The organism is Sinorhizobium garamanticum (genome assembly GCF_029892065.1).
GTDB classification, from domain to species: Bacteria; Pseudomonadota; Alphaproteobacteria; order Rhizobiales; family Rhizobiaceae; genus Sinorhizobium; species Sinorhizobium garamanticum.
This window is the reverse complement of record NZ_CP120373.1, coordinates 3,690,611-3,918,820: the sequence shown is the minus strand read 5'-3', so window position 1 is coordinate 3,918,820 and position 228,210 is coordinate 3,690,611. Positions and strand designations below refer to the sequence as shown.

At 60.0% G+C, this 228,210-nt stretch carries 213 protein-coding genes, 8 tRNA genes and 1 pseudogene (2 of these 222 only partly in view); 156 read left to right on the top strand and 66 right to left on the bottom strand.

Translation table 11 applies throughout. The features are described 5' to 3' along the window. From PZN02_RS18485 to folE, 3 genes are all read right to left on the bottom strand, one after another. A protein-coding gene (locus PZN02_RS18485; RefSeq protein WP_280659374.1) for a patatin-like phospholipase family protein crosses the window boundary here: on the bottom strand, nt 1-54 show its 5' end (the start). The gene continues 903 nt to the left of window position 1, outside the view; only the first 54 of its 957 coding nucleotides appear in the window; the start codon lies at nt 52-54; its stop codon lies off the left edge, out of view. 303 nt (nt 55-357) lie between these two features. After that, on the bottom strand, nt 358-810 hold the full coding sequence (gene hisI / locus PZN02_RS18480) for a phosphoribosyl-AMP cyclohydrolase (RefSeq protein WP_280659373.1): 453 nt from the start codon (nt 808-810) through the stop codon (nt 358-360). 123 nt (nt 811-933) lie between these two features. Continuing rightward, nucleotides 934-1,551, bottom strand: coding sequence for a GTP cyclohydrolase I FolE (gene folE / locus PZN02_RS18475; RefSeq protein ID WP_280659372.1), 618 nt, complete (start codon nt 1,549-1,551; stop codon nt 934-936). 340 nt (nt 1,552-1,891) lie between these two features. On the opposite strand from folE, the gene PZN02_RS18470 reads away from it, so the two are divergent. The 6 genes from PZN02_RS18470 (at nt 1,892) to PZN02_RS18445 (ending at nt 7,117) form a co-directional block, all read left to right on the top strand. Next, complete coding sequence (locus PZN02_RS18470) at nt 1,892-2,338, top strand: iron-sulfur cluster assembly scaffold protein (RefSeq protein WP_280659371.1); 447 nt, start codon at nt 1,892-1,894, stop codon at nt 2,336-2,338. 3 nt (nt 2,339-2,341) lie between these two features. Beyond that, the gene (yidD, locus tag PZN02_RS18465; RefSeq protein WP_280659370.1) at nt 2,342-2,692 is read left to right on the top strand and encodes a membrane protein insertion efficiency factor YidD; all 351 of its coding nucleotides are present in this window, start codon (nt 2,342-2,344) and stop codon (nt 2,690-2,692) included. A 33-nt stretch (nt 2,693-2,725) separates the two neighbouring features. Continuing rightward, nucleotides 2,726-3,133 (top strand): DUF2267 domain-containing protein, encoded by a 408-nt coding sequence (locus tag PZN02_RS18460; RefSeq protein WP_280661546.1) that lies wholly within the window; start codon nt 2,726-2,728, stop codon nt 3,131-3,133. Nucleotides 3,134-3,148: 15 nt separating this feature from the next. Further along, complete coding sequence (locus PZN02_RS18455; protein ID WP_280659369.1) at nt 3,149-3,688, top strand: DUF1697 domain-containing protein; 540 nt, start codon at nt 3,149-3,151, stop codon at nt 3,686-3,688. 505 nt (nt 3,689-4,193) lie between these two features. Continuing rightward, nucleotides 4,194-6,176 carry a threonine--tRNA ligase gene (gene thrS, locus PZN02_RS18450; RefSeq protein ID WP_280661545.1) on the top strand — a complete coding sequence of 661 codons (1,983 nt, stop codon included), beginning with the start codon at nt 4,194-4,196 and terminating at the stop codon, nt 6,174-6,176. Between the two features lie 101 nt (nt 6,177-6,277). Beyond that, nucleotides 6,278-7,117, top strand: a complete 840-nt coding sequence (locus PZN02_RS18445) for a lysophospholipid acyltransferase family protein (protein ID WP_280661544.1) — start codon at nt 6,278-6,280, stop codon at nt 7,115-7,117. A gap of 48 nt (nt 7,118-7,165) precedes the next feature. Here the strand turns inward: PZN02_RS18445 and PZN02_RS18440 are convergent, their stop codons facing one another. Beyond that, nucleotides 7,166-8,161: a hypothetical protein gene (locus PZN02_RS18440; RefSeq protein ID WP_280659368.1), complete on the bottom strand. Its 996-nt coding sequence runs from the start codon at nt 8,159-8,161 to the stop codon at nt 7,166-7,168. A gap of 100 nt (nt 8,162-8,261) precedes the next feature. On the opposite strand from PZN02_RS18440, the gene PZN02_RS18435 reads away from it, so the two are divergent. Beyond that, nucleotides 8,262-8,846, top strand: a complete 585-nt coding sequence (locus PZN02_RS18435) for a nitroreductase family protein (protein ID WP_280659367.1) — start codon at nt 8,262-8,264, stop codon at nt 8,844-8,846. Next, nucleotides 8,846-9,448 (top strand): flavin reductase family protein, encoded by a 603-nt coding sequence (locus PZN02_RS18430; RefSeq protein ID WP_280659366.1) that lies wholly within the window; start codon nt 8,846-8,848, stop codon nt 9,446-9,448. The genes PZN02_RS18435 and PZN02_RS18430 overlap by 1 nt, the downstream gene beginning before the upstream one ends. 23 nt (nt 9,449-9,471) lie before the next feature. On the opposite strand, the gene PZN02_RS18425 is transcribed toward PZN02_RS18430, so the two are convergent. Then, nucleotides 9,472-10,215 carry an aldolase/citrate lyase family protein gene (locus PZN02_RS18425; RefSeq protein ID WP_280659365.1) on the bottom strand — a complete coding sequence of 248 codons (744 nt, stop codon included), beginning with the start codon at nt 10,213-10,215 and terminating at the stop codon, nt 9,472-9,474. A gap of 72 nt (nt 10,216-10,287) precedes the next feature. Here PZN02_RS18425 and PZN02_RS18420 point away from each other — a divergent pair, with 72 nt between their 5' ends. Then, nucleotides 10,288-11,427, top strand: a complete 1,140-nt coding sequence (locus PZN02_RS18420; RefSeq protein ID WP_280659363.1) for a DUF2336 domain-containing protein — start codon at nt 10,288-10,290, stop codon at nt 11,425-11,427. A gap of 31 nt (nt 11,428-11,458) precedes the next feature. Here PZN02_RS18420 and PZN02_RS18415 read toward each other — a convergent pair whose 3' ends face one another. After that, nucleotides 11,459-11,896, bottom strand: coding sequence for a hypothetical protein (locus PZN02_RS18415; RefSeq protein WP_280659361.1), 438 nt, complete (start codon nt 11,894-11,896; stop codon nt 11,459-11,461). 224 nt (nt 11,897-12,120) lie between these two features. Here PZN02_RS18415 and PZN02_RS18410 point away from each other — a divergent pair, with 224 nt between their 5' ends. Beyond that, entirely contained in the window at nt 12,121-12,591 is a 471-nt protein-coding gene (locus tag PZN02_RS18410; protein WP_280659360.1) for a GNAT family N-acetyltransferase, read from the top strand. An 83-nt stretch (nt 12,592-12,674) separates the two neighbouring features. On the opposite strand, the gene parE is transcribed toward PZN02_RS18410, so the two are convergent. Continuing rightward, nucleotides 12,675-14,732 carry a DNA topoisomerase IV subunit B gene (gene parE, locus PZN02_RS18405; RefSeq protein ID WP_280659359.1) on the bottom strand — a complete coding sequence of 686 codons (2,058 nt, stop codon included), beginning with the start codon at nt 14,730-14,732 and terminating at the stop codon, nt 12,675-12,677. Nucleotides 14,733-14,943: 211 nt separating this feature from the next. Here parE and PZN02_RS18400 point away from each other — a divergent pair, with 211 nt between their 5' ends. Next, nucleotides 14,944-15,873 carry an alpha/beta hydrolase gene (locus tag PZN02_RS18400; protein WP_280659358.1) on the top strand — a complete coding sequence of 310 codons (930 nt, stop codon included), beginning with the start codon at nt 14,944-14,946 and terminating at the stop codon, nt 15,871-15,873. Nucleotides 15,874-15,897: 24 nt separating this feature from the next. After that, the gene (locus PZN02_RS18395) at nt 15,898-17,220 is read left to right on the top strand and encodes an FAD-binding oxidoreductase (protein WP_280659357.1); all 1,323 of its coding nucleotides are present in this window, start codon (nt 15,898-15,900) and stop codon (nt 17,218-17,220) included. 10 nt (nt 17,221-17,230) lie between these two features. On the opposite strand, the gene PZN02_RS18390 is transcribed toward PZN02_RS18395, so the two are convergent. Together PZN02_RS18390 and PZN02_RS18385 are read right to left on the bottom strand one after the other, a co-directional pair. Beyond that, nucleotides 17,231-17,824, bottom strand: a complete 594-nt coding sequence (locus tag PZN02_RS18390; RefSeq protein WP_280659356.1) for a YceI family protein — start codon at nt 17,822-17,824, stop codon at nt 17,231-17,233. Next, nucleotides 17,821-18,447 (bottom strand): cytochrome b, encoded by a 627-nt coding sequence (locus PZN02_RS18385; RefSeq protein WP_280659355.1) that lies wholly within the window; start codon nt 18,445-18,447, stop codon nt 17,821-17,823. The genes PZN02_RS18390 and PZN02_RS18385 overlap by 4 nt, the downstream gene beginning before the upstream one ends. A gap of 260 nt (nt 18,448-18,707) precedes the next feature. Here PZN02_RS18385 and tpiA point away from each other — a divergent pair, with 260 nt between their 5' ends. The 17 genes from tpiA (at nt 18,708) to PZN02_RS18300 (ending at nt 35,187) form a co-directional block, all read left to right on the top strand. Continuing rightward, the gene (gene tpiA / locus PZN02_RS18380) at nt 18,708-19,478 is read left to right on the top strand and encodes a triose-phosphate isomerase (protein ID WP_280659354.1); all 771 of its coding nucleotides are present in this window, start codon (nt 18,708-18,710) and stop codon (nt 19,476-19,478) included. Between the two features lie 132 nt (nt 19,479-19,610). After that, nucleotides 19,611-20,084, top strand: a complete 474-nt coding sequence (gene secG / locus PZN02_RS18375) for a preprotein translocase subunit SecG (RefSeq protein ID WP_280659352.1) — start codon at nt 19,611-19,613, stop codon at nt 20,082-20,084. A gap of 137 nt (nt 20,085-20,221) precedes the next feature. Continuing rightward, a complete protein-coding gene (locus PZN02_RS18370) occupies nt 20,222-21,859 on the top strand; it encodes a CTP synthase (RefSeq protein WP_280661543.1) in 1,638 nt (545 codons plus the stop codon). Nucleotides 21,860-22,020: 161 nt separating this feature from the next. Beyond that, nucleotides 22,021-22,911, top strand: a complete 891-nt coding sequence (locus PZN02_RS18365) for a VOC family protein (RefSeq protein WP_280659351.1) — start codon at nt 22,021-22,023, stop codon at nt 22,909-22,911. Then, complete coding sequence (kdsA, locus tag PZN02_RS18360; protein WP_280659350.1) at nt 22,911-23,753, top strand: 3-deoxy-8-phosphooctulonate synthase; 843 nt, start codon at nt 22,911-22,913, stop codon at nt 23,751-23,753. The genes PZN02_RS18365 and kdsA overlap by 1 nt, the downstream gene beginning before the upstream one ends. 136 nt (nt 23,754-23,889) lie before the next feature. Beyond that, complete coding sequence (eno, locus tag PZN02_RS18355) at nt 23,890-25,164, top strand: phosphopyruvate hydratase (RefSeq protein ID WP_280659349.1); 1,275 nt, start codon at nt 23,890-23,892, stop codon at nt 25,162-25,164. Between the two features lie 163 nt (nt 25,165-25,327). Beyond that, entirely contained in the window at nt 25,328-25,648 is a 321-nt protein-coding gene (locus PZN02_RS18350) for an FtsB family cell division protein (RefSeq protein WP_136504430.1), read from the top strand. A gap of 137 nt (nt 25,649-25,785) precedes the next feature. Continuing rightward, entirely contained in the window at nt 25,786-26,832 is a 1,047-nt protein-coding gene (pdhA, locus tag PZN02_RS18345; RefSeq protein WP_280659348.1) for a pyruvate dehydrogenase (acetyl-transferring) E1 component subunit alpha, read from the top strand. A 17-nt stretch (nt 26,833-26,849) separates the two neighbouring features. After that, on the top strand, nt 26,850-28,223 hold the full coding sequence (locus tag PZN02_RS18340) for a pyruvate dehydrogenase complex E1 component subunit beta (protein WP_280659347.1): 1,374 nt from the start codon (nt 26,850-26,852) through the stop codon (nt 28,221-28,223). A gap of 14 nt (nt 28,224-28,237) precedes the next feature. Beyond that, complete coding sequence (locus PZN02_RS18335; protein WP_280659346.1) at nt 28,238-29,590, top strand: pyruvate dehydrogenase complex dihydrolipoamide acetyltransferase; 1,353 nt, start codon at nt 28,238-28,240, stop codon at nt 29,588-29,590. A 58-nt stretch (nt 29,591-29,648) separates the two neighbouring features. Beyond that, complete coding sequence (locus PZN02_RS18330; RefSeq protein WP_280659345.1) at nt 29,649-30,290, top strand: SGNH/GDSL hydrolase family protein; 642 nt, start codon at nt 29,649-29,651, stop codon at nt 30,288-30,290. 2 nt (nt 30,291-30,292) lie between these two features. Continuing rightward, a complete protein-coding gene (locus PZN02_RS18325) occupies nt 30,293-30,874 on the top strand; it encodes a GNAT family N-acetyltransferase (RefSeq protein WP_280659344.1) in 582 nt (193 codons plus the stop codon). A gap of 17 nt (nt 30,875-30,891) precedes the next feature. After that, the gene (gene lpdA, locus PZN02_RS18320; protein WP_280659343.1) at nt 30,892-32,337 is read left to right on the top strand and encodes a dihydrolipoyl dehydrogenase; all 1,446 of its coding nucleotides are present in this window, start codon (nt 30,892-30,894) and stop codon (nt 32,335-32,337) included. Nucleotides 32,338-32,415: 78 nt separating this feature from the next. Beyond that, entirely contained in the window at nt 32,416-32,667 is a 252-nt protein-coding gene (locus PZN02_RS18315; protein WP_280659342.1) for a GlsB/YeaQ/YmgE family stress response membrane protein, read from the top strand. A 135-nt stretch (nt 32,668-32,802) separates the two neighbouring features. Next, entirely contained in the window at nt 32,803-33,774 is a 972-nt protein-coding gene (gene lipA / locus PZN02_RS18310; protein WP_280659341.1) for a lipoyl synthase, read from the top strand. A 72-nt stretch (nt 33,775-33,846) separates the two neighbouring features. Next, a complete protein-coding gene (locus PZN02_RS18305; RefSeq protein WP_280659340.1) occupies nt 33,847-34,512 on the top strand; it encodes a hypothetical protein in 666 nt (221 codons plus the stop codon). A 228-nt stretch (nt 34,513-34,740) separates the two neighbouring features. Further along, nucleotides 34,741-35,187 carry a type II toxin-antitoxin system RatA family toxin gene (locus PZN02_RS18300; RefSeq protein ID WP_280659339.1) on the top strand — a complete coding sequence of 149 codons (447 nt, stop codon included), beginning with the start codon at nt 34,741-34,743 and terminating at the stop codon, nt 35,185-35,187. On the opposite strand, the gene PZN02_RS18295 is transcribed toward PZN02_RS18300, so the two are convergent. Then, the gene (locus PZN02_RS18295) at nt 35,178-35,675 is read right to left on the bottom strand and encodes a CinA family protein (RefSeq protein WP_280661542.1); all 498 of its coding nucleotides are present in this window, start codon (nt 35,673-35,675) and stop codon (nt 35,178-35,180) included. The two genes, PZN02_RS18300 and PZN02_RS18295, sit on opposite strands and share 10 nt — an antisense overlap. Then, nucleotides 35,675-36,889, bottom strand: coding sequence for a bifunctional 2-C-methyl-D-erythritol 4-phosphate cytidylyltransferase/2-C-methyl-D-erythritol 2,4-cyclodiphosphate synthase (locus PZN02_RS18290; protein ID WP_280661541.1), 1,215 nt, complete (start codon nt 36,887-36,889; stop codon nt 35,675-35,677). Before PZN02_RS18290 ends, PZN02_RS18295 begins: the two co-directional genes overlap by 1 nt. A gap of 165 nt (nt 36,890-37,054) precedes the next feature. Here PZN02_RS18290 and dusB point away from each other — a divergent pair, with 165 nt between their 5' ends. The 9 genes from dusB (at nt 37,055) to hflX (ending at nt 48,697) form a co-directional block, all read left to right on the top strand. Then, nucleotides 37,055-38,083, top strand: coding sequence for a tRNA dihydrouridine synthase DusB (gene dusB, locus PZN02_RS18285; protein WP_280659338.1), 1,029 nt, complete (start codon nt 37,055-37,057; stop codon nt 38,081-38,083). Next, nucleotides 38,080-39,237 (top strand): two-component system sensor histidine kinase NtrB, encoded by a 1,158-nt coding sequence (locus PZN02_RS18280; protein WP_280659337.1) that lies wholly within the window; start codon nt 38,080-38,082, stop codon nt 39,235-39,237. Before dusB ends, PZN02_RS18280 begins: the two co-directional genes overlap by 4 nt. After that, a complete protein-coding gene (gene ntrC, locus PZN02_RS18275; RefSeq protein ID WP_280659336.1) occupies nt 39,234-40,688 on the top strand; it encodes a nitrogen regulation protein NR(I) in 1,455 nt (484 codons plus the stop codon). The genes PZN02_RS18280 and ntrC overlap by 4 nt, the downstream gene beginning before the upstream one ends. A 205-nt stretch (nt 40,689-40,893) precedes the next feature. Continuing rightward, the gene (locus PZN02_RS18270; RefSeq protein ID WP_280659335.1) at nt 40,894-43,167 is read left to right on the top strand and encodes a sensor histidine kinase NtrY-like; all 2,274 of its coding nucleotides are present in this window, start codon (nt 40,894-40,896) and stop codon (nt 43,165-43,167) included. Then, a complete protein-coding gene (gene ntrX, locus PZN02_RS18265) occupies nt 43,157-44,521 on the top strand; it encodes a two-component system response regulator NtrX (protein ID WP_280659334.1) in 1,365 nt (454 codons plus the stop codon). Before PZN02_RS18270 ends, ntrX begins: the two co-directional genes overlap by 11 nt. A 164-nt stretch (nt 44,522-44,685) precedes the next feature. Next, nucleotides 44,686-46,062, top strand: coding sequence for a Trk system potassium transporter TrkA (gene trkA, locus PZN02_RS18260; protein ID WP_280659333.1), 1,377 nt, complete (start codon nt 44,686-44,688; stop codon nt 46,060-46,062). 13 nt (nt 46,063-46,075) lie between these two features. Beyond that, the gene (locus PZN02_RS18255) at nt 46,076-46,939 is read left to right on the top strand and encodes a D-amino-acid transaminase (protein ID WP_280659332.1); all 864 of its coding nucleotides are present in this window, start codon (nt 46,076-46,078) and stop codon (nt 46,937-46,939) included. A gap of 111 nt (nt 46,940-47,050) precedes the next feature. Next, nucleotides 47,051-47,293, top strand: a complete 243-nt coding sequence (gene hfq / locus PZN02_RS18250) for an RNA chaperone Hfq (protein ID WP_003535434.1) — start codon at nt 47,051-47,053, stop codon at nt 47,291-47,293. 6 nt (nt 47,294-47,299) lie between these two features. Beyond that, on the top strand, nt 47,300-48,697 hold the full coding sequence (gene hflX / locus PZN02_RS18245; protein WP_280659331.1) for a GTPase HflX: 1,398 nt from the start codon (nt 47,300-47,302) through the stop codon (nt 48,695-48,697). Between the two features lie 24 nt (nt 48,698-48,721). Here the strand turns inward: hflX and mazG are convergent, their stop codons facing one another. Next, nucleotides 48,722-49,555, bottom strand: coding sequence for a nucleoside triphosphate pyrophosphohydrolase (gene mazG, locus PZN02_RS18240; RefSeq protein WP_280659330.1), 834 nt, complete (start codon nt 49,553-49,555; stop codon nt 48,722-48,724). Nucleotides 49,556-49,558: 3 nt separating this feature from the next. Continuing rightward, nucleotides 49,559-50,146: a deaminase gene (locus PZN02_RS18235; protein WP_280659329.1), complete on the bottom strand. Its 588-nt coding sequence runs from the start codon at nt 50,144-50,146 to the stop codon at nt 49,559-49,561. Nucleotides 50,147-50,377: 231 nt separating this feature from the next. On the opposite strand from PZN02_RS18235, the gene cysG reads away from it, so the two are divergent. From cysG to PZN02_RS18210, 5 genes are all read left to right on the top strand, one after another. Then, nucleotides 50,378-51,835, top strand: a complete 1,458-nt coding sequence (gene cysG / locus PZN02_RS18230) for a siroheme synthase CysG (protein ID WP_280659328.1) — start codon at nt 50,378-50,380, stop codon at nt 51,833-51,835. An 11-nt stretch (nt 51,836-51,846) separates the two neighbouring features. Beyond that, nucleotides 51,847-52,161 carry a DUF2849 domain-containing protein gene (locus PZN02_RS18225; RefSeq protein ID WP_280659327.1) on the top strand — a complete coding sequence of 105 codons (315 nt, stop codon included), beginning with the start codon at nt 51,847-51,849 and terminating at the stop codon, nt 52,159-52,161. Nucleotides 52,162-52,175: 14 nt separating this feature from the next. Next, nucleotides 52,176-53,849 (top strand): nitrite/sulfite reductase, encoded by a 1,674-nt coding sequence (locus tag PZN02_RS18220; RefSeq protein ID WP_280659326.1) that lies wholly within the window; start codon nt 52,176-52,178, stop codon nt 53,847-53,849. 15 nt (nt 53,850-53,864) lie between these two features. Next, the gene (locus tag PZN02_RS18215; RefSeq protein ID WP_280659325.1) at nt 53,865-54,365 is read left to right on the top strand and encodes a DUF934 domain-containing protein; all 501 of its coding nucleotides are present in this window, start codon (nt 53,865-53,867) and stop codon (nt 54,363-54,365) included. Nucleotides 54,366-54,509: 144 nt separating this feature from the next. Next, nucleotides 54,510-55,322, top strand: coding sequence for a ferredoxin--NADP reductase (locus PZN02_RS18210; protein WP_280659324.1), 813 nt, complete (start codon nt 54,510-54,512; stop codon nt 55,320-55,322). A gap of 256 nt (nt 55,323-55,578) precedes the next feature. Here the strand turns inward: PZN02_RS18210 and PZN02_RS18205 are convergent, their stop codons facing one another. The 5 genes from PZN02_RS18205 to PZN02_RS18185 all read right to left on the bottom strand — a co-directional run bounded on the left by PZN02_RS18205 (nt 55,579) and on the right by PZN02_RS18185 (nt 60,799). Continuing rightward, nucleotides 55,579-56,196 (bottom strand): GntR family transcriptional regulator, encoded by a 618-nt coding sequence (locus PZN02_RS18205; protein WP_280661540.1) that lies wholly within the window; start codon nt 56,194-56,196, stop codon nt 55,579-55,581. A gap of 343 nt (nt 56,197-56,539) precedes the next feature. Next, nucleotides 56,540-57,316, bottom strand: a complete 777-nt coding sequence (locus PZN02_RS18200; RefSeq protein ID WP_280659323.1) for an amino acid ABC transporter ATP-binding protein — start codon at nt 57,314-57,316, stop codon at nt 56,540-56,542. A gap of 13 nt (nt 57,317-57,329) precedes the next feature. Beyond that, entirely contained in the window at nt 57,330-58,484 is a 1,155-nt protein-coding gene (locus PZN02_RS18195) for an amino acid ABC transporter permease (RefSeq protein ID WP_280659322.1), read from the bottom strand. Nucleotides 58,485-58,488: 4 nt separating this feature from the next. Continuing rightward, on the bottom strand, nt 58,489-59,682 hold the full coding sequence (locus tag PZN02_RS18190; RefSeq protein WP_280659321.1) for an amino acid ABC transporter permease: 1,194 nt from the start codon (nt 59,680-59,682) through the stop codon (nt 58,489-58,491). A gap of 91 nt (nt 59,683-59,773) precedes the next feature. After that, nucleotides 59,774-60,799, bottom strand: a complete 1,026-nt coding sequence (locus PZN02_RS18185; protein WP_280659320.1) for an amino acid ABC transporter substrate-binding protein — start codon at nt 60,797-60,799, stop codon at nt 59,774-59,776. Between the two features lie 338 nt (nt 60,800-61,137). Between PZN02_RS18185 and PZN02_RS18180 the strand changes: the two genes are divergently transcribed. Next, nucleotides 61,138-62,328: a cystathionine beta-lyase gene (locus tag PZN02_RS18180; RefSeq protein WP_280659319.1), complete on the top strand. Its 1,191-nt coding sequence runs from the start codon at nt 61,138-61,140 to the stop codon at nt 62,326-62,328. Nucleotides 62,329-62,416: 88 nt separating this feature from the next. On the opposite strand, the gene PZN02_RS18175 is transcribed toward PZN02_RS18180, so the two are convergent. Further along, entirely contained in the window at nt 62,417-63,619 is a 1,203-nt protein-coding gene (locus PZN02_RS18175; protein WP_280659318.1) for an FAD-dependent oxidoreductase, read from the bottom strand. Between the two features lie 28 nt (nt 63,620-63,647). Further along, entirely contained in the window at nt 63,648-63,893 is a 246-nt protein-coding gene (locus PZN02_RS18170) for a zinc-finger domain-containing protein (RefSeq protein ID WP_280659317.1), read from the bottom strand. 181 nt (nt 63,894-64,074) lie between these two features. Here PZN02_RS18170 and PZN02_RS18165 point away from each other — a divergent pair, with 181 nt between their 5' ends. From PZN02_RS18165 to PZN02_RS18130, 8 genes are all read left to right on the top strand, one after another. Next, complete coding sequence (locus PZN02_RS18165; RefSeq protein WP_280659316.1) at nt 64,075-64,860, top strand: alpha/beta fold hydrolase; 786 nt, start codon at nt 64,075-64,077, stop codon at nt 64,858-64,860. A gap of 101 nt (nt 64,861-64,961) precedes the next feature. Further along, the gene (gene cysE / locus PZN02_RS18160; RefSeq protein WP_280659315.1) at nt 64,962-65,789 is read left to right on the top strand and encodes a serine O-acetyltransferase; all 828 of its coding nucleotides are present in this window, start codon (nt 64,962-64,964) and stop codon (nt 65,787-65,789) included. A gap of 227 nt (nt 65,790-66,016) precedes the next feature. Further along, entirely contained in the window at nt 66,017-66,220 is a 204-nt protein-coding gene (locus PZN02_RS18155; protein ID WP_034854672.1) for a DUF3126 family protein, read from the top strand. 230 nt (nt 66,221-66,450) lie between these two features. Beyond that, a complete protein-coding gene (locus PZN02_RS18150; protein ID WP_280659314.1) occupies nt 66,451-66,801 on the top strand; it encodes a phasin family protein in 351 nt (116 codons plus the stop codon). Nucleotides 66,802-67,037: 236 nt separating this feature from the next. Further along, complete coding sequence (gene clpS / locus PZN02_RS18145) at nt 67,038-67,391, top strand: ATP-dependent Clp protease adapter ClpS (RefSeq protein WP_280659313.1); 354 nt, start codon at nt 67,038-67,040, stop codon at nt 67,389-67,391. 9 nt (nt 67,392-67,400) lie between these two features. Continuing rightward, nucleotides 67,401-69,911: an ATP-dependent Clp protease ATP-binding subunit ClpA gene (clpA, locus tag PZN02_RS18140; RefSeq protein ID WP_280659312.1), complete on the top strand. Its 2,511-nt coding sequence runs from the start codon at nt 67,401-67,403 to the stop codon at nt 69,909-69,911. A 175-nt stretch (nt 69,912-70,086) separates the two neighbouring features. Beyond that, a complete protein-coding gene (locus PZN02_RS18135; RefSeq protein ID WP_280659311.1) occupies nt 70,087-70,824 on the top strand; it encodes an AzlC family ABC transporter permease in 738 nt (245 codons plus the stop codon). Continuing rightward, nucleotides 70,794-71,165 (top strand): AzlD domain-containing protein, encoded by a 372-nt coding sequence (locus PZN02_RS18130; protein ID WP_280661539.1) that lies wholly within the window; start codon nt 70,794-70,796, stop codon nt 71,163-71,165. The genes PZN02_RS18135 and PZN02_RS18130 overlap by 31 nt, the downstream gene beginning before the upstream one ends. 32 nt (nt 71,166-71,197) lie before the next feature. On the opposite strand, the gene PZN02_RS18125 is transcribed toward PZN02_RS18130, so the two are convergent. From PZN02_RS18125 to PZN02_RS18110, 4 genes are all read right to left on the bottom strand, one after another. Next, entirely contained in the window at nt 71,198-71,617 is a 420-nt protein-coding gene (locus tag PZN02_RS18125; RefSeq protein WP_280659310.1) for an HIT family protein, read from the bottom strand. Nucleotides 71,618-71,783: 166 nt separating this feature from the next. Continuing rightward, nucleotides 71,784-72,962, bottom strand: a complete 1,179-nt coding sequence (locus PZN02_RS18120; protein WP_280659309.1) for a GNAT family N-acetyltransferase — start codon at nt 72,960-72,962, stop codon at nt 71,784-71,786. Nucleotides 72,963-72,966: 4 nt separating this feature from the next. Continuing rightward, entirely contained in the window at nt 72,967-73,692 is a 726-nt protein-coding gene (locus tag PZN02_RS18115; RefSeq protein ID WP_280659307.1) for a glycerophosphodiester phosphodiesterase, read from the bottom strand. A 13-nt stretch (nt 73,693-73,705) separates the two neighbouring features. Continuing rightward, complete coding sequence (locus PZN02_RS18110; protein ID WP_280659306.1) at nt 73,706-74,173, bottom strand: RidA family protein; 468 nt, start codon at nt 74,171-74,173, stop codon at nt 73,706-73,708. A 146-nt stretch (nt 74,174-74,319) separates the two neighbouring features. Between PZN02_RS18110 and PZN02_RS18105 the strand changes: the two genes are divergently transcribed. The 14 genes from PZN02_RS18105 to lpxB all read left to right on the top strand — a co-directional run bounded on the left by PZN02_RS18105 (nt 74,320) and on the right by lpxB (nt 89,045). Next, nucleotides 74,320-75,147: a cell envelope integrity EipB family protein gene (locus PZN02_RS18105; protein WP_280659305.1), complete on the top strand. Its 828-nt coding sequence runs from the start codon at nt 74,320-74,322 to the stop codon at nt 75,145-75,147. Between the two features lie 182 nt (nt 75,148-75,329). Beyond that, nucleotides 75,330-76,097: a 30S ribosomal protein S2 gene (rpsB, locus tag PZN02_RS18100; RefSeq protein ID WP_173512726.1), complete on the top strand. Its 768-nt coding sequence runs from the start codon at nt 75,330-75,332 to the stop codon at nt 76,095-76,097. A 252-nt stretch (nt 76,098-76,349) separates the two neighbouring features. After that, nucleotides 76,350-77,273 carry a translation elongation factor Ts gene (gene tsf / locus PZN02_RS18095; protein ID WP_280659304.1) on the top strand — a complete coding sequence of 308 codons (924 nt, stop codon included), beginning with the start codon at nt 76,350-76,352 and terminating at the stop codon, nt 77,271-77,273. A 194-nt stretch (nt 77,274-77,467) separates the two neighbouring features. Then, nucleotides 77,468-78,190, top strand: a complete 723-nt coding sequence (gene pyrH, locus PZN02_RS18090) for a UMP kinase (protein WP_280661538.1) — start codon at nt 77,468-77,470, stop codon at nt 78,188-78,190. 51 nt (nt 78,191-78,241) lie between these two features. Then, nucleotides 78,242-78,802 carry a ribosome recycling factor gene (gene frr / locus PZN02_RS18085; protein ID WP_280659303.1) on the top strand — a complete coding sequence of 187 codons (561 nt, stop codon included), beginning with the start codon at nt 78,242-78,244 and terminating at the stop codon, nt 78,800-78,802. Between the two features lie 36 nt (nt 78,803-78,838). Further along, nucleotides 78,839-79,582 (top strand): isoprenyl transferase, encoded by a 744-nt coding sequence (locus PZN02_RS18080; RefSeq protein ID WP_280659302.1) that lies wholly within the window; start codon nt 78,839-78,841, stop codon nt 79,580-79,582. After that, nucleotides 79,582-80,415 carry a phosphatidate cytidylyltransferase gene (locus PZN02_RS18075; protein ID WP_280659301.1) on the top strand — a complete coding sequence of 278 codons (834 nt, stop codon included), beginning with the start codon at nt 79,582-79,584 and terminating at the stop codon, nt 80,413-80,415. Before PZN02_RS18080 ends, PZN02_RS18075 begins: the two co-directional genes overlap by 1 nt. Before the next feature lie 236 nt (nt 80,416-80,651). Next, a complete protein-coding gene (gene rseP, locus PZN02_RS18070; protein ID WP_280659300.1) occupies nt 80,652-81,776 on the top strand; it encodes an RIP metalloprotease RseP in 1,125 nt (374 codons plus the stop codon). A 377-nt stretch (nt 81,777-82,153) separates the two neighbouring features. Then, nucleotides 82,154-84,484, top strand: a complete 2,331-nt coding sequence (gene bamA, locus PZN02_RS18065; RefSeq protein ID WP_280659299.1) for an outer membrane protein assembly factor BamA — start codon at nt 82,154-82,156, stop codon at nt 84,482-84,484. 46 nt (nt 84,485-84,530) lie between these two features. Next, on the top strand, nt 84,531-85,595 hold the full coding sequence (gene lpxD / locus PZN02_RS18060; protein ID WP_280659298.1) for a UDP-3-O-(3-hydroxymyristoyl)glucosamine N-acyltransferase: 1,065 nt from the start codon (nt 84,531-84,533) through the stop codon (nt 85,593-85,595). Continuing rightward, the gene (gene fabZ, locus PZN02_RS18055) at nt 85,588-86,052 is read left to right on the top strand and encodes a 3-hydroxyacyl-ACP dehydratase FabZ (protein WP_280659297.1); all 465 of its coding nucleotides are present in this window, start codon (nt 85,588-85,590) and stop codon (nt 86,050-86,052) included. Before lpxD ends, fabZ begins: the two co-directional genes overlap by 8 nt. A 2-nt stretch (nt 86,053-86,054) precedes the next feature. After that, the gene (lpxA, locus tag PZN02_RS18050) at nt 86,055-86,867 is read left to right on the top strand and encodes an acyl-ACP--UDP-N-acetylglucosamine O-acyltransferase (RefSeq protein ID WP_425336257.1); all 813 of its coding nucleotides are present in this window, start codon (nt 86,055-86,057) and stop codon (nt 86,865-86,867) included. A gap of 5 nt (nt 86,868-86,872) precedes the next feature. Then, a complete protein-coding gene (locus PZN02_RS18045) occupies nt 86,873-87,748 on the top strand; it encodes an LpxI family protein (RefSeq protein ID WP_280659296.1) in 876 nt (291 codons plus the stop codon). 112 nt (nt 87,749-87,860) lie between these two features. Next, nucleotides 87,861-89,045 carry a lipid-A-disaccharide synthase gene (lpxB, locus tag PZN02_RS18040; protein WP_280659295.1) on the top strand — a complete coding sequence of 395 codons (1,185 nt, stop codon included), beginning with the start codon at nt 87,861-87,863 and terminating at the stop codon, nt 89,043-89,045. Nucleotides 89,046-89,075: 30 nt separating this feature from the next. On the opposite strand, the gene gltA is transcribed toward lpxB, so the two are convergent. Beyond that, nucleotides 89,076-90,365, bottom strand: coding sequence for a citrate synthase (gltA, locus tag PZN02_RS18035; protein WP_280659294.1), 1,290 nt, complete (start codon nt 90,363-90,365; stop codon nt 89,076-89,078). 418 nt (nt 90,366-90,783) lie between these two features. On the opposite strand from gltA, the gene PZN02_RS18030 reads away from it, so the two are divergent. From PZN02_RS18030 to exoR, 9 genes are all read left to right on the top strand, one after another. Continuing rightward, nucleotides 90,784-93,117, top strand: a complete 2,334-nt coding sequence (locus PZN02_RS18030; protein ID WP_280661536.1) for a ComEC/Rec2 family competence protein — start codon at nt 90,784-90,786, stop codon at nt 93,115-93,117. 183 nt (nt 93,118-93,300) lie between these two features. Further along, on the top strand, nt 93,301-94,296 hold the full coding sequence (gene exbB / locus PZN02_RS18025; protein ID WP_280659293.1) for a tonB-system energizer ExbB: 996 nt from the start codon (nt 93,301-93,303) through the stop codon (nt 94,294-94,296). A gap of 4 nt (nt 94,297-94,300) precedes the next feature. Further along, on the top strand, nt 94,301-94,726 hold the full coding sequence (gene exbD / locus PZN02_RS18020) for a TonB system transport protein ExbD (protein ID WP_280659292.1): 426 nt from the start codon (nt 94,301-94,303) through the stop codon (nt 94,724-94,726). Nucleotides 94,727-95,023: 297 nt separating this feature from the next. After that, entirely contained in the window at nt 95,024-95,683 is a 660-nt protein-coding gene (locus PZN02_RS18015) for a protein-L-isoaspartate O-methyltransferase family protein (RefSeq protein WP_280659291.1), read from the top strand. A 280-nt stretch (nt 95,684-95,963) separates the two neighbouring features. After that, entirely contained in the window at nt 95,964-97,334 is a 1,371-nt protein-coding gene (tolC, locus tag PZN02_RS18010) for an outer membrane channel protein TolC (RefSeq protein WP_280659290.1), read from the top strand. A 277-nt stretch (nt 97,335-97,611) separates the two neighbouring features. Beyond that, nucleotides 97,612-98,412: a PopZ family protein gene (locus tag PZN02_RS18005; protein WP_280659289.1), complete on the top strand. Its 801-nt coding sequence runs from the start codon at nt 97,612-97,614 to the stop codon at nt 98,410-98,412. Between the two features lie 132 nt (nt 98,413-98,544). Then, on the top strand, nt 98,545-101,388 hold the full coding sequence (locus tag PZN02_RS18000) for a valine--tRNA ligase (protein WP_280659288.1): 2,844 nt from the start codon (nt 98,545-98,547) through the stop codon (nt 101,386-101,388). A gap of 458 nt (nt 101,389-101,846) precedes the next feature. Next, on the top strand, nt 101,847-103,136 hold the full coding sequence (locus tag PZN02_RS17995; RefSeq protein WP_280659287.1) for an OmpP1/FadL family transporter: 1,290 nt from the start codon (nt 101,847-101,849) through the stop codon (nt 103,134-103,136). Nucleotides 103,137-103,614: 478 nt separating this feature from the next. Then, nucleotides 103,615-104,421 carry an exopolysaccharide production regulator ExoR gene (gene exoR, locus PZN02_RS17990; protein WP_280659286.1) on the top strand — a complete coding sequence of 269 codons (807 nt, stop codon included), beginning with the start codon at nt 103,615-103,617 and terminating at the stop codon, nt 104,419-104,421. Nucleotides 104,422-104,529: 108 nt separating this feature from the next. Here exoR and xth read toward each other — a convergent pair whose 3' ends face one another. Further along, on the bottom strand, nt 104,530-105,321 hold the full coding sequence (gene xth / locus PZN02_RS17985) for an exodeoxyribonuclease III (RefSeq protein WP_280659285.1): 792 nt from the start codon (nt 105,319-105,321) through the stop codon (nt 104,530-104,532). A 187-nt stretch (nt 105,322-105,508) separates the two neighbouring features. Here xth and PZN02_RS17980 point away from each other — a divergent pair, with 187 nt between their 5' ends. Then, nucleotides 105,509-106,972: a phospholipase D-like domain-containing protein gene (locus PZN02_RS17980; protein WP_280659284.1), complete on the top strand. Its 1,464-nt coding sequence runs from the start codon at nt 105,509-105,511 to the stop codon at nt 106,970-106,972. A 44-nt stretch (nt 106,973-107,016) separates the two neighbouring features. Here PZN02_RS17980 and erpA read toward each other — a convergent pair whose 3' ends face one another. After that, nucleotides 107,017-107,349: an iron-sulfur cluster insertion protein ErpA gene (gene erpA, locus PZN02_RS17975; protein ID WP_280659283.1), complete on the bottom strand. Its 333-nt coding sequence runs from the start codon at nt 107,347-107,349 to the stop codon at nt 107,017-107,019. A gap of 215 nt (nt 107,350-107,564) precedes the next feature. Here erpA and PZN02_RS17970 point away from each other — a divergent pair, with 215 nt between their 5' ends. The 14 genes from PZN02_RS17970 to PZN02_RS17905 all read left to right on the top strand — a co-directional run bounded on the left by PZN02_RS17970 (nt 107,565) and on the right by PZN02_RS17905 (nt 123,205). Next, the gene (locus PZN02_RS17970) at nt 107,565-108,782 is read left to right on the top strand and encodes a deoxyguanosinetriphosphate triphosphohydrolase (RefSeq protein ID WP_280659282.1); all 1,218 of its coding nucleotides are present in this window, start codon (nt 107,565-107,567) and stop codon (nt 108,780-108,782) included. Nucleotides 108,783-108,879: 97 nt separating this feature from the next. Further along, the gene (gene argS / locus PZN02_RS17965) at nt 108,880-110,640 is read left to right on the top strand and encodes an arginine--tRNA ligase (RefSeq protein WP_280659281.1); all 1,761 of its coding nucleotides are present in this window, start codon (nt 108,880-108,882) and stop codon (nt 110,638-110,640) included. Between the two features lie 63 nt (nt 110,641-110,703). Then, nucleotides 110,704-113,622, top strand: coding sequence for an SPOR domain-containing protein (locus PZN02_RS17960; protein ID WP_280659280.1), 2,919 nt, complete (start codon nt 110,704-110,706; stop codon nt 113,620-113,622). Between the two features lie 141 nt (nt 113,623-113,763). Then, nucleotides 113,764-114,780, top strand: coding sequence for a beta-N-acetylhexosaminidase (gene nagZ / locus PZN02_RS17955; protein ID WP_280659279.1), 1,017 nt, complete (start codon nt 113,764-113,766; stop codon nt 114,778-114,780). Between the two features lie 75 nt (nt 114,781-114,855). Then, nucleotides 114,856-115,674 carry a segregation and condensation protein A gene (locus PZN02_RS17950; RefSeq protein WP_280661535.1) on the top strand — a complete coding sequence of 273 codons (819 nt, stop codon included), beginning with the start codon at nt 114,856-114,858 and terminating at the stop codon, nt 115,672-115,674. Continuing rightward, on the top strand, nt 115,667-116,395 hold the full coding sequence (gene scpB / locus PZN02_RS17945) for an SMC-Scp complex subunit ScpB (protein ID WP_280659278.1): 729 nt from the start codon (nt 115,667-115,669) through the stop codon (nt 116,393-116,395). Before PZN02_RS17950 ends, scpB begins: the two co-directional genes overlap by 8 nt. An 80-nt stretch (nt 116,396-116,475) precedes the next feature. Further along, entirely contained in the window at nt 116,476-117,585 is a 1,110-nt protein-coding gene (locus PZN02_RS17940; protein ID WP_280659277.1) for an ABC transporter ATP-binding protein, read from the top strand. A gap of 92 nt (nt 117,586-117,677) precedes the next feature. After that, a complete protein-coding gene (locus tag PZN02_RS17935; protein ID WP_280659276.1) occupies nt 117,678-117,884 on the top strand; it encodes a twin-arginine translocase TatA/TatE family subunit in 207 nt (68 codons plus the stop codon). Between the two features lie 74 nt (nt 117,885-117,958). After that, on the top strand, nt 117,959-118,585 hold the full coding sequence (gene tatB, locus PZN02_RS17930; protein ID WP_280659275.1) for a Sec-independent protein translocase protein TatB: 627 nt from the start codon (nt 117,959-117,961) through the stop codon (nt 118,583-118,585). Next, nucleotides 118,582-119,424 carry a twin-arginine translocase subunit TatC gene (tatC, locus tag PZN02_RS17925; RefSeq protein ID WP_280659274.1) on the top strand — a complete coding sequence of 281 codons (843 nt, stop codon included), beginning with the start codon at nt 118,582-118,584 and terminating at the stop codon, nt 119,422-119,424. The genes tatB and tatC overlap by 4 nt, the downstream gene beginning before the upstream one ends. A gap of 152 nt (nt 119,425-119,576) precedes the next feature. Further along, on the top strand, nt 119,577-120,860 hold the full coding sequence (gene serS / locus PZN02_RS17920) for a serine--tRNA ligase (RefSeq protein ID WP_280659273.1): 1,284 nt from the start codon (nt 119,577-119,579) through the stop codon (nt 120,858-120,860). Between the two features lie 25 nt (nt 120,861-120,885). Further along, nucleotides 120,886-121,656, top strand: a complete 771-nt coding sequence (gene surE, locus PZN02_RS17915; RefSeq protein WP_280659272.1) for a 5'/3'-nucleotidase SurE — start codon at nt 120,886-120,888, stop codon at nt 121,654-121,656. Between the two features lie 35 nt (nt 121,657-121,691). Further along, nucleotides 121,692-122,306, top strand: a complete 615-nt coding sequence (locus PZN02_RS17910) for a protein-L-isoaspartate(D-aspartate) O-methyltransferase (RefSeq protein ID WP_425336299.1) — start codon at nt 121,692-121,694, stop codon at nt 122,304-122,306. A 248-nt stretch (nt 122,307-122,554) separates the two neighbouring features. Next, complete coding sequence (locus PZN02_RS17905; protein WP_280659270.1) at nt 122,555-123,205, top strand: biotin biosynthesis protein BioC; 651 nt, start codon at nt 122,555-122,557, stop codon at nt 123,203-123,205. Nucleotides 123,206-123,309: 104 nt separating this feature from the next. Here the strand turns inward: PZN02_RS17905 and PZN02_RS17900 are convergent, their stop codons facing one another. Continuing rightward, nucleotides 123,310-123,489, bottom strand: a complete 180-nt coding sequence (locus tag PZN02_RS17900) for a hypothetical protein (protein ID WP_280659269.1) — start codon at nt 123,487-123,489, stop codon at nt 123,310-123,312. Here PZN02_RS17900 and PZN02_RS17895 point away from each other — a divergent pair. Next, the gene (locus PZN02_RS17895) at nt 123,413-124,882 is read left to right on the top strand and encodes a peptidoglycan DD-metalloendopeptidase family protein (protein WP_425336298.1); all 1,470 of its coding nucleotides are present in this window, start codon (nt 123,413-123,415) and stop codon (nt 124,880-124,882) included. The two genes, PZN02_RS17900 and PZN02_RS17895, sit on opposite strands and share 77 nt — an antisense overlap. A 33-nt stretch (nt 124,883-124,915) precedes the next feature. Here PZN02_RS17895 and PZN02_RS17890 read toward each other — a convergent pair whose 3' ends face one another. After that, nucleotides 124,916-125,791 carry an ATP-binding protein gene (locus PZN02_RS17890; RefSeq protein ID WP_280659267.1) on the bottom strand — a complete coding sequence of 292 codons (876 nt, stop codon included), beginning with the start codon at nt 125,789-125,791 and terminating at the stop codon, nt 124,916-124,918. Between the two features lie 314 nt (nt 125,792-126,105). On the opposite strand from PZN02_RS17890, the gene yajC reads away from it, so the two are divergent. From yajC to PZN02_RS17865, 5 genes are all read left to right on the top strand, one after another. Further along, nucleotides 126,106-126,438 (top strand): preprotein translocase subunit YajC, encoded by a 333-nt coding sequence (gene yajC / locus PZN02_RS17885; RefSeq protein ID WP_280659266.1) that lies wholly within the window; start codon nt 126,106-126,108, stop codon nt 126,436-126,438. 50 nt (nt 126,439-126,488) lie between these two features. Further along, nucleotides 126,489-129,050 (top strand): protein translocase subunit SecDF, encoded by a 2,562-nt coding sequence (gene secDF / locus PZN02_RS17880; RefSeq protein WP_280659265.1) that lies wholly within the window; start codon nt 126,489-126,491, stop codon nt 129,048-129,050. Between the two features lie 2 nt (nt 129,051-129,052). After that, complete coding sequence (locus PZN02_RS17875; protein WP_280659264.1) at nt 129,053-129,439, top strand: Mth938-like domain-containing protein; 387 nt, start codon at nt 129,053-129,055, stop codon at nt 129,437-129,439. An 18-nt stretch (nt 129,440-129,457) separates the two neighbouring features. Then, a complete protein-coding gene (locus tag PZN02_RS17870; protein WP_280659263.1) occupies nt 129,458-130,300 on the top strand; it encodes a phytoene/squalene synthase family protein in 843 nt (280 codons plus the stop codon). 96 nt (nt 130,301-130,396) lie between these two features. After that, entirely contained in the window at nt 130,397-130,852 is a 456-nt protein-coding gene (locus PZN02_RS17865) for a hypothetical protein (protein WP_280659262.1), read from the top strand. Here the strand turns inward: PZN02_RS17865 and trmFO are convergent. The 3 genes from trmFO to PZN02_RS17850 form a co-directional block, all read right to left on the bottom strand. Next, the gene (trmFO, locus tag PZN02_RS17860; RefSeq protein WP_280659261.1) at nt 130,849-132,276 is read right to left on the bottom strand and encodes a methylenetetrahydrofolate--tRNA-(uracil(54)-C(5))-methyltransferase (FADH(2)-oxidizing) TrmFO; all 1,428 of its coding nucleotides are present in this window, start codon (nt 132,274-132,276) and stop codon (nt 130,849-130,851) included. The genes PZN02_RS17865 and trmFO overlap by 4 nt on opposite strands. A gap of 160 nt (nt 132,277-132,436) precedes the next feature. Continuing rightward, entirely contained in the window at nt 132,437-132,580 is a 144-nt protein-coding gene (locus tag PZN02_RS17855) for a DUF1127 domain-containing protein (RefSeq protein ID WP_136504522.1), read from the bottom strand. 416 nt (nt 132,581-132,996) lie between these two features. Continuing rightward, the gene (locus PZN02_RS17850; RefSeq protein ID WP_280659260.1) at nt 132,997-133,140 is read right to left on the bottom strand and encodes a DUF1127 domain-containing protein; all 144 of its coding nucleotides are present in this window, start codon (nt 133,138-133,140) and stop codon (nt 132,997-132,999) included. A gap of 967 nt (nt 133,141-134,107) precedes the next feature. Between PZN02_RS17850 and PZN02_RS17845 the strand changes: the two genes are divergently transcribed. The 4 genes from PZN02_RS17845 (at nt 134,108) to tig (ending at nt 137,778) form a co-directional block, all read left to right on the top strand. After that, the gene (locus PZN02_RS17845; RefSeq protein WP_280659259.1) at nt 134,108-135,211 is read left to right on the top strand and encodes a DUF2157 domain-containing protein; all 1,104 of its coding nucleotides are present in this window, start codon (nt 134,108-134,110) and stop codon (nt 135,209-135,211) included. Continuing rightward, nucleotides 135,208-135,795, top strand: coding sequence for a GDYXXLXY domain-containing protein (locus PZN02_RS17840; protein ID WP_280659258.1), 588 nt, complete (start codon nt 135,208-135,210; stop codon nt 135,793-135,795). Before PZN02_RS17845 ends, PZN02_RS17840 begins: the two co-directional genes overlap by 4 nt. A gap of 241 nt (nt 135,796-136,036) precedes the next feature. After that, a tRNA-Leu gene (locus PZN02_RS17835) sits at nt 136,037-136,121 on the top strand. Nucleotides 136,122-136,296: 175 nt separating this feature from the next. Beyond that, nucleotides 136,297-137,778: a trigger factor gene (gene tig, locus PZN02_RS17830; RefSeq protein WP_280659257.1), complete on the top strand. Its 1,482-nt coding sequence runs from the start codon at nt 136,297-136,299 to the stop codon at nt 137,776-137,778. A gap of 109 nt (nt 137,779-137,887) precedes the next feature. Here the strand turns inward: tig and sthA are convergent, their stop codons facing one another. After that, entirely contained in the window at nt 137,888-139,291 is a 1,404-nt protein-coding gene (gene sthA, locus PZN02_RS17825; protein ID WP_280659256.1) for a Si-specific NAD(P)(+) transhydrogenase, read from the bottom strand. Between the two features lie 199 nt (nt 139,292-139,490). Here sthA and PZN02_RS17820 point away from each other — a divergent pair, with 199 nt between their 5' ends. Next, a complete protein-coding gene (locus tag PZN02_RS17820) occupies nt 139,491-140,534 on the top strand; it encodes a magnesium and cobalt transport protein CorA (RefSeq protein WP_280659255.1) in 1,044 nt (347 codons plus the stop codon). Between the two features lie 33 nt (nt 140,535-140,567). Here the strand turns inward: PZN02_RS17820 and radC are convergent, their stop codons facing one another. From radC to phaC, 4 genes are read right to left on the bottom strand one after another with little or no spacing between them, the layout of a single operon-like run. Next, complete coding sequence (gene radC, locus PZN02_RS17815) at nt 140,568-141,356, bottom strand: RadC family protein (RefSeq protein ID WP_280659254.1); 789 nt, start codon at nt 141,354-141,356, stop codon at nt 140,568-140,570. Beyond that, nucleotides 141,353-142,192: a type I methionyl aminopeptidase gene (map, locus tag PZN02_RS17810; protein WP_280659253.1), complete on the bottom strand. Its 840-nt coding sequence runs from the start codon at nt 142,190-142,192 to the stop codon at nt 141,353-141,355. Before map ends, radC begins: the two co-directional genes overlap by 4 nt. A gap of 29 nt (nt 142,193-142,221) precedes the next feature. Next, a complete protein-coding gene (gene sfsA, locus PZN02_RS17805) occupies nt 142,222-142,941 on the bottom strand; it encodes a DNA/RNA nuclease SfsA (RefSeq protein ID WP_280659252.1) in 720 nt (239 codons plus the stop codon). Nucleotides 142,942-142,952: 11 nt separating this feature from the next. Further along, a complete protein-coding gene (phaC, locus tag PZN02_RS17800) occupies nt 142,953-144,800 on the bottom strand; it encodes a poly(3-hydroxyalkanoate) polymerase subunit PhaC (protein WP_280659251.1) in 1,848 nt (615 codons plus the stop codon). Between the two features lie 212 nt (nt 144,801-145,012). On the opposite strand from phaC, the gene PZN02_RS32155 reads away from it, so the two are divergent. The 4 genes from PZN02_RS32155 (at nt 145,013) to recJ (ending at nt 149,997) form a co-directional block, all read left to right on the top strand. Continuing rightward, nucleotides 145,013-145,318: an SHOCT domain-containing protein gene (locus tag PZN02_RS32155; RefSeq protein ID WP_342394706.1), complete on the top strand. Its 306-nt coding sequence runs from the start codon at nt 145,013-145,015 to the stop codon at nt 145,316-145,318. 125 nt (nt 145,319-145,443) lie between these two features. Next, entirely contained in the window at nt 145,444-146,661 is a 1,218-nt protein-coding gene (locus PZN02_RS17790; RefSeq protein WP_280659249.1) for an LL-diaminopimelate aminotransferase, read from the top strand. Nucleotides 146,662-146,739: 78 nt separating this feature from the next. Continuing rightward, nucleotides 146,740-148,062: a homoserine dehydrogenase gene (locus PZN02_RS17785; RefSeq protein ID WP_280659248.1), complete on the top strand. Its 1,323-nt coding sequence runs from the start codon at nt 146,740-146,742 to the stop codon at nt 148,060-148,062. Nucleotides 148,063-148,194: 132 nt separating this feature from the next. Then, entirely contained in the window at nt 148,195-149,997 is a 1,803-nt protein-coding gene (gene recJ, locus PZN02_RS17780) for a single-stranded-DNA-specific exonuclease RecJ (protein ID WP_280659247.1), read from the top strand. Nucleotides 149,998-150,077: 80 nt separating this feature from the next. Here recJ and PZN02_RS17775 read toward each other — a convergent pair. Beyond that, nucleotides 150,078-150,153, bottom strand: a tRNA-Glu gene (locus tag PZN02_RS17775). Nucleotides 150,154-150,990: 837 nt separating this feature from the next. Between PZN02_RS17775 and PZN02_RS17770 the strand changes: the two genes are divergently transcribed. The 4 genes from PZN02_RS17770 to PZN02_RS17755 all read left to right on the top strand — a co-directional run bounded on the left by PZN02_RS17770 (nt 150,991) and on the right by PZN02_RS17755 (nt 153,780). Then, nucleotides 150,991-151,878, top strand: coding sequence for a tyrosine-type recombinase/integrase (locus PZN02_RS17770; RefSeq protein ID WP_280659246.1), 888 nt, complete (start codon nt 150,991-150,993; stop codon nt 151,876-151,878). Between the two features lie 28 nt (nt 151,879-151,906). Then, nucleotides 151,907-152,650 (top strand): hypothetical protein, encoded by a 744-nt coding sequence (locus tag PZN02_RS17765; protein ID WP_280659245.1) that lies wholly within the window; start codon nt 151,907-151,909, stop codon nt 152,648-152,650. 84 nt (nt 152,651-152,734) lie between these two features. Next, complete coding sequence (locus PZN02_RS17760) at nt 152,735-152,956, top strand: helix-turn-helix domain-containing protein (protein ID WP_280659244.1); 222 nt, start codon at nt 152,735-152,737, stop codon at nt 152,954-152,956. After that, nucleotides 152,953-153,780 (top strand): helix-turn-helix domain-containing protein, encoded by an 828-nt coding sequence (locus PZN02_RS17755; RefSeq protein WP_280659243.1) that lies wholly within the window; start codon nt 152,953-152,955, stop codon nt 153,778-153,780. The genes PZN02_RS17760 and PZN02_RS17755 overlap by 4 nt, the downstream gene beginning before the upstream one ends. Before the next feature lie 64 nt (nt 153,781-153,844). Here PZN02_RS17755 and PZN02_RS17750 read toward each other — a convergent pair whose 3' ends face one another. Beyond that, complete coding sequence (locus PZN02_RS17750) at nt 153,845-154,114, bottom strand: hypothetical protein (RefSeq protein WP_280659242.1); 270 nt, start codon at nt 154,112-154,114, stop codon at nt 153,845-153,847. A 218-nt stretch (nt 154,115-154,332) separates the two neighbouring features. On the opposite strand from PZN02_RS17750, the gene PZN02_RS17745 reads away from it, so the two are divergent. From PZN02_RS17745 to PZN02_RS17715, 7 genes are all read left to right on the top strand, one after another. Further along, nucleotides 154,333-154,548 carry a hypothetical protein gene (locus PZN02_RS17745; RefSeq protein ID WP_280659241.1) on the top strand — a complete coding sequence of 72 codons (216 nt, stop codon included), beginning with the start codon at nt 154,333-154,335 and terminating at the stop codon, nt 154,546-154,548. A gap of 65 nt (nt 154,549-154,613) precedes the next feature. After that, nucleotides 154,614-154,889, top strand: a complete 276-nt coding sequence (locus PZN02_RS17740) for a hypothetical protein (RefSeq protein WP_280659240.1) — start codon at nt 154,614-154,616, stop codon at nt 154,887-154,889. A gap of 205 nt (nt 154,890-155,094) precedes the next feature. Then, nucleotides 155,095-155,682 carry an HK97 family phage prohead protease gene (locus tag PZN02_RS17735; RefSeq protein ID WP_280659239.1) on the top strand — a complete coding sequence of 196 codons (588 nt, stop codon included), beginning with the start codon at nt 155,095-155,097 and terminating at the stop codon, nt 155,680-155,682. 2 nt (nt 155,683-155,684) lie between these two features. Then, the gene (locus tag PZN02_RS17730; protein ID WP_280659238.1) at nt 155,685-156,887 is read left to right on the top strand and encodes a phage major capsid protein; all 1,203 of its coding nucleotides are present in this window, start codon (nt 155,685-155,687) and stop codon (nt 156,885-156,887) included. A gap of 276 nt (nt 156,888-157,163) precedes the next feature. Next, nucleotides 157,164-158,942, top strand: coding sequence for a retron Ec67 family RNA-directed DNA polymerase/endonuclease (locus PZN02_RS17725; RefSeq protein ID WP_280659237.1), 1,779 nt, complete (start codon nt 157,164-157,166; stop codon nt 158,940-158,942). A 260-nt stretch (nt 158,943-159,202) separates the two neighbouring features. After that, the gene (locus PZN02_RS17720; RefSeq protein ID WP_280659236.1) at nt 159,203-159,463 is read left to right on the top strand and encodes a hypothetical protein; all 261 of its coding nucleotides are present in this window, start codon (nt 159,203-159,205) and stop codon (nt 159,461-159,463) included. A 464-nt stretch (nt 159,464-159,927) separates the two neighbouring features. Further along, on the top strand, nt 159,928-160,881 hold the full coding sequence (locus tag PZN02_RS17715; RefSeq protein ID WP_280659235.1) for a BstA C-terminal domain-containing protein: 954 nt from the start codon (nt 159,928-159,930) through the stop codon (nt 160,879-160,881). A 300-nt stretch (nt 160,882-161,181) separates the two neighbouring features. Here the strand turns inward: PZN02_RS17715 and PZN02_RS17710 are convergent. After that, a tRNA-Glu gene (locus PZN02_RS17710) sits at nt 161,182-161,256 on the bottom strand. A 412-nt stretch (nt 161,257-161,668) separates the two neighbouring features. Here PZN02_RS17710 and PZN02_RS17705 point away from each other — a divergent pair. After that, entirely contained in the window at nt 161,669-162,514 is an 846-nt protein-coding gene (locus PZN02_RS17705) for a glycosyl transferase (RefSeq protein WP_280659234.1), read from the top strand. A gap of 15 nt (nt 162,515-162,529) precedes the next feature. Here PZN02_RS17705 and PZN02_RS17700 read toward each other — a convergent pair whose 3' ends face one another. After that, nucleotides 162,530-163,477: a mitochondrial fission ELM1 family protein gene (locus tag PZN02_RS17700; RefSeq protein WP_425336297.1), complete on the bottom strand. Its 948-nt coding sequence runs from the start codon at nt 163,475-163,477 to the stop codon at nt 162,530-162,532. A gap of 86 nt (nt 163,478-163,563) precedes the next feature. Next, nucleotides 163,564-164,475 (bottom strand): glycosyltransferase family 92 protein, encoded by a 912-nt coding sequence (locus PZN02_RS17695; protein WP_280659232.1) that lies wholly within the window; start codon nt 164,473-164,475, stop codon nt 163,564-163,566. Between the two features lie 240 nt (nt 164,476-164,715). Between PZN02_RS17695 and PZN02_RS17690 the strand changes: the two genes are divergently transcribed. Genes PZN02_RS17690 through PZN02_RS17680 form a run of 3 tightly spaced genes read left to right on the top strand, consistent with a single transcriptional unit; the run spans nt 164,716 to nt 167,282 of the window. Beyond that, entirely contained in the window at nt 164,716-165,546 is an 831-nt protein-coding gene (locus PZN02_RS17690; RefSeq protein ID WP_280659231.1) for a 3-deoxy-manno-octulosonate cytidylyltransferase, read from the top strand. Between the two features lie 38 nt (nt 165,547-165,584). After that, nucleotides 165,585-166,316 (top strand): membrane-anchored protein, encoded by a 732-nt coding sequence (locus tag PZN02_RS17685; RefSeq protein ID WP_280659230.1) that lies wholly within the window; start codon nt 165,585-165,587, stop codon nt 166,314-166,316. A gap of 60 nt (nt 166,317-166,376) precedes the next feature. Then, nucleotides 166,377-167,282: a glycosyl transferase gene (locus tag PZN02_RS17680; protein WP_280659229.1), complete on the top strand. Its 906-nt coding sequence runs from the start codon at nt 166,377-166,379 to the stop codon at nt 167,280-167,282. A 208-nt stretch (nt 167,283-167,490) separates the two neighbouring features. Here the strand turns inward: PZN02_RS17680 and PZN02_RS17675 are convergent, their stop codons facing one another. Continuing rightward, complete coding sequence (locus PZN02_RS17675; RefSeq protein ID WP_280659228.1) at nt 167,491-168,180, bottom strand: glycosyltransferase family protein; 690 nt, start codon at nt 168,178-168,180, stop codon at nt 167,491-167,493. Nucleotides 168,181-168,513: 333 nt separating this feature from the next. Between PZN02_RS17675 and PZN02_RS17670 the strand changes: the two genes are divergently transcribed. Next, nucleotides 168,514-170,007 carry a glycosyltransferase family 39 protein gene (locus tag PZN02_RS17670; protein WP_280659227.1) on the top strand — a complete coding sequence of 498 codons (1,494 nt, stop codon included), beginning with the start codon at nt 168,514-168,516 and terminating at the stop codon, nt 170,005-170,007. Here PZN02_RS17670 and PZN02_RS17665 read toward each other — a convergent pair. Next, nucleotides 169,983-170,720 carry a hypothetical protein gene (locus PZN02_RS17665; RefSeq protein ID WP_280659226.1) on the bottom strand — a complete coding sequence of 246 codons (738 nt, stop codon included), beginning with the start codon at nt 170,718-170,720 and terminating at the stop codon, nt 169,983-169,985. The genes PZN02_RS17670 and PZN02_RS17665 overlap by 25 nt on opposite strands. Before the next feature lie 259 nt (nt 170,721-170,979). On the opposite strand from PZN02_RS17665, the gene PZN02_RS17660 reads away from it, so the two are divergent. Further along, entirely contained in the window at nt 170,980-171,969 is a 990-nt protein-coding gene (locus PZN02_RS17660; protein WP_280659225.1) for a KpsF/GutQ family sugar-phosphate isomerase, read from the top strand. Nucleotides 171,970-172,042: 73 nt separating this feature from the next. Continuing rightward, nucleotides 172,043-174,088, top strand: a complete 2,046-nt coding sequence (locus PZN02_RS17655) for an acyltransferase family protein (protein ID WP_280661534.1) — start codon at nt 172,043-172,045, stop codon at nt 174,086-174,088. Nucleotides 174,089-174,866: 778 nt separating this feature from the next. On the opposite strand, the gene PZN02_RS17650 is transcribed toward PZN02_RS17655, so the two are convergent. After that, the gene (locus tag PZN02_RS17650; RefSeq protein WP_280659224.1) at nt 174,867-176,183 is read right to left on the bottom strand and encodes a polysaccharide pyruvyl transferase family protein; all 1,317 of its coding nucleotides are present in this window, start codon (nt 176,181-176,183) and stop codon (nt 174,867-174,869) included. A gap of 220 nt (nt 176,184-176,403) precedes the next feature. Here PZN02_RS17650 and PZN02_RS17645 point away from each other — a divergent pair, with 220 nt between their 5' ends. Together PZN02_RS17645 and PZN02_RS17640 are read left to right on the top strand one after the other, a co-directional pair. Then, entirely contained in the window at nt 176,404-178,209 is a 1,806-nt protein-coding gene (locus PZN02_RS17645; RefSeq protein WP_280659223.1) for an ABC transporter ATP-binding protein, read from the top strand. Between the two features lie 220 nt (nt 178,210-178,429). Continuing rightward, nucleotides 178,430-179,170 carry a sulfotransferase family 2 domain-containing protein gene (locus PZN02_RS17640; RefSeq protein WP_280659222.1) on the top strand — a complete coding sequence of 247 codons (741 nt, stop codon included), beginning with the start codon at nt 178,430-178,432 and terminating at the stop codon, nt 179,168-179,170. 124 nt (nt 179,171-179,294) lie between these two features. Here the strand turns inward: PZN02_RS17640 and PZN02_RS17635 are convergent. The 4 genes from PZN02_RS17635 to PZN02_RS17620 all read right to left on the bottom strand — a co-directional run bounded on the left by PZN02_RS17635 (nt 179,295) and on the right by PZN02_RS17620 (nt 181,954). Further along, a tRNA-Glu gene (locus PZN02_RS17635) sits at nt 179,295-179,370 on the bottom strand. 174 nt (nt 179,371-179,544) lie between these two features. Then, nucleotides 179,545-179,620, bottom strand: a tRNA-Glu gene (locus PZN02_RS17630). 141 nt (nt 179,621-179,761) lie between these two features. Continuing rightward, nucleotides 179,762-181,105: a D-Ala-D-Ala carboxypeptidase family metallohydrolase gene (locus PZN02_RS17625; protein ID WP_280659221.1), complete on the bottom strand. Its 1,344-nt coding sequence runs from the start codon at nt 181,103-181,105 to the stop codon at nt 179,762-179,764. 408 nt (nt 181,106-181,513) lie between these two features. Then, complete coding sequence (locus PZN02_RS17620) at nt 181,514-181,954, bottom strand: VOC family protein (protein WP_280659220.1); 441 nt, start codon at nt 181,952-181,954, stop codon at nt 181,514-181,516. A gap of 194 nt (nt 181,955-182,148) precedes the next feature. Between PZN02_RS17620 and PZN02_RS17615 the strand changes: the two genes are divergently transcribed. The 7 genes from PZN02_RS17615 to PZN02_RS17585 all read left to right on the top strand — a co-directional run bounded on the left by PZN02_RS17615 (nt 182,149) and on the right by PZN02_RS17585 (nt 186,891). Beyond that, entirely contained in the window at nt 182,149-182,727 is a 579-nt protein-coding gene (locus tag PZN02_RS17615) for a cold-shock protein (RefSeq protein ID WP_136507073.1), read from the top strand. Beyond that, a complete protein-coding gene (locus PZN02_RS17610; RefSeq protein ID WP_280659219.1) occupies nt 182,727-183,206 on the top strand; it encodes a DUF192 domain-containing protein in 480 nt (159 codons plus the stop codon). The genes PZN02_RS17615 and PZN02_RS17610 overlap by 1 nt, the downstream gene beginning before the upstream one ends. 89 nt (nt 183,207-183,295) lie before the next feature. After that, nucleotides 183,296-183,372 (top strand) — tRNA-Pro (locus PZN02_RS17605). Nucleotides 183,373-183,775: 403 nt separating this feature from the next. Further along, the gene (locus tag PZN02_RS17600; RefSeq protein WP_280659218.1) at nt 183,776-184,081 is read left to right on the top strand and encodes an ETC complex I subunit; all 306 of its coding nucleotides are present in this window, start codon (nt 183,776-183,778) and stop codon (nt 184,079-184,081) included. A gap of 37 nt (nt 184,082-184,118) precedes the next feature. Further along, nucleotides 184,119-184,195 (top strand) — tRNA-Arg (locus PZN02_RS17595). 246 nt (nt 184,196-184,441) lie between these two features. Continuing rightward, nucleotides 184,442-184,741, top strand: a complete 300-nt coding sequence (locus tag PZN02_RS17590; protein WP_280661578.1) for an NUDIX hydrolase — start codon at nt 184,442-184,444, stop codon at nt 184,739-184,741. A gap of 302 nt (nt 184,742-185,043) precedes the next feature. After that, a complete protein-coding gene (locus PZN02_RS17585) occupies nt 185,044-186,891 on the top strand; it encodes an adenylate/guanylate cyclase domain-containing protein (protein ID WP_280659217.1) in 1,848 nt (615 codons plus the stop codon). Nucleotides 186,892-187,828: 937 nt separating this feature from the next. Here the strand turns inward: PZN02_RS17585 and PZN02_RS17580 are convergent. Then, the gene (locus PZN02_RS17580) at nt 187,829-188,167 is read right to left on the bottom strand and encodes a class I SAM-dependent methyltransferase (RefSeq protein WP_280659216.1); all 339 of its coding nucleotides are present in this window, start codon (nt 188,165-188,167) and stop codon (nt 187,829-187,831) included. Nucleotides 188,168-188,506: 339 nt separating this feature from the next. Beyond that, nucleotides 188,507-188,812, bottom strand: a complete 306-nt coding sequence (locus PZN02_RS32240; protein WP_425336296.1) for an HNH endonuclease — start codon at nt 188,810-188,812, stop codon at nt 188,507-188,509. Between the two features lie 477 nt (nt 188,813-189,289). Between PZN02_RS32240 and PZN02_RS17575 the strand changes: the two genes are divergently transcribed. Further along, the gene (locus PZN02_RS17575) at nt 189,290-190,333 is read left to right on the top strand and encodes a competence protein CoiA (RefSeq protein ID WP_280659215.1); all 1,044 of its coding nucleotides are present in this window, start codon (nt 189,290-189,292) and stop codon (nt 190,331-190,333) included. Between the two features lie 522 nt (nt 190,334-190,855). On the opposite strand, the gene PZN02_RS17570 is transcribed toward PZN02_RS17575, so the two are convergent. Next, nucleotides 190,856-191,392 carry a transcriptional regulator gene (locus PZN02_RS17570; protein ID WP_280659214.1) on the bottom strand — a complete coding sequence of 179 codons (537 nt, stop codon included), beginning with the start codon at nt 191,390-191,392 and terminating at the stop codon, nt 190,856-190,858. Between the two features lie 281 nt (nt 191,393-191,673). Between PZN02_RS17570 and PZN02_RS17565 the strand changes: the two genes are divergently transcribed. Beyond that, nucleotides 191,674-192,561 carry a hypothetical protein gene (locus PZN02_RS17565; RefSeq protein WP_280659213.1) on the top strand — a complete coding sequence of 296 codons (888 nt, stop codon included), beginning with the start codon at nt 191,674-191,676 and terminating at the stop codon, nt 192,559-192,561. 76 nt (nt 192,562-192,637) lie between these two features. Here the strand turns inward: PZN02_RS17565 and PZN02_RS17560 are convergent, their stop codons facing one another. From PZN02_RS17560 to PZN02_RS17550, 3 genes and pseudogenes are all read right to left on the bottom strand, one after another. Beyond that, nucleotides 192,638-192,889, bottom strand: a complete 252-nt coding sequence (locus PZN02_RS17560) for a hypothetical protein (protein WP_280659212.1) — start codon at nt 192,887-192,889, stop codon at nt 192,638-192,640. Next, the gene (locus PZN02_RS17555; RefSeq protein ID WP_342394705.1) at nt 192,886-194,430 is read right to left on the bottom strand and encodes a S8 family peptidase; all 1,545 of its coding nucleotides are present in this window, start codon (nt 194,428-194,430) and stop codon (nt 192,886-192,888) included. Before PZN02_RS17555 ends, PZN02_RS17560 begins: the two co-directional genes overlap by 4 nt. A 220-nt stretch (nt 194,431-194,650) precedes the next feature. Then, nucleotides 194,651-195,139 (bottom strand): annotated as a pseudogene (locus PZN02_RS17550) (cupin domain-containing protein). Nucleotides 195,140-195,380: 241 nt separating this feature from the next. Here PZN02_RS17550 and PZN02_RS17545 point away from each other — a divergent pair. The 6 genes from PZN02_RS17545 (at nt 195,381) to PZN02_RS17520 (ending at nt 199,023) form a co-directional block, all read left to right on the top strand. Next, entirely contained in the window at nt 195,381-195,515 is a 135-nt protein-coding gene (locus PZN02_RS17545) for a hypothetical protein (protein ID WP_280659210.1), read from the top strand. 770 nt (nt 195,516-196,285) lie between these two features. Further along, entirely contained in the window at nt 196,286-197,032 is a 747-nt protein-coding gene (locus PZN02_RS17540) for a DUF1236 domain-containing protein (protein WP_280659209.1), read from the top strand. 156 nt (nt 197,033-197,188) lie between these two features. Continuing rightward, entirely contained in the window at nt 197,189-197,422 is a 234-nt protein-coding gene (locus PZN02_RS17535; protein ID WP_280659208.1) for a hypothetical protein, read from the top strand. Further along, nucleotides 197,404-197,604 (top strand): hypothetical protein, encoded by a 201-nt coding sequence (locus tag PZN02_RS17530; RefSeq protein ID WP_280659207.1) that lies wholly within the window; start codon nt 197,404-197,406, stop codon nt 197,602-197,604. The genes PZN02_RS17535 and PZN02_RS17530 overlap by 19 nt, the downstream gene beginning before the upstream one ends. A 164-nt stretch (nt 197,605-197,768) precedes the next feature. Beyond that, nucleotides 197,769-198,104: a hypothetical protein gene (locus PZN02_RS17525; RefSeq protein ID WP_280659206.1), complete on the top strand. Its 336-nt coding sequence runs from the start codon at nt 197,769-197,771 to the stop codon at nt 198,102-198,104. A 460-nt stretch (nt 198,105-198,564) separates the two neighbouring features. Continuing rightward, nucleotides 198,565-199,023: a BA14K family protein gene (locus PZN02_RS17520; protein ID WP_280659205.1), complete on the top strand. Its 459-nt coding sequence runs from the start codon at nt 198,565-198,567 to the stop codon at nt 199,021-199,023. Nucleotides 199,024-199,660: 637 nt separating this feature from the next. Here PZN02_RS17520 and PZN02_RS17515 read toward each other — a convergent pair. Together PZN02_RS17515 and PZN02_RS17510 are read right to left on the bottom strand one after the other, a co-directional pair. Next, nucleotides 199,661-199,924, bottom strand: a complete 264-nt coding sequence (locus PZN02_RS17515) for a hypothetical protein (RefSeq protein ID WP_225106174.1) — start codon at nt 199,922-199,924, stop codon at nt 199,661-199,663. 122 nt (nt 199,925-200,046) lie between these two features. Next, nucleotides 200,047-200,694, bottom strand: a complete 648-nt coding sequence (locus PZN02_RS17510) for an outer membrane protein (RefSeq protein ID WP_280659204.1) — start codon at nt 200,692-200,694, stop codon at nt 200,047-200,049. Between the two features lie 274 nt (nt 200,695-200,968). On the opposite strand from PZN02_RS17510, the gene PZN02_RS17505 reads away from it, so the two are divergent. Further along, on the top strand, nt 200,969-202,009 hold the full coding sequence (locus PZN02_RS17505) for a GlxA family transcriptional regulator (RefSeq protein ID WP_280659203.1): 1,041 nt from the start codon (nt 200,969-200,971) through the stop codon (nt 202,007-202,009). 4 nt (nt 202,010-202,013) lie between these two features. On the opposite strand, the gene PZN02_RS17500 is transcribed toward PZN02_RS17505, so the two are convergent. Continuing rightward, nucleotides 202,014-202,313 carry a hypothetical protein gene (locus PZN02_RS17500; RefSeq protein WP_280659202.1) on the bottom strand — a complete coding sequence of 100 codons (300 nt, stop codon included), beginning with the start codon at nt 202,311-202,313 and terminating at the stop codon, nt 202,014-202,016. A gap of 336 nt (nt 202,314-202,649) precedes the next feature. Next, nucleotides 202,650-202,725 (bottom strand) — tRNA-Lys (locus tag PZN02_RS17495). Nucleotides 202,726-202,991: 266 nt separating this feature from the next. Between PZN02_RS17495 and PZN02_RS17490 the strand changes: the two genes are divergently transcribed. Continuing rightward, nucleotides 202,992-203,738 carry a cytochrome c biogenesis CcdA family protein gene (locus tag PZN02_RS17490; RefSeq protein ID WP_280659201.1) on the top strand — a complete coding sequence of 249 codons (747 nt, stop codon included), beginning with the start codon at nt 202,992-202,994 and terminating at the stop codon, nt 203,736-203,738. A 27-nt stretch (nt 203,739-203,765) separates the two neighbouring features. Next, nucleotides 203,766-204,722, top strand: a complete 957-nt coding sequence (locus PZN02_RS17485) for an AEC family transporter (protein ID WP_280659200.1) — start codon at nt 203,766-203,768, stop codon at nt 204,720-204,722. Here the strand turns inward: PZN02_RS17485 and PZN02_RS17480 are convergent. Continuing rightward, nucleotides 204,696-205,901, bottom strand: coding sequence for a UbiH/UbiF family hydroxylase (locus PZN02_RS17480; protein ID WP_280659199.1), 1,206 nt, complete (start codon nt 205,899-205,901; stop codon nt 204,696-204,698). The genes PZN02_RS17485 and PZN02_RS17480 overlap by 27 nt on opposite strands. 262 nt (nt 205,902-206,163) lie before the next feature. Between PZN02_RS17480 and pcsA the strand changes: the two genes are divergently transcribed. The 8 genes from pcsA to PZN02_RS17440 all read left to right on the top strand — a co-directional run bounded on the left by pcsA (nt 206,164) and on the right by PZN02_RS17440 (nt 215,040). Continuing rightward, a complete protein-coding gene (gene pcsA, locus PZN02_RS17475; protein WP_280659198.1) occupies nt 206,164-206,889 on the top strand; it encodes a phosphatidylcholine synthase in 726 nt (241 codons plus the stop codon). A gap of 9 nt (nt 206,890-206,898) precedes the next feature. After that, on the top strand, nt 206,899-207,876 hold the full coding sequence (locus PZN02_RS17470) for a quinone oxidoreductase family protein (RefSeq protein ID WP_280659197.1): 978 nt from the start codon (nt 206,899-206,901) through the stop codon (nt 207,874-207,876). 49 nt (nt 207,877-207,925) lie between these two features. Then, nucleotides 207,926-209,500, top strand: a complete 1,575-nt coding sequence (locus tag PZN02_RS17465) for an ABC transporter ATP-binding protein (protein WP_280659196.1) — start codon at nt 207,926-207,928, stop codon at nt 209,498-209,500. Then, a complete protein-coding gene (locus PZN02_RS17460) occupies nt 209,490-210,584 on the top strand; it encodes an ABC transporter permease (RefSeq protein ID WP_280659195.1) in 1,095 nt (364 codons plus the stop codon). The genes PZN02_RS17465 and PZN02_RS17460 overlap by 11 nt, the downstream gene beginning before the upstream one ends. After that, the gene (locus tag PZN02_RS17455) at nt 210,584-211,504 is read left to right on the top strand and encodes an ABC transporter permease (RefSeq protein WP_280659194.1); all 921 of its coding nucleotides are present in this window, start codon (nt 210,584-210,586) and stop codon (nt 211,502-211,504) included. Before PZN02_RS17460 ends, PZN02_RS17455 begins: the two co-directional genes overlap by 1 nt. Nucleotides 211,505-211,548: 44 nt before the next feature. Beyond that, complete coding sequence (locus PZN02_RS17450; protein ID WP_280659193.1) at nt 211,549-212,619, top strand: BMP family ABC transporter substrate-binding protein; 1,071 nt, start codon at nt 211,549-211,551, stop codon at nt 212,617-212,619. Nucleotides 212,620-212,881: 262 nt separating this feature from the next. Further along, the gene (locus PZN02_RS17445; RefSeq protein WP_280659192.1) at nt 212,882-213,628 is read left to right on the top strand and encodes a FadR/GntR family transcriptional regulator; all 747 of its coding nucleotides are present in this window, start codon (nt 212,882-212,884) and stop codon (nt 213,626-213,628) included. A gap of 119 nt (nt 213,629-213,747) precedes the next feature. Continuing rightward, the gene (locus tag PZN02_RS17440; protein WP_280659191.1) at nt 213,748-215,040 is read left to right on the top strand and encodes a hemolysin family protein; all 1,293 of its coding nucleotides are present in this window, start codon (nt 213,748-213,750) and stop codon (nt 215,038-215,040) included. Nucleotides 215,041-215,236: 196 nt separating this feature from the next. Here the strand turns inward: PZN02_RS17440 and PZN02_RS17435 are convergent, their stop codons facing one another. Genes PZN02_RS17435 through PZN02_RS17415 form a run of 5 tightly spaced genes read right to left on the bottom strand, consistent with a single transcriptional unit; the run spans nt 215,237 to nt 220,712 of the window. Further along, complete coding sequence (locus PZN02_RS17435; protein ID WP_280659190.1) at nt 215,237-216,448, bottom strand: molybdopterin molybdotransferase MoeA; 1,212 nt, start codon at nt 216,446-216,448, stop codon at nt 215,237-215,239. Then, nucleotides 216,448-216,942 (bottom strand): cyclic pyranopterin monophosphate synthase MoaC, encoded by a 495-nt coding sequence (moaC, locus tag PZN02_RS17430; protein WP_280659189.1) that lies wholly within the window; start codon nt 216,940-216,942, stop codon nt 216,448-216,450. Before moaC ends, PZN02_RS17435 begins: the two co-directional genes overlap by 1 nt. Further along, nucleotides 216,942-217,757 (bottom strand): indole-3-glycerol phosphate synthase TrpC, encoded by an 816-nt coding sequence (gene trpC, locus PZN02_RS17425; protein ID WP_280659188.1) that lies wholly within the window; start codon nt 217,755-217,757, stop codon nt 216,942-216,944. Before trpC ends, moaC begins: the two co-directional genes overlap by 1 nt. A gap of 15 nt (nt 217,758-217,772) precedes the next feature. Beyond that, a complete protein-coding gene (gene trpD, locus PZN02_RS17420) occupies nt 217,773-218,786 on the bottom strand; it encodes an anthranilate phosphoribosyltransferase (protein ID WP_280659187.1) in 1,014 nt (337 codons plus the stop codon). A 33-nt stretch (nt 218,787-218,819) separates the two neighbouring features. Then, nucleotides 218,820-220,712 (bottom strand): peptidylprolyl isomerase, encoded by a 1,893-nt coding sequence (locus PZN02_RS17415; protein ID WP_280659186.1) that lies wholly within the window; start codon nt 220,710-220,712, stop codon nt 218,820-218,822. A 377-nt stretch (nt 220,713-221,089) separates the two neighbouring features. On the opposite strand from PZN02_RS17415, the gene PZN02_RS17410 reads away from it, so the two are divergent. From PZN02_RS17410 to PZN02_RS17390, 5 genes are all read left to right on the top strand, one after another. Then, nucleotides 221,090-222,736, top strand: coding sequence for a Na/Pi cotransporter family protein (locus PZN02_RS17410; protein ID WP_280659185.1), 1,647 nt, complete (start codon nt 221,090-221,092; stop codon nt 222,734-222,736). Between the two features lie 151 nt (nt 222,737-222,887). Continuing rightward, complete coding sequence (glmU, locus tag PZN02_RS17405) at nt 222,888-224,258, top strand: bifunctional UDP-N-acetylglucosamine diphosphorylase/glucosamine-1-phosphate N-acetyltransferase GlmU (protein WP_280659184.1); 1,371 nt, start codon at nt 222,888-222,890, stop codon at nt 224,256-224,258. A gap of 247 nt (nt 224,259-224,505) precedes the next feature. Then, nucleotides 224,506-226,332: a glutamine--fructose-6-phosphate transaminase (isomerizing) gene (gene glmS / locus PZN02_RS17400; protein ID WP_280659183.1), complete on the top strand. Its 1,827-nt coding sequence runs from the start codon at nt 224,506-224,508 to the stop codon at nt 226,330-226,332. Next, nucleotides 226,329-226,826, top strand: a complete 498-nt coding sequence (locus PZN02_RS17395) for a GNAT family N-acetyltransferase (protein ID WP_280659182.1) — start codon at nt 226,329-226,331, stop codon at nt 226,824-226,826. Before glmS ends, PZN02_RS17395 begins: the two co-directional genes overlap by 4 nt. A gap of 19 nt (nt 226,827-226,845) precedes the next feature. Beyond that, a complete protein-coding gene (locus tag PZN02_RS17390) occupies nt 226,846-227,535 on the top strand; it encodes a DUF502 domain-containing protein (protein WP_280659181.1) in 690 nt (229 codons plus the stop codon). A gap of 12 nt (nt 227,536-227,547) precedes the next feature. Here the strand turns inward: PZN02_RS17390 and recG are convergent, their stop codons facing one another. Beyond that, on the bottom strand, nt 227,548-228,210 hold the 3' portion of the coding sequence (recG, locus tag PZN02_RS17385; protein ID WP_280659180.1) for an ATP-dependent DNA helicase RecG. Its footprint extends 1,443 nt past the window's final position; the window shows 663 of its 2,106 coding nt (coding positions 1,444-2,106); its start codon lies off the right edge, out of view — the gene reads right to left on this strand; it ends in the stop codon at nt 227,548-227,550.

Below are 228,210 nucleotides of genomic sequence, written 5' to 3'. Positions count from 1 at the left end.
CGGGCCGGATAGGTCGGTAATCTGGTTGCTACGCGTGAATGTCCAGTTCAACATCCGGCACCTCCAACATCGCCGAATAAACTACCAAGTGCGCGCGTCTGGTGGGAGGCCCCTGCCAAGCCGGCGATGGTGCCGTCTTGTTCGAATTCATCGCTGAAAGACTGGCACCCAAATTGAGATATACCACCGTTCCCGTCATCAATTTCGGCGGGAGCGATAAAAATTAGATACAGCCTGCAACACTTTTCGCTCAGCCGCAGTTTCGACGGTAACCGCTTTCTTAATTAATGATTAGGCGCCCGTTTGGTTGCCAAAAAATAAATATAGCACGTGGTTAAACCAAGAAAACGCAGATGCTTAATTTTTGCTGTAAACCGTTGCCGGATCGAAGTGTCGTTGGTTGTCCGTGATCGTCACTGTGGCTTTGCCCTCTTCGACGCCGACCGTGCGGTAAAAGCAAGAGCGGCGGCCTGTGTGGCATGTGGCGTCGTGGCCGGCCACCGACACCTTCAGCCAAATGGCGTCCTGATCGCAATCGGTGCGTATTTCCTGGACGGTCTGCAGGTTGCCGGAACTCTCGCCTTTCTTCCACAGTCCCTTGCGCGAGCGGCTGTAATAGTGCGCAACGCCGGTTTCAATGGTCAGTGCCAGCGCCTCGGCGTTCATATGGGCGACCATCAACAACTCGCCGTCGCGCGCATCGGTGACGACCGCGGTAACGAGTCCTTTCTCGTCGAAGCGGGGGGTAAAGGCCGGCCCGGTCTCCAACACGGCCTTGTCTTCCGAGGGGGCGTCGAAGGTGAGCGTCACAATTTAAGCTCCTTGGCTACAGCGCCGCGCGTCTTATCAGACGCGCAAAGGACGCTGTAGCACTTTGATTGCTGCATGTTTTATCCTTATCTCGACTGCGATTAAGGAAACATGCAGCAGAGCTTACTTGAAGCCCCGCAGCATGGTCATGAAACGAGCCTGTTCGGCCGGATCGGTTTGGAAACTACCGGTAAATGTCGTCGTCAGCGTTGTCGAGCCCTGCTTCTGAACGCCGCGCATCGCCATGCACATATGCTCCGCCTCGATCATCACGGCAACGCCACGCGGGGCGAGCGTTTCGTCGATGGCCTTGGCGATCTGTGCCGTCATGGTCTCCTGCGTCTGCAGCCGGCGGGCATAGATGTCGACGACGCGGGCAATCTTGGAAAGGCCGAGCACACGCCCATTCGGCATATAGGCGACATGCGCCTTGCCGATGATCGGCACCATGTGATGCTCGCAGTGGGAGAAGAACGGAATGTCCTTCACCAGCACCATGTCGTCGTAGCCGGCGACTTCCTCGAAGGTCCGTCCGAGTACATCTTCTGCCGCGAGCTCGTAGCCGCCGAACAGTTCCTTGTACGCCTTGACGACACGCGCCGGTGTATCTTTAAGACCCTCGCGTTCCGGATCGTCGCCCGCCCACCTGAGCAGCACGCGAACGGCTTCCTCGGCCTCCTTCTGGGTCGGTCGGCCGCTCGTATCGTCGAGCAAAGGAAAATTCTTCACTATGGCGTCCATAATGGCCCCTTTAAGCAATACGGGATTGCTGACGTTTTATCTTTCGGACAACTCGCCACTGGCCATACGCCTAACCCTGCAGGCTTGGGTTCCGTTGGCGGGCTCCGGGGCTTTCGGGTCCTGGCTTAGCAGTGCACTGGACCGTCCGGCACGGTTTCCCAAACAACAGGCGACTTGATGTTCCCTTGCGGAACTGTCGCCCCAACACGACATAGCATATAGTATGGTGCCACATGGATGAAAGAGGCCGAATGTGCAGTGCGGTGCTTTTTTCCTGTGTACCGGAGAAAATCATGCGCCAATTACCCAAAACCGCGAAAAATGAGCCGGATCGCGTCAAATGATGGATGACATCTACAACAACAGGATTCTCGAATTCGCTGGCAACATCCCTCGTATCGGGATGTTGGCGGACGCTGACGCCGAAGCGGCGGCCCATTCGAAGCTGTGCGGCTCGAAAGTAAGGATCTGGCTGAAGATGGAGGGCGACGTCGTGACCGACTTTGCCCATGACGTCAAAGCGTGCGCCCTTGGGCAGGCATCATCCTCGATCATGGCGCGCCATGTCGTCGGTGCGAACGCCGGTGAAATCCGTAGAGCCCGAGAGGACATGCTGGCCATGTTGAAGGCGGATGGCGAAGGCCCGTTAGGCCGCTTCGAGGACATGCGTTTCCTGAGACCCGTTCGGGACTACAAGGCGCGCCACGCCTCGACCATGCTCACCTTCGATGCAGTGGTCGACGCCATAGGCCAGATAGAAGCAAGGCGGCTTGCAGCCGCGGTCTGAGCAATGTGCGCTGAGCCTCATCACGATCATGCTTTCCGCCCGGCGGTTCGCACCAAGGGGCGCAACTGGTCCGGCCCGTTTCGCAAGACGCCGGGGCGGCTCTTTGGCATGGCCCTTATTCGTGCCTATCAGCTGACGCTGTCGAGCTACATCGGCAACTCCTGTCGGCATCTGCCGACCTGCTCGGAATACGGGTTTGAGGCGATTGCCCGCCACGGCCTCTGGGCCGGGGGCTGGATGACGCTCTTTCGCCTGGCGCGATGCGGTCCTGGCGGGACCCATGGCTTCGATCCGGTGCCGGAAGAGCTGACATCAGGCCAGATCTGGTATGCGCCATGGCGCTATTGGCGCTAGACGAAAGGAGGGCCGGCTGCCGTGACGATACCAATGGAATACCGGCAGGCCTCTGCCGATTTCGACCGGTTTATCCTGGACGTGCGCGATATTGCCGGTCTTGAAACCACCAATCAGGCCTATACCATGGTGCAGGCGGTCCTGCAGACTTTCCGCCGGCGCCTCGATGTTCCCGACGCGCTGCTTTTCGCAAATGTCTTGCCGCCGGTGCTTCGGGCGATGTTTGTCGCCGACTGGGATCTGGAAGAGCCGCAGATGCCCTTCGCCGGCCGCTTTGCGATGACGCGAGAAGTGCAATCGCTCCGCCCCGATCACAACCTTTCTCCGGATACCGCAATCGCTGATGTTGCGGCGGCGTTGCGTCGGAACGTTGATGAAGCGACGCTGGATCGCGTTCTGGCGCGGCTGCCCGCAGGTGCGACCGATTTCTGGCGGGCGTGACAGGACGGCGGCAGGATGAAGAGCTATGTGGCCTTGCTCTATAGCATTATCCTTGGGGACAAGCGGCGTGTCGTCATGACTGACCTACGGGCCATGGCGGAGCGGCTCGGCTATCTTGGACCACGCACTCTTGTCGCGACCGGCAACCTTGTATTCGACGCGCCCGAGAGACCTCTTGCCGACATCGAAACCGAGCTGGAATCGGCGTTTGCCGTGACGTTTGGTCGCCACGTCGACATTATCGCGCGGTGCGGGGAGGATTGGCGGAAGCTTGCCGCCGGCAATCCGTTTCCCGCTGAAAGCGAGGCAGATCCGACGCGTGTCCATGTTCGGGTGATGCGCTCCCCGCTTCACGCCGAAGTGCTCGAAATGTTCAGCGGCTATTGTTCGCAGGGTGAGCGCATGGAAATCGTCGGCGGCGACCTCTGGGTGGATTTTAGTGGAAAGGCCAGCGAGTCGAAGCTGCTTGGCGTCCTGACCACCAAGCGGCTGGGCGTCGGTACGTTCCGCAACTGGAACACAGTGCGCGGTCTGCGCGACATGCTGTCCGGTTGACCGCCGCATGTTTCCTTAGAGCCCTTCAGGGTTAAATGGAAACAGTTCTGTTGGCTCAAACGGAGTCGGATGGTCGACCGGCCGGCGCGCGGCGTAGCCAAAGCGTACGGCCAAGCCGGCCGGCCGATCAGGCGGCCCGTTTCAGCCAACCCGAAGGGCCGGGCATCTTTCCGCCAGGCTCAGAGGCGATCGGCTCGGACGTACATCCGGGTACGCCCCTTCGCCGATCGCCTCTGCCCTGACGAAAACCTGCTCCGGCAGAACTGCTTCCATTTAACCCTGAAGGGCTCTAATCGTAGCCGGCCTAAGGAAAAAACATGCAGCCATTCAAAGTGCCACAGCGTCCTTTGCCCGTCTGATAAGACGCGCGGCGCTATGTGCCGCTTCTTTACTCGACCGTCAAAAACATTTATCAGGCGCGCGTCGATAATCGGCGGCTGCATTCATGCAGAAGTCGGCAACCATACCACCCGCATTCGTTGGCGGGACTGGATAGGAGATCATGATGTCGCATACCGTTTCCCTTACATTTCCTGATGGCTCCGTTCGCGAATTTGCTGCCGGCACGACCGGTCGCGATGTGGCCGAGTCGATTTCCAGATCGCTCGCCAAGAAGGCTGTCGCGATCGCGCTCGATGGCGAGCTGCGCGACCTTTCGGACACCGTGACCGATGGCCGAATCGAGATCGTCACGCGCGACGACAAGCGCTCGCTCGAGCTTATCCGCCACGACGCCGCCCACGTCATGGCCGAGGCGGTGCAGGAACTGTGGCCGGGAACGCAGGTGACCATCGGCCCTGTCATCGATAACGGCTTCTATTACGATTTCGCCAAGAATGAACCCTTCACACCCGACGACCTGCCTGTCATCGAGAAGAAGATGAAGGAAATCATCGCGCGCAACAAACCCTTCACCAAGGAGATCTGGTCGCGCGAGAAGGCGAAGGAGGTCTTTGCCGCCAAGGGCGAGAACTACAAAGTCGAGCTCGTCGACGCGATTCCCGAAGGCCAGGACCTCAAGATCTACTACCAGGGCGACTGGTTCGACCTTTGCCGCGGACCGCACATGGCCTCGACGGGCCAGATCGGTACGGCCTTCAAGCTGATGAAGGTGGCCGGCGCCTACTGGCGCGGCGACAGCAACAATCCGATGCTGACGCGCATCTACGGCACCGCATGGCAGACGCAGGAAGAGCTCGATCAATATCTGCACGTGCTTGCCGAAGCCGAAAAGCGCGACCATCGCCGCCTCGGCCGTGAGATGGATCTCTTCCATTTCCAGGAGGAGGGCCCCGGCGTCGTCTTCTGGCACGGCAAGGGCTGGCGCATGTTCCAGACGCTCGTCGCCTATATGCGCCGTCGACTGGCCAACACCTATCAGGAAGTCAACGCGCCGCAGGTGCTGGACAAGTCGCTGTGGGAGACCTCGGGCCACTGGGGCTGGTATCGCGACAACATGTTCAAGGTGACCGTTGCCGGCGACGAGACGGACGACGACCGCGTCTTTGCATTGAAGCCAATGAACTGCCCGGGTCACATCCAGATCTTCAAGCACGGCCTGAAGTCCTACCGCGAATTGCCGGTCCGGCTCGCCGAGTTCGGCAACGTCCACCGTTACGAACCGTCGGGCGCGCTTCACGGCCTCATGCGCGTGCGCGGCTTCACGCAGGACGATGCGCATGTCTTCTGCACAGACGAGCAGATGGCGGCCGAATGCCTGCGTATCAACGACCTCATCCTGTCGGTCTACGAGGACTTTGGCTTCAAGGAAATCGTCGTCAAGCTGTCGACGCGGCCGGACAAGCGCGTCGGCTCCGACGCACTCTGGGATCGTGCCGAGGCCGTGATGACGGACGTGCTGAAGACGATCGAGGCGCAGTCCGAAGGCCGCATCAAGACAGGCATCATGCCCGGCGAGGGCGCGTTCTACGGCCCGAAGTTCGAATACACGCTTAAGGACGCCATCGGTCGTGAATGGCAGTGCGGAACGACTCAGGTCGACTTCAACCTGCCGGAGCGGTTCGGTGCCTTCTACATCGACAGGGATTCGGAAAAGCGCCAGCCGGTGATGATCCACCGGGCCATTTGTGGCTCGATGGAACGTTTCCTCGGCATCCTGATCGAAAACTTCGCCGGTCACATGCCGCTCTGGATCTCGCCGTTGCAGGTGGTGGTCGCTACGATCACGTCCGAAGCCGACGAATACGGCGGCGAGGTTGCAGCGCTTCTGCGTGAGGCGGGACTTACCGTGGAAACGGACTTCCGCAACGAGAAGATCAACTACAAGGTCCGTGAGCACTCGGTGACGAAGGTGCCCGTGATCGTCGTCTGCGGCAAGCGGGAGGCGGAAGAGCGTTCGGTCAACATCCGTCGCCTCGGCTCGCAGGCGCAGACCGCAATGTCGCTCGATGAAGCGATCGCGTCGCTCTCGGCGGAAGCGATGGCACCGGATCTCAAGCGCAAGGCGGAAAAGAAAGCCCGGGGCTGACGCCCCGGGACCTTCGTCCTGTCAGAAAACTGTAATGTTCCGGGACTATCCGGATTGTGGCCCTCCTATGTTGAGGCGGGCAAGGGATGAAGCTGGCTTCCGTGCAGTTCAAAGAATTGTCCTATGCGAATGAGAATGACCCGCGCCTGAAGCGCTGGTTCATTCGCTCCGTCGAGGGCCTGTCCGGTCGCAACCGCTACGCCAGGCTCTATGCGCGTTGGCGCGCCGATATCGTCGGCAAGAGCGATCGTGTCTTCGGCGACATGTTGCAATTGATCGACGTGCGCATGCGCGTCCAGGAAGAATGGCCGCCGCGCCACTTGCCCGACACGCCGCTCGTCATTGTCGCCAATCACCCCTTCGGCATCGGCGATGGCATTGCGGTTCTTTCTCTGGCCGAACAACTCGGGCGCCCGTTCCGGGTGTTGATCCACAACGAACTCCTCAAGGTGCCGGAGATGGCACCCTATTCGCTCCCCGTATCGTTCCAGGAGACCAAGGAGGCGTTGGCGCTCAACATGACGACGCGGCACGAGGCGGTGCGGCTGTTGAAGGAAGGGGTCACGATCGTCGTGTTCCCTGCCGGCGGCGTTGCGACGGCGAAGACAGGTTTCGGCAAAGCCGAGGACCTGCCGTGGAAGATGTTTCCGGCGAAACTGATCCAGGCTGCCCGGGCAAGCGTCATTCCGATCTACTTCGAGGGGCAGAACGGGCGGCTCTTTCATCTCGCCAGCAAGGTGTCGCTGACACTGAGGATTTCATTGCTGATCCGCGAATTCAGGCGGCTCTCGGGCACGACGATTGCCGCTCGCATCGGCCGTGTCCTTGCCTGGGAAGAATTGTGCGCCCATGGCGATCGCAAGGAACTGCTTGCCCGGATCTACGACGCCGTATTCTCGATGGCGCCACCGCGCCGCAGTCTCCTAAAGCGCGCCGGGTGACGTTGCGTCAGCAAATTACTGTTAGCAACAGCAGGGCGTCCGTTCGCGTCAGTCTTGCGCTTCCGCGGTCGTATCGGCCGCGTCGTTCCCGTTCAGCAGCACTTCCACATCGGTGTTGACGCCGGCCTTCACGGTGAAATCGCGCTGATAGATCTTGTCTTTGTTGCGCGCCACGGCGGTGTAGCCGCCCTCGGCGAGAACGAGCGTCGGAAATGCGCCGACACTTTCGCTGACGACGTCGCCTGAGGAGGTGAGGATCGACCAGGCCGTATCGGCGATCGCTTCGCCGCCCGCCTCCGACACGAGCTTCAATGTCAGTTTCGCCGCGCGATGCTGGATCGTCGCTTCAGTCAATTTGCCGGCTTCCACCTGAATGTCGGCGCGGATCACGGCATTGACCGAGCCGTAATCGGAGACGACGTGATAGGTGCCGGCATTGAGCCGGATGACAGTGTTGGGCTTGACGTCGGCGACGATGAGGGCGCGCTCTCCGTCTTCCTTCACGTCGGAGGAAAAGATCGAAAAGCTGAGCTCGTTCGGCGGGATGCGGACGTCACTGCCGGAAACGGCATTGAGCGTGACGCCGCCGGCATCAAGCACCAGTACCTGCTTGTCGAGCGCGCCTTGTTCGGGAACGCGAATCTTGCGGGTGGCGCCGGCTCGGCCGAACGCGACATTGACGAAATATTCGCCGGGCACGAGGTTGAAGGCTGTCGAGCCGCCCTCGGATGTGGCGAGCAGCGGCAGCTTTCCGTCGCTGCCGGGAATCGGGCTAAAGACGCGCCACGTCAGGCCTGATTCGACCGGTTGCCCTTTCGCGGTCAGCAACGCCTCGAGCTTCACGTCCTTGATTTCACCGGTTTGGGTCGGGTCGGAAATCAGCGGGTTGAAACTTGTGAGCTTCGGCATTTTTCGAGTGCCGGTAATCGACGGGAAGCTCTTGAAGGCGTCGGTCGGATCTTCTGCGAGCGCATGTCCGGCACCAACACTCACGAGCATGATCGCCACGACGGTACTCGGAAAAATACGATGACGGACGCGCATGAGAACAGTTGACTTCCTAACTGGGTGACTCCACTTGAGACGCCGGTATGGCATTTTCGTGGCTGTCGGTCCGGCGGCAAATTAGTGGAAATCAGGCAATATGAAAACCGAAATAAAACTTGTCGATTACCTCGCTTCGCGCAGGTCCATCCCCGCCTTCCAGATGGGCCCTCCCGGGCCGAGCAAGGCGGAGGTCGAGGAGATGCTGAAACTCGCTTCGCGTGTGCCGGACCACGGCAAGCTCGCACCGTGGCGCTTCATCGTCTATCGCGGAGAGGAGCGGGCGCGGATCAGTGGTGAACTGAAGAAACTGGCGCTAGCGGCCAAGCCGGATCTGTCCGCTGAGATGATCAAGGTCGAGGAAACGCGGCTGACGCGTGCGCCGGTCGTCGTTGCCGTGGTCAGCAGGGCAGCGCCGCATTTCAAGATTCCCGAATGGGAGCAGTTGATGTCGGCAGGCGCGGTCTGCCTCAACCTGCTGATGGCCGCGAATGCATTCGGCTATGCGTCCAATTGGTTGACCGAATGGTTCGCCTACGACGACAGAGCCTATCCATTGCTTGGCGTCGAGCCGGGCGAAAGGGTTGCCGGCTTCATTCATATCGGCACGGCCATGGTACCGCCGACCGAGCGCCCGCGGCCGGAACTCGCCGATATCGTTACCTGGGTCGGGGAAGAAACCTGATGTTCTACGACACGGCCGCGAACCGGCATGGCCTGCCGCACGATCCCTTCAAGGCCATCGTGTCGCCGCGGCCGATCGGCTGGATCGGCACACGCGCCGCGGACGGCTCGCAGAACCTCGCGCCCTATTCTTTCTTCAACGCGATCAGCGATCGCCCGAAGCTCGTGATGTTCTCCTCGAGCACTTACAAGGATTCCGTGCGCAACATCGAGGAGACTGGCGAGTTCACCGCAAGCTTTGCCAGCCGCAACCTCAGTGCCGCCGTCAATCTGACTTCAGTTGCCGCACCGCATGGTGAAAGCGAGTTCGAGATCGCAGGTCTGACGTCGGTCGAGGGCACGCTTGTTAAGGCGCCCTTCGTCGGCGAGGCTTTTGCGGCGCTCGAGTGTAGGATGACGGAAATATTCCGGCCCAAGGGCCTCGATGGCGTGGCCTCCGAGAACTACGTCGTCTTCGGCGAGGTCGTGGGCATTCATATCCGTGAAGAAGCTATACGCGACGGCCGGTTTGATCCGACGATTGTCCGGCCGCTCGCTCGGCTTGGATACATGGATTACTGCGACGGCGGCGACGTCTTCGAAATGGTGCGCCCCAAGCGCTGACGCTGTCTGCCCGCAGTGCCGACTCATCGATCGCCGCCGGCAGCGGGGCGAGCGGACGGCGGGGCCGACACATCGAGCAGGGCGACCTGCCGCGGCGACTGTGCGACCATGGCTGAAAAGCCGTTTCTCGCACTCGTCGCGCAATATCGTCTGACGGCGGCCTCGTCGTTCGCGTCCCCCGGCAGCATGTCATAGGCTGCAATACCGGCTTCGCGTGCCCTGAGCACCGCAGCAGCGCGGCCGGCGACAATCACCGGTGCCGTGTCCAATTCCTCGGCGGGCAGGGCGCAGCCGGCGGATTCGGCGAGCAATGCCGCGCTGAAGATGAGCCCCTTGAGGCGTGGCGACGCTCCCTGCAGCGAGTGGGGAGACAACACGCTTTGCGGCGTCGTCGCATATTCCGCCAGAATTGCTACGCTCCCCGCCGCGATACCGGCGATCGATTCGCTAACCCTCAACAGCACATCCAGTTTCTGGACATCGGCCGGCCCACGACATCCTGCAAGCACGATGCCGTCGATCTCCGACGCAAGGACCCTGTCGAGATCCGCCTCGGTGATGTTCTCGACCGGTCCGACGCGGACGAGGCGGAGCCACGAGGCCGCACGGGCGGGGGGCATTTCTGGAGCCATGTCCCGTACGCCGTTGCCATCGGTTGCGTCGAAGACGATGGCTTGAACCGCACCGAGAATATCCGCCTCCGGGAGCGGCGCGGATGCCGGCAGATAGAGCAGCGGCTTCATGGCTTGCTGGCGGTTAACAGACATGGTGAACCAATCTTAAACCTTTGACCGCTAGGCTTCGAACATTGGGGCTGTTCGGTGTCTAGTGGGGCATAGGTGATCATACAAGCATTTCTTCGCTGGGCGGAAACGGCGAGAACGAGCGATCGCGCCCGCGCCGCAAGTGCACTGGGCCGCGCCTATATCGAAGCCGAGACGAACGGCATCGACCGGCGCGCCGCTGAAATGGCGATGACCTTTCTGCTCGACGATCCTTCGCCGAAGGTGCGGCGCTCTTTGGTCGAGGCGCTTGCCGATTGCTCCACGGTTCCGCGTGCCATTATCGTGGCGCTCGCGGAAGACCAGCCCGAGATCGCCTATGTCGCCATTTCCCGTTCGCCGGTACTGACCGATGAAGACCTCGTTGATTTAGCAGCGCGGGGAACGGCCGAGACGCGCGCTTTGATAGCCGCGCGCAACATCGTGTCCCGCTCCGTCGCGGCGGCTATCGCCGAAATCGGCGGCGAGGAAGAGGTGTTGATCCTGCTTGAGAACGAAGGCGCAATGCTGACGCGCTGGTCGCTTAAGAGGATTGCCAATCGTCTTGGTCATGTGGCGGCCGTGCGCGATCGGCTGCTGGGCCGCGCCGACCTGCCGAGCGAGGCCCGCCATGCGCTTGTCGAGAAGGTCGGCACGGCGCTCACACTTTGCGGGCTCGTGCAGGCCGCGATGGGGGAAGGGCGGGTGCAGCGCGTCGCCCGAGAGGCCTGCGACACGGCCGCCCTCGTCATCATCGAGGCGGCCTCGCAAATGGAGTTGCCCGAACTCGCCGCCCATCTGCGCGAGGCAGGTCGCCTGACTCCAGCTTTCCTCCTGCACGCGCTTTGCAGCGGGAGAACAGAATTCTTCTCCGCCGCTATCGTCGACCTTTCAGGTGTCGCAGAAAAGCGCGTACGTGCGATCCTATCCGGTGGCCGCGTCCATCCGATCCGCGCGCTGTTCGAAAGTGCCGGGCTTGGTCGGGACGTGAGCGAAGCTTTCGCGGAAGCCGTGCTTCTCTGGCGAAGGGACTTGGGTACAGCCGCGGATGGCACACCGCAATCGGTCGCCGCTGCCCTGCTTTCCTTGATTCGCCGCCAGCCGAGGCCTTCGGCAGCCTTGAGTGCGATGGCCGAGCTCGTGGAACGTCTCGCCTTCACCGAGCAGCGGCAAACGGCTCGTAACTATGCGCTGTTGGCTGCGCGGCACGCGGCTTGAGCTGTTCGGCTGCGGATTGAGGCTGAAAGGATCAGTCTCCGAAACGACGTGCGACCCAGGAATAACCATCCTCGATGTAGTGGACGGGCGCGCTGACGATTGCCTTTAGCCTCTCTCGATCCGGCACTGCACCGCTGAGCAACGCCAAAGCGCGCTTCGGCATACCCGGTTTCGCCTCGTTCGGCTGCGGTTGCGCTGTCGTTTGCGGCGGCAACACGGCCGTCTGCTGCGGGGCGGCGGCACTATCCGGTTGAGGGACGGTCGATGCCATCATATCCGGTCCCGAGGTCTCGCATACGGCAACGACGACCGGATAGTTGTTGTTGGAAAACTTGGGCAGCTCCTGCTGGGATTCCGTATCGCAATGGGCAATCGACTGCCAGCTGCCGTTGACGGTCGAGATATAGTGGCACTGGCTGACGTTGTCGTCGCAGCCGAGGATGGTCATGACGATGAGTGCGGCTTTCATGGTCTCTCCGGTTTTTCAGCAGGCTGCGGTGGTTGTTATGACTGACCGATTCCTTCCGGAGTAGGGCAAAGTTATTACGGCGGCGGAAAAAATTGTTTCCGCCTGTTACCGGTTTTGAGATCTTCAACCCGCAAGCCTGCGCCATTTGTCGTATTGGACAGTTCGACATGCGGCGCTATCCATTGCCACGCATCGTACGCAAGACTTCTGTCGAGGAATTAAAATTGACCGCTGTCACTATTGCCGAGGAAAGCCCCCGCCAGCCGGCCGTCGTCCGTCTGCTCGAATTGTCCGATGCCTACGCGGCATCGCTTTACCCTGCCGAAAGCAACCACCTTGTCGATCTCTCCACGCTGGAGAAGCCAACAGTTTCCTTTTTCGTCGCGCGGCGCGATGGTGAAGTCGTCGGTTGCTGCGCGCTCGTGGAAGCCGGCGACGGCACGGCTGAAATCAAGCGGATGTTCGTCGATCCCGAAGCGAGGGGCCTCAAGATCGGCAGGCATCTGCTTGCAGCCCTTGAAGCCAAAGCCGAGACAATCGGACTTGTCGCAATCCGGCTTGAGACAGGCATCTACCAGCCAGAGGCGATCGGCCTCTACAAGGCGTTCGGCTACGTGGAACGTCCGCCGTTCGGGAGCTATCTGCCCGATCCTCTGAGCCTGTTCATGGAGAAGCCGGTCCGGCAGGCGGCCTAAAGAAATTCCAGGAAAACCGTTCCACACCTTTCCTCCAGCGCCGCGCATCTTATCAGACGCGCAAGGCACGCTGTAGAATTGCCCTAGATGTCCAGGTTGTCGGCGAAAACGGCGCGTTCCTGGATGAAACGGAAGCGGGCGTCGGCCTTGGTTCCCATGAGATTGTCGACGGCCTCGCGCGTGCCCTCGAAATCCACATCGTCGATCTCGACCTTAAGCAGCGTCCGGTTCGCCGGATCCATGGTCGTTTCCTTGAGCTGCGCCGGCAACATCTCGCCGAGACCCTTGAACCGCCCGATTTCAACCTTGCCGCGGCCGTTGAACTCCGTGCGCATCAGCTCTTCGCGGTGCGCATCGTCGCGCGCATAGAACGTCTTCGAACCTTGGCTGAGGCGATAGAGCGGCGGGACTGCGAGGTAGAGGTGACCGCCACGGATGAGTTCCGGCATCTCCTGGTAGAAGAATGTGATGAGCAGCGACGCGATGTGCGCTCCATCGACGTCGGCGTCGGTCATGATAACAACGCGCTCGTAGCGCAGGTCCTCTTCCCGATATTTCGATCGCGTGCCGCAGCCGAGCGCCTGGATCAGATCGGCGATCTGCTGGTTGGCGCTAAGCTTTTCGCGCCCGGCGCTGGCGACGTTCAGGATCTTGCCTCGGAGCGGCAGGATGGCCTGGTTCGCGCGGTTGCGCGCCTGCTTGGCCGACCCGCCCGCCGAATCGCCCTCGACGATGAAGAGTTCGGCACCCTCGGCCGTATTCTGCGAGCAGTCGGCGAGCTTGCCCGGCAGACGCAGCTTGCGCACCGCCGTCTTGCGGTTGACTTCCTTTTCCTTACGCCTGCGAACACGCTCCTCGGCGCGCTCGACCACCCAGTCGAGAAGCTTTGCGGCTTCTGCCGGATTGTCGGCGAGATAGTGGTCGAAAGGATCGCGCAGCGCGTTTTCGACGATGCGCTGTGCTTCGACGGTCGCCAGCTTGTCCTTGGTCTGGCCGACGAATTCCGGCTCGCGGATGAAGACCGAGAGCATGCCGGCCGCCGAGATCATCACGTCGTCCGTGGTGATGATCGCCGCGCGCTTGTTCTGGGTCAGCTCAGCATAGTTCTTGAGCCCCTTGGTGAGCGCAATGCGGAAGCCCGCCTCATGCGTTCCGCCTTCCGGGGTCGGGATCGTGTTGCAGTAGGAGTGGACCTGCTGGTCGCCGCCATACCAGGTGACGGCCCATTCAAGCGAACCGTGGCCGCCGGATTTTTCCGACTTGCCGGCGAAGATCTCGCGCGTGACGGTGAACTCCTTGCCGAGCGTCGCGGCGAGATAGTCCTTGAGGCCGCCCGGGAAATGGAAGACCGCCTTGTCCGGGATCTCCGAACCTTCCGGCAACAGCGATGGATCGCAGGACCAACGGATTTCGACGCCGCCGAAGAGATAGGCCTTGGAGCGGGCCATGCGGAAGAGCCGCGCCGGCTCGAAATGCGCGTGCGGGCCGAAGATCTGTGGATCCGGATGGAAGCGCACTTTCGTGCCGCGACGATTGTGAACGTCTCCAAGGTCCTCGAGGCCTCCCTGGGGGATCCCCCGCGAAAAGCGCTGGCGGTAGAGCTTGCGATTGCGTGCGACCTCGACCTCGAGCGAGTCCGACAGCGCGTTGACGACGGAAACGCCAACGCCATGCAGACCGCCGGAGGTTTCGTAGGCCTTGCCGTCGAACTTGCCGCCGGCGTGCAGTACCGTCATCACCACTTCAAGCGTCGACTTGTTAGGGAATTTCGGGTGGTTTTCGACCGGGATGCCGCGGCCGTTGTCGGTCACGGTCAGGAAGCCCTCTGCATCAAGGTTGACCTCGATGAAATTCGCGTGTCCCGCGACCGCTTCGTCCATCGAGTTGTCGATGACTTCGGCGAAGAGATGATGCAGCGCCTTTTCGTCCGTGCCGCCGATATACATGCCCGGACGACGCCGGACGGGCTCCAGCCCTTCGAGCACTTCGATCGCCGAGGCGTCGTAGTCGCTGCCGTCGCTGCTCCTTGGTGCAGGGCGCGGTGCTTCGGCGCCGGCAGGTGGCGCAGGCTCGCGCGAAGGCGCGTCCGCCGGCTTCGGCTTCTGGGGCATTGCGGAAAAGAGATCGCTGCTGTCGTCCATGGGGTCGTTCAGATCGTTCCTATCGTCTGGCTTCGCGAAGGCCCATAGCAAGAGCTGGACGCTGCCGCCATCTTTGTGTCGCGCGAATCACCCGAATTTTGCCAGAGTCTTGCGCCAAGCGCGAACAAAAGGCGAATCCCGGTATCTCGGACGGGCAGAATACCGTAAGAGCGTGGGCTATCTGCCTCAGTGTTGCTTTGCCGAAGTGGCGATGGCAAGGCATGTAGCGAACGAGGGGACCCGTCGGTTGTTTATGTCCACAACTGTTTTTTCTATCAGGCGCTTGATAGCCGCGCTTCTTTTTCCGAGCCTTCTTCTTGTCGGCTTCGCGGCCGAGGCAGCCGCCCTGAAGCCCTACAAGGACGAACTGTTCGCCTATGGCAATGTGCTTGAAGAGGCCGATAGCGGCGATTTTCGCGTCATCGACTACCAGGAACTGCGCGATATCAACGGGCGCGACCAGATTCCGGAACGGCGCGTCAAGCGCGCCTATGTCTCCCTTGGCGTCAAAAGCGCACAGGTCAACGAGACGCTCGACCTTGGCGGACGTCCGCTCGATGTCATGCGCGTCGGCCCCGAGAGCGGCGCCGCATTCACCGTGATCTTCATCCATGGGCGCGGTGGCGACCGGCGTCTCGGTGCTAACGATTTTTCCTTTGGCGGTAACTTCAACCGCCTCAAGAATCTGGCCGCCGCCAATGGCGGCACCTATTATGCGCCCAGCATGCGGTCCTTCGATGCGCAGGGTGTCGCCGACATCTCGGCTCTCATCCGGTTCACCGCCGAGCGCTCGGGCGGCCGGCCGGTCGTGCTCGCCTGCGCTTCGATGGGGAGCTTCATCTGCTGGGGCGTCGCGCGCGAACAGACTGTGGTGGCGGCGCTCGGCGGCATGATGATCATGGGCGGTGCCACCGATGCGAACTTTGCAGAAACTGCCGCCTATAAGGCAAGGTTGCCGGTGTTTTTCAGCCACGGCAGCCGCGACAGCGTCTATCGTGCCGAGGATCAGGTGGCGCTCTATCGCTCGCTCAAGGCCAAGGACTATCCGACACGCTTTGTGCTGTTCGAGACGGGGTCGCATGGCACGCCGATTCGTATGACCGACTGGCGTGACGCGCTGAATTGGATCGCCGGCCGATAGAGGATAGTCTGAAGTGGACCCGCGATGAAGATGGATGAGTTGGGGCGCTCCGACCGGATCGAGCGTCGGCCGCAACGGACTGTGTCGCCGGACGACTACGAGGATCGGATCGGCTCGATCGAACCGATGGCATACCTGCCTTTGGGCAATGGTCTAAGTTTGGGTGACGGCCGCAGCAACGATCGTGGCACTCTCATCGAAAGTTCGAGACACAACCGCATTCTGGCGTTTGATCCGGGAACGGGCCGGATCTCGTGCGAGGGCGGCGTCACACTCCACGACATCCTTCTGCGAGCGATCCCGCACCGCTTCTTTCTGCCGGTAACGCCGGGCACCGCTTTCGCGACAGTCGGCGGTGCGGTCGCCAATGACGTCCACGGCAAGAACCACCATGCTCGCGGCGCCTTTGGCAATCATGTCCAGCGCCTTACCCTCTTGCGTTCGACCGGCGAGCGGCTGGTTTGCTCAGCCGAGGAAAACGCCGACCTCTTTGCCGCGACGATCGGCGGCATGGGGCTGACGGGCCTGATCCTTACGGTCGATCTTCGGCTGATGAAGGTGCCGTCGCCGCATATCCAGCAGCATGTGATACGCTTCGACAATCTCGACGAGTATTTCGCACGCGTCGAGCACCTCGATGAAGAGCATGAGTACTCTCTGGCCTGGATCGACCAGCTCGCGACTGGGCGTCGAATGGGAAGGGGCGTGTTTCTTGCCGGCGACCACGCAGATGGATCCTGCGAGTTGCCCGATATTCCCAAGAGATTGCCGCTTTCCGTGCCGTTCTCGCTGCCGTTTAGTCCCCTGAACAGGGTGACGATGAGGGCGGTGAATGAATACCGCTTTCGCCGGGGGAGGCCCGCTGAGACCGTATCGACGGTGACATGGAGCTCCTACTTCTATCCGCTGGATGCGATCGGCTCCTGGAATCGGCTCTACGGTCCAAGGGGGTCGTGCCAGCATCAGAGTGTCTATCCTTCGGAGAATGCGCCGGAGATCACGGCGCGGCTATTGGAGACGGCGCGGCGCGCCGGGCATGCTTCGTTTCTGACGGCGATGAGGCGCTTTGGAAATGTCGCATCGCGTGGCCTTCTTTCCTTCGCGCGACCCGGGTTTGCCCTGACTTTGGATTTTGCCAATCGCGGGGAAGCAACGTCCAAGCTCCTGGACGAGCTTGACCGCATCGTGGTGGACGCCGGAGGTGCCGTAAATCCGTACAACGATTTCCGTATGAGTCCTGAAATCTTCGAAGCGTCATTCCCTTCCTGGGGAAAGCTCGAAACCCTGCGAGATCCAGCCATGGTTTCGGACTTCTGGCGGCGCACCGCACTGGCCCTTAAGGTTTGAGGCAGGGCCGTTATCGCCTCCGCCCGGTTATTTTCATGTCGAACTGAACCACGTTGGAGTAGATCGGTGTCCCGACATCCATGCCATAGGGCGCTCGGCGGATGCTGCCGCGGATGGTGAAGGAGATCGAGCGCCTGTCCCAGTCAGTGAGCGTAACTGCAAAGCGCTCCTTGCGTGTCTTGCCGCGCGCCGTCAGCGCGCCTTCGACCGTTGCCGTATCGGGGCCGGTCTGCCTGACGCTGGTCGAGCGGAAGGTTACTGTCTGAAAGTTTGCCGCATCGAAAACGGCGCTCGAACGCAGGAATTCCTCGATCCTCCGCTCGCGAGCCCTCACGCTCTCCGGGTAAAGCGTAAACTCGACGGAGGAGCGCGCAATGTCGCTGCCGTCTATACGGAAGCCGCCGGTGAACTTGGCGAAATTGCCGGCAATGCCGCCACCGCCGCCGACCTGCCCAACGCTGAATTGGATGCTCGAAGGACTGGTGATCCGGTAGCTTCCGGCAGCGTCTGCAAGTGCCGGTGCCTGGGCGTTCGCCACTGGTGTCGCGAATACGAAAGCGACGCACACGGTCGCCTTCAACGCCGACTTGATCGTAACCATCATTGATCGTTTCTCCTCACAACGATGTCGTCGCGTTTTTGAGCGCCGCGCGCACCCATCCCGCTTGAGGGAGCGCCTGAGCCAAGCATTCGCGTCAAAACCGCGTCACGTCGCATGAAATGGTGGTAGAGGGCCGCCGCTGCGTGGATTGCGGCCAGCCCCAGCGTCACATAGGCAAGCAGCGCATGGACAAAGATCCAGAAGTTTTCCGAAGCCTCCGATTTCGCCAGCGGCAGATGTGGAATGACCATCACGTTGAAATAGAAGCTCGGGATGTCCAGCGTCGATGTAGAGGCGATCGCCCAACCGGCAAGCGGCACGACGATCGCAAGGGCGATCAGCGTGTCATGTGTCACGCGGGAGGCCTTGCGTTCCAATGGACTGAGGCTTGGGACCGGCGAGGGGTTGCGCTCGACGAGCCACCAGATCGCGCGAAGGAGGGCCAGCCCCAGCGCTGTGAAGCCGAAGGATTTGTGCCATTGATAGAGCGAGAATTGCAGCGCCGGGTCGATCTCGACGCGCCGCATGACGAATCCGATCAGGATCAGCCCAAAGATCAGCACAGCAATCGTCCAATGCAGCACGATTGTTACCAATCCGAACCGGGTCTCGCTGTTGCGCAACATGGCAACCTCAGACACCCTTCCATTTCGCCGGTCGGCGCGCGCATGGCATGAGACGCACGACAGCATCTTTTTATTCGCCCGAACGGCATAAATGCGGTTCGCGACCATGCGTTGGAGGCAGATGATCCTACCATGATTGCAGCGAGCCGCGCTCCGGATCGTTGGCAAGCGCCGGATTATTCCGTGGCGGGTGCTTTTTTTTGCTCGGGCGATTTGCTAGGCCGCTAGCCGGACAAAGAGACCTGACCCGGAGGAATTTCATGACGCCCGATATCCGCCCGCTCGTTGCCGGAAACTGGAAGATGAACGGAACACGCGCCTCGCTCGACCAAATCAAGGCGATGGCGGAGGGCGTCAAGGGCAGTCTGTCCGAAAAAGTGGAAACACTGATCTGCCCACCGGCAACGCTGCTCTACGTCGCGACCGCACTTTGTGACGACAGCCCTCTGATGATCGGCGCCCAGGACTGCCATCAGAAGCAATCCGGTGCCCACACGGGAGACATCTCCGCTGAGATGATCGCCGACTGCTTCGGCACCCATGTCATCGTCGGTCATTCCGAACGACGCACCGATCATGCCGAGAGCGACGCGCTGGTGCGCGCCAAGACCGAAGCCGCTCATGCGGCCGGTCTGGTCGCCATCGTCTGCATCGGCGAAACCGGCGAGGAACGCAAGGGCGGCAAGACGCTCGACATCCTGAAGCGCCAGCTCGCGGAAAGCCTGCCGGATGGCGCGACCGCAGAGAATACGGTCGTCGCCTATGAGCCCGTTTGGGCGATCGGCACCGGTCTGACGCCGACGGCGTCCGACGTCGAGGAAGCGCATGCTTTCATGCGCAGCGAACTGGTCTCGCGCTTCGCAGCTGCAGGCGGCAAGATGCGCATCCTCTACGGCGGTTCGGTCAAGCCCGGCAACGCCAAGGAATTGATGAGTGTTGCCAATGTAGACGGCGCCTTGATCGGCGGCGCGAGCTTGAAAGCAGAAGACTTCCTCGCCATCTACGGGGCATATGAAGAATTGACAGCCTGATTGTTCTCCCGCGCGGGCAGGGGGTTGGAATAGCCGGCGGCTTGGTATAAAGAGGCGCCAACTTGCGCCCGGCCATGCCGCGTTTCGCGCCGGGTTTGATTCGTGTGCCCAAGAGGGCAGGACTGGAAGCTGATGCAGACCGTACTACTCGTCATCTATCTCATGGTCGTCGTCGCCCTGATCGGCGTCGTCCTCATTCAGCGTTCCGAAGGCGGCGGTCTCGGCATTGGCGGCGGTTCGGGCTTTATGTCCGCCCGCGGCACAGCCAACGTGCTGACCCGCACGACTGCCGTTCTTGCCGTCCTATTCTTCGGCCTGGCGCTCGCAATGGGCATTCTCTCCCGTTACGAGCCGCAGGCGACCGACATTCTCGACCGGATTCCGGGCACGAGCTCGAGCGGCGGCGGTGTCCTCGATTCGCTTGGCGGCGGTCAGACGCCTCCCGCAGGCGGAAACGCGCAGCAGCCGGCTAACGGCAACGGCGCTGCGCCGGCCGGTAGTGCAGCCCCCACGGGCCAGGCACCAGCCGGTGGCGCGCCGGCTCCCCAGGCGCCTGCAAACGGCGGCAACAGCAATACGGGATCGCAAGTTCCGAGCGGCCAGTAAGGTCGCAAATCAGAAGAACCCACCGGCGGATGCTTCATCCGCCGGTTTTGTTTTGTGTGAAATTCGCCCCCTCCCAAGACGAAAAATTTCGGAAAACGAATTTTTCGGTGGCGGAATCGTTTGTGAAAAGGTATCCGGTGACTCCCATGGCGCGATATGTATTCATCACTGGCGGCGTGGTTTCCTCCCTCGGAAAAGGCATCGCTGCAGCCGCTCTTGGAGCGCTGCTGCAGGCGCGTGGCTATCGAGTGAGACTGCGCAAGCTCGACCCCTATCTCAATGTCGATCCGGGCACGATGAGCCCGACCCAGCACGGTGAGGTGTTCGTCACCGACGACGGTGCGGAGACCGATCTCGATCTCGGTCACTACGAGCGCTTTACGGGGCGCTCGGCGACGAAGACCGACAACATCACGACGGGTCGGATCTACAAGAACATCATCGACAAGGAGCGGCGCGGCGACTATCTCGGCGCGACGGTTCAGGTGATCCCGCACGTCACCAATGAAATCAAGAATTTCGTCACCGAAGGCAATGACGATTACGACTTCGTCATCTGCGAGATCGGCGGCACCGTCGGCGACATCGAAGCGATGCCCTTCATGGAGGCGATCCGCCAACTCGGCAACGATCTGCCGCGCGGCGCCGCCGTTTATGTCCATCTGACACTGATGCCCTATATCCCGGCGGCCGGCGAACTCAAGACCAAGCCGACGCAGCATTCGGTCAAGGAACTGCAGGCACTCGGTATCCATCCGGACATTCTGCTCGTTCGCGCCGATCGCGAGATCCCGGAAGCCGAGCGCCGCAAGCTGTCGCTCTTCTGTAACGTCCGTCAGTCGGCCGTGATCCAGGCGCTCGATGTCGCCTCGATCTATGACGTGCCGATCGCCTATCACAAGGAGGGCCTCGACAACGAGGTTCTCGCCGCCTTTGGTATCGAGCCGGCGCCGAAACCGCGCATGGAGGCCTGGGAAGACGTTGCCCACCGTATCCGCACGCCGGAAGGTGAAGTCACGATTGCCGTTGTCGGCAAATATACCGGCCTCAAGGACGCCTATAAGTCGCTGATCGAAGCGCTCTATCACGGTGGCATCGCCAATCGCGTCAAGGTCAAGCTCGAATGGATCGAGTCGGAAGTCTTCGAAAAGGAAGATCCGGCGCCCTATCTTGAGAAAGTCCACGGCATCCTTGTTCCCGGCGGTTTCGGCGAACGCGGTTCCGAGGGCAAGATCAACGCTGCCCGCTTTGCGCGCGAGCGGAAGGTTCCCTATTTCGGTATCTGCTTCGGCATGCAGATGGCCGTCGTGGAGGCGGCCCGCAATCTCGCCGGCATCGAGAAGGCCTCTTCGACCGAATTCGGTCCGACCAAAGAGCCGGTTGTCGGCTTGATGACCGAATGGGTGAAGGGCAACGAGCTTGAAAAGCGCTCGGCCTCGGGCGATCTCGGCGGCACGATGCGGCTCGGCGCCTATCGCGCCGCCCTCAAGCAGAACACCAAGATAGCCGAAATCTACGGCTCGACGGATATCTCCGAGCGGCATCGCCACCGTTACGAGGTCAATGTCGATTACAAGGATCGGCTGGAATCCTGTGGCATGGTCTTCTCCGGCATGTCGCCGGATGGCGTCTTGCCTGAGACGGTCGAATATCAGGACCACCCCTGGTTCATCGGCGTTCAGTACCACCCGGAACTCAAGTCCCGGCCGCTCGATCCGCACCCGTTGTTCGCGAGCTTCATCGAGGCTGCACTGGAGCAGTCGCGCCTCGTCTGACGCCGCGACCCTGGTCAGGCTCTTCTTCTTCTTTGCGGCCGGTCCTTAAGGACCGGCCGTTTCCGTTTTCGGTATGGTCCGGTGCCTACCGAACGGCCGTGCTTGCAATCGGCCGGCAAAAGTTGCAAACAGCGACGGAACCGGCCATCAGGGAACACGCCATGAGCTTACCCCAGCGCACCACCCGACCGCTCGATCATCTCGTGCTGCCGGTGGCTGAGCTTGCGCAGGCGAGACGGCGCTTGAACGATCTCGGCTTTGTAGTCGCCGACGATGCGCGCCATCCCTTCGGGACCGAGAATGCGTGCGTCTTCTTCGCCGACAACACCTATCTGGAGCCGCTTGCCGTCGCGTCGCGCGAGGAGTGCGAGGCGGCGGCGCTCGCCGGCAACGTCTTTGTCGCCCGCGACCAGGCTTTCCGCTTCCGCCAGGGTCCGGAGGGTCTGTCGGCGATCGTGATGGGAACGTCTGATGCCGCGTCCGATCACATGCGGTTCCGCGCAAGCGGCGTTTCCGGTGGCGACATGCTGGAGTTCTCGCGGCCGATGCGATTGCCGGACGGGCGCGAAGGCCTTGGCTCGTTCCGGCTGGCTTTTGCTGCGGATCTCCGCTCCCCGGATTTCTTCCTCTTCAGCTGTCAGCGCATTCGTGCCCTGCCGGTCGACCAGACGGCGCTTCAACGCCATGAAAACGGCGTCCTTGGCATTGCCGAAGTGGTGCTGTCGGAGCCGAATCCCACCGACTTCCAGTATCTGCTACAGGAGGGCGTCGATGACCGCGAGGTTTCCGCCAACTCCTTCGGCATGGATATTCAAACCGGCAATGCCAAGATTTCCGTGCTTAATGTTGCAGGAATGGAGGCCTTTTTCGGCCGTTCGGTCAAAGGCGCTGAGCGCGGCTTGCGCGGGCGCGCAGTCGTGTTCCGCGTCGCCGATCTCGAAGTGACGCGTGCGCTATTCGCCAGGAACGATATCGAGTTTGCAGAAATGGGCGGACGCCTCATTGTCCCGGAAGCGCCGGGGCAAGGGGTGATTTTCGCATTTGGAGCGTGATGATGGAAACCAATGCCAGGGTTGTCGTCGGCGAGGGTGCCGGCCAGGTGATCTTTTCGCAGAAGGAGCGGCTGGCGCTGATCGCCGGTCCCTGCCAGATGGAGAGCCGCGACCATGCCTTCATGATGGCTGGAAGGCTGGTCGAGCTTTGCAAGTCGCTCGGTCTCGGTCTCGTCTACAAGTCTTCCTTCGACAAGGCGAACCGCACTTCGCTCTCCGGCAAGCGCGGCATCGGCCTCGATCGTGCGATGGAGATTTTTGCCGACCTCAAGAAGGAATTCGGCTTTCCGGTATTGACCGACATTCACACGGAAGAGCAATGCGCGGTCGTGGCTGAGACCGTCGATATCCTGCAGATCCCGGCTTTCCTGTCGCGCCAGACCGACCTGCTCGTCGCGGCCGCCAAGACGGGCCGTGCGGTCAACGTCAAGAAGGGCCAGTTCCTCGCGCCCTGGGACATGAAGAACGTGCTCGCCAAGTTCACGATGAGCGGAAATCCGAACGTTCTTCTGTGTGAGCGCGGCGCCTCTTTCGGCTACAACACACTGGTTTCCGACATGCGCTCGCTGCCGATCATGGCCGCGCTGGGTGCGCCGGTGATCTTTGACGCCACCCATTCGGTGCAGCAGCCAGGCGGCCAGGGTGGGTCCTCCGGCGGGCAGCGCGAGTTCGTCGAAACCTTGGCGCGCGCCGCCGTCGCTGTAGGCGTCGCCGGCGTCTTCATCGAGACCCACGAAGATCCAGATAACGCGCCTTCGGATGGCCCCAATATGGTGCACTTGAAGGACATGCCGCGGCTTCTCGAAAAGCTGCTTGCCTTCGATCAGATCGCCAAGGCCTGAGCTGCGCCGGCCTTCGTGAAATTTTTATGAACCGCAATGGCGCTTAGGCACTCGCACCCTGCGCGCCGTTGTAATTTCGAGGCCATGAATTAAGACAAGGCCCGACCCCACCGTCGTCCTAACCAGGGAAGAGATCATGACTGCAATCATCGACATCATCGGCCGCGAAATTCTGGACAGCCGCGGCAACCCGACCGTCGAGGTCGACGTTCATCTCGAAGACGGTAGTTTCGGCCGTGCGGCTGTTCCGTCGGGCGCCTCGACCGGTGCGCACGAGGCAGTCGAACTGCGCGATGGCGGCACCCGCTATCTCGGCAAGGGTGTCGAGCGCGCCGTCGAAGCGGTCAACGGAGAGATCTTTGAGGCGATCGGCGGCCTGGACGCCGAAAACCAGATCCAGATCGACAAGACCATGATCGAGCTTGACGGCAGCGCGAACAAATCGCGCCTAGGCGCCAACGCCATTCTCGGCGTCTCGCTGGCGGTCGCGAAGGCTGCGGCCGAAGCCGCGGGCCTGCCGCTCTATCGCTATGTCGGCGGCCCGAACGCACATCTCCTGCCGGTTCCGATGATGAACATCATCAACGGCGGTGCGCATGCCGACAACCCGATCGACTTCCAGGAGTTCATGATCATGCCGGTAGGCGCGGAAACGCTGAAGGACGCCGTGCGCATGGGCTCGGAAGTCTTCCACACGCTGAAGAAGCAGCTGGCTGCCGATGGCCACAACACCAATGTCGGCGACGAAGGTGGCTTCGCTCCGGGCCTGGCTTCAGCACCTGCGGCCCTCGACTTCATCATGAAGTCGATCGAGAAGGCCGGCTACAAGCCGGGCGAGGACATGTACGTCGCGCTCGACTGCGCCTCGACGGAGTTCTTCAAGGACGGCAAGTACGTGCTGGAAGGCGAGGGTCGCACCCTTGAGTCGGGCGCCATGGCCGAATATCTTGCGGAACTCGCCGCCAAGTACCCGATCATCTCGATCGAAGACGGCATGGCCGAAGACGACTGGGACGGCTGGAAGGCACTGACCGACAAGATCGGCAACAAGTGCCAGCTTGTCGGCGACGATCTCTTCGTCACCAACTCGGCCCGTCTGCGCGACGGCATCAAGATGGGCGTTGCCAACTCGATCCTCGTCAAGGTCAACCAGATCGGCTCTCTCTCCGAAACGCTCGACGCGGTCGAGACGGCCCACAAGGCCCGCTACACCGCCGTCATGTCGCACCGTTCCGGCGAAACCGAGGACTCGACGATCGCCGATCTCGCCGTCGCTACCAATTGCGGGCAGATCAAGACCGGCTCGCTCGCGCGCTCCGACCGGCTTGCCAAGTACAACCAGCTGATCCGCATCGAGGAACAACTCGGCCTGCAGGCAAAATACGCCGGACGCTCGATCCTGCGGGGTTGAATAAGGAAGTCCGGCCTCGGCAGGGCGCTCAACCACCAGCCGGCACGTTCGACCCGTCTGTCTCACGGCAGGCGGGTTTCGTTTTTTCCTGCCATTCATGGTCAACGGTCGGTTAATCAATCGACGCTAGTCTCGTCTCGTACTGCGTATCAGGGCATGGACCATGTGGACACGACATCACAAGAAACGGAGACTGGGGCGGCTGGTCGTGCCGCTCATGGCGGTCGCCTTTCTTTCCTATTTCGGCTATCATTCGATCCATGGAGGATACGGCCTGAGGGCGACAGAGGAGTTCGACCGACAGATCGCCGTACGGCAAGCCAGATTGGATGAGCTGACTCATCAGCGAAAGATCCTCGAAAAGGAGGTCGAGCTGATGAGCGACGGTTCGCTGGAACGTGATATGCTGGATGAGAAGGCTCGCCTCGCGCTCAATATGTCGCGGAGCGATGAGATCGTTATTTTTCATCGCGGGCAGAATTAACCTAAATTCGGTTAATTGGAAATTCAAGATAAAAATCAAACAATTACGCAGAATAATAGCCATGCAAATATGGCATTGCTGTGTTGCTCGTCTTTCCCTATGGTAGCCGGCGAAGGCTAACCATTTGGGAGGAATGAATGGCTCCGCGAAAAACCGCGTCCGTCTCCAGCCGCAAGACTGCTGCCAAGTCCGCTAAGAAGGACTTCGCCGGTGGCACGATCGCCGAATTCTCCAAGGAAGATGATCTCAAAGCCTACCGCGAAATGCTGCTGATCCGGCGTTTCGAGGAAAAGGCCGGCCAGCTCTACGGCATGGGCTTCATCGGCGGCTTCTGTCACCTCTATATCGGTCAGGAAGCCGTCGTGGTCGGCATGCAGATGGCGCTCAAGGAAGGTGATCAGGTCATCACCGGTTACCGTGATCACGGCCACATGCTTGCTTGCGGGATGAGTGCGCGCGGCGTGATGGCGGAACTGACCGGCCGTCGCGGCGGCCTTTCCAAGGGGAAGGGCGGCTCGATGCACATGTTCTCCAAGGAAAAGCATTTTTATGGCGGCCACGGTATCGTCGGCGCGCAGGTATCGCTCGGCACCGGCCTCGCCTTCGCCAACAAGTATCGCGGCAACGATAATGTCAGCCTCGCCTATTTCGGCGATGGTGCCGCCAACCAGGGGCAGGTCTATGAGAGCTTCAACATGGCTGCCCTCTGGAAGCTGCCGGTGATCTACATCGTTGAAAACAACCGTTACGCCATGGGTACATCCGTGTCCCGCGCATCGGCGCAGACCGATTTCTCGCAGCGCGGCGCCTCCTTCGGCATTCCCGGCTATCAGGTGGACGGCATGGATGTTCGTGCCGTCAAGGCGGCAGCCGACGAAGCGGTTCAATATTGCCGTTCCGGCAAGGGGCCGATCATCCTCGAGATGCTGACCTATCGCTATCGCGGCCACTCCATGTCTGACCCGGCGAAGTACCGGTCGAAGGACGAAGTGCAGAAGATGCGCTCCGAGCACGACCCGATCGAGCAGGTAAAGGCCCGGCTTACCGAAAAGGGCTGGGCGAGCGAGGACGAGCTGAAGCAGATCGACAAGGATGTTCGCGACGTCGTTGCGGACAGTGCCGATTTCGCCCAGTCTGATCCAGAGCCGGATGCATCCGAGCTTTACACCGACATCCTGCTTTGATCCGGGGAGGGACAAATATGCCAGTAGAAATTCTCATGCCCGCCCTTTCCCCGACGATGGAGGAAGGCACGCTCTCCAAATGGCTGAAGAACGAAGGGGACAAGGTATCCTCGGGCGATGTCATTGCCGAGATTGAAACCGACAAGGCGACGATGGAAGTGGAAGCTGTCGATGAAGGTACGATCGGCAAGCTCCTGATCGCCGCCGGCACCGAGGGCGTGAAGGTCAACACGCCGATCGCCGTGCTGCTGCAGGACGGCGAGGCTGCCGGCGATATCGTAACGCCGAAGGCCGAGGCTCCGAAGCCTGCTACTAGTGAAGCGCCCGCCGCCGCTCCGGCTCCGGCGCCGGTTGCGGCACAGCCGAAGGCGGAAATTCCTGCCGACCCAGCGATTCCCGCCGGAACGGAAATGGTTTCGATGACGGTGCGCGAAGCGCTTCGCGACGCGATGGCCGAGGAGATGCGCGCCAACGACGACGTCTTCGTCATGGGTGAGGAAGTCGCCGAATACCAGGGCGCCTACAAGATCACCCAGGGCCTGCTGCAGGAGTTCGGCCCGCGTCGCGTGGTCGACACCCCGATCACCGAACACGGTTTTGCCGGCGTCGGTGTCGGCGCGGCAATGACGGGCCTGCGGCCGATCGTCGAATTCATGACCTTCAACTTCGCCATGCAGGCGATCGACCAGATCATCAACTCCGCTGCCAAGACGCTCTATATGTCGGGCGGTCAGATGGGCGCGCCGATCGTCTTCCGCGGCCCGAGCGGTGCGGCAGCCCGTGTCGCTGCGCAGCACTCGCAGTGCTATGCCGCCTGGTACAGCCACATCCCGGGCCTCAAGGTCGTCATGCCGTACACGGCCGCCGATGCGAAAGGCCTCTTGAAGGCGGCGATCCGCGACCCGAACCCGGTGATCTTCCTCGAGAACGAAATCCTCTACGGTCACGCCTTCGAGGTACCGAAGCTCGACGATTTCGTACTGCCGATCGGCAAGGCTCGCATTCATCGCGTCGGCAAGGATGCAACCATTGCTTCCTTCGGCATCGGCATGACCTATGCGGTCAAAGCTGCGGCAGAGCTCGAAGCACAGGGCATTGACGTCGAGCTCATCGATCTTCGCACGATCCGCCCGATGGATCTTCCGACGGTGATCGAGTCGGTGAAGAAGACCGGCCGTCTGGTCACTGTCGAGGAAGGCTACCCGCAGTCCTCCGTCGGTACCGAAATTGCCACCCGCGTCATGCAGCAGGCCTTCGACTATCTCGATGCGCCGATCCTGACGATCGCGGGCAAGGATGTGCCGATGCCGTATGCCGCCAACCTCGAAAAACTGGCGCTGCCGAGCGTCGCCGAGGTCGTCGATGCCGTGAAAGCTGTTTGCTATAAATAAGGGAGGGCGCTTCGATGCCAATCAACATCACGATGCCTGCCCTCTCTCCGACCATGGAAGAAGGCAATCTGTCGAAATGGCTGGTCAAGGAAGGCGATCAGGTCAAATCCGGCGACGTCATCGCCGAGATCGAGACCGACAAGGCGACCATGGAAGTGGAAGCCGTCGATGAAGGCACGGTCGCCAAGATCGTCGTGCCGGCTGGTACGGAAGGCGTCAAGGTAAACGCCCTGATCGCCGTTCTGGCGGCTGACGGCGAGGACGTGGCAGCGGCTGCGAAGGGCGGTAACGGTGCGGCAGCACCGGCACCCGCAGCCAAGGCCGAAGAACCGGCTCCGGCAGCGCCGGCAGCTGTACCAGCCCCTGCTGCGGCACCGGCCGCGGCGCAGCCGGCAACATCGGTACCGTCGGCCCCCACCGCACGCGATGGCAAGCGAGTCTTTTCTTCGCCGCTGGCGCGCCGCCTTGCGAAGGAAACCGGCATTGACCTTTCGGCGCTCACCGGTTCCGGTCCTTATGGTCGTGTGGTTAAGAGGGACGTCGAGGCTGCCGTCGCCGGCGGTACCGGCATGCCGGCTACAACACCTGCTGCCGCCGCGGCACCGGCCCCGGCGCAACTCGCCAAGGGCATGTCCGAGGATGCCGTGCTCAAGCTCTTCGAGCCGGGTTCCTACGAACTCGTCCCGCATGACGGCATGCGCAAGACCATTGCCAAGCGCCTTGTCGAATCGAAGCAGACGATCCCGCATTTCTATGTTTCGATCGACTGCGAGCTCGACGCTCTGCTTGCGCTTCGCGCCCAGCTTAATGCCGCTGCTCCGGAAAAGGACGGCAAGCCGGTCTATAAGCTCTCGGTCAACGACATGGTGATCAAGGCGCTGGCGCTGGCGCTGCGCGACGTTCCGGACGCCAACGTCTCGTGGACCGACAGCAACATGGTCAAGCACAAACATGCCGATGTCGGCGTGGCTGTCTCGATCCCCGGTGGTCTGATCACGCCGATCATCCGCCAGGCCGAGTTGAAGAGCCTTTCGGCCATCTCCAACGAGATGAAGGACTTCGGCAAGCGCGCCAAGGAACGCAAGCTGAAGCCGGAAGAGTACCAGGGTGGCACAACCGCCGTCTCCAACATGGGCATGATGGGCGTCAAGGACTTCGCCGCCGTCGTCAACCCGCCGCACGCGACCATCCTCGCGGTCGGTGCCGGCGAGGAGCGGGTTGTCGTCAAGAACAAGGAAATGGTCATCGCCAACATGATGTCCGTCACGCTCTCGACCGACCATCGTTGCGTCGATGGCGCGCTTGGCGCCGAACTGCTCGCCGCCTTCAAGCGCTACATCGAAAACCCGATGGGCATGCTGGTCTGATGCGATCAGGACCGGCTTTTCGAGCCGGTCCACTTCTCCCAAAACGTGGGCACAAGCGATGAAGACAGTCCTTTGCTATGGTGACAGTCTGACGTGGGGCTATGACGCGAGCGGCCTCGGCCGGCACGCGTTGGAGGACCGCTGGCCGAGCGTGCTGCAAAAATCCCTTGGTGCGGGCGTGCACGTCATAGCCGAAGGGCTGAACGGCCGCACGACAGCCTATGACGACCATCTCGCCGATTGCGACCGCAACGGCGCCCGCGTGCTGCCGACCGTGCTCCACAGTCACGCGCCGATCGATCTGATGATCTTCCTGCTCGGCACCAACGACATGAAGCCGATGATCCACGGAACCGCCTTCGGCGCCGTGAAAGGGATCGCGCGCCTCGTCAATCTCGTCCGGCGGCACGACTGGCCGGTCGAAGCCGAGGAGGGGCCGGACATCCTCATCGTCTCGCCGCCGCCGCTTTGCGAAACCGCGAACAGCGCCTTCGCAGCAATGTATGCGGGCGCTATCGAGCAGTCGGCGATGCTGGCGCCGCTCTACCGCGATCTCGCCGACGAGCTCGACTGCGGCTTTTTCGATGCCGGCTCCGTTGCGAAAACCACGCCCCTCGACGGCGTGCATCTCGACGCCGACAACACCCGCGCGATCGGCCGGGGGTTGGAGCCGGTCGTGCGGATGATGCTCGGGCTCTGACCATGGCGGCTGGCGTGACCCTCAGGCCGGCAAGGCGAAGCGAGGCAGCGGAGCTCGCTGTCCTGATCGACATCGCCTCGCACGGATTTGCCGCGTGGCTCTGGTATGGCGGTGTTTTGCGCGGCGTTGCCGAAACGGCGTTCGAACACGGCCGCAACAAGCTTCGCGAAGATGCGGGGCGGGGTACCTGGCGCGACGCGATCGTTGCCGAGGTTGAAGACGAGATCGCAGGCGTCGCCGTCTCCTACGCGATCGATCCCTCCGTCCATGATATCGAGGCGAAACATCCGGTGCTCGTCCCGTTGCTGACCCTGCAGAAGCAGGTCGTGGGCCATTGGTTCATCGATAGCCTCGGGGTCTACAAGCATCGTCGCGGCGAGGGGATCGGCCGCGCATTGCTGGAACATGAAATTGCCCGCGCCGGATCGGCGCCGGTGAGCCTGATCACCGAAAGCCACAATGAAAGGGCTCAGGCACTCTACAGGATCAACGGCTTCGAGGAGGTGGTGCGCATTGAAGCCGTGCCGCTTTTCGAAGACAGCAGGAAACACGACTGGGTGCTGTTCACCCGCAAGGTCGCTTGAGACAAGGTAGGAAACACATGGCTGAGAATTACGACGTCATCGTTATCGGTTCGGGCCCGGGCGGCTATGTTACCGCCATCCGCTCGGCGCAACTGGGCTTGAAGACGGCGATCGTCGAGCGCGAGCACCTGGGCGGTATCTGCCTGAACTGGGGCTGCATCCCGACCAAGGCACTCTTGCGCTCGGCCGAAATTCTCGACCATGCCAATCACGCCAAGAACTACGGCCTGACGCTCGAAGGCAAGATGACCGCCAACGTCAAGGAGGTGGTCAGCCGCTCGCGCGCCGTCTCTGCACGGCTGACTGGCGGTGTCGCCTTCCTCATGAAGAAGAACAAGGTGGACGTCATCTGGGGCGAGGCGAAGCTCACCAAACCCAGCGAGATCGTCGTCGGCGCACCCTCGAAGCCGGCGGTCCAACCGCAAAATCCGGTTCCGAAGGGCGTCAAGGGCGAAGGCACATATACGGCCAAGCACATCATCATCGCGACCGGCGCCCGGCCGCGCGCGCTTCCCGGCATCGAGGCGGATGGCAAGCTGATCTGGACCTATTTCGAGGCAATGAAGCCCGAGGAAATGCCGAAGACCATGCTGGTCATGGGTTCCGGCGCGATCGGCATCGAGTTTGCAAGCTTCTACCGGTCGATGGGCGTTGACGTCACCGTCGTCGAGCTCTTGCCCCAGGTCATGCCGGTCGAGGATGCGGAAATTTCCGCTTTCGCCCGCAAGCAGCTCGAAAAGCGCGGCCTGAAGATCTTCACCGACGCCAAGGTGACCAAGGTCGAGAAGGGCGCGAACGACGTGACCGCGCATGTCGAAACGAAGGACGGCAAGGTCACGCAGATCAAGGCGGATCGCCTGATTTCCGCCGTCGGCGTGCAGGGCAACATTGAAAATCTTGGCCTCGAGGCACTGGGCGTCAAGACCGATCGCGGCTGCATCGTGACTGACGGTTACGGCAAGACGAATGTGGCTGGGATCTATGCGATTGGCGATGTCGCCGGGCCGCCGATGCTTGCGCACAAGGCGGAGCACGAGGGCGTGATCTGCGTCGAGAAGATCGCCGGCGTTCCCGGCGTACATGCGCTCGACAAGAACAAGATCCCGGGCTGCACCTATTGCGACCCGCAGGTTGCCTCCGTGGGTCTCACCGAGGCGAAGGCCAAGGAACTCGGCCGCGAGATTCGCGTCGGCCGCTTCAGCTTCGGCGCGAACGGCAAGGCGATTGCGCTCGGCGAGGACCAGGGCCTGGTCAAGACGATCTTCGACAAGACGACCGGCGAGCTTTTGGGTGCCCATATGGTCGGCGCCGAGGTGACCGAACTGATCCAGGGTTTTGTTGTCGCGATGAACCTGGAGACGACCGAGGAAGAACTGATGCACACGATCTTCCCGCATCCGACACTCTCGGAGATGATGAAGGAAAGCGTGCTCGACGCCTACGGCCGGGTATTGAACGCCTGATGACGCGCCGCCGTTCGGAACTTTCGGTCTCTTCACGCATTGAGGGCGCGGCAGGGCTTTCAATGCGGGGAGGTTGTCATGAGCTTGAACGGCGTGGGTATCCTGGCGGCGATCATCATCGGCGGCCTTGCCGGCTGGTTGGCGGAGAAATTCATGAGCAGCCAGATGGGGCTGGTCGCCAATATCGTTCTCGGCATCGTCGGTGCGCTTGTGCTGAACTTTATTCTGGCCGCCTTCGGCATGGCCTATACGGGCTGGGTTGCCTATCTGATTATCGGCTTCATCGGCGCGTGCCTGTTGATCGCGGCGGGCCGCGCCGTCAGACGCTAGGGTCTCCTTGCGTATTCGCAAGTGGTCGGGCTGCCATGCAAATGGTGGCCTGACTTTGCATGTCCGGCCATCTATATAGATCGAAAGCGGGCGGGTCGGCCTAAGGCCGAAGCCCGATACGACGAAGGAAGAAATATGGTAACGGTTTTCGACGCCGTCTCGGATAGGGCCGAGCGTGTTCGCCACCCTGAAAAGGCGCACAAGCCCGACACGGAAGTTCTGCGCAAGCCGGACTGGATCCGCGTAAAGGCGCCGACGTCGAAGGGATACATGGAAACCCGTTCGATCGTGAAGGGCAACAACCTTGTCACGGTCTGTGAGGAAGCCGGTTGTCCGAACATTGGTGAATGTTGGGACAAGAAGCACGCGACCTTCATGATCATGGGCGAGATCTGCACGCGCGCCTGCGCCTTCTGCAATGTCTCGACGGGCAAGCCGAATGCGCTCGATATGGAGGAACCCGCCAACGTGGCCAAGGCGGTCAAGCAGATGGGGCTCAGCCACGTCGTTATCACCTCGGTCGATCGCGACGACCTCGATGACGGTGGCGCCGAGCACTTCGAGAAGGTCATCTTCGCAATCCGCGAGGCCTCTCCCGAAACGACCATCGAGATCCTGACGCCAGACTTTCTGCGCAAGCCCGGTGCGCTGGAGCGTGTCGTCGCTGCCAAACCGGACGTGTTCAATCACAATCTCGAAACGGTCGCTTCGAACTATCTGACCGTGCGTCCCGGCGCTCGCTATTTCCACTCGATCCGGCTTCTCCAGCGGGTGAAGGAACTCGACCCGTCCATGTTCACCAAGTCGGGCATCATGGTCGGCCTCGGCGAGGAACGGAACGAAGTGCTGCAATTGATGGACGATCTGCGCACTGCTGACGTCGACTTCCTGACGATCGGCCAATACCTGCAGCCGACTCGCAAGCACCACAAGGTCGAGAAATTCGTGACGCCCGAGGAATTCAAGTCGTACGAGACGGTCGCCTACACGAAGGGCTTCCTGATGGTTTCCTCGAGTCCGCTGACACGCTCGTCGCATCACGCCGGCGACGATTTCGCACGGCTGAGGGCGGCACGCGAGAGGAAGCTCTTGGCCGAGGCGGGGTAATCTGCCTAGAATTGCACTGTAATAGCTGCCCGTACCGTCAACTCGTCGCTAGGAGAGTTCTCCATACCCGCTGTGTCGGACTTAAGCTACGACGACTGGATTGAGCACGCATTCGGCCAGGCGGTGCGGCTGCACGGCAACCCTTGGTTCTTCGATGACGATCCTCCTTGGTGGGATCCCGAACCGACTGTCGCGGTGGATTACTTTACGAGGCTTTTTTTGACCACCGAACGGTCGCTCGCCTACTTTTCCGATGCACAGATCGCGCAGGGGTTTGTCTACCTGTTGAGTACGAGCGCTTCAGGCGACAACGGGTGGTTCTACAATACTTCTGTGCCGACAGCAGCGCGTCTTCGCTGCGTCGAGGCGATAGAGAAGGTCTTCGCCGACCTGTTCGCCCCGCGCTGTGCGGATGTGTTGGCTCACATCGATGAACCCGGCGCGGCTCCCTTGAATTCCGTATGCTACATGTGGTGGGACGAGTTCCCATGTTTAGCGCTTCCGGGTGACCCGGACTGCGACTTGCTTCACGGGGCCGCAATCGATGTCATGCGTCGAACGCTAAGGCTTAGCTCTGTCGCGTGTCAGGAAGCAGCTCTCCACGGTCTCGGCCACTGGCTCCGGTACCGACCGCATGATGTCGCCGCGGCCGTCGACGAATTCCTGGGGGATGGACGCTGCAGGCGAAGCGAACTCGTCTCCTATGCCCACTGTGCGAGGGTTGGGTGTGTGCTCTGAGGTGCCCGGAGACCGCCGTTAAAAGCCGGCTCCAACCGGACCTTTCTGTGCAACGGTTGAAGGCCGTCTGCTCCTTCTCCGGCGCCGCGCGTTTTGCCAGACGCGCAGTACCACATTGAATTGCTGCGTGTTTTTATCCCTAAAAAACATCCAATAAGCCGCAAAAGAAGCCGGGCACAATTGGGCACCCTGCTTGAACTTCTCGCAGCACGCGCTTAACTGCAAGTCATGCCGCACTTCGAAACAAACCATGTCGTCAAGCATTCGGCCGATCAGATGTTCGATCTCGTCGCCGACGTCGAGCGCTATCCGCAGTTTCTGCCGCTCTGCGAGGCCTTGAGCGTGCGCTCACGCAAGGAGCGCGACGGCAAGGTGTTACTAATGGCCGACATGACGGTCGGTTACAAAGCGATCCGCGAGACCTTCACAACCCAGGTTCTGCTCAACAAGGCCGAGCGGACGATCGACGTCAATTACATCGACGGACCATTCAAATATCTCGACAATGAGTGGCGCTTCGAGCCGACCGGCGAAAAGCTGTCGATCGTGCATTTTTACATCGATTACGAATTCAAGAGCAGGCTTCTCGGCGCCTTGATGGGCTCCATGTTTGATCGGGCATTCCGCATGTTCTCGGAGGCCTTCGAAAAGCGAGCCGACGAGGTCTATGCTTGATGAGAGATATCTTCGAGGAGTTCGAGTGCGGTTCTGACCGTTGCCAGCCGAACCACGTCGCGGCCGATGTCGCCATAGCGCATCTCGCGGTGAAGCGTCGCGCCTTTCCGGCTCGCCGCCGCAAGGTGCACGAGCCCCACCGGTTTCTTCACCGAGCCACCGCCAGGCCCGGCAACCCCCGTCACGGCGACGGCAACATCCGCCCCTGAGTGGGAGACGGCGCCACGTGCCATTTCGATAGCCGTCTCGCGCGAGACGGCGCCGTGGGCGGCAAGCGTCGCGAGTTCGATCCCGAGCATCTGTATCTTGGCATCATTGGAATAGGTGACGAAACCCCGGTCAACGACGAGCGACGAGCCGGCAACTTCCGTCAACGCACCCGCAATCAGGCCGCCCGTGCAGGACTCTGCCGTGGCAAGCTTCAGGTTGCGCGCCGTGAAATCAGCAACGATCGCCCGCGCCTTCTGTTCGATATCAGCTGGCCACATCATGCGCTACTCCCTGGGGCATAGACGACCGTTGCAGTGGCAATTGCCGCGATACCTTCGTTGCGGCCGACGAAACCGAGCTTTTCATTGGTGGTCGCCTTGATCGAGCAGCGGTCGATGGCGATGCCGAGCATTGCTGCCAGGTTCTCTCGCATCTGCTGGCGGTGTGGCCCGACCTTGGGCGCTTCGGCGATCAGCGATATATCCGCATTGGTGATTATGCCGCCACGCTCGCGCACGATCCGTGCGGCGTGCTCCAGAAAGATACGGGAAGGCGCACCCTTCCATTGCGGATCCGACGGCGGAAAATGATCGCCGATATCGCCTGCACCGCAGGTCGCGAGAAGTGCGTCGGTCAGCGCATGCAGCGCGACGTCGGCATCGGAATGGCCGGAAAGTTTGCGGTCGTGCGGGATGAATACACCGCAAAGGGTGACGCCGTTGCCTTCGATGAGTTGGTGGACGTCGTAGCCATTGCCGGTGCGCACATCGGGAATAGCGCTGCCTTTGAGCCTTTCATCAGCCATGGAAATATCCCTCTGCAGCGTCAGCTTGACGTTGTCCACCATACCCTCGACGATGACAACGGGAATACCCGCCCATTCGGCAATGGAGGCGTCATCGGTAAAATCCGCTCGCGCCCCAGCGTTGGCGGCGCGGTGCGCGGAGAGAATCGCCTCCAACATGAAGCACTGCGGCGTCTGTGCCGCGTAGAGGTTACTCCGCGCGACGGTCTCCTGCACGACTCCGGTAGCGTCCGCGCGCTTCAATGTATCCGCGACCGCAATCGCCGGCAGGACCGCATCGGCACCGCCCAGCAGCGCCTGACGGCAGCGATCGAGCAGCGCGTGATCTGCAAACGGGCGCACCGCGTCGTGGATCATGACGTACTTGGCGCCGGCAGCCGCAATCGCCTCCAGCCCCGCAAGGACCGAAAGCTGCCGCGTCGCTCCCCCATGTACCACGGTCAAATCGGCCGGCGTCGGCACGTGCTTCAGAGCAGAGCCAAGCAATTCCGCGTCGTCCGGGTGGATGACGACAACGATTCGTCCGGTTCCCACCCATGTCGCGAAAGTGTTAAGCGTATGCGCGATAACCGGGCGGCCGCCGATCGTCCGGTACTGCTTCGGCCCCTCGGCCGATTGGCCGGCGCGCTCGCCGCGGCCGGCCGCGACGATGACGATACCACAGGAGAACTGTTCTTCAGGCTGCATCTTATGTATGTGGTCCCGCATTTCGCCGTTCTTCGCCGTGATCTACCGCGAAGGCCCCGCCATTGCCAGCCCCGGCCACCGCCGGCCATGTAGGGAATTTTGTCGGAGGCGTGGAAATCGCTTGGCAAGCCGAATAACAATGTCTAAAAATAGTGCAAGAAGAACATGTGCCTGAAAGATATGCATTTGCCACCGTCGGCCCTGTCATCGTCGCTCCGGATCGGGAAAGTTGAAATCCGCAACCGGGTGGCGCTCGCGCCGATGTCGGGGGTGACGGATTTGCCTTTCCGCACGCTCGCCTGGCGTTTCGGCGCCGGATTTGTGGTGACGGAAATGGTCGCCAGCCGCGAACTGGTCTGCAACGCCGCCGAATCCTGGGCGCGGCTTAAGAACTCCGGCATCGAGCCGCATATCGTCCAGCTCGCAGGCCGTGAGGCGCACTGGATGGCTGAAGCCGCAAGGATCGTCGAGGCGAACGGCGCCGATATTGTCGACATCAACATGGGCTGCCCGGCCAAGAAGGTGACCGGTGGCTATTCCGGTTCGGCGCTGATGCGCGACCCCGATCATGCCCTGTCGCTTATAGAAGCGACCGTCAGGGCCGTTTCGGTGCCGGTAACGCTAAAGATGCGCCTCGGATGGGACGAAAATTCAATCAATGCTCCATTGATCGCCCGAGGGGCTGAAGAGGCAGGTGTGCAGGCCATCACGATCCACGGCCGCACCCGGATGCAATTTTACAGCGGCAAGGCGGATTGGGACGCGATCCATGCGGTTCGTGACGTCATCTCCGTCCCTCTGATTGCCAATGGCGACGTCGATACGGTGACGGACGCCACGGAAATCCTGCGCCGGTCGGGTGCTGACGCCGTCATGGTCGGGCGCTCGTCGCAGGGGCGGCCATGGCATGCCGGGGTTCTTGCCGGCGCTCGTCGTCATCCGGATGCCTTGGAGATCGCGCGGGTCTTCGCCGAGCACTACGCCATGATGCTCGAATTCTATGGGCCGCAGATTGGCCTTCGGCACGCCCGCAAGCATGTCGGCTGGTACATCGAGCGTTTCGCGCCGAACCTCTCGTCCGCGGACAAGGCAGCGATCCTGACGTCCACCGATCCGGCTCTGGTCAGCGATAGAGTCGCTGCCGCGATCGCGAATGGCGACGTCGCACCGGTCAACGAGGAGATGGCGGCATGACGGACAAGGCAACGGCAATGGAGCCGGCGGGGGATGCGAACGATCTTTCCATGGCGGTGCTGAACGCGATCCAGAATCCCGTCATCCTGGTCGATGAAAGCGGCCTTGTGGCCTTCGCCAATTGGGAGGCCGAGTCCTTCTTCGGCGCCAGCGCCAATCATCTCGCCCGTCACAATATCAGCGCCTTCATTCCATTCGGCAGCCCGCTTCTGACTTTGATCGAACAGGTTCGAGAGCGACGGGCGCCTGTTAACGAATACCGGGTCGATCTGAGTTCGCCGCGTCTCGGCGCCGACAAGCTTGTCGATCTTTATGTCGCGCCGGTCCTCTCCACGCCGGGATCTGTGGTCATCGTCTTCCAGGAGCGCTCGATGGCGGACAAGATCGATCGGCAACTGACGCACCGAGGCGCTGCGCGATCAGTGACCGGTCTTGCCTCGATGTTGGCCCATGAGATCAAGAACCCGCTCTCTGGCATTCGCGGCGCCGCACAGTTGCTCGAGACGTCCGTCAACGACGAGGACCGGGCCCTGACGCGATTGATCTGCGACGAGACGGACCGCATCGTATCGCTTGTTGACCGTATGGAGGTCTTCTCTGACGAAAGGCCTGTGGATCGCGTACCGCTCAATATCCATTCCGTGCTCGATCACGTGAAGGCGATCGCTAAGGCCGGGTTTGCCCGTGGTATCAAGATTTCGGAGAACTACGACCCGTCGCTGCCGCCGGTTTACGCCAATCGCGACCAGCTTGTTCAGGTGTTCCTCAATCTGATCAAGAATGCCGCCGAGGCGATCGGCGATCGGGCCGATGGCGAGATCATGCTGACGACCGCCTATCGCCCCGGCATTCGCCTTTCGGTTGCCGGCACCCGCGAAAAGATCTCGTTGCCGCTGGAGTTCTGCGTGCACGACAATGGACCTGGCGTGCCCACGGATCTGCTGCCGCATCTTTTCGACCCCTTCATCACCACGAAGACGAACGGCTCAGGCCTCGGCCTAGCGCTGGTTGCCAAGATCATTGGCGGCCACGGGGGCATCGTCGAGTGCGACAGCCAGCACAACCGCACCACCTTCCGTGTTCTGATGCCGGCGTCCAAGGGACTGGCGGCGGATGACGACGAAATTCCGATGACAAAAGGAAACATTGCATGACGGGCGCTACGATTCTCGTTGCGGATGACGATGCCGCCATTCGCACCGTGCTCAACCAGGCCTTGAGCCGCGCCGGCTATGAAGTGCGCATCACTTCCAATGCGGCGACGCTATGGCGCTGGATTGCTGCCGGTGACGGCGATCTGGTCGTAACCGACGTCGTGATGCCGGACGAGAACGCCTTTGATCTCCTGCCGCGGATCAAGAAGGCGAGGCCGGACCTGCCCGTGCTCGTGATGAGCGCTCAGAACACCTTCATGACGGCCATCAAGGCGTCCGAAAAGGGAGCCTACGACTACCTGCCAAAGCCCTTTGATCTGACGGAACTGATCGGCATCATCGGCCGGGCGCTTGCCGAACCGAAGCGCCGCCCCTCCAGGATCGACGATGATTCGCAGGACGGCATGCCGCTTGTCGGTCGCTCGGCGGCAATGCAGGAAATCTACCGAGTGCTCGCGCGGCTGATGCAGACCGACCTGACATTGATGATCACGGGAGAATCGGGAACCGGCAAGGAACTGGTCGCGCGAGCGTTGCACGATTACGGCAAGCGCAGGAACGGCCCCTTCGTCGCGATCAACATGGCGGCGATCCCTCGCGACCTGATCGAATCGGAACTGTTCGGCCACGAGAAGGGCGCCTTTACCGGCGCCCAGACGCGCTCGACCGGCCGTTTCGAGCAGGCCGAAGGTGGGACGCTCTTCCTCGATGAAATCGGCGACATGCCGATGGATGCCCAGACCAGGCTGCTGCGCGTGTTGCAGCAGGGCGAATATACGACTGTTGGCGGGCGGACGCCGATCCGTTCGGATGTGCGGATCGTCGCCGCGACGAATAAGGACCTGAAACAGTCGATTAATCAAGGGCTTTTCCGCGAAGACCTCTACTATCGCTTGAATGTCGTGCCGCTGCGCTTGCCGCCGCTGAGGGACCGAGCGGAGGATATCCCGGATCTTGTCCGCCATTTCGTCCAGCAGGCCGAAAAGGAAGGGCTGGACGTCAAGCGTTTCGACCAGGAAGCGCTGGAACTGATGAAGATGCATCCTTGGCCCGGCAATGTGCGAGAGCTCGAAAATCTCGTGCGGAGACTGACGGCGCTCTATCCACAGGATGTGATCACCAGGGAGATCATTGAGAACGAGTTGCGATCCGAGATTCCTGACAGCCCGATCGAGAAGTCGGCGACCCGCTCCGGTTCGATGTCGATCTCCCAGGCGGTCGAAGAGAACATGAGGCAGTATTTTGCCAGTTTCGGTGATGCCCTGCCGCCATCGGGCCTCTATGACCGGGTGCTCGCAGAGATGGAGTATCCATTGATTCTCGCGGCCCTGACAGCGACCCGAGGCAATCAGATCAAGGCCGCCGACCTCCTCGGCCTTAACCGCAACACACTGCGCAAAAAGATTCGCGAACTTGGGGTCTCCGTATACCGCAGCTCACGCAGTGCTTGACTGAGATGCAACACCGTTGCATTTTCGCCACAATGCGTTGCTTGAACGTCCGATAGCGTCGATTCGTTGCGTCGTCATTGCCGGCGACCACCGGTCGAGGGACGCCGATGTTGTTTGGGGTTGGGCGTTACGGTCAGTTTCTTTGACCTGCTAAAGTTCGCGTTTGCCGGCGCCGTCGGGCGCCGGTTTGGGGGAAGCGTTTTACATGGTGGACGGAATGGCCCTGCCATTGGGCACAGAGGACAGGGTCGCAGCTGTCCAGGATCGGCGGGCGTCCTTCGCCCTGCCCGGATTGATGCTCGCCACCGGCGCGCTGATCTGTGCCACCGTGTCGCTGCTCATTCTCCTCGGCCTCACCCCCATCCGGCCGGAACGTAACATCGTTATCGCCTGCGCAGGCATCAACGGCGTCTTCGTTGTCGGCCTGATCTACCTGATCGTACGCGAGATCCTCAGACTGCTGAGGGCACGCAGCAAGGGAAGAGCTGCAGCCCGGCTGCATGTGCGCATCGTCGCGCTGTTTTCGATCGTTGCGATAACGCCGGCGATTCTGGTCGCAATCTTTGCCAGCATCACGCTCGATGTCGGGCTCGATCGCTGGTTCTCGCTGCGAACGCAGGCGATCGTCCGCTCGTCGCTGAACGTTGCGCAGGCCTACGTGCTCGAGAATGCCAGCTATCTGCAAGGCCAGACAGTGTCGATGGCCAACGACCTCGAGCGCAACCGGCAACTCTACAGCCTTGATCGCACGGGCTTCACCGAATTGATGACGCGGCAGGCGAGGGGGCGCGGCATGCTTGGCGCTTTCCTGGTGCGCGCCGACGGCAGCGCCATCCTTCAGGCGAATATCTCGACCGAAAAGCCGCTGCCGGCTATCCCCGCCGACGCGCTCAAAAGCACCGTTTCCGGCCAGCCGACGCTTATTCCTCCCGGTGTGACCAATCTAGTCGGCGCCGTCATTCCGCTCGACAATATACCCGGAACGTACCTCTACACGGTCCGCAACGTCGATCCCGAAGTGATGCGTTCGATGCGGCTGATGGAGGAGAATACGGCCGAATACAAGGCCCTTGAGGCCGGGCGCACGTCGCTTCAGATCGCCTTCGGGGTCCTCTATATCGGCTTTGCCCTCATCGTCCTGCTGGCGGCGATCTGGACTGCGATCGCCGTTGCCGATCGTATCGTGCGGCCGATCCGGCAACTGATCGGCGCCGCGGACAGCGTTGCCTCCGGCAATCTCGATGTGGTCGTCCCGGTGCGCGCCGTCGACGGCGACGTGGGCAACCTGTCTCGCACGTTCAACAAGATGGTCAGCGAGATCCGCACGCAACAGCAGCAGATCCTGGTTGCGAAGGACGAAGTGGATCAGCGCCGCCGCTTTATCGAGGCGGTGCTTTCCGGCGTCACCACGGCGGTTATCGGCGTCGGCAAGGACCGTCGCATCACGATTGCCAATCCTTCGTCGGAAGAGTTTCTGCGGAAGTCCGCGCCGGGACTGCTGGGCACAAGCCTCAGCGAAGTTGCGCCGGAGATCGATGCCGTGCTGATCGAGGCTGAAAGCCGCTATCGCAACGATTATCGCAAGCAGATCAATATCATGCGTGGTGGAACCGAGCGCACGCTGAACGTCCAGGTGACGAGGGAGGAAGGCGATGAGTCGCATGGCTCCTACGTCATCACCATCGATGACATCACCGATCTGGTGATTGCGCAGCGGTCGACCGCATGGGCCGACGTGGCTCGCCGCATCGCGCACGAGATCAAGAATCCGCTGACACCGATCCAGCTTTCGGCCGAGCGCTTGAGGCGCCGCTATGGCAAGCAGATCGACCAGCAGGACCGGGCTGTCTTCGACCAGTGCACCGATACCATCGTGCGCCAGGTGGAGGACATCGGCCGGATGGTCGACGAATTTTCGGCCTTTGCACGGATGCCGAAGCCGACAAAAGAAAAATCCGATTTGCGATCGATCCTCAAGGATGCCGTTTTCCTGCGTGAGATGGGCAACAGTCACATCACCTTCGTTCGCGATTTCGGGGACGAGCCGCTCGAAGGCCAGTTCGACGGCCGCATGCTCGGCCAGGCCTTCGGCAACATCGTCAAGAACGCAGTGGAGGCGATCGATGCCGTCCCCGCCGGAACCTCGCGGGGAGCGCCGACCATCGTCGTCCGCTCCCGTCGCGAAGGCGCTTCCGGCCGATTCGTTGTCGACGTCATCGATAACGGCAAGGGGCTGCCGACCGAGAACCGGCACAGAATTCTGGAGCCCTACATGACGATGCGCGAAAAGGGCACCGGTCTCGGTCTCGCAATCGTCAAGAAAATCATCGAGGACCATGGCGGACAATTGGAACTGCACGACGCACCGGTCGATTTCGACGGCGGCGTCGGGGCAATGATCCGCGTGATCCTGCCGCCTGCCGGGGAAGCCGGGGGCGAAGGTACTGTAAAGGACAAGGGTAATACCAATGGCGGCTGATATTCTGGTTGTGGACGATGAAGAGGATATCCGGGAGATCGTCTCGGGAATCCTGTCGGACGAAGGTCACGAGACCCGGACGGCTTTCGACAGCGACAGTGCGCTTGCGGCGATCAATGATCGTGTACCGCGATTGGTTTTCCTGGATATCTGGATGCAGGGCAGCCGCCTCGACGGACTGGCGCTGCTTGACGAAATCAAGAACCGCCATCCCGATCTGCCGGTGGTGATGATTTCCGGTCACGGCAACATCGAGACGGCCGTTTCCGCCATCAAGCGCGGCGCTTACGACTTCATCGAGAAGCCGTTCAAGGCGGACCGGCTGATTCTCATAGCCGAGCGGGCGCTGGAGAATTCCAAACTGAAGCGCGAAGTCTCGGAGTTGAAGAAGAAGTCCGGCGACCCGGTGGAACTCATCGGAACGTCTGTCGCCGTTTCGCAGTTGCGGCAGACGATCGAAAAGGTGGCGCCGACCAACAGCCGGATCATGATCCAGGGGCCTTCGGGTTCCGGCAAGGAACTCGTCGCCCGCATGATCCACCGCAAATCCACGCGTGCTTCCGGCCCGTTTGTCGCGCTCAACGCCGCAGCGATCACCCCGGATCGCATGGAAGTCGCGCTTTTCGGCACAGAGGGTACGCCCGGCCAGCCGCGCCGCACGGGCGCGCTCGAAGAGGCCCATGGCGGCATCCTCTATCTCGATGAAATCGGCGAAATGCCGCGGGAAACGCAAAACAAGATCCTGCGCGTGCTGGTTGACCAGCAGTTCGAGCGTGTCGGTGGTTCCAAACGCGTCAAGGTGGATGTGCGCATCATCTCGTCGACCGCCTACAATCTCGAGAACATGATTTCCGAGGGCCTGTTCCGCGAGGACCTGTTCCACCGTCTCGCTGTGATTCCGGTGCGTGTCCCGGCTCTGGCCGAACGGCGCGAGGACATTCCCTTCCTTGTGGATATGTTTATGCGCCAGGTGAGCGAACAGGCCGGCATCCGCCCGCGCAAGATCGGCGAGGACGCACTCGCCGTCCTGCAGGCGCATGACTGGCCGGGCAATATCCGCCAGTTGCGCAACAATATCGAACGTCTGATGATCCTCGCCCGCAGCGATGGACCGGATACGCCGATCACCGCCGACATGCTGCCGACCGAGGTTGGCGACACGCTGCCCAAGATTTCCGCACAGGGTGACCAGCACATCATGACCTTGCCGTTGCGTGAGGCTCGTGAAATGTTCGAGCGCGATTATCTGATCGCCCAGATCAACCGATTCGGCGGAAACATCTCGCGCACCGCGGAGTTCGTCGGAATGGAGCGTTCCGCGCTTCACCGCAAGCTGAAGTCGCTGGGCGTCTGACCGGGGCGCCTCGCGGCGGTTTTGTCGCTACAGCGCAGCGCGTCCAATTGGACGCGCAAAGGACACTGTAGCACTTTGAATTGCTGCATATTTTGTCCTTAATTCGATTCCGATTTAAGGAATCATGCAGCGTCCGCTGTAGCTTTTGGGATGAAGGAACGGCGATGAAAGTGGTCATATGCGGCGCTGGACAGGTCGGCTACGGGATTGCCGAGCGCCTGTCACAGGAAGATAACGACGTCTCGGTGATCGATACGTCCGCCGCGCTGATCGCCCATATCACCGAAACCCTGGATGTGCGCGGCTATGTCGGCCACGGCGCGCATCCGGATGTGTTGGCGAGAGCCGGTGCCGACCAGGCTGACATGATCATCGCCGTCACGCTGTACGACGAGGTCAATATTGTGGCCTGCGAAGTGGCGCATGCAATCTTCAACGTGCCGACGAAGGTCGCCCGCATTCGCGCACAGAACTATCTCGCACCGGAATATTCGGACCTCTTTTCGCGAGAGAATGTCCCGATCGACGTGACGATTTCGCCGGAAATCGAAGTAGGCCGTCTTGTTCTTCGGCGTATTTCCTTCCCGGGCGCGACCGACGTGGTCCGTTTCGCCGAGGATCGCATTGCCATGATCGCGATCGAGTGCATGGAAGACTGCCCCGTTGTGGACACGCCGCTACAGCAGTTGAGCGAGCTTTTTCCGGATCTTCTGGCGACCGTTACGGGCATCTTCCGGAACGGGAAACTGATCGTGCCGCACTCTTCCGATCAATTGCTGACGGGCGATCTCGCTTATGTCGTCTGCGATCGGGATCATACCCGCCGCACGCTGGGGCTCTTTGGACATGAGGAGCAGGAGGCGCGGAGGATCATCATCATGGGTGGTGGCAATATCGGCTATTTCGTCGCGCGCATGATCGAGGAGCAGCAGCCTCGCATGCGCGTCAAGCTCATCGAGAACGATCGCGACCGGGCCGTGCTGCTGGCCGACAAGCTGAACAACACCGTTGTCCTGCACGGCTCGGCCATGGACCAGCGGATCCTGATGCAGGCGGACGTTCAGGATGCCGATCTCGTGGTCGCGCTCACGAACAACGATCAGATCAACATTCTCGGCAGCATGATGGCCAAGCGCCTGGGCGCGAAGTCGACCCTGGTGCTGATCAACGAGCCGGCCTACCAGGATTTCGCCGGCACGGCCGGTGTCGATGCGCACATCAACCCGCGAGCCGTGACCATCTCTCGCGTGCTGCAGCACGTCAGAAAAGGCCGCATCCGATCCGTCTATGCGGTGCAGAGCGGCATGGCGGAGGTGATCGAGGCGGAGGCGCTCGAGACGTCGCCGATGGTCGGCAAGGCCCTGCGCGAGCTCGAATTGCCGGAGGGGATCCGCATTGGCGCGGTCTATCGCGACAAGGCTTTCATTCGGCCTGACGGCAATACGAGGATAAAGGCGAAGGACCGCGTCGTCCTTTTTGCCGCCGCCGACGCGGTGCGCCATGTCGAACAGCTTTTCCGAGTCAGCATCCAATATTTCTGAGGTCTCGCCCCCAATGCCGAGAATTGCCTATGTCAACGGCGCTTACGTGCCGCATTCCGAGGCCGCCATTCACATCGAAGATCGTGGCTATCAGTTTGCGGACGGCGTCTACGAAGTTTGCGAGGTCCGGCACGGCTTTATCGTGGACCTCAGTCGGCATTTGGACCGCCTCGACCGATCCCTGAGGGAACTTCGGATCGGCTGGCCGATGAGCCGCGCGGCGTTGATCCACGTCATTCGCGAAGTATTGCGCAGGAACCGGGTGCGCAACGGCCTTTTCTACCTGCAGGTGACCCGCGGTGTGGCGCGCCGCGACCATGTCTTCCCGGCGAAAGGCACACCGCCTTCGCTCGTCGTCACGGCCAAGCGGACGGATGCCGCCGTAATCGCGAAGAAGAATGCCGAGGGGATCGCGGCAATAACGGTGCCGGAAAATCGTTGGGATCGGGTCGACATCAAGTCGGTCGGCCTTCTGCCGAACGTGCTCGCACGCCAGAAGGCGAAGGAACTCGGAGCTCAGGAGGCCATATTTGTCGATACCGATGGCATGGTCAAAGAAGGGGCGGCAACGAATGTCTGGATCGTTGATGGCAACGGCACGCTGCGTACCCGCCCGGCGGAGCACGGCATCCTGCGCGGCATAACGCGGACGACGCTGATGAACGTGGCGAAGCCGCTTGGCCTGAAGATCGAGGAAAGGGCATTTTCGGTGGAGGAGATGTATGCTGCGCGCGAAGTCTTCGTTACTGCCGCGACGAGCGTCTGCTTTCCCGTCGTTTCCATCGACGGAAGGACCATCGGCAATGGTCATCCGGGAAGCATAGCACAGAATATTCGCGAAGCCTTTTTCGACATTGCGGAAAAGACATTGATTTGATACCAAACTTGGAGAGGTGTCGGGGACGGACACTGTGACGCCTCGAAACGCAGAATCTGACAAAAATGCACCGGCGCCAAAAAGGCCGGCAAATAAGAAAGAAGCGGCGCGATGGCGGAACGTTCTCAAAACTTGCAGGATCTCTTTCTCAACACGGTCCGCAAGCAAAAGATTTCATTGACCATTTTCTTGATCAACGGCGTAAAATTGACAGGTGTGGTCACATCTTTTGACAATTTCTGTGTATTGCTGCGCCGCGACGGCCATTCTCAGCTCGTCTACAAGCACGCCATCTCGACGATCATGCCGGGTCAGCCGCTGCAGATGTTCGAGAACGAGGAAGCCGCATCCTGACGGGACGTGAGGAACATTACCAAGCGTGATTCAAAATCGTCGTCGATCATCCCGGAGCTGGAACGGCTCCGCGATGACATGCGCGCGGTCGTCGTCGTTCCGGTTCTGAAGAAAACGGGAAAGGCATCGGCCGAGATTTTGTCGGCGCCGGTGACGCGCTCCGACGAAAGTCGTCTGGAAGAGGCAATAGGCCTTGCGCTTGCCATCGATCTCGACGTCGTGCACGGAACGATCGTTCCGGTCGCCCAGCCGAAGCCGGGGACCTTGCTCGGCAGTGGCAAGATCGAGGAGATCGGCCATATCCTGAACGAAAAGGATGCCGGGCTGGTGATCGTCGATCACCCGCTGACGCCGGTGCAGCAGCGCAACCTCGAGAAGGAATGGAACGCCAAGGTCATCGACCGCACGGGTCTCATTCTGGAAATCTTCGGGCGGCGCGCCTCCACCAAGGAAGGCACGCTTCAGGTTGATCTCGCGCATCTCAACTATCAGAAGGGCCGGCTGGTCAGAAGCTGGACCCACCTTGAACGCCAGCGCGGCGGCGCGGGCTTCATGGGCGGTCCCGGTGAAACCCAGATCGAAGCCGACCGTCGCCTGCTGCAGGAGAAGATCGTCCGCCTGGAGCGTGAACTGGAGCAGGTGCGGCGCACCCGGCAGCTTCATCGCTCGAAACGCAAGAAGGTGCCGCACCCGATCGTGGCACTGGTCGGTTATACGAACGCCGGCAAATCGACGCTCTTCAACCGGATGACGGGTGCGGGTGTGCTGGCCGAGGACATGCTTTTCGCGACGCTCGATCCGACGCTTCGACGCCTGAAGTTGCCGCATGGGCGCATGGTCATTCTGTCCGACACGGTCGGTTTCATCTCTGATCTGCCGACCCACCTTGTCGCGGCATTCCGGGCGACGCTTGAAGAAGTGCTCGAAGCGGACCTGATTCTGCACGTGCGCGACCTTTCCGATCCCGACAACCAGGCACAGGCGGGCGACGTGTTGCGCATCCTTGCCGATCTCGGCATTGACGAGAAGGAAGGCGCCGAGCGCATCGTCGAGGTCTGGAACAAGATCGACAAGCTCGAACCGGAGACGCGCGAGGCGCTCGTTAAGAAGGCGGCAAGCACGCCGAATACGGTCGCCGTTTCTGCGGTGACCGGCGAGGGCGTCGATCACCTCCTCGCCGAGATCGGCCGCCGACTTTCCGGCGTCTTGACCGAGTGCACGGTCGTGCTCGGCGTCGACCAGCTGCAACTGTTGCCCTGGGTCTATGAGCACTCGATCGTCGATGGCCGAGAGGACCTTGAAGACGGAAGGGTCAGCCTCGACCTGCGCCTGACCGAGGGCGAGGCCGCAGAGCTTGAGCGGCGGCTCGGCCACGGACCGAAACCCGTCGAGGGGGACTGGTAGCGAGGCTGACGTTGCGGCATCCCGCTACGTCAGTTGCCGCTCGATCGCCTTTGCTGCCTGCCAGAGTTCTTCCATGCGCTCCAGAGAAGCGGCGTCAAGCGTCTCGCCGCCAGCTTCCAGTTCCTGTTCGATATGGCCGAAGCGGCGGCGGAACTTGGTATTGGTGCCGCGGAGCGCCATTTCCGGATCGGTGCCGACATGGCGGCCGATATTGACGACGGCGAAGATCAGGTCACCGAGTTCATCGGCCACCTTTCGTTGGTCTCCATCCTTGAGAGCCTGCCGCAATTCGGTAATCTCCTCCTCGATTTTGTCGAGTATAGGCTCGGGCTTCGACCAGTCGAAGCCGACCTTTGCCGCGCGTTCCTGCAGCTTGAGCGCTTCGACCAGGGCTGGAAAGCTGCGTTGCACGGAACCGAGGTGGCTGGCATCCGTATCCTGCGGCAGACCTCGCCGCATCCGCCGCTGCCGCCGGTCCGCCTTTTCCGCTCGCTTGATCTCATCCCATTGCAGCTTGACCGCCTCGGGCGTATCGGCGTCGGAGCGGGCGAAGACGTGCGGATGGCGACGGATCATCTTGCGGGTCACGGCCTCGACGACATCACCGAAGGAGAATTCACCAGCCTCTTCCGCCATGCGCGCGTGAAAGACCACCTGGAGGAGAAGGTCGCCGAGTTCGTCGCAGAGATCGTCCATATCGTGGCGCTCGATCGCGTCGGCGACCTCATAGGCCTCTTCGATCGTGTAGGGTTTGATCGTCTCGAAGGTCTGGACGATGTCCCAGGGGCAGCCCGTGTCCGGCTGGCGGAGCGCCGCCATGATGTCGAGCAGGCGTTGAATGTCGCGAGAAGGTTCCATGGCTCAGTTCAGCGGTATGGCGTTCTGGTCCTTGCCTGCCTGGTATTCCGCAGACAGGCGGCGATAACGCTCGCGGATACGCGCGTCCTGCGCGGCGAGCCTTTCCTTCGTCTGTTGGTCGGCGTCGCGCATCAGCGCCGCTGTCGAGGCCGATTTCCAGAAGGCGTTTTCCTGTACATAGCCGCCCGGTTCCAGCCGGAAGACTTCCTTCAGGATCTTCAGGTCATGAGGAATCGAGAAGCTGTCGCGCGAATCCTCGTGGCTGAAGAAGTAGTAGAAATTGTCGAACCCCGCCCAGGTGATCGCAGAAAGGCACATCGAGCAGGGCTCATGGGTCGAGAGGAAGATCAGCTCTCGCGTATCGGGCCTGTCGGCCATCTCGTAAAAGCGCTTGAGCGTGTGGACCTCGCCGTGCCACAGCGGATTTTCCGTCTCATTGTTGGTCTCCGCGAGCACAAGCGAAAGATCGGACTTGCGCAGAATTGCCGCGCCGAACACCTTGTTGCCGGCAGCAACACCCTTTTGGGTCAGCGGAAGGATGTCCTTTTCGATTACCGTCAAGAGACGTTCGGCCAGTTCCGATTGTTTCATCTTCTGTGCTCTCTAAGAATATCGGCGGCATTTAACGGAGGTCGGCCCGCCGGCGCAATGGCCAAGCCGGCCCGCGGCGCCCGCGTGTCACCGGAGATATTTACTCAAAATGGCTGACTGTCGAGCAAAACAATACGTGGCCGGAAAAGCATTGAAATTTCTGTTTCTTCAATTGTTGCCGGCTATGGGGGATATTCGCCGCAGCCTGTGGAAGGAGCCGCGCTTTCAGTGATGTCGCAACAACTGTCCTATTTTCCGACATTTTTTAGCGTCGCGCAAAAGCGCGTGGCGGTGTTCGGCAATGGGGACGAGGCCTTCGCCAAGGTGCGACTGCTGTTGAACACTAAGGCGCATATCGCTGTTTACGCGGATGCGCCGGAGCCTGCGTTCGAGACATTCCTCCGGACCAACGGCCTCGATATCATCCGAGAAGTCTTCGCGGCGCATCAGGTTGAGGGCGCCGTTCTGGTGTTTGCAGCGACTGGCAATGCCGCTGCCGACCGGGCGATTGTTGGCGCGGCGCGGGAGAGAAAAATCCCCGCAAATGCCGTCGATCAGCCGGACCACTGCGATTTCCTGACGCCGGCACTTGTCAACCGGGCTCCAGTCGCCGTGGCGATCGGGACGGAAGGGGCCGGACCCGTCCTGGCGCAGATGATCCGCGCCCAGATCGATCAATTGCTTTCCCCGTCGCTCGGCATAGTCGCGTCTTTGGCGGCGAGCTATCGTGATGCGGTGGAGCGACTTGTGCCGCGCGGTGTTGCGCGCCGTGTCTTCTGGCGGCGGTTCTTTTCGGGGCCGGTTGCCGATCACGTTGCGCTTGGCGATTTCGCCTCGGCGCGCCGTGAGGCGTCGCGGCTGCTCAATGGCGCGGATCGCGTTCCCGGCCACGTCTGGCTGGTAGGCGCCGGTCCGGGTGCGGAGGATTTGCTGACGCTTCGGGCGCAGCGGGTGATGATGGAGGCCGATGCAATCGTCTACGATGCGCTCGTGCCGCAGGCGATCGTCGATATGGGGCGCCGCGATGCCGAACGCCTTTCGGTCGGTAAGCGCAAGGGCTGCCACACCAAATCGCAGGACGAAATCAACCAGTTGCTGGTGAAACTTGCAGGCGAGGGCAAACGTGTCGTTCGGCTGAAATCTGGCGATCCGTTGATTTTCGGCCGAGCCGGCGAGGAAATGGCTGCCCTGCGGGAGGCCGGCATCAGCTATGAGATCGTGCCCGGCATCACGTCGGCATTTGCGGCAGCGGCCGACTTCGAGCTGCCGTTGACCCTTCGCGGGGTTGCGTCGTCGCTGGTCTTTACCACCGGCCATGATCTTGCCGGTGATGTGCTGCCCGACTGGGCGCGGCTTGCCGTCTCGGGCGCGACGATTGCCGTCTATATGGGGCGCAGCGTGGCGGCTTCGGTTGCCGAGCGCCTCATGCACGCGGGCCTGCCCCAGGAGACGACTGTGGCCGTGGTCGAGAACGCCAGCCGCGCCGAACGGCGGTTGCTGCACGGGATTCTTCGCGATCTGCCGGACCTCGAGACCCGCACGGAACTCGACGGTCCGGTCATGGTGATCATCGGCGACGCGGTTGCAGGTGCGAATTTCGGCCGGTCGGAGCCGCTTGCTGCCGGGCGGCGGCAGGGCACTGAGGCTAGGGACACCGGCGCGGATCGCGCTGAACAGATTTGGAATTGAGGACGACGCGAATGGTGGACAAGGTCTTGACGGCAAACCGACTGGCGGATGGCATATCCGTCTGGCTCGACGCCTCCGGCAATTGGGTGGAGTCGCTGCAGGACGCCTTCGTCGCCCGCCATGCCGAGGCCGTCGCGGCGCTTGAAGCGACCGGAAAACGCTCCTTCGACGAGAATAAAGTGGTAGACGTCAACGTTATCGACGTCGAGGAAATCGATGGCACGCTTCGCCCGCTGCGCATGCGCGAGCGGATCCGCGCCGAGGGCCCGTCAATAGCCTATGCTCCGGGATATCATGGGCTTTCCGGCCCGAAATTTGCTGCCTGAGGACCTGAGACCCTATGTACCGTTACGACGAATTCGACCACGCCTTCGTTTCTGCACGTGTCGAGCAGTTCCGCGATCAGGTCCAGCGGCGGCTGTCCGGTGAACTGGCCGAGGATGCCTTCAAGCCGCTGCGCCTGATGAACGGCGTCTATCTGCAACTGCACGCCTACATGCTCCGCGTTGCCATTCCCTATGGCACGCTGTCGAGCCGGCAGATGCGGATGCTCGCGCACATCGCCCGCAAATATGACCGCGGCTATGGTCATTTCACTACGCGCCAGAACATCCAGTACAACTGGCCGCGTCTTTCCGACACGCCGGACATCCTGCAGGAACTGGCAAGCGTCGAGATGCACGCGCTGCAGACCTCGGGCAACTGCATTCGCAACGTGACGGCGGATCATTTTTCCGGTGCGGCTGCTGACGAAGTTGCCGACCCGCGGCCCTATGCAGAGATTCTCCGTCAGTGGTCGAGCGTTCATCCGGAGTTCTCGTTCCTGCCGCGCAAGTTCAAGATCGCCGTGACCGGCGCCGAGCGCGACCGCGCGGCGATCCAGGTGCACGATATCGGCTTGCATCTGAAGAAGGACGAGAATGGCAGGCTCGGCTTCGCCGTCTATGTCGGCGGCGGGCAGGGCAGAACCCCGATGATCGCCAAGAAGATCCGTGACTTCTTGCCCGAAGAGGACCTGCTCTCCTACACCACGGCGATCATGCGCGTTTACAACCTCTATGGCCGCCGCGACAACAAATACAAGGCGCGCATCAAGATCCTGGTGCATGAAACCGGCGCCGAGGAGCTTGCCCGCCAGGTGGAGGTCGAATTCGCCAAGCTCAAGGACACCGAACTGAAGCTGCCGGATGCCGACATCCAGGCGATTTCCGCCTATTTTGCGCCGGCAGCCCTGCCGAACCGCGCTGAAGGCTGGGGCAACCTCGCCCGCTGGAAGAAAGCCGATCCGGAATTCGCGCGCTGGGTCCAGCAGAACGTGCAGCCGCACAAGCATCCGGACTACGGCATGGTGACCATTTCGCTGAAGCCGATCGGCGGTATTCCGGGCGATGCGAGCGACGCACAGATGGATGCCGTTGCGGACATCGCCGAGGAATACGCCTTCGACGAAATCCGCGTTAGCCACGAGCAGAATCTGATTCTGCCGCATGTGGCGCTTGCCGACCTAGAGCCGGTCTACCGCGCTCTGGTTGCCGTAGGTCTGGCGACGGCCAATGCGGGCTTGATCACCGACATCATCGCCTGTCCCGGCCTTGACTATTGCGCGCTTGCCAATGCGCGTTCGATCCCGGTCGCTCAAGAAATCTCGAGCCGCTTCGGCTCCCTCGAACGGCAGGCGGAAATCGGCGAGCTCAAGATCAAGATCTCCGGCTGCATCAATGCCTGCGGACACCATCACGTCGGCCATATTGGCCTTTTGGGCGTTGAGAAGAAGGGTGCAGAGCTCTACCAGATCACGCTCGGTGGTTCCGGAGACGAGAACACGTCGATCGGCGAAATCATCGGCCGCGGTTTCGAGCCGGAAAAGGTGACCGATGCCGTCGAAACGATCGTCGACACCTATCTCGGCCTGCGCCGGGACAAAACGGAGACGTTCCTGGAGGCTTATCGCCGGGTTGGACCGCAGCCGTTCAAGGATGCGCTCTATGGCGGCAGTGCTCAGGAAGCCGCTTGAGGCAGGGACGAGAACATGACGAAAATCTGGAAAGAAACCGGCTTTGTGAACGATGATCCCTGGGTCGTCGAGACGGAAGAAACCAAGGCCGGGTCGAACGAAAAGGCGATACTCGGCCTGGACGCCTTCATCGACGTGGTCTCCATAGACGATGCGCGGGAGTTGGGCGTATTGATCGCGCCGGCCGACGACGTCACGCGTTTGGCGCCTTACCTCGATCGGATCGCGCTTGTCGCTGTCGCGTTTCCGGCCTTCAACGACGGTCGCGCCTTCAGCCACGCGTCGCTGCTACGTTCGCAGCTTCGCTTCGGCGGGGAAGTCCGGGCGGTCGGCGACGTACTGATCGACCAGATCCCGCTGATGCTGCGTTGTGGTATCGACAGTTTCGCGGTGACGAATGCGACGGCGATCAAGCGGCTCTCGGAGGGGCGCTTGCCCGGCATTGCCAATCACTATCAGCCGACTGCAAGGCCGTCTTCGGATGCCAAATCCTACAGCTGGCGGCGCGTTTCTTAAAAAGACGCACCCGCGACAGTGTGAAGCAAGCCGAAATGCTCGAAAGCGACTATATTTGGAAGGGATTTCCTTTCAATCGAGTGCGGGTTGGAATATCCGCTCATACTTGATAGACAGGGCCACGATTACAGGACTGTAGCCACGATGAATGCTCCGGCAAAAACGGAAGATTTTGCGATCCAGGCACCGGCAGGTGTTTTTGTCGAGACGGTCACGAGTGTCACGCACTATACGGAGCGGCTCTTCCGTTTCCGTATGACGCGTCCCCAGGAGTTCCGTTTCCGCTCCGGCGAATTCGCGATGATCGGTCTCATGGTCGGCGACAAGCCCATCTATCGCGCCTATTCGGTCGCGAGCCCGGCGTGGGACGAGGAGCTTGAGTTCTTCTCGATCAAGGTTCCGGACGGCCCACTGACGTCGCACCTGCAGAAGATCAGGCCGGGCGACCAGGTCCTCATGCGCAAGAAGCCGACCGGCACGTTGGTGCTCGACGCGCTGGTGCCGGGCCGCAGGCTTTATATGTTCTCGACCGGTACCGGCATTGCCCCCTTCGCGAGCCTCATCCGCGATCCGGAGACCTATGAGAAATTCGAGGAAGTCATTCTTACGCACACCTGCCGTGACGTGGCGGAGCTGAAATACGGCTTCGACCTCATGGACGAGATCCGTAATCATGAGTTCCTGAACGAGATTGTCGGCGACAAGCTTCGCCACTATGCGACGGTGACGCGCGAGGACTACCCGTTCAAAGGCCGGATCACCGACCTGATGATCAACGGCAAGTTCTTCGCGGATTTGGGCCTGCCGCCGCTTGATCCGGCGATCGACCGCGGCATGATCTGCGGCTCCACGGCAATGCTGAAGGACACCAAGGAAATTCTGGAAGCCGCCGGCTTGACGGAAGGCGCGAACAGCAAGCCTGCCGAGTTCGTCATCGAGCGCGCCTTCGTCGGCTGAGGGCGCGGCTACCGAAACCGTGTATCAAGAGAGGCGCGTCCCCGGATGCGTCTCTTTTCGTTTGTGTCCGGTGGGGAACGCATTCGCGGGGATCGACGCGCTCCAACATCGGCAGCTGTTGTTGGCCGGATTGCCGGGAACTTTTGCACGGGTTGCCTAGGCGCGATTCTACACTGCAGGAGCAGCGGCCAAACAGATCTGGCATGGGCGACGGCTGAAGGCCGCATGTTGCCGAAGGTCTGAGGCGTGGGCGGTATCAAGCCTTCGCCAGATAATCCATCAATCCGGACATGGCAGTGGCGGCGCCGTCGCCGTCTGCCGCCTGAATTGCGCGCATTACTTTGACGTGGCGCTCCACCGATTCCTTCATCTTTTCCGGCGCGGCCGACGCAAACCATATGCGGCGCGCGTGGGTCTGCAGTGGCGCGAGTGCCGCTGTCAGGAACCTGTTCGGACAAGCGTCTTCCATGATCTCGTCGAACATCTTGTCAGCGACGAGGAAGCCCTCCATGTCGCCTCGATCCGAACACGTCGTCATCGTCTGCTCACAGCCGCTAATCGCCTGTCGGATCTCGGCGGACGCGTTCTGTGCCACAAGCGCGGCTGCCAGCGGCTCCAGCCGTTGGCGCGTCTGCATCACATGGGCACGGTCCTCCGGCCGGATCGTCGTGATCTGCAGCCCCACCCGCGCACGAATGTCGATGAGCCCTTGCCAGGCAAGTTTCTGGATCGCTTCTCGAACGGGGGTGCGGCCATGCTCGGCAAGTTCGATGAGTTGGCGCTCGGTAACGAGCGATCCGGGCTTGAGTTTCAGTGTGACGATGAGGCGTTCGAGCGCCAGATAGGCGAGGTGGGCCTGGGACTGGACTGGCATAAGCATCCCGCTAGTTCTGATATATCAGAGATTGACACGGATTTGAAATGGCCGCAACAGAGCGTGATATATCAGAACCAAATCCGCACCGGCTGAGAGGCAGTTGCCGCCGCCGGCGGCCTGCCGGTTCGCCGCACCTTCCCGGGCTCGCGCCATCTCGCGAGTGCAATAATGATGTAACGAGAACGGCCCGCCAGTTTCTGGCGGGCCGTTCTCGTTCGGCTTCATATCATCGGCATAAACAGCAATTCCCAGAAAGAAGTATGCAGCGGTTCTCCGCCCGGAATTGCATAGTTTCAAAGAGTTAGGTCATTTCACTTTTTCAATGAAACAATGAAATGAACTAGTGCAGGATCTGGCTGAGGAACAGCTTGGTGCGTTCGTGCTGCGGATGGTCGAAGAATTCGGCCGGCGAGTTCTGTTCGACGATCTGGCCCTGGTCCATGAAGATCACGCGGTGGGCGACCTGACGCGCGAAGCCCATCTCATGGGTTACGCACAGCATCGTCATGCCTTCCTCGGCGAGACCGACCATCGTATCCAGAACTTCCTTGATCATTTCCGGGTCGAGCGCAGAAGTCGGCTCGTCGAACAGCATGATCTTCGGATTCATGCATAGCGAGCGTGCGATCGCCACACGCTGCTGCTGACCGCCCGAAAGCTGGCCCGGATACTTGTGTGCCTGCTCGGGAATCTTGACGCGTGTGAGGAAATGCATCGCGATTTCCTCGGCCTGCTTCTTCGGCATCTTGCGCACCCAGATCGGCGCGAGCGTGCAGTTTTCCAGGATCGTCAAATGCGGGAAGAGGTTGAAGTGCTGGAAAACCATGCCGACTTCGCGGCGGACTTCGTCGATCTTCTTCAGGTCGTTGGTGAGTTCGATGCCGTCGACGACGATCTTGCCCTTCTGGTGCTCCTCAAGGCGGTTGATGCAGCGAATCATCGTCGACTTGCCAGAGCCCGACGGGCCGGCAATGACGATGCGCTCGCCGCGCATGACCTTGAGGTTGATATCGCGCAGAACGTGGAAATCACCGTACCACTTGTTCATGTTGGTGATTTCGATCGCGACATCCGTCGTCGAGATGGTCATCTTCGATGCGGTGGCGGTGTTTGCCATATGTTTCCCCTTTTTATCGTTGGCTCTTGTCGAGCACGCGTTCCATGAAGCCTGAATAGCGCGACATGCCGAAGCAGAAAAGCCAGAATACGAAGCCTGCAAAAATCAGGCCGGTCAGCGGCGTTACCGCGGACGCCCAGTTCGTGTCGGTAAAGTTCAGGCGAACGATGCCGAGCAGATCGAACATGCCGATAATCGAGACGAGCGACGTGTCTTTGAACAGGCCGATAAAGGTGTTGACGATGCCGGGAATCACCAGCTTCAGCGCTTGCGGCAGGACGATGAGATTCATCTTTTGCCAATAGCTGAGCCCGAGCGAATCGGCGCCTTCGTACTGGCCCTTCGGAATAGCCTGCAGGCCACCGCGCACGACTTCCGCCATGTAGGCGGAGGCAAAGAGCGACACACCGATCAGGGCGCGCAGGAATTTGTCGAAGGTGACACCCTGCGGCAGGAACAGCGGCAGCATCACGCTCGCCATGAACAGAACCGTGATCAGCGGGACGCCGCGCACCATCTCGATGAAGACCGTGCAGAGCATCTTGATCACCGGCATGTTCGACCGTCGCCCGAGCGCCAGCAGAATGCCCAATGGCAGTGAAACCGCGATACCGACAAACGAGAGTACCAGGGTGACCATGAGGCCGCCCCACAGCGGCGTCTCGACGTAAGTGAGGCCTAGCCAGCCGCCGGGAAGCAGGATCGTGGCGATGATCGGTAGGACCACCAGCAGCAGAACCGCGTTCAACCCCTTGTACGGAACCTTGGGGATCAACATCGGTACGAGGAACAGCACGAAAAGAATGCCGACGAGAGCGGGCCGCCACCGTTCCTCAGGCGGATAGCGGCCAAAGAGGAACTGGCTGAATTTCGCGTTGACGAAAGCCCAGCAGGCGCCGCTCCAGTTCTCTGGCTGTGACCCGCCCTGGGAGATCGTCGCGCAGACGCCGCGACCGCCGCCGGTCCAGGCTGCGTCGATAAAGAGCCACTGTATAGCCGGGGGCACCAGCCACGCCAGCACCAGCAGGCTGATAATGGTCAAGGCTGTGTCCTTCGGCGTGGCGAAGAGGTTCTTCCGCAGCCAAAGGGCAATGCCACTTTCCAGCGCCGGGGCGGGTGAGGCTTCGATCAACGAAGCACGAACGAAACTTGCCTGATGCGTGCTCATGTTCTTACCTCTCCACCAGCGCCATACGAGCGTTGTACCAGTTCATGAACGCCGAGGTGGCAAGGCTCAGGCTGAGATAGACGATGAGCCAGATGCTTACGACTTCGATCGCCTGTCCGGTCTGGTTGAGGATCGTCCCGCCGACGGCGACGAGATCCGCATAGCCGACGGCAACCGCTAGCGACGAGTTCTTGGTGAGGTTGAGATATTGGCTGGTCAAGGGCGGGATGATGATGCGCATCGCCTGCGGCACGACGACCAGACGAGTGGTCAGCCTTGGGCGGATGCCGAGTGCGTGGGCCGCTTCCGTCTGTCCTTTTGAGACCCCGCGGATGCCTGCCCGGACGATCTCTGCGATGAAGGCCGCAGTGTAGAAGGAAAGCGCGAGGAAGAGCGACATGAATTCCGGTCCGACGACCGAGCCCCCCGTCAGGTTGAACTTGCCCGCGACGGGCACATCGAAGGCGAGCGGCGCGCCGCTTGCGAGGAACGTCACCAGAGGTACGCCGATGACGAGTCCGAGCACAATCCACAACACGGGCAATCGTTGGCCGGTCGCCATCTGTCGCTGACGGGCGTAGCGGGCAAAGACGACGCTCGCGATGATACTGATGATGAGCGCGATGAGCGTATAGTGTGATCCTTCTCCGAACATGGGCTTCGGAAAGGCGACGCCGCGGTTGCTCACGAAAATATCGAAGGGCAAGGCAAGCGCCTCGCGCGCCTGGGGGAGGATCGCCAGAACGCCGCTGTACCAGAAGAAGATGACCAGCAGCGGTGGAATGTTGCGGAACACCTCGACATAGGCGAGCGACAGCTTGGCGATGATCCAGTTGTGCGAAAGACGTCCGATGCCGACGATGAAGCCGATGACAGTTGCCGTGATGATACCGGTAATCGCCACCAGCAGCGTATTGACAAAGCCGACCACCAAAGCACGGCCATAGGTGGAATCGCTTGTGAAGGCGATCAGCGATTGTCCGACATCGAATCCCGCCCGGCTTCTCACAAAACCATAGCCGGACGCGATGTTCGCGCGCTTCAGGTTCTCGACCGTGTTGTCGACGATCCAGTAGATGAGGACCGCCAGAATGATGATGGTGACCGCCTGGTAGAATATCCCGCGCACCTGAGGGTCGTTAATAATCGATCCTGAGGATTTGCTTTTCTCAGGCGCGTTCGTAACGCCAATGGCCATGTAATGCCTCTTTCCCCAATCCGCCCTTGCCGAGCGGTTTTTATTGCAACGGAGGAGCGGTTTGCCGCCCCTCCGGATTTTCCGAACCGATTTAGCGAACCGGCGGGGCGTACTGGATGCCGCCCTTGCTCCACAGCGCGTTCAGTCCGCGCTCGATCTTCAGCGGGCTGCCTGCACCGATGTTGCGATCGAAGATTTCGCCGTAGTTGCCGACGGCCTTGATGACGTTCACGGCCCACTCATTGGTGAGACCGAGGTCGGTGCCGATCTTGCTGTCGGCTTCGACGCCGAGGAAGCGCTGGACGTCAGGGTTCGTCGACTTCTTCATTTCCTCGACATTCGCCTGCGTCACGCCGAATTCCTCGGCCTGGATCAGCGCGTAGTGGACCCAAGTGACGATATCGAACCATTGGTCGTCACCCTGGCGGACGGCCGGGCCGAGCGGTTCCTTGGAGATGATTTCCGGCAGAATCACGTGGTCGTCCGGCTTGGAAAGGGTGAGTCGCAGCGAATACAGGCCGGATTGGTCGGTCGTGTAAACGTCGCAGCGGCCGGCATCGTAAGCCGCGTTGACTTCTTCGAGCTTCTCGAAGACCACCGGATTGTACTGCAGGTTGTTCGACTTGAAGTAGTCGGCAAGGTTGAGCTCGGTCGTCGTTCCGGTCTGCACGCAAACTGCGGCGCCGGACAGTTCAAGCGCCGACTTCACGTCGAGGCTCTTGCGAACCATGAAGCCCTGGCCGTCATAGTAGTTGACGGGGCGGAAGTTGAAGCCGAGTGCCGTGTCGCGGTTGATGGTCCAGGTCGTGTTGCGGGCGAGGACGTCGACTTCACCAGATTGGAGAGCCGGGAACCGCTCCTTCGCGGAGGTCGGCGTATACTTCACTTTGGTGGCGTCGCCAAAGACAGCGGCAGCAATCGCCTTGCAGTAATCGACGTCGAAACCGTTCCAGTTGCCGGCTGCGTCGGGCGAGGCGAAGCCGGCGAGACCGGTGTTAACGCCGCATTGGACGAAGCCCTTGGCCTTCACGTCGTCAAGCGTCGCGGCCGATGCCGCATGTGCGCCAATCCCCATGACAGCAGCGCCAACGAGAGCTGTCAGAATCCTTCTTGCCATTTTTTGAACCTTTTCGGTTGTCGTTTGTTCGCGTCTGCACAGGCGCGCTCCGTGGGCGCGTGCAGCCTCCGCCACCCTCCTGGCGTGAGTGCAATCTATCTCATGCTCAAAATCTACAAGGGTCAAGAGATGTTGCCGATTTTCTGATTTTGCATGTGAAAAACCCGAACTTCGCCAGAAGTTTAGGCAGTTTCTTCACGGAAAATCGGTTTCTTTGAACAAAAAACGGCCAGTCCGGCGTTTTGCACGAGGCCTCGCCCCTTCACAGGAATTTTCCCTTGACCCGGCGGGTGCCGCGTTCGATGAGTTGGCGTCGAATCTAAACAGCGGATTTTTCAATGGCAGACAAGATCAGCGCGCTCAAGGAAACGGGCATCAACACCCGTCTGGCGCACACTGGCAACAATCCCTCGGATTTCCACGGCTTCGTCAATCCGCCGGTGGTGCACGCTTCCACCGTGCTGTTTCCCAACGCCAGGACCATGGAAAGCCGGGCGCAGAAATATACCTACGGAACGCGCGGCACGCCGACGACCGATGCGCTTTGCGAGGCGATCAATGAGCTCGAGGGCGCTGCCGGAACGATTCTCGTGCCCTCGGGCCTGGCGGCGGTCACGGTGCCGTTCCTGACCTATCTGTCGGCCGGGGATCACGCGCTCGTCGTTGACTCGGTCTATTTCCCGACGCGGCATTTCTGCGACACGATGCTGATGCGCCTCGGCGTCACCGTCGAATACTACGATCCGATGATCGGTGCCGGCATTGAAAGCCTGATTCGGCCGAACACGCGCCTGGTGCACACCGAGGCGCCAGGCTCGAACACGTTCGAGATGCAGGACATTCGCGTTATTGCAGCCGCGGCGCACCGCCACGGTTGCGTCGTAACGATGGACAATACCTGGGCGACGCCGGTTTATTTCCGCCCGCTCGATCACGGCGTCGATGTCTCGATCCATGCGGCCACGAAATACCCGTCGGGCCATTCGGATGTGCTGTTCGGGACCGTGTCGGCCAACATCACTCATTGGCCGGCGCTCGCCGAGGCGATTGTCACGCTTGGCGTCTGCGTGTCGCCCGACGACAGCTATCAGATTCTCAGAGGCCTGCGCACGATGGGAATTCGTCTGGAACGGCATCAGGCAAGTGCGCTGGCGATCGCCGAATGGCTGGAGAGCCGCGACGAGGTTGCACGCGTCCTGCATCCGGCACTGCCGAGCTTTCCGGGGCACGACCTCTGGAAGCGCGACTTCGGCGGGGCGAGCGGGATCTTCTCCTTCGTGCTGAAGGCCGACAGCCCCGAAAAGTTCAAAGCCAAGGCCCATGCCTTCCTAGACGCGCTCTCGCTCTTCGGTCTTGGCTATTCCTGGGGTGGCTTCGAAAGCCTTGCCGTCCACGTCAACCTGTCCGACCGCAAGGTGGCTAAGGCCCCATCGGAAGGGCCGGTGATCCGATTGCAGATCGGACTGGAGGACGTTCCGGATCTCCGTCGTGACATCGAAGCGGGCTTCGCCGCCGCCAACGCGGTCTGACGCCTATCGCTCCGAGGGCGGGATTAGGAAAAGTGTGCGCAGTTTTCCGCCCGCATCCCGCGTCTCAACTCATTAGAATCGATCACGTTTATGACTTTAGGTCGCTTCGACCTAAAGTCATCGTGATCTCAGCGCCGTAGCCGTAAAGCCAGTCAAGGTCGGCGGCAAGCGATTCGGAACCCTTGAGCGCGAGCACCAGATCGCGCCCGAGACGGATTGGCCCTCGGGCGTGATAGGCGAAGCGGTTGAAGGCGGCCCGCTTCCGAACGCGATCGATCCGCGACCTTCGCGCGCGATCATATCTCGCAAGTGCGGAGGGGATATCCTGGCTTTCGGCGAGGCAGTGCGCGAGCTCCCAGGCATCCTCGATCGCCATGGCGGCCCCCTGGGCTGCAAATGGCGTCATCGCATGGGCCGCGTCGCCGATGAGGACGGTTCTCTTCCCGTCGTGCCATGCACCTTTTCCAACGGTGCATAAGGGCCAGTAGGTCGCTGCGGTTGCACTCGTGAGCAGCGCGCACAGCTTCGGATGCCAGCCATCGAAAGCTGTTGCAAGCTCACGCCGTCTCTCCTCGGAATCCTTGCCGATCCACACGCTCTCACCAGCCTTACCCGCGACGATCGCGACAAGGTTGAAGCCGCCGACTTCCTTGATCGGGTATGCGACGAGGTGCGCATTCGAGCCGAGAAAGGCCGTGACACGGTCCTCCGACAGGAGGGGCGTCGCCTCCGCGCGCGGCACCATCAGGCGCCAGGCGATGTTGCCCGAGAACTGTACGGGACCGGCGCCCGGGACGGATGTTCTTGTCCGTGACCAGATCCCATCGGCGCCGACGATTGCAGACGGGCGTCGTGTCATCCCGCGATCGATCGCCGCTTCCGGATCGCTCTCGATCCGGCAGCCAAGGTGAATGCGGCAACGTGGTTCGGCTTCCACTGCGTCGAACAGGATCTTTTGCAAGCTGGCGCGATGCAGAACGCCATAGGGAGCCGCCCAGCGGTTGCGGGCGTACGATCCGGCCGGCACGCTTGCAAGCGAGCGCAGCGAGCATCCGTCGAGAAGCGCGATAGAAACCGGCTCGCTCCAGACGGCTTCAAGGGCAGGGAGCAAACCGAGTTCGATCAGAATGCGTGACGCGTTCGGCGACAATTGCAGACCGGCGCCCACCTCTTTCAAAGAGTCGGCCTGTTCAAATATTTCCGTCTCAAAACCCTGGCGGGCGAGACAGAGAGCCGTCGTCAGGCCGGCGATACCGGCGCCGACAATCGCGACCGGACCAGCGTCTTGCATCGATCTCGTACCGGTAAACCGCGACGACTTAAGCCGCCTTGCTGGTGAAGAGGCATCCCGGAGGATTTGTCTCCGTTGCCTTCAGCGAAGGGTTGTAGCGATAGAGCGTCGAACAATAGGGGCAGACCTTCTCGTTGTCGTCGCCCATGTCGATGAAGATGTGGGGGTGGTCGAAGGGAACGGATGCGCCCGTGCACATGAATTCCTTGACGCCGATTTCGATCACCTGGTGTCCGCCGTCATTCTGAAAATGGGGGATGCTGTGGCCGGCCATGTCATGCTCCGATGAATGCAAGTCTTTGGATCGTAAATTTGGCGGCACCATAGTGAGCTTTGCCGCAAATGTGTAGCGGCAAACATGCCGCGCCTGTGGGTTTTTGGAGGGCCGGGGGTTTCAAGCGGCAGCGTTACAACCTAGTTTGCGCCGAAAACAGAACGCCTTCAGGAAATGAGACATGGATCTAAACGCACCGCCATTTTCGCGCTTCGTGCATGAGGGAATGGAGATCGCCTTTTTCGACGAAGGCGACCCGTCGGGAGATTCGATCCTGCTCATTCACGGTTTCGCTTCGAGCGCCAATGTCAACTGGGTGTATCCGGGCTGGTTGAAGACACTAGGGGATGCCGGCTACCGGGTTATCGCGCTGGACAATCGCGGCCATGGAAAGAGCAGCAAGCCGTACGACCCTTCGCTCTACCATCCTCACCAGATGGCAGGGGATGCGGCGGCACTTCTCGTGCATCTCGGGATCGGTGAAGCGCATGTCATGGGCTATTCCATGGGCGCGCGCATTTCAGCATTCCTGGCTTTGGCGCATCCGGATCGCGTGCGCTCGCTTGTGTTCGGCGGCCTCGGAATAGGCATGGTGACCGGGGTCGGAGACTGGGATCCGATCGCCGACGCGCTGCTTGCACCGTCGCTGGAGAGCGTGACGCATCCGCGCGGACGAATGTTTCGTGCGTTTGCCGATCAGACCAACAGCGATCGCCAGGCGCTTGCGGCTTGTATTGCCACGTCGCGCGATCTTCTGTCGCCCGAAGATATGGCCCGCATCGAGGTGCCGGTACTGATAGGTGTCGGAACGAAGGACGAGGTTGCCGGATCGGCGCAGGAACTTGCGGCACTTATGCCGCGGGCAAAGGCGCTCGACATTCCGGGGCGCGACCATATGCTGGCGGTCGGCGACCGAGTGTTCAAGAAGGCCGTGCTCGAATTCCTTGGCGAGGTCGGGCGAGCATAGGACTGTTTTGCGACCGGTGGCTGAAATGTGGCTCACCCATTTATGTCGCCCGGGAATTACCCTATATTCGAACCATTGATCGATCATGAAGGAGAGCGACTATGGTCGCCAAGACAGAACTGCGCCACACGGAATCGTTCAAGGCGATAGACCCGATCTGGGACAGCCTGCGCGAAGAAGCCCGTCTCGCTGCTGAGCGGGATCCGATGTTGGCAGCGTTCTTGTATTCGACCGTCGTCAATCAGCACTCCCTCGAAGAGGCTGTGATTTACCGAATTTGCGAACGACTGGACCACCCGGATCTGCAGGCAAACCTGCTCCATCAGACCTTTTCCGAAATGCTGGAAGACTGGCCTGAATGGGGCACGATTCTTCGTGTCGACATCCAGGCGGTCTATGATCGCGACCCGGCGTGCACGCGGTTCATCGAACCGGTGCTCTATTTCAAGGGGTTCCACGCCATCCAGACGCATCGCCTTGCCCACTGGCTGTGGAAGCGCGGACGGAAGGATTTCGCGTTGTATCTGCAGAGCCGCTCTTCGAGCGTCTATCAGACCGACATCAATCCTGCCGCCCGGATCGGGCGCGGCATCTTCCTTGACCACGCAACCGGGCTGGTGGTCGGCGAAACGGCAACCATCGGTGACAACGTGTCGATCCTGCACGGGGTGACGCTTGGCGGCACCGGCAAGGAGGGCAGCGATCGCCATCCCAAGATCGGTGACGGCGTGTTGATCGGCGCAGGCGCAAAGATACTTGGCAACATCCACATCGGGCATTGCTCGCGCGTTGCGGCGGGCTCAGTCGTGCTGAAGCCGGTACCTCCTAAGACAACGGTGGCAGGCGTTCCGGCAAAGGTCGTAGGCGAGGCCGGTTGTTCCGAGCCGTCGCGCCAGATGGACCAGATCCTGACCAGCTTCGACATCTAACCAGGTGCGAGTCTGTCCGGGTGTGCCAGCGCCGGCCCGGCCGCGCCTCGCTAAATCCGGCGTTTCTGCTCGCGCCGAGTTCGAACTGTGCAGAAAATTGGACGGAAATTCAAAACGATAAGGCGACTTCGCAAATCTGGAGGGACGCCCGGCGCTTCAAGTGGGTTTACACTTGGTAATTCCGCATGCGAGAAGCGCCGCAAATCAAACATGCACGGAGAAAAGATTTGAAGCCCGAAGAGATCCGAAAGCTTGAAGCCTATTTCAAGCGTACCTTCAACCAGTCCATGGTCGTCAAGGCGCGGCCGAAGAAGGACGAGTCCGCGGAGGTCTATCTCGGCGACGAGTTTCTCGGTGTCGTTTTCCGCGACGAAGAGGATGGGGAGCTTTCGTACAACTTCTCGATGGCGATCCTCGACATCGATCTGTAAGATCAAGATCATTCGTCAAGATTTCGACCCGGTTCTGAGCGATCAGGCCGGGTTTTTTCATTAAAAGTCATATTAATGCGCCTGTGTGAAAAAAAATCGCAGGATTAGCTGCCGATTTTCATCAAGTCGTTGCAAGAACAGTGTTTTATTGCGTTGCACACAGAACTTGACTTTTTGTGCACCGCACATAAACTGACAAGCAGTTAAGCCGTCTAAAGGAGACACCCCCGATGTTTAACTTCGACGATGCGAACAAGAAGAGCAAAGAAGCCATTGATGTTGCTGTCAAAAGCTATTCGGCCATGACCAAGGGCTTTCAGGCCATTGCAACGGAAGCAGCGGACTATTCGAAGAAGTCCTTCGAAGACGGAATTGCCCATTTCGAAAAGCTTGCCAATGCCAAGAGCGTTGAGGCTGCGTTCGAACTTCAAACCAATTATGTGAAGGCAAGCTACGAAGGCTTTGTGGCCGAGGCAACGAAGATCGGTGAGATGTATGCCGATCTCGCCAAGGACGCCTACAAGCCCTACGAAGCGCCGGTTGCCAAGGCGACCTCAGCTGTCAAGTCTGCTGCGGCCTGACGACAAGGACCATCGCCATCGCAAGAGGGCCGGTCGCGGTTGCCGCGGCCGGCCCTCTTGCGTTCGAAATACTGCCGCTTGTGACCGAAGAAAGTTGATCAAACTTGTGTTTCGCCGTGCGAATATGATTGCAGTGCGTTGGTTCGGCCTTAAAATTCAGAAACGAACTATTAGATAAGGACGAGCATGCCGCAGCCACGTTCGTTGGAAGCGCAGCTGTAAAGGAATGAACAAGAATGATCGCCATGCCGGTCCGGATGCAGCAGGGAAGCGAAGGAGACGGAGGCGGCCCAAGTCGTGGCACCTCCGTTATCACGCGCACCAAGCCGAAGACCAAAAAGCCGAGTTTGTATCGCGTTCTGCTTTTGAATGACGATTATACGCCGATGGAATTCGTCATCCATATCCTGGAGCGTTTCTTCCAGAAGGATCGGGAAGAAGCGACCCGCATCATGCTCCACGTTCACAATCACGGCGTGGGAGAGTGCGGCGTCTTCACCTACGAAGTCGCCGAAACCAAGGTGACGCAGGTGATGGATTTCGCCAGGCAGCACCAGCATCCGTTGCAATGCGTCATGGAAAAGAAATGAGGAACTAACGTGCCAACATTTTCGCCCAGCCTCGAAAAGGCGCTGCATCAGGCACTGACTTTTGCCAACGAGCGCCACCATGAATATGCGACGCTCGAGCACCTGCTGCTGGCATTGATCGACGATGCCGATGCGGCTGCCGTGATGGGCGCGTGCAACGTAAATCTCGAAACGCTTCGCAAGACCGTGACGGACTATGTCGACAACGAACTGTCGAATCTTGTCACCGGCTATGACGAAGACTCCAAGCCGACCGCTGGCTTTCAACGTGTGATCCAGCGTGCGGTCATCCACGTGCAATCCTCCGGTCGGGAGGAGGTGACGGGCGCCAACGTGCTGGTAGCGATCTTTGCCGAACGCGAAAGCCACGCCGCCTATTTCCTCCAGGAGCAGGAGATGACCCGCTATGACGCGGTCAACTTCATTTCCCATGGGATCGGCAAGCGACCGGGAAGTTCCGAATCGCGGCCGGTGCGCGGCGCCGAAGATCAGGATTCCGAACAGAAAGCGCCCCGCGAAAGCGACGAGGCCGGTCCGAAGAAACAACAGGACGCGCTGACCGCGTACTGCGTGAACCTCAACGAGAAGGCGAAGTCCGGAAAGATCGATCCGCTGATCGGTCGCAATGCCGAAGTCAATCGTACGATCCAGGTGCTTTGCCGCAGGTCCAAGAACAACCCGCTCTATGTCGGCGACCCCGGTGTCGGCAAGACGGCGATTGCCGAGGGCCTTGCCAAGCGCATCGTCGAAAAGAAGGTGCCGGAAGCGCTCCAGGACGCCACGATCTTCTCGCTCGACATGGGAACGCTGCTTGCCGGAACGCGCTACCGCGGTGATTTCGAGGAGCGGCTGAAGCAGGTCGTCAAGGAACTCGAGGACTATCCGGGGGCCGTGCTCTTCATCGACGAGATCCACACCGTGATCGGCGCCGGCGCCACTTCGGGCGGCGCGATGGATGCATCCAACCTTCTGAAGCCGGCGCTCTCGACGGGGGCGATCCGCTGCATAGGTTCGACGACCTACAAGGAATACCGCCAGTTCTTCGAGAAGGATCGCGCACTTGTGCGCCGCTTCCAGAAGATCGACGTCAACGAACCAACGATTGCCGACGCGATCGAGATCATGCGGGGGCTGAAGCCGTATTTCGAGGACTATCATCACCTCAAATACTCGAACGACGCCATCAAGGCGGCGGTCGAGCTTTCCGCCCGCTACATCAACGACCGGAAACTGCCGGACAAGGCGATCGACGTGATCGACGAGTCCGGTGCCGCCCAGATGCTGCTTCCCGCTGGCAAGCGCCGCAAGCTGATCACCGAGAAGGAGATCGAGGCGACGATTGCGACCATGGCTCGTATCCCTCCGAAGACCGTTTCCAAGGACGACGAGGCGGTACTTGCCAATCTCGAGAAGGAGCTGAGGTCCGTGGTCTATGGCCAGGACTTGGCGATCGAGGCGCTCGCCTCGTCGATCAAGCTGGCACGTGCCGGTCTTCGGGAACCGAACAAGCCGATCGGCTGCTACGTGTTCTCCGGCCCGACCGGCGTCGGCAAGACCGAAGTGGCCAAGCAGTTGGCGTCCTCGCTGGGTGTCGAGCTCCTGCGTTTTGACATGTCGGAATACATGGAGCGGCACACGGTGTCCCGCCTGCTCGGCGCACCTCCCGGCTATGTCGGCTTCGACCAGGGCGGTCTGTTGACCGACGGCGTCGACCAGCATCCGCATTGCGTGCTGCTGCTCGATGAGATCGAGAAGGCGCATCCGGACCTGTTCAACATCCTCCTGCAGGTGATGGACCATGGTGCGTTGACCGATCACAACGGCAAGAAGATCGACTTCCGCAACGTCATCCTGATCATGACGACCAATGCGGGTGCCTCCGATATGGCACGGCCGGCAATCGGCTTTGGCTCATCGAAGCGTGAGGGCGAGGACATCGAGGCGCTGAACAGGCTGTTTACGCCGGAATTCCGCAACCGATTGGATGCGGTCATTCCGTTCAGCTCGCTGCCGACGCCGGTCATCCACCAGGTCGTGCAGAAGTTCGTCATGCAGCTCGAGACGCAGCTTGCCGAACGCAACGTGACCTTCGACCTCGCGCCGGACGCCATCGCCTGGCTCGCCGAGAAGGGATACGACGAAAAGATGGGCGCCCGGCCGCTGGCGCGTGTCATCCAGGAAAACATCAAGAAGCCGCTCGCCGACGAAATCCTCTTCGGCAAGCTGAAGAAGGGTGGCGTCGTCAAGGTGACGATCGGCACGAAGGAGGACGGCAGCAAGGGGCTGATCCTTGATGCCGTACCCGAAACGGTGCCGATCAAGCCGAAGGCTGAAGTCTCGCGTCCGGCAGGCAAGGGTGCCAAACCCAAGAAGGGCGACGAGAAGGAAACCGTCGTCGCTGACTCCGAACCGAAGCCAAAGGCGAAGAAGACCGCCGCGAAGGCATCCTCCAAGGACAGCAAGGCAGGCTCGGCCCCGCTGAAGGGACGGACGGTTCCCAAGGTGCCGCGCAAGAAGTAAAACGATCGCTATCGAATCTGACGGTGCCGGGTGAGCTTCACCCGGCATCGTCGTGTTTCGGCATGTTTGCCTGAGCCTAAGGAAAAATGCAGTAATTCAAAGCGCTACAGCGGCCTTTGTGCGTTTGAATGGACGCGCGGCCCTGTAGGTGAGTAAGCGTCGCTCGCAGGTGTCCATGGAACGCGTTGAAGACGAACGATCATCTCTGGCCTGGCTCCTGACCGGCGCTCGCGGCATCCTCAGCCTGCCCGCCATCATCCTGATGCTTTCCTTTGTCGGCTTTTGCTCGCTCACGGCGCAGGCCGGCATCCCGCCTGAGCAGGTCGTCTTCATGACGGGCATTGTCTGGGCGCTGCCGGCAAAGGTCATCCTCGTCAGTTCGGTCCTGAGCGGTGCAAGCCTTGCCACGGCTTTTCTCGCGGTGACGCTCTCGTCCGTACGGCTCATGCCGATGGTTGCAGCCCTTGTCCCGGAATTGCGCACGCCGAAGACGCCGACTTGGCGGCTTCTCGTGTTGTCGCATTTCATTGCGATCACAGCGTGGGTGTTTGCGATGGAGCGCGTGCCGCAGGTGCCGCGTGCGCACCGCGCGACATTCTTTGCTGGTTTCGGCATCACGCTCGTCGCCACCAACATGGCGCTCGTGGCGATCGTCTATCGTCTCGTTGCTGACTTCCCGCCGATCATTGCCGGCTGCCTCTTCTTTCTGACGCCGGTCTATTTCCTGGCCTCTATCTGGAATTCGGCGCGTCACCGGGTGGTCTATCTGGCGCTTGCCATCGGCCTCGTCGCGGGACCGTTCTTCTACTGGCTGCTGCCGGAATTCGACATCCTGCTCGCGGGTGTCGGCGGCGGAACGCTCGCCTGGTCTGTCGAGCGGTACTGGCGCTCGCGAAGGGAGGCGGGCGCGTGACGTGGCAGGAGGGTTGGTGGGCCTACGTCTTCATCGCGATCGCCGGCTGGCTCGCGACCGATATTTGGCGATGGCTCGGCGTGCTTGCTGGCGAACGGCTCCGCGAAGATTCCGAGGCGCTGAACTGGGTGAGGGCAGTGGCGACCGCGCTGGTCGCGGCTGTCATCGCGAAGCTCGTCCTCTACCCGACCGGCGTGCTGGAGCAGTCACCTCTGTGGCTGCGCCTGGGGGCCGTGGTGCTTGGCGCAATTGCGTTTTTCCTCGCTCGCCAAAAGCCGGCGGTCGGCATCGCAACGGCAATCGCGACACTCTGCGCCGGACTCTGGTGGCTGGGCTTTTAGAACGCTGCCCGGGAGGCCGCTTCTCCCGGCACTCAGAGAGCCTGTCGAATCTTTTCCGCGTTCGCCGCAAGTACCGCGCCATCTTCCATGCGGCCGGAATGCGGTTTCAGCGGAATGCCGTCACGGCGGGGTATGACATGGAAGTGCAGATGGAAAACGGACTGGCCGGCGGGCGCTTCGTTGAACTGCATGATCGTCACGCCGTCGGCGTCAAAGGCTTCCTTTGCCGCAATGGCGATCTTTTGAACCGTACCGATCAGTGAAGGCAGCGTTGACGCGTCGGCGTCGAGAATGTTGCGGGAAGGGGTCTTCGGCAGCACCAGGACGTGGCCCTCCGCCTGAGGCATCGCATCCATAAAAGCGACGGTCGCATCATCTTCGTAGACCCGGTGCGATGGAATTTCGCCCCGCAGGATCTTGGCAAAGATGTTGTTCGTGTCATACCCGCTCATTGTCGTTTCCTCGTATTGTCGCGCCGGCATCGGCCGGCATCCTGTCAGTCGTCCCGGATCACGATGATTTTGGGTCGAATCGACCCAGAATCATAAAAGTGAACGATTATAATAAGTTAGAGCGGGATTCGGGCGGAAAACCGCGCACTCTTTTCCTCATCCCGCTCTAGCGCTCACCTTTGCGGAAAGGTCCATGGTCCGCAAGAAACTCACCGGTTTCTTCCACATCGCGGCGTTCGCGTTCGAGATAGTCGGCGACCGCGCGCGCGAGTCCCGGATGGGTAATGAAGTGCGCCGAATGGGTGGTGACCGGCATGTAGCCGCGGGCGAGCTTGTGCTCCCCCTGTGCTCCCGCCTCGACGCGCTTCAACCCCTTGGCGATCGCGAAATCGATCGCCTGGTGGTAGCAAACCTCAAAATGCAGGAATGGGTGGTCCTCGATACAGCCCCAGTGCCGGCCGTAGAGCGCATCACCGCCGATGAAGTTGATGGCGCCGGCGATATAGCGGCCGCCGCGCTTGGCCATGACGAGCAGAATGTCGTCGGCCATCCTTTCACCGATCAGCGAATAGAAGGAGCGCGTGAGATACGGGCGGCCCCATTTGCGCCCGCCGGTATCCATGTAGAAGGCGAAGAACTGGTCCCAGATCTCCTCGGTCAGGTCGCTGCCCGTCAGCCAATCGATCGTGATGCCCTCTTCGACGGCCGTCCGACGTTCTTTTTTCAGCGCCTTGCGTTTTCGGGATGCGAGAGTTTCCAGAAAGTCGCCATAGGACCCGTAGCCTTCATTGGTGAAATGAAACTGCTGGTCGGTTCGATGAAGGAAGCCTGCCCGCTCGAAGATTGGCATTTCGTCGGCCGGCGCGAAGGTGACATGAGCCGAGGAGACGCCGTGGCGGCGCGTAAGCTCCTTCAGTCCCGCTGCGAGCGCATCGTGGATCGGCCGCGGGTCGCGCCCTTCGGTGGTGAGCAGGCGCGGTCCCGTTACCGGAGTGAAGGGTACGGAGCATTGCAGCTTCGGATAATAGCGGCCACCCGCACGCTCGAAGGCGTCCGCCCATCCATGGTCGAAGACGTATTCGCCCTGGCTGTGGTTTTTCATGTAGCAGACAAGGGCGCCGCGCAGGAAACCATCCGCGTCTTCCATCAGCAGGTGTTGTCCGAGCCATCCCGTTTCCGCGGTCGCGGAACCCGATTCCTCCAGTGCCGACAGATAAGCGTGCGAGAGGAAGGGATTGTAGGGAATGCTCGCACTAGCCTTCGAAGCGCCGGCGAGCCGATTCCAGTTCGCCGGCGAGATCGAAGTGAAAGAGTGTTCAATGCGGATGTTGATAGCGTCTGTCATAACCTTACGAAATCATGGTCTCTCGTGGATCGAAACCCTCAAATGTCATCTGGTCGGCATTGGCGAATGTGTGCTCCTGGGCCTCTCTGTCGCGCACCGTCCATGTGATGACCGTGCGGCCGAGCGCGCGCTGCTTGGTGATGAAAGGATTCGGCAGGTCGCGGTAGAAATAGGAAATGAAATCGAGGCCGATTTGCATCGCTTCCTCGTTCTCGGCGAAGGCCTCGGGCGTGATGCCTCCGGCGGTGAGGCCAAGCGGGTAGGGCGCATCCAGCGCCTTCAGGTCCTTGAGCAGCCAATGATCGAAGCTCATTAGCGCCACGTGGCCCTTGTAGCCCTCGAGCGTATCGATCACCGCGGCGGCAAAGCCTTCGTCGTCGTCTTTTCGCCCCTTGAGTTCGATGATCAGCGGCACGCGACCGTTGACGAGACGGAGCATCTGGGAAAGCGTCGGCACCTTGTCCTTGGTGCCGCCGACCGACATCAGCCCGAGTTCCCCCGCGGTTCTCGCTCGAACGTCTCCTCTTATACCGCAGAGCCGCTCGGTGTTGTCGTCGTGAAAGACCACCGGAACACTGTCAGCGGTATATTGCAGGTCGCATTCAATCGCGAAACCCGCTTCGGCGGCGCGAGAAAACGCCGAGAGTGTGTTTTCCCAAACCTCCCGGTTCATGTCGTGAAAACCCCGATGGGCGATCGGTTGGGCCTTGAGCCAGGAAATATCCTTCATGAGATTCCTCGCATCACGCGATTTCGATGACGGCATCGATTTCGACGGCTGCGTTGAACGGCAGGGCGGCCATGCCAACGGCGGCGCGCGCATGCTTGCCGGCTTCACCAAGCACGTTGGCGAGCAGATTGGACGCGCCGTTGATGACGAGGTGCTGTTCGACGAATTCCGGGACGGACGCGACGAAACCATTGATCTTCACGAGGCGACGGATGCGCCCGAGGTCGCCGGAAAGCGCTGCCTTCGCCTGCGCCAGGATGTTGATTGCGCAGAGTTCTGCAGCACGCTGGGCGGTGGCGACATCGACATCCTTGCCGACATGTCCCGTTACGGCGACATTGCCGGCTTCCATAGGCAGTTGTCCGGAAATATAGAGCATCGAGCCGCTGATGGCGTAGGGAACATAGTTCGCTGCAGGTGCCGCGGCCTGGGGCAGGGTGATGCCAAGGTCGGCGAGGCGCGTTTCGATCTCTGCGGACATGGAAGGCTCCGTTGTTGTCTTTTGTGATAAAATCCGGCATGCAAGCTGGATCGGGACGGGCATCAAGTCTTTTCGTCGCGGATCTGCCTCGCTTCTGCCGACAGTTTGTTTATAGCATTGCCGGCGAGTCCAACAGGAGGAAACGGATGTTTCGTACAGGCTTCGGTCTTGCCAGTTTTGGAAGCGTCTGCCTCGTGGCGATGACGGCCTTGGGCGCCGGTGCCGCCGATGCGAGCGCGCTTGCGCCCCACCGCGCCGTTTACGATCTGGAGTTGAAGAATGCGTCCGATCGCTCGGGCATTTCCAGCATGTACGGCCGCATGGTCTACGAATTCAACGGCTCTGCCTGCGAGGGTTACACGGTCAGTTTCAGGTTCATGACCCAGGTCGATACCGGAGAGGAAGTTCGCCTAACGGACCAGCAGACGACCACCTACGAAGACATGCGCAACGGCAATTTCCGCTTTCTGACGCGTTCTTTCACCGACGAGAAGCTCGACAAGGAAGTCCGCGGCAGTGCGCATGAAGACAAGACCGGGGTCAAGGTCGAGCTGACGGCACCGGACAAGCGCGAAGTGGCGCTTGCCGAAAGCCGATTCCCGACCGAACACATGCTGGAAGTGATCGATCGGGCGAAGAAGGGTGAGTCGTTTTTCGAATCGCGCATCTTCGACGGCTCCGATACGGGCGACAAGACGCTGATCACCTCGACCTTCGTCGGCAAACCCCGCAAGCCGGCGCCGGATGACATCGATGTCGGCAAGGCCGGAAAGCTCGCGGCCGAGAATTACTGGCCAGTGAAGATCTCCTACTTCAACGACGACAGGAGCGGAGACGCACAGCCCATCTACAGCATGTCGTTCAAGCTCTATGAAAACGGAGTGACGCGCGACCTGACAATGGACTATGGAGATTTCGTGCTGAGCGGAAAGCTCACCAACCTCGAAGTCTTCAACGCGGAAGACTGCAAATAGGCAAGAACTGCATAAAACTGACTTCCAGTCTTGATTTATCGGGCAGTTGCAGTTAATGGGCTGCCCATTCCACACGTGAGGCATGGGATTTTCCGGGAGAAATCCGGATTGTTCCGCCGGTGGGCGCAGCAACGATGCGCTCGACGCCTTGCGGAGGTTCAACCGGAAAAGGAGACAAAGGCATGGCATTGCCTGACTTTACTATGCGCCAGCTTCTCGAAGCAGGCGTTCACTTCGGCCACCAGACGCATCGCTGGAACCCGAAGATGAAGCCGTACATCTTCGGCGATCGCAACAACGTCCACATCATCGACCTCGCCCAGACCGTCCCGATGCTGTCGCGCGCCCTTCAGGTTGTCAGCGACACCGTCGCCAATGGCGGCCGCGTGCTTTTCGTCGGCACGAAGCGCCAGGCTTCGGAAATCATCGCCGACGCCGCGAAGCGCTCTGCCCAGTACTACGTCAATGCTCGCTGGCTCGGCGGCATGATGACCAACTGGAAGACGATTTCCAACTCGATCCAGCGCCTGCGCAAGCTCGACGAAATCCTCGCTTCGGAAGCTTCCGGCTTCACGAAGAAGGAGCGCCTGAACCTCGAGCGTGAGCGCGAAAAGCTGAACCGCGCTCTCGGCGGTATCCGCGACATGGGCGGCACGCCGGACCTGATGTTCATCATCGACACCAACAAGGAATCGATCGCGATCGAAGAAGCCAAGCGTCTTGGCATTCCGGTCGTCGCCGTCATCGACTCCAACTGCGATCCGGACCAGATCGACTATCCGATCCCGGGTAACGACGATGCATCGCGCGCTGTCGCTCTCTACTGCGATCTCATCGCTCGCGCCGCCATCGACGGCATTGCCCGCCAGCAGGGCGCCGCTGGCCGCGATCTCGGCGCATCGGTTGAGGTTCCGGTCGAGCCGGCTCTCGACGAATCGTCCGAGGCCTGATCGGGTCGGACGGCAGACAAGGCTGCCGTACCAAATGAAACGTCGGACGAGGCCGTTTGTGATGGAAATCTGAACGGCCTCGTTCTTTTCGGCCGGAAATGGCGCGATCGGGCCCGCAATATCCTGCCCACGCATCATCGCGATGAAGCGTTCATCACGATGTCACATTGAAAAGCCATTCCCTGCCAAAACCTCCTGGCATTGCGCCATCGACAGTGAGCGCGCCAGCCAAACAGACAAAGAGGCAAGAAGATGAGTGTTACTGCCGCAATGGTGAAGGAACTGCGCGAAAAGACCGGCGCAGGCATGATGGATTGCAAGAAGGCGCTTGCTGAAACCAATGGCGACATGGAAGCGGCGATCGACTGGCTGCGCGCCAAGGGCATCGCCAAGGCCGACAAGAAGTCCGGCCGCACCGCTGCCGAAGGCCTCATCGGCATCGCCAGCGCCGGCAACAAGGCCGTGGTCGTCGAGATCAACTCGGAAACGGACTTCGTCGCTCGCAACGACGCCTTCCAGGACCTCGTCCGTGGTGTCGCAGCCGTTGCTGTCGACACCGATGGATCGGTCGACGCGATCAGCGCTGCCAACTATCCGGCCACTGGCAAGTCCGTTGCCGATACGGTCACCGACGCGATTGCGACGATCGGCGAAAACATGACGCTGCGCCGTGCCGCGCTGCTGTCGGTCGACAATGGCGTCGTCGCCACCTACATCCACAATTCGGTTGCCGACGGTCTCGGCAAGCTCGGTGTGCTGGTCGCTCTCAAGTCGACCGGTGACAAGGAAGCCTTGAATGCAATCGGTCGTCAGGTTGCGATGCACGTCGCTGCGACGAACCCGCTGGCGGTTCGCCCGAGCGAAATCGACCCCGCGGTCGCCGAACGCGAGCGCAACGTCTTCATCGAACAGTCGCGCGCTTCGGGCAAGCCGGACAACATCATCGAGAAGATGGTAGAAGGCCGCATGCGCAAGTTCTTCGAGGAAGTCGCCCTTCTCTCGCAGGCTTTTGTCATGAACCCCGACCAGACCGTCGAGGCAGCGATCAAGGAAGCGGAAAAGACCGTCGGTGCGCCGATCGAGGTCGCCGGCATCGCACGCCTGCTGCTCGGCGAAGGCGTTCAGAAGGAAGAGTCCGATTTCGCCGCGGAAGTCGCGGCGGCTGCCAAGGGCTGATTTCTTCACCCTTATTGGGAAAACATGGGGGCATCGCGTGACAACGCGGTGCCCTTCGTGTATCCGGCATTCGTCAAAGCGTCGGACCCGCCGGTTTCAGCCCGAGCGGTCGATACCGCGCGCAACACGATATATCCTTTATGCCGCTGTGCACCGCCTTCCGCACAGGCGTGCCGATCTGTTCAGGAGCGATGATGTTGGCCAAGCCAATCTACAAGCGTGTTCTTCTCAAAGCCTCCGGTGAAGCCTTGATGGGAAGCCAGGGCTTCGGCATCGATGTGGCAGTCTCCGATCGGATCGCATCGGATATCGCCGAAGCGCGCGCCATGGGCGTCGAAGTCGGCGTCGTTGTCGGCGGCGGCAACATCTTTCGTGGCGTCGCCGTCGCCTCGAAGGGGGGCGATCGGGTAACCGGCGACCACATGGGGATGCTGGCGACGGTGATCAATGCGCTCGCACTGGCGACGTCGCTGCGCAAGCTGGACATCGACACTGTCGTGCTCTCGGCCATCGCTATGCCGGAAATTTGTGAGAGTTTTTCGCAGCGCGCTACCCTATATCATCTCTCGCTTGGCCGCGTGGTCATCTTCGCCGGAGGCACGGGCAATCCGTTCTTCACGACGGATTCCGCCGCAGCACTTCGCGCAGCAGAGATGGGCGCAGAAGCGATCTTCAAGGGAACGCAGGTTGACGGCATTTATTCTGCGGATCCGAAGAAGGACCCGACGGCTACCCGGTTCGATCGCCTCACCCACAGCGAGGTTCTGGAGAAGGGATTGGCCGTGATGGACGTTGCCGCGGTGGCTCTTGCACGCGAAAATGCCATTCCGATCGTCGTTTTCTCGATCCACGAGAAGGGCGGGTTTGCGGAGATCTTGACCGGTGGCGGCCATGCCACCATCGTCACGGACAATTGACAGTTTGAAGGCCCTTCGGGCCATTGAAGACAGGAACGGGAGTCTTGAACCATGAGTGAAGGTGTGGACCTGAAGGAACTGAAACGCCGCATGGACGGAGCGATCTCCGCATTCAAGCACGACATAGCGTCGCTTCGCACCGGCCGCGCATCGGCCAACGTTCTCGATCCGGTGACCGTCGAAGCCTACGGTTCGCGCATGCCGTTGAACCAGGTGGCAAACATCACGGTCCCGGAGGCGCGTATGCTGTCCGTTTCGGTGTGGGACAAATCCATGGTTGGCGCCGTTGAACGCGCGATCCGGGAATCGAATCTCGGATTGAACCCGATCGTTGACGGCCAGAACCTGCGTATTCCGCTGCCCGAGTTGAACGAGGAACGGCGCAAGTCTCTCGTCAAGGTCGCGCACGACTACGCCGAGAAGAGCAAGGTGGCCGTCCGCCATGTTCGCCGTGACGGCATGGACGACCTGAAAAAAGCCGAAAAGGATGGCGAGATCGGGCAGGACATCCACCGTGCTCAGTCCGAACGCGTCCAAAAGATGACCGACGAAACAATTTCCGAGATCGACCGCTTGCTCGCCGAGAAGGAAAAGGAAATCATGCAGGTCTGACGCGTGATGATCTGAGTCTCTTTTTTCGGACCGCCAATGCCAGAGTTCATCCCCGCTAACGTACCGAACCACGTTGCCATCATCATGGATGGCAACGGTCGATGGGCAAACGCGCGCGGACTACCGCGCACGATGGGACATCGAAAAGGCGTCGAGGCCGTGCGGGCTGCGGTAAAGACGGCGGCCGAGCTCGGCATTCGCTATCTCACGCTTTTCGCATTCTCGTCGGAAAACTGGAGCAGGCCCGAGGCCGAGGTCACGGACCTCATGGGCTTGCTTAAGGCGTTCATACGCCGCGATCTCGCCGATCTGCACCGCGAGAATGTCCGCATCCGCGTCATCGGCGACCGCACGAATCTCAGCGGTGACATTCTTCCGTTGCTGATCGAGGCGGAGGACACGACGAGCGCGAACACCGGGATCACCTTGGTGATCGCCTTCAACTATGGCGCGAGGGACGAATTGGCGAGGGCTATGCGTCGCCTGGCGACAGAGGTGGCCGCCGGTCGCCTCCGCCCGGACGAGATCACGACGGAGAAGATCAATGCAACGATCGACACCGCCGGCATACCTGATCCGGACCTGATACTGCGGACGAGCGGCGAAGAGCGCCTCTCCAACTTTCTGCTTTGGCAAGGAGCCTATTCGGAATTGCTTTTCATTCCCGAACTTTGGCCGGATTTCACGCGCGAAACATTCCTTGCCGCTATCGAAAAATACGCCAGCCGCGAACGCCGTTTCGGCGGCCTCGCGCAACCGACGCTAGCGGTCGGCTCCTGATGCAGGCTGAACTCAAGCTACGCATCGCCTCCGGAGTAGTGCTTGCGGCGGTCGCTCTTGGCGCGACCTGGGCGGGCGGGCTTGCTTTCCAGCTCCTGTCCGTCGCGATCGGTTTGCTGGTCTATTACGAGTGGTCGACCATTACGAAGCTCGGTGAGAGCGACTTTCAGGGCAATGCGTTCGGGTGGCTTTCCCAGGTCGTGATCGCGATCCTCGTCCTTTTCGACTATATCCATCTCAGCCTGCCGCTCCTGGCTGCCTTTTCGGTTCTCGCCGGACTTTGGGTGTTGATCCGCAACACGAGCTGGTGGCTGCCGGGCGGCATAGTCTATGCCGGTTTGACGGCGGTTTCGCTCGCGGCGATCCGCGGCGCCGATTATCTCGGCCTGGTGGCGATGCTTTTCGTGTTCGCCGTCGTTTGGGGGACGGATATCTTTGCTTATTTTACCGGCAGGGCAATCGGCGGGCCGAAGCTGGCGCCGGCGATCTCGCCCGGAAAAACCTGGTCGGGAGCGCTGGGCGGGACGATCTGTGGTGTTCTCGCGGGTGTCGCCGTCTTCATGGCTCATTTCTCCCTGGAGGATCTGCGCATTCCGATCATCGCGCTCGTGCTGTCCGTTGCCAGTCAGATCGGGGATCTGTTCGAGTCCTTCATCAAGCGTCGTTTCGGCGTCAAGGATTCGAGCCAGCTTATTCCCGGACATGGCGGGGTCATGGACCGGGTCGACGGATTGATATTCGCCTGTGTCGCTGCGCTGGTTCTGGTGTTGGCGCAGATCCTGTCTGCCGGCGGACGCGCAGCCGCCTTCGGTTCGGTTCTATTGGGCCTTTGAGGGCTCTGCATAATCCCTTAAGTCGAATTTGAATTAAGGGTAGACTATATAAGGATGCAAAATGTGACAGCGGCAGCCGCGCATCCCTACAGCGCCGCGTGTCTTTTGAGACGCGCAAAGGACGCTGTGTCACTTTGAAGTGCTGCATGTTTTTATCCTTGAATCGGCTACGATTTAAGGAAACATGCAGTAGGAGGCACGTGATGTCGCAACAGCGGATGCGTTAGGAAATGCCAATGAGCCTTCTGCTTGAAAATCTGCAATACGCTATACCCACCTTCCTGTTCCTGCTGACCCTTTTGGTCTTCGTCCATGAGCTGGGACACTACCTGGTGGGCCGCTGGTCCGGTATCCGTATCGTCGCCTTTTCCGTTGGCTTCGGGCCGGAGCTGTTCGGCTGGACCGATCGTCGCGGCACCAGATGGAAATTCTGCGCGATTCCGCTGGGCGGCTACGTGAAATTCTTTGGCGACGAAGATGCAGCGAGCACGCCCGACTATCAGCGTCTCGAGGCAATCGCGCCGGAAGATCGTGCTCGCACCTTCCTGGGGGCAAAGCTTTGGAAAAGGGCTGCGACCGTCGCCGCCGGACCGATCGCCAATTTCGTGCTGGCGATTGCGATTTTTGCCGTTCTCTTCTCCGTCTATGGGCGGGCCGTTGCCGATCCGGTCGTGGCATTGGTGGCGCCGGGCAGCGCGGCGGAGCAGGCAGGCGTCAAGCTGGGTGACAGGCTTGTTTCAATCGACGGAACGCCGATTGTGACCTTTGACGACGTACGACGCTACGTCAGTGTCCGCCCGGAACTGCCGATCACTGTTCGCGTCGAGCGCGATGGTTCCCCGATAGATCTGCAGATGGTGCCGCAGCGCATCGAATCCGTCGACCCGCTGGGCAACAAGGTGGAAGAGGGCAAGATCGGCATCGGAACAAATCAAGAGGTCGGGAACTTCCGAATCGAGACCTATGGGCCGCTGGAAGCGGTCGGGCAGGGAGCCCTGCAAAGCTGGCGTATCGTCACCGGCACGTTCGACTATCTGTCGAATCTGGTCGTTGGTCGGATGAAGGCGGACCAGGTGGGTGGACCGATCCGTATCGCCCAGATTTCAGGGCAGATGGCCAAGCTCGGCGTTGCCGAGGTGCTGAACTTCGCAGCCGTTCTCTCAGTTTCTATAGGATTGCTTAACCTCATGCCTGTGCCCGTGCTTGATGGCGGTCATCTCATGTTCTATGCGGTGGAGGCGTTGCGCGGCAAACCGGTCGGGCCCGCGGCACAGGATATCGCGTTCCGCATCGGATTTGCGATGGTGTTGATGCTTACGGTCTTTGCGGCGTGGAACGACATCAACTGGCTTTTCGGCTGAAACGGATCCCGAAGACGTGAGGCGTTGTCTCTACAGCGCCGCGCGTCTTACCAGACGCGCAAAAGACGCTGTGCATCTTAAATCGGCGACGATTTAAGAGAACATGCAGTAGGCCTTTGCTCTTCTTGCTTACCGGGTCCTTGGGGGGACGGAACAACCTTCGGATATTGTGAACGAGTGACGCGCAATGGCTTGCGCCGCAAGGATTTGTTTACGATAAGTCGAATCCGTAGTGGCGGTTAAGCCACGGTTCGAATTGAAGTAAACAGAATTTAACTAGCTGGCTTGCTTGTATGGCAAAAGCGGGTAAAACGGCAACCGTGACCGGAGTCGGTACGAAATTGCTGCGGTACGTTGGGAAAAGGTAAGATTTTAACATGAAAGCTGGTTCAAGGTTTTTGAACGCGGTGTCGGCGTTTGCGCTGTCAGCAAGCATGGTTGCCACGGGTACCGGTGTTGGGGTGTTTGCAGGCACGTCCGTTGCACAAGCCGCGGTCATCAATCGGGTTGAAGTGCGGGGCGCAACGCGCGTAAGCGCGGACACGGTGCGTGCGAACATAACGATTGTCCCGGGTAGGAACTTCAGCAACGCCGATATCGATGCTTCGGTGAAGCGCCTTTACGCCACCGGCTATTTCTCCGACGTCAGCATCAATGTCGCCGGCGGCACGCTTGTTGTCACCGTCAGCGAAAATCAGCTCGTCAACCAGGTGGTCTTCAACGGTAACCGCAAGATCAAGGATGACAAGCTCCAGGGTGTCGTGCGGACCCAGCCGCTCGGTCCTTACAGTGAAGCAACCGTCGAAAGCGATATTCAGGCCATCAAGGCCGCCTATGCTGCGATTGGTCGTAGCGACGTCACTGTCACGACGCAGGTCGTGCCTATTGCCGAAGGGCGCGTGAACCTTGCCTTCGTCATCAACGAGGGTGAGCGCACGAAGATTTCGCAGATCAATTTCGTCGGCAACGAAGCTTACAGCGACGGCCGGCTCCAGTCGGTGATCGCGACCAAGGAATCGGGCATTTTCTCGTTCCTGACCCGTAAGGATGTCTACAATCCGGACAAGCTGCGCGCCGACGAAGAACTGCTGCGTCAATTCTATTACAACCGGGGCTATGCCGACTTCCAGGTTATCTCGTCTGACGCGACTCTGAATGAAGAGACCAACGAGTACACGGTGACGATCACCGTCGAGGAAGGTCCGCGTTACGACTTCGGTGCAGTCAATGTCGAGTCGACGGTCGAAGGTATCGACGCTGAGGAGTTGAGGGGTCTGATCCAGAGCCAGGAAGGCTCCGTCTATAAGGCGAAGGATGTTCAGGACACGATGAGCGAAATTTCGAAGCGTGTTGCTTCGGAGGGCTATCCGTTTGCTCGCGTCACCCCGCGTGGCAACCGCGACCTTGCCAATCACACGATCGCCGTCGACTATCTGGTCGACCAAGGTGAGCGCGCCTACGTCGAGCGCATTGAAATCCGCGGCAACACGCGCACGCGTGACTACGTTATTCGCCGCGAGTTCGACGTCGGTGAAGGCGATGCCTTCAACCAGGAAATGATCGCGCGCGCGAAGCGCCGGCTCGAGGCTCTCGGTTATTTCTCGAGCGTAAATATCTCGACGCAGCCGGGCAGCGCTGCGGACCGTGTCGTGATCGTTGTCGATGTGCAGGACCAGTCGACCGGTTCGTTCGGCATCGGTGCCGGTTATTCCGCCGGCGGCGGCGGTGGCTTCCTCGTCGAGGCGTCGATCGAGGAAAAGAACTTCCTTGGCCGCGGACAATATATCCGCCTTGCCGCCGGCAGGGGTGAGGACAGCCAAACTTACAACGTCTCGTTTACCGAGCCTTATTTCCTCGGTTACCGTCTGGCCGCAGGTTTCGATCTCTTCAAAAACGAAAACGACTTTGACGACGATAACTACAGCTACAACGACCAAGGCTTCAGCCTGCGCGTGACTGCGCCGATCACCGAGGCGCTGTCGACGACGCTGCGCTATAACTACACGGAGTTCGAATACTTCGGCGACAAGGACGACTTGTCGACTCCCTATGACCGTGCGATCGATGGCAGCCCGTGGACCCGCTCGTCGGTCTCCCAGTCGATCACCTACAACACGCTGGACGATGCTCAGCTTCCGCATGAGGGTATCCTCGCCTCGGTCACGCAGGAATTCGCCGGCCTTGGTGGCACGTCCGATTTCTACAAGCTGACGGGTAAGGCCAGGTGGTATTACACGGTGAACGACGAGGCAGACATCATCGCGTCGCTCGCCGGAAGTGCAGGTCACTTGTTCAAGACGTCCGGTTCAATGGAAGTCTTCGACCAGTTCCAGTTGGGCAGCAACGATATCCGCGGCTTTGAGCGCAACGGCCTCGGTCCGCGCGTCAACAACGGCGACGCGCTCGGTGGTACGACCTACTTTACGGCCTCTGCGGAAGCATCGTTCCCACTGCCGGGCATCCCGCGTGATAGCGGTTTCCGCGGTGCGCTCTTCGTCGATGCCGGCACGCTTTATGGCAACGATGTCGCCGTTGGCCCCGGCGAATCCGTCCGCGGTGACGATGCCTCGTTGCGCGCCTCCGTCGGCGTCAGCCTGATCTGGGCCTCGCCCTTCGGTCCGCTGCGTGTCGACTACGCCGTGCCGGTTGCGAAGGAAGATTTCGACGAAGTCCAGAATTTCAAGTTCGGCATTAACTCGTCGTTCTGATAAAGAGCAGTCCAGAACTGCTGTCCAAAATCGTTCTGGAGTGTCTATGGAACTGAACTGGTTTTTTCCGCCCCATGAAGGGATTCGCTTGGGTGACCTGGCGAATCACATTGGGGCGGAGTTGTCGGATGCCGCTGCGGCGGATCGCTTGATCCACGCGGTCGCGCCGGTTTACCGCGCCAAATCGGGTGATGTTTGCTATATGCTCTCGCGCAAGAACCGCGACGAGCTGAACGATTGTCATGCCTCGGCAATCATTTGCGACAAGGCGATTGCGTCAATCGTTCCGGACAATATCCCCGTTCTCTTGACCGCAAAGCCGCATACGGCCTTTGCAGTTGCCGGCGCTCTGCTTCATGAAAAGGCGATGCGCCCCTCCTACAATACGAGCGAGCGGGGCATTGCTGCGGGTGCATTTGTCGATCCGACAGCCCGACTCGAGGCTGGTGTAGAAGTCGAGCCGATGGCGGTGATCGGTGCCGGCGCTGAGATCGGTATTGGAACGCGGATTGCCGCGGGAGCCGTTATCGGGCCGAATGTCCGAATCGGCCGCGATTGTACGATTTCTGCCGGAGCCAGCATTCTTTGCGCGCTGATCGGCAACAACGTCATCATTCATCCCGGGGCGCGCATTGGCCAGGACGGCTTTGGCTACGCGCCGGGCCCCCAGGGCGGAATGATCAAGATCGTTCAGGTCGGTCGCGTGATTATCCAGGATCACGTCGAGATCGGCGCGAACACGACGATCGATCGCGGCACCATGGACGATACGGTGATCGGCGAGGGCACGAAGATCGACAACCTCGTCCAGATCGGGCACAACGTCCGCATCGGTCGCTATTGCGGTATCGTCAGCCAGGTTGGCATTGCCGGCAGCACAAAGATTGGCGACGGCGTGATGATCGGCGGCGGAACCGGCGTCAACGGCCACATTACCATCGGAGATGGCGTCCAGATCGCCGCCATGAGCGGCGTGGCGAGCGATGTGCCGGCCGGTGAGCGTTATGGCGGTATTCCGGCACGCCCGATGCGGGATTTTCTGCGCGACATCGCCGAGATGGCGATGCGAGCCAGCGAAAGACAGAAGAAAAAGGGTGGCAAGGATGAATGAGGCTGCAACGGTACTCGGCACGGCGGATATTCAGGAAATCCTGACACTTCTTCCCCATCGCTACCCGTTCCTGCTCGTCGATCGCATCATCGCGATCGACTCCGACAACTCGGCGATCGGGATAAAGAACGTGACGGCGAATGAACCGCATTTCACGGGACATTTTCCGGAAAAGCCGATCATGCCGGGCGTGTTGCTGATCGAAGGCATGGCGCAGACCGCCGGCGCCATCTGCGCCCGCAAGACGGGGATCGGCGACAATCTCGTCTACTTCATGACCATCGACAATGCCCGCTTCCGCAAGCCTGTCGTACCGGGAGACCGGGTCGAATTCCATGTCATGAAACAGAAGCAACGTGGCAATATCTGGAAATTTCACTGTGATGCAAAAGTTGACGGGCAACTTGTCGCAGAAGCTGATATCGGCGCGATGATTGTCAGCAAGGAAGACGCCTGAAAATGATTGCATCGACTGCGAAGATCCACCCGTCATCCGTCATCGAGGATGGGGCCGTGATCGGAGAGAACGCGAAGGTCGGCCCGTTTTGCCATATCGGGCCGAATGTCGTTTTGGGAGACGACGTAGAGCTACTGAGCCACGTTGTTGTCATCGGGCGCACGACTGTCGGCAAGGGGACGAAGATCTTCCCGTCCGCCGTCATCGGCGGAGACTCGCAAAGCGTGCATCATAGCGCCTTGAACACGACGCTGGTCATCGGCGAGAACTGCACCATCCGCGAAGGTGTGACGATGAACACGGGCACCGTCGAGCACGGCGGCACCACAGTCGTCGGCAACAACAACCTGTTTCTGGCCAATTCCCACGTCGCGCACGATTGCCGGCTCGGAAACAATATCATCCTGTCCAACAACGTGATGCTGGCGGGGCACGTGATCGTGGACGATCGCGCCATCCTCGGCGGCGGGTCGGCCGTTCACCAGTTCACGCGCATTGGCAGGCAGGCCTTCATCGGTGGGCTTTCGGCAGTCAGCTATGACGTCATTCCTTATGGCATGCTCAACGGCAATCCCGGAGTTCTGAGCGGTCTCAATGTCGTCGGGATGACGCGCGCCGGCATCGACCGCGCGACGATCCACGCCGTGCGGCGCGCGTACAAGCAGATTTTCGAGGGACCGGAATCGATCCGCGCCAATGCTGCGGCAATCCGGCAGGAGTATCTCGATTGCGCGCCGGCGCTCGAAATCCTCGATTTCATTGCCGCAGAAAGCGATCGCGCGCTGTCGTCGCCGCAACGCGGCAACAGAGGTTGACTGCAGTGGTAACCCGCAGCCTGCCAGGTGCGGGGGGCAGGTTGGCGATCATTGCCGGCGCTGGCGCGCTGCCGCATCACGTGGCGGAGGCCGCGCGACGACAGGGCGAAGACCCTTTCATCATTGCGCTGTCACGCGAGGCGGACGCCGACTGGACAGGGTTCGACCACGCCGTTCTGGCAATCGGTGATTTTGCTGCGATCAGCCGAACGTTCGAGAAAGAGGGCATCGACCGCGTTGTGCTCTCCGGAGGAGTTCGGCGTCGACCGGAATGGCGTGATATCCGCCCCACGCTGAGGACGCTCGCTAAGGTCCCGAGCGTGCTTCGGACTCTGGTGTCCGGTGGCGACGACGCGGTTCTGCGAATGGCGATGGATCTCATCGAAGCGAGCGGTGCCCGCGTCATCGGCGCACAGGAAGTCGTCCCCAATCTTCTCGCGGACACGGGCCCGCTTGGGGCCCATGTGCCGACGGACGACGATCGGCGGGATATAGAAGCTGGCATCGCTGCTGCCAACGCACTGGGAGCGCTCGATGTTGGACAGGGCGCCGTCGCGGTCGGCGGCAGGGTGATCGCACTCGAGGGCGCCGAAGGCACCGACGCCATGCTGGCGCGCGTTGCCGCGCTGAAGGTCGAGGGGCGGGTCTCGACGCGTCGTCGCGGGGTCCTCGTCAAACTTTGTAAGCCGCAGCAGGACGAACGCGCGGATCTGCCTTCGATTGGTCCTTCCACAGTCGCGGGCGCCGAGGCGGCGGGTCTTGCAGGCATTGCGGTCGAAGCGGGCAGGGCACTTGTTCTCGAGCGTTCGCAGCTCGTCGACAAAGCGGACAAGAGTGGCCTGTTCATCCTGGGTGTTCAGCGTGGGGCTAGCGCGGGATGACGAAAAGCATGTTCGGTTTTCCGCCCGCATGCCGCTCTAACTCTTTAGAATCGATCACGTTTATGATTATGGGTCGGTTCGACCCAAAATCATCCTGATCATGGAGCCGCCGATGACGGGCAAGGGCTACAAACTGGCAGTGATAGCCGGAGAAGTCTCCGGAGACCTGCTCGGGGCCGATCTCGTGCGCGCACTTCGCCCGCGCCTTGGAGGCTCGCTTGAGCTCGTCGGTGTCGGCGGCGAGGCGCTCGAAGCCGAGGGGCTGACATCGCTGTTCGACTATTCCGAACTGTCGATCATGGGCTTTTCGCAGGTTCTTGCACGTTTGCCGAAGCTGCTCCTGCGCATCCGTCAGACAGCGCGCGCGATCATCGCAGCTCGGCCGGACGCATTGCTGATCATCGACAGCCCGGATTTCACCCATCGTGTAGCGCGGCGTGTGCGCGCCGCGCTACCACACCTGCCGGTGATCAATTACGTCTGCCCGAGCGTCTGGGCGTGGAAGCCCGAGCGCGCCCCGCGTATGCGTGGCTATGTCGACCATGTGCTCGCGGTTCTGCCGTTCGAGCCGGAGGTGATGCGCGCGCTCGATGGCCCGCCGACCACCTATGTCGGCCATCGCCTTGCATCCGACATCAATGTGTTGTCGGTCCGTGCCCGCCAGCGCGAAAAACAGCGGGCGGAACGACCGCGGGAGCCCGCGACCTGTCTCCTGCTCCCAGGGTCCCGCGGGAGCGAAGTCAGCCGCTTGCTGCCGATTTTTGGCGAGGCCGTCGAGGAGCTCGCGGCGCGCCATCAAGGCATGCGCTTTCTACTGCCGACTGTTCCCCGGCAGGAGCGTCGGGTGAAGGAATTGACCGCGTCGTGGAAGGTGCAGCCCGAGATATCGGTTGCAACGGACAGGAAGTGGGAGGCCTTTGAAAAGGCCGACGCCGCGCTTGCCGCTTCCGGGACGGTCATTCTCGAACTCGCCCTTGCGGGTATCCCCGTCGTTTCAACCTACAAAGCGGATTGGCTCGTCAGTTTCCTGCACTCTCGGATTCGGATATGGACGGCGGCACTTCCGAACCTGATCGCTGATTTTCCTGTCGTACCGGAATATTTCAACAGGACGATCCGGCCGTCGGCGCTGACGCGTTGGTTCGAGCGGCTTTCGAGTGACACGCCACAACGCCGTGCCATGCTTGACGGTTTTGCCGTTGTGCAAGAGCGCATGGCGACCGACCGACCGCCGGGCGACAAAGCCGCGGAAATCGTCTTCGATTATCTCCAAGAAAAAAAGCCCGGCCATCTCTGACCGGGCTTCTCGATTTGACGGAATGTCCGCTCAGCGCTTCGAGACGGGGAGGTAGTCGCGCTGCGGTGCGCCGACATAGAGCTGACGCGGGCGACCGATGCGCTGCTCCGGGTCCTCGATCATCTCGTTCCATTGTGCGATCCAGCCGACGGTGCGGGCGAGCGCGAAGAGCACAGTGAACATGGTGGTGGGGAAGCCCAGCGCCTTCAGCGTGATGCCGGAATAGAAGTCGATATTGGGATAGAGCTTCTTTTCGATGAAATATTCGTCGGTCAGCGCAATGCGCTCAAGTTCCATCGCCACTTCGAGCAGCGGATCGTCCTTGTGACCGAGCTCGGCGAGAACTTCATGCGTTGTCTTCTGCATGATCTTCGCGCGCGGGTCGTAGTTCTTGTAGACGCGATGGCCAAAGCCCATCAGGCGGAAGGGATCGTTCTTGTCCTTGGCCTTGGCGATATATTCCGGGATACGGTCGACCGTGCCGATTTCGGCGAGCATGTTGAGTGCCGCCTCGTTGGCGCCGCCGTGCGCCGGTCCCCAGAGGCAGGCGATGCCGGCCGCGATGCATGCAAAGGGGTTTGCGCCCGACGAGCCGGCGAGGCGGACGGTCGAGGTTGATGCATTCTGCTCATGATCGGCGTGCAGGATGAAGATCCGGTCCATCGCCCGCGCGAGAACCGGGTTCACGACATATTCCTCGCAGGGTACCGCAAAGCACATGCGCAGGAAGTTCGACGCGTAGTCGAGGTCGTTCTTCGGGTAAACGAACGGCTGGCCGATATGATATTTGTAAGCCATCGCCGCAATCGTCGGCATCTTCGCGATCATGCGCAGCGACGCGACCATGCGCTGGTGCGGATCGGTGATGTCCGTCGAGTCGTGATAGAAGGCCGACAGCGCGCCGACGCAGCCGCACATGACGGCCATCGGGTGGGCGTCGCGGCGGAAACCGGTGAAGAAGCGCGACATCTGTTCGTGGACCATCGTGTGGTGGGTCACGCGATAGTCGAAGTCGTCCTTCTGAGCCTTGGTCGGCAGTTCACCGTAGAGGAGCAGATAGCACACTTCGAGGAAGTCGCCGTGTTCCGCCAGTTGCTCGATCGGATAGCCGCGATGGAGCAGCACGCCTTCGTCACCATCGATATAGGTGATCTTGGATTCACACGACGCCGTCGACGTAAAGCCGGGATCGTAGGTGAACATCTTCGTCTGCTTGTAGAGCGATCCGATATCGACGACGGCCGGCCCAATGGATCCCGATCGCACTGGCAGTTCCGCCGATTTTCCATCGAATGTTACAACCGCGCCTTTTTCTGTCATGGGAGCCTCCGTCTTATGGCAACGTGGCATAGCAAAATGCCACGAAAATGAACGTTGCGAATTTGCTATATGATTTATTTTCGACTGCCAAGCTGTACGAAAGGCAAATTGGTGCGATGCGAAAATGTGCATATGGCGACGCAATAATCGCATGTTATGGCCAGATGTCCAACCAGATCAATGATTGTTAATCTGATAATGCGGTACCATTCCATATAGTTCTGCTGATTTTTTGTGCAGCTTATCTTGCGGTTGCAAAGTGGCGACGTTGGTTGCAGGATCGGCCGGTAACCGCAAAGGGGTAGAGCGGACGGGAATGGGGACGGAGGAGCGAGGGCCGACGACGCTCGATGCGCTGCATCGTGCATCGCCTTTCATCGGCAGCCAAGTCTCCGTTCATGCCGCGGATGCTCCGGTAATGCTGGCCGGTCGCCTGCTGCCACGGGCACTGAATGGTTCGGCGCTGGGTTACAGGAGCCATGCAGCTACCGCTTCGATCGTCCGGCGATTGCGCGCGGCCGTGGAGGAGGAAGCCGATTTTGGGCACGGCTTCGTACTGATCCCGGTGCTTCTGGCGCTCGGCTCCCTCGTTTGGTTCGCGCTGGCGTATGACGTCGGAATTGCCAAACTTGCACCGCTGCTTTGCATTTTCGGCATATCGGCGCTCCTCTGCCAAGGGCGTTTCGCGCCTTGGCGACCGATCGCGATCGCGCCTTTCATCTTCGTTGGCGGTATGTTGCTTGCAGCGGCGGAGACCGCACGCATCGGCACGGTCATTCTCGATGGGCCGGTGACGACGAACCTCCGCGCAAGCGTGCTGTCGCGCGAGCAGGATGACAAGGGGCGTTGGCGATATCTGGTCGAGATCAACGAAACGTCCAAGCCGAGGCTCCGCAGACCGCCCTCCAAGGCAACACTGCTGGCGCGAAGTCACCATGAAGGGTACCCGGCCGGGGCGATCATCGAGGGAAAGGTGCGCCTTTCCCCGCCTTCGGGACCCGCGCTGCCGGGTTTAAACGACTTTGCCTTCGACGCCTTCTTCAAGGGTGTTGGAGCGGTCGGGTTCTTCTATGGCGCTCCACGACAGGCGCTGGAAACGGATGTTGCCGTGTCGCGCACTGACACGTCCTTATTTGCCCAAGGAAAGGCCTTCCTTGCTGACGTGCGTGAGGCCGTTGGAGACCGGATCCGGACAGTGGTCGGCGGCGACACGGGGGCGATTGCGGCGGCGCTCATCACTGCCGAAGAGCGGGTCATCAGCCGCGAAACCGTCGAAACCCTGCGAGCCGCAGGCCTGTCTCATGTTCTCGCTATTTCCGGGCTGAACATGGTCCTTGCGGCGGGCACCTTTCTCGTTGGTGCGCGGACGCTGTTGAGTCTGGTTCCGGGCCTGGCCGAACGGCTGCCGGTCAAGAAGATCGCCGCAGCGGGGGCCCTTGTGATGGTTCTGCTCTATATCCTGATCTCCGGCGCCGCAGTCTCGGCACTTCGCTCCTGGATCATGATCTCCATCATGCTCGTGGCAGTCTTCTTCGACCGCGTTTCGATCAGCCTGCGGAATGTCGCTCTGGCGGCAGTCGTCATTATCGCCTGGACGCCGTCGGCGGTTGCCGGGCCGGGATTTCAAATGTCCTTCGCGGCGACCCTGGCCCTGGTGGCGGGATACGCCCGCTGGCGCGAATATCGAATGCGGGAGCGGGAGAGAGTGACTGGCCGCTGGGAGCCGGCGTCCAACTTCGCCATAGGCAGCGTCGCCACGTCTCTAATCGGCGGCTTGGCGACGGCAGTCTACGCCGCCGCCTATTTTCATCGGCTGCCGGCCTATGGATTGATCGCCAACGTCCTTGCCACGCCATTGATCAGCATTCTCATCATGCCGTTCGGCTTGTTCGCCATGCTGCTCATGCCATTCGGGCTTGAATATTATCCCTTGGTGGTGATGGGGCAGGGGCTGGACTGGATGCTCGCGGTGGCACGCTACGTGGCTTCGTTCGATGGCGAGTGGGTGACGGGACGGGTGGGCGTGACCGGTTTTGCCTTGGCGGCGTTCGGCGGGATCGTTCTGTGTGTGCTGCGAACGCGGCTGGCGCTCGTTGGTGCGGTATTGATCGTTCTCGGCGGCACGGCGATCGCGTGGGAGCGCCAGGCGCAACGTCCCTCGGTCGTGATATCGGAAGACGGCCAACTGGTTGGGCTGATTGCCGAAGACGCCATCGCCACCAACCGAACCCGGCCGCCGGACTTCATTTTCTCGCAATGGCAACGGGCGCTTGCCGTCGCCAATCATATTGCGCCAGTCGTCGAAAGTGCCTCCGCCTTGGCCGCAAAACCGGAATCGTCTGAACTTAAGGCAAGCGCGGCTAACGCGACTGAGGTCCTGTCATCTGTGAAAGCTGGGGGCTTTATCTGCCACAAGCGCGAATGGTGTGTCGGCCGCAGCCATGAGGGCTGGACCATTGTCGTCGTCGACGCGCCCGAACTCTTTCCGTCTTTATGCGAGGCCGCAGACCTCGTCGTCGCAGCCACCCGCCGGCCGTTGCCGACCTGCAAATCGAGCCGCGCACTGGTTGTGACGGCCGAGACTCTGCGGCGAAGCGGCGCGATCGAAATTTATGCCGACGCGGCGCAGGCGGCAGCGCCGCCCCGCATGCGGATCGCGAGGTCGTTCGCGTCCACGGAGCGGCCATGGCAACGTCATCGCCGGTATGACTGGCGCAGCAATGGGTTCTCCCTAGAGGAAGGCAGCTTCTAAATTCGCCCGATAGCTGTCGGAATACGCGACTAGGGGCATTATTCTTGATTATTTCACTCCACAAATTCTTGCCATTCGGTCATAGTTCGTCGTAAAGAGCCTGCGAAGGCACGCGGGCTTGCTCGTCCCCGGGTTGCATCGCAGCCAGACGGCAAGACAGGCGCACAATATGTGAGGAACGAGATGTCACACCGGACCCGGCCGCAATTAAATGTGTTGTTTGCGGCAACTCTCGCCATTTCACTTGTCGGAGCGGTTTCAACAGGCTTCGCCCAAGCGGTACAGCAAGATCCCTCCGCAGCGGTTGCCGGGCAAGCACAGGGCGCGCCTGCCGTTGAGGCTCCGGCCGCTGCCAGCGCCGGCCAAGCGAGTGTCACGGTGGCGCCGGAACTGCCTGCCCCCGCCAACGCCGCGACGCCGGGCGCAAGCGCCAACCCGGTCCTTCCGCACGATCTTTCGCCGGTCGGCATGTTTCTTGCTGCCGATATCGTCGTCAAGAGCGTGATGATCGGCCTGGCGCTCGCATCCGTCATCACCTGGGCGATCTTCCTGGTGAAAACGATAGAGCTCATTGGCGCAAAATCGAAGTTGAAGCGCGCAGTCCGGATGCTCACGACCGCGAACGGCCTCGCCGAGGTCAAGGCTGGGCTGGACCGCAAGGCCGGCGTTGCTGCGGAAATGGTCGCGGCAGCGGTCGACGAAATGGCCCGCTCGGAGGCGGTTCTGGATCTTGCGCCGGCCACCGGCATCAAAGAACGCGTGTCGTCTCTACTCGGGCGCATTGAGGTTCGCGCCGGCAAGCGGATGAGCGGCGGTACCGGTATTCTGGCTTCGATCGGCTCGGTTGGTCCCTTCGTTGGACTGTTCGGTACGGTCTGGGGAATCATGAATTCGTTTATCGGCATCAGCAAAGCGCAGACGACCAACTTGGCCATCGTCGCGCCCGGTATTGCCGAGGCTTTGCTGGCAACGGCAATCGGCCTCGTCGCGGCCATCCCCGCGGTGGTGATTTACAACTACTTCGCCCGGTCAGTAGGTGGCTACAAGCTCATCCTGGCGGATGCGGCGGCAGCGGTGGAGCGATTGGTGAGCCGCGACCTCGACCATCGATACAGGCGCAAGGCGCAGCCGCACAGGCGCGACGGCTATGTCGACGGTTCGATAGCCAGGATCGGATAAGGCGATGGCGGGAAAGATATCCGAAAGCGGTGGCGATCTCGAAGAGAACAGCGAGATCAACGTGACGCCCTTCATCGACGTCATGCTTGTCTTGCTGATTATCTTTATGGTTGCTGCACCCCTGGCGACTGTCGACATGAAGGTCGATCTGCCGCAATCCGTGGCCAAGCCCGCGCCAAGAGACGATAAGCCGCTCTTCGTGACGCTGAAGGCAGACCTGACGCTGGCGATCGGCAACGAGGAAACGGCTCGCGAAAGCTTCGTTTCGGAACTCCATCGGATAACGAATGGGAACACGGAAACGCGCGTGCTCCTGCGCGCGGATCGGCTGGTCGATTACGGCGAGCTGATGACGGTGATGAATCTCATTCAAGGCGCAGGCTACGGCAAGATCGCTCTTGTCGGTCTCGAGGCGGCGCCAGGGCGCTAGCCACCGGCTACCTGCGGCCTCTGTTTTAAGATTTGTCGCAACGCTTCGAGGGCTACCTGTTTTACTGAAATCGAATCTTTGAACGCTCCGTTTTGAGTGCCGGAGGGGGTGCGGCTCTTGTCGTGAGCCGTTGCCGTCTTTCCCTTTTTGCTTTCCGAAATGTCGCTGTCGCTTGAAACCGGCGATGCGCCGATCTATGAGCTTAGGCAACGGGCTGCGCATCGGCAGCCAGACGCAAGATCGCGCGGATTTCCAGGACACGGGCGCCGCGCCTATCCGGGACACGAGGGCAGTATCATGAACTTCGAAGCAGCGCGCATTAAGATGGTCGACCATCAGATCCGGACCACGGATGTGACTTCCCATTCGGTGCTGTCCGCCTTCCTTTCCGTGCCTCGCGAGGAGTTCGTGCCCGCGAAATTGAAGGAACTGGCCTATATCGATGCCGACATCGAACTCGTTGGCGGCGCCGAGCCGCGCTATCTGATGGAGCCATCGCCGCTGGCGAAGCTGTTGCAGCTTGCTGGCATTTCCAAGTCCGACGTTGTGCTTGAGATCGGTTGCGGGACGGGTTACGCCTCGGCATTGCTATCTCTGATTGCCGGCTCTGTCGTCGCACTGGAGAGCGACGAGGGCCTCGCCGCGACGGCGACGGCGACGCTTGCGCGCCTCGGCTATGACAACATCGCAGTGGTGACCGGCAACCTTGCCGAAGGCTATGCCGCAGAATCGCCCTATGACGTGATTTTCATCAACGGCGGTGTGGAAACGATACCCGAGGGCCTTTTCGCGCAACTCCGCGACGGCGGGCGTCTCGTGACGGTTGAAGGATTTAGTAACGCATCTCGTGCGAAACTTTATGTGCGCGGATTCGGCAGGGTCTCGGAACGGTCGGACTTCAACACCGCCGTTAAGCCTCTTCCCGGATTTCGCCGTGAGCGTTCTTTTATTTTCTGAGGCACCTCATATTGGTGACACTCAGCATAGAAGTGTTGTCACCAAAATCGCAATGTTGCCAATTGGCAACGTATCTTCTGTTTCTTTTTGAAATGGCCGCTGAGAGTGTCAGTGCACAGTTGTCGCAAGACCGAATCCGGGTTTCAAAGAGCGCAGGGGTAGTGATTTGCTCGCCAATGGGTGGCACGAGCATGTCACCACAGTAATTATGCAGGCCGCCCGGAGCGGACTTGCTGGAAATTGCGAGGCGGCGCCGCTGCCTCGGCTGATCGGAGGGAAGATGGTGTCGATTGTCCGCAAAGCAGCCTTGTGGGCGGCTGTCTCGACCAGTGTGCTGATCGCGCCGCACGCAACGCTCGCTGAGACGATCTCCGGCGCAATGGCGAAGGCCTATGCCAACAACCCGGATCTCAACGCCGCACGTGCTGGCCTTCGCGCCACCGATGAAGGGGTACCCATCGCCAAGTCCGGTTACCGGCCGCAGATTTCCGCGTCGGCGACCGGTACGCTGACCCGCACCGACATCGAGAAGACGGGCACACTTGATCTTCACAGCGGGCAGCTCGGCATTAGCATTACCCAGATGATTTTCGACGGGTTCCAGACACTGAACAACGTCAGGGCCGCCGAATCGAACGTCTTCTCCAGCCGTGAAACGCTGAAGGCGAACGAGATCCAGATCCTTCTTGCGGCAGCGCAGGCCTATGCCAATATCGCTCGCGACCAGCAGGTCGTTTCAATTCGCAGGCAGAACCTGGCGTTCCTGAGAGAGCAGTTGAATGCCTCGCAAGCTCGCCTTGAGGTGGGTGAAGGAACGCGTACCGATGTGAGCCAGGCGGAGGCGGAACTCGCCAACGCGCAGTCCTTGCTGGTAAGCGCGATAGCCCAGTTGAAGCAAAGCGAAGCGGTCTACGTGCAGATCGTCGGCGCGGCTCCCACGGGAATCAGGCAGCCGGCGCCGGCCAGCAAGAGCATGCCGAGATCCCTCGATCAGGCGGTGGCTACAGGCTTGCGGGAAAACCCGCAGATTCTGGCTGCGCAGTATGCTGTCGACTCGGCAGGCTTCCAGGTAAAGTCGGCCGAAGGCACGATGCTGCCGGGCGTCGTTCTGCAGGGGGCAGTAACGCGCAACACCGGAAATGCCGGTCAGGGTCTGGACGATACGACGGCGAGCATCACTGCGCGGGTGGAAGTACCGATCTATCAAGGCGGCGCTGAATATGGCCAGATCCGCCAAGCGAAGGAAATCCTGGGTCAGCAGCGGATCCTCGTCGATTCCGCGCGCGCTTCGGTCCAGCAGACTGTCGTCTCGGCCTACGCCCAGCTTGATTCTGCCCTCGCCCGAATCACTGCCAGCCGGTCGCAGATTGCCGCCGCCAACCTGGCGCTCGAGGGCGTCATCGAAGAGCGAAAAGTCGGTCAACGTACGACACTCGACGTGCTCGATTCGCAGCAGGATGTTCTGGACGCGCAGGAGTCGCTCGCTGCTGCGCAGCGCGACGCCGTCGTGGCGAGCTACTCGCTGCTCGCCGCCACGGGCCGGCTGACCGTCAAGAGCCAGGGTCTCGCGGTTGCCGAATATCGCTCCGAAGAGCACTACGAAGCCGTCAAGGACAAGTGGTTCGGCCTGCGGACCGTCGACGGCCGCTGACCGCATGAACTACAGCGCCGCGCGTCTCAGTCAGACGCGCAAAGGACGCTGTAGCACTTTGAATCGCTGCATGTTTTTATCCTTAAGTCGGCTACGATTTAAGGAAACATGCAGTAGGCGGGGCAGACGGCATCTGCCCCAAAAAACAAATCTGTGCAAGAATCCCCATGGTTGATTCGTGACGTTTGTTTCGTCCACGAACTCACTTAAGGTCTGTTTGAAATCGGCACATGGACGCTTTTGAGCCCGTGTTTGGCCGCACCAAACGAGGATGGAAATGGCACAGCTCAATGTCGCGCGTGAACCTTCGATGGACGAGATTCTGGCGTCCATTCGCAAGATCATCGAGAACAACGAGCCTGGGCAGATGGGATCCTCTGTCCGGCACGAGTTCGAAGACGAAGCCGGCGACGAGATCGAACTGACAATCGACTCGGAAATCGAGGCCGTCGCGTTCGGCGCATCCGAGGAGCCTCGTTCTTCATCAAGGACGCCATCGTACGTGTCGGCGGTCGAAGCAACCGGCAATGCGGCAGAAACGCAGGCTTCGCCGCAGCCGCCGCTTTCCCTCGCCGATGTCGCGGCACGGGTGAGAGCCGCTTCCGAACGTCACGCAGTGAACTATGTTTCAAAGGATCACGTCGACCCGGCCCCGATGCCTCCGGTGCAGAACAATCCGGTAATCACCTCGCGAATGGCGGCGGTCTCGTCGCCAGCGACCCCTGTGAACACGGGCGCCACGAGAGCGGAAGACGCGGCCGTCGGGGATGTCGCCGGAGAGCGGATAGTTCCCGAGCCCGACACATCGTCACAGGCTACCGTTCGGGAGAAGATGGCCGACGCCGAAGAGACCCCGGCGAGCGCGATCGTGTCGCCGGCGGTCAGCCGCCAGGTGGCACGCTCATTCGAAGATCTTGCTCATGCAGTCGAGCAAGGCCCCAGGCGTTCCTTCGACGAGATTGCGGAAGCGATGCTTCGGCCGATGCTGCAGGAGTGGCTGGATGACAATCTGCCCACCCTGGTCGAGCGTTTGGTGCGCGAGGAAATCGAACGCGTCGCGCGCGGCCCTCGTCGCTGACCGGCGCTTCTGCGGAAAGTCAAAGTCGCGGGCGTAATCGCTTGCGGCTTTTTTGCCGTTCGTGTTGACTTGCACTGGGCCTTCCGGTTTACAAAAACGCTGACATCAATCTCCAAAAAAACTGGCCGAAAAATGCTTGATAAGACCTACGATTCCGCAGCCGTCGACCCGCGCATCGCCAAGAAGTGGGACGAAGAAAACGCGTTTCGTGCAGGCGCCGGGGCAAAACCCGACGCCGAGAGCTTCTGCATCGTGATTCCGCCGCCGAATGTGACGGGCTCGTTGCATATGGGCCACGCGCTGAACAACACGCTGCAGGACATCCTGGTGCGTTTCGAGCGCATGCGCGGTAAGGATGTGCTCTGGCAGCCGGGCATGGATCACGCCGGCATCGCCACACAGATGGTCGTCGAGCGTCAACTCGCACAGAGACAACTGCCCGGCCGGCGCGAGATGGGGCGTGAAGCCTTCGTCGAGAAGGTATGGGAGTGGAAGGCGGAATCCGGTGGTTTGATCTTCAATCAGTTGAAACGGCTTGGAGCGTCCTGTGACTGGTCGCGCGAGCGCTTCACTATGGATGACGGGTTGTCCGATGCCGTTCTCGAAGTTTTTGTAAGCCTTTATAAGGAAGGCTTGATCTATCGCGATAAGCGCCTGGTCAACTGGGATCCGAAACTGCAGACGGCGATTTCCGATATTGAAGTCGAACAAGTCGAGGTCAATGGTCATCTCTGGCATCTGCGGTATCCGCTTGAAGAGGGCGTCACCTACCAGCATCCGGTGGCCTTCGATGACGACGGCAACGCCACGGAGTGGGAAACCCGCGACTATCTCGTCGTTGCGACGACGCGTCCGGAAACCATGCTTGGTGATACCGGCGTTGCGGTCCATCCGAGTGACGTCCGCTACAAGGGTATTGTCGGCAAGCACGTGATCCTGCCGATCGTCGGGCGACGGATTCCGATCGTTGCGGATGAATACCCCGATCCGGCGACTGGCACCGGCGCCGTCAAGATGACGCCGGCCCACGACTTCAACGATTTCGAGGTCGGCAAGCGGAGAGGGCTGCGCCAGGTCAATGTCCTCACCGCGGATGGACGGATCACACTCAAGAACAACGAGGACTTCCTTGAAGGCCTCGATCACCCGGCCGCGCTCCACGGCGCCTGGGATCAGCTCGAAGGCAAGGATCGTTTCGAGGCCCGCAGGATGATCGTCGAGATCCTCGAAGAGGCGGGGCTCGTCGATCACATCGAACCGCACAGGCACACTGTGCCGCATGGCGACCGCGGCGGTGTGCCGATCGAGCCGCGGCTGACCGAGCAATGGTATGTCGACGCCAAGACCTTGGCCAAGCCGGCGATTGCCGCGGTCAAGGAGGGGCGGACCACATTCGTTCCGAGGAACTGGGAAAAGACCTATTTCGAATGGATGGAGAATATCCAGCCCTGGTGCATTTCGCGCCAACTCTGGTGGGGGCACCAGATACCCGCATGGTACGGTCCCGACGGCCAGGTATTCGTCGAGAAGACCGAGGAAGAGGCACTGCATGCCGCCATCCAGCATTATCTCGCGCATGAAGGGCCGATGAAGGCTTATGTCGAAGACCTTCTCGAAAACTTCAAGCCGGGCGAAATCCTGACGCGCGACGAAGACGTCCTCGACACTTGGTTCTCGTCCGCGCTCTGGCCGTTCTCGACGCTCGGCTGGCCGAACGAGACGCCGGAACTCGAAAAATACTATCAGACCGACGTTCTGGTGACAGGCTTTGACATCATCTTCTTCTGGGTCGCCCGCATGATGATGATGGGCCTTCATTTCATGAAGGACGCCGACGGCACGCCGGTCGAGCCGTTTCACACCGTTTACGTCCACGCGCTCGTTCGCGACAAGAACGGCCAGAAGATGTCGAAGTCGAAGGGCAACGTCATCGATCCGTTGGAACTGATGGACGAATATGGCGCCGACGCGCTGCGCTTCACCTTGGCGATCATGGCGGCGCAAGGGCGCGACGTGAAACTCGACCCGGCCCGCATTGCCGGCTACCGCAACTTCGGCACCAAGCTCTGGAATGCGACGCGTTTCGCCGAAATGAATGGCGTGACGAACAGCGAAGGATTCATTCCCGAAGCCACATCGCTGACGATCAACCGCTGGATTCTGACCGAGCTTTCGCGAACGATCCGCGACGTGACCGAGGCGATCGAAGGATACCGCTTCAACGAGGCAGCTGGCGGTCTCTATCGCTTTGTCTGGAACCAGTTCTGCGACTGGTATCTCGAACTGCTGAAGCCCGTTTTCAACGGCGAGGACCAAGAGGCTAAGCGCGAGTCGCAGGCCTGCGTCGCTTACGTACTGGACGAGACCTACAAGCTCTTGCATCCGTTCATGCCGTTCATGACGGAGGAGCTTTGGGAGAAGACCGCTGGTCCCGGACGCGAGCGTGATACGCTGCTGTGCCATGCCGAATGGCCCTCTGCGTTCTACGCGGATGATGCGGCCGCCGACGAAATCAACTGGCTGATCGATCTCGTCTCGGGCATTCGCTCTGTGCGTGCGGAAATGAATGTCCCGCCGGCGGCGACCGCGCCGCTGGCGATCGTCGGTGCAAATGGACTGACGAGCGAGCGGCTCGACCGGCATGCCTCGGCGATAAAGCGCCTGGCAAGAGTGGAAAGCATCGAGCACGCGGCAGTGGCGCCGCGCGGTAGCGCCCAGATCGTCATTGCCGAAGCGACCGCCTGCCTTCCGCTCGGCAACCTTATCGATCTTTCAGCAGAGAAAATCCGGCTGGAGAAGGCAATCGCCAAGGTTGAGGTCGAGCGCGAGAGAATTCTCGGCAAGCTCGCCAACGAGAAGTTCGTCGCCAACGCCAAGGCCGAACTGGTCGAGGCAGAGCGCGAGAGGCTCGTGGAACTGGACCTGCAAAAGGATTCGCTTGGGGTCGCGCTGAGCCGCGTGTCGGAAGCGGGTTAAAAGCAAAGGGGAGGCCCACGCCTTTCCGCCGAAGAACAAATGCAATCCGCGGTAGAAGTGCCGCGGATTTTCCATTATGCGACCGGGAACTTCGAATCAGATCTCGATCCGACGCGATCGAGCGCTGCAATACACGCCTTGGTTTTATTGGCGGCCTGCCCAAAGATGCTTGCGGCTAAACGGCGCAAAAAGCGAAATTGTTGTTCCTCGGTCACACTTCGCCGTAGAAGTGGAATATTTTTTTCAACTATCCCGAACGCCCGGCTTTCGTTGGAAAACCGTTCCGGGATTCTGCAATTGTGTCTAGATCTTGAAATTCTTACGTCAATCTAATGGCCTATCCGCCGAGCAATCCCGCGAGTCGGCGGTTTGCCATTTCACGCAATCGTGAGGATACTCCCCGCCAAGCGCGACATGAGCTGGATTGTCGCACACTGAAAGTGCAGGGGAGGAGCTTAATGGCTCAAAGTGGAATGAAGCAGGGCATTTTGGCGGTCGTCGCCGGAATGCTCGCGGTATCGGCTGCGCACGCTGGGGGGCTTGAGCGCAGCGGTTATAATATCGATCTGCTGTTTGACCCGTCGGACTACGCTGCCGAGGCGACTGCGACCTACGTCAATCCGCAGCGTAAGTTGAAGAATGTAAGGGATACGGATCCCGACAATACAAACCCGGCGACTGGAGAGTTTGGTGGCGGCGACTTGAGCTATCGTCCCAATACCGCAGACGATTCGGAAAACTATTGGGCGCCCCGCATCGGCGTTAAGGCTGCATTGGGTGACAGTATTGACTGTATGGCGGACTACTCGCAGCCTTGGGGCGCCCACACCAACCCTGGCCAGAACTGGGCCGGCGCCAACAACAACATCGAGACTAAGGTTGAAAGCGACAATTACGCTGCGACCTGCTCCTACAAGTGGGAGATGGGGCCTGGGTACGTTCGTGTGATTGGGGGTGTCTTCTACCAGGAAGTAGGCGGCTTCAAAGAGCGACTCGTTCAGGACTATACCTTTGCGGGGCCACTGTTTTCAGATTTTTCTGGTGTTGGACGACTCGAACTCGATGGCAGCGGATGGGGTTGGCGAACGGGTGTCGCGTATGAAATTCCTGAATATGCCATGCGCGCGAGCCTCGTCTACAATAGTGCCGTCGATCTAGACGACCTTTCGGGCTTCATCGATTTGCGGCAAGTGGGTTTCCCCGTCGCCACCCCGGCCGGTCCTGTAGTGGTTCCCGGGACGAAGTACGACGTTCATGGATCCGCCTCTATGCCGGATTCTTTGGAGCTCAAGGTGCAGTCCGGCATCGCTCCGGGCTGGCTTGCATTCGGATCGGTGAAGTGGACAGATTGGAGCCAATTGCAGGTGCTGAGGTTTGTGCCCAATCAACCTGGTCCCGGTCGGCTTCCGACGAGCCTCGACCTCCTTTATCGCGACGGCTGGACGGTTACCGGCGGCGTTGGCCACAAGTTTAACGATCAGTGGAGCGGGGCAGTCAGCCTCACCTGGGACCGCGGTACCAGCCACGGCTATGGCACGCAGACGGATACTTGGTTGGTCGGCACCGGCGTGTCCTACACACCCACCCAGAATGTCGAAGTTCGCCTTGCCGGAAGTGTCGGGATCTTGACCAGCGGCAGCTCGGGACCGGTCACCTTTGAGGGGCAGGTGATCGGCGACGACGTGACCTACGACTTCGACAACGATTTCGTCGGCGCGATATCTACATCACTAAAAGTCAGGTTCTGATCTCATCGATTGGAGCGTTTGAGGCCCGGTTTTCACCGGGCCTTCCTTTTATCGGCGCGAGGTATTTTCGGCTGACGGCAGCACTTTATGAGCATTCATGAATGTGACGATTCAGCAACACATTTGCTGCTATGGTTTGCTAGTATCGTGGCCGGTTCAACAATGTCCATTTCCCGCCACAAAATGAGAGCAGCGATGATAGCAGCAAATGTGCGATCGAGTGCAGTACCTGCGTTTTGAGGTGAATTGAGTTTGCGCGCTGTCATGACATCCCGTCGCAATTGGCATCAAAGGCCTTGCCGATCCGTGATCGGCGTTGGGGGAGGAGATGCGCGGGAAAATTTAGCGACAGATACGCATGTTCTTAGCCTTGCTGGGAGGTTGTGAGCACTCGAATGGCAAGCGACCGTGCATGGATTGATGTTTGCAGCGGTGGTGAGTTCGGCGTTGCCGGCTGGAACGGAAGAAATTGATTGTGATGCTCGCGGGTGAATTCAAGTCGCTTAGGGTTGCGGTGCTCGGTGTGTCGCTGGCGGTTGGTGCCTCCACCGCAGGGCCGGCGCGAGCGTTCGATCCGGGAGCGGGCGTTTCCAGGGAGTCCGGCCCGTTCGCCCTCTTCAAGTTCGGCTTTTCTGCCTACAAGAACGGCAGGAAGGACGAGGCGGTCGAGGCTTATCGTTATGCCGCCGAAAAAGGACATACGGGATCGCGCTGGGCGCTCGCCAATATGTATGCCTATGGTGACGGGGTCACCGAGAACGATCTAGAGGCATTCAAGATCTACAGCGAAATTGCCCAGCAGGGCGTCGAACCCGGGTCGGAAGACACGGGTTATTTCGTCAATGCGCTGATCTCGCTTGCCGGCTACTATCGGCGCGGCATTCCCGACAGCCCGGTGAAGATGGACCTGACTCAGGCTCGGCAGTTGTATTTCCAGGCGGCATCGACGTTTGGTGTCGCGGAGGCGCAATTCCAGCTGGCGCGGATGCTGCTTTCGGGCGAGGGCGGTACCGTCAATGTTCAACAGGCCAAGAAGTGGTTGAACCGCGCACGCAAGAATGGCCATGCCGGAGCCATGGGCGTGTTCGGGAACGTCATCTTTCAGGAAGGCCAGACCGTTCGTGGCCTTGCCTACATGACCGCGGCGCTCGACCAGTGTTCGCCGAAGGACAGGCCTTGGCTGCAGTCGATGCAGGAGCAGGCCTTCTCGCTGGCGACTGAAGACGACCGCCGCGTGGCGATCACCATGTCGCAGAACATGCACCTGCAGGCCGACGACGACTAGATCGGACCTGCAGCGCTGATCAGGCGCGCAAAGGACGCCGTAGCGCTTTGAATTGCTGCATGGTTTGTCCCTAAATCGGCTACGACCCAAGGAAACATGCAGCAGCATCTACGCCGGGTCGAAGGCGAATTCGCCTGCGACCGGCACGTGGTCGGACGGTTTTTCCCAGGAGCGCACGTGTTTTTCTATCGACGTGGACACGAGCTTGTCGGCTGCTTCGGGCGACATCATCAGGTGATCGATGCGAATGCCGAAATTTTTCGGCCAGCATCCGGCCTGATAATCCCAAAATGAATAAAGCGGCACCTCGTCCGAGGTGGCGCGCACAGCGTCCGTGAAACCGAGATTGCGAAGACGCCGGAAAGCAGCCCGCGTTTCCGGCAGGAAGAGTGCGTCGTTCTGCCAGACCTTGACGTCCCAGCAGTCGTGGGCTTCCGGAATGACATTGTAGTCGCCGGCGAGGATGAACGGTTCTTCGAGCCTCAGCCTCTGCTCCGCAAAGGTCGCCAGACGCTGCATCCAGCTCAGCTTGTAGGAGTATTTTTCGCTGTCGACGGGATTTCCATTCGGCAGGTAGAGGCAGCACACGCGGATCGCGCCGCCTTTGACGGAGAAAACGCCCTCTATGAAGCGTGCCTGCTCGTCCATGTCATCTCCGGGCAGGCCGCGATTGACTTCGTCCGGCCGCAATTTCGAGAGCAGTGCAACGCCGTTGAAACCCTTCTGGCCGTGCGTTTCGACGTGGTAGCCGAGTGCTTCGATCTCACGCCTCGGAAATGCGTCGTCGACTGACTTGATTTCCTGCAGGCAGGCGATGTCGGGGTTCGATTCTTTCAGCCAGGCGACGAGGCCGTCGAGGCGCGCCTTGGCGCCGTTGATGTTCCAGGTGGCAATCTTCATAACCAGCGTCGCCCTTCTTATCGATGAATCCTTGCGGGTTGTAGCGGCTGCGAATTCTTTTGACAAATCCGACACCTGCAACATCGGGGGCGCCATCAGACGCGGCGCAATATCGCTCGCCGCGCGCCGCATTCTGCTGACGGTTGGAGGAATTGATTCCGCCCTGTCTGGCTCTATAGTCCCCCGCATGATTGAGTTCGTCGAAAACTACTGGCCGCATTTTCTGGCGCTGCTCTCTTTCGCCTTGGGTATACCGGCGATCGTCCACGCAGCGATGACTAAGGACGACGTGCGCGCCGCCGCCGGCTGGGTCGGCGTCGTCCTCCTGTCGCCGGTGATTGGGGCTGTGGTCTACGCGGTTGCGGGCATCAATCGCATTCGTCGCACGTCCATCGGCCTGCAGCGCTCGTTGTTGCGCCCGCGAGGTGCGGATCAATTCGGCCGTTACGACGTCACGCATGACGAAATCGCCGTCGGCTTCGGACATCGCTTTGCTGCGATGAAGATGCTGGGCGACAGGGTCGCGCGGCATGCGATGTCGACGGGAAACCACATCACGATGTTGGAAGGTGGCGACACCGTCTATGCCGCAATGCTCGAGGAAATCGTCGGTGCACGCCGCAGTATCCTTATCGAAACCTACATCTTCGACAGGGATCCGATCGGCCTGCGCTTTGCCGACGCGCTGATCGCTGCCGCCAAGCGCGGGGTCAGCGTCAGGGTCCTGATCGATGCGGTCGGAGCACGCTATTCGGTGCCGAGCATCGTCAGCTATCTGCAGGAAGGCGGGGTACCGACCGCCGTCTTCAACGGCAACATCATCATGGGGCTGAGACTGCCCTATGCGAATCTCAGAACCCACCGGAAGATTCTGGTGGTCGATGGCGTCGTCGCTTTCGCCGGCGGCATGAACATTCGCGCCGGCTTCACGGCCGAAGTGGCGGGAGAGGCTGCTTCTTTCGACACGCACTTCCGTGTCACGGGACCCGTTGTCGCCGACATTTTCCAGGTCGCCGCGGAGGATTGGCAATTTTCAAGCGGAGAGAGCCTCGAGAGCGACGAATGGAAGATCGGGGTGCCGGAGGAGATCCCGGACGCGCCTCCGGTCCTCATGCGCGCCGTCCCGTCCGGTCCGGACAGCACGAACGAGACCAATCACAAGATGCTGATGGGCGCCTTCTCGGTTGCGCGCAAGCATATCCGCCTGATGTCGCCGTATTTCCTGCCGGACAAGGAACTGGTCAGCGCCCTGGTGACTGCGGCCCGCAGGGGCGTGGAAGTGGACATCGTCGTGCCGGCGGTCAACAATCTGACGCTCATCGACCGGGCAATGACCGCCCAGTTCGACCAGGTTCTCAAAGGCCATTGCCGGGTGTGGCGGGCGCAGGGAGCGTTTAACCATTCCAAGCTGATGGTGGTCGATGAGCGTTGGACCTATGTCGGTTCCAGCAATCTCGACCCGCGCTCGCTGCGCCTCAATTTCGAGTTCGATCTCGAAGTCCTCGACGATGCTTTTGCGCAGGCAGTCAGCAACAAGATCTGTGCGACATTGACGTCGGCGGAGGAGGTTACGCTTGCGGAACTGCGCAAGCAGCCTTTCCTCAATCGTCTGGCGAACCGTCTTCTCTGGCTGGGGTCACCCTATCTTTAGCGCTTGCGGGGAGGTCCAAGCGGGATGTGAGCGGCGGACCTTCGTCAGATCGAAAAGCTCGTCCCGCAGCCGCAGCTCGCGACGGCATTCGGGTTTTTGATCTGAAAGGACTGACCGAGCAGGTTATCGACGAAATCGATTTCCGAGCCGCCCATATAGATGAGGGACAGGCTGTCGATCAGGACCTTGGCGCTTCCCTTTTCTAGAACCAGATCGTCATCGTTCTCAGCGTCGACCAGATCGAATTTGTAGGAAAAACCGGAGCAGCCGCCACCTTCGACGGAGACGCGCATCGCGCTCTTGTTCTTCTCCGTCTGGAGAATCGCGGCGATGCGCTTGGCAGCCGCATCGGAAAGGGTGACTGTTTCCTGTGTCATTGTGTGCCTCCTGCCGGGGTCAAGAACCGGAGAGATTCGTTCTCGCGCTTGGCCTTCCGAAGGTTAAGCCGGAAAATCGGCCTGAAAACCCGCTGCCAAACCATTGATCTGTCTTCAGGACCCTCACGACAGTTCGCCGCGGCTTTCCTGTAGCGTACACTATAGGTATGAAGGCTTGAATGTCCCGTCAATGGGACGGCCGGCACAGGTGAGAAATGACTTTCGACAGACAGGCCCTTGGCTTCGGTTATGGCGAACATGCCGTCTTTGCGTCGGATCCCTGGGCTACGCGCGGCAGGCTCTATCCCGAGGCGGGCAGTCCGACACGCTCCGATTTCCAGCGCGACCGTGATCGCATCGTCCATACGACAGCGTTTCGCCGATTGAAGCACAAGACGCAGGTATTCATCGCCGCGGATGGTGACCACTACCGCACCCGCCTGACGCATACGATCGAAGTCTCGCAGATCGCACGCGCGCTGGCGCGCGCCCTGAAGCTCGACGAGGATCTTGCGGAGGGCGTCGCCCTTGTCCATGACTTCGGCCACACGCCGTTCGGGCATACCGGCGAGGATGCGCTGCACGAGGTGCTCAAGCCCTATGGCGGCTTCGACCACAATGCGCAGTCGCTGCGCATCGTCACTAAGCTGGAGCGACGCTACGCGGAATTCGATGGACTGAACCTCACGTGGGAAAGCCTTGAAGGTCTCGTCAAGCACAACGGCCCGTTGATGACGCCGGCGGGCGAGGGCACGCGCGGTCCAGTCCCGCAACCGATCCTCGATTATTGCGCTCTGCATGATCTCGAACTCGCGAGCTTTGCAAGCCTGGAAGCCCAGGCTGCGGCGATCGCCGACGATATCGCCTACAATACCCACGACATAGACGACGGACTGCGTGCGGGATATCTGACTTTCGAGATGCTGGAGGAGGTTCCGTTCCTCGCCCGATTGATGCGCGAGGTTCATGATCGTTATCCAGGACTCGAAAGAAGCCGCTTCACGCACGAGATCATGCGCCGTCAGATCACGGCGATGGTGGAAGACGTCATTGGCATCGCCCAGGCCCGTCTTCGCGAAATCCGGCCGCAAAGTGCCGGCGACGTGCGGCAGGCAGGCAGGGTGATCGCCACGTTCTCGGAGGAGATGAGTGAGACTGACCGGCAGATCAAACATCTTCTGATGACCCGAATCTACCGCCATCCTGAGGTGATGCGGGTGCGGCAGGGAGCAGCCTCGATCGTCACCGATCTCTACCGGGCCTTCATGGCCGATCCGCTTTTGATGAAGGAACACCACTGGATCGACCAGATTGTCGGAATGGCGGAACCGGCTCGGGCGCGCCACGTGGGAGACTATCTCGCCGGGATGACGGACACTTTCGCGATCAGTGCGCATAGGCGCTTGTTTGACCACACGCCTGATTTGCGGTAGTGACGCCCCGCCCGGAGGCTGCAGGTTCAAATGAACCCGGCCTCCTTTTGAGTTTTGCGCCATTCTCCAGTTTGGCTGGAAAAAGCGGACGGATCAGATGAACCTTTTCACAGACTTCGAATCAAGAATTAAAAGCATTCTGGAAGCGCTTGATATCGTGCGTGAAAAGCGGTCTGAGCTTGATTTCGGGCGCATCAATATCGAGCCGCCCCGCGATGCAAGTCACGGTGACGTGGCGACCAATGCGGCCATGGTTCTCGCCAAATCGTTGGGCATGAACCCGCGCGCGCTTGCCGACCTCATCGTCGAGAAACTCCGGCAGGATCCGGAAATCACCGAGGTTACCGTTGCCGGACCGGGCTTTATCAATGTCCGCGTGTCGGTTCCCTACTGGCAGAAGCTCCTGGCCTCTGTGGTGAGGGCCGGGACCGACTACGGCCGCAGCACCGTCGGCGCGGGACGCAAAGTAAATGTCGAATACGTCTCCGCTAACCCAACTGGGCCGATGCACGTCGGGCATTGCCGCGGCGCGGTTGTCGGCGATGCGCTGGCCAATCTTCTCGCCTTTGCCGGCTACGACGTGACCAAGGAATACTACATCAACGATGCGGGCTCGCAGATCGATGTTCTGGCGCGCTCGGCGTTCCTTCGCTACCGGCAGGCGCTCGGCGAGGACATTGGGCAGATCCCGGCGGGCCTCTATCCCGGCGACTATCTCGTCCCGGTCGGCGAGGCGCTGGCGGACGAATTCGGTACAAGTCTCCGGATCATGCCGGACGACAAGTGGATGCCGCTCGTCAAGGAGCGCGTGATCGACGCGATGATGGCGATGATCCGCGAGGATCTGGCTGCGCTGAACGTCCATCATGATGTCTTCTTCTCGGAGCGGACGCTGCACGACAACAACGCAACGCGAATCCGCACGGCGATCAACGACCTGACTTTCAAGGGACATGTCTACAAGGGCACACTGCCCCCGCCGAAGGGGCAGTTGCCGGAGGATTGGGAAGACCGCGAGCAGACGCTGTTTCGTTCGACGGAAGTTGGCGACGACATCGACCGTCCGCTGATCAAGTCAGACGGCAGTTATACCTATTTCGCGGCCGACGTTGCTTACTTCAAGGACAAGTTCGACCGCGGCTTCAACGAGATGATCTATGTGCTTGGCGCTGACCACGGCGGCTATGTCAAGCGGCTGGAAGCCCTGGCGCGCGCCGTGTCGGGCGGGACGGCGAAGCTGACGGTGCTGCTTTGCCAGCTCGTCAAGCTCTATCGCGGCGGCGAGCCCGTGAAGATGTCCAAGCGGTCCGGCGACTTCGTAACGCTGCGCGACGTTGTCGATGAAGTCGGCCGGGATCCCGTTCGCTTCATGATGATCTACCGGAAGAACACCGAGCCTCTCGACTTCGACTTCGCCAAGGTGACCGAACAGTCGAAGGATAACCCGGTCTTCTATGTACAATATGCGCATGCACGCTGCAGCTCCGTGTTCCGCCAGGCGGCGGAAGCGTTCCCTGATCTTGATTTCTCGTCGCTTGATCTTGCCGCTGCAGTGACGGGAGCGATCGTTGATCCTGCCGAGATGCAGATCGTCGCGAAGCTCGCAGAATATCCCCGCGTCGTCGAGGCTGCGGCACTCTCGCAGGAGCCTCACCGAATCGCTTTTTATCTGTATGATCTTGCCGCAGCCTTCCACGGACACTGGAATAAAGGTAAAGAAAATCCGGAATTACGTTTTATTAACGATAAGAACAGAGAATTGAGCATTGCCAGACTCGGGCTGGTGCATGCTGTCGCCTCGGTATTGAAGTCGGGCCTGTCTATTACGGGCACCTCAGCGCCGGAAGAGATGCGGTAAGTATTGTCACCATTTCCCCACAATGCACTGGCAAACGAACGCAGGCAATTGTGAGTGGAGAGTATGGCAGACAAACAATTCGCACGAAGCGGGCCGGCAGAATTCGATGTATTGGCCGACGATGATCCGTTGAGCGAACTTGCCCGCATTGTCGGTTACGATGCTCGGCCAGCCGTTCAGCAATTGCAAGAACTGCAGCGGCACCAGGAGGCCGTCCGGCGGGATCCTGCCTTCGACCTTGAGGAAGAGCTTCTCCGCGAGTTCGATAGCTATGACGCTCCGCGCGCTGTTGCGGTTCACCCGGATAGCGGGCTTGTCGAGCATCCGGTCGCCGGCGGCGTGACGGAGCAGTATCACGCCGACGCCATTGAGCCGGCTGCCGAGTCCGCGGTCGTTGCGGTCGAAGATCGCGTTTCTCCAATTTCCGAACCAGCCGAAGATCGAGACAACGATCCTGCTTTGGATGCTCCGGTTGCCGATACGGTGGCGCCGGCCGATCTCGATGTCGTCGATGTTGGCGAGTTCGCGGAAATCCATCCGGCCGTCGATCTGGAGCGCGAGCTCGAACTCTCGCTCGGCTACGAAGATCTGTCGCTTGCACAGGATTCCCAAGGTTCCGAAGCTGTCTACACGAGTGGCAGCATTCAGTCGCACTCGGGCCGGAGTGAAGCCTTCGATGCGCCCGCCTTTGACGCCCTGCACGTACCGCTTGCGCTTCACGCTGCCGCCGCTCGGGCCGCCGAACCTGCAGAGAGCTCGGATGCGCTGTTTATCGACATGGCGGATGAGCTTGCCAGAAGCAACGAGCAAACGGCCGCGCCGATTGGCAATGCTGCCGTAGCACCGGCTGTGGCCGCGTCTGGCTCCAAGGATGAGGTCGACCGTCTTCTTGCCGATGTCGAGCGTTTTCCTGTGCCGGTCGCGACAGGTCTGTTGGCGGCGGCCGTGGAGGCCCACCCGGCGATCCATGCGTCCCCCGCTGCGCCGGTCAAGAAGAGCAGCTATCCTTTTAAGCCCACCTTCAGCCGTGCGACGCCGGTTGCGTCCGCCTCTGGCGCATCGCAGCAGCGCGCCTTCGCCGCGCCGATCGCCGAGCCTGTCGTCGCAAAAACTCCCGCCACGCCAGTCGCATCGCCACCGCCAGCGCCGGAGCCCGTTCAGGAAGTGGCTGCGGTCGAGCCGGAACCGAGCTTCGACATCGAGGATTTCGAGCTTGAATTGTCGGACCTTGCTCTGGATATAGACCCGCCGGAGACTGATGCACGGCAAGAGGTCCAGGCAGCAGTTGAGCAGCCGGTCGTTGCGCATCCTGCATTGGTCGAGCCGGCGGCACAGCCCTTCCTGCAGGCGCTGTCCGTCTCGGCTGAAGCCGAAGTCCGCCGCGATGAGCCGCGGGCGTCGACGGCGGTCGTAGAGGAAGAAGTACCGGCCGAAAGCGCGTTGCCTTTCGATCCCGCAATGATCGCCGAGCCGGAAAGCGGCGTGGCGCCGATAGCGGACGTCGACGTGCCACAGTTGCCGGCTCTGGATGTCGAAGAAAAACCGGCCGCCTTTGCGACCGACTACGATCTCGATATCGACGCGGAAATGGCGCAGCTTTTCAGCACGCCGGCGCCCCGGGGCGCTCCGCGTGTCGACGATCACCGTGCTGATGCCGCAGCGGCGAAGCCAAGTCCTCAAGCCTTGGCGGTCGATGATTTCGACGAATTTGAAAAAGCGATGGAAGAAGACTTCCATCGCTCGATGGCCGAGCGTCAGAACGCGGCCAAGGACACGGAACGCCTGGCGGCGCCGAGACTGGATCGCGCCGCGGAATATAGCGAGCAGGGCTATGGTCGCCGCTCCCAACGCACGATGCTTCTGGCCGCCAGCGTAGCGGGCGTCATCATTCTCGGTGGTGCCGGCGTCTATGCCTGGATGGGGGGCAGCAGTGCCACCCTCACTGGCGACGGCCCGAAGATCATCCTGGCGGACAAGAATCCGGTAAAGGTTGTCCCGGAAGAGAAGGGCGGCAAGACCGTACCGAACCAGGACAAGGCCGTCTACGATCGTGTCGCCGGAGCTCAGGGGGATGTACCGCGCCAGGGGGCGTTGGTCTCCTCGACCGAAGAGCCGATGGATGTAGTACAGAAAACGCTGACGCCAGAGACTTTGCCGCTGGAAGGCAGCGAGGATGGTGACGTAATGACGGCCACTCCCCCGGCAGATGAGGAGGAAGTGGCGCGCCTGCTGCCTGACGGAGACACAAGCGACGCTGCGGCGGCCGAGGAGGAAAAAGCTCCTGCGGTGGCTCCGCGCAAGGTCCGCACGATGATCGTCAAGCCCGACGGCACGCTGGTCGCTCGCGAAGAGCCGGCGGCTCCGCCGGCGAACGACGCGACGGCGAGTGTCAACGAACAATCCATTCCGGCGACCGCTTCCGGTCAGGCCGCGGCCTCGGGCTCCAAGGGTGCCGCGACCGTCGCCGATGCCGGATCTGAGCTGCGTGCCAGCGAGCAACCGGCTGCCGGTGTCGAGAAGGTTGCCCTGGCTGCGCCTAGCGATGCTCCCCTCGAGGAGGTCGCTGTCCGCAGCGTGAAGACAACAGCGATTGGCAGCGGAGCGGCGCCCGTGCCGCAGACGCGTCCGGCGGGCCAGGCCGTTGCGAATGCCGCGAAAACGCCTGCGAAAAACGAACCCGCGACGGAAACGGCAAATGCAGCACCGGCCGCACCGCTTGCGACCGCCTCCGTGCCTGCCGGCAGCTACGTGATCCAGATCGCCTCGCTGCCTTCTGAAGCCGAAGCGCAGAAGAGCTACAACAGCCTTTCCGCGAAGTTCGGCAGTGTCATCGGCGGCCGCGGCGTCGATATTCGCAAGGCTGAGATCGCCGGCAAGGGGACCTACTATCGAGTGCGTATTCCGGCCGGCTCGCGGGAGGAGGCCAATGCGCTTTGCTCCCGCTACAAGAGCGCAGGCGGAAGCTGCCTGGTTACGAAGTAAGTCCGGGAAAGATCAACAAAGCGGGGCGCGGCAGAAATGTCGCGCTCTTTTCTTTTGTGGAACGACGCTTTGTCTGTGAATGATCGAGGAAGTGCGGCTTTGTGACTTCGCGCCGAACGGCGCGCGCACTATGATTCTGGCATGAGCGAATCAAAAGCATTTATCTCCGGCTGCAAAGGCCTTTCCCTGACCGCAGAAGAGCGCAGGTTCTTTGACGGCGAGCGCCCCTGGGGTTTCATCCTTTTCGGTCGCAACATCGGCGAGGAAAATCAGATCTCCGATCTCGTCGCCGGGTTGCGCGACAGCATCGATAATCCGAACGCCCCGGTGCTGATCGACCAGGAAGGCGGTCGCGTCCAGCGCATCCGGCCGCCGCTTGTCCAGCAATACCCGAACGGTGCCGCGATTGGCGAGATATATCGTCGGGACCGGGAGCAGGGGCTGCGTGCAGCGTGGCTTATGGGGCGCCTCCACGCTTTCGACCTGATGCGGTTTGGCATCACCGTCGATTGCCTGCCGGTCCTCGACGTGCCGGTGCCGGGGAGCCATGACGTCATCGGCAACCGGGCCTATGGGCATGATCCGGAGACGGTGACCGCGATCGGTCGTGCAATGAGTGAGGGACTGAAAGCGGGCGGCATGCTGCCGGTCATGAAGCACATGCCGGGCCATGGCCGCACGTTCGTGGATTCACACCACAACTTGCCCGTTGTGGAAGCCAGCATCGAGGAATTGCAGCGAAGCGACTTCCTCCCTTTCATCGCCATGAAGGACGAAGTCATGGCCATGTCGGCGCATATGGTCTTTACTGCGATCGATCCCGACAATCCGGCCACGACTTCGCCAAAGGTCGTCAGCGAAATCATTCGCGGCCATATCGGTTTCGATGGGCTTTTGATGTCGGACGATGTTTCGATGAATGCGCTTGCCGGGGATATGGCTGCTCGCGCGCGTGGCATTATTGGCGCCGGCCTTGATCTCGTCTTGCATTGTCATGGCATAATGGAAGAAATGAGGGCCGTTGCGGATGTCGTTCCGGTCCTGTCGGGCGATCGGCTGCGTCGCGCAAGAACTGCGGAGGCAGCCTTCCGGAAGCCGGACGATGCCGACCAGGATGCATTGAGGACGGAGTTCAACGTGATGTTCGCCTTGGCTTAGGCGAGAAAGCGGCGGAAAGGCGAGTTGGTGAGCAATACGGGCGAATGGCAGGGCCAACCTGGAGCAAAGGCACCGATGGAGCCTTTGTGGCAGGACGAGGCTGCCGATCGCGGATTGCATGAGGAAGCCCTCGTCGTCGACCTTGCCGGTTTCGAAGGCCCGCTCGACCTGCTGCTCCATCTTGCGCGCAGTCAGCGCGTCGATCTTTCACGGATCTCCGTGCTGGCGCTTGCTGAACAGTACATCGCCTTCATCGAGCGCGTCCGTTCCATCCGCATCGAGCTCGCGGCCGACTATCTCGTCATGGCCGCGTGGCTTGCCTATCTCAAGTCACGCCTGCTGCTCCCGCAACAGGCCAAGGATGAGGGGCCCTCCGGCGAGGAGATGGCTTCGGCGCTGGCGTTCCGGCTGAAGCGGCTCGAAGCCATGCGCGACGCCGCAACAAGGCTCGTCAACAGAAACCGGCTCGGCCGCGACGTCTTCGCGCGCGGTGCGCCGGAACATATCGTCGCCGAAAAGCGATCGGGTTACGACGCGTCCCTCTATGACCTGTTGACCGCCTATGCGAGCCTCAGGCAGCGTCAGGCGATAACGCAGGTGACGATCGAGAAACGCCATGTCTGGTCGCTGTCCGATGCGCGCCTGATCCTGGCGCGGATGATCGGCAGTCTCGACGATTGGACGGCGCTTGATCATTTTCTCCTCCGCTACATGACGAGCCCGAAAGAGCGCGCAACGGCGATCGCGAGCTCCTTTGCCGCGTCACTCGAAATGGTTCGCGAAGGAAGGTTGGAGATCCGGCAGGAGGGTGCCTTCGCGCCCATCTATCTACGGCGTGGACCAAAGCCGATCGACGCGGCAACCCTGGCGGAAATGGAGGCAGCGCGTGGCTGAAGCGCAGAAGTACTTGCCGGGGTTGCCGGACGAAGAGGAGGAGCACGAAGCGGTTACCCTCGATCCCAGGCTCGAGCGGGAAGCCGAGCGGATCGCGGAGGCGCTGGTCTTCGCATCGGCTCAGCCCATTTCCGAAACCTATATCGCGAGCCGGCTTCCCCGTGGCGCCGACGTCGGGCGCATCATGGCGCGGTTGAAGGCACTCTATGCCGCGCGTGGCGTCAATCTTGTCCAGGTTGCCGACCACTGGGCGTTCCGCACAGCTGCCGACCTCTCCTTTGTCGTCCAGACGGACGAACAGGAAGTCAGGAAATTGTCGCGGGCCGCCCTCGAGGTGCTGGCGATCATCGCCTACCATCAGCCGGTGACCCGCGCGGAAATCGAGGACATACGCGGCGTGCAGACGTCGAAGGGGACGCTGGACGTGTTGATGGAGGCCGGCTGGGTGCGCTTTCGCGGGCGCAGGCGAACCCCGGGACGGCCCGTAACGTTCGGAACGACGCGGGATTTCCTCGATCATTTCGCCCTGGAGGAAATTCGCGATCTCCCAGGCATCGAAGAACTGAAGGGTGCCGGCCTCCTATCCGGGCGCATTCCATCCAATCTGCACATTCCGGTTCCGGCCGGCGAGGAAGAACTCTCCGAGAACGAGGATCCCATTACGCAAATGGACCTTGAAGAACTCGGCCTCTTGACACCGAAGGCTGAAGAAGACGATTAAAATCCTGACTAGGAATATCGGCTTTAGATCCGGGTACCGGCGTTTCGCCGCCAGGCCTCCGGTTCAAGGAATGAATGAGCATGGTTTCAGACGCATACAACGGCGCCGTCATGGCAATGCGACGGTCCGGAGTGTCATTCGCGGCGAGCCTGGCATTCGAGGATATCAGCCACCGCTATCATTCCAAGGAAACGATCAAGGGCTTCACGCTCACGGCTAAAGCCGGCGAAGTGCTTTGCCTGCTCGGCCCATCGGGATCGGGCAAGACGACGTTGCTGCGCATCGCGGCAGGCATCGAGATGCAGACCAGCGGTCGTCTCCTCCTGAACGGACAGGAAATTTCCGGCCCGTCGGTCTTTCTCCCGCCCGAGAAGCGCGGCGTCGGACTGATGTTTCAGGATTTCGCGCTTTTTCCTCACATGACGATCCGCGACAACGTCTGCTTTGGATTGACGGCGCTGCCCAAGAAGGCGGCGCTGGTGCAGGCGGATGCGGCACTGGAGCGTGTGGGCCTGCTGCATTACGCCGACCGTTATCCCCATGTGCTCTCGGGCGGCGAGCAGCAGCGCGTTGCACTTGCCCGCGCGCTTGCGCCGCGACCTGCGGTCTTGCTGATGGACGAACCCTTCTCGGGCCTCGACTCTCGCCTCAAGGATTCAATCCGCGCCGATACGCTCGCCATTCTGCGCGAGACGCGTGCGACGGCAATCGTCGTAACACATGACGCCGAGGAGGCGATGCGCATGGCCGATCGCATCGCCCTGTTGAAAGACGGGCGCCTGGTGCAGGTCGGTACGGCCGATGAGCTTTATCGCAAACCGCGCGACCTCTTCGCAGCCGGGTTCTTTTCCGAGATAAATGTCTTTGATGCGCGTGTGCGGGGCGGTCGCGTCGAAACGCCGCTCGGAGACGTGCCCGCGGGACATTACAAAGAGGGACAGCCCTTGAGCGTCGCAGTCAGGCTCTCTGGCGTTCACCTCAAGGAGGAGGGCGGCGATATTCCTGCGCGCATCCTGTCGAGACGCTTTCTCGGCGTCGTCGAGCTGTTGGAGCTTGCCGTGCCGCAATTCGAGCGTACAGTGCGGGCACGTATCCGCGCCGATCTGTTGCCACAAGGATTGCGTGACGTCACGCTTTCCGTTAACGAGCGCGACATATTGCTGTTTGAAAAAGACGCCTCAACATCCTAGGGTCCATCGGGAATGAGGGCTTGCCGGCGGCACGCCTGAAAATTGACAACGTGATGGGCTTTGATTGAATGAGGCCCTAAGGGAGTAAGTGCATGGGTTCCTTTAGCATCTGGCATTGGCTGATCGTCCTGGTGGTGATCCTGCTGCTGTTCGGCCGCGGCAAGATTCCGGAACTGATGGGTGATGTCGCCAAGGGCATCAAGAGCTTCAAGAAGGGCATGGGCGACGATGACGCCGCTCCGACCGACAAGCCGATCGACGGCAAGACCGTCGAGCACAAGTCTGACGAAGTCCGCTAACAAGCAAAAGCTGGCGAGACCGGGCGGACTCTTCCACCCGGTCGTTCGCGTCACGTTTTTTTAGGGCACGTCGGATGTTTGATATCGGCTGGACCGAGCTTGTTGTTATCGCAATCGTCTTGATTGTCGTCGTTGGACCGAAGGACCTGCCGCCAATGCTGCGGGCCTTTGGGCGCATGACGTCCAAGATGCGCGGGATGGCGGCAGATTTTCGCCATCAGTTCGACGAGGCCTTGCGGGAAGCCGATCTGGATGAGGTGCGCAAGACGATCAGCGATGCGCAAAGTCTCAATCCGACCGCGGCGTTGCGGGACGCCATGAATCCGCTGCGCCAGCTTGGAAACGAGATCAAGTCCGATCTGCAGAAGGCGACGACGCCGGACAAGCCGGCGCAGCCGGAGCCGGTACAGCCTGCGGCTGAGGCGACGAAGACCGAAGCTCCGGTGGAAACCGTGGCGAAGCCCGCTGAGGTTCCTGCTGCAACGGCAAACGAACCGAAGGTGGAAGAAAAAAAGGCGGAGAGCGTCGGCAAGACCAAAGCCGCGCTTGCGCCGTCGAAGAAGCCTGCTGCCGCAACAACCAAGAAAGCGGCGACGAAGCCACGGGCCGAGAAAGCTTCGTCAACTGCCGAGCGGCAGGCCGAGACCAAGACCAAGACGCAGAAGGCGCGTGCGACCTCGCGCAAGAAAGGTGACGCATGAGCGGCGATATCGAGGACCGGCCGCAGCCACTGATCGAGCACCTCATCGAGTTGCGCACGAGGCTGATTTGGGCGGTCGGCGCATTTTTTGTCGCCTTTCTTGTCTGCTTCTATTTTGCCAAGCAGTTGTTCAACTTCCTCGTCCTGCCGTTCAAGTGGGCAGTGAGCTGGGCCGGCCTCACCCACCGCAACGTTGAGCTCATTTACACGGCGCCGCAGGAGTTCTTCTTCACCCAGATCAAGGTTGCGATGTTTGGCGCTCTGGTGATCGCCTTTCCGGTGATCGCGTCGCAGATCTACAAGTTTGTTGCGCCTGGTCTCTACAAGAACGAACGCGCAGCCTTCCTGCCGTTCCTGATCGCTTCGCCGGTTCTGTTTCTCATCGGCGGCGCGCTGGTCTATTTCTTCTTCACGCCGATGGTCATGTGGTTTTTCCTGGCCATGGAGCAGGGCGGCGGCGAAGGGCAGGTTGCGATCCAACTCCTGCCAAAAGTATCGGAATATCTGAGCCTGATCATGTCGTTGGTGTTCGCCTTCGGCCTCGTCTTCCAGTTGCCTGTTGTCACCACGCTGCTTGCGCGTGTCGGTTTCGTCACGGCCCAGGGGCTCGCCGAAAAGCGCAAATACGCGATCGTCATCGCCTTCGTCGTCGCGGCCGTTTTGACGCCGCCAGATCCCGTGTCCCAGATCGGTCTTGCGCTGCCAGCCATCCTTCTCTACGAAATTTCCATCTATACGGCGCGACTCGTCGAAAGACAGCGCGCGAGAGACGCACTCGCAAGCGAGATCGCCTCTTCGCAGGAAAGTTCCTCCGAGACGACCGGACCCGCGAAGGGCTGACTGTCTGACGTTCTCGCGCCGTGACCTGCAGCGCCTCACGTCTGTTCAGACGCGCAAAGGCCGCTGTAGCACTTTGAATCGCCGCGTGATTTTTCCTTGAATCGGAGCCGATTTGAGGAGAACTCATGCAGTAAACAACGCGTGGGACGATTATGCTCGATATCAAATGGATCCGTGAGAATGCCGATGTGCTCGACGCCGCCCTGGCGAAACGGGGCGCGGAGCCGTTGTCTGCGTCCTTGATCGCGCTCGATGAGCGTCGTCGCGCCATCCTTCAATCGCTGCAGGAAATGCAGTCGCGCCGTAATGCCGCCTCCAAGGAAATCGGCGCGGCCATGGCACAGAAGAACAGCGAACTTGCCGAAAAGCTGAAGGCCGAAGTCGCCGAACTGAAGAACACCATGCCCGCGGTCGAAGAAGAAAGCCGCCGCATCGATACCGAGCTTTCGGATGCCCTGTCGCGCATTCCGAACGTCCCGCTCGACGATGTTCCTGTCGGTGCCGATGAGGCGGCCAACGTCGTGACGCGGATTGTCGGCGCAAAACCGACCTGGAACCACAAGCCGCTTGAGCATTTCGAAATCGGCGAGGCGTTGGGGCTCATGGATTTCGAAGGCGCCGCGCGGATCGCAGGCTCGCGCTTCACCATTGTGAAGGGGCAGCTCGCTCGCCTCGAGCGGGCGCTCGGCCAGTTCATGCTCGACCTGCACACACAGGAGCACGGATATGTCGAGGTGCAGCCGCCGCTGCTCGTCCGTGACGACGCGATGTACGGGACCGGGCAGTTGCCGAAGTTTGCGGAGGATCTCTTCCGCACGACGGATGAACGTTGGCTGGTCCCGACGGCGGAAGTTCCGTTGACGAACATGGTTCGCGAGCAGATCCTCGAAGCAGAGAAGCTGCCGTTGCGTTTTACCGCCTTGACACCGTGCTTCCGTTCGGAGGCCGGTTCTGCCGGACGCGATACCCGCGGCATGCTGCGTCAGCATCAGTTCAACAAGGTGGAGTTGGTCTCGATCACCGATGCGCAAAGCTCGATTGACGAGCACGAGCGGATGACCGCCTGCGCCGAGGAGGTGTTGAAGCGCCTTGGGCTGCACTATCGGGTCATGACGCTTTCGACCGGCGACATGGGCTTTGGCGCGCGCAAGACCTATGACCTTGAGGTCTGGCTGCCGGGCCAGGATACCTACCGCGAAATTTCGTCCTGCTCGGTCTGCGGGGATTTCCAGGCGCGCCGCATGAACGCGCGCTACCGCGCGAAGGAGGAGAAGGGAACGAGATTCGTTCACACGTTGAACGGTTCGGGCGTTGCCGTCGGGCGCGCGCTGATAGCCGTTATCGAGAATTATCTGAACGAGGACGGCTCTGTCGCTGTGCCAGACGTCCTTATTCCCTACATGGGCGGCCAACGGCGCATCGAGAAAACAGCCTGAGCGCGAGAAGCGGAAGAGAACCGGAATGCGGATCCTGCTGACGAACGATGACGGCATCCATGCCGAAGGACTTTCGGTGCTGGAGCGCATCGCGAGGACAATCTCGGATGACGTATGGGTGGTCGCACCGGAAGTGGACCAGAGCGGCCTTGCGCATTCGCTGACTCTTTCCGAACCGCTGCGTCTGCGCCAGGTCTCGGAACGGCGCTTTGCCCTGAGGGGAACGCCGACCGACTGTGTGATCATGGCTGCCAAGAAGCTTCTCGACGGCAAGCCGGATCTGGTCCTTTCGGGCGTCAATGTCGGCGCCAACCTTGCTGATGACGTTACCTATTCTGGCACAGTGGCCGGCGCCATCGAAGGGACGCTTCAGGGAATCCGGTCGATCGCGCTCAGTCAGGCCTATCAGCACGCGGTCGGCAGGGACGTTCCGTGGGACGTGGCGGAGACTCACGCGCCGGCATTGATCCGCACTTTGCTGGACGTCGAGTTGCCGGTCGGTACGCTCATCAACTTGAACTTTCCGAATTGCGCCGCCGAAGCCGTCGCTGGGGTGGAAGTCACCTCGCAAGGCAAGCTTGATTTCGGGCTCAGCATCGACGAGCGCACCGACGGTCGCGGTTTTCCGTATTTCTGGCTGCGCTTCGGCGAGCGCGCCGGCGATTTTCGTGACGGGACCGACATTCACGCTTTGCGCGAGAACAAGATCTCGGTAACCCCGCTTAAACTGGATTTGACCGACTATACCGTCCAGGATCGTATAGCGCGCGCATTGCGAGAAGGGACTGTCGCTTGAACGGACGCGTTTCCCAGCAGGAGGGATTTGCAGCGATGGTGCTGCGACTGCGCGGCGAAGGAATTGCGAATCACGATCTGCTGAAGGCGGTTGAACAGACGCCACGCAGCCATTTTGCCCCACCGCAATACCAGGTCGAGGCCTATTCCCAACGATTGATACCGCTCGATTGCGGGTCGTTCATGGAAGGCTATGATTTTGCCGTGCGGCTGTTGCATTGCCTGAACATCAAGCCGGGGCAGCGCATTCTCGAAGTGGGCACCGGCAGCGGTTTCACGGCGGGCGTGATGGGGCGTATCGCCGAGCGCGTATTGACGATCGATCGATATCAGACGCTGGTGAGTTCTGCGCAAAAGAACCTGGAAAAGGCCGGCATTCGCAATGTCGTCGTCAGGCAGGCCGACGGTAGCGCAGGCGTGCCGGGTGAGGGGACGTTCGACCGCATCCTGATAACCGCGGCATTCAACAGCCTGCCCCGCATGTTCTCCGACCATCTGGTCTCCGGCGGCACCTTGCTGGTCCCAATCATGATGAGCGAAACGGTCTGCCGGATCGTTCGCGTCAATCGCACCGGCAGCCGGTTCGACCGCGAGGACCTGTTCGACGCGCCTTACCTTCCGGTCGTGCCGCAGCTTGCATCATTCCTGTGACGTGCATGGCGGACCTGACTGGAAAAGTCGGCTATTTCGGGAGCAAAGCGGGGAAATCATCGTCGTAGTCGGCTAGCCTGCCGGGCGTTCCTCGCGGCTCCTTTAGAGTGAATGGTTAATGGATTCTTAATTAACTCCAGCTTCGCGCAAGCTTGCCGCCATAGGTCAGAACGGCACGACGGATTTTGGACGCGATACGCGCGTGTTCTGCGTTTCTCGTTAGATCGTGCATATGACGGAGACGGCGGATGCAGATTGCAAACAGGTTGACTGCGGCAACGGCCGGCGACGGCCTGGGCAATCTCGCCGGGCGTTCGGCCGGCCAGGTCGCGACCGGAAACAAGGATGAGAATGACGCGCAAGCCGCGCAAACGGGCTTCTTCGATCCAACGCCGCGTATCTCTCTGTCGGTTGACGCACTCCTCTATCTCAGTCGAACGAAAAAATCGCCGGAACGGTTGCCGCCTCTGACGAGGGATGAGTGGAACAACAATCCTTCGCCCCAGCTGGCATCACGCGAATACCAAGCCTTTGGCAGGTTTGCCGAGACCGGTGATTACAAGGCTTATTACGGAGCCTTCATCGATTATTACGACAGTCTCCGTCCGGAGGATCAGAACAGCCTGCGCTATTTCGGGACACGCGAGGCGGCTATTGCCGGTTTGCGATCGCTCGAATACGACGCCGAAAGCGGTCTCGATGTAGAAGCCAATTTCCAAGCCCTGGTCAGCGTTTTCCTCGACGAGGATAAGGCAGTCCATGCGGAAGTCCCGCCTTCGGTTTTGAGGACAGAGGGCAGGGGATTTGACTGGGACAAATCCAATATCAGTTACGAAGATCAGCCGCCTGAGCCCAGATCCGTGTCAGAGATCGAGCGGCTTTATTCCGAGCTGTTCTAAGCCTTTTGCATGCGTCTTTCGCCGAGAGGCAAGGCGCGCCGGCTATGGTTAGCATTTCGTCAAATTGGGTGCCGCCCTTAACCGAGCGGTAACTCTAATGCGCTTTAATCATTCCACAGCGAGTTGCGTTCGGAGTGGGTAGGCGTCATGCGTAAATTTGTATCTCCCAGTGCAGGGAAGTCCACGATCCGCCTGTGTGCGGCGATCTTGCTGGCAGGCGCTGCCACCGGTTGCAGCTCGGATGTCAGCCGCTTCAGCGGGCTTTTTTCAAGATCCGACGACATAACGACCAGTTCCATCCCGCAGGATACGATGCCAGTGCCGCGCGGTGATGTTGCCACCGGGCAGCTTGCGGCGGCTCCGTCTGGTGGAGCCGGTGCGTCCTATGGTCAGCCGTATCCGGTCGCGGGTCAGAACGCCACCTATAACCCGGCGCCCGTCTCCAGCGCGCGTGTCGCCTCGACGCCGATGAGTGTTCAGCGCACAGCGTTGGCGGATCCCTCCGCGACGGCACCGCAACCGCAGGCGCTTCCGACGCAACGGCAGGCGCAGTCCGTCGCCAAGGCCGAGACTCTGCCTGCAGCGGCCAGGGAACCGGCGAGCAAGGGCGGCTGGGGCACGCAGAACGCGCCCTCCGTCATGGTTCGCCAAGGCGACACCGTCGCCACCCTCGCGAAGCGCTTTGGAGTTCCGGAGAAGGAGATTCTTAGGGCAAATGGGTTGAAGTCGGCTGGGCAGGTAGAGCCCGGTCAGCGCCTTGTGATCCCGACGTTCGGAGTTGCGAGCAGTGCTGCGAAGGCGGCCGCCTCCAACTCGATCGCCGATATCGAGGGCGGCAAGCAGCGTCCGTCGCCGCTGCCGGCGGACAAGCGCGAAGCGGCGATTCTTCCTGGTCAGACCCAATCGCGTGAAAAGAACGAAAGCCGCAGCGATGTCGCCGCAGGCAAGCTCGCCTCCAAGGGACAGGGTAGTGGCGGCGACGGCCTCTACACCGTCAAGCCGGGTGACTCGTTGAACCGCATCGCCAAGGCGAACGGCGTATCGGTCAGCGCTTTGAAGCAGGCGAACGGCCTGACGACCGAGGGGATCCGCATCGGCCAAAAGCTGAAGATGCCGGGCGCGGCTCCTACGGCAACGGATGCGCTGGCGACAGCTTCGGTGCCGACCAAGAAGGCAGAGACCAAGGTCGCTTCGCTCGAGCAGGGCAAACCTGCCGAATATAAGCCGCCGGTTGCCAAGGAGAGCGTTTCGGAAGTCGCGACCAAGACGGACATCGACGAAGACCTGCCGAAGTCGACCGGTATCAGCAAGTATCGTTGGCCGGTACGCGGCGCGGTCGTTGCCGGATACGGCGCGAATGTCGACGGCAATCGCAACGACGGCATCAACATCTCCGCGCCGGAAGGCACGCCGATCAAGGCGGCCGAAAACGGTGTGGTCATCTACTCCGGCAGCAGCCTGAAGGAACTGGGCAATGCCGTTCTGGTTCGCCACGACGACGGCACGGTCACGGTCTACGGCAACGCCTCGGAACTCAAAGTGCAGCGCGGGCAGAAGGTGCAGCGCGGACAGACACTTGCTGCCTCCGGCATGACCGGCAAAGCGACGCAGCCGCAGGTGCATTTCGAGGTCCGCAAGAACGCCACCCCGGTGAACCCAACAACCTATCTAGAATAGAGCAATTCCAGGACTTGATTTGGTCCGCCGAAATTATGCCGGATTGCCGAGTTGCCGGCGCAGCCGGCCGGCCAGATCCTGAATGAACTGCCAAGCGACGCGGCCGGATCTCGATCCCCGCGTCGTTGCCCATTCCAGCGCTTCCGCATGCAGCGTCTCCCGTTCGACCTGCAGGTCGTAGTAGCGGGCGTATCCGTCGACCATCGCCAGATAATCATCCTGGCTGCACTTGTAGAAGCCTAGCCAGAGGCCGAAACGGTCCGACAGTGAAACCTTCTCCTCGACCGCCTCCGATGGATTTATCGCTGTCGATTGCTCGTTTTCCATCATGTTGCGAGGCAGCAGGTGCCGGCGGTTTGAGGTTGCGTAGAGCAGAACGTTGGCGGGGCGGCCTTCCACGCCTCCGTCGAGAACCGCTTTCAGCGACTTGTAAGACGTATCGTCATGGTCGAAGGAAAGATCGTCGCAGAAGACGATGACCGGCATCGACGCCGCTTTGAGGATCTCCATCAGAACCGGCAGGCTTGCGATGTCTTCCCGGTGCACTTCGACAAGCTTCAATGCACTGCCGGTTTCGTGCGCGACCCGCGCATGGACCGCCTTGACCAGCGAAGACTTGCCCATGCCGCGCGCACCCCAAAGAAGCACGTTGTTTGCCGGATAACCCTCAGCGAAACGAAGCGTGTTGTCGAAAAGGATGTCACGAACGTGATCGACGCCGGTGATCAGGGCAAGGTCGATGCGGTTCGGCTTTGCTACCGGCTGCAGATGGCGATTTGCCGGCGCCCAGACGAAACATTCCGCCTGGCTCCAGTCGTTCACGGCTGGCGGCGGGCCTGCGATCCGCTCGATAGCCGCCGAAAGCTTCTGCATCTCGTTGATCAGTATGTCGATCTTGTTTTCCTGCATCTGCTTCTCTCCGGTATTCGTTCTGCGCTTGGCCTGGCGCCGCGTGCATCTGTAATTCGTTGAATTGCCGTAGAGTTTGCCTCCGGAAATTGTCCGTGAGGGAAACCGCGCGGCAGGTTTTTTCCGGTAGCACGACGGTTTGCGCTGGAAAAGGCCAAGCGCGAGTGTTCAGGGGGTTCTCCTCCCGCGGAATTTGTGTCAGAGGCAGGGGAAAGGGATAGGGGGCGGCCGATTTGCGTCGCGGCATCGCGCCCCTATATTCCGGCGGATTTCGCGCGGGAGGATCCGCGCAATTTGAACTCAAGGAGCGATCGATGTTCATTACCGAAGCTTTTGCGCAGACCGGTGCCCCGAGCGCGGGCAGTGCAGACATTTTGATGTCTATCCTGCCTTTCCTCCTGATCTTCGTTGTCATGTATTTCCTAATCATCCGCCCGCAACGTGCGCAGATGAAGCGTCGGGAAGAGTTGCTGAAGAACATTCGCCGCGGTGATCAGGTCGTCACCGGGGGCGGAATCGTTGGCAAAGTTACCAAGGTGGTCGATGATGCTGAACTCGAGGTCGAGATCGCCGACGGCATCAAGGTTCGCGTCGTCCGCAGCGGGGTTTCCGAGGTTCGGGTGAAGGGCGAGCCGGTCAAGGAATAATCCGGGCCCGAACCGTAACCGGCAGAGCCGGCGAATGGAGCATTCAGAGCATGCCCAAGTTCTCGCCGCTGAAAAACGCGATCATCTGGCTTGTCGTCCTGGCCGGTTTTGTTTTTGCTCTACCGAACCTTTTTTCAAAGGAAGAGCTCGCGCAATGGCCCGCGTGGGCGCCGCAACGGCAGGTGCCGCTCGGACTTGATCTCCAGGGCGGTTCCGACTTTACGCTGAGGGTCGTCCGCGACGACATCATCGCCGAACGGCTCGAGACTACGATCGACACGATCGGCAAGGCTCTGCGGACCGCCGACATCGCCTATACGGGCCTGTCGGGCAGCGGCCAGGCGATCCAGTTCCGGGTTCGCGATGCGACGAAGGTCCCGGCTGCGCGCGATGCATTGCGCCAACTGACCGCTCCCGTCGACAGTGCCGGCCTCATTCGGAATCAGATTCAGGAACTGGTTTCGGAAGGGGCGGATCAGGGCGATGTGGTTCGCCTGCGGCTCACCAACGAGGGAATAGACCTCAGGGTGGCCTCGGCCGTGACCGAGGCCATCGACGTCGTACGCCGGCGCATTGCTGAAGTCAGTCTCGCAGAACCATCGATACAGCGGCGCGGCAACGATCGCCTTGTCGTTCAAGTGCCAGGCTTGGACGATCCGCAGCGATTGAAGGATCTCCTCAGCCAGCGCGCCGACCTCACCTTCCGGTGGCTCGACCCATCGATGCCCGTGCAACAGGCGGTCGACACGAGGCCGCCGGCAGCAAGTGAGATCCTCTATTCGCTCGACGATCCCCCGGTTCCCTATCTTGTCGAAAGGCGAGCCTTCGTCGCGGCCGAGGATTTCGCCGAGGCGCAACCTGATTACGATCCGACAACCGGCGAGCCCGTCGTCAGTTTCAAGCTCGACGCCGACGCGCTCGCGCGCATCACGCCGCTTGTGGAGGCCGATTCCAAAAGGCAGTTCGCGATCGTGCTTGATGGGCAGGTGGTGTCGACGCCACGGCTTGCCGAAACGGTTACCGGCGACACCGGCCGGATCTCAGGAAATCTGTCCGAGGACGGCACCAAGAACCTCGCCGCCTTGCTGCGCGCGGGACCACTGCCAGCGACCCTGACTGTGGTCGAGGAGCGTACCGTCGGCCCTGGTGTCGGAACTGACGCGATCGCAAGCGCGCTCAAGGCCGGCATGATCGCTGCACTCGCGGTAGCGGCGTGCATGATCGCGTTCTATGGCTTCTTCGGTGCGATTGCGGTGATCGCGGTCATCGTGAATGTGGTGCTGATCATTGCGGTGCTCTCCCTTATCGGCGCGACTTTGACCTTGCCGGGAATCGCGGGGATCATCCTCACGATCGGCATGGCGGTCGATTCGAACGTTCTCATCTACGAGCGCCTTCGCGAGGAGGCGCGCGGCCCCGGACCGCTGCGAAAGGCACTCGACACCGGCTTTTCACGCGTCTTCAGCAGCATCGTCGATGCCAACCTGACGATGGCGATCGCCGGTGCCATTCTTTTCTATTTCGGCTCCGGCGCCTTCCGTGGTTTTGCCGTGACGCTTGCGATCGGGAGCGTGACGACGATCCTGACCGCCCACAGCCTGACACGCCGACTGGTCCGTGGATGGTATCGCCGCCGCCGGCCCTCTCGATTGCCTCGAAGCATCCGTACCGGTTTCTTCAGCGAGGCGGATATTCGGTTCATGGCGATCCGCAATCCGGTCTTTATTCTGATGGCCGCGCTGTCGCTTGCTTCGCTGATCTTGCTTGTCAGCCTAGGCCCCAACTTCGGGGCGGATTTCAAGGGCGGATCGATTATCGAGCTTCGCGCAAAGTCTGGCGCGGCCGACAGCGCGGATATCCGCGCTCGTCTTGACGAGCTGAACCTGGGGGAGGTCCGGGTTCAAGAACTCGGCACGGAACGAGACGTCCTCGTCCGCGTTCCTTCACAGGAGGCCGGTGACAATGCGGAACAAACCGCGATTGGATTGGTTCGCGCTGAGCTGGAGGACCAGTACACGTTCCGCCGGGTTGAGGTTGTCGGACCGGCCGCTTCCGACGAACTGACACGAGCCAGCAGCCTCGGTATAGGCGCGGCGGTCTTGGCCATTCTGCTCTATGTCTGGATCCGGTTCGAATGGCGATTTGCGCTCGGCGCGATGATAGCAACCCTGCATGACGTGTTGCTGACCATCGGCTTCCTTGTCGTCACGCGCACCGAGTTCAATCTTGCGAGCATTGCCGCCCTGCTGACCATCGTCTGCTATTCGTTGAACGATACCGTCGTTATTTACGATCGCATCCGTGAGAATTACACACGCTATCGAAAGATGTCGCTCTCGGTACTCATCGATGCGTCGATCAACCAGACGCTTTCACGCACCATCCTGACGGCTGTAACGACGATATTGGCGCTTGCAGCGCTCTATCTGTTTGGCGACGGTCTGCTTCGCTCTTTCAGCATGACATTGCTTTTCGGCGTGGTTGTCGGAACGCTCTCGTCGATTTATATCGCGGGCCCGGTTCTCATACTCTTCAACCGCCGAGGCGGCCGAGCCGGCGGGCAGAATCCCGCTCGCGACGACGAGCCGAACGCGGCAACAGGGACGGCCTGATAATGGCAAAAGGCATCGAAATGCGCCAAGCGCACTTTCCCGGGCGGGCGCCGATAGACGCTTATGGGAACGGCGGCTTCCGCTTCGCGGAGATGTCTCACCGCGGCTCGGTCCTCATGTTGCCGTCCGGCGTCTATGCGTGGGACGCGGTCGAGGGTGATCCGCTTTCGCTGGAGAAATTCAAACGTGTGCTGGACGAAGCGCGTGAGATCGAAGTGCTACTTGTGGGGACGGGTCGCGAAATCCGCCCCTTGCCGGCCGAGCTGAAGGCCGCGTTGCGCGCGCAGAACATCTCATCCGATCCGATGAGCACCGGGGCGGCGGTTAGAACCTATAACGTCATGCTCGCCGAATCGCGCGCCGTTGCCGCGGCCCTGATCGCGGTGTGATTTCGAAGGAAGCTGTGCGTGCAAGAGGCCGATACTCAGATTCTCGCAACCTTGCGGGACACAGATCGCGATCGATACTTGGCTTGCCTGCTTTCCCCACCTGAAAAGCGACGCTCGCTTGCGGCTCTCTATGCATTCTACGCGGAGATCGCCCGGGTGCGCGACTTGATACACGAGCCGCTTCCCGGCGAAATCCGACTGCAATGGTGGCGTGACATTCTCTCGAACGAGCAATCGAGCGGTGAGGGGCATCCGTTGGCGGAGGCGCTTCTGGAGTGCATTCGCGAACATCATCTGCCGGTCGCGGTGCTCGAGAACATGATCGATGCGCGGATTTTCGATCTTTACGACGATCCCATGCAGGACAGATCGGCGCTGGAAGGCTATGCCGGTGAAACGGCTTCCGCCCTTATCCAGCTTTCCTCGTTGATCCTTGATCCGTCGAACGCCGCGAAATCGGCGGAGGCCGCCGGACATGCCGGAGTCGCGCAGACGGTCGCCGGCCTCCTTTTGCTGCTGCCGATTCATCATCGGCGCGGCCAGGTCTATCTTCCTGCAGATCTCCTGCGTGCGACCGGGCTGGACCGGGAAACTTTTCTGGCCGCCGGCGACACCAAGGCCATCGATCGGGCAATCAGCGCATTTTGCGGCTTTGGCAGGGATCATCTTGCCAAGGCGCGGCAGGGCATCGGCTCGATCTCTCCGCAGAATTTCTTCGCTTTCGCTCCGGTGGCATTGGCCGAGCCGGTGTTCGACCGGGCGGAAAAGGCGGGAGCGCGTCTGCTCCAGCGCCCCATTCAGCCGGCCCAATGGCAGCGGCAATGGCGAATGTGGCGCGCAACCTGGCGCAAGCGCTTTTGAGCCAGCCCCGGAGTTGCACTTGGTCAAGCCGGCGCAAGTCTCACATTGTATAGGCGGGAGCTACCGGATTCATGCCGTCCGAAAGGGGCTTGTGTGATGTTGTGGCTGTTGCTCATCGCGGTGGTCGTCGCCGTCGGAGCGTTCTACATGAGGATGAACGCCCGTGCCGAACGGGATTTCGACAATCCTGACGCGGGCTCGGCGATGGTCGAGTTTGGCCGCGTTTTCCCTGATGAAGCAATTCGAGCCTTGCATTCGACCATCGACAGGAAGGCGATCTTTCTTCGATTGCACGACGGCAAAGCGGGCTTTATCCAGTCGCACGGCACGCACTACGTCTGCCACGTCATTCATCCTGGCAAGGTGCGGGTGAACAGTTCCGACAGCGGACACGGACTGATCGTGCACTTTCCGGATTTCGCCTACCTGGATAACGACTTCGAGTTCCGGACCGCCGCCGAGGCGGCGGAGGTCTCGCTCTGGCTGCTCGGCAGCTTCAACCCGAAATCGGAATTCAGCGATGAGCCGCCGGCGGCGCAGGCGAGCGACTAAGCGGTCTTCCGGGCCGGAACGGCGAGCCAGCTTGCGCAATCGCTGAGAGCCCGGGATGCCGTCGCCTGCTTCTTTGCGAGCGCCTTCTCCTTGCCGCGAAAACGCTTGGCGCCGTCCGGTTTCGTCAAAGCGCCCGGTTCCAGTGGCGGAAACAGGCCGAAATTGACGTTCATCGGCTGGAAGGAGCGCTTGCCCGGTTCGTCGTCGGAGACGATGTGTCCGCCGGTGATGTGATTGAGAAGCGCCCCGAAGGCGGTCGTTGCCGGCGGCGGCACCGGCGTTTCGCCCTTGCGCTCGGCTGCGGCGAACCGGCCGGCAAGCAGGCCGATGCTGGCGCTCTCCACATAGCCCTCGCAACCGGTGATCTGGCCGGCAAACCGCAGGCCCGGCCGGGACTTGAGCGTCAGGGTCGAATCGAGCAGCGTCGGCGAGTTGATGTAGGTGTTGCGATGCAGGCCACCGAGCCGGGCGAACTCGGCCTTTTCAAGCCCGGGGATCATCCGGAAGACTTCCGCCTGTGCGCCGTATTTCAGCTTCGTCTGGAAACCGACCATGTTGTAGAGCGTGCCGAGTGCGTTGTCTTGTCGAAGCTGTACGACGGCATAGGGCTTGACCGTGGGATTGTGCGCGTTGGTCAGCCCCATCGGCTTCATCGGACCGTGACGCAGCGTTTCGCGCCCGCGTTCGGCCATAACTTCGATCGGCAGGCAACCATCGAAATAAGGCGTGCCCTCCCATTCCTTGAAACCGGTCTTGTCGCCGGCGATCAAGGCATCGACGAAGGCGTTGTACTGCTCCTCGGTCATCGGACAGTTGATGTAGTCCTTGCCGGTGCCGCCAGGGCCGACCTTGTCGTAGCGCGACTGGTGCCAGCAGATATCCATGTCGATCGTATCGGTGTAGACGATCGGGGCGATCGCGTCGAAAAACGCGAGTGCATCAGCGCCGGTTTCCGCGCGGATCGCCTCGGCCAGAGCCGGCGCGGTGAGGGGGCCGGTGGCGATGATCGCAAGATCCCAGTCCTTCGGCGGCAGCCCGGTGATCTCCTCGCGGACAACCGTGATCAAGTGGTGACTATCGATCGCGGCGCTGACGGCCGCAGAGAAGCCGTCGCGATCGACGGCAAGGGCTCCACCGGCGGGCACCTGATTGCGATCGGCAGCCTGCATGATCAGCGAGCCCGCGAGCCGCATTTCCGCATGCAGCACGCCCACCGCATTGCTGGTCGCGTCATCGGAGCGGAACGAGTTGGAGCAGACGAGTTCGGCAAGGCCGTCGGTCTTGTGGGCGTCGGTGCCGCGCACGCCGCGCATCTCGTGGAGGATTACCGGTACGCCGGCTTGGGCAATCTGCCACGCGGCTTCCGATCCGGCGAGGCCGCCGCCGACAACATGAATGGGGGAATAGGAAGTGTTCGCTGTCATGGGCGGCTTCCTATCACAGCCGCCTTCCGGTTCCAATTGCGAAGAAACGAAAACGGCGCCTCTACAGCGCCGCGCGTCTCATCAGACGCGCAAGGGACGCTGCAGCACTTTGAATTTGCTGCAGCAGGCGCCGTCTTGGATGTTTGGACGTTCGCTCCGATTAGCGGAAAGAACGAGCCGCAATGTTGCGGATATCGTAGCGGGTAATGCCGATATCGCTGAGCGCGTGGTTCGAGAGGCTGCCGAGCTCGGCAACAGTGCGGCGATAGTTGATCCAGCTTTTTGCAATGCGAATCGGGTTCATGGTCGTGTCCTCAAGATCAGTTTGTCGCGACAGTGATTTGTCTGCGTCGTTGAGGTTCTTATACGCTTGTCTAATTGGAAGATGGAGTGCAAAGAAAATGCATCTGCTATGCGTTTGTGCAGTGCATCGCCGATTTCGTAAGCACCGCGCTCTCGCCGCTCGAAAACGCGCCACAAGTTAAAAGTTGGCTAAATTGCTCGACTGCGCGTTAATCTCTTGTGTTTTCGACGGTTTTCGCGTCGCGCCGGCACTGAAGGCCTTTCGGATGGAGCAGCCGATGCGCGCGCAATTTGTTGCGCCGAAGGTGGCTTTCGCAGTCGCGAGACGGCCGTATGCGCCGTCGGTCAAGGACGAAATAAAAACGCCCTCCAGCGACGCTGGAGGGCGTTTCAGAAATGGATATTCGGTGCTTGGGCTTACTTGATCGCCTGGCGAGCGACGTATGGAATGTCGCTGCGGCCGATGCCGAGGTCGTTCAGCTCACGGTCGCTCATGCGGCCGAGTTCGTTGCAGGTGTGACGATACTTGCGCCAGTTGTTGAAAGAACGTGCGAGGTTCATGATCCTATCCTTTCTAGGGTCGTTTGCCAGCGCTCTATCTCTCTTGCTGGCCGTCATCTGATGGTTTGAAATATAATCGATTTGATCGGCATATACAGAGACAATGCTGCATCGCACCCATGCGTCAATTGCAATCCTTCATCTTGCCCGTGACCCGCCCTTGACGTCCTGCCGCGTCGCCGGCCCGCGCTGGCTGTTGCAGGAGAACGGATCCAAAAGGGAAAGGGCGCAAAAAACAACGCCCGCTGGGGGAGGAGGTCCAGCGGGCGTTGCTTGTTCTGATTGGCAACCGGGAGGAGGAGTGTCGCCAATCCGTATCGGGGTGCGCTGGGAGGAGGAGTGCGCCGCCCGATCGATGGTTGTAAAATAAGCTACGATACGCGTTTTGTGCAGAGGCGCGCGCCGAATAGCATCCATGCATTTGGCGCATGGCTTGAGCGCGCAACACCGCGAAATTGCTTCAATATTGTGCAATCGGGAGTCTCTCGCGAGCTAGGTCAGGGCAGGGAGGGGCAAAAGCAAAACGCCCGCTGGGGGAGGAGGTCCAGCGGGCGTCATGTAAGTGATTGGCAACCGGGAGGAGGAGTGTTGCCAATCTTATCGGAGAAGCGTTGGGAGGAGGAGTACGCTGCTCCGAATTCGTCGAGCTTCCGCTCGGGTCTTTCCGGAATTCCGGGGGCGGGCGACCAATCCCGCCGGCGTCCGTTCAGATCGTCACTGCCCGTCGCCTTTGATGATGTGAATATAGCGATCTTAAATCGATTTGTGCAGTGCAATATACGCATGGAAGATATGCGGCCGGCGCAACCCCGTCGCAAACCCCGTTAACCGGAAGTGATCTCGGGGCAGAGAAGAACAGCCCCGTTGTTTTTTCTCGCCTTTTTCACCGATTTGTTATTCTCTAAAGCCGGTCGCGAGGCGTCGGGAAGACGCCTATGTGGCCGGGGAGCACAAGTCCGGAGGTGAGATGTATCGCGGACGCATGGAACGAGATCTGAAGCGCTGGGTGGATCTCGGCCTGCTTCCCCAGTCGTCGGCAAGTGCGATGCTCGCGGAATATGATGCGCGCGAATCCACTTTCAGCGTCGGGCGGGTCCTGTTGGCGCTGGCAGCGCTTCTGCTTTCGGCGTCGCTCTTGCTGCTTGTCGCAGCGAATTGGGAAGCATTGCCGCGTCTTGCCAGGGTCGCGGGCGTCGTCGCCTTGATCTGGCTCTTCCATTTTCTCGCAGCTTATTTCCTCGGCCGCGGAGCCAAGGCGGTTGGCGCGGCTCTGCTCATTCTCGGCACCATGTCCTTCGGTGCCGGCATCGCGCTGGTCGGCCAGATGTATCATCTTTCGGGCGACGCGGCGGATGCGATGCTTCTATGGTTCGCCGGGGCATGCCTGTCGGCGGCGGCCTTCGCGTCGGCTGCCGTCACGACGATTGCCGCGTGCCTTGCCTGGGCGTTTCTCATTACGCTGTTCGACAGCGGAGGGATTGTTCCGGCGATCGAGTCCTATTTCTGGCTCGTGCCGGTCCTGGCGGTCATCGTGCTCACCCTGGTCCGCTACACCGATGCGGGGCGTACGCGCCACTTGGCTTATCTTCTCTGCGTCGCCTGGCTCGGCGCGCTCTACGTCGACAACCCTGAGATCTGGCTCGCAATCGCCTTCTTCGCCGCCGGCTTCATTGCCTTTCTGCTCGCGTCGCTGCCGCGATCGCCGCTGTACGGACTGGCCTCCGAGGCCGGTTCCGCGCCTTCGTTCTATTCCTTCGCGGTCGCCGTCATCGGCCTTGTGGCTATGCAAAGCGCAGTGAGAGGTGCTTGGGCAGAGACCGCCCTCGGCGTCGGCCTGCTTGCCTTAGCCCTCGTAGGCATCGGTCTTGCCGGCGCGCGTAACGGTGCAGTTCGCTACTTGGCCTACGCGGTATTCGCCGCGGAGATTTTGTATCTGGCTTTCGAGACGCTCGGATCGATCCTCGGCACATCAGGATTCTTCCTGATTTCAGCGGTGGTCGTCGCGCTTGTGGCGTGGCTCGTCATCCGTGTTGAGCGCAGGCTGGGGCGAGTGGGGGAGGCTTCTCAATGAGTGGTGCTTTGCCTGTCGCCCGCTGGCGCAATCCCTTCGTCGCGGCCCTCTTGGTGGCTCTGCTGCAGACCGCCGTGCTTGGATACATGATCGAGAGCCGCGCTTCGATCCTGCGCAACGGCAAGGATGTGCTTCTAAGAAGTGCACCCGTCGATCCACGCGATCTCTTGCGCGGTGAATATGTGACCCTGTCGTACGATATCTCCCGCATTTCGCCGGACATCATCATAGGCGGTTTGCCCGAGGAGGCTGCGAAGGCGCAGCTATTCGTGCGGCTCAAACAGCAGCCGGACGGTTTCTGGGGACCGGTAGAGGCATCGTTCAGCCCGCTCGCAGAGGCCGCGGGCAGCATTGTCATCAGATCGCTGCCGTTCTCTTACTATCCGTCAGCCGGCGCGCCACCGCTCTTCCCGAATTACGGAATCGAGCGCTACTACGTGCCGGAAGGCGAGGGCAGTGTCATCGAAACTGCGCGCAGCGCCCAAGCGCTTTCTGTCAACGTGCGTGTGGATACGGAAGGGCGCGCCCAGATCCGGCAGGTTTCGATAGACGGAGCACCGGTCTACGAGGAGCCGATGTATTGATGGCCCGCGCCGGCGCGAAAGAAGTTCATTTTGTTGCCGGCTTCTTGGTCCAGAATAATCGAGGCAACGGCGAAGACGCGGGCGTGCATTGTCGCGCATTTTCTCTTTGATCCGGCAAAAACGAGTGATATAGAGACGCCGCGCTCGGGAAAGCCCGAACCCTTCGCATGTCCAGAATATCCGCGGTGCTCCCGCTGGTTGTCTTGCGGGAAATGCGATCAGGCGGTGTGGTTGTCTGAACGCGGGTATGGTGAAATTGGTAGACACGCCAGATTTAGGTTCTGGTGCCGCAAGGCGTGGGAGTTCAAGTCTCTCTACCCGCACCAGGACAACAACTTGCCAAACGTCGGAATTCGACGGTGAAGAGGGTAGGCGGAGTGCCATTTTGCTTGCAAAACGGTCAAGGAATTGCGTAAAGCCACTCCCGGCAAATGGATCGGCTCACGTGCTCGCCAAGCCTTCGAGGCAAGAGCACTGTCAACGTGAAGTGAAGGTTTGAACATGCAGGTTATCGAAACGCTCGCTCAAGGGCTGAAGCGCGAACTCAAGGTCGTTATCCCGGCCAAGGACATGGAAGCTCGGATGAATGAGCGTCTGGCCGAAGTGAAGGACCGCGTCCGCATCAACGGCTTCCGTCCGGGCAAGGTGCCGGTTGCGCATCTGAAGAAGGTTTACGGCAAGTCGATCATGGCTGATCTTGTCAATGAGATCGTTCGTGAGAAGCCGACTGAAATCCTGTCGGAGCGTGGCGAGAAGTCGGCAACCCAGCCGGAAATCGCGATGACCGAGGACGAGGCGGAAGCCAACAAGATCCTCAATGCCGAAGCCGATCTCGAATTCACGGTTGCCTACGAGGTCATCCCGAAGTTCGAGCTCAAGGACGTAAGCGGCATCAAGGTCGTCCGGGAAGTTGTCGAGATCGCCGAGGACGAGGTCAACGAGCAGATTCTGCGTATTGCCGAAAGCGCCCGCACCTACGAATCCAAGAAGGGCAAGGCTGCCAACGGCGACCGCGTCACCGTCGACTACCTTGGCAAGGTCGAAGGCGTTGCCTTCGACGGCGGCAAGGATGAGGACGCCGAACTGGTGCTCGGCTCCGACCGCTTTATCCCGGGCTTCGAAGAGCAACTCGTCGGCGTCAAGGCTGGTGACGAAAAGACGATCACCGTAACCTTCCCGGCCGACTATCCGGCCGCAAACCTCGCCGGCAAGGAAGCGACCTTCGACATCACCGTGAAAGATGTCGCCGCCGCTGCTCCGCTCGAGATCAACGATGAACTCGCGACCAAGCTTGGTCTCGAATCGGCTGACAAGCTGAAGGAAATCGTTCGCGGCCAGATCGAAAGCCAGTACGGCTCGGTCACCCGCCAGAAGGTCAAGCGCCAGATCCTCGACCAACTCGACGAGCTCTACCAGTTCGAGACGCCGGAGCGCCTCGTGGACGCCGAGTTCGAAAACATCTGGCGCCAGATCAACACCGACCTTCAGCAGGCTGGCAAGACCTTCGCCGATGAAGAGACGACGGAGGAGGAGGCTCGCGCCGAGTATCGCAAGCTTGCCGAGCGTCGTGTCCGCCTCGGTCTCGTTCTCTCCGAAATCGGCGAGAAGGCCGGCGTTCAGGTGAGCGACGACGAAATGCAGCGTTCGCTGTTCGAACAGCTGCGCCAGTTCCCGGGCCAGGAAAAGCAGATCCTCGACTACTTCAAGAACACCCCCGGCGCCGCCGCTTCGCTGCGCGCCCCGTTGTTCGAAGAGAAGGTCGTCGACCACCTGCTTTCCGAGATCTCGGTAACCGACAAGTCGGTTTCCAAGGAAGAGCTGATGGCTGACGACGAGGAAGCCGAAGGCAAGCCGGCCGCCAAGAAGGCGCCTGCCAAGAAGAAGGCTGCGGCAAAGGCCGAGGCTGCTGAAGGCGAGGAAGCCGCTGCACCGAAGAAGAAGGCCCCGGCAAAGAAGAAGGCCGCTGACGAGAGCGCCGAATAATCGGTTCCTTCTGCGAGAAATTTAAGAGGCCGCCTTTCGGGGCGGCCTTTTTCGTTGGGAAAGGAAAAGCCGCCGAAACGGCGGCTGAAAGAGCGAATTGTCAAGCCAGCTAGGCCGTCTTGATCTCGCCCATGCGGTTCCACGCGTCGAGACCGGCGATCTTGTAGGCTTCGGCGAGCGTCGGATAGTTGAACGTGTTTTCGACGAAATACTCGACCGTGCCCTTCAGGTTGAGAACCGCCTGGCCGATGTGCACGAGCTCGGTTGCGCCTTCCCCGATGATGTGGACGCCCAGCAAGCGCCGCGTCTTCAGTGAGAAGATCATTTTCAGCAGACCGGAATCGAGCCCCATGATGTGCCCACGCGACGTTTCCCGGAACCGCGCAATGCCACATTCGTAAGGAATGCCGCGCTCTTTGACCTCTTCCTCGGAGAGGCCGCAGGTCGAGATTTCCGGCACGGCATAGATGCCGTAGGGGAAATATTTCTGCGGCTCCTTGGCGATCGCCCCGACGGCGACGCGAGCGGCGACGCGCCCCTGTTCCATCGAGGTCGAAGCGAGACTCGGGAAGCCAACGACGTCGCCCGCGGCGTAGATGTTTGGGACCGAGGTCTGGAATGTTTCCGGATTCACCTTCAGTCGCCCGCGGCTGTCCGCTTCGAGCCCGGCCGCGGGCAGGTTGAGCGCATCGGTTGCGCCGATCCGGCCGGCGGCAAACAAGACCAACTCCGTCGTGATCTTGCGGCCATTGTCGAGTGTAAGCAGAACCTTACCGCCGTCGAGGCGCTCTACCTTCTCGGCCTTCTGGCCGAGATTGAGCTTCATGTTGCGATCGCGCAATTGATAGGTGAAATCCTCGACGATCTCTTTGTCGATGAAGTCGAGCATTGTCGTCTTGGGGTCAATGACGGTGACTTGCGTGTCGAGGGCGCTGAAGATCGTGGCGTACTCGATCCCGACGACGCCCGCGCCGATGACGACCAGCGAACGCGGCAGTTCCCCGATGTCCAACAACTCATCGCTGTCGACGACGGTCTTGCCGTCGAAGGGAATGTAGTCCGGGCGGAAAGGTTTCGTTCCGACGGCGAGCAAGACGCTCGTTGCGGAAACAGGAATACTCTCGCCGTCGTCCTTGAGGATCTCGAGCGTTGTCGGGTTCACGAAACTTGCCCTGCCGCGGATATGCTGGACGCGGTTTCGCGCGAACTGATGTTCGAGCACCTCGACTTCGTGGTTGAGGGTGATGATGAGACGGCGGCGCAGATCGTCGGCGCTGATTTCCTGCTTCACCCGATAGGAGCGGCCGTAAAAGCCGCGCTCGCGCCAGCCCGACAGGTTGAGCGCGGTCTCGCGAAGCGTCTTTGACGGAATAGTTCCGGTGTGGACGGAGACGCCGCCGACGCGCTTGCCCTGCTCGACGACGAGCACCTTCTTTCCGAGTTTCGCGGCCTGGATAGCACCCCTGCGCCCCGCTGGGCCGCTTCCGACGACGATGAGATCGAACTGGTTCATGAACGCTTCCCGTATGCAGAATCGTTGTGCGATGCGGCAAATTTCATCGCAGGCGTTTATAGCGTCAATTGCGTCGTTTAATGAAGCACCATGCGCATTGTTCTATCGTGGATGCCGCCTGTGCCGAAATAAAGCTATGTTTGCGTATGACGTCGCCCGTCCGTTTTCTTACGCGGCAAAGCACAGGTGGAGTCTAGGAATGGCATCAGAAGCGACGGCGATCCCCGGCCATGCGGCTGGCGTGACAAAGGCCGAGGCGGTTCCGCCCACCCGCCCGGGGGTCATCGCTGCTGCGGTCTACCAGAACGGCCAGCGTCTGCGTGACATTGAGATCGACGAGGCAGGACAATGGCGGGGCCGCGAAAATGTCGTCATCTGGATCGGCCTGCATGAGCCGGATGAGGCACTGTTGCGGCAGGTTCAGGCTGAATTCGATCTCCACGACTTGGCGATTGAGGACGCCGGAAAGGCGCATCAGCGTCCGAAGCTGGAAATCTACGGCGACGCGATCTTCGTCGTGGCGCGCACCGCGCACATGGCCGGTGATGAAATCTTATTCGGCGAAACGCATCTTTTCGTCGGTCGCGGCTACATTATTTCCGTTCGCCACGGGGCATCGACCTCCTACATGGCGGTCAGGCAGAGATGCGAATCCTCGCCAGCAGCACTCGCCCACGGTGAGAATTACATCCTCTATTCGATCCTCGATTTCATCGTCGACAACTACATGCCGGTTGTGGAAGCGATCCATGCCGAGGTCGAGGAACTCGAGGATAAACTCTTACGCGACCGGTTGGCTAAGGCGGATATCGAACGCCTTTATCTGCTGCGCCGAAACCTGCTGCGCCTGCGCAATGCGGTGGTGCCATTGGTGGATGTGTGTCGCCGGCATGAACACCTCGAACTTCCGGGCATGGATGCGGCAATGCAGCCCCTGTTCCGCGATGTGACCGATCACGTTCGACGGGTCCAGGAAGACATCGATGCGCTGCGCGAGGTTCTTGCCTTCACCTTCGAGGCGAGCCTGATGATCGGCCAGTCGGAGCAGACGGAAATCTCGCGCAAGCTCGCTTCGTGGGCAGCCATTCTGGCGGTCCCGACGGCGATTGCGGGCATCTACGGCATGAATTTCGAGGATATGCCTGAGCTTCGGTTCCGCTACGGCTATTTTGTCGTGTTGGCCGTGATCATCGGGCTGTGCGTGACGCTCTACCGCTTCTTCCGCCGTGCCAGATGGCTTTGACGGGAAGGGCTAAGCTTTCAGGCGCAGCGCGCATTAAATCAAGCGAAGGCCCTTGAGGCTCGCGTGCCCGTCCTTGCCGATGATGATGTGGTCGTGAAGCGCGATGCCGAGCGGCTTGGCGGCTTCGGCGATCAGCTTGGTCATCTCGATATCCGCACGAGAAGGCGTCGGGTCGCCGGAGGGATGGTTGTGCACCAGGATCAGCGCGGTCGCGGATAGCTCAAGTGCACGCTTGATCACCTCGCGCGGATAGACCGGCGTGTGGTCGATCGTGCCTCTCTGCTGGACTTCATCGGCAATCAGCACGTTGCGCTTGTCGAGGAAGAGGATGCGAAACTGCTCCTTGGTCTCATGCGCCATCGCTGCATGGCAATAGTCGATGACCGCGCTCCAGGATGAAAGGACCTGCTTGTCGCGCAACTCGCTCTTCAGCATCCGGTGGCTGGCTGTGGCGATGAGCTTGAGATCAAGGGCGACCGACTCGCCAACACCCTTGACTTCCTGCAACAGATTGAGCGGCGCGCCGAAAACGCCTGCGAGCGTTCCGAAGCGGGCGAGCAGCGCCTTGGCGATCGGTTTGGTATCGCGACGCGGGATCAGCCTGAACAGGATGAGTTCCAACACCTCGTAATCCGCGAGCGCTGCATCGCCATGTTCGCGGTAGCGGTCGCGCAGGCGATCGCGATGGCCGTGATAGTGTGCTTCCGCGGGAGGAGCAGAATTCAATTCGGCGTCGCCGGCGCGCGGCTTCTGCTGTGCAAAGAACTGCCGCTCGTCCGTCGACTGCAGTTCGCCTTCGGAGAGGGGCGGGGTTCTCGTCACGCGTTGCCCACTGCAGCAATGCCGGGCTTGAACAGGCCAGCTGGCGAAAGCGTGAAGATTTCGCAGCCGTCCGCGGTGACGCCGATCGTGTGTTCGTATTGTGCCGAAAGTGAACGGTCGCGCGTGACGGCGGTCCAGCCATCCGACAGAACCTTCACGTGCGGCCGACCCAGATTGATCATCGGCTCGATCGTAAAGATCATGCCTTCGCGCAACTCGGGGCCTTCGTTGGCGCGCCCATAGTGCAGGATGTTCGGCGCATCGTGAAACAGCCGGCCGACGCCGTGGCCGCAAAAATCGCGCACGACCGAACAGCGTTCGGATTCCGCATAGGCCTGGATGGCCTCGCCGATCGCACCGGTGCGTGCGCCGGGCCGAACAGCCGCGATGCCGCGCATCAAACATTCGTGCGTGACATCGAGCAGCCGTTCTGCGGCACGCTTGACCTCGCCGACGGGATACATGCGGCTGGAATCGCCATGCCAGCCATCAACGACATAGGTAACGTCGATATTGACAATGTCGCCTTCGCGTAAGGGCTTCTCGTTCGGAATACCATGGCAGACGACGTGGTTGATCGACGTGCACGACGATTTCGTATAGCCACGATAGTTGAGCGTGGCGGGAAGCGCGCCGTGGTCCATGCCGAATTCGAAGACGAAGCGATCGATCTCTTCTGTCGTTACACCTGGTAGTACGCGGGACACGAGTTCATCCAGGCAACGCGCAGTGACCTGACAAGCCTTGCGCATGCCTTCGAAACCATCCGGCCCGTATAGACGGATGACGCCGGTGTTCTTGTAGGGGGCAGCGCCGGCCTCGATATAGGTTACCATTACAGAGCTTTCATTGTTTTAAGCGCATGTCATAAATCAGCGAGGGCGGGTTCGTCCACTGCCATGGCCGCCGTCGGTACTATTTGCGAGGGCGATATCGCGCATTTGATGGCATAAGCCTCGACGCCGCGTTTGGCAGCGCGTTCGAATGCACGAGCATAGACCGGATCGAGTTCTCGGCATATCCGGAAGACATCGCAATCGTGTCTTTGGACAAGATAGAGCATGATTGCGCGATGACCGGCTTCCACCATGTCGCCAAGTTCCTCGAGATGCTTGGCGCCGCGCGCAGTCGGGCTATCGGGGAATTCGGCAAGGCCGCAGTCGCGGCTGAAGTGGACGTTCTTCACTTCTACATAGGCGAGACCATTCGTCGGGTCGCTAAGAAGGATGTCGATCCTGGAGTTGCGGCCGTATCTCTGCTCGCGCCGCAGTATCTGGTAGGTATGAAGGTCGCCGACGAGTCCAGCGGCGATCGCTTCCTCGGCAAGCCGGTTCGGCAGCCCGGTGTTGATGCCGACGAGTGTTCCGTCTGCTTCGACGATCTCCAGCATATGGCGGTATTTCCGCGTCAGGCTGTCGTGCTCCGAAAGCCAGATCGGCGAGCCGGGGGTGGTCAATCCGCGCATCGAGCCGGTGTTCGGGCATGAGCCGGTAATACTTGTTCCATCGGCGAGAACGGCGTCAAAAAGAAAGCGCTTGTAACGCTGCACAAGCGTGGCTGGAACGAGCGGACGGGAGAAGTTCACGAGTAATCCGATCAGGCCCGAGCGCGTACGTAGGAACCCGGCGCTTCCTCAAGCGAGTTGAGCGGCCCGCCGGGCTTTCGGGCCGGAACGCGTTTCTTGTCGAGCTTTTCAACCCAGCCGTGCCAATGTGGCCACCAGGAGCCCGGTGTCTCCTTTGCCTTGCCTAGCCATTGGTCGATGTCGCCCTTGGCAGGCCCACCGGTCCAATATTGATACTTGCTCCTGTCCGGCGGATTGACGACACCGGCGATATGACCCGAGCCTGACAGGACGAACGTGACCTTGCCGCCGAAGCAACTGCTGCCGAGGAACACCGATTTGGCGGGCGCAATGTGATCTTCCTTCGTCGCCAGATTGTAGATCGGGACCTTGACGTCGGCGAGCGATATCTTCCGGCCGGCCAGCACCATTTCGCCTCTGGAGAGTTTGTTCTCCAGATAGCAGTTGCGGAGATAGAAGGAGTGGTTGGCTGCAGGCATCCGCGTTGAATCGGAGTTCCAGTAAAGCAGGTCGAAGGGCAGGGGCTCCTCTCCCTTCAGATAATTGTTGACGAAATACGGCCAGATCAGTTCCGAGGCCCGCAGCATGTTGAAGGCGGTCGCCATCTTCGAGCCTTCGAGATAGCCAGTAGCACTCATGCTACGCTCGACCTGACGGATTTGATCATCGTCGACAAAGACCTTGAGGTCTCCCGCATAGGTGAAGTCCACTTGCGTCGTGAAAAGCGTCGCCGAGCGGATACGGTCATCGCCTTCGGCGGCGTGGAGTGCCAGTGTGGCAGCTAGCAACGTGCCGCCGACACAGTAACCGATGGCGTTGACCTCGCGCTCGCCGGACGCTTGCTCAATGATGTCCAGCGCAAAGCCGATGCCTTCGCGCGCATAGGCCTCCCAGTCCTTCGAGGCATGGCGTTCATCGGGGTTGACCCAGGAGATGACGAACACGGTGTGGCCCTGGTCGACCGCCCATTTGATGAAGGATTTCTGCGGGTTGAGATCGAGCACGTAGAATTTGTTGATCCACGGCGGGCAGATCAGCAGCGGCCGCTTGAGCACTGTCTCGGTGCTCGCCTCATACTGGATCACCTGGCAGACCTCGCTTTGGGCGATCACCTTGCCCGGCGTGATTGCGATGTTTTCGCCGATGGCGAACTTGCTCGTATCCGTCTGCCGCAACCTGAGATCACCGCGCCCGGCTGCGATGTCTTCGGCCAACATCTGCATGCCCTTGACGAGGTTGGCGCCGCTTGACGCCACGGTTTCCCGGTAGAGCTGCGGGTTGGTCGTTATGAAATTGGTCGGCGAAAGCGCGCTCGATATCTGCCGGACGTAGAAGGCCGCCTTGTGTTTGGTGTGATCATCGAGCCCTTCGGCATCATTGACCATTCTCTCCGCCCAGTCCGAAGTTGCGAAGTAGGCCTGGCGAATGAAGTCGAAGAAGGGGTTCCTCACCCAATCCTCGTCCGCGAAGCGCTTGTCGGTGCGCGCGAGATTTGTCGGGTCCGTGGCGACGTCGCCGGCTATGCGGTGGAGCGTTCGCGACCAGATATCGAAGAAACTGCCCAGGAGATGTGTCTGGGCTTCCAGTGTCCGGCGTGGATCGGAAAGCCAATATTCCGAGATCTTGGAGAGCGTCTTGACCATGTCGGACACCGGCTCGCCAAAACCATCCGTCTTCTCGCCGGTTTCGCGCGGGGCAAGCCATGCGGACGCTGCCTTGCCGAGTTGTTCTGCTGCGCGGGCCAGGTTGACGGCCAGGCTTTCGGGATCCTTGACGATGTAGGGCTCGATCGATTTAGGATCAAAGCCGGCAAAACCGTTCTTACCACCGCCGTCCTCGGCCTTCCTGTCTGCTGTCACCCGGCGTCCTCCACAGCATCTTATCTGTTTTGTATTTTTACATTCTGCCCGAAAATGATTACAAGGGCTAGAGCATTCAGCTTTCCAATGGAATCACAGGAAGCGAGTAAATCGCTTTGAATTCAAATGGTTAAAGTGTCATCGGCGTGTCTTTTTCGGGCGTGCGGTGCACTGGTCATCGTCGCGCCGGAAAAACAGGGGTCATCGCCAGCATGCTTGTCGTCGGAAAACAGGGCTCGGTTTCTTGGGTTTTGGGATTGCTCCTCGCGGGCGCTCTTGCCGGATGCAGTTCGACAGCCCACTTGGCTACCTATCCATCCGTTTATGGGCAAAAGCCGGCCGCGGCCGCCCAACTGACCGATGAAGAGGCGGTCTCGATGCAATCCCGGTTGACGGCGCTTGCCGCTGCCCGCCAATCCGGCTCGATCTCCGAGGCCGAATATCAGCGACGCTTGAAGGAATTGCAGTTGCTGGCCGAGCAACACGGTGCCGACACGCTGAAACAGATCGCGAATTAGCGCTTGCCTTTCAAGTGATTTGGACGCAAAGCGTTGAATGGCCGCCATGACGGCCGTTCACCACCGCGTTTGCTTCCGCGAAAGCCGAACGGCTCGTGGAGGCTTGCGCCAAACGAGGTTTGGAGATGGAAGAGTTTCACAAAGTCCGGCGTTTGCCGCCCTATGTTTTCGAACAGGTCAACCGTTTGAAAGCAAGCGCGCGAGCGGCCGGTGCTGACATCATCGACCTCGGCATGGGCAATCCGGACCTTCCCACCCCGCAATCGATCGTCGACAAGCTTTGCGAGGTTGTCCAGGATCCGCGCACACATCGTTATTCGTCGTCGAAGGGCATTCCCGGGCTGCGTCGTGCCCAGGCCGCCTATTATGCCCGTCGCTTCGGCGTCAAACTCAATCCCGAGACCCAGGTCGTCGCGACGCTCGGTTCCAAGGAGGGTTTCGCCAATATGGCGCAGGCGATCACCGCGCCCGGCGATGTCATTCTGTGCCCGAACCCGACCTATCCTATCCACGCCTTCGGTTTCCTGATGGCAGGCGGCGTGATCCGTTCCATTTCCGTGGAACCGGACGACAGCTTCTTCGCGCCGCTGGAGCGGGCTGTGCGGCATTCGATCCCGAAGCCTCTGGCACTGATCCTCAACTACCCGTCGAACCCGACGGCGCAGGTCGCCTCGCTCGACTTCTACAAGGAAGTCATCGCGTTTGCGAAGAAGCACGACATCATCGTGCTCTCGGATCTCGCCTATTCGGAAATCTACTTCGATGACGCGCCGCCGCCCTCCGTGCTGGAAGTGCCTGGCGCGATCGACGTCACGGTCGAGTTCACATCGATGTCGAAGACGTTCTCCATGCCCGGCTGGCGCATGGGCTTTGCTGTCGGCAACGAGCGGTTGATCGCGGCGCTGACGCGGGTCAAGTCCTATCTCGACTATGGCGCTTTCACGCCGATCCAGGTCGCCGCGACGCAGGCGCTCAACGGCGACGGCAGCGACATTGCCGAGGTGCGCAACATCTACAGGCGCCGTCGCGACGTGATGGTCGAGAGCTTCGGCAAGGCGGGCTTCGAAGTGCCGCCGCCGCCGGCGACCATGTTTGCCTGGGCAAAGATCCCCGAGAAGTTCCGTCATCTGGGTTCGCTCGAGTTCTCGAAGCTTCTCGTCGAAAAGGCAGATGTCGCCGTCGCCCCCGGTATCGGCTTCGGCGAGCAGGGCGACGACTATGTCCGCCTGGCGCTCGTGGAGAACGAACACCGCATCCGGCAGGCTGCACGCAACATCAAGCGTTTCCTGTCCGCGGCGGATGAGACGATGCACAACGTCATCTCGCTTAACGCACACCGGTAGGAAATCGGGTACGTCCGATATCCGAACCAGAATAGCCCCGCCACGCCTGGCGGGGCCTCTACATGTTAGGAACTTGCTATGTCAGATGCCCTCAAAATCGGCATTGCGGGCTTGGGGACCGTCGGTGCCTCGCTCGTGCGGATTCTCCAGGATCGTCACGAGATGCTGGCAACCACGTGCGGTCGGGCGATCGAGATCATGGCGGTGACAGCGAGGGACCGATCCAGGGACCGCGGCGTGAACCTTTCGAACATCAAGTGGTTCGACAATGCGGTTTCGCTGGCGTCCGAGGCGGATATCGACGTTTTCATCGAGTTGATGGGCGGCGCCGGAGATCCGGCCTATTCGGCCGTGAAGGCGGCGTTGCAGCGGGGCATTCACGTGGTCACCGCCAACAAGGCGCTTCTGGCCGCCCATGGCATCGAGCTTGCGGGCATTGCCGAAGAGCATGGCGCACTGCTCAACTATGAGGCCGCGGTTGCCGGTGGCATTCCGGTCATCAAGGCGCTTCGCGAATCCATGACGGGCAACACCGTCTCGCGCGTCTATGGCATCATGAACGGCACCTGCAACTACATCCTGACGAAGATGGAGAAGGAGGGGCTTTCGTTCGAAGACTGCCTGAAGGAAGCCCAGCGCCTTGGCTATGCAGAGGCGGATCCGGCTTTTGACATCGAGGGCAACGATACGGCGCACAAGCTCTCGATCCTGACCAGCCTCGCCTTCGGCACCGCAATCGCCGCCGATGACATCTATCTCGAAGGCATCACCAACATCTCGATCGAGGACATCCACGCGGCCGCCGACCTCGGTTACCGCATCAAGTTGCTCGGGGTCGCGCAACGCACCGAAAGCGGCATCGAGCAGCGCGTGCATCCGACGATGGTGCCATACGATTCCGTCATCGCACAGGTCGACGGCGTAACGAACGCGGTCGCGATCGAGTCCGACATTCTTGGCGAGTTGCTGATGGTCGGCCCCGGCGCCGGCGGCAATGCGACCGCTTCGGCCGTGCTTGGCGATATCGCCGATATCGCCAAGAGCCGTCCGGGCGCGCAACACGTACCGGCTTTCGGGCGCCCGGCGACCGCACTGTTGCCCTACAAGCGGGCCCGCATACAAAGCCATGAAGGCGGTTATTTCATCCGGCTGAAAGTTCTCGACCGTACCGGAGTCTTCGCCAACATCGCGGGGCATATGGCCGAAAACGATATCTCGCTCGAATCGATCATGCAGCATTCCAAGCACTACGTGGATCCTGCCGAACCGAAGACGATCATCCTGGTCACGCATGCCACGCATGAAGCTTCCGTGCGCAAGGCGATCGTCGCCATCAAGGGCGAAGGCTATCTTGTCGGGGAGCCGCAGGTCATCCGTATCGAGCGGCCAAAGGCGGGCTGATCGCCGTCTGACACATTAAAACTGTTGAGAAACGGCTCCGACAGGCCTCCGGCCCGCCGGAGCCTTCTTCATTCGGGTTCTTCCAGCCGGAAATGTCCGCTAAGAACAGGGGACTGCAAGCGGGCAATCAGCATGGACGTATTGGCGGATCCGATCCAACGGGCATTTCTCGGCGTCGAGCGCTCGGTCAGCGGGCAGCGCTGGGTGTCGCGTCTGGATCAAGCCGGGCAAAACCGGGCCTTGGCGATCAGCCAGGTCCACGGTTATTCCGAGATGATCGCCCGCGTCCTCGCCGGCCGCGGCGTAGCGCTCGACGATGCGGCCGCGTTTCTCGATCCGACACTTCGCGCGCTGATGCCGGATCCGGACACGTTGACCGATTGCCGCAAGGCGGCTGAGCGGCTGGCGCTGGCGACGCGCCGCCGCGAGAAAGTGGTGATATTCGGGGACTATGACGTCGACGGCGCCGCCTCTTGCGCTCTGATGGCCCGCTTCCTGCGTCATTTCGGCATCGAGGCCGACATCTACATTCCGGACCGTATCTTCGAAGGTTACGGCCCTAATCCGCAGGCGATCGAACAGCTGGTCGGCAATGGCGCCAATCTTATCGTTACGGTCGACTGCGGTTCGACCAGCCACGAGTCCCTCGAGGTTGCCGCCCACCGCGGCGTCGATGTCGTCGTCATCGACCACCATCAGGTGGGATCGTCCCTTCCGCCGTGCCATGCGCTCGTCAATCCGAACCGCGAGGACGACCTGTCTGGCCAGGGGCATCTTTGTGCAGCGGGGGTCGTCTATCTTGTGCTCGTCAACACCCTGCGGGTGCTGCGCGGCCAAGGGGACCCGCGCGCCGTGTCGTTCGATCTGTTGGCGCAGCTTGATCTTGTTGCATTGGCGACCGTCTGCGACGTGGTGCCGCTCAAGGGGCTCAATCGCGCCTATGTGGTCAAGGGCCTGATCGCCGCGCGTCATTTGGGAAATCCGGGGCTCGCGGCGCTGCTCCGCAAGGCTGCAATCGGCGGCCCCGTGACGCCCTATCACCTTGGATTCCTGATCGGCCCGCGTATCAATGCGGGTGGACGAATCGGCGATGCCGCCCTCGGTAGCCGGCTGTTGACGCTCGACGACACGTCGGCCGCCGAAACGATCGCCGGCCGGCTCGATGAGCTTAACCGCGAGCGTCAGGCCATGGAGGCGGCGATGCTCGCCGAGGCCGAAGCGGAGGTGCTGGCGGAATACGGGACCGGCGAGGGGGCCTCGGTGATCGTCACGGCGCGGGAAAGCTGGCACCCGGGGATCGTCGGGCTCATAGCGGCACGCATCAAGGAGAAATTCCGTCGGCCGGCCTTCGCGATCGCCTTTGATCCGAGTGGACGAGGAACGGGATCGGGGCGTTCGATCAATGGTTTCGACATGGGCAGGCTGGTGCGGGCGGCGGTCGAAAGCGGTCTTCTCGTCAAGGGCGGCGGCCACGCCATGGCGGCCGGCTTGACGGTCGAACGCGCGAATCTCGGCAGGCTTCGTCAATTTTTCGAAGAGCGGGCCGAAGCGGTGGTGCGCGATCTTGTGTCCACGGAGGCCCTGAAGGTCGATGGCGCGCTTGGCGCGTCTGGTGCGACGATCGAATTGGTCGATCTCCTGGAGCAGGCCGGCCCTTACGGTTCCGGACATCCGCAACCGATCTTCGCCTTTCCCCAGCACCGGCTGCGCGACTGCCGACAGGTCGGCTCCAATCACGTCAAGGTAACGCTCGAGGGCCAGGATGGCAGCCGGATCGACGGCATCGCCTTTCGCGCCACGGAAACACCTCTCGGCGACTTCCTGCTCGGCAGCCGCGGCTCGACCATTCATGTGGCAGGATCGGTTTCGGCAGACCTCTGGCAGGGAACCCGCCGTGTCCAACTGCGTGTGACGGACGCAGCAAAGGCGATCTGACGCATTCGTGGCGATAACCGCCAAAACCCTCCAAATCAGCGAGTTGGAGGAAAAGCTTCAACGATTTTATGAAGAGAAAGTGGCACGCCCAACGGGACTCGAACCCGTGTTTCCGCCGTGAAAGGGCGGCGTCCTAGACCGCTAGACGATGGGCGCCCAAGACGAGGTGGCTTATAGAGAGCGCTTCGGATTCCCGCAAGTGATGAAGAGCCATCAAATTCAATTTTTTGCAGAAAGCTTGTGTAAGTTCGGCACGATCAAGGCGGCGAACGTCCGTTCGCTGCCACACGTCGTTTACACTGCAAAGAGCGAGATGGGATTGGTACGCCCAACGGGACTCGAACCCGTGTTACCGCCGTGAGAGGGCTTGTTTTGCGGCAGTTTCGCGTCCGCCGTTGTTCATTGTAGTTCAGTATAATCAATATGTTACGTCGCGCTTGTTCACTGGCGTGCGTTGGCATATATTTGATGCATATTTGACGATTTTTGATTTTTAAGGCGGAAAATCGGATGGCGAAGACCCTGAAAGAGGCACAGATCACCACGCGCAATGCTCGATCCAAGCTGCCATCGGGCGTCATACATTGGAAAGGTATCGATCCCGATGTTCACATTGGCTATCGAAAGGGCAAACGGGGCGGAGGCGGGTGGCTCGTCCGTTGGCGGAATGGGGTCGGCTATCGACAAAAACCACTAGGTACAGCCGACGACGAGATAGCCGAAGGGACGCTAGACTACAACGCGGCCGTCCGGGCTGCAAAGAAGTGCGTCGAGGAAGCAAGGGCGGAGACCAGAGCCGCCGCCGAAGGACCGCCGCTCACGGTAAGGCTTGCGGTCGAAGTCTACATTGCCGAGCGAGATGCCCGCGACAGCAGGCGCAAAGGCAGGCAGGTTCGATCTGATGCCGGCCAGCGGCTTCAACGCTACGTGCTCGGCCAAGACAGGAGGGGCAAGCAGAAGGCCGCACCCGCATCGCCGTTGGCAGCCGTGTTAATGCACGCGCTGAAGGAATACGACCTGCAAAAATGGCACAGCAGCCTACCTGACAGCCTGAAGGCCACAAGCAAGCAACGCCTCGTCAATGATTTCAAGGCGGCGCTGAATAGTGCCTACGCGGCGCATCGTACCCGGCTCCCATCGGACCTGCCGGCCATCATCAAGCACGGCCTCAAGCCTCCGATGCAACATGATGACGAGGCAGCGCCACTCGCGCGCGACAACCAGATACTTTCTGACACACTAATCGGACGGTTGATCCGCGCAGCCCGAGAAATCGATTCCGAACAGGAGTGGGAGGGCGACCTCTATCGCTTCGTGGTTGTTCTGGCCTCTACCGGCGCGCGGTTCAGCCAAATCGCACGGATGAAGGTCGGTGACGTCCAGCGGGCGCAAGGACGCCTCATGGTGCCAGTCTCCCGCAAGGGCAGGGGAGGCAAGAGTGGAAGCACACCTGTCCCGGTCGGAAAGGACGTGCTCGACGCCCTTTTGCCGGTGGCGACCAATCGGGCCGACGATGCACCATTGCTGGAACGTTGGCGATGGAAACAGGCCTCGGGCGGCATCCAATGGGAAAGGGCAGGGCGCGCGCCATGGTATTCGGCGAGCGAAATTATGCGACCGTGGCATGAGATTCGCGAGCGCGCTGAAATCCCCGAGGTGATCCCGTATGCCTTGCGGCACTCCAGCATCGTGCGTGGCATTCGCGCCAATCTTCCGATCCGGCTGGTTGCCGCTTTGCACGATACAAGCGTGGCCATGATCGAACGCCATTATGGGCGCTGGATTGCCGATGGACTCGATGAGCTAGCAGCGCGCGCCGTGGTGCCGCTAGTGCCTCCGGACGATGGCCGAAAAGTGGTGCCGATGCTGGAACGGGCCTGACACTATGGGCGGCTCAGGGGGAGGCGACTTGGAGTTCAGCTACACGGAGGCTGAACGTCAGGCGTTGGCCGAGGCTGTGCCCGATCCGGATTGGATCGATGAACTTGGCGATTGGGAACGGCTGGTCCAGTTTGCACACCACGACGAATTTCGAGCAGATAAAGCTACCTACATCTCGCGTGAGTTGGAGCGGCTGGGGCGTGAATGTCTCAACGAAGAGGCAGCCTTTCGGAGGGCGGAAGAGTACGCCGATGAGATTCGCGTAATCGCCCGCGCCGCGCGCAACCTCCGGAAGCGACTGGCAAGGTCCACTCCTTACGGAACTGATTTCGCACGCGCGTTCCTCGGCAGAGGCTTGTTGATCGACGATAAGGGAGACTACATCCCCAATCTCTATCGGGATGAAGTCTTTCTCGGTCTGCTTGGTGAAGTGATCAGCAACGAGGAGGCAGTCGCGGAGCACATTGCTGCCTTGCACGCCAACGACGTGTTTGCCGGGAGGCACCACCCCGCCTTTGCGCGATTTGTGGATGCGGCGATCATTTTCTGGCAACTCTGGACCAACAAACCCGCTGGCGCTAGCCATCAAGTCGGCCCGGCGGCCCGTTTCCTGTGCGCTGCAGTCAATCCGCTGCTCGCTTTCGCCGAGCAGCGGGGGCTCCTCTTACGTCGGGGCGGCCACTTGACTGAGGGCGTGGCTGGTCGATTGATCGAGGAGGTTCGCCGGCTCGACCCGCCGCTGAACGACGATGGGACAAAAACGGATCAATAAAAGTGCCGTTTTTGTCCTCAACACCCGAGGCAACTGCTTGCATCCTTCAGCGAACATCAGTGTTCAGCTTGAAGGAGAAACAAAATGGACATCCCGAAAATCGGACTACACATCGACGAAGCGGTCGAGGTGTCCGGCATCGGCAGGACCAACCTTTATGCCGCGATCCGGGATGGTCGCCTGAAAGCGCGAAAGCATGGGAGGCGAACGGTCATTATCAGCGACGACCTTAAGGCATTTCTGTTGTCGCTGCCCCAAAAGGAGATTGCGCGCGAGGCCACCCGTACCACCAGAGGTGCGTCATGAGAGGTTTTGCCGCCTGGAAACTCGATCTGCTCGACCGCATGTCGGTTGATCGCCGCCTGTCGGGGACCGACTTCCGCGTGGCTTATCGCCTGCTTTCCTACATGGACGCAGCAACCGGCGATTGCTTTCCGAAGCAAGAAACCATCGCCACCGATCTCGGTGTGACGGATCGCACGATCCGGAAGGCGCTCGCCAATCTCCGCGCCTGCGACTGGCTTAGGGTCGAAGAACGGCCGCTACCGAAGGGCCGTGGCAAATCGAATCTCTATCATTTTGGCGATGCGACTACCGGAAGCACGGTTCCGGTGAACGACACGAACACCGGAAACGAGATTCCGGTGAACGATGCGACCATCGGAAATTCTGCGCAGGACTTCCGGAACAAAATTTCCGGTGCATCTAATAAGGAACACGTTGAAAAGAACACGTTGAATCGAGAGAGCGCGAAACGCGCGCCGCGCGCCCGCGCTGTACCCCTGCCCGACAATTTTTTACCGGACATGCGAGTCGCTCTCGCCGCTGGCTTGGATCGCGCCGAGGCCGAGCGGCAGACCGCGATCTTCCTCGACTACTACCGCGCCAAGGGAAAGCCGATGCGCGACTGGAATGCCGCATGGCGCAACTGGATTCGTCGAGTGCCGGATTTTGCGGGCCGTTGCAATGACCACCGTCACCAGCAGCAACATAGACACCACATTGCCGAACAAGCTCTGGAGGCCACCTTCGAGGCCCTCGTGAGCGAACAGTCAGGAGGATTGTTCGATGACAGCGGCGAATCTGCCGACGATACCACCGGATATCTCCCGCCTCGCGTCCGACACTGACAAGCTTGGCGTGCTTACCCGCCTGTTGGCGGCTTACCCCTCCCGAGCGCCCAACGATTTTAGGCTAGTGAAACCCGCCTACCTGCAGGCGCTTGAAGGTGTCTGCCAATGGGCGCTGTTCGAGGCTGAACGGCGGATCAATCAAAATGCCTTGGGCCACGGCTTCATGCCGTCGCCGTCCGAATTGCGTGGCGAGATTGACCGCGTGATGAAACCGATTCTCGAAAGACAGCGGCGAGCCGCCGAAGAAGCGCGGCGCTACGCCTGGCCTGAGGATGAATCGCCACGGCCGGATGAGGCTGCGCGGGCGCGTATGCGAGAGCGCTATCGCCAACTTTGTCGCTGGAGGGAGGCGAATATTCCCGACTCGCCAACAGCGAAACCGTCTCCGCCGAGGCCGCCGAGGCAGATACCGGACTATTCGGAAGAGCCGGTCGAAATAACCGCCGCGTTGCGCCGGACGCTGAAGGCGAACGAGTCCTTCGCTGCGCCCGAAATCGAAAACGAGCAGTCTCAGCGTCAATCCCGACGCGGGGAAGAAAGGAGAAGAGTATGACCGACACAGCCGAACGCTGGAAAGTCAGCATCACCTATCTGCATGACAATGGGCCGAGGGAGACGGTGATCTACATCGACGAGATCGCCGAGCTTGACGCCATCATTGAGCATGGCCCGGATTGGAACGCCCTGGTCGATTGCCGGATCACCTTAAATGGGCGGAGCTCTCCCGAGGGCTGGACTGTCGAGCAGCTAGCCGCTGGTTATTAAGCAGTATCCCGCCGGCCTGACCAGCATCGAGGTTCAGGTCGGCACGGAATCCCTAGGAGGGTATTATGCCAAAGCCGAAAAATCCGTCACCGGACGAAATGAAGAAACATGCTTGCGACGCGATCATCGAGCGCGCTGCCGAAATGATGGTCGCCGGGGCCGGCGCTTCGATCCCGATGATGATCGACCGCATGCTGACCTATGCCGCCGCGCAGGCGGCAACCCTGGAGGGATCAGCCGTCACGGCCGAGCATTTCCGGCGGTTTGCCGAGAACATCGAGGGCGGGCTGTTCTGGTCGATCACTGGCGAGGACAGGCCGGGCGGAGGGAAGCCGAATTGACGACAGTCGTCGGTATGGTATCTTAATACCGGCTCTATTGTGCGTTTGAGGCCGAAAGAGCCACGGCTACCAGACCGTTCCGAACATTGAACGATGAACCGCGCATCCATGCGTCGGTGGTAGCTGTCCCATGCATAAATTCGACCCGCAGACCCGCTTTGCCGCCGCGCTCGATCTCGACATAAAGGCCGATGGCGAGGGCTTCTTGACCGGATATGCCTCGGTTTTCGATGTGGTTGACCGGCAAGGGGAAATCGTCCGTCGGGGCGCGTATCGCCGCACGCTTGCCGAACACAAAGTGCAAGGCACCCACCCGGCGATGCTGTGGGGCCACAAGCTAGACCGTCCCATCGGACGGTGGGTCGAACTTCGCGAGGATGAGCGAGGCCTGTGGGCCAAGGGCAAGCTGTCGCTAAATACTGATGCCGGCAAGCAGGCCTACACGCATCTGGTCAATGGCGATCTCGACGGCCTGTCCATCGGCTTCGTCGTGCCAGAGGGCGGGCGCAAATATGGCGCCGACGGTACATTTGAACTCCTCGACATCGACCTCGTTGAAATTTCAGTCGTGACAGCTCCGGCAAATCGCGGGGCGCGCATTTCATCGGTCAAGGTGCTCTCCACAAAATCCGAATTCGTGAACCTGTTCCGGGCAAACGGGCTGTCGAAAGCGACGGCAAGGCGTGCGGCGGCAGGCGCTTGGCGCGCGCTTCAGGATGACGACTCCCACGATCAAGCGGCGCGACTTTTGCGCCAGATCGAGGCCGCTTCCGCACAACTGAAAGGACTCTAACCATGACTATTCAATCCATCTCTTTGACGCGCCAGGCGCGCGCCCTGCTGGCTGCCGGCGCGTATTTGCGCAAGAAGGACGCGGGCGGCGCCGAGGATGTCTTCGAACAGCTTTCTGCAAAGTTCGGCGAGCACGCCGCCACCGTCCTGAAACGGATCGGCGAGGCGGACGAAAAGATGTCCGGCTTTGCCGCGCGGCTCCTCGATATCGAGCAGCGAGCGGCGCGGGCCGATCACTATGGAGGCAGCGGCGGCGGCCATGCCGAGAGTTGGGGTCAGCAATTCACCAGACACGACGGATTGAAAGCCTTTGCCGATGAAACAACGCGGCCCGGTCGCTTCCGCCTTGCGGTGAAAACGACGTTGACGAATGATCCCGCCTCGGGCGGCAGCCTCGGCGTGCCCACGCGCGATACGACGGCGATGATGCCGCGTCGCCGGATGCAGGTTCGCGACCTGTTGCCGGTGGTTTCGGTCTCCAGCAATGCGGTCGAATACGCGGCGCAGACGAGCCGCACGAACAATGCCGCCCCCGTGGCCGAGGGCGCGGTTAAGCCCGAGTCCGGGCTCGCATTCGAGCTTCGGACACTGCCGACGCAGGTTATCGCGCATTGGCTACCGGCATCTCGGCAGGTGCTCGAAGACGTGCCGCAGCTTCGGGACATCATTGACGGGGAGCTTCGCTATGGCCTCGCTTTCGTCGAGGAAGGCCAAATTCTCTACGGCGACGGCAGCGGCAGCAACCTCGATGGCTTGGTGCCGAACTCGACGGCCTTCGCCGCCCCCTTCACAATCGCCAGCGCAACGTTGCTTGACACTATCGGTCTCGCGATCTTGCAGAACGCTTTGGCAGATTTTCCGGCGGACGGCATCATCCTGCACCCGAGCGATTGGATGCGTATGCGGCTTCTGAAGGACGCCGATGGCAAATACATCCTTGGCGATCCGCAAGCCGTGATCACGCCGGCCTTGTTTGGTTTGCCAGTCGTTGCGACGCAAGCGATGGCAGTCGACAAATTTCTAGTGGGGAATTTCCAAATGGCTGCGACGCTCTATGACCGTTGGGCCGCGCGGGTAGAAGTAAGCACTGAGCATGCCGATTTCTTCGTGCGCAACCTCGTCGCGATCTTGGCGGAGGAACGAATCGGGCTAGCCGTCAAGCAGCCCCTGGCTTTGACCTATGGCGATTTCGGCAACATGGCGTGATAGGCGGCGGGCGTGGAGGAGAGGCGATATCTCTGAGCTCGTTGGGGGCGGTTCACCACTACGCAAATTTACCCACAATCTATACCACTTCGAGGAACCGCCTGACTTGACGTGATGCATCGAGTCAGAAACTTAGAAAGTGCTCGCGGATAGATTTTTCTGTCGTGTTTCGCGACGGTTGAGTGCAGTGCCACGGCCAATGCTCAAATCCAGTATGGGCCGACACGGTTAAAATCCTATCGTTATCTGACAATAGCCAACGAGTATCCGCGAGCCTTGCCCCCCATAGTCACTCAATCTGCTTCTCGGCTGAGTAACATTAAATCACTCGACCAGCTCGCAGCAGTGCTTGAGGAGCAAACGAGGGTCTTAAGCTATTGGCTGTACAAAGCTGAGCCCGAAAGAAAATACGTACACTACAGTATTCCAAAAAAGAACGGCGGCTGGCGGCACATCACCGCTCCAAAAGACGGGCTGAAGAGGATCCAAGGCAAACTGGCAAGGCTCTTGGCGGAGATTTACAACGACATAGAGCAACGCCGGTCAAATGCTCCATTTAGCTTGCGCGTGTCCGAAAGCGTTTTAGCTCACGGTTTTAAGGACAAATACAGCATCATAACGAATGCTAGGGTTCATGTCGGAAAACGATACGTTTTCAATACGGACCTGGAGGATTTTTTCCCGTCTATCACATTTGGCCGAGTGAAAGCCTTCTTTATCGCAGATAATAACTTTCGCCTTTCCCCCCCTGTTGCAACGATGATTGCGCAGCTCGCGTGTTTTCGAAACCAGTTGCCGCAAGGTGCTCCGAGTTCGCCTATCATCTCGAATTTTATTGCCCATATCCTCGACATAAAACTCAACAAGATGGCCCGGGCGGGAAACTGCAGCTACACGCGGTATGCCGATGATCTAACCTTCTCTACAAACGAGGCTAGGTTTCCCCCTACAATTGCGAGACTCGTCGCGGGCACAACGGATCGGTGGGTCGCGGGCGATGGCCTATTGGGGCGGGTTTACGCTTCAGGCTTCCGTGTTAACCACGACAAAAGCCGTATGCAATTGCCGAAGTCGAGGCAGGAGGCAACAGGTCTGACGGTTAATCAAAACGTCAACGTTGCGTCGACCTATTACAAGCTCGCGCGCAGCATGTGTGATCACCTGTTTACTGGAGGAACCTGCTTCGAGAAGATCGAGGGAAAATGGGTTGAATTTCCGCCACATAAGCTTCAGGGGCGAATGGATTTCATATATTCCGTTCGCCGAAGCCGACTACAGATATCCCTCGATCATGTTTCCAAAAAGCAGCATCCCATCGCTTACAGGGAGCGCGAGGCCGAGTTTTGCAAACAGCAAAGCTCCTTCACTACGCTGTACAGGAATCTGCTGAATTACCAATCATTCCACGGCATGGAAAAGCCCGTAATCGTGGGAGAAGGGATTACAGACGGACTCTATATAAGAGCCGCTATACAGAGTACAGGTGTCCTTTTCCCCAAGCTTTACGACGCCACCGGGGATGGCGAAATCCTCGTAAGCTTTTATAAACATTCCGAGAAGCGAAAGTTCTATCAAATTGGGGAGGGCGCGTCGCAACTCAAGCCGTTCATCCAAGAATACACTAAGTTGATGGGGCCGTTCAAAACGAGGCCAAAGCAGCCTGTAATTGTTATCGTCGACAACGACGATGAAGGACGAGGTGTTCTGAATGTCGCGGGTAGCCGGTGGCAAAAGGACGTAAAAACAGCGGCTCCTTTCTATCACCTGGTTTCGAACCTCTATATTATTCCGATCCCGGCTAAAGCCGGGCTAACCAGCACTGCAATTGAAGACCTTTTCGATTCTGCCTGGTTGGCCGCGCAAGACATAGGCGGACGAAAGTTTACAAAGAGCAACGAATTTAATAGCGCGACCCACTTCGGAAAGGCAGAGTTGGTAGGCCAGATCGTTCGTCCGCAGCGGACAACCATTGACTGGGCTGATTTCCAGCCGCTCCTCGCGCGAATTCAAGCCGCAATTGTCGATTACGAGGCCAAGTTGGCTCTCTCGCCGTAACCCAGGCTGTAGATTTCCACTGAGAACTGACCTTGCCCCTCTCAGGGGGTTGCGCCGGCTTCGATAGCCGCCGACGGGGGGCAGGTGAAACTTGCCAAGGCAGGACGCGTCGGGCCGGCGCCCCCCGCATGCGGAGAATTTTTTCTTGCGCAGAAAAACTGCTCCCCAACGAGGCGTATTCCCGAAAGCAGAGTTATTTTTCTACTGTTATGGAAAACGCAACGCGATCAATAGGCCGGCCGGCGCATGAGCCATCAGCTATGTCGCGGCGCTTCGTGCAAGCGATGGCTGGCGCGGGCATGCCGCAAAGCGAGATCGCCGTTGTGATCGCCGTCACGGTGCCGACGCTGCGAAAGCATTACCGTGACGAATTGCGCCGCGGCGCCGCCATTGTTGAGGCGCGCCTCGCTAGCCGTCTGATGCGCATCGCCAGCGGCCGCGACGGCACCGCGTTAAAGGCGATCATTTTCGCCCTGCAATGTCGCTTCGGCTGGTCGCGATATGCGCCCCCGCGCAGCTGAGGCGGGCTGAGTAAGGTGACGGGTGGAGAAATTGGCTACAAACGCCGGCAGCGCCCGAAACGTTCCCTTCTGCGACGCCAGTTTGCGCGGGCTAGCTGCGGTTTTCCCCAACAACTTGGGAATAACGGGGACTCACAAGATTGTTGATCGGCTCGATCTTGGTTTCCGCGAGCGTTTGCCGGTATCTAGATACGGCAACAAGCGAATCGGGCGCGCCTTCACAGTTAAACAAAAAATTGTGAGGCTGGCTCTTGCGCGGAGAGGTAGAGATACCCAGATGATGCCAGATTTGACTGCGTGTCAGATCAAATGCAGCAGCCCGGCGGTGCGCCAACACCAGCCGGGCCGAATATCCACCTTGCGGCGGGCTTTTGTGATCACCGGGTTTAAATGGATACGCAATGTTCCATTGTCAAGTGATTTCTTGAAGGCTCGCCCGCGTATACTTCAAGGAAATCACCTTAATGAACGTTAAAATCAATATCTTAGCCCAGAAATCCTCATCAAAGGAAATGACCCCCTCTCAGGGGGCGCTGGCGATTGGAATAGAGCGGGACGCCGAAGTCCAAGGTATCGGAATGGGGATTCTCTCGGACGGGACGCCCTATCTGAACCAGCGCGGGCTGGCGGCACTTTGCGGCGTCCAGAATGCCCATGTAGGAACGATCAGCTCCCAGTGGTTTGACGCCGAGCAGAAGCCTAGGATCGTTGCTGTAAAATCTATTCTGTCGAAGTCGGGTGTGACCGTAGCTGCGCCGCATATTGAGGTCAGCCACAAAGGCGTCGTCCACTACTGCTACCCAGCGGACGTTTGCCTTGCCATCCTCGAATATTATGCCTTCGATGCGGGAGCAAATATCTCGGCTTCAGCCAGAGATAATTTTCGACGGTTGGCAGGATCGAAACTCAGAGACCTAATCTACAGCCAGCTTGGCTACGATCCGAGTGGGAAGGCGGCCGACAGATTCAAAAAATGGCATGAACGCCTTGCACTGAACTATCAATCCGCACCCAAAGGGTACTTCCATGTATTCAATGAGGCGCACACCATCTTTTATGAACTGATTGTTGCAGGCGCAAATATCGATGAACGATTCGTCGTCGATATCTCAATTGGGCAGCACTGGTCACGGTTTTGGGATGAGAATGGGCTGTCGGAAACATATGACGTCCGCAGGAAATATCCGCACCGCTACCCAGAGGATCATCCTCAAGCAAAGTCGAACCCGCAGGAGTCGTGGTGCTACCCGATTTCGGCACTCGGTGAGTTCCGTCGCTGGTTGCAGGAGGATTACTTAGAAGGGGGTAAATTTAAGAACTACCTCAGCGGAAAAGTGAGTGCTGGAACACTTGCTCCTTCGTTCGCCGAACTTGCGATTGAGGCCCTTACTCCGAAGGGAATCAGCGGGCCCCTCTAACAAGGCTTGATCAGCATAAAGCAGTGTCTGCTCGGCGGACACTGCTCAGCTCCACTTTTGTGCGTCGCTGCGTCTCCGCTTGAAGTCCGCGAACTGATTCGAGCCGCTGATCGCGTTATCAAAAGCCTTTTTCGTAACCGTGAAAGCAAAGCCTTAAATGCGCTGAGCGGCGGTACTGGCGCCGACCGAGGACCGCCGACTGGCACCGCAATGCTTCCAGCGTTCGCCAAGATCCGCCGACATTTATTTGATCAATATTCGACGCTTTAGTCGTCGATGAATGTAAGTGCTTGATTTTATTGGTACGCCCAACGGGACTCGAACCCGTGTTACCGCCGTGAGAGGGCGGCGTCCTGACCGCTAGACGATGGGCGCGCTAGACGAATTGCACATATAGCTCAAGCCTTCGAATTTCCCAAGCCCCAGCGCAAGCGACAATGCGTAAAAATCGCTCGGCAACATACAGTGCGAGTCAGAATTTTCCGACTTGCCATCATCTCCAGTGTTCCCATTGGCTTGCGGACGCCATCGCTGCAGTGCCCGCCGGGGTGCCGTTCTTGTTTCAAAGGAGGAAACCAGAGGCGCTGTCGATCACGCCATAATCCATGCCGCTGTGACAGCGGATGCTCAGTTGAACGAAACACGCAGTCTTGGCGAAGACGCGGCTGGCAAGTAATTACGTCATGCAACACGCTCGTACTCACCCACTGCGGCCGCGTCGGCCTCCTTGAAAGAGTAAGCAAAAAACGATGCTGCAGAAATGCGCAGCAGGCTAGGAATGGAGAAAATGACTACAAGCGTCTTGGCAGCCAGCGGCGGCATTAAACAACTGATCTGCATCAATTGGGGAACAAAGTATGGAGCGCCATTCATAAACAGGCTTTACGCGATGGTAGCTCGCAACATTACGCCGCCTTTCACCTTCACTTGCTTTACCGACAACCGTGCAGGTCTGAACCCAGAAATACTTTGCGAAGACCTACCGCCACTCGACGTGGAGAACATGCCTACAAATACCAGAGGCATCTGGCCGAAGGCCCGACTTTGGGGGGCAACATTGGGAAAGCTGAAAGGTCCAGTTCTTTTTCTCGATCTGGACCTCGTGATCGTTTCCTCTCTCGACGGTTTTTTTGACGTCGGCGAGGCGGAAGATATCGTCATGACGAGAAATCAAACGACGCCCTTTGAGCGCCTCGGGCAAACGTCGCTCTTCCGCTTTCCCGTTGGGAAGCTCGTGCCGCTGCAGGAGAAGTTTCGATCCGATCCACAGGGCGTGGCCGACGAGTACCGGTACGAGCAACGCTTCGTAAGCCGCAACGCGCCCGGGGGCATAACATTCTTTCCACGAAAATGGGTTCTCCATTTTCGCCAGGACTGCCGTTGGCCATTCCCCCTCAACTATTTTCTTGCACCACGTCTGCCGAGCGATGCGCGTGTCATTATTTTCCCGCGTGGTCTGCATCCACAGCACGCGATCGAAGGGCGATATGGAACGAAGGCTCCCCACAAGACAGCGTTCAAACACATAGCGGGCGTCTTCGATGCGAAGCAAAGGAAGAACAAGGGCGCGCTGCAGTACCTGCGACACTATATTCGTCCGACGCCTTGGGTGGCGGAGCACTGGCGCGAATAAGCATGCAGTAGCGTCTTACGAGCGGTTGAGCTGCGAACGGATTACCGAGGCGATGCGGCGCGTTTCGTCGAGTGGCTCGTAGCTGTAGGGTTCGATCTTTCCCGCGAACGGCCGGGTCAGCTGCAGAGTTTCGTGCAGGTCGCGGTGATAGCGCTCGAACTTGTCCAGCCGCGGACCCGCGACGGGGGTTAAGTCAAGCGTAAAGACCGGTTTGCCCGTCGCCAGAGCCTCGCAGGGCATTGTTATTGAGTCCTTTGCGATCAGGAACGCGTCGGCGGCGGCCATGTAGTCGAGATAGGGGTTCTCGCTTCGTCTGTCCCACACGGCGATGCTTTCGCTGTTGAGTGCCGACAGGGCCTGCTGAGTGTGGTCTTCAGATCTGCGTGAGACCGATACAACGATGCGCCAGCCCTCTTTCTCCAATTGCTTGATGGCGCTTCTTATATTCTGGTGGGTTCCGTCGTCGTAAACATATGCGCCGTTCGAGCCGCCTACGAAGACGGCGGCTATTGGGCGGCCGTCCGGCGAGAATCGTCTGCGCGCGGCATCCCTAAGAGGTGCCAGCCGCGCCCAGGTAATCTGATGCGGGACTCCGACCATTGAATGATAGTTCGGTCGCTCGTTCAATTCGTCGACCCAATCGTGACGAGAGACGAAAACGAGATCATATCCTTCGATGCGCGGTCGTTGGAGGTGCACGGTCAGAGGTTTGCCGCCATAGGCAGCCTTAATGTCAAGAACTGCGGGTTCAGCCCGGAAACCGCAAGAGATCACGAGTTCGGGACGCTGTTCCTTTTTGCGAAAGAGCCTGGGTTCGAACAGTTTTCTCAAGCCGCGGGTCCGACTGATCAACTTGACCACCGGCTCACGGTGAAACTCTTTTCCAACGCCAAGGCACTGCGTAAGCGTTCCCGCCTTGCTTTCTGCCACCGCCCACACGCAATTCGTGTTCAACGGTTTCATCGCTTTGTCGTCGTTGTTTGGCAAAACCTGAACTCCGATCTGACGCTTATTTTGTTCCGCGCGTGCCTTATGTTGGCTTGGCATCACTAACCGAGATCGATCCTATTTTCGTCGATGAAATCGAGCATGCTGCGGTCTTCGACGACGTTGGTTTCGATATACTTGATGGTGGCAGCGACCTTGTTTCGGTATTTCCCTGCAGATCCGTCGAAAGACCAGCCTCTATCTGTCTTTTCCTTCAGCTCCTCGATCGACTTCGCGTAATAGTGGTTGAGCTGTATGAACTCCGCGGAGTAAAATTCGGCAGCCTTGCGCTTTTTCTTTGCTACCACTTTCCCCGCATCATTTGCCGTTCTGTCGCCGTGGGAACGTGTTTGGAAGTGATGGACGCCCACTTTCGTTACTTCGACCGGATCGACAATGCATTTGAAGTTACTCGCATCGAGGTTCTGCCGCATAGGATCGGAGACCCGCATTTTGTAATTGAGGCACACAGGCCCTGCCGGTCGCGAGACATGACCGCTGTGGCCGAACATGTGCCAGGGCAAGGAAATATTCGGAAACCCGCCTGCTCCTCGTAAGGCTTCCTCTAATGTTCGACCTTTCTTGGGAAGCAGAAATTCATCGACGTCGATGAACGCCATACGATCGTACCTGCCGCCAAAGTTTAGGATCGCATGTGCGAAGGCAATCGTCTGCCCGTTCAAAAACTCACCACTTTTCTCATCCCGCATGCGCATTTTCCAAGGGACGACGGTCAGTTCCTCCGGCTTCAACGCCCGCTGAAGCAGATCGAGCGTGCCATCAGTCGAGCCGTCGTCATAGACATGAAAATGTCGAACACCGACCGCCTGGTGAAAACGCACCCACTCCTCGATGTAGCTAGCTTCGTTCTTCACGCAGGCGACAATCGCAATGCCGTGTCGGCTCAACTCTGCTGCCGGAGGCGTGATAGCAAGTTCTCTCGTAAGATGCCGTTTAGCCTTCAGTCCAAACATCTACGTCCCTTGGTTGCTAAACATGAAGTCGGCTTCTTATTCTTCGCGCCCTAAGTCGGCGCAGAAGAATGCGGACTTTCAGGGCTCTTGAACATGCATTTTCCCGACTTATCAAGCGTGCCTGCTTTGATTTGGAATACATCACCCTTTATAGAGGGAGCGAGCCGAACTTGGAATCCAAGCCTCGGTAATGTCGAGAAGTCGCGCGCTAAAGGCACGCTAAGGTTGGGACGAGTGTGCATGGACTTTCCCGCTTCTGGAGCGACGGAGAATTTGACGACAACGGAGCAATGGCGTGCTCTGTTTTCCGCTTTCTCACACATCATCCTTGTCGCCAACAGCGACGAGGTAAGCGTCACGGAACTTCAGGCCGAATATCCGCGGACGGCCCTCTTTGTATTCTTCAACAAGGTCTACAAGGTTCTTGATGGACAATTTTCCGGCCGCTCTCTGCTGATATCACGCGCCCAGCCGAGAGGCGCCAACATTGTCTACCGACAGGAGGTCGCTGACGTCGTCAAGCTGTTCGCGCCCCAGGAGTTCCTGGGTATCATGAACATCCGCCTGGCGGCGAGCGAGAGGTTGAACACAAGCTCGGACTATTTGGGGACGCCCACGGGGCACTTGGATTTGACGGGCTTCTGCGCTGACTTTTACCCGCAGTCCAAAGTCCCCACGAGCGGCTTCGCCATAGCCCTGTGGCTAGTGGACCAGGCACTTCCGGCCGAGATCGTTCTGGCGGGGTTCTCGGCAAAGCGCAGCGAAAAGTGGCGGGTGGTGGCTGTTCATGACTGGACTTTCGAGCAGGTCTTCTTGCGCCTCTTTGCAAGAGTGGGCAAGCTGACGATGCATGGTGGTATCGCGACAAACAGTTACACATCGCTGGCTTCGCGTTTCCCGGAGTTGCCCGCTGCTGAAATCTCCTCGACGATCGCTGAAGTCTTGTCATCGCGACTGAGCCAGACCGATGCGCAAGTCGACAAGTTGATTTCTCTAACAAGCGTATTGCGGTCCATTGACGAATTCTTACGTCGGCTGAAGCCGAAGTTTCTAAGGAAAAAGAAGGCGTAGTAGCATCAAATTTCCGAGTACCGATCTGGTGAGGACAAATGGGGTCATGGATCTCCGACGCGCGCAAGCGCATATACCGAAATCTGAAGTACCGCATAATCCGTCCCGATCCGCCGGCTGCCCCCTTTCGAATCGATAGCCCCGTCGTGGTCGTCGGGTCGGCTCCCATATCCCATCAGCCGGCCGGATTGGACGCGAGCTTCCGGATCATTACCGTGAACGGTTCTCAATCGGTCATCAGCAAGTGGGGCGTCGATGCGCCCGACATAACGATGATGATGTTCAACCAGGTCGAAGGAACCACTCCGAACGCGGTTGAAGTCAGGCGTGTGCTAAAGGGACAGCGCACCGGGACGCTCTATGTATTTCTCTGGCGAAAGGACGACCGCGCGCGGCTGGAGGAAGGTTTGCGGGCGTTCGATTACCAATACGACCGACTGGAAATCGTTGATCGCTACGAGCGGATGGCGTTGCTGGACCGCGTCGCTAATTTGCGTTCCCTTGAGATGGACGCAGATTCCAAATGCTCAAATGGAATGAACGCGGTTCTGTTTGCCCTTTATAACGGAGCCCCCGCCGTCATCATTACTGGAATAAACCCGAACTCAACGGGTCATGCCTACAATTCGGCGGGTTTGACACGACTTCATGTCCACATGGATAAAATCCTCGTTTCGAAGTTGGTTAGTGAGGGCCGCCCGATCTTCACGGCGGATCCGTCGGTTTCGGAAGCGTTCGGCATACCGTTGTGGAGCGACCCGAGCAGCTGAAATTTCTTGATACTCACGTTGTTGTCAGTTGCCTGCTCAACGCCTGCGATAGGGAAATCAATGCGTTCAAACCGTCCCTTTTCCCGTTCTTGCATCAAGATCGCCGTTCGTCTGCTATTAGGGCGCTCCAGGGCACATGTGCAGGACTGGTTTCCCGGCCTCAAGCTTGAGCGTGCGACTGCAGATCGAGATGGCATGATCCGGTATCGGGGTGAGTTAGTGGGACATCTCACGAGCCCCTCGCGCGCCTTGAAGGCAATACCATCGAGGGTGCTTATCGTCGGCTCCGGTCCCTCGATCGCGCAATGCGACCTCACCCGCGCAGATGAGTCTTCCTGCCTTCTCCTGAACGGCGCGTTGCATCTTTATCCCCGCGTAATAGCAAGGCCCTTGGCGGTAGCAATTGAAGACGAGCGGTTCGTATGGAGACACTTCGATCTCATGAAGCGGACCCCGGCCGGATGCGTGTGTCTCTTGTCGGTGAGCGTCATAAGGGCGATTTGTGAGCTGGACAGCACATGGTTGCGAGACAAAAAGATCGTATTGATCGATAACTTGCGAAAGCCATATGGGCTGGCACGCCGTGATACCGCGGAACTGCGCAAGCTGTCCCATGTGAGGCTGAGCGAGGACGGCGACATCGGCTTTTCTGAAGATCCATCCGCCGGCATCTTTCAAGCAGGCTCAGTGGCCGTTTCAGCCGCACAGTTTGCCGTCTCCTGGAGGCCTCGCTCGATCGGGTTCGTGGGGATCGATCTCAGCAATGCAGATGAGCCCAGGTATTACGAAACAACCGATAAAGCCTATTCGGGAATCATCACGGCTCAAAAGTGGATTATCGACCATCTGGTAATGGCTCGGGGCATAGCCGCCGAAAGCGGCATCGAGATCGCGAATCACTCGCCAGTCTCGGCCCTTATCGATGTGGGGTTCGGCTACGACGCCACCTTTGCCAAAACTGAGTGAACTTTAGAGCGACTTCAGAAAAAGTGTGTACGGTTTTCCGTCCGGAATTGCGTCATTTCAAAGAGTTAGATCATTTCACTGTCCTCAATGAAACAATGAAATGATCTAGCTGCGATTGGGCGCTGGAGCTGCATCGGATAACTGACATCGGGGCGGGCGGCAGGTCGTCTCCACCGCCCCGATGAAAATGGCTCATTGTGTCGCGCGGCTAAGCCGATCGCTGCGTTACGTGGAGAACGCGATCACGTGCAGCGAACCATTCCTCGGCGTAGTCATCGTTTTTATATTCATCGAAGTAAGGCCCGCCATCTGTGAAATGGACAAGCTTTGCGTCCGGCGAATATTCGTACTCGTTGACGAGCCAGTTCCAGCTTGCTGGCAGCTCGCCGATGAGGTCGTCGGAATCCAGCCATTTGAACTGATGCAACTCCAGCCCAGTAGCAGTATTGACGTAATCCAGATCGAGCTTTCGGCACTTGGCGTTGTTGAACAGGATCACGCTCGACCAGTTCTTCTTTTCGTACTTGGTTTGGACTTGCCCCAGGAACTTCGTTTCGACTTTCGGAACGTAGTTGTGTTTTACGCACATCGCCGCATAGCGATCGTCTCTCAGTTCCCACAACTGGGCAATGTCAGTTCGCATCAGCATGTCGCAGTCGACGAAAAGCGACCAACCGTCGTAGCTGCTGAGATAAGGCACGAGAAATCGCGAAAAGGAAAATTCGGTAGATTGGAGAGGATTCCGCTCGCGCGTAAAAATCCTCTCGACGTTGTTCAAGGATATCGGCGTGAACGAGACCGGGATGGAGCTCTTTTCCAGAATACTTTGGCAAAGAACGTGATAGGCAACGACTTCCTTGCTATCAAAGCCGATGTAAATATGAGCACTTTGCGTCATCACACCTCCGATTATAGGTAGGCTTCAAAACTTTCTGGGTCTGGCTTGTTCCTCTATGCGGCGAAACGACTTGAACTGACTTTTGATTTGCGTCTCAACCCGACACCCGGTTTAGCCAAAAAAGGCGGCGGCGTGAAGCCTGGGACAGCGGATAACGTTCATCTCGCCGACAACACCGCTTCCGTGACTCATTGTCTCGTCGTGCCGATGAAGCAAAATTCTGTGCTTTGTGGTTCGTAGCCATAGGAGGGCGTCTGGCAAATTCCTCCTCGCCTAGTTAGCTTGTCGCTTTGCCCGCGGTATTACGACCAGCATGGGCCGATGGGGAGAGGGATGCGCAGTCTCCTGGTTCGAAGACCGGATCTCTTATACGTTCTGATTGCCGGTTATTGCCTGCTGAGCGTCGTCTTGAAAATTCTGCGCCCGGACTCGCTTGAGATCGACGAGTCAGAGCAAGCTCTGCTCTCTCAATATCTGCTGCTCGGATACGGAGCCCAACCACCCTTCTACAATTGGCTTCAATTTGGCGTCGTGGCCTTATTTGGAATCTCCGTCGCGTCGCTGACTGTCGTAAAAAATGTACTTCTGTTCCTCTTCCTACTATTCTACGGCTTCACTGCGCGTGTACTCTCCAGCAGTCAGCACGCTCCGGCGGTGGCGGTGCTAGGTGTCTTGACGCTACCACCGGTTTTCCTTCTGTCGCAGCGCGACCTGTCCCACACCGTCGCGGCGCTATTTGCGGTGTCGCTTTTCCTTTACGGTTTCTTCCGAGCTCTAAAGAAACCGCCCAGTCTTGGCGACTACCTGCTTGTCGGCGTTGCCGTAGGGCTCGGGGCGATTTCGAAATACAATTTCGTTATTCTCCCGGTCGCGGCATTGCTTGCCATTCTGCCAGAGGCGATGCTGCGCAAACATTTGTTTGACTGGCGTGTACTCGCTTCGGCTGCAGTTTGCGCAGTGATCGTGGCACCCCATGCCTTCTGGATCGTCAACAATATCGGCCATGCCACTGGCGTCACTGTCGCTGAGATGAAGGAGGGAGCGGAGAGTGCGCTGCTGCCGCACGCCATCCAGGGGCTTGTTTCCCTGGCGGGGGCGTCCGTCAAGGGCGTCGCCCTGACCGTTGCCGTCTTTGGTCTGCTCTTCTACGCGGATATCGGGAAGATCCTGCGCGCCGAAAGCCTATGGACGAGGGTCGTCGGCCGGATGATTCTCGCCTGCTTCCTCATGATAGCGCTTATCGTCGTAGCAATGGATGCCACCCACATCCGTGCGAAGTGGTTGGCGCTTTTTACGGCGCTTCTCCCACTTTATCTGACGCTAAAAATCGATGCCGCGGGTCTCGATCCTGCCCGGCGCCTGCCCGCGCTACTTTCGATAGCGGGCGTCCTCTCCGTCGGCGTCGTCCTGATGCTTTGGGCAAGGGTCTTTATCGGTCCAATGATTGGCGACTATTCCTTTGCACACACGCCCTATAACGGTTTTGCCCGCGCGGTGAGCGCTGACGCTGGTCCTCCTCCGGTCGCCATCGTGGTCGACGACAGGATTGTGGCAGGTAACCTCAGGATTCAGTTTCCCGAAACCCCGATCATCCTGACTGGGTTCTCTCAGGGGGCGGAAGGAGCGCTTCCGACAGGGCGAATTATGGCTGCTTGGTCGGCAGAGGGCAGAGGGCGAGAGGAGATTCCACCTCGCATTTCGGCCTTGCTGGAACTCATGCCCATCAGAATGGCCGACTCGAAGCCGACGATCGTCTCAGTTCCTTACAACGCCGGGCGCCCGGGCGACCTGTACACCTTTGCCTATGTTTGGGCCGACTTGCGCTGAAGCCGGTCCGGGCCGATCGAACCGCCCATGTCGCCGGTGATGTCGCCTTTATCACGAACGAAAGGCAGGCCGATATGCTCGGAGAGTTCTAACTCGGTCGTGAAGACATTTCCTCGATCTTTCAAACGCGTCAGAACGAAGGTGTCTTCGGCGATCTGCCGCCGAATTCTCCCCTTGTCGTCGTAAGAATGGCCCATCTTGGTGACTGAGAACCCAGCGAGGGTCACAGACGGCACGCCCATAAAAAGTCCGTAGCAGAGGGCGGCAACTCCGTTCGTCACCTTGCCCAACTCTCCAATGTTAGAGGGCAGCCCGCCGCTCACGACGTCGACAATTGCCTCGCGCTCAGCTTTGGTGGCGCGCATCAGGCTCTTGTAACGCACGTGCGGCATTGAAAATAGTCTCAGGTACATCACCCAAAGAGGCTTCGTATGGAGCCATAGAAGGCCTCTCGTCCTTACATAAGGATGCTCTTCCCACGATTTCTTCCGCTTTCGGAACGTCAAATCGGCGGGCGGGAGACCAAGTGCGTTGGCCGTCTTGCCCGAGTTATTAACGTCGACGCGTGCGCAATGTCCAATTAGGTCCGGTGGGATCGTGGGCGACGGCGCGGAGCCGAGAATCAACCACGGCTTATCCAGAATGCCAAGTCGTGAGAGCCAGCGACGGTGCTTTTCTCGCAATGTTTCGAGCGCGTCAGGTTCAATCGTCATCGCCAGTTCCATTGACCAAGTAGCAACGCGAGGTTGACTTAGGAGTTGCCATCATATGTCTCGCATAAGGTCGACCACGTGTCCATTCGCCGCTGAGTCTTTGTCTTCGGACTGTCAGCAGTATGCAGCTTCCCGGTTCTTCTGTCGGTCACGCGCCAGAAATTGTGTGGATATACTCGCAATACCGCACAATTTAGCCATCTTGATCTGATTTCGAAGGCTTCAACTTCAGCCATCGGTAGATTAGGGCAGTGTAGAAATGGATATGATTGTAAGCGACGCGATACTGGCGTCGATCAGTCGCACGATTGCCACTGCCGCTGACGGGTTAGATGCGCTGGCGGCTTGCCTTGAGGATGAAGTGGCTCTGCGCAGCAGTTTCGTCGATGCCGTCGAACTCGTCGCCTCGAGGAGTGGCCGCGTCGTAGTTGCGGGCATAGGCAAGAGCGGGCACATCGGACGCAAGATCGCGGCAACGCTTGCTTCTACCGGCACGTCCGCCTATTTCGTGCACCCGACGGAAGCAAGTCACGGCGATCTCGGCATGATCACGGCGCAGGATTTAGTTATTCTGCTTTCATGGTCCGGTGAGACGGTCGAACTCGGGAATATGCTTACTTACGCCAAGCGCTTCAATGTTCCCGTGATTTCCGTCACCTCGAATCCCGACAGCATAATCGCTCGCAACTCCACGGTCGCGATTGTCCTGCCGAAAGTGCCGGAGGCATGCCCTCACGGGCTTGCCCCGACCACGTCTGCGATGCTGCAATTGGCAGTTGGGGATGCTCTCGCAATGGCCTTGCTTGAGCGGAGGGGGTTTTCGGCTCAGGACTTCAAGACGTTTCATCCGGGCGGCAAGCTCGGTTCGCAGTTGCTCCTTGCACACGAACTGGCGCATTCGGGCGAGGCCGTGCCACTGTTGCCCATTGGCAGTCCAATGAGCGAGGCGGTCATCCAGATGTCTTCGAAGGGGTTTGGCGTCGTCGGCGTCGTTGGTAGCGACGGTGACCTTGTCGGCGTGATTACCGATGGGGATCTGCGGCGGCACATGTCAGAGAATCTTTTGCTCCTCACTGTTGAGACCGTGATGTCGCATGCCCCTCGGGTGATTACGTGTGGAATGCTGGCCAGTGCGGCAATGGAAATGATGCAATCGCAAAAGATCACGGTGCTGTTTCTGATCGATGATTTGCGTCGGCCATCGGGTATCTTGCACGTCCACGATCTTCTGCGTGCCGGCGTTGCCTAAGGACGGGGCGAGCACCGTACTATTCTAAGATGAACGCAAAAAACCGCTCTAGCTTCGGCGGTAGGTCATGGAAATGGGGAGCAGCTTGGCAGTAACCCACCAAGACTTCGAATATCGGCCGGACCTGGACGGTTTGCGAGCCGTGGCGATCTTGCCGGTGCTCCTCTTTCACGCAGGCTTCGGGTCGTTCTCAGGCGGATTCGTCGGGGTTGATGTTTTCTTTGTCCTGTCCGGGTTTTTCATGGCGAGGATCGTCCTAGCCGAGCTCGAGCGTGGCAGCTTCAGTTTTGGGGCGTTCTACGTTCGGCGGATGAGACGCATCTTCCCGGCTCTGTTCACGATGATCGCTGTTTCGACTGTGGCGGCGTGGTTTTTGCTCATGCCGCAAGAGTTCCGTTACTTCGGCGACAGTGTCCAAGCCGCTGCCTTATTCACCTCGAACATTCTGTTCCGCAGCGAAAGCGGTTATTTCGATGTCGCCGCAGAGATGAAGCCATTGCTTCATACCTGGTCTCTGTCTGTTGAAGAGCAGTTCTACCTGATTTTTCCCGTTGCGGTATTTCTTTGCTACAAATTCGCACGCAGGCACATTCTCGCGATTGTGTTGGCGGTGGCGCTCCTGTCCTTCGGGGCAAGCACTTGGGGGATCGCACACGCTCCGGAAAAAGCATTCTACTTGCTTCATTTTCGCATTTGGGAGTTGCTGGCCGGAGTTCTCGTTGCCATCGCTCCGCGCGCAGCCTATGCCGCCCGTGGGTCACAGGCACTGGCGGCCCTCGGACTGCTGGCCGTTTTCCTAGCCGTTTTTACCTATACTCCTGACACGCCCTTTCCGGGTGCCTATGCCGCAGTGCCCTGCCTTGGTACAGCCCTTGTTATCCACGCGCATTGTCGAGGCGGCTTGGTCGCGCGCTTTCTAAGTAATCCGGTTTCTGTCTCTGTCGGACGCATTTCATATTCGCTCTACCTCTGGCATTGGCCCATAATTGTGTTCTTGCGTTACGGCCTTGGCCATGAGCTGACAACCGGATGGGCCTTGACCGCGGTGGCGATGTCCTTCGCGCTAGCCTACATTTCTTGGAGGTTCGTCGAGCAGCCTGCGCGGTATGGCGGGCTGGCATCGTCGCGCCGTGCGATAGTCGGCGTGAGTAGCGCTGCGATTTCTTCGGCGGTCGCCTTCGGCGGAATCGTGAACGGTCTGCAAGGCATCCCCCAACGGTTGCCCGAAGGCGCCCAAAGGCTTTACCAAGCCACCTATGATGAGAGCCGATTCTCCTCAGAGCGGTGTTTCGCCGATACAAATGGAGAAGGTCTGACACCGGCTCAGATAAGGAGAGGGAATCTTTGTAGGGTGGGCATCGAGACTGCAAGCGAGCCGCAGTTCCTTGTGTGGGGAGATTCTCATGCCGCGGCCATTGCTCCTGCGATCGACGTTGCGGCTCGTCAAATGGGCATGTCGGGCATGTTCGTAGGGCGCGGCTCGTGCCCGCCTTTGCCAAATACGGATTTCGCCCGTCCGGCAGCGGTTAAACGGTGTATCGACCACAATGCCGCCGTGATGTCGCTGATCGCGCAGGAGAGGTTCGCCTTCGTTTTCATGGTTGGCTATTGGCCGAAGTACGTCCACCGGGCGGAACTTCCAGGTGAGGGCGTCTTTTTTGATCCTCGCGTCGAACCAGCGCTGATAGATTGGTCAGCGCCGGTCAGAAGGGGTCTCAACACGACGCTGACTAAGCTCGCTCGGCAGGGAACAAAGGCGGTTCTGGTGATGGATGTGCCGGAGATGGGGCACGAGGTGCCCGAAGCCCTCGCACGAGCTGTTGTTTCAGGACGCCCGCTCGACATAGCTCCTCCTCTTGAATACACGAAGATGCGGCAAGCACTGGCTCGGCGGGTTTTGAAGGAAGCGGCAAAATCGAGCGGAGCTCTCGTTGTGGATCCGATGAGCGTGCTTTGCGATGCCTCCAGATGTCATGTCATGCGGGGGGGCACCGTTCTCTACAAGGACGGAGATCACCTCTCAGCGAAAGGTGCGGAAAGTCTCTCAGGACTCTTCCGTCCGGTGCTAAGCATAGTGCGAGAGGGGGCCCACACTTTGATCTCTGAACCGAGATCTTGATCGTCCTTGCTTAAAGAAGAAGCTGAAATGGTGCTCGCGTGCGTGTTTGTCGTCTGATGGTCGACCGCGCGGGCCCGTCTTGGTCATCCAAGGGCTGATTGCACCGCCTCCATCAAGACTGCGAGTCTAAATTGCAAACGATAAGCGCTGCTGTTACTCTGCCGGCAGAATTGCAACCACCGGGGACGGAAGTTTGCATATCGACGATGATCGGCTGCGGGTCGCGACCCTCGAGTTTCTGGTAAGAGTCCTTGTAGCCAGTAAGGTCAGGGACAACTCTTTTGCTGACCTGAAGCATGACGTTCTTAGTGCACTTGAGCGTCTGTCGCCGCAATGCGCCGCCAGTGACGTTGAGCTGGCCGAGATCAGAGCAAGGATGCATGCCGAGGCGGATGCAATTCTGAGATGGGCAGTAGGCGGGCAGACGAACACGATTTCACCGATTGAGGATAGGCCACTATCTGTTTCGCACTATCGCCAATGGCGCTAGTTGGCGATATGCGCGAGCGCCGGTCATTGACGAAGCGGCGTCTGCTCGAACCCGGCGTCATTATCGAAAACCCTGGGCTCGACCTAGTCGGTGAGTACCGGCCCCTGCAGGTCCCGGCATTAAGCAGAGTTGTCGCCGGGAGAGGGACGGATCGACGAGAGAGATCATTGGACCCGTCAGCCTCGGTCGTCTGGCCCTTCGACTATTCGGTTCCTCCATCCTGCGGGCCATCGCCGGCGATCTGACTACCGATGATCGTGCGCCGTGACTTCCACGAATGGCGGCTGCTCAACTATAGGCGCGTCTCAGAAAACGGACGTATTTGTCCGCCGTATCTGTTTCGCGATGTTCTTGCGACACGCCATCCGTTAGTGCCACCACTGCCGCGGCGTCGAGGTCAGTGTGCGGATGCACAAGTTTTATGAGTGGTGAGTATTGCTCTAGCCACTGGTTTTTGTGCGTTTTAACGTCGAAGAGGAGGGAGGGGACGTTACAGAGCAGACCGAATATCGCCATGTGATATCGGCCACCAATGTGCAGGCGGCATTTTAAAATTGTCTCGGCAGCATGTTCTATGCCGGCGGTCTCCGCAAAAATGCCGCCACGGGCAAGGATCTCGGTCTCATGAGCGTTGAAGCGCTCAACCGCGTGCGTAAGAACAACGGGCCGAAGCCTCCACGTGTCGCAAGCCCTCAGTGCAGCCTTCAGGATTCCAACGTCTTCTTCGGCATTGTTTCTGGCTCCGGTGGTTATCAGGCAACCGTCGCGTTCGGCCGAAGGTGCTGGCGATATCCGAAGGAATGCTGCATCCGCCAGAAATTCGACCCCGTAATGTTCGGCTGAGATTTCGTCGCGGGCGGCGACATGACCGAGTTCGCGGAAGAGCGTTCTGAGATAGTCCGATCGTTCGTCGTCGTAGATCGGTATCGTTCCGTTCAATACCGCGAATGGCTTCCCTAGCTTCCTGGCGGTCAGGACAGGAGTGAAGAATGTTGCAAGTCCTTCTGCCGTTGTCCTGTGGTCCAACGATCCCTCTGGCTGAAGAATCACGAAATCGGCGGCCGCTATATGATCGATAGCGTCTTTGCCATACGCAGCAGAAAGCCGGTCTTCTATATCCGAGAGTTCATGCAACTCAGCGGATATGTTCTTCTGGAATTCCTGTCTGAAGGCCGCGAAGTTGAAACCGATGGACGTTATCTCGGCTCCCGGGAACGCATCCAGAATCTGTTTCTTCAGACCCTGGCTCGTCAGCCGGCATCCGATGTTCACCCTGAAGTCTGTATCGTTGAACAGGGCAATCTTGATTTTCGGCCGAGACACTTCCTGGAGTCGGTAAGAGCTTGCGAGCTCGTCAACGAAGCTCTCGTAATGTCGCCAAAAGCCGGATGGATCGCCTCTAGAAATATGCTCTCGGCAAATAGTGCGGGCGTCTGAGTACCTTTTGTCTGCAACGAGAAATCCAATGGCGCGCCTAGCTTTGGAAACGTCGGTCCCGCGTCCCGTTGCTGCCAGCAATAAGTGCCGTGCCGCTTTGTCAGGACTCGATTTCCTTAGGTTCTTCGCGAGCCGCCAATGTATGGCGGATTTTATCCCCTCGAACAATTTTCATACTTCCGTGCGTTGAGGATGATGGCTGCTGTATAAGTGCACAAAATACTATCTGACATCAAGAAATTGCGGAAAGGATCCTTCAAGGAGGGGCGCCGGTACAAGCTGGGCGACCGGGCTCCGCCAAGACTCGCCAAAACGGTATCAAGGCACTATAGAGACCCAGGGCGGTGCCAGTGCACAGAACGTCATGGATGGTGGCAGGGACGGCTTTTTGAACGTCAAGGATCGAAAACTGCGCGAGGTCGATTCCGAAACGACCACTGGGATCCTAAAGCGCGTCATTACCGAAAACGGCCGCGACCATATCCGCGGCTACGCTGTTGCCATTGCCTGCCTGATGGTGGTGGCTGCGACGACGGGCTTCATCGCCTGGATCAGTGAAACCGTGGTCAACGAAGCTTTCGCCAACAGGCGCGGCGACACTGTTCTTCTTATCTGCTTTTCGATTTTCGCTGCCTTCGTCCTGAGAGGATTGGCGACCTACGGACAAGCGGTCACTTTATCAAAAATCGGCAACAGTATTGTCGCACGGTACAAACGCCGGCTTTATATGCACCTAATGGCGCTGAGCGTTGGCTATTTCCAGGAGAAGCGCTCGGCACAGCTCACCGCCAAGATCAACCAGAACGTCGCCGGCATCCGCGACGTGCTTAACATGACAGTCACGTCGATCGCTCGCGATCTCCTGACTTTGGTCGCTCTCGTCGGCGTCATGGTCAGCAAGGACTGGCTGCTGTCGCTTATCATCCTTCTCGTGGCGCCGCCGATGCTCCTCGGGCTTCGCTACATTTCCAAGCGGCTGCGTCTGGCGACGCGCGAAGCAGTCGAGGCCAACAGCAGCGTGCTCGGCGCGGTGCAGGAAACCATTCAAGGCATTTCCATCGTCAAAGCCTTCACGATGGAGGATGAGTTGCGCCGCAAGGTCGAAAGGATCATTGACCGCGCGGAAAGCCGCGCCAACCGCATCGCGCGCTTGAGCGAGCGGACGGCGCCATTGACGGAGACCTTCGCAGGGCTGGCAATCTCGAGTGTGCTTGCCTATGCCTCTCTCCGCACGATCTACAGCAACGTGGCCCCGGGTGCCTTGTTTGCCTTTGTAACCGCACTTCTCATGGCCTACGATCCGGCCCGGCGCCTAGCTCGCCTGCAGTTGTCGCTGGAGCGCGCCGCCGTCAACGCCCGCATGCTTTATGAAATTCTGGACACGGTTCCGCATCAGCGAGACCTGCCGGGTGCCGCGGAACTGACCTTCAGCGAAGCGACCGTCGAGTTTCGCGGCGTGCGGTTCTCCTATGGCAATAGCGAGGAGATCCTGAAGGGGGTCAGCTTCCGCGCGGAGGGGGGCAAGACGACCGCGCTTGTCGGCTCGTCCGGCGCCGGCAAGTCCACGATCATCAGCCTCATTCCGCGCTTCTACGATCCGCAGTCGGGCGCGATCCTGATCGACGGGCAAGACATAGCAACTGTCACCAAGCAGTCTCTGCGCAGCGGACTCGCTTATGTCTCGCAGCAAGCTTACCTCTTCGAAGGCTCAATCCGCGACAACATCCGCTACGGCCGACCGGAAGCGACGGACGCGGAAGTCGAAGAAGCGGCGCGGCTTGCCTATGCGCATGATTTCATCCTCGCGCAGCCACAGGGCTACGATACGCCTGTCGGCGAACAAGGCATGACTCTTTCCGGCGGCCAGCGCCAGCGCCTGTCGATCGCCCGTGCGCTCCTCCGCAACGCGCCCCTTCTGCTTCTGGACGAGGCTACCTCGGCCCTTGATACCGAGTCGGAAGCGGCTGTCCAGAAGGCACTCGATCAAGCGATGAGCGGCCGCACGGTCATCGTAATCGCCCACCGGCTTTCCACCGTCGTTAATGCTGACAAGATCGTCGTGATGAAGGAGGGCATGGTCGTTGAGGAGGGGACGCACGAGGAACTTGCGCACCGTCCGGGCGGTCTTTACGCTCGCCTCCACAATCTGCAAGGCAGCGCTTTGGAATTGACCGTGGGGGCCGATGTCACTTAGCTCGCGCTCGACATTTCGCTGGCGAGCAACAATCCGAGCGGATCGCTGAATCCAGATCGGAGACCCTTCTGACAGCCGGCTTCCTCGCGGCGCGTTCTCCAGGTTCGGCTTTATCATCGAGTGTTGAACGCTTAAATCGACATTGGCGTCAGCTTGCTGCCGTCGTCGTTTTCATGACCGCCAGCGGGTCAGCGTTCCAGATTAAGGAGTTGGCCAGGTAATGATCATATCCCATCGCCATAAATTCATTTTCATCCACGTCCCTAAAACCGCCGGCAGCACGATTTCCGCTTATCTTGCTCGCGAATTCGGGCCCTGGGATCTGCAGCTCGGGTCCTGGAGAGATGCACTCGGTAATGGAGCGAATGCCAATCGGCTAGGACGGATCGCCATCTTCTGCCATCTTTCTCCACTCAAGATCGCGAAAACGCTCGTCCGCAATGGCAAAGTCGATTCATTGGCCGGTGCTGCTCTCAGCCGGCGCTTTGCAGGCAAGCTCGCGGATCATTCAGGCGCAAGCGAAATCGAGGCCTTCGATCCCTCTGCCTGGAAACAGTATTTTAAGTTCTGCTTCGTGCGGAATCCGTTCGAGCGCGCCGTTTCTCTTTATAATTGGCACTACAGGAAGTCGGAAACGCGACCGAGCTTCTCGCAAATGCTCCGCTTGATCGAAGAGGGCGCCGCCGAGAGGGAGCAAATCAACTGGAGATCCTGGCAGCTTTACACCAAGAACGACGAGATCGTTGTGGATTTCGTAGGCCGGCAGGAGCGCCTCTCCGATGATCTAAGCATCATATGCGACAGACTCGGCTTGCCGTTCGATGACCGCTTTCTGGTCAGAGCGAAGGCGAGCCCAACGAGGCCTGATATTCGCAGCTACTATAAACCGGGCGATCGTGAACGCATCGAACGGCTTTTCGGCGCGGAGATCGAGCGTTTTAAATACCGTTTCCCCGATTAGCATCCGTGTCCCTGGAGCGGTGCGGGCCGCGACTGCGATGGTGCGCGGCGCTTGAGTTGCACCAGAACGACCTAAGCCCACGATGTCGGGGACACGTCTCTAAGTTTTTGATAAATAGGGATAGTGGCACGCCCAACGGGACTCGAACCCGTGTTTCCGCCGTGAAAGGGCGGCGTCCTAGACCGCTAGACGATGGGCGCCCAAGACGAGGTGGCTTATAGAGAAGCCTTTGGGTTCCCGCAAGTGATCAGCTGTCGCCAAATCGACTTTTCTTGCGGAAAAGTTCTTGAAAGTTTCACTTCTTCTTCGGACAAGCATAAACGCGATGCGATGTCGCAACGCCGAAGTATCCAATAACTATATCGAAGAAGGAATGGCACGCCCAACGGGACTCGAACCCGTGTTTCCGCCGTGAAAGGGCGGCGTCCTAGACCGCTAGACGATGGGCGCCCAAGACGAGGTGGCTTATAGAGAGGCCTTTGGATTCCCGCAAGCGGCTAAATTCATTTTTCTCAAAAAAATGACAGCGCGATCGAATGGGCTTTCTTCACGCTACATCAGCGCTTTGGGCACGTCACTGTTCGGCAGCCGTCAGCCCTTGCGCCGGCGGCAGCGCCAGTTCCAGTCCCGCTCGGGGCCTATATCAATGTGAACCGATTCCGTGTGGCAATAGGTGCCGACGCCGCCGCGGCCCGGAATGCTGCGCAGGAAACTCGCGAGTTCCCACTTGTTGACACCCTTGACCTGAATGTCGGCGGCTTCGCATCGCGTGTGGAGAGACTGGCGTTTCCGGTTGATCTTGATCGCCCTCAGCCCGGAGGTCACCATGACCTTCTGTCCGTAATGCTGCTCGACCGTCTTCAACATCTCGAGAAGTTCCGGCTTGAAGCAGCCGGTTTCCACCCTCTCCGTCTGCAGGACGAGGCCGTTCGGTGCGAGACGGGCGAGACCGGATAGCGCTGCCGTTTCGACTGGTGCGTCCTCCTCGTCGGCGACGTGATCTTCATGCTCCATGCTGAAAAGCGGATTCATGTTGACGCCCGGCAACGAGGTGTAGGCGAGGGAGGCGACTTGCGGCTGGCTCGCATTGCTGGCCGTGATGGTCTTCTTTTCCGTTTGCCGGACAGCGCGTTCGCCGTCGGTGCGCGGCTTCTCTTTCCGCTTCGGCGCAAAGAGGCTGGCGAGCGTCCAGGTCTTACCTCTTTGCTGCGTTTCGCTCTCTCCTTTCGTCGGATCAACGGGTTGACCGGAATTCGCGTGCTGTAGCGTCGCTGGATCCACCGAGGCAACTTCTACCGGCTGCAACTCGACCGGCGCTTTTCCGGACAATGCCGCTTGCGCGCTCAAAGGCAGCGGAACGACGAGCGGAAGGTCGTTTCCGGCCGCAGTCGCCGGTCCGCCCGCGGCCGTGTCTGCAACGGTCTGCGCTGCCGTTGGCGTCTCGTTGCTCGCGCCCTGTTGTGACGGAGCGGCGGGCTCGACCATGGTTTGCCCGTTGCTGAAGAGGCTGTTGCTTGTCGCATTGACCGTTGTTGGTTGCGGCAGGATGGCGTTGCCAGGCGTTGCATCCGCCGCCTGGTTGGTATCCGTTTGGCCATCAGCCGTGGTCGTGGGTGTTTGTCCGTAAATGCTGGACGAGGCGGCGCGTAAGCCCGTGCTCTGCATCGTCAGCGATTGCTGTGTCGCCGCCGGATCGGCCTGGGCAGCACCGTCCGTGGCTTGCGGCGCGGCAGGTCCGGAGTTGGTCGCGACCTGCTCCTCGCCATTGCCTTCGGTCTCCGCCACCTCAGATGGTGTCGCTGATTGCTGCGGCTTCAGGGAAGCGGCCTCGTCGCCGGCCGACGACATGCAACCTGCCAATGCAAACAATGATACGGATAATGCAGCCGCGCGTCCGAAGATCAGGAGCGCGCATTTCCCCTCCAGATGTTGCAACGTCTTATCCCCGCTCTCCGTGCACGTCGGAGGCTTTCGCCATCGCACATGCATTAAGTCTCAGTTCCGAAACATCGCCCCAGAACAAACAACTCATTTCCCTCGCGGTGAGCAGAAGCCACACCACGGGAAAGGTCAGGCCAAGTAAAGGGCTTTGACGCCGCAATTGATTGCGAAGCAGAACCCCGTTTCAACGTCTGGTGCGCAAAGTTAATGAACATCGCGCAATTTGTAAACCTGCACTAACCTTTTGCGCCTTCACGATAGATATGCAAAGGCCCGGCATCCTGTCCGGGCCTAAGATCATTCGTCGATATTTCCGATCCTGAGGGCTCGCCTTGGCTGCCGCGCCAGATGGACCGAGCCGACGGCACTGTTTAACGCTAGTCGGCCGAAATTGCGCGGAGCTTACCAGCTGCCCGTATTGCCCATCGAAGCCCAGGGCTCCTGCGCGGGCAGATGCTCGCCCTTCTGCAGGATCTCGATCGAAATTCCGTCCGGTGAGCGGACAAAAGCCATATGCCCGTCGCGCGGAGGACGGTTGATGGTCACACCATTGTCCATCAGATGTTTGCAGAAGCCGTAGATGTCGTCCACTTCGTAGGCGAGATGGCCGAAGTTGCGGCCGCCGGTGTAGTCCTCCGTGTCCCAGTTATAGGTGAGTTCGAGGCACGGGGAGCTTTTGTCACTGGCCAGGTCGAGGTCGCCAGGCGCAGCAAGAAAGACCAGCGTGAATCGGCCTTTTTCGTTTTCGTACCGGCGGATTTCCTTGAGGCCGAACAGCGTGCAGTAGAAGTGAAGAGCCTTTTCCAGGTCCTTTACACGAACCATCGTGTGCAGATAGCGCATTGGGTTGTCCCTGTTTCTGAGAATATGGCGTATACTTAGCCTGCAGCAAGCCAGAGGCAAGGCTGCGTCCCCATAAATGACCCCGGCCAAAATATGTCGAGGGACTTGCGCATGCGCGGCGGGACGATGTTATTCTGGTCAATAAGAATCAGTTAACCGTATCAAGAGTTGCGCGTAAACGAGGGGCTGGGAGAATGGCGGATAGAACATCTTCGAAAGACGTCATCCACAATGACGACTTTGGCAATGACGCCCTTGACCTCATCGAAATTACCGGCGTTATCAAGTGGTTCGACGTTGCCAAGGGCTTCGGCTTCATTGTGCCCGACAACGGCATGCAGGACGTATTGCTGCACGTTACTTGCCTGCGGCGCGACGGCTATCAGACGGTTCTCGAGGGCGCGCGCGTCGTCGCCCTTGTTCAGAAACGGGACCGCGGGTACCAGGCTTTCCGTATTCTTTCGATGGACCAGTCGACCGCTGTCCATCCTTCGCAACTCCCCCCGGTCAGAACGCATGTTCAGGTCACGCCGACCAGTGGTTTGGAGCGTGTGCTCGTCAAGTGGTTCAACCGCACCAAAGGTTTTGGTTTCCTGACTCGCGGTGAGGGGACCGAAGACATCTTCGTGCATATGGAGACGCTACGCCGTTTCGGGCTCACGGAACTGCGACCCGGCCAGGTGGTGCTGGTACGCTTCGGCGATGGCGAAAAAGGTCTCATGGCTGCGGAGATTCATCCCGACGGCCCGACGCCAACCAACCGGTCACACTGATGGCTTCGCCTCTCCGCATATTTGCAAGAAGCGCCGTCGCGGCGCTTTTTTTGTTGTCGCTGTTCGTTTCCGCAGCTGTTGCCGATGTTTCCTTTGGGCGCGACAAGGTCCGTCTTTTGACAGGGGCGGGCGCACATGACCTGACGGTCGAACTCGCAGTCGATCCGGGCCAGCGCGAGCAGGGGCTCATGTACCGCCGCCAGATGGAGCCCGACCACGGCATGCTGTTCGATTTTGGCGAGACGCGCCGGGTGATGATGTGGATGAAAAACACCTATCTGCCGCTCGATATGCTCTTTGTCGCGCGTGATGGAACGGTTCGCACGATTCATGAAAACGCGGTGCCGATGTCCGAAACGATCATCGATTCCGGAGAGCCGGTGGTGTTTGTGCTCGAACTCAATGCCGGTACAGTGAAACGACTCGGCATAAAGCCGGGCGACCGCCTCGAAGGTTCACGGATCCCGGCCGCAAACTGAGTGCGCCGGGTTTGCCGCGCCATTCCATTGGGCACAAGATTCATGTTGCAGGCACGAGGCGAAGCGTGTATCTCCGGGCCTCGTCGGTACGGAGTGTAGCGCAGTCTGGTAGCGCATCTGGTTTGGGACCAGAGGGTCGGGAGTTCGAATCTCTCCACTCCGACCATCTAAATTCACGAAATAATTGATATTTTGGCGTCCATCTAACGGCTTTCGCACGCCCGTGTGTGAGCGCACCGGGGCGTGCTTCGCCACAGAAGAAAGCTCTCCTTCGGCCCGCGTCCGTTGGTTCGCAACCAACCGATTCGCCGCGCCCGCGGCGCATTTCCGACGCGGCGCGGCACGCTGTCGGAAAAGCGTCATTTTCCCATCATCAGTCATTCCGTTTTAGATCAATCTGCGCTAAGGGAAGACGCATAGCGGGGCCAAAGCCGGCCCGCGCTGCTGCACAATTCCTTAATCGGAGTCGATCTAAACTCAGGAATCATGCAGCAAATAACGTGTTTCAGCGATCGCTGGCGTGTGAAAGCCGCGGCGCTGCGATGGATAAACGGGAGCCGTTCGAAACAATGTCCGCGAAGATCTATCGTCCCGCAAAGACGGCCATGCAATCCGGCAAGGCCAACACGCATCTGTGGGTGCTGGAGTTCGATCAGGAAAAGCCGCGTACCATTGATCCCATCATGGGATATACAAGCTCCGCCGATATGCGCCAGCAACTGCGGCTCACCTTCGAAAGTGCGGAACAGGCCATCGCCTATGCCGAACGCAACGGCATCGAATACCGCGTGATCGCGCCGAAGGATTCGACGCGCAAGAATGTGTCCTATTCGGACAATTTCCGTTTCAACCGGATGCAGCCCTGGACCCATTGAGGTTGTTGGCAAGTCCGCAAGAGGGCAACGCCTCAACGGCCCCTTAGCTCAGCTGGATAGAGCACCTGCCTTCTAAGCAGGTTGTCGCAGGTTCGAGTCCTGCAGGGGTCGCCATCTATTATAAATCGTCACATCCCCTCGGGGAATCGTCACACAACTCGGAGCATTCGTCAGATCGTCGCGGATTCCGCCGACGGAAATCGACGGGGCCAAAGCGTCAGGTTCCGGCCGCCGTCAGGCTTGCAAGCAACGGAGACCGTTCTAGCCTGCAGTTATGGCTACGCCACGGGGTTGTGCGTCATCGGTAGGCCGGTGGCACACGGCCCGTTTCGACCCGTTGCCGACAATGGCGCGTACGCGATGATTGGCTCGATTGAGCCCCAAGCGGCCATTGACAAAGACTACATCTCCAAGCCTCTTTGCCCGATGATCAGCGTCGAAAAAGCTTGCCCTATCGTCACCAGAGCCACTGAACGGGGGCTGGAAGTACTCGCCTTCAAGCACCCCTCGGCGGGGAACCAGTTTGTCCGGTTCGGCTTGGAGAAGGTCTTCATAGAGCCACATGTCAAGAATGCGTTGGGCATCACCGACGGCCATGTGCGATTTCAAGGATGTCGTGCCGCGCGTCACGACGATCATATTCATATCCAGGTTGAGTGAACGAAAATCGACCCGGAGCCTACAGCCCGTTGTCGGTTCATCGATTAATGATCAGGTTCCGACACCGCACCTGGCGCAAATCCGGCCGCTATAGACAAGCGTGACTCGTGCCAGTGATACAGCCATTCCGGAAGTTTTCGCCTGTATCGGAGAGATGTCCGATACCCGTATGACGGGAGCTGAGCGGAAGCGCCCACGATAGTTGCACCTCCATCATGATCGCGCTAAGCAATTTTGCTACTCCCCGTAGCTGGTTGTGTTAATTTAGCAAGCTATCAAATAACGGTCCTTTGGGGGAAGCCATGGATCGTAAGCTTGCAGCTATTCTCGCCGCTGATGTCGTTGGCTACTCCACTCTCATGGAGCAGGACGAAGAGGGCACTTTCGAGCGTCTTCGAGCCGGGCGCAAGGAACTGTTTGAACCTGAGATCGCCCGCCACCACGGCCGCATCTTCAAGCTGATGGGCGACGGATTGCTGGCTGAATTCGCCAGCGTTGTGGACGCGGTCGAATGCGCAGTTGCCCTGCAGCGCGGCCTTGCCGAACGCAATGCGTCCTTTCCGGAGGAGGAAGGCATCAACGTCCGCATCGGCGTGAATCTTGGCGAGGTGATCGTCGAAGGTGATGATTTCTACGGCGAGGGCGTCAACATAGCCGCTCGCCTCGAACAGATGGCCGAGCCCGGCGGCGTCTACGTCTCTGGCAAGGTTGCCAAGGAGGTGGAGAAGAAACTCTCCTTCGGCTTTGAGCCCATGGGCGAGCACTTGATGAAGAACATGGACGAGCCCGTGCCCGTCTATCGCATCAAGCTCCTGGGCGTCCCAAAAATCCGGAGCCGACGCCGCCGTGGGAAACCTTATATGCCTTGGGCTGCCGCAGCGGCGGTCGCTCTCCTCGCGTTCGCCGGAGGAGGTTGGCTCTATTTCGACCTTTTTGCCACTCCGGCGGCGACGGGCGTTCCCTCCATCGCCGTTCTGGCGTTTGACAATATGAGCGACGACCCGAAACTTGATTATTTCAGCGACGGGGTCAGCGAGGACATCATCGCCGGGCTGGCGCGTTCGCCCGACCTCTCCGTCATCGCAAGGAACTCCTCGTTCACTTACAAGGGCAAGCCCACCGACGTCCGTCAGATCGGCAAGGACCTCAACGTTTCCTACGTGCTTGAGGGAAGCGTGCGGAAGGAAGCTGACCGGGTCCGTATCGTGGCCCAGCTGATCAATACCAAAACTGGCGCTCATGTCTGGGCGGAACGGTTCGACCAGTCCGGCGACAACCCGATGGCACTCCAGGACGCCGTGACAGAAAAGATCGTTGGGGCGCTCGCCAGCGAAACCGGGCAGATAAAGCGCTCATGGTACGGTGAGGCGTGGAGCAAGAACGCTGCTAGCCTTGAGGAGTATGACTATTACCTCAGGGGGCACGACAAGCTCTTGCAGTACACGCCCGAAACTACTGAGGAAGCCTCTCGGACGACGGCCGAGGGAATGGCAAAGTTCCCGGAATCTGCGCTCCTGAAATTCAATATGGGTTTCATTTCTTATGTACGCGGCGTCAACGGCTGGTCACAAGACCCGCACGATGACCTAGGAAAGGTGCCGGAGCTGGGGCGGCAAGGGATGGCCAGTGACAATCTCTCGCCGCTGGAGCGGAAATTGGGGCACTGGCTGCTCGCGTACGCCAGTCTTGTGGAGCGTGATTTCAGGAACGCCATGAGAGAGGCGGAAGCGGCAATCGCTTTGGCACCGAATGACGCCTTCATGCGAGCGGTGTTGGTCGACGCGGCGATTGGAGCGGGCGATACCGAAAGCGCGATTGCTTGGACGAATTTTGGGATGCGCAACGACCCAGCCAACAAAGAGTTCTATTCGTATCTGCAAGGATGGGCGTTGATGTCAGGGGAACGGTATGAAGAATCGCTCAAGGTGATGAAGGAACTAAGCAATTCGTTCGCTGCCATCCCACTCGTCAAGGCAATCAACGCCGTAAACCTCGGAAACCTTGATGAAGCCAAAAATAACATAACCACGGCGCTCGAACTCGATCCGAGCTGGACCGCCAAAAAATGGAGGGCAATTACTTTCGTCGAGGAAAAGGTCCTGGATCGACAAGTGAGCGACTTGGTCAAGGCAGGGCTACCGGAAAGGTAGCTGTGGGAACGAAAGCAGCCTAAACGATGAGGCCGTGCTGCTTCAGCAAAGTCGCAATCCTGGACGCGGCCATCGACCGGGCTCGCCGTGCCATGGGTTCGTCGGTTAGATACCCTGAAGGAAGCCCTCCGGCAAGCATAGCAACAAGGCACCCTCGGGTTCAGCACGAGCGGCCGCGTCTGCCATGCATTTCAGGGCTGCATCGATGTTTTCCCGGTATTCAAAGGTCTGGGCGGCAGCGACTCTTACGGTCCTCACTTCTGTGATCCTTGGATATTTCTGCCAGCAGCGACGAAGGTCGTCGTCGAAGGCATTCCTCAATCGAAGTTTCCTCCGCGGCTGCGAGAATGACTAGATGTCTCAGTTCTGGCGATCTGCCGGACAGGAACGGCGCGTGACCTGTCAGGCAACACGTTCGGCACGGATCATGAGTAGGAATGCTGCCAGATCGCGCCACCGGACGAAACGGGGTGTGGTTTCGCACGCCTTCACCGTTGGCTGCGGCTCGCGGACTTCGACGATTCGATACCCGGCATCAGCGGCGCCGTTCAGATATTCGCTGATGGTGCGGGGAAAGCGGGGACCTCAAAGTCGCGATCTGCGGCAGCAGATGAGGCCCGGTGGCATGGCGAATACGAGGAGGATTTGATGGCCCTGCCGACGGGTAGTCAGTTCTTATTCTCCTCGTTTCGTCTTCTTTCAACGATAATTATTGCGTATGCTCCAAATATAAGTAAAATGCCTGTCGCAACGCCGTATTTATAAAATCCAGTTGCTGAAGCAATATAGAATGATATCAGGCCAAATATGAAGTATATAATCTTAATTACTCTCATTTTATACCATGATTTACACGTCAGTGCCATTATCATACTCAATCTATTACAGCTTGCCAGCGTCAATGCAAAAGCAATTGTATGATCAGTCTTCAAAACGCTCACAGCGCGACGTCTTCGTCACTCGGCCGATCACCAAAGCGCCATCTCTCAACCGAAATTGGTTTGCTCGAAATAGCGCGACACCCCAGACCCATCGCCCGCCCGTCGATGTCCTTCTGCCACCGCAATCCAGAAGTAATGAAACAGGGGTGTAGGATGCTGAATGCGATAAACCCGCCGGGCCGCAGCAACCTGAATGCCTCCCGCATGGCGGCTGGGAAATCTGGCCCGTCCATCAAAGCCATGGTTGAGACGACGGCATCGAAGGAGGCATCGTTGAAGCCGGTGTTCTGGCGATAAGATTTAATCCTGTAGTAAATATCGAGCGGCTTCTGCAACTTCGGCCTCTGATACGTGGCTCACGCTGTGCTCCTTTTCGGGATACGTTTTTGTCAATGTATTTGTTTCGAACGAGCCAGCAACAGTGTGCTATTAGGTCCGCCGCTGAGTAGAGGGGACCACATGAGCGACGATAACATCATTAAGTTCGAACGGCGGAAACCAAAGCAGGGGCCGAGGACGGTCAGCCCAATGCGGCGCAAAGCACTTTCCTGGCTCGCTGTAATAGCGGGACTCGTCCTGGTTTGGGCGTACTACCAGTTCATCGCGCCGCCGAACCTGCCATGAGCGGCGCTTCGTTGGGGCAGACCTCGACGTCAGGCATGGAGTATCGCGGCCTATTGATGGCTGCAGCTTAGGAACGCGATGTTTCCGCCGGGCTCTGCTTCAGCACAATTACGGTGCCACCGACCTTGCTTCATCCGTAATCGGACATGTTTCTTGTAGGATACGGCATCTTTTGGCCGCTTGGTCCGGTGCCGGGTCCAGTTGCAATAATGACAGGCGGCGACGACGTTCTCCTCGACGTCGCGCCCTCCGTCACATCGAGCCTGTAAATGCTCTCCAGTGCACCGGAAGAGAAAGACGGCCCTCCCCAATATTCCAAAGCGTGCGCTGAAATCTTCCGGATCAGTCTCCCACATGGGCAGATCGCAGTAGTAGCACAGCCCCCCTTGGCGTTCGGCAGCCAAGCGTCTGAGATTTTGTATGCTGTTTGATTTTGATTTCACGAGTCCACGTCCCTTGCTTCATTGCTGAAGCGGACGTGCAGCGACTTATGAAGCCGCCCCTCAGTTGGGAGGTTATTCCTCGCACAAGACGACGCCTATATGCGTCACTCCGCAGTCTTTGAACGGTACGAGCGCAAAATATACTGCGCAACGCTGACGGGTCTTAACCCCAAGCAAGCAAATCGCCGTGCCCCCGATAAACCAAAGGTAAATGGCTTAGCCAAATTGTCAACCATAGCCACGCTCAGCAGTGCGTCCGAGCACTTTTGTTCCCTTGTCGCCAGTATTACCCAACGGTTATAAGAGTGCCAGATCGTTGGATTTACAACCGAACGGTGATTGTTGGTGTGTGCGAGCGTGTTACCCAGGCAAAAGCGTGAGAGACCTTGAATGCCTCTGCGCTGCGTCGACGAGACTGGTAACGATGTCCATGCGTTTGATTTGTCTGCCGAGGAATGGCGGGCGCTGGGCGAGCGCAATCGAAAAAGCCGCATGCTCCGAATGCCGTGCTGTTCCACAGCGGTTATCTTGCGGCGGTCAAGCCGAGGAACACAGCATTTCGCGCACAAGGCGGTTGGCGATTGCACGACGGCACCGGAAACGGAAGCTCATCTGCGGCTGAAGCGCATCGCTGTCGAGGTTGCTCGGAAACACGGCTGGGACGTCAAGACCGAGGTCAAAGGAATTGCTCCGACCGGTGAAGAGTGGATCGCTGACGTGTTGGCGCAAAAGAACAACGCGAAGGTGGCAGTCGAAATTCAATGGTCATCCCAAACAAATGGCGAAACGATGCGAAGGCAGGAACGATACCGACAATCCGGAATTCGTTGCCTTTGGCTCCTTAAGAAACCAGGATTTCCAACGACAGAAGCTCTGCCAGCTGCACAGATTCTCGAATATGGCAGGACGTATTCCGCCCGAGTAGCTTACTCCCAGGAGATGCCTGTCGAGGCGTTTCTTGACGCGGCATTTGGCGGCCGGTTTCGGTATGGGATTCCTTCACAGGGTAGGGCGGCTGTTCATATCCGGGTTGGTGAGATCGATTGCTGGAAACGACAATGCGGTGCGAAGACAAGGATTGTCACAGGGATCGACATCGAATTAGGCCCTCACACGATCCCGTTCTCGGTAGCAGAATTGGGAGAATATCCACGGCTCTTCGAAGAGGTCTTCCGCCACCTGCCTCACGACCCCAACATTGGCCGCCTGAAAAGGCGTTTCAGCAAAACACAAGAACGGCAATACCTGAGCAACGGATGCTATCGATGCGATAGTCTTGTCGGCGAGTTTTTCGAGTTCGAGGCTCGATATTCCGAGGAGATCGTAAACTCATTTCACGTTCGGATGACCCCGGAGTGGAAGCGAGCAATCGAAGAAGACATGCGATATCAACCCGATTGGGCAGTTTATTCCCCCGATGAGCTTGAGTCATAGCAGCAAGCCGTCGCGTTGCTCATCGCAGAGCAGCGGCTGTGTTTAGTGGAAGTGTCGGAGCGCCGACAAAAATACGGGAACTCAGGTCGAACTCGTGAACGAACGCTGTACCCCCGTGCTGAGAACCAAGAAATCTAGCGGCAACCATTTACGCCGACGACCGAATCTGAGCGGTGTCCCCGAAGCTGCAAATCGCCCGTTTCAGCGACTCCGAAGCGATCTGACAAACCTCTTCGCGAATCCGAGCGGACGTGACGACGATCCGCATGTCCATGCCGAACGGCCGATTTTATTGTGATTTTACTAGGGATCAGATTCCGAGCCGATGTGACGGGCTATATCTATCTTCCTGATTTGACAGGGAAATCGCTGGACAATGTGAGGTGCGGCGCAGTCCAAGTTCGACAACCGTAGTCACTGCGTGATTCCTTAGATCGGAATCGATCTAAGGACAAAATCATGCAGTAATTCAAAGTGCTACAGCGATCTTTGCGCGTCCGATTGGACGCGCGGCGCTTTAGACTACTCCAACGCCAATGAAGCGGCCTCTTTCTGGATGCGTCGCCACCGCTCCAGTTCGAGCGTTGCGTCTGGTAGGGCGCGATGGGGGGCGACCGCGGGCTCCATGATCTTGACGACCGTTGATACGAGCCCATCAACAACAGCGTCCGCTATGTCGTGACCAAGGATCGCTCGAGCAGCCTCGACGAAGGCATCATGGGAATGGCTGAGTCTCAGCGCATGACGCGGAAAGCCCGCAGTTCGTAGGAGCACGCTTAGCCACTTTCCGTCCCAAGACGGCGCGCTCGCATATAGCTGGTGGCCGGACAGGCTCTCGACCATTTCCGTGGCGATGATTTCAACAGGTACGCCCTCTGCCTCGAGCAGGCTCTTCGATATGCCATGTATCGATTCTGCGTCGGCGGACCAGTCGTCCCAACCGGAAGCTGGGCGGATGAGGCTGGTGCGGGCCGCGCCACTCTCGAACACCCACGCGACTTCAACCGGAAAGCTTGCCTTGGCGAGAGACGATGCTTCAAAATCCACGAATACGATCATGCATACGACCTAGAGCGGTTTTCCCGCGCAGCCACTATGCATGATTCCTCAAATCGGAATCGATTTGAGGACAAATCATGTAGCAGTTCGAAGTGCTTGGCGACCTTTGCGTGTCTCAAAGGACGCACGGCGCGGTAGGGCCACGAGCAGGGCCGGCGTTCGCGGGCTCCGCCGACAAGCGGCCAGATGTCCGCGCTAGGAACATCCCGTTGAATTAAGCATCCTTTTCTTAGCCCGCGCGTTCGGAATAGGACAGCCGAACAATTGAAGGCATCTGCAGCATGGAGGACGAAGCAGACACCCATCAAGAGGACGGCGACGGCAAGGTTGGCGAGACTGTCAGCTTTCCATTTGACCGGATGACCGTCCAGCGCTTTCGCGAGACGTTTCCGCGGGCTCGATGGAGCGAGGAGCGCAAGGCGTGGTTTGTTCCCGGATCCACGGCAGGGCGCAGGATCAATCGCTGGCTGGCGAGAGAAACGTCGAGAAAAGATCCCTACGCCGACCAGAAGGGCCGTGATGCTTACGCGTTCGAACCCATTCTCAGCCCGTACCTGAAGGTCGACAACAATGGCTTCCGGATTCGCACGCCGTACTCACGAAAGATCGTCGACGAGCTCCGTCAGGTGCCGTTTGCTCAATGGCAGCCGGCAGTCAAAGCATGGCGCGTGCCGTTCGCCTCCTACGACGACCTTCGGCGGCATTGGAAGGTGATTGAGGAAGAGGCAAAGCGCAACGAACCTGAGGAACGGCGCAAGCGCGCTGAGGCGCGCAAGGGAACCGCGGAGGAGAGGGCGGCACGACGCCGATCCGCGGAGAGGCGGCGTCGCCGTATCCCATTGTCTGCCGACGATTTGCCACCAATCGGTAAGCCGGTCTCGACCACCAGCTATGGGATCATTGTCATCACTGAGGTCACCGGTGAAGTCGTCGATCGAGACCTCGTCGCTGATGTTTACCGCGAGGTCACCGATGAACACATTTGGGGAAGATGGCGTGCGCCCAGCTTGGACGAACTCGTCCGAACCTGGCCTTCGAAAACCGAGCCGGGAACCTGCGAGGTTGAACGTGGTTGGTGGCAACCAACGATCGAGGAACTGCGCGAGGCCAGGAGGAAGGCGAGGGCGAAGGAACGAAAAGCTCGAACTACGCAGCAACCGATGGGATAGGGTATTCCCCGGAGGCGTCGCCGAAATGGGCCTCATTCGTTGTCACTTGGTATCGAGCGGCAGCGCTACGCTCGGGTTATAAACCTCTTCGAGCCGGCAGATTTGCACTTTCCACCTCCGGCAGCTCTCGTATTGCTGACAGGCAGCTCGTCGCCTCGGAATGCTCTCTTAGTCGAGCGAAGTGAATTCGTTGCAGGGTTTCGCTGCTGCTATCGCGCTTAATCGGGCCTGCCAGTTCGACGTCTGGCATAGCTTGAATCTTAGTGAGAACGCGAGCTCGCTGTTCGATGCTCACGCTCGCCCGGATGGTGAACACGATGTCCGTCATTGGCTTATGCCGGCGATGAGCTGTTCCAAGTTAAGACGACCATAGCCGAAATCGGGCGTGAAGTCTTGGTTACCCATCGCGGGCACCTTGTCGGCGCTCGAAGCCAGTGCGCTTCGGATCACGGCAGGGCTTCGTTCGCCACCATTCGCGATGTAGAGCGCTGCAGCCGCTGCAACATGCGGCGTTGCCATCGAGGTGCCCGGCCACGCGTCATAGTCCGTTTCACGAATGTCGGGCTTTCCCTGTCTCCAACGCCCGTCCGGTCCTCTTTCTGCCTTCCAACCCATCTGCCCGGGATAGGTCGGGAGCGTCGACCAGATTGCCTCACCTGGAGCTGCGATCGTTATGTGATTGCCACGGTTGGAAAAGTTGGTGACGCGATCCTGCAAGTTTGTTGCGCCGACGGCGATTACGCCCGGGATGGCTGCGGGATATGAGATCGGACTACCTTCACGTCTGTCGTTCCCCATGGCCGCAACGACGGTCGTTCCATTTGCCAGCAGCTCCTCGAAGGCAGCGCTCTCTGTCGGGTCGGGCGCCCCAGCACCACCGATCGAGAGATTGATGACGTCGATGCCCGCATCCGCGCAGTCGAGAAGCGCGCGTAGATACATGACCGGATCCACGAAATAAGCATACTCCGCCGTTCCATCTGGATACGTCAGCAGGTCGGGGCGGTCATCGAAGATCTTCCAGGCGTGGATTCTCGCCCGCGATATTCCATTGATGCCGAGATCGTTGTTGATCGTTGCCGCAATGGTGCCCGTTACATGGGTGCCATGTCCGATGAGATCCTGAGACGAGCTCGCGCCGGGAAGATCCGGATGCTCATAAGTGTACTGAGCCACCTGCTCACTGAGGTCGGGATGGGTGGCGTCTATGCCGGTATCGAGGACGGCTACCTTAACGCTGCCCGCATCGTCATATCCGTTCAGGTTTCGCGCTTCGTCCCACCTGATCCTGCGCAGGTTCCACATCGTGTGGGCTAGGGGAGGTACTGCGGCAATCCGGCCGCGAGGCGCTGCCGGCGATTTCTTCTTGGCCGAACCAGCCGATCTGCGCGGCGACCTCGCGGCAAGATAACGAAAAGGGACCCTGGAAACAGATGCGACGCTTGGATCGCCCGCGAGAGCAACCTGAAGCTGTCTGACGTCCGCATCGCTTGCGAGCTCAATCAGACTGGTCGCTCCGCCTGGAGTCCGTCCATCCAGGGCGGCGTTCAGACTCAACGCCGATGCAGACGCCCCTTCTTCCTCGCTGACAGGAATTATCTGCGGCCCCAGTTTGGAGTCCGGTTCTCTTGCCGGTCGCACCAGCATGCGACTGAAGTAGTGAGGGGACGAACGAGAGACGGGCGTCACACGCTTTACCAATCCAGCCCGCTCACAGAAGATCAAAGCCTCTAGACCCGCGGTAAGTGGAGGGCGGGAAGCAGCAACGGCGGCTTCCAAGCTCCGGTGATGCGGCTGAGGCTTCATTCGCACGAACAGCATCCCCTCGTGATAGACTGGCAGGCCGGCATTTATGAACAACGGTCCCATACTTAAGATCCTCCTGCTGCGAGGAACACCGCTTTGCCCCTCGCAATACTTTTCTCAACGGCTCAACTGGTCTCAACGTCTCAGCTGGGCTCCTTGCCACTGGTTGGCACTTGCCGACGAATGGAATCTTCGTTTTGTCGATGGTTGCGAGGTCCTCTGCGGCCGGAGTGGTGACGAGTGCGTTTCCTTAATGCAGAGGATGTCGATCTCCGGCAGGCCGTTATAGCGCTGCGCCCTCCGCGCTTGCCAATCCGAGAGCCAGCGTCATATCGTTGATTATTCCAAAGCGGGCTTGAATCACTGCAATTTTCGCGGGAGTGTCGGCACAAGACGCCTCGATATCCATGAACAATTGTTCGAACCCCCTGGCGTGACGGTGCCGAACATCTGGCTCGGTTCGTCGCCTATGTTTCGCCAACTGTGTTGCACATGCGGTGGCAGAACGACCACTGTTCCTGGGGGTGCGTCGAACTCCTCATCACCGCGTTGGAAACGATAGAGCCCACGGATAACGCGAAACACTTCGGTCTCTCGTGTGTGAGTGTGAGGAGCCGGGCCGTGGCCCGGGGGGCGTGAAGGTTTCCCACATCCCGAAAGCGCCTCCCGTCTCGGCGGCCGTGACATGGATAACAACCTTGGCCCCAAAAGGCGTTTTCGCTATGCGCTCTCTGCCAGGTAAGGAGACAACTGCATTCCGGAAAGTCGACATCGCCACCCTCCCCAGTCGGTTGTAACATGTATAGCAGGTTGCCGAGCGGTGGTTAATCCACCGGAGCGACCAGACAGGGTTGCAGGTGCGACTAAGTCTGTTCGCCAGGCATTCTGAGGCGGCCTTCGCGAGACGCGTCTTGTCGGTTCCGTGTGCTGGTCCTCAACCACTAAAATCTGAGAGTTGAGCCCAGGCGATTGAACGGCCAATATACCTTCCGCCTGAATTCGGGGAGATGACCATGGACGCCGATCTGACCGAGTTGTTTATGGGAATAGGTGCGGCACTGCTCGTGCTTGTGACATTGGTCGCAATCGCACCCGAGGTGGGCGCGCCGACAGACGCCATTGCGATCTCTGTTGCATCGGCATCGTAGAAAGTCTTTCCCCTGGCATTTCGACCTGTTGGGCGGCGTCAAACCGGCCCGCCTGTAGCGTCAGTCACCTCCGGTTTAGTCGGCGCGACTTCTCCTTCGTGAATTGGGAGGAGAATGGCGGCGCGAAGATGGGCTCCTCATCCGTGATCGCCCTGCCTGTGCCCCGATCAACAAAAAAGGTCGGGCTAAACCCGACCTTCCTGCAGCCATTGCCAGTACATCCGTGGTCAATGGCGATGGGGCTATCCTTAGTTGCCGAACGTAACGGGAGCGTGACAATGGCACGATGCGAGTAGTTGTCCCTGTAGTAGACGAAGCCGACGACGACCACCTCTTGATGACAAGTAGCTGACCGATCATCACGGCCGCTATGCCGCAGGCACGTGAACGTTGCGTGCGGCACCGCCGCCGGTGTCAAAGCTAGTCATCGCGCCCGAGTCCCGCTTTTTGACGCAACCGGGCCGAACCATAAGCTTTAGCGCGCGAGGAAGAGATGAAGGTCCCAGAACGGGGCAGAAGGGACTATTGGGGCGTCGCCCTGGGACCTCGCGCGCCCACGCCGGCATCGGGGGATAGTCCGCCGTTGGCGCTCAATTCCGCCAATATGTGTCGGGAGGACCATTCCGCAACGGCCTTAGGACCTATGGCTGTGCCGCGTCGGACTAAGGTCCGATACATGCCCATTTTGGGCTGCCTTCGGCGGGTTCGCTGGAACACTCTTGAACCCAACGGGTTCGGCTCCGGAAGGGATTTTACGTGGAGTACTTCCGATGAAAGGTATCCTCATAAAGAGTGCAATTGCTTTGAGCCTCGGCGTCACCTACGTGCCGGCTCTCGCGCAGACCGAGCAGCCGGCACAAGGACAGTCCACCGAATGTCCGGCAGGCACCGAATGTCCGCAAGGAGGTGCGCAGGGCCAGCAGCCCGACACGCAGGGTGCCCCAGCGCAACCGGAAGGTGAAGGTACCGAACAGCCAGGTCAGCCCATGGAAGAACCGCAGCCTGATGCTGAGCAGGGTGGGACCGGACAGCAGCCGCAACCCGATACCGGCACGCCGGAGCAACAGCAGCAAGATCAAGTCGCTCCCGAAGCGGAGCAGCCGACCCAACCCGACACCGAACAGCAGCCTCCGGAAGGACAAACGGACCAGCAGCAACCGGATCAAGGCCAGACCGAGCAGCAACCCGATCAGGGGCAGACCGAGCAGCCGCAAGGCGAAACCGGTCAGGATGAATCGCAGCAGGGCCAGACCACTGGCGGCGATGTCAACGTGACCGTGGAACAGAAGACGGAAATCACGCAGATCATCAAAGAGGAGAATGTTGAGCCCGTCGATGTTGATATCAACGTGACGGTCGGCGCAGCCGTCCCCGAAACCGTCGAACTGAGGCCACTCCCGCCGCGTATCGTGAAGATCGTGCCACAATACGAGGGCTACCGCTTCTTCGTCCTGGCCGATGGCCGGATCGTAATCGTAGAACCCTCGTCGCTTAAGATCGTCGTGATCCTGGCGTAGGTCTTGCGAATCACGAGGTCCGGCACGGTTTGCTGCGAGCCTTAGCTTCGCGCCTGCGATCTTTCCGCCTTGGCGCACACGCGGCTGAGAGGCTGACATAGCAAGGCGGGCGGAACTTCCGGGCTGCTGTCTTGTTAGTCTGGTCAGGAGGAGCGCATGCCACCGCCAAAAGAGATGGATTTCGTATTGGCCAGTCTTCCTTTGAGGATAGGGACCTATGTTCCCGATGATCTCATTGAAGACTGGTTCGGTCCGGGCACGGGAATGAATCCGCCGGCTCCGGCAGCATTGGCGGAAGCTGCGTCCTACGGCCGGCGATTCGAATGTGAATTCAAGCATTATCCCGAGCGCAAGGAGGGCGTTTTCTGGAAATGGGTACCAGCGATCTAAATCAGGACAGATTGGAGGCGAAAGCGATTGCTGCGGTCGCCGAAGAGCTTGAACGGCAGGCAGCCGAAAATCCCTCGAAACTCAGTGTCCGCCGAACCAGAGGCAAACTCACCGTCAATGGTGAAATCGATGTCGACGCGGTGGTGATGGTGGTCGTCGGATCGATGGCAGGTGGCCCGTGAACCGCGCCACAGGCAGTCCGAGAGGCTGACCCGCCATCGTGGTCCACGCAGGAGTGCTCGGCGACAGGGCTGAGCTGACTTGGGGGCGGCCGCCCCTGGAACTTATCCGTTCCAGCATCGTTCAGCTTTAGCAACGACTTAAATGAGGACATGGAGGAGAAGCCATGAACATCGGCAAGGTTCTCGCAACCGGATTAACAGTGGCCGGTGCCCTTATGGCCCTGCCATCTGCTTCGCCGGCCCAGTCAATAGACTTGTATCTTGGCCCGGGCGGGCCCGATGTGCGAATGCGCGAGCGAGATTATGACCGCGACGACTATCGATCGAATCGCGGTTGCAGCGAACGCCAGGCCATTCGCCGCGCCTACGCCCTGGGTCTAGATGATCCTGAGGTCGAATCCGTTACCCGCAGGCAGGTCGTCGTCGACGGCGTCGGTCGCCGTGGCCGATACACGACCGTATACTTCGCAAATCGACCAGGCTGCCCTCGCATAGGCTAACGCCTGTTGTTCAGGCGCAAAGGTCGATGAGCAATCGTCTCCCGATCTCCTACCTAATTGGGTCGGGCTGAGCCGGTTGTGTATATCGACAAGCCGCGGGCCGGCCGAATGGAGGCCGGCCCGCGGCGCTTGCCGTCAAGATCACTCGCCGCCGCGATATCGCAGATCTGCGACGAATTTCTGTTCGCCAGAAATCTGGCCCCCGCTCGCGCCTACGGCGCCCCGCGTCCCCCAGACGCGCAAGACGCTGTAGCACTTCGAATTGCTGCATGTCTTATCCCGGCTAGGATTTAGGACATGCAGTGGCACTTTTGAGCCTTGACCACTCAGACGCGACCGGCAGCGCCATTGGCCGCCAATTCTTGCGCGATGCATCTTCACCGACTTCTGTGGACGTTCATGCCCGGTTCAGTCACGGCAAGGAAAGATCGCCCGATCGGAAACAGATTCGGTGATATGAATGAAGAAGATCGGTGTATTCGTCCTTGCGGCGGTTACGGCATTCACAAGCTACGCTCCGGCTCAGGCCATGCCCTTTGCGCCGGCGCCGCAGTCGAACCCGAGCGGGATAGAATTGGTCCACCATAAGCCCTGGCACCATGGCGGGCCGCGTCGCGGTTGGCGCGGCGACGACGGGCCTCGTTACAGTCATTACAACGGTTATCGCGGTTATCGCTACCGTCGCGACGGATATCGTCGGCACAATGACGGATGGTGGTATCCATTGGCGGCGTTCGGAGCGGGCATGGTAATCGGGGGTGCAATTGCAGCGCCGCCGCCGCCGCGACGTGTCTATACGGATGCCAGCCGGGCTCATGTCGATTGGTGCTATGGGCAGTACCGCTCCTACCGAGCATACGACAACAGCTTCCAGCCTTACTACGGGCCTCGCCAGCAGTGTGTCTCGCCCTACTACTAAGCGTGACTGCTGAGCGTGCCCGAAGCTATTGCATGTTTCCTCAAATCGTACCCGATTAAAGGATAAGGAGATGCAGCACTGCAAAGTGCTACGCCGCCCTTTGCGCGTCTGATAGGACGCGCGGCGCTGCAAGTGTCGCCTGATTTCCTGAAACGGATCAGCCGTTCAAAGTGATACCGCACCACACGTCTCAAAAGACGTGTGGTGCGGTCTCATGCAGCAACTGAACGCAGCGAGCAAAAAAGCCTACTGCGCCGGAGCCGCGGGCTGCTGTGGCGTCGCGGGCTGCTCTGGAGTTGCGGGTGGAGTTGCGGGGGGCGTTGCCGGTTCCGTCGGCGTCGGAGCAGGAGTCGTTTCGGTTGTCTGTGGGCCAGACGCTGGCATTAGATACACTACGGCAAGGATGATGAGTGCGACAACGATAATGCCGATGACCACATTTCTGTTCATGGCGACTCTCCTCGGGTTGGTCGTCTCAATGTGAATATTGGCCCAGCATTCGGATTTTTCAACCAATAGAATTGAAGGCGTCTCCAATCTACCGAAGACTGCAGCCGCGTTTTCAGGCCATGCAAGAGCTTCCTGCGATTGACGCGCGCGAGACATGCACCGCGGGAAGTCGCGCGCATGCAGGATCTCATTCGGTCTTTGGCGGAGCTCGTCGGTCCAAGAGTTTCTGGAAGATCTCCGCCTGTTGTTCCGCAGCTGAACGAATCGCGGCGAGATGGTCGAGCATCGAGCCGAACGCAACCAGAATGAGTCCGCCGGCGATCGCCGGGAATGCCCAGGGGAGCACGGCCAGCAGCGTCCTGATATCGAGCGAGGGTATCAGCGTCATTGCAAGCAGTGCGAGCGTGCCGATTGCGATGACACCGCCCAGAAATTCGAGAAACTTTCCCATTGTTCCTCCCGTTTTTCGATTGCTTTCGTGCGTTGCTCCCCGGTCCAAATTGCCTGGTCCCGTCCTCAGAAAAAACCCCCGGTAGTGGGGGCCGGGGGCGTCGATCGAAACGATCTCAAGCGTCAGAATTTCACCCCGACGCCGACTGTGAATTGATGTTGGTCGAGATCGACATCGACGCCACCGACATCCTTGTCGCCAAAATCATTGTAGCGATACTCGGCACGACCGAAGACGCTGTTGGTGAAGCCATAATCGACGCCGCCTCCGATGGTCCAGCCGTTGAAGGTCTCCTTTTCCTTCGGCGCGCCGGCAACATCGACGAAGCCGCGAGTCACTGCCCAGCCACCGGTCGCGTACAACAGGGCTTTTTCGTTCAAGGTGTAGCCGACGCGCCCGCGCACCGATCCGGAAACGTCGGTTCCGACCTCGGTGTTTGCGCCGAAGATGTTGAAGGTCTTGTCGTTCCAGTTGTAGGTGACGTCTCCTTCGATACCAAGAACCCAGTCACCCTGCTGGTAATTGTAACCGGCGAAAGCGCCGAAAAGGCCGCCATTGAAGTCCCTCGAGGCGCTTGCGCCGGGGACGCTTAAATCGCTGTTGAGCCATCCGCCGCCGCCCTGGAGGCCGACATAGCCACCGGTCCAGACGAATGTGGGAGTTGCTTCGACAACCGGCGCTGGCGCTGGAGTCTCCGCCAGGTCTGCTGCGTTAGACGTTCCCGCCAGCAGCGACGCGCCGAAGATCGCAACAAGCACGGTTCTGCTCATTCCAGATGCCTCCTGTTGTCTAACTCCAGAGATTATCAACTTATGGGAAACGAGTCTGCCAAAAATCAGTTCGGCCGAATTGCACGCATCGCGAAAAAAAACGGGCCGGCGGGTTTGGATTCCGACCGGCCCGTCCCGGAAAAATCGCGGAAAGGGGAACGTCTCTGCGCGGGGCTGCAAAATGCCGCGCGAAGGGAGATCGATTGCCTGTCGATAATGCCTGAACGGCGATTTTGGAATTGACACATCGCGCATAAAATTTGACGTTATGCGCATGTCGCAACGCGTCGAAAAACAATCTCCGATTGAGGTCGTGGTTGTCGTCCTGCCCGAGTCATCGATCATGTCGCTGGCCTCGGTACTGGATCCGATGCGTGCCGCAAACCGCGTGGCCGGTAGACAGGTCTTTCGCTGGCGGTTGCTGTCCGGCGATGGAGAGGCGACGATGCTGACCTGCGGCATTCCGATCGATGTCGAGGGTCGATTCGCGCCGCCGCTCGGCGGTGATCTTCTCCTGGTGATCGGAGGCTTCAATCTCCACAAGCATGCCGGCAAGCGGTTTCTTGCGATGCTGCAGGAGTGCGCCCGTCATTTCGATATCGTCGCGGGGATCGAATCCGGCTGTTGGTTGCTCGGGCGGTCGGGGCTTCTCAATGGCCGCAAAGCAACGGCGCATTGGGAAGAACTCGAGGATTTCAGCCAGACTTTTCCCGCGCTTACCGTCATCGGTGACCGCTTCGTGACCGACGGCAAATATTGGACCTCCGGCGGCGCTTCGCCGACGTTCGACATGATGCTGCATCTGATCACCGAGAGGTTGGGGCCAGCTCTGGCGCTCGATGTGGCAAGTATCTTCGTTTACGATCAGATGCACAGCGCCACCGATGTGCAGCCTTTTGTGTCGCTTGGCCGCATTGAGGCGCGCGATCCGGAGCTTGCCGGCGCGATAAGGCTGATGGAACGCACGCTGGAGCGACCGTTGACCGTGGCGGCGTTGGCGCGTCGGTTATCGATCTCGCGCCGTAAGCTCGAACTCCTCTTCGCCAGGGGGCTCTCGATCAGCCCCGCTGCCTATTATCTCCGCCTTCGGCTCCAGGTCGCGCACCGACTTGTCCGCGATTCGGCGATTCCGATACGGGACATCGCGTTGCGTTGCGGCTTCGACAGCCTCTCGGCCTTCTCGCGCGCTTACAGCCGTGAATATCAATCGAGCCCGTTGAAGATGCGAAGCGTCACCCGCGGAGAAACTTCTCTGCGCGCCGAAGTGGCGCATGGTCGTAAAGGGGATTCGCTCCCTGGTTCAGACGCGGGATGACGTATCAGCGGGACGATCGGGCAGACGCGCTCGCCGCGCAGGCTCTTTCGAACTCCTTGACCGTTTCCGGCGTGTTGTCTTCTGGCAAGACAGCGTCGGCGGCATCTGTCTGGGCCGTGGCATCGCCTTCATACACATAGGACTGAATGTAATAGGCAATCTCACCCTTCCAGACCCTGCGGCCGTCTATCTCCTCGCAGGCGACAGCGTGTTCGAAGTCCGCTTGCAAGTCTTCCACCGTGGCGTCATTGGAAAGCGCGCTCGTAGGAGCCAGGAGCGAAGCGAGGAACAGGGCGGTATACATAATGGCTGTCCTTTTGACGCAGGCTGCGGAGGGAAACAGTTGGAGGGCTCGTTGGTTCCATTTGATAGAGAACGGATTGCGCGCTTACGGAAGAGCCAATTTCGCGAGCCCGAGCTTTCTCCGCCGCGCGATGTGTATGAGCCACAGTTCGAGATTCGTCGAAGCGCGACGTGTGCCGAGGAAATGCCAAAAGACCTCCCGCTTACCGCAATTGCCTGCGGTGGCGGACGGAGGTATGAGGTAGCTATGAAGGTTCGTGGTCACCCAAATGTCGCCCCGATGCGAAGCCAAAAGATGACGCTTTACGTGAACTATCTTCGGTAAATTATTGTTTTTTGGTGAGCGCGCAGGGATTCGAACCCTGGACCTACTGATTAAAAGTCAGTTGCTCTACCGACTGAGCTACGCGCTCCCGCGCCGCGGCCGCAAAGCCCGGTGGAAGTGCGCGGACATATGCACACGAGCTTGGCTGCGGTCAACCTAAAAAATGCATATACCACGCTTATGCATTCGGTGCGAAGCGATCGGAAATCGAGAATGTAGGCGAATGGCTTCCATCGATCAGGTTTCGGTCAAAGGGCCGGGCGCGTGCGGCAAAATGATCGCCAAAAGGTGATTGGTTTCGCTGTATACGTATACGTATAGAGAGCGATATGCCGAGTGCCGGAGTTCTAGCCGTTGTCGATTGCTGATATTTCCATCTGGACCGCCATCCTCGCAGGCGCTCTGTCCTTTCTTTCGCCCTGCGTCCTGCCACTCGTCCCGCCGTACCTCTGCTATATGGCCGGCGTCTCCGTTGACCAGTTTCGCGGTGGTGACGCCGTCGCAGTCGCCAGCACCCGGCGCGCCGTGCTGCCGGCGGCACTGTTTTTCACGCTCGGTTTTGCGACCGTCTTTGTGGCGCTCGGGGCGGGCGCGTCGTCGATCGGCCTCCTGTTGCGGCAATATGTGGATCTGCTGTCGCGTATCGGTGGCATCATTATCATCGTCATGGGCTTGCATTTCCTCGGCGTCTTCCGCATCGGGCTGCTTGCCCGTGAGGCGCGCTTTCAGGGCGGTGGCAAGCCCGCGACACTATCCGGCGCCTATATCATGGGCCTTGCTTTCGCCTTCGGCTGGACACCCTGCATCGGCCCTGTTCTCGGTACCATTCTCGGGGTTGCCGCCGCCCGCGACACCGTAAGCGACGGTGCGCTGCTGTTGGCGATCTATTCGCTAGGCCTTGCCGTTCCGTTTTGGATCGCAGCCGGGTTTTCCGGGGCGTTCATGCATTTTCTCTCGCGCTTCCGGCGTCATCTCGGTCTCGTCGAGAAACTGATGGGCGCGCTGCTCGTCCTGGCGGGCCTCGCCTTCCTCTTCGGCTTCATCAGTTCGGTCGCGATCTGGTTCCAGCAGACCTTTCCCATCCTGATGCAAATCGGCTAAGCACCGCCGCAGGCAAGGGAAGGGGACATGACGGAAATTGCAGGCCTGGTGCTGCCCTTCTTCGGGCTGATTTTTCTCGGCTATCTTACTGCTCGTCTTGTCGATCATCCCGGCGAGGCGATGGGCTGGCTGAACACGTTCATCGTTTATCTCGCCTTGCCTGCGCTTTTCTTCAAGCTGGTCTCGCGCACACCCGTGGAAGAACTGACGCGCGCGGACTTTATCTTGACCAGTGTTGGGACGACCTATGTGGTCTTTGCCCTGATCTTCTCGGTCGGCCTGTTTCTACGCCGGAACACCATTGCGGAGGCGACGATCCAGGGATTTGCTGCCGCCTACGGCAATATCGGCTATATGGGGCCCGGGCTGGCGCTGCTTGCGCTCGGTGAAGCTGCGGCCGTTCCGGTTGCACTGATCTTCTGCTTCGAGAACGCGGCGCACTTTACTGTTGCGCCAGCAATGATGGCGACTGTGGGCGGCCGGAAGGAGCCGCCTGCTGTCCTCGTGCTTGGCATTGTGCGAAGGATAGCGCTGCATCCCTTCATTTTGTCGACTTTGGCCGGTGTCGTCGCCGCTTTCCTCGCGGTACAGCCACCGGTGCCGGTGCAGCGGCTGATCGATTATCTGGCGCAAGCAGCCGCTCCTTGCGCGCTGTTTGCCATGGGCGTTACCCTGGCGCTGCGGCCGATCAAGCGGATCCCTGTCGAAATCGGTTACATCGTTCCGGTGAAGCTCGTTCTCCACCCTGTGTTGATGTATGTCGCGCTCAGCCTCGGCGGTGGATATGATCCCGTCTGGGTGCAGACGGCGGTGCTGCTCGCATCGCTGCCGACGGCGACGAACGTGTTCGTGATCGCGCACCAGTACCATGTCTGGCAGGAGCGCGCCTCGGCGACAATCCTCATCACGACGCTGCTTTCGGTCGCGACCGTAACCGGCTTGCTTTTTCTGATCCGGTCAGGCGCTCTTCCAGCTGATCTTTAGGCTCTCCTTAAGCGCGTGAATGGCGCTGCCGGGATGAATGCCTTCGCGCATCAGCAGCCCGCGAAGTGGGCCGGCGGATGAGAGCAGATGCAGGCCAATCGCGCGCAGCGCCTGAACCGGAAGGAATCCGGAGAGCAGCGAGCGGTTGAGAAGATCGACACTCGCGGTTCTGCTGACGATATCGATACGCCTGCGGCTGTCGAATCGATCGCCCGTGTCAGCCGGCAATTTGCCGTCGGTCGCCGGTCCCACGAGTTCGACCAGCGTCATGACATCGCGCAGGCTCAAGTTGAGTCCCTGGGCCCCGATCGGCGGAAAAGCATGCGCCGCTTCGCCAACCAGCATGGTGCGGCCCTTGCCGAAGCGGCGGGCCGTCATGCCAGAGAGCGGGAAGAATTGCGGGATGCCTTCTGCTGTAACCTTGCCGAGTATCGATTGTAGCCGATCCTCGATCGTCCGCGAAAGCACATCCGGCGCGAGCTTCAGCGTCGCTTCCGCATCGCGCGGTTTCTGGACCCAGACGAGGCTCGATCGGTTGCCGGGAAGTGGAACCTGCGTGAACGGGCCGGCTTCGGTGTGGAACTCGGTTGAAACGTCCTGGTGCGGAAGCTCATGGCCAAAATTCAGCACGACAGCCGTCTGCGGATAGGACCATGTGTGCACGGAGATGCCCGCCGCCTCGCGCACGGCAGAGCGCCGGCCATCGGCGCCGATGATCAGGTCGGCAGTGATCGTTTTCCCGTCGTCGAGTCCGATCCGGACTTCCTCTTCGTGGAAATCGAAGGTCGTGGCCGCCACGGTCATCCGATCGAGCGTCGGCAAGTCGGCTTCATGCTTCTCCAGGATTTCGAGGAAGGGCGCATTTGGAATGTTGTAGCCGAAGGCGTCCAATCCCACTTCCGGTGCCCTGAAGTTGACCGGCGGCGCACGCAGCAGCCGTTTTGTGTCGTCGATGATATGAATGGCGACGAGCGGGGCCGTGAGCGGCACGGTCTCATTCCAGAGATCGAGCTTCTTGAGGTATTCGATCGACTGGTCCATGAGCGCGGTCGTGCGTCCGTCGGCGATCGCAGGCTTCGGCCCGATCAGCGCGACCCGGTGGCCGTTTCGCGCCAGCGCGATTGCGGCGAGCGAACCTGCAAGGCCCGCTCCGATGATGACAATGTCATAGTGATCCATAGCCGACGCATCCCTGCGCATTCTCTTGAAGTCTCGGTAGTCGTTCTACTCGCATAGCCCATTGAAATAAATGGGCAGATTCAACGCGGAAGCAAGCGCCGCGTGTCCACAGGACAATTCCCTTGCGATGATTTTGCAGTTGAATTTTGCTGGCGATGCATTGCAAACGGTGCATATTACGGCCAAAGCGCCGGCGATGCGGTCGAGGTGTAGCCTCGTGGCCGCGCAAAAGGCCGGATGTAGGGGATAGGCGGCGTCGCCCATGAAGTTCTTTAACTACAGAAGAGTTCCCTATGCGGAAATAAGGGCCTTCTCCGTACACATTCTGACGGCCTCCGGTTCGTTCCTGGCTTTCCTTGGGGTCGTGGCGGCGGCTGAACATCGCTTCGTCGATATGTTCTGGTGGCTCGGGCTGGCGCTGCTCGTCGACGGCATCGACGGGCCGATCGCGCGCAAGGTACAGGTCAAGGAAGTGCTGCCCAACTGGTCGGGCGACACGCTCGACAACGTCATCGACTACGTGACCTACGTCTTGCTGCCCGCATTCGCGCTCTATCAAAGCGGTATGATCGGCGAACCTTGGTCCTTCGTGGCCGCAGGCGCCATCGTCGTGTCGAGCGCGATCTATTATGCGGACATGGGAATGAAGACGGACGAGTACTTCTTTTCCGGCTTCCCGGTCGTCTGGAACATGGTCGTTTTCACGCTCTTCGTCATCCAGGCGAGCGAAGTGACGGCGTCGATCGTCGTTTTCCTTTCCGTCGTGCTGACGTTCCTGCCGATCAATTTTCTCCATCCCGTGCGCGTCAAACGGCTAAGACCACTCAACCTCGGCGTTTTCCTGGCCTGGTCCGCGCTCGGCATGTATGCTCTGCTTCTGCATTTCGAGACACCCGACTGGGTGGCTATTGGCGTCGTAGCGACCGGGCTCTACCTCTACGTCATCGGTTTTGTTCTGCAGATATTTCCCAATCTCGGCCGCGCGTAGGAGTTGACCATGGCACAGGCGATCGTTATTCGCGAACTCGGAGGACCCGAGGTCCTGAAAATGGAAGGGGTGACGCTGTCGGCGCCCGGGCCTGGCGAGGTCCAGATCCGGCAGGTGGCAGTTGGCCTCAACTTCATCGACGTCTATTTCCGCACCGGCCTCTACAAATCGGCAACCGGCCTGCCATTCATTCCGGGCAAGGAGGGAGCGGGCATCGTCACCGCCGTGGGTGACGGAGTGAACCTGTTCTCGATCGGCGACCGCGTTGCCTACGCGTCGGCCGATGGCGCCTATGCAAGCGAACGCAATGTCGAGGCATCGCAATTGGTCAAGGTCCCCGACGGGATCAGCCTGGAAACGGCGGCTGCGATGATGCTTAAGGGCATGACCGCCCAATATCTGCTCAATCAGACCTTCAAGGTCGGCCCGGAGACGACATTGCTCTTCCACGCGGCAGCCGGCGGCGTCGGTCTGATCGCCGGGCAGTGGGCGAAGGCGCTGGGCGCGACCGTGATCGGCACGGCCGGCTCGCAGGAGAAGATCGATCTGGCGCTCGCCCACGGCTACGACCATGTCATCGACTACCGGACTGACAATTTCGTCGCGCGCGTCAAGGCGCTGACTGGCGGTCGCGGCGTCGATGTCGTTTACGATTCGGTCGGTCACGATACCTATCCGGCGTCGCTCGACTGCCTGAAACCGCGCGGGCTCTGGGTCAGCTTCGGCAACTCTTCCGGGCCGGTGGAGGCGTTCAGCATCGGTCTCCTGGCGCAGAAGGGCTCGCTCTTTGCAACACGCCCGACGCTCTTCAGTTATGTCTCGACGCGAGCGGCATTGGAGGCGTGCGCAAATTCCCTGTTTGATGTTGTGCAAAGCAACAAAGTGCGTATCAATATCAATCAGACCTATCCGCTCGCCGAGGCCGGCCGGGCGCATACGGATCTGGAAACAAGAAAAACGAGTGGAACGACGTTGTTGATTCCGTGATCGAAACCTGAAGGTGGGCGGGGATCAATAGAGGGGAAAAGAGGGCAGCGTGCCTGGTAAGGGACAAACTGCGAGCGGTCCGTTGTTGGCCGTGAGCAACCTGACGAAATTGTTCGGCTCGTTCGCAGCCTGCAACGCGATCAATCTGCAGATAGAGCCCGGGGAAATCCACGCCTTGCTTGGCGAGAACGGGGCGGGCAAGTCTACCCTGGTGAAAATGCTGTTCGGCGTGCTCGCGCCCACGGCCGGCGAGATCACGTGGCAGGGTGAACCCGTGCGCATCGGCAGCCCCGGTGACGCGCGCAAGCTCGGCATCGGCATGGTTTTCCAGCATTTTTCCTTGTTCGAGGCGCTGACCGTCGCAGAGAATATCGCGCTTTCGATGGATCGGAACGTCTCGCTTGGCCGCGTCGCGGACGAGGCGTCGCGGCTGTCGCACGCCTATGGTCTGCCTCTCGACCCCAAGGCGCATGTGGCGGATCTTTCAGTCGGCGAGCGCCAGCGGATCGAGATCGTGCGTGCACTCTTGCAGAATCCGCAGTTGATCATTCTCGACGAGCCGACCTCGGTGCTGACGCCACAGGAGGCCGACCGCCTGTTCGAGACGCTTCGGAAACTGAAGTCGGAAGGCCGCTCCGTCCTCTATATCAGCCATCGTCTCGAGGAGGTGCAGCGCCTTTGCGACCGGGCGACGGTTCTGAGACACGGCAAGGTGACGGGAGCTTGTGATCCCCGCGTGGAAACACCGGCCTCGTTGGCGCGGATGATGGTCGGAAGCGATGTCGCGCCGGTGACCCCGGAGGGCACGACCACCAAAGGCGATGTTCAGTTGGAGGCGCGCCATCTTTCGGTTGCGGCGCGCACGCCTTTCGCGGTTTCGTTGAAGAACATCTGTCTCAAGGTTCGGGCGGGTGAGGTGCTGGCGATCGCTGGCGTCGCCGGTAATGGGCAGAGCGAGCTTTTCGACGCCTTGTCGGGTGAATATCCGGTCGCCGACGACAACGCGGTACAGATACGGCAGAGGCCCGTTGGAACGCGGAATATCAATGCGCGACGGCTCATGGGCGCCGGCTTCGTTCCGGAGGAGCGGCATGGGCACGCGGCCGTTGCAGCACTTTCCTTGTCGGACAATCTGGTCCTAGCACGCAATCAATCCGACAAGCGGGCCTTTCTGGGCGGCGGATTCCTCAGGATCATTCGCCAGAGCGCGGTGAAGGCTGCAACGAGGCGGATTTCCGAGGCGATGGATGTTCGCAAGAGCGGCGAGGACCCCCCGGCGGGTTCACTCTCGGGCGGCAACCTGCAGAAATTCATTGTCGGCCGCGAACTCGATCGCCAACCGTCCGTGCTCGTGGTGAACCAACCGACCTGGGGCGTCGACGCGGGGGCGGCAAGCCGCATTCGCCAGGCACTGGTCGACCTTGCCAAGGCAGGTTCCGCCGTGCTCGTCATCAGCCAGGACCTCGACGAAATATTCGAAGTGGCGACCGAGATCGCCGTCATCAGCGAGGGGCGCCTTTCCGATCCCTATCCGGCACGGGAACTGTCACGCGAGAAGATCGGGCTATTGATGGGGGGCATGTACGCCAAGACGGAAGGCGCGGGAGCAGCCCATGCGCATTGAACTCGAAAAACGCACCAAAGTCTCGACGCTGTTCTCACTCCTGTCGCCGTTCATCGCTTTCGCGCTGACCATCGTCTTCGGCGGCATCATGTTCGCACTGCTCGGCAAAAATCCGGTGACCGCACTCTACAGCTTCTTCGTCGAACCGTTGATCGAAGTCTGGTCGCTGCACGAACTGGCGATCAAGGCTGCGCCGTTGATCCTGATCGGTGTCGGCCTCTCCGTCTGCTTCCGTTCCAACAACTGGAACATCGGTGCCGAAGGCCAGTTCATCATGGGGGCGATCGCGGGATCGATCCTGCCCGTCGTCTTCTATGACTGGCAATCGCCGATGGTGCTGCCGATGATGATGTTGCTCGGCATGCTTGGCGGCGCACTTTTTGCGGCGATACCGGCCTTCCTGAAGGCGCATATGAACACCAACGAGATCCTGACGAGCCTGATGCTGGTCTATGTGGCCCAGCTTTTCCTCGACTGGCTCGTGCGCGGACCCTGGCGCAATCCGCAGGGCATGAATTTTCCGGAAACCCGCAGCTTTGCCACCGATGCGATCCTGCCCGAGATACTCGCTTCCGGACGCACGCATTGGGGCTTCGCCTTCGCCATCATTGCCGCGGTTCTGGTCTGGTTCATGATGCGTTATACGCTGCGAGGCTTCGAGATCACCGTGCTTGGCCAATCCGCGCGGGCAGGGCGCTTCGCCGGCTTTTCGTCGCGTAAGATGATCTGGTTTTCGATGCTGTTCTCGGGAGCATTGGCGGGGCTTGCCGGGATCGCGGAAGTAAGCGGCGCCATCCAGCAATTGCGGCCGGTAATCTCGCCCGGCTACGGCTTCACGGCAATCATCGTCGCCTTCCTCGGTCGCCTCAATCCGCTCGGCATTATCGCCGCCGGCCTCGTCCTGGCGTTGACCTATCTCGGTGGCGAGGCGGCCCAGCTCTCGATCGGCGTATCTGAAAAAGTCACGCGTGTCTTCCAGGGGCTGCTGCTCTTCTTCGTGCTGTCCTGCGACACGCTCATTCACTATCGCATAAGGCTGGTGTGGGAGAGGTTCGCCGCGATCAAGACGGATGGAAGCCACTGATGGGCATCGTTGAAGCAATCCTGTTGAGCGTCATCACGGCGGCTACCCCGCTCGTCCTTGCCGCCGCGGGCGAACTTGTCGCAGAGCGATCCGGCGTCCTCAATCTCGGCGTCGAGGGCATGATGATCATGGGCGCCGTGTGCGCCTTTGCCGCGACACAGCTCAGTGGTTCGCCCTACGTTGGCCTGCTTGCCGGCATCGCATGCGGGTCGCTGTTTTCGCTCCTTTTTGCCTTCCTTACGTTGACGCTTGTCGCCAATCAGGTGGCGACCGGCCTGGCATTGACGCTCCTGGGGCTTGGCGTCTCCGGTATGCTGGGCGAGAGTTTCCTCGGGATGCAAGGGATCAAGCTGCAACCGATCGCGATACCGCTCCTCTCCCAGATTCCGTTTCTCGGACCGCTGCTGTTTCGACAGGACGCCATTTTCTATCTATCGATCGCAGTGGTTGCCGGTATCCATTGGTTCTTGTTCCGGAGCCGCACGGGCCTGAAGTTGCGCGCCGTCGGCGACAGTCACGCCTCTGCCCATGCGCTCGGCGTCGACGTCATCAGAACGCGCTATCTGGCCGTCTTGTTTGGCGGTGCCTGCGCCGGTCTCGCCGGTGCGCAGCTGTCACTCGTCTATACGCCGCAATGGGTGGAGAACATGTCGGCGGGGCGCGGCTGGATTGCGCTTGCCCTGGTGGTCTTCGCGTCCTGGCGCCCCTGGCGCATCGTCGCCGGCGGATATCTGTTCGGGGCGGTTTCGATCAGCCAGCTTCACGCGCAGGCTTTCGGCATCGGCATTCCCTCGCAGTTCCTTTCTTCGCTTCCCTATGTTGCGACAGTTGTCGTACTTATCCTTATCTCACACAACCGGCGCATGACCCTGATCAACACGCCGGCATCGCTCGGCAAACCGTTTGTGCCGGACCGGTGAACAACAACAAGCCAGACGGAAGTTCTCAACCGACAGAGGTAAAAATGAAAAAACTACTGCTCGCCCTCGCAACCACAACTGCCGTGCTCGGCTTCACGTCGGCGGCAAGTGCCCAGGAAAAGGCCAAGATCTGCTTCGTCTATGTTGGCTCCAAGACCGACGGCGGCTGGACGCAAGCGCATGACGTCGGTCGTCAGCAGCTCGAAAAGGAACTTGGCGACAAGATCGAGACGCAGTTTCTCGAAAACGTGCCGGAGGGGCCTGACGCCGAGCGTGCCATCGAACGGCTGGCGCGGTCGGGCTGCGGGCTGATCTTCACCACGTCATTCGGCTTCATGGACGCGACGATCAAGATTGCGCAAAAGTTCCCTGACGTGAAGTTCGAACACGCCACCGGCTATAAGACCGCTCCGAACGTCGCGACCTATAACAGCCGCTTCTACGAAGGTCGCTACATTCAGGGCCAGATCGCAGCTAAGCTTTCGCAGAAGGGCGTCGCCGGCTACATCGCTTCGTTCCCGATCCCTGAAGTCGTGATGGGTATCAACTCCTTCGTGATTGGCGCCCGCTCGGTCAATCCGGACTTCAAGATCAAGGTCGTATGGGCGAACACCTGGTTCGATCCCGGCAAGGAGGCCGACGCCGCCAAGGCGCTGGTCGACCAAGGCGTCGATATCCTGACGCAGCACACCGACACGACCGCGCCCATGCAGGTCGCTGCCGAGCGTGGCATCAAGGCGTTCGGCCAGGCATCCGATATGATTGCGGCAGGCCCGCAGACGCAGCTGACGGCCATCGTCGACACCTGGGGTGCCTACTATGTGAAGCGCACGCAGGCCTTCCTCGACGGAAAGTGGGAAACGACGTCGAGCTGGGATGGCTTGAAAGACGGCATCTTGACGATGGCGCCCTATACCAACATGCCTGATGACGTGAAGGCGATGGCCGAGGAAACCGAGGCCAAGATCAAATCCGGTGAATTGAAGCCGTTCACCGGTCCGCTCAACAAGCAGGACGGCAGCGCATGGCTGAAGACGGGTGAAAGCTCCGATGACGCCACGTTGCTCGGCATGAACTTCTACGTTGAAGGTGTCGACGACAAACTGCCGCAATAAGCGGCCTAGCCCAAGCGGTAACGTCATCGAGTTTCCAAGGTCGGCAAACCCCGCGTCGCGACGCGGGGTTTGCCAATTCGGGTGGGCGATATCAGGTGCGACAAACCGCCCTTAGCCCTGGTTTCGGACCGGCTTTGAGGAATCGCTTATTCGAACTAAAGTTGAATACTTTCGCGCCGGGGATGAAGATGGCGGTTGAACGCCACGCACCAATTGACGAGCGCGCGACCTCCGCGGAGGTAATCTTGGGAGGGGGAACGGGTTGAGCAAGAGCCTGTTTGATACAGTGATATCCGGCGCACCGAAGCGCACAAGCCATGCACAAGTGGTGGACCAGCTCGGAAAAGCGATCGTTTCGGGGGAATTTCCGGTCGGCAGCATTCTGCCCGGTGATCCGGAACTGGCGGCTCGTTTCAGGGTTTCGAGAACGGTCCTGCGCGAAGCGATGAAAACCTTGGCGGCCAAGGGACTTGTGGTACCGCGCGCGCGCATCGGCACGCGCGTGAGACCCAAAAATGATTGGAACCTCTTCGACAGCGACATCCTGACCTGGCATTTTGTATCCGGCGTCGATGACGAGTTCTTGTACCACCTCAGCGAGGTGCGGCTGGCGTTCGAGCCGCACGCCGCGGCGCTGGCGGCGCGAAACGCGACCGATGCAGAGATCGCTGGCATGATGCGCCTTGCCGTCGCCATGGGCGACGCGAATCATACCGCGGAAAGCCTGGCCGTTGCCGACCTCAAGTTCCATCTTTCCGTGCTGGACGCTTCCGGGAACCCCTTCCTGCGCACGGTCGGCAGCTTGATCGAGGCGGCACTTGTTGGTGTATTCAAGTTGAGCTCACCCACCGCCGAAAAAAACGGCATCGACGAGGTTGCCCGCAACCACATTCGAATCGTCGAGGAAATCGGGAGAAGGAACGAGGCGGGCGCGCGTTCGGCGATGGAACATGTCATAAAGGTCGGGCGCGATCGCGTTCGACAGGCGCTGCACGCGGATACCGCCTGAGGCCGACTATCGCTCGCCATGAAATTGTAGCGCGACCTTGCCCGATCTCCGCGCGTAGCCTATCTGGGAGATGGTCGTCCCGCGCGGTGCGGCCTTGCATCAACGGCGACCTGGAGACCATGTCCGAGATTTTCGTAATTTTCGCTTTGCTTTTGATCAACGCTTTCTTTGCGCTCTCGGAAATGGCAATCGTCTCGGCAAGCAAACCGCTGCTTCGCCAAATGGTCAAACAGGGAAATCGACGGGCGGAGGCCGCACTGAAGCTGGCCGAGGATCCCGGGAAGTTCCTCTCCACGGTCCAGGTTGGCATTACCCTTGTCGGCATCCTGGCGGGTGCCTATGGCGGCGCAACGATTGCTGCCAAGATAGCGCCGTTCTTCGATGAAGTGGCTTGGATCAGCCCCTACGGCCACACTGTCGCCGTCGGGCTGGTGGTGACCCTCATCACCTTCCTTTCGGTCGTCATCGGCGAACTCATCCCGAAACAGCTTGCGCTCAGAAATTCCGAGGGACTGGCGATGTTCGTCGCGAGGCCGATGACTTTGCTCTCCCGTATCGTGGCACCCGTCGTCTATCTTTTCGAGATGTCGGCTGAAGTGGCCATGCGCCTGTTCGGCATGCGCCCGGACGATCCGGATCACGTGACGGAAGAGGAAGTTCAGGCGATCATGGCGGAGGGCGTCGAAAGCGGCGCAATCGAAAAGTCGGAACATGAAATGCTCCGCCGGATCATTCGGCTTGGCGATCGCAACGTGAAGTCAATCATGACTCACCGGACGGAAATGCGCTTCATCGACGTCAACGACGACCTTGAGGTGATCCGGCGCAAGGTCCGGGAGTTCGGCCATTCGCGCTATCCTGTCGTGGATGGTCCCACAGGTGATGTTCTTGGCGCGATTCTGGCCAAGGAGGTTCTGAACATCCCCGCAATTGCGCCGTTCAACCTGCGTGGCCACCTCCGCGAAATCCTGACGCTGCCGGAGACGGCCTCATGCCTGAAGGCGCTCGATGCCTTCAAGACATCGAGCATCGACATGGCGATGATCGTCGATGAGTATGGCAGCACGGAGGGCATCATCACGACGGCTGACATTCTGGAGGCGATCGTCGGTGTGCTACCGTCGAACTACGATGACATCGAGCACGCGCATATCCGATTGCGCGAGGACGGCAGCTATCTCGTCGACGGACGCACACCGATCGACGAGATTCATTTGGCGATCGGCATCGAAGGCATCGAGGCGGACGGCAATTTCGAAACGATCGCAGGTTTTCTCGTTCAGCAGTTGCGCAAGACGCCGGAGGAAGGCGACATCGCCGAGGCTCATGGTTACCGCTTCGAGGTCATCGACATGGACGGACGCCGGATCGACAAGATTCTTGTCTCCCGCTGCGTGGACGACGCAGCCTGACAGGGAAGCACATCGCCATAAAGCAAAAGGCCGGGCGATACCCGACCTTTCCTCAAACTGTCCTGGCGCCTGCTAGTCCATCCGTAGTCAGCAGCCGGGACAGATGATTGAGTGATTTCCTTGCTATGCCCTCTCCATGTCTATCGTATGACAAGGCGGCGGGGAGAGCGCGACTTCGTGGACTGGCTGGGCCTGTTTAGCGCAGCCGCAGGACGTTGCATGGATCGCCGCTTGAAGTGGCCGCTGCATGCGGTGCGCGAACGATGAGTCCGTCGGACTGCGCGAAGACATTCATCATCGAGGAATCCTGACGCGCGAACGGATGGGCGACGAGCGAGCCGTCAGGCTCGACCGTCAGTCGCGCGCGGACATAGTCCTGGCGACGGTCGTTGGCGGGCAAGGGGACCGCAAGTCGTGCCGTTGTCATTCGCGAACGAGGCGGTAGATGCGCCAGATGCCGCGTCAGCGGCTCGAGAAAGAGCAATGCGCATACGAGGCTCGAGACAGGATTGCCCGGCAACCCGAGGACGGTCATGCCGGAGAGCTCGCCGACCATCAGCGGCTTGCCCGGGCGCATGGCGATGCGCCAGAAATCCAGCACCATGCCACGCGATAGAAGAGTCGGTTGAACAAGGTCATGGTCGCCGACGGAGGCTCCGCCGAGCGTCACCAGCACGTCCGCTCCTGCCGCTTGTGCCTTGGCGACAGCGGCCGAAATTGCCGCCTCATCGTCCGGCACGATGCCAAGATCAAGGACCTCGCCGCCGTTTTCGCGCGCAATGGCGGCCACGCCAAAGGTATTCGATGCGATGATCTGGTCGGCACCAAGGGAACTTCCCGGTGGCAATAACTCGTCGCCGGTGGCGATGATAGCAATCTTCGGTCTCTCGAACACCGGCAGGCTTCCATGGCTCATGCCGGCGGCGAGCGTCAGTCGTCCGGCGTCGAGAACGCTGCCTGCGGCGAGCCCGATGTCGCCCTCTACGAAATCCTGCCCCGCTAGCCGGATGTGACGACCCTTTGCCGGGGCGAACAGCGTGCGGATTTTCCCGCCCGAAAGCTTTTCGGTGTCCTCCTGGATGATGACGGTGTCCGCACCGGTAGGCAGGGGCGCGCCGGTAAAGATGCGAACGGCTTCGCCGGCACGAACCTCTCCCCGAAATCCACGTCCCGCGGCCGACTGGCCGATCACGGCGAGCTGCGCACCTATGTTGACGATGTCTTCGTAGCGAACCGCGTAGCCGTCCATCGCCGAATTGTCGAAAGCTGGGTGCGTGACCCGTGCGGTGATATCCTCGGCTAGCACGCGGCCGAGGCAATCGTGCAGGGCGAGCCTTTCTGTCCGCCGGTGCGGGCGAGCTTTGTCAATTACCCTGGCGAGTGCGTCCTCAACCGAAAGCAGCGACATTAGCGGTTGTCTCCTTGGCGCCGGTAATCGCCGGAACGCCCACCCGATTTGCTGACCAGCCGAACGCCGCCGACCTCCATTTCGCGATCCGCAGCCTTCGCCATGTCGTATATCGTCAGGCAGGCGATGCTGACGGCGGTCAGGGCCTCCATCTCGACGCCGGTCCGGCCGGTCAGCTTTGCCATCGCCTCGACGCGGAGCCCCGGCAGGGCGTCGTCCGGCACGATCTCCACCGAGACCTTCGTCAGCATCAGCGGATGGCAGAGCGGAATGAGATTGGACGTTTGTTTCGCGGCCATAATCCCGGCAAGCCGTGCGGTGCCGATGACGTCGCCTTTCTTGGCATTGCCCTCAAGAATCAGCGCGAGCGTTTCGGGACGCATTCGCACATAGCCTTCGGCGACGGCGACGCGCACGGTCTCGGTCTTATCGCCGACATCGACCATGTTCGCCTCGCCGGCGCTATCGATGTGGGTGAGGGATCGACCGCTCATTACTCTGCCGCCAATACGTTTCCGGAGCCCGTCAGCAGTGCCCGCGTCGCTGCCTCGACATCGTCCTTTCTCATCAGGCTCTCGCCGACAAGGAAGGTGGTGATGCCACTTCGTTCCAATCGCCGGCAATCCTCATGGGTAAAGATGCCGCTTTCACCGACGAGCAGCCGGTCCGACGGAACCATCGCCGCGAGCCGTTCGGACACGGCGAGATCGACTTCGAATGTCCTGAGGTTGCGATTGTTGATGCCGACGAGCGGGGAGGTCAATGTGAGGGCGCGTTCCATCTCCCGGGCGTCATGCACTTCTATGAGGACGTCCATGCCGAGTGCAAGGGCCGAGTCCTCAAGGCGGCGCGCATCATCATCGCTCAAGGATGCCATGATCAACAGGATGCAGTCGGCCCCCCAGGCACGCGCTTCGAACACCTGATACGAGTCGAACATGAAGTCCTTGCGCAGTGCCGGTAGCGCACAGGCGGCTCGCGCCGCCGTCAGGAACTCCGGCGCGCCCTGGAAGCTTGGTTTGTCCGTCAAGACAGAGAGGCAAGCTGCCCCGCCGGCCGCATAGGCCTTGGCAAGCGTCGGGGGATCGAAGTCAGGACGGATCAGTCCTTTCGAAGGGCTTGCCTTCTTGATCTCGGCGATCAGGCCGAATTCACCTTTATCGCGGCGCGAGGCGAGGGCGGTGTGGAAGCCACGCGGCAGCGATTGATCCGCGATCCGCGCCTTCAACTCCTCAAGCGGAACGCGCGATTTCGCTGAGGCGATCTCGTCGCGCTTGTAGGCTTCTATCTGGCGCAGGATATCCGTCATGGGGCCATCTTCTCCTCAAGTGGCATTGGAGACGCTGATCAGCCGCTGCAGGGCAGTCTTCGCCGCACCGCTCGAGAGCGACTGCCGGGCGAGCGCCATGCCTTCGGCGAGGTCTTTGGCGCGCCCTGCTATCATCAATGAAGCGGCGGCGTTCGCAAGCGAAATGTCCCGATAGGCATTCTCCGCGCCGTCGAGAACGGCCTGCAGGGCAACGGCATTGTGCGCTCCATCGCCGCCCTTGAGCGCCTCGAGCGTGGCCGTTTGAAGGCCGAAATCGGCCGGCGTCAATTCGAAGCTCGTGATCTTGCCGTCCTGCAGCGCGGCGACTTTGGTGACGCCGGTCGTCGTGATTTCGTCGAGTCCTTCGCCGTGGACCACCCAGACGGTCTCCGATCCGAGATCGCGCAGAACTTCGGCAAGCGGGTACACCCATTGCGGCGCATAGACGCCGACGAGCTGCCGCTTGACGCCGGCCGGATTCGAGAGTGGGCCGAGCAGATTGAAGATCGTTCGCGTACCGAGTTCGACCCGCGTCGGGCCGACATGCCGCATCGCGGAATGGTGCTGTTGGGCGAACATGAAACCGACACCGGCCTCCCTGATGCAGCGCGCGATCGCTTCGGGTCCGATATCGAGTTTGACGCCCAGGCAAGACAGCGCGTCGGCCGTGCCGGATTTCGAACTCAGCGCCCGGTTGCCGTGCTTGGCGACCGGGACGCCGGCGCCGGCGACGATCAGCGAAGCGAGCGTCGAGATGTTGTAGGTGCCGGCCCCGTCACCACCCGTGCCGACGATGTCGATCGCGTCTTCCGGCGCCTCGACCGGCAGCATGCGTGCGCGCATTGCGCTAACCGCTCCGACGATTTCGTCGACGGTTTCGCCGCGTACCCGAAGCGCCATCAGGAAGCCGCCGATTTGCGAAGGCGTCGCAGCTCCGGACATGATGATCTCGAAGGCGGCCCGTGCGTCTTCACGATTGAGTGCCTCGCGAGTTGCCACTTTCGCGACGAACGGCTTCAAATCACTCATGAGTTCTCCCCCTGTCCGTCAGCGTCTTGTCCATCAGCGTTGCGCCAATGCGGTTTCGGCGAGTGTCTGGTTGATCGCCACACCGTAAGCCGTCTGCAGGGTGGAGACCATCTGATCAAGGATGTCGTCTCCGCTCGCGCGTGCGATGGCCTCGATCTGGCGGCTATCGTTGTCGAGGACGTTTGCGGGATCGCTATCGTCGACAGCCGTTACCTGGAGGAGGACCTGCCCTTCTCCGCCAATGCCCGGCGCGTTGGCAACATGTCCGTTGGCGCCGCCAAAGGCCGCCGCGACAGCGGCTGGGCTCAACGCAGCATCTTCGGTCGCGCGGGTCAGGGCAGTTTTCGTTTCAACGACGAGGCCAAGTTCGCTCGCTATGTCGGCAAGCTTTGCGCCCTTCTCGATGCGTTGCTTAAGCTCGGCCGCCTTGGTGGCGAGGGCCGCCCGCTGTTGTTCGGCAGTCCAGTCTGCCGCGACCTCGTCGCGAACCTCATCCAGCTTGCGGTCGCGGGCGGGGATGATCTCTTCTAGATCGAACCACGCAGAGCCGTCACGGCCGATGTTGACGGAAAGCGTGTCGAGCCCCACTTCCGCCTTGAAGACTTCCTGGAGAAGCGCGCGCGGCTCCGGAATTCCCTGGACCTCATCGCCGTTTTGATCCTTGCCCGTGGCGTCGATCGCGTCGATCGTGACGAGCTTCAGTTTCATCTGATCGGCCACTTGCTTGACCGTGGCGCCGGCGGCGCGCTCGTCCTCGATCCGATCGTGAAGGTTGACGACCTCTTCGCGCGCTGCCGAAAGGGCGATTTCCTTCCGCAGTTCCTCCTTCACCTCGTCGAAGCTGCGTGTGGTTTCCGGTTTGATGTTGGTTACGCGCAGGATAACCGGGCCGAACGCGCCGTCCACAACCGGCGTGACACCCCCCTCCGCCGGAACGGCGAAGGCGGCATCGGCGACTTTCGCGTCGGGCATGCGCTCCTTCGTGAATTCACCGAGGAGAACGTCTGTCGCGGTCTTGCCCTCGGCCTTGACCAGATCGTCGAAGGAGGTGCCGGCGGAGAGCTTGGTTGCCGCAGCGTCTGCTGCTTCCCGTGAAGGAAAGGCGAGCTGTTCGACGGTTCTCATTGCCGCCGAGCGGAAACTTTCCTTGCGCTTCTCGTAGTCGGCGCGCAACTCCTCTTCGGACACGGCCTCGGTCGCGACCAGATCTTCCGGCTCCAGCTTGATATAGCTGAACTTGCGATATTCGGGAGCGCGATAGTTCGCCTTGTGACTTTCGAACCAGGGCGCAAGCACGTCGTCGGCCGGCGCCTTGACCGCATCGATATTCGCGTTCGACAGCAGCAGGTAGTCGATCGAGCGCTTTTCGTGGCGATATTTGCTGACGGCGTCGGCCAGCACCTTGGGAGCGGTGTATCCGTCGGACAGCGCATCGACGATCTGAGACCGCACCGCAACCTGGCTGCGGTTGTTGATGTAGTCTTGCTCGGTCAGACCCGCATTGCGCAACACGCTCGAGAAAGTCAGCCGGTCGAACTGGCCGTTGACGCTGTGGAAGGCCGGATCCTCGCCGATGAGCTTCGCAAGCCGATCCTCGGAGAGGCCAAGGTTCATATCCTGCGCGAGCTGATCGAGCGCAGCACCGGCGACCAGCTGAGAGTAAACCTGCGACTCGATGCCGAAGGCACGGGCCTGCTGGCGCGTCAGCGGCGTTCCGAGCTGCCGAGAAAGCAGGCTCAGTTGGCGCTCGTATGCCAGGCGAAAGTCGCTCGGAGAGACCTTGATATCACCGACCGTCACCACCGCGTTGGGAGTGTTTGCCACCATCAACGTCTGGCCGCCCCATACCATGAACGACATGACGAGAACGGCCATCAGGCCTTTGACGATCCATGTCTGGGAAGCTTTTCTGAGCGATTCGAGCATAGGGGCAGAAACCTTGTTGCAGTACGGTGGCGTTACGCCAAAAACGAATTCGTTCCTTAGAACAAACCAAACAGGAATTGAAGGGCGCTTCGCGGCAAATTGCGACACCTCCGCTTGGGCCGCCGGCATTCAACGCTTGCGAACGATTTCGTGACGCGCAGCATGAGGCGATGTGCTCGCCGGATCGGAAAAATCACGCAGCCCAGCAAGATCGGACGCGAACAAGAAAGTGGATGTCGGATTCGTTAGCCGGCAACAGAAATGGATCTGCGAAATTGTCAGTTTTCGAGCGCATTCGTGTTGCGACGAATTGGGAACCCTGTGCTCGATAATAGGGTAAAATGTCCTGATTTCAGTGGCCGTTACGGGAACATGCCATGCAGTCAACGATTGTGATGGTCAATCTGTTCGGTGCGGTAGCGCTGCTTTTGTTCGGCCTGTCGCTCGTCAAGGATGGCGTCACGCGTGCGTTCGGATCGAGGCTGCGCACCGGTCTCGCACAGGGAACAAGCGGTGCGGTTCGCTCGTTTGTGACAGGCCTTATCGCGACCCTTTCATTGCAGAGTTCGACGGCGACGGCCTTGATGACGGCTTCCTTCGTGGAAAGGGGGCTGGTGCGCGCACGAATGGCGCAGATCGTGCTGCTGGGCGCCAACGTCGGAACGGCGATGACGGCCTGGATCGTTGCCACCGGGATAGGGTGGCTGTCGCCGGCAATTATTCTAGCGGGCGTGGTGGTGCACCGGATGAGCCGGTCGAGTGCGCGTCAGGGCGCCGGCTTCGCCCTCGTCGGCATCGGTTTGATGTTGCTGTCGCTCGACTTGCTTTCCGCCGCAACGGAACCGATGCGCGAATCCCGCGCGCTCGCAGCATTTCTCGGCATGCTCGACAGCGCCTGGCCGGTTGCCCTGATCATTTCGGCGGGCCTGGCTTTCGCGTCGTCGTCCAGTCTGGCGATCGTGATGCTTGTGCTTTCCCTTTCGTCTGCCGGGGTGCTCTCCGCCGGATTGACCGTCGCATTGGTGCTGGGTGCCAATCTAGGGGGAGCCATTCCACCGGTTATCGCCACCCTCAGTTCCGCACCGCCTGCGCGCCGCGTCACGCTCGGCAACCTCGTCGTGCGCGGCTTGGGCTGCCTCATTGCGCTTCCGATCGTAGGGATCGGCGCGGAGTGGCTGCAGCATCTGCCGTTGCCTCGGCAGAACCTGCCGGTCGACGTCCATCTTGTCTTCAATCTCGTCGTCGCGATTGTCGCGTGGCCGTTCGCGGGGTTGCTCTCGCGCCTGATGAGCCGGTTCGTTCCGGACGAAGAAGCTGGCGAAACGGGGCCGCGTTATCTCGATGAAGCGACCCTCGACACCCCTGTGATGGCACTTTCCGCGGCGACGCGCGAAGTCTTGCGTGTCGGGGATCTGGTCGAGGCGATGCTGACGCACGCGTCGAACGCCTTCGACAACAACGATCTCGGCGAACTGCATGACATCGGAAAAATGGAAAAGCAGGTCGATCTTCTCCAGCAGGAGGTGAAGATATTCCTGTCCCGGCTCGGGCGCGACGGACTCGGCGCCGAAGACGGCCGACGCTCGATCGTCATCATCGACTACGCGATCAATCTCGAGCACATGGGTGACATAATCGAAAAAGGCCTCTGCGAGCAGATCGGCAAGAAAGTCACCAATGGATTGAAGTTTTCCGAAGACGGCTATCAGGAGCTGAAAAGCCTGTTCAACCTGACGATCGACAACCTGCGCATCGCTCAGACGATCTTTGTCAGCCGCAATGCGGATCTCGCTCGCCATCTGGTCGAGGTTAAAGTCGATGTCCGCCACATGGAGAAACGCTCGGCGGAGCGGCATCTTGAGCGCCTTCGCGACGGCCTGCTTCAGAGCCTGCAGACGAGCTCGCTGCATCTCGACATGTTGAGGGACCTGAAGCGCATCAACGCACACATAGCGTCCGTAGCCTATCCCATTCTCGAGGAAAGCGGCCTCTTGGCGGAAAGCAGGCTGCGTCCGGAAGCTTGACTGTCGGTCAGGTGACCGCCGTCAGGTTTTAACCAGAGGTTACGCGACGTGATTGTGAGAATTGTGTTTCTCGCAATATCTTGCCTATAAGAACACCGTCGAGTCAGGCGATAGGGCATCCGCCTGCGATCAATACCAAGGAGAAATGAGAATGGAACGGACGTGCCTGGCAATCATCCTGGCGGCTGGCGAAAGCACGCGGATGAAATCGTCCGTATCGAAGGTGCTGCATCCGGTGGCGGGCAGGCCGATGATCGCCCACGTCGTCGACGCGCTGACGAGCGCCTCCATCTCGGATGTGGCGCTCGTCGTCGGCCGCGATGCCGAGGCTGTTTCCGCCGCCGCCCAAACCGCCGGCGTTACCGTGACCTCGTTCCTGCAAAAGGAGCGGCTCGGCACTGGGCATGCGGTGCTTGCGGCTCGCGAGGCCATCGCACGGGGCTATGACGACATTCTGGTCGTCTTCGGCGACACACCCCTTATTACGGCAGGGCCGCTCAAGGCGGCGCGAGAGGGGCTGGCCGCAGGAAATGATGTGGTCGTTATCGGGTTCGAAGCCGCCGATCCGACCGGTTATGGACGCCTGATCGTCGAGGACGGCGTGCTGGTCGCAATCCGGGAACACAAGGACGCCTCCGAGGCGGAGCGTCGGGTCACCTATTGCAATGGGGGGCTGATGGCGATCAACGGCCGCAAGGCCCTCGATCTTCTCGGCCGCATCGGCAACGTCAACGTCAAGGGCGAATATTATCTCACCGATCTCGTTGAAATCGTTCGCACCGTCGGCGGTAGGGCAGTCGCTGTCGAAGCGCCCGAGGAGGAACTGACCGGCTGCAACACACGGGCGGAACTCGCTTATATCGAGCGTCTCTGGCAAGAGCGCCGGCGGCGCGAACTGATGCTGGCGGGCGTGTCGATGATCGCGCCGGAAACGGTTTTCCTTTCCTGGGATACCGAGCTTGCCCAGGACGTCCTGGTGGAGCCGAATGTCGTCTTTGGGCCTGGCGTCAGCGTGGAGAGCGGAGCGATTATCCACGCCTTCTCGCATCTCGAGGGCGCGTATGTCCGCGCGGGCGCGACCGTCGGGCCGTTCGCACGCCTTCGTCCAGGCGCCGATCTCGGCCCGAAATCGAAAGTCGGCAATTTCTGCGAGGTGAAAAAGGCTGAGATCGGTGCCGGCGCCAAGGTCAACCATCTGACCTATATCGGCGACGCATTCGTCGGCGCTGGATCGAACATCGGCGCGGGAACCATCACCTGCAACTATGACGGGGTGAACAAGCATGTGACCCGCATTGGCGAGAATGCCTTCGTCGGGTCGAACTCGTCGCTTGTGGCTCCTGTGTCGATCGGCGATGGGGCGCTTGTTGCGTCCGGCAGCGTCATTACCGACGACGTTCCCGCGGACGCAGTCGCCTTCGGGCGCGCGCGCCAGGACATCAAGCCGGGCAGGGCGCGGCTCCTGCGCGAGCGCTACGAAACGGAGAAGGCCGCCAGGAAGAAGGCGAAGGCCGCCGAATAGATCGTTAAATACTGAAATTGAAAGTGAAATCGCACGGGATTGCCTCACGCGGCAATTTCGCTACCAAGGCCTGAAGGCGGCAAGGTCGTCTACTGCATGTTTCCGTAAATCGTATCCGATTTAAGGGTACAAACATGCAGCGATTCAAAGTGCTAGGCGTCCTTTGCGAGTCTGATCTGATAAGACGCGCGGCGCTGTAGGGTAACTGTTGCGCTGGGACAGGCGCGAAGAGAACGCGGAGAGGGTTATGTGCGGTATCGTTGGCATCGTCGGCAATCAGCCGGTATCGGAGCGGTTGGTCGATGCGCTGAAGCGGCTGGAATATCGCGGTTATGATTCGGCCGGCGTCGCAACCATCGACGAGGGCCGGTTGAAGCGCCGCCGTGCCGAGGGGAAGCTGTTCAACCTTGAAGCGAAGCTGAAAGAGGAGCCGCTGGCCGGCAGCATCGGCATTGCCCACACGCGCTGGGCGACGCATGGCGCGCCGACGGAGCGCAATGCACATCCCCATTTCACCGACGGTGTTGCCGTGGTCCACAACGGCATCATCGAGAACTTCGCGGAACTGAAGGATGAACTTGGTGCGTTTGGCGTCGAGTTCCGCTCCGATACCGATACGGAAGTCGTGGCGCATCTCCTGGCGAAATACCATCGCGATGGGATGGGACGCCGCGAAGCGATGCACGCGATGCTGAAGCGCGTTACCGGGGCCTATGCGCTTGCCGTGCTCTTTGAGGATGACCCATCGACGATCATGGCGGCACGAAACGGGCCACCGCTCGCGATCGGCCATGGCGATGGCGAAATGTTCCTGGGGTCGGATGCGATCGCCTTGGCGCCCTTCACCAATGAAATCACCTATCTGATCGATGGCGACTGGGCCGTTATCGGCAAGGCCGGTGCGCACATCTTCGACATTGACGGCAATGTCGTCGCGCGCCCGCGTCAGATTTCGATGGCTGCGGCCTATATGGTGGACAAGGGCAATCATCGCCATTTCATGGAAAAGGAAATCTACGAGCAGCCGGAGGTCATCTCCCACGCGCTCGGCCACTACATCAACTTCATTGAAAACCGGGTGACGGCCGTTTCCGATGCCATCGATTTCGCCAAAGTGCCGAGTCTTGCGCTTTCCGCCTGCGGTACCGCCTATCTCGCCGGACTGATCGGCAAGTACTGGTTCGAGCGTTATGCGCGTCTTCCGGTCGAAATCGATGTTGCTTCAGAGTTCCGGTATCGCGAGATCCCGCTCTCCCCGCAATCGGCCGCTCTTTTCATTTCGCAGTCTGGCGAAACGGCCGATACGCTGGCATCGCTCAGGTACTGCAAGGAACACGGCCTGAAGATCGGTGCCGTCGTCAATACCCGCGAATCGACGATCGCGCGGGAGTCAGACGCCGTCTTCCCGATCCTCGCCGGTCCCGAGATCGGCGTGGCATCGACCAAGGCCTTCACTTGCCAGCTTGCCGTGCTCGCCGCGCTTGCCATCGGCGCTGGCCGGGCGCGGGGCACGGTCAGCGAGCAGGAAGAACAGGCGCTGGTGAGAAGCCTTGCCGAGATGCCGCGCATCATGGGCCAGGTGTTGAACACCATCCAGCCGAAGATCGAGCTCCTGTCGCGCGAACTGTCGAAGTGCCGTGACGTGCTCTACCTCGGCCGCGGCACCAGCTTCCCGCTGGCGATGGAAGGCGCGCTGAAGCTTAAGGAGATTTCCTACATCCATGCGGAAGGCTATGCGGCCGGCGAACTGAAGCACGGACCGATCGCGCTGATCGACGAGAACATGCCGGTCATCGTCATCGCGCCGCACGACCGGTTCTTCGACAAGACCGCCTCGAACATGCAGGAAGTTGCCGCTCGTGGCGGGCGCATCATTCTCATTACGGACGAGACGGGAGCTGCCGCTTCGAAGCTCGACACGATGCATACAATCGTATTGCCGAACGTCGACGAAATCATTGCGCCGATGATCTTCGCGTTGCCGATTCAGCTTCTTGCCTATCACACGGCCGTGTTCATGGGCACCGATGTCGATCAGCCACGTAACCTCGCCAAGTCGGTAACGGTCGAATGATCATCCGGGCGGAGCGGAGCGACGATCACGAGGCTATCCGCGATGTAACTGCGGCCGCCTTTGCCGGTCATCCGCACAGCGACCAGACAGAACCGCTCATCATCGAGCGCTTGCGCGCCGCCGGCGCGCTTGCCCTGTCGCTTGTTGCGGAAGACGCGGGCGAGGTGATCGCTCATATCGCCTTTTCGCCGGTGACGATCACCCCCTCCGCTGCCGGATGGTATGGCCTCGGTCCGGTTTCGGTGCGGCCAGACAGGCAAGGGCGCGGCGTGGGCAGCGCGCTCATCCGTCATGGCCTTGATATCTTACGAAAATCCGGCGCATCGGGCTGCGTCGTCGTTGGCGAGCCGGCCTTCTATCGAAAGTTCGGATTTGCCAACGAGCCGGCTCTTGTTTTTCCGGGTTGTGCGCCGCAATATCTCATGGTTCTACACTTGTCGGAAGCGCAGGTTTGCGGCACGCTCAGCTATCATCCGGCTTTCGGGCCGGTTTGACGGGGTCGATGGCAACAACATGACGGACGGTTCCAAACGCGGCATCATCGCAGCCCGGCTGCGCAATTACTTTCTCACGGGGCTGGTCATCTGCGCACCCGTGGCTATCACGGTTTGGCTGGTTCGCTCTGTCATCGAATGGGCGGATAGCTGGGTGAAGCCCTACCTGCCGCGCTTCTACAACCCTGACAATTATTTGCCGGTGGCGATCCCAGGCTCTGGCCTCCTTATCGCAATCGTCGTCATCACGCTCGTCGGTTTCCTGACTGCGAATCTCGTCGGCCGGTCGATCGTCAATTTCGGCGAGTCGCTCCTCAATCGGACGCCGCTCGTCCGCACAATCTACAAGTCATTGAAGCAGATTTTTCAAACTGTGCTCCAGGACCAGTCCTCATCCTTCAAGACGGCCGGTCTGATCGAATATCCGAGCCCGGGGCTTTGGTCTCTTGTCTTCATCGCCACCGACGCGAAAGGTGAGATCGCTGCCAAATTCAACGAGCGCGGGATGGACATGGTCGCTGTATTCCTGCCGCCGACGCCGCTACCGACCGCTGGGTATCTCTTATTCGTGCCGCGGGAGAAGATCCTCCCGTTGCAGATGAGCGCTGAGGACGCGGCCAAGCTCCTGATCTCCGGCGGTCTCGTGGCGCCAGATCACAAGCCGCTGGCCAATGCGCCACGGCCGGTCGCGCAGCAGAAGACTGCCTGACCGCCGTTGGTATCAACCGGCGCGCAGGAAACGGATCGCCTCGTCGCGTCGGTAGAGATAGAGGAGCGTTCGCAGCGCCTCGCCACGCTCTGACGTCAAGTCGGGATCGCGCTCTATGACATAGGCGGCATCCGTGCGGGCGATCTCGAGAAGATCACCGTGCGCCTCGAGGCTTGCGATACGGAAGCCGGGTGTGCCGGATTGGCGCGTTCCGAGAAGCTCGCCTTCGCCGCGCAGTCTAAGATCTTCCTCGGCAATCACGAACCCGTCCTCGGTCTCGCGCAGAATGGAAAGACGCGCGCGGCCCGCTTCGCTGAGCGGGCTCTTGTAGAGGAGGATGCAGGTCGATGCCTCGTCGCCTCGGCCGACGCGGCCCCTCAGCTGATGCAACTGTGCCAGACCAAAGCGCTCCGCATGCTCGATCACCATGATCGTCGCGTCGGGAACATCCACGCCGACCTCCACCACCGTTGTCGCCACGAGCAGGCGAATTTCGCCGTTCTTGAAGGCAACCATCACGGCGTCCTTGTCCGGACCGGACATGCGGCCATGAACGAGACCAACATCATTGCCGAAGCGCTGGACAAGCGTTTGATAACGCTCGTCGGCGGACATCACGTCGCTTTCCTCTGACTCCTCCACCAGCGGGCAGATCCAGTAGGCCTTCTTGCCTTG

Bases quoted from the DNA above. Each gene is read 5' to 3' on its own strand.
- PZN02_RS18195 (WP_280659322.1), bottom strand. From the start codon at position 58,484: ATGAGCACGCATCAGGCAAGTTTCGTTCGTGCTTCGTTGATCGAAGCC.
- PZN02_RS17940 (WP_280659277.1), top strand. From the start codon at position 116,476: ATGGTTTCAGACGCATACAACGGCGCCGTCATGGCAATGCGACGGTCC.
- lpxA (WP_425336257.1), top strand. From the start codon at position 86,055: ATGATTGCATCGACTGCGAAGATCCACCCGTCATCCGTCATCGAGGAT.
- lpdA (WP_280659343.1), top strand. From the start codon at position 30,892: ATGGCTGAGAATTACGACGTCATCGTTATCGGTTCGGGCCCGGGCGGC.
- PZN02_RS17390 (WP_280659181.1), top strand. From the start codon at position 226,846: ATGACGGACGGTTCCAAACGCGGCATCATCGCAGCCCGGCTGCGCAAT.
- PZN02_RS18115 (WP_280659307.1), bottom strand. From the start codon at position 73,692: ATGAAGGATATTTCCTGGCTCAAGGCCCAACCGATCGCCCATCGGGGT.
- PZN02_RS17865 (WP_280659262.1), top strand. From the start codon at position 130,397: ATGTTGTGGCTGTTGCTCATCGCGGTGGTCGTCGCCGTCGGAGCGTTC.
- PZN02_RS18415 (WP_280659361.1), bottom strand. From the start codon at position 11,896: ATGAAAGCCGCACTCATCGTCATGACCATCCTCGGCTGCGACGACAAC.
- trmFO (WP_280659261.1), bottom strand. From the start codon at position 132,276: ATGACAGCGAACACTTCCTATTCCCCCATTCATGTTGTCGGCGGCGGC.
- PZN02_RS17695 (WP_280659232.1), bottom strand. From the start codon at position 164,475: ATGTTTGGACTGAAGGCTAAACGGCATCTTACGAGAGAACTTGCTATC.
- PZN02_RS17455 (WP_280659194.1), top strand. From the start codon at position 210,584: ATGGGCATCGTTGAAGCAATCCTGTTGAGCGTCATCACGGCGGCTACC.
- tatB (WP_280659275.1), top strand. From the start codon at position 117,959: ATGTTTGATATCGGCTGGACCGAGCTTGTTGTTATCGCAATCGTCTTG.
- frr (WP_280659303.1), top strand. From the start codon at position 78,242: ATGAGTGAAGGTGTGGACCTGAAGGAACTGAAACGCCGCATGGACGGA.
- PZN02_RS17665 (WP_280659226.1), bottom strand. From the start codon at position 170,720: ATGACGATTGAACCTGACGCGCTCGAAACATTGCGAGAAAAGCACCGT.
- tolC (WP_280659290.1), top strand. From the start codon at position 95,964: ATGGTGTCGATTGTCCGCAAAGCAGCCTTGTGGGCGGCTGTCTCGACC.
- PZN02_RS18075 (WP_280659301.1), top strand. From the start codon at position 79,582: ATGCAGGCTGAACTCAAGCTACGCATCGCCTCCGGAGTAGTGCTTGCG.
- PZN02_RS18080 (WP_280659302.1), top strand. From the start codon at position 78,839: ATGCCAGAGTTCATCCCCGCTAACGTACCGAACCACGTTGCCATCATC.
- PZN02_RS18030 (WP_280661536.1), top strand. From the start codon at position 90,784: ATGCTGGCCGGTCGCCTGCTGCCACGGGCACTGAATGGTTCGGCGCTG.
- PZN02_RS18205 (WP_280661540.1), bottom strand. From the start codon at position 56,196: ATGCCAGTCCAGTCCCAGGCCCACCTCGCCTATCTGGCGCTCGAACGC.
- ntrC (WP_280659336.1), top strand. From the start codon at position 39,234: ATGACGGGCGCTACGATTCTCGTTGCGGATGACGATGCCGCCATTCGC.
- PZN02_RS17995 (WP_280659287.1), top strand. From the start codon at position 101,847: ATGGCTCAAAGTGGAATGAAGCAGGGCATTTTGGCGGTCGTCGCCGGA.
- PZN02_RS18300 (WP_280659339.1), top strand. From the start codon at position 34,741: ATGCCGCACTTCGAAACAAACCATGTCGTCAAGCATTCGGCCGATCAG.
- PZN02_RS18335 (WP_280659346.1), top strand. From the start codon at position 28,238: ATGCCAATCAACATCACGATGCCTGCCCTCTCTCCGACCATGGAAGAA.
- PZN02_RS17500 (WP_280659202.1), bottom strand. From the start codon at position 202,313: ATGTATACCGCCCTGTTCCTCGCTTCGCTCCTGGCTCCTACGAGCGCG.
- gltA (WP_280659294.1), bottom strand. From the start codon at position 90,365: ATGACAGAAAAAGGCGCGGTTGTAACATTCGATGGAAAATCGGCGGAA.
- cysG (WP_280659328.1), top strand. From the start codon at position 50,378: ATGTCGCAACAACTGTCCTATTTTCCGACATTTTTTAGCGTCGCGCAA.
- PZN02_RS17670 (WP_280659227.1), top strand. From the start codon at position 168,514: ATGCGCAGTCTCCTGGTTCGAAGACCGGATCTCTTATACGTTCTGATT.
- PZN02_RS17520 (WP_280659205.1), top strand. From the start codon at position 198,565: ATGAAGAAGATCGGTGTATTCGTCCTTGCGGCGGTTACGGCATTCACA.
- argS (WP_280659281.1), top strand. From the start codon at position 108,880: ATGAACCTTTTCACAGACTTCGAATCAAGAATTAAAAGCATTCTGGAA.
- PZN02_RS17570 (WP_280659214.1), bottom strand. From the start codon at position 191,392: ATGATCGTATTCGTGGATTTTGAAGCATCGTCTCTCGCCAAGGCAAGC.
- PZN02_RS17785 (WP_280659248.1), top strand. From the start codon at position 146,740: ATGTCAGATGCCCTCAAAATCGGCATTGCGGGCTTGGGGACCGTCGGT.
- PZN02_RS17730 (WP_280659238.1), top strand. From the start codon at position 155,685: ATGACTATTCAATCCATCTCTTTGACGCGCCAGGCGCGCGCCCTGCTG.
- PZN02_RS17905 (WP_280659270.1), top strand. From the start codon at position 122,555: ATGCAGATTGCAAACAGGTTGACTGCGGCAACGGCCGGCGACGGCCTG.
- tpiA (WP_280659354.1), top strand. From the start codon at position 18,708: ATGACGCCCGATATCCGCCCGCTCGTTGCCGGAAACTGGAAGATGAAC.
- PZN02_RS17415 (WP_280659186.1), bottom strand. From the start codon at position 220,712: ATGCTCGAATCGCTCAGAAAAGCTTCCCAGACATGGATCGTCAAAGGC.
- trkA (WP_280659333.1), top strand. From the start codon at position 44,686: ATGAAAGTGGTCATATGCGGCGCTGGACAGGTCGGCTACGGGATTGCC.
- PZN02_RS18135 (WP_280659311.1), top strand. From the start codon at position 70,087: ATGGAACGCGTTGAAGACGAACGATCATCTCTGGCCTGGCTCCTGACC.
- PZN02_RS18210 (WP_280659324.1), top strand. From the start codon at position 54,510: ATGAATGCTCCGGCAAAAACGGAAGATTTTGCGATCCAGGCACCGGCA.
- PZN02_RS17890 (WP_280659267.1), bottom strand. From the start codon at position 125,791: ATGCAGGAAAACAAGATCGACATACTGATCAACGAGATGCAGAAGCTT.
- PZN02_RS17745 (WP_280659241.1), top strand. From the start codon at position 154,333: ATGACCGACACAGCCGAACGCTGGAAAGTCAGCATCACCTATCTGCAT.
- PZN02_RS17585 (WP_280659217.1), top strand. From the start codon at position 185,044: ATGGATCGTAAGCTTGCAGCTATTCTCGCCGCTGATGTCGTTGGCTAC.
- PZN02_RS18430 (WP_280659366.1), top strand. From the start codon at position 8,846: ATGTTCTACGACACGGCCGCGAACCGGCATGGCCTGCCGCACGATCCC.
- nagZ (WP_280659279.1), top strand. From the start codon at position 113,764: ATGAGCGAATCAAAAGCATTTATCTCCGGCTGCAAAGGCCTTTCCCTG.
- PZN02_RS18315 (WP_280659342.1), top strand. From the start codon at position 32,416: ATGAGCTTGAACGGCGTGGGTATCCTGGCGGCGATCATCATCGGCGGC.
- PZN02_RS17850 (WP_280659260.1), bottom strand. From the start codon at position 133,140: ATGAACCTCGCACGTTCTTTCAACAACTGGCGCAAGTATCGTCACACC.
- kdsA (WP_280659350.1), top strand. From the start codon at position 22,911: ATGATGGAAACCAATGCCAGGGTTGTCGTCGGCGAGGGTGCCGGCCAG.
- PZN02_RS17540 (WP_280659209.1), top strand. From the start codon at position 196,286: ATGAAAGGTATCCTCATAAAGAGTGCAATTGCTTTGAGCCTCGGCGTC.
- glmU (WP_280659184.1), top strand. From the start codon at position 222,888: ATGGAACGGACGTGCCTGGCAATCATCCTGGCGGCTGGCGAAAGCACG.
- PZN02_RS17565 (WP_280659213.1), top strand. From the start codon at position 191,674: ATGGAGGACGAAGCAGACACCCATCAAGAGGACGGCGACGGCAAGGTT.
- fabZ (WP_280659297.1), top strand. From the start codon at position 85,588: ATGAATGAGGCTGCAACGGTACTCGGCACGGCGGATATTCAGGAAATC.
- secDF (WP_280659265.1), top strand. From the start codon at position 126,489: ATGCCCAAGTTCTCGCCGCTGAAAAACGCGATCATCTGGCTTGTCGTC.
- PZN02_RS17620 (WP_280659220.1), bottom strand. From the start codon at position 181,954: ATGCGCTATCTGCACACGATGGTTCGTGTAAAGGACCTGGAAAAGGCT.
- PZN02_RS18400 (WP_280659358.1), top strand. From the start codon at position 14,944: ATGGCAAGGCATGTAGCGAACGAGGGGACCCGTCGGTTGTTTATGTCC.
- exbB (WP_280659293.1), top strand. From the start codon at position 93,301: ATGTCACACCGGACCCGGCCGCAATTAAATGTGTTGTTTGCGGCAACT.
- hfq (WP_003535434.1), top strand. From the start codon at position 47,051: ATGGCGGAACGTTCTCAAAACTTGCAGGATCTCTTTCTCAACACGGTC.
- PZN02_RS18215 (WP_280659325.1), top strand. From the start codon at position 53,865: ATGACGAAAATCTGGAAAGAAACCGGCTTTGTGAACGATGATCCCTGG.
- PZN02_RS18235 (WP_280659329.1), bottom strand. From the start codon at position 50,146: ATGAAACAATCGGAACTGGCCGAACGTCTCTTGACGGTAATCGAAAAG.
- cysE (WP_280659315.1), top strand. From the start codon at position 64,962: ATGGTCGCCAAGACAGAACTGCGCCACACGGAATCGTTCAAGGCGATA.
- PZN02_RS17760 (WP_280659244.1), top strand. From the start codon at position 152,735: ATGGACATCCCGAAAATCGGACTACACATCGACGAAGCGGTCGAGGTG.
- PZN02_RS17555 (WP_342394705.1), bottom strand. From the start codon at position 194,430: ATGGGACCGTTGTTCATAAATGCCGGCCTGCCAGTCTATCACGAGGGG.
- PZN02_RS17505 (WP_280659203.1), top strand. From the start codon at position 200,969: ATGTCGCAACGCGTCGAAAAACAATCTCCGATTGAGGTCGTGGTTGTC.
- PZN02_RS17560 (WP_280659212.1), bottom strand. From the start codon at position 192,889: ATGACGGACATCGTGTTCACCATCCGGGCGAGCGTGAGCATCGAACAG.
- PZN02_RS17935 (WP_280659276.1), top strand. From the start codon at position 117,678: ATGGGTTCCTTTAGCATCTGGCATTGGCTGATCGTCCTGGTGGTGATC.
- pyrH (WP_280661538.1), top strand. From the start codon at position 77,468: ATGTTGGCCAAGCCAATCTACAAGCGTGTTCTTCTCAAAGCCTCCGGT.
- PZN02_RS18000 (WP_280659288.1), top strand. From the start codon at position 98,545: ATGCTTGATAAGACCTACGATTCCGCAGCCGTCGACCCGCGCATCGCC.
- lipA (WP_280659341.1), top strand. From the start codon at position 32,803: ATGGTAACGGTTTTCGACGCCGTCTCGGATAGGGCCGAGCGTGTTCGC.
- PZN02_RS17440 (WP_280659191.1), top strand. From the start codon at position 213,748: ATGTCCGAGATTTTCGTAATTTTCGCTTTGCTTTTGATCAACGCTTTC.
- PZN02_RS17530 (WP_280659207.1), top strand. From the start codon at position 197,404: ATGGGTACCAGCGATCTAAATCAGGACAGATTGGAGGCGAAAGCGATT.
- PZN02_RS18440 (WP_280659368.1), bottom strand. From the start codon at position 8,161: ATGCGCGTCCGTCATCGTATTTTTCCGAGTACCGTCGTGGCGATCATG.
- PZN02_RS17900 (WP_280659269.1), bottom strand. From the start codon at position 123,489: ATGTCGTCGGATCTTGAAAAAAGCCCGCTGAAGCGGCTGACATCCGAG.
- folE (WP_280659372.1), bottom strand. From the start codon at position 1,551: ATGGACGCCATAGTGAAGAATTTTCCTTTGCTCGACGATACGAGCGGC.
- erpA (WP_280659283.1), bottom strand. From the start codon at position 107,349: ATGACACAGGAAACAGTCACCCTTTCCGATGCGGCTGCCAAGCGCATC.
- PZN02_RS18435 (WP_280659367.1), top strand. From the start codon at position 8,262: ATGAAAACCGAAATAAAACTTGTCGATTACCTCGCTTCGCGCAGGTCC.
- PZN02_RS17845 (WP_280659259.1), top strand. From the start codon at position 134,108: ATGTATCGCGGACGCATGGAACGAGATCTGAAGCGCTGGGTGGATCTC.
- PZN02_RS18225 (WP_280659327.1), top strand. From the start codon at position 51,847: ATGGTGGACAAGGTCTTGACGGCAAACCGACTGGCGGATGGCATATCC.
- PZN02_RS17705 (WP_280659234.1), top strand. From the start codon at position 161,669: ATGACTACAAGCGTCTTGGCAGCCAGCGGCGGCATTAAACAACTGATC.
- thrS (WP_280661545.1), top strand. From the start codon at position 4,194: ATGTCGCATACCGTTTCCCTTACATTTCCTGATGGCTCCGTTCGCGAA.
- pdhA (WP_280659348.1), top strand. From the start codon at position 25,786: ATGGCTCCGCGAAAAACCGCGTCCGTCTCCAGCCGCAAGACTGCTGCC.
- PZN02_RS17460 (WP_280659195.1), top strand. From the start codon at position 209,490: ATGCGCATTGAACTCGAAAAACGCACCAAAGTCTCGACGCTGTTCTCA.
- xth (WP_280659285.1), bottom strand. From the start codon at position 105,321: ATGAAGATTGCCACCTGGAACATCAACGGCGCCAAGGCGCGCCTCGAC.
- PZN02_RS18455 (WP_280659369.1), top strand. From the start codon at position 3,149: ATGAAGAGCTATGTGGCCTTGCTCTATAGCATTATCCTTGGGGACAAG.
- trpD (WP_280659187.1), bottom strand. From the start codon at position 218,786: ATGAGTGATTTGAAGCCGTTCGTCGCGAAAGTGGCAACTCGCGAGGCA.
- PZN02_RS17600 (WP_280659218.1), top strand. From the start codon at position 183,776: ATGTCCGCGAAGATCTATCGTCCCGCAAAGACGGCCATGCAATCCGGC.
- bamA (WP_280659299.1), top strand. From the start codon at position 82,154: ATGAAAGCTGGTTCAAGGTTTTTGAACGCGGTGTCGGCGTTTGCGCTG.
- PZN02_RS18015 (WP_280659291.1), top strand. From the start codon at position 95,024: ATGAACTTCGAAGCAGCGCGCATTAAGATGGTCGACCATCAGATCCGG.
- PZN02_RS18460 (WP_280661546.1), top strand. From the start codon at position 2,726: ATGGAATACCGGCAGGCCTCTGCCGATTTCGACCGGTTTATCCTGGAC.
- PZN02_RS18110 (WP_280659306.1), bottom strand. From the start codon at position 74,173: ATGTCCGCAGAGATCGAAACGCGCCTCGCCGACCTTGGCATCACCCTG.
- dusB (WP_280659338.1), top strand. From the start codon at position 37,055: ATGTGCCTGAAAGATATGCATTTGCCACCGTCGGCCCTGTCATCGTCG.
- PZN02_RS17640 (WP_280659222.1), top strand. From the start codon at position 178,430: ATGATCATATCCCATCGCCATAAATTCATTTTCATCCACGTCCCTAAA.
- PZN02_RS17715 (WP_280659235.1), top strand. From the start codon at position 159,928: ATGAACGTTAAAATCAATATCTTAGCCCAGAAATCCTCATCAAAGGAA.
- mazG (WP_280659330.1), bottom strand. From the start codon at position 49,555: ATGGAACCTTCTCGCGACATTCAACGCCTGCTCGACATCATGGCGGCG.
- PZN02_RS17410 (WP_280659185.1), top strand. From the start codon at position 221,090: ATGCAGTCAACGATTGTGATGGTCAATCTGTTCGGTGCGGTAGCGCTG.
- PZN02_RS18185 (WP_280659320.1), bottom strand. From the start codon at position 60,799: ATGGCAAGAAGGATTCTGACAGCTCTCGTTGGCGCTGCTGTCATGGGG.
- PZN02_RS17720 (WP_280659236.1), top strand. From the start codon at position 159,203: ATGTCGCGGCGCTTCGTGCAAGCGATGGCTGGCGCGGGCATGCCGCAA.
- rpsB (WP_173512726.1), top strand. From the start codon at position 75,330: ATGGCATTGCCTGACTTTACTATGCGCCAGCTTCTCGAAGCAGGCGTT.
- PZN02_RS18325 (WP_280659344.1), top strand. From the start codon at position 30,293: ATGGCGGCTGGCGTGACCCTCAGGCCGGCAAGGCGAAGCGAGGCAGCG.
- rseP (WP_280659300.1), top strand. From the start codon at position 80,652: ATGAGCCTTCTGCTTGAAAATCTGCAATACGCTATACCCACCTTCCTG.
- lpxD (WP_280659298.1), top strand. From the start codon at position 84,531: ATGGAACTGAACTGGTTTTTTCCGCCCCATGAAGGGATTCGCTTGGGT.
- PZN02_RS18255 (WP_280659332.1), top strand. From the start codon at position 46,076: ATGCCGAGAATTGCCTATGTCAACGGCGCTTACGTGCCGCATTCCGAG.
- PZN02_RS17690 (WP_280659231.1), top strand. From the start codon at position 164,716: ATGGACTTTCCCGCTTCTGGAGCGACGGAGAATTTGACGACAACGGAG.
- PZN02_RS17790 (WP_280659249.1), top strand. From the start codon at position 145,444: ATGGAAGAGTTTCACAAAGTCCGGCGTTTGCCGCCCTATGTTTTCGAA.
- PZN02_RS18170 (WP_280659317.1), bottom strand. From the start codon at position 63,893: ATGGCCGGCCACAGCATCCCCCATTTTCAGAATGACGGCGGACACCAG.
- yajC (WP_280659266.1), top strand. From the start codon at position 126,106: ATGTTCATTACCGAAGCTTTTGCGCAGACCGGTGCCCCGAGCGCGGGC.
- yidD (WP_280659370.1), top strand. From the start codon at position 2,342: ATGTGCGCTGAGCCTCATCACGATCATGCTTTCCGCCCGGCGGTTCGC.
- map (WP_280659253.1), bottom strand. From the start codon at position 142,192: ATGGTAACCTATATCGAGGCCGGCGCTGCCCCCTACAAGAACACCGGC.
- PZN02_RS18385 (WP_280659355.1), bottom strand. From the start codon at position 18,447: ATGTTGCGCAACAGCGAGACCCGGTTCGGATTGGTAACAATCGTGCTG.
- PZN02_RS32155 (WP_342394706.1), top strand. From the start codon at position 145,013: ATGCTTGTCGTCGGAAAACAGGGCTCGGTTTCTTGGGTTTTGGGATTG.
- PZN02_RS18270 (WP_280659335.1), top strand. From the start codon at position 40,894: ATGGTGGACGGAATGGCCCTGCCATTGGGCACAGAGGACAGGGTCGCA.
- sthA (WP_280659256.1), bottom strand. From the start codon at position 139,291: ATGAACCAGTTCGATCTCATCGTCGTCGGAAGCGGCCCAGCGGGGCGC.
- PZN02_RS18165 (WP_280659316.1), top strand. From the start codon at position 64,075: ATGGATCTAAACGCACCGCCATTTTCGCGCTTCGTGCATGAGGGAATG.
- PZN02_RS18105 (WP_280659305.1), top strand. From the start codon at position 74,320: ATGTTTCGTACAGGCTTCGGTCTTGCCAGTTTTGGAAGCGTCTGCCTC.
- PZN02_RS17590 (WP_280661578.1), top strand. From the start codon at position 184,442: ATGATTGGCTCGATTGAGCCCCAAGCGGCCATTGACAAAGACTACATC.
- PZN02_RS17450 (WP_280659193.1), top strand. From the start codon at position 211,549: ATGAAAAAACTACTGCTCGCCCTCGCAACCACAACTGCCGTGCTCGGC.
- PZN02_RS18005 (WP_280659289.1), top strand. From the start codon at position 97,612: ATGGCACAGCTCAATGTCGCGCGTGAACCTTCGATGGACGAGATTCTG.
- PZN02_RS17980 (WP_280659284.1), top strand. From the start codon at position 105,509: ATGATTGAGTTCGTCGAAAACTACTGGCCGCATTTTCTGGCGCTGCTC.
- PZN02_RS17680 (WP_280659229.1), top strand. From the start codon at position 166,377: ATGCGTTCAAACCGTCCCTTTTCCCGTTCTTGCATCAAGATCGCCGTT.
- tig (WP_280659257.1), top strand. From the start codon at position 136,297: ATGCAGGTTATCGAAACGCTCGCTCAAGGGCTGAAGCGCGAACTCAAG.
- exbD (WP_280659292.1), top strand. From the start codon at position 94,301: ATGGCGGGAAAGATATCCGAAAGCGGTGGCGATCTCGAAGAGAACAGC.
- pcsA (WP_280659198.1), top strand. From the start codon at position 206,164: ATGAAGTTCTTTAACTACAGAAGAGTTCCCTATGCGGAAATAAGGGCC.
- PZN02_RS17910 (WP_425336299.1), top strand. From the start codon at position 121,692: ATGGTGCTGCGACTGCGCGGCGAAGGAATTGCGAATCACGATCTGCTG.
- PZN02_RS18220 (WP_280659326.1), top strand. From the start codon at position 52,176: ATGTACCGTTACGACGAATTCGACCACGCCTTCGTTTCTGCACGTGTC.
- PZN02_RS17655 (WP_280661534.1), top strand. From the start codon at position 172,043: ATGGGGAGCAGCTTGGCAGTAACCCACCAAGACTTCGAATATCGGCCG.
- PZN02_RS17770 (WP_280659246.1), top strand. From the start codon at position 150,991: ATGCACGCGCTGAAGGAATACGACCTGCAAAAATGGCACAGCAGCCTA.
- PZN02_RS18280 (WP_280659337.1), top strand. From the start codon at position 38,080: ATGACGGACAAGGCAACGGCAATGGAGCCGGCGGGGGATGCGAACGAT.
- PZN02_RS17875 (WP_280659264.1), top strand. From the start codon at position 129,053: ATGGCAAAAGGCATCGAAATGCGCCAAGCGCACTTTCCCGGGCGGGCG.
- secG (WP_280659352.1), top strand. From the start codon at position 19,611: ATGCAGACCGTACTACTCGTCATCTATCTCATGGTCGTCGTCGCCCTG.
- tsf (WP_280659304.1), top strand. From the start codon at position 76,350: ATGAGTGTTACTGCCGCAATGGTGAAGGAACTGCGCGAAAAGACCGGC.
- PZN02_RS18150 (WP_280659314.1), top strand. From the start codon at position 66,451: ATGTTTAACTTCGACGATGCGAACAAGAAGAGCAAAGAAGCCATTGAT.
- trpC (WP_280659188.1), bottom strand. From the start codon at position 217,757: ATGACGGATATCCTGCGCCAGATAGAAGCCTACAAGCGCGACGAGATC.
- PZN02_RS17395 (WP_280659182.1), top strand. From the start codon at position 226,329: ATGATCATCCGGGCGGAGCGGAGCGACGATCACGAGGCTATCCGCGAT.
- eno (WP_280659349.1), top strand. From the start codon at position 23,890: ATGACTGCAATCATCGACATCATCGGCCGCGAAATTCTGGACAGCCGC.
- PZN02_RS17575 (WP_280659215.1), top strand. From the start codon at position 189,290: ATGCCTCTGCGCTGCGTCGACGAGACTGGTAACGATGTCCATGCGTTT.
- PZN02_RS18295 (WP_280661542.1), bottom strand. From the start codon at position 35,675: ATGTGGCCAGCTGATATCGAACAGAAGGCGCGGGCGATCGTTGCTGAT.
- PZN02_RS18395 (WP_280659357.1), top strand. From the start codon at position 15,898: ATGAAGATGGATGAGTTGGGGCGCTCCGACCGGATCGAGCGTCGGCCG.
- PZN02_RS17970 (WP_280659282.1), top strand. From the start codon at position 107,565: ATGACTTTCGACAGACAGGCCCTTGGCTTCGGTTATGGCGAACATGCC.
- PZN02_RS18340 (WP_280659347.1), top strand. From the start codon at position 26,850: ATGCCAGTAGAAATTCTCATGCCCGCCCTTTCCCCGACGATGGAGGAA.
- PZN02_RS17515 (WP_225106174.1), bottom strand. From the start codon at position 199,924: ATGGGAAAGTTTCTCGAATTTCTGGGCGGTGTCATCGCAATCGGCACG.
- PZN02_RS18330 (WP_280659345.1), top strand. From the start codon at position 29,649: ATGAAGACAGTCCTTTGCTATGGTGACAGTCTGACGTGGGGCTATGAC.
- moaC (WP_280659189.1), bottom strand. From the start codon at position 216,942: ATGAGCGGTCGATCCCTCACCCACATCGATAGCGCCGGCGAGGCGAAC.
- PZN02_RS32240 (WP_425336296.1), bottom strand. From the start codon at position 188,812: ATGTGGGAGACTGATCCGGAAGATTTCAGCGCACGCTTTGGAATATTG.
- PZN02_RS17855 (WP_136504522.1), bottom strand. From the start codon at position 132,580: ATGAACCCGATTCGCATTGCAAAAAGCTGGATCAACTATCGCCGCACT.
- PZN02_RS17740 (WP_280659240.1), top strand. From the start codon at position 154,614: ATGCCAAAGCCGAAAAATCCGTCACCGGACGAAATGAAGAAACATGCT.
- lpxB (WP_280659295.1), top strand. From the start codon at position 87,861: ATGACGGGCAAGGGCTACAAACTGGCAGTGATAGCCGGAGAAGTCTCC.
- PZN02_RS17675 (WP_280659228.1), bottom strand. From the start codon at position 168,180: ATGACGCAAAGTGCTCATATTTACATCGGCTTTGATAGCAAGGAAGTC.
- PZN02_RS17660 (WP_280659225.1), top strand. From the start codon at position 170,980: ATGGATATGATTGTAAGCGACGCGATACTGGCGTCGATCAGTCGCACG.
- PZN02_RS18365 (WP_280659351.1), top strand. From the start codon at position 22,021: ATGAGCTTACCCCAGCGCACCACCCGACCGCTCGATCATCTCGTGCTG.
- PZN02_RS18470 (WP_280659371.1), top strand. From the start codon at position 1,892: ATGATGGATGACATCTACAACAACAGGATTCTCGAATTCGCTGGCAAC.
- PZN02_RS17485 (WP_280659200.1), top strand. From the start codon at position 203,766: ATGACGGAAATTGCAGGCCTGGTGCTGCCCTTCTTCGGGCTGATTTTT.
- PZN02_RS17950 (WP_280661535.1), top strand. From the start codon at position 114,856: ATGGAGCCTTTGTGGCAGGACGAGGCTGCCGATCGCGGATTGCATGAG.
- PZN02_RS18125 (WP_280659310.1), bottom strand. From the start codon at position 71,617: ATGAGCGGGTATGACACGAACAACATCTTTGCCAAGATCCTGCGGGGC.
- PZN02_RS17545 (WP_280659210.1), top strand. From the start codon at position 195,381: ATGGACGCCGATCTGACCGAGTTGTTTATGGGAATAGGTGCGGCACTG.
- PZN02_RS18175 (WP_280659318.1), bottom strand. From the start codon at position 63,619: ATGCAAGACGCTGGTCCGGTCGCGATTGTCGGCGCCGGTATCGCCGGC.
- PZN02_RS18425 (WP_280659365.1), bottom strand. From the start codon at position 10,215: ATGTCTGTTAACCGCCAGCAAGCCATGAAGCCGCTGCTCTATCTGCCG.
- PZN02_RS17685 (WP_280659230.1), top strand. From the start codon at position 165,585: ATGGGGTCATGGATCTCCGACGCGCGCAAGCGCATATACCGAAATCTG.
- clpS (WP_280659313.1), top strand. From the start codon at position 67,038: ATGATCGCCATGCCGGTCCGGATGCAGCAGGGAAGCGAAGGAGACGGA.
- PZN02_RS17525 (WP_280659206.1), top strand. From the start codon at position 197,769: ATGAACATCGGCAAGGTTCTCGCAACCGGATTAACAGTGGCCGGTGCC.
- PZN02_RS17755 (WP_280659243.1), top strand. From the start codon at position 152,953: ATGAGAGGTTTTGCCGCCTGGAAACTCGATCTGCTCGACCGCATGTCG.
- PZN02_RS17480 (WP_280659199.1), bottom strand. From the start codon at position 205,901: ATGGATCACTATGACATTGTCATCATCGGAGCGGGCCTTGCAGGTTCG.
- glmS (WP_280659183.1), top strand. From the start codon at position 224,506: ATGTGCGGTATCGTTGGCATCGTCGGCAATCAGCCGGTATCGGAGCGG.
- PZN02_RS18190 (WP_280659321.1), bottom strand. From the start codon at position 59,682: ATGGCCATTGGCGTTACGAACGCGCCTGAGAAAAGCAAATCCTCAGGA.
- PZN02_RS18290 (WP_280661541.1), bottom strand. From the start codon at position 36,889: ATGCAGCCTGAAGAACAGTTCTCCTGTGGTATCGTCATCGTCGCGGCC.
- surE (WP_280659272.1), top strand. From the start codon at position 120,886: ATGCGGATCCTGCTGACGAACGATGACGGCATCCATGCCGAAGGACTT.
- serS (WP_280659273.1), top strand. From the start codon at position 119,577: ATGCTCGATATCAAATGGATCCGTGAGAATGCCGATGTGCTCGACGCC.
- PZN02_RS18200 (WP_280659323.1), bottom strand. From the start codon at position 57,316: ATGGCAAACACCGCCACCGCATCGAAGATGACCATCTCGACGACGGAT.
- exoR (WP_280659286.1), top strand. From the start codon at position 103,615: ATGCTCGCGGGTGAATTCAAGTCGCTTAGGGTTGCGGTGCTCGGTGTG.
- PZN02_RS17960 (WP_280659280.1), top strand. From the start codon at position 110,704: ATGGCAGACAAACAATTCGCACGAAGCGGGCCGGCAGAATTCGATGTA.
- PZN02_RS18180 (WP_280659319.1), top strand. From the start codon at position 61,138: ATGGCAGACAAGATCAGCGCGCTCAAGGAAACGGGCATCAACACCCGT.
- PZN02_RS17615 (WP_136507073.1), top strand. From the start codon at position 182,149: ATGGCGGATAGAACATCTTCGAAAGACGTCATCCACAATGACGACTTT.
- PZN02_RS17700 (WP_425336297.1), bottom strand. From the start codon at position 163,477: ATGAAACCGTTGAACACGAATTGCGTGTGGGCGGTGGCAGAAAGCAAG.
- PZN02_RS17840 (WP_280659258.1), top strand. From the start codon at position 135,208: ATGAGTGGTGCTTTGCCTGTCGCCCGCTGGCGCAATCCCTTCGTCGCG.
- recJ (WP_280659247.1), top strand. From the start codon at position 148,195: ATGGACGTATTGGCGGATCCGATCCAACGGGCATTTCTCGGCGTCGAG.
- PZN02_RS18120 (WP_280659309.1), bottom strand. From the start codon at position 72,962: ATGACAGACGCTATCAACATCCGCATTGAACACTCTTTCACTTCGATC.
- PZN02_RS18350 (WP_136504430.1), top strand. From the start codon at position 25,328: ATGTGGACACGACATCACAAGAAACGGAGACTGGGGCGGCTGGTCGTG.
- PZN02_RS17610 (WP_280659219.1), top strand. From the start codon at position 182,727: ATGGCTTCGCCTCTCCGCATATTTGCAAGAAGCGCCGTCGCGGCGCTT.
- PZN02_RS17470 (WP_280659197.1), top strand. From the start codon at position 206,899: ATGGCACAGGCGATCGTTATTCGCGAACTCGGAGGACCCGAGGTCCTG.
- parE (WP_280659359.1), bottom strand. From the start codon at position 14,732: ATGGACGACAGCAGCGATCTCTTTTCCGCAATGCCCCAGAAGCCGAAG.
- PZN02_RS17510 (WP_280659204.1), bottom strand. From the start codon at position 200,694: ATGAGCAGAACCGTGCTTGTTGCGATCTTCGGCGCGTCGCTGCTGGCG.
- PZN02_RS17435 (WP_280659190.1), bottom strand. From the start codon at position 216,448: ATGTCGCTGCTTTCGGTTGAGGACGCACTCGCCAGGGTAATTGACAAA.
- ntrX (WP_280659334.1), top strand. From the start codon at position 43,157: ATGGCGGCTGATATTCTGGTTGTGGACGATGAAGAGGATATCCGGGAG.
- PZN02_RS17535 (WP_280659208.1), top strand. From the start codon at position 197,189: ATGCCACCGCCAAAAGAGATGGATTTCGTATTGGCCAGTCTTCCTTTG.
- PZN02_RS17820 (WP_280659255.1), top strand. From the start codon at position 139,491: ATGGCATCAGAAGCGACGGCGATCCCCGGCCATGCGGCTGGCGTGACA.
- PZN02_RS18390 (WP_280659356.1), bottom strand. From the start codon at position 17,824: ATGATGGTTACGATCAAGTCGGCGTTGAAGGCGACCGTGTGCGTCGCT.
- tatC (WP_280659274.1), top strand. From the start codon at position 118,582: ATGAGCGGCGATATCGAGGACCGGCCGCAGCCACTGATCGAGCACCTC.